This is a genomic window from Niveispirillum sp. KHB5.9 (genome assembly GCF_048066115.1).
GTDB lineage: Bacteria > Pseudomonadota > Alphaproteobacteria > Azospirillales > Azospirillaceae > Niveispirillum.
Window position 1 is genome coordinate 1 of sequence record NZ_JBLTYX010000006.1, and the last position, 225305, is coordinate 225305.

Here is a 225305-nt window from a genome sequence, read left to right on the forward strand (position 1 = left end):
GATATGAGTGCAATCGTGACAGGTCTTTCTGGTCAGACGGGAAGATTTGCCCTATAGTCGGGAGAAGGTGGGCCGGTGATCGCAACACCGACCCACCCTCCTTATGCCCGGTTGATCAGGATGGTGACGTGTAGAACACGCCGCCCCCAGATCGGGAACCGGAGCAACAGGATAAAGGGCATTCCTTTCATGCCTCTTTACCTCCGTTGACGGCGGTCCGGCCAATTCCGGGCCGCCGTTTTCGTTTCTGACAGAAATAGGGGCAGATTTTAAGGGAAATTACATAGACTTATGCGCGCTATAAGGTTGGCGCGATCCCTTTGTCATGGGCAAAGAATTCTGTATATGTTCTCCCCATCATGATTGACGATCTGATCGACGAACCGTATCCGACGCACCCGCCCGCCACCCAGCACCGGCCCTGGCTGGACGGGTTGAACCCCGTGCAGCGACAGGCGGTGGAGGCGCTGGACGGCCCCGTCCTGGTCCTGGCGGGGGCCGGCACGGGCAAGACCCGGGTGCTGACCACCCGGCTGGCGCATCTGCTGCTGTCGCGCCGGATCAGCCCGTGGAACGTCCTGACGGTGACCTTCACCAACAAGGCGGCGCGGGAGATGCGCCACCGTGTCGATAATCTGCTGGGCGGGCAGTCGGAAGGCTGGTGGATGGGCACGTTCCATTCGCTGGCTGCCCGTATCCTGCGCCGCCACGCCGAACTGGTGGGCCTGAAGCCCAGCTTCACCATCCTGGACACCGACGACCAGATCCGTCTGGTGAAACAGTTGATGGAGGCGGAGAATATCGACAGCAAGAAGTGGCCCGCCCGCATGCTGCTGTCCATCATGGAGCGCTGGAAGGACCGGGCGCTGACGCCCGACAAGCTGAATCCCGAGGATGCGGGCGATGCCGCCAATGGCCGCATCCTGTCGATCTACAAACAGTATCAGGATCGTTTGCTCTCCCTGAACTGCTGCGATTTCGGCGACCTGCTGCTGCACAACATCACCCTGTTCCAGCAGCATAATGACGTCCTGATCGAGTATCAAAACCGCTTCCGCTATATCCTGGTGGACGAGTATCAGGACACCAACGTTGCCCAGTATCTGTGGCTGCGCTTGCTGGCCCAGGCGCACAAGAATATCTGCTGTGTGGGCGATGACGACCAGTCGATCTATGGCTGGCGCGGGGCGGAGGTGGGGAACATCCTGCGGTTCGAGCATGATTTCCCCGGCGCCCAGATCATCCGCCTGGAACAGAATTACCGCTCCACCGCCCATATCCTGGGCGCCGCCCACGGCATCATCGCCAACAATCACGGCCGCCTGGGCAAGCAGCTCTGGACCGAGACGGAGGGCGGGGAGAAGGTGAAGGTCCGTGGCCTCTGGGACGCGGAGGAGGAGGCGCGCTGGGTCGGCGACGAGATCGAGAATTTGCAGCGCAAGGGCACCAGCCTGGGCCAGATGGCCGTGCTGGTCCGCGCCGGTTTTCAGACGCGCGAGTTCGAGGAACGGTTCATCACCCTGGGCCTGCCTTACCGCGTCATCGGCGGCCCCCGTTTCTATGAACGCCAGGAAATCCGCGACGCCTTGGCCTATCTGCGCGTGCTGGTCAGCCCGGAAGACGATCTGGCGTTCGAACGCATCATCAATGTGCCCAAGCGCGGTATCGGGGCGACCACCATCCAGAATCTCTATGTCGCGGCGCGCACGCTGGGCGTGCCGCTGACGGATGCCGCCTGGAAACTGTCGCAGACGGATGAGCTGAAGCCCAAGATGCGCAGCGCCATTTCCGGGCTTTTGCAGGATTTCTTCCGCTGGCAGTCGCAGATCGACCGCATCCCCCACACCGAACTGGCCCAGACCATCCTGGACGAGAGCGGCTATACCCGCATGTGGCAGGAGGATAAGAGCCCGGAGGCGCCCGGCCGCCTGGACAACCTCAAGGAACTGATCAACGCCATGGGCGAGTTCGAGAACCTGACCGGGTTCCTGGAACATGTCTCCCTGGTCATGGAAAACGCGCAAGGGGCGGGTGAGGATCAGGTGTCGCTGATGACCCTGCATGGCGCCAAGGGCCTGGAATTCGACGTGGTTTTCCTGCCGGGGTGGGAGGAGGGGGTGTTCCCCAGCCAGCGCACCCTGGATGAGAACGGCATCGCCGGGCTGGAGGAGGAGCGGCGCCTGGCCTATGTCGGCATCACCCGTGGCCGCAAACGCGTTTCCATCAGCCATGCCGCCAACCGCCGCATCCACGGCACCTGGGCCACGGCCATTCCCTCGCGCTTTGTCGAGGAACTGCCGGCCGCACATATCGAGACGGAGAACAATCCCGGCATCGGCGGTTCCGGCTTCGGCGGCAATATCCGGGAAAGTGCTTATGGCGGCGGCTTCGGTGGCGGCTGGGGCGGAGGGGGCTTCGGCGACCGGTTCAACCGTATGGGCCAGAAGGCGGCCCAGGCCCCGGCGCGGGCCGGCGGCCGCCTGATCGAGGGCACGGCCCTGGACGTCACCCCGCGCAAGCGTCCCGACCGCGCCTTCAATCCCGGCGACCGCGTGTTTCACACCAAATTCGGCTATGGCACGGTCAAGGGCGTGGAAAACGACAAGCTGGAGATCGCCTTCGATGTCGCCGGTATCAAGAAGGTGATGGACAGTTTCGTGGTGCCGGCCGACAAGGCGGGGTGAGGCGTTTACCTGATCTAAGAAACCCTCACCCCCTCGCGCACCAGCCAGTCCGCCGTATCGGCCAGCGACTTCTCGAACCGGAACAGCAGCGTCTCGATCTTCGTCTCGTCGATGATCAGCGGCGGGGAGAAGCCGATACTGTCGCCGATGGGGCGCAGGATGGCGCCATGCTGGTGGCTGAAGGAGACCAGCTTCGTCCCCACGCCCAGGGCCGGATCGAAGGGCTTCCTCGTTGCCTTGTCGGCCACCAGTTCCACGCCGGCGATGAGGCCGGTGCCCCGCACCTCGCCCACCAGCGGATGATCGCGGAAGGCGCGCAGGCCCTGCTGGAGCCTGGGTGCCACGGCCCGCACATGGCGGATAATGTCCCGTTCCTCATAGATTTTCAGCGTTTCCAGCGCCACGGCACAGCTCACCGGATGCCCGGAATAGGTGTAGCCATGGCCGAACGTGCCGATCTTCGCACTTTCATCCACGCAGGCCCGGTAGATGGCGTCCGACACCAGCACGGCCGACAGTGGCAGGTATGCCGAGGTCAGGGCCTTGGCAGAGGTCAGGATGTCCGGCTTCATGCCATAGGTCTGGCTGCCCCACATGTTGCCGGTGCGGCCATAACCGCAGATCACCTCGTCCGCGACCAGCAGCACGTCGTATTTCCTCAGGACCGCCTGGATCTTCTCGAAATATGTGGCGGGTGGCAGGATCACGCCGCCGGCCCCCATGACCGGTTCGGCGAAGAAGGCGGCCACCGTCTCCGGCCCCTCGCGCAGGATCAGGGCTTCCAGATTGTCGGCCAGGCGCGTGGCGAAATCCGCCTCGCTCTCCCCCTCAAGGCCGAACCGGTAATGGTGGGGGCAGTCGGTATGCAGGATGCCTTGGATGGGCAGGTCGAAATCGCGATGGCAATTCGGCAGGCCGGTCAGGCTGGCGGCTGCCACCGTGACCCCGTGATAGGCCTTCTGCCGCGCGATGATCTTCTTCTTCTGTGGTCGGCCCAAGGCGTTGTTGTAATACCAGACCAGCTTCACCGCCGTGTCATTGGCCTCCGACCCGGAGCAGGCGAAGAACACCTTGCTCATCGGCACGGGCGCCAGACCGATCAGCTTCTCGGCCAGATCGATGGCGGGTTCATGCGATTTATGGGCGAACGCGTGATAGAAGGGCAGGGTGCGCATCTGGCGGATGGCGGCATCGACCAGCCGCGGCTCGTCAAAGCCCAGCGACGTGCACCAGAGCCCGGCCACGCCCTCGATATACTCCTTGCCCGTCTCGTCCGTGACCGTCACGCCCTTGCCGCTGGCAATGACCAGCGGGCCTGAAGTCTCATGCGTCTTCAGGTTGGTGTACGGGTGCAGGTGATAGGCGATGTCGCGGCTGCCGGCGGAATTTCCCAGATGCGTCATGATGGGCGTCCTGTTCTGACCGGCGCCCATGGTGAAGCGGGCCAGGGGGCGAACGCAAGCCTATCCCGCCCGCCGCGCCGCACTGGGCGGCGCCTCATGCAGCCGCCCCCACGCGCGGCGCAATTGCCTTGTGGAACCGAACCCGGCCCGCTCCGCCACCGCCTCCATATCCAGCCTGGAATTCTCGATCATCCGCCGCGCCAGCCCCACGCGCAGCCGGTTGACATAATCCGGCACCGTCATGCCGGCATGTTCGCGGAACAGGCGCGACAGGTGGCGCGGGCTGGCATGGGCGATGTTGGCCAGGGCCGGCAGCGACCAGTCGCGTGCCGGATCGGCGGAAATGGCATCCTGCACCCGGTGGATGGCCGGGTGCAGATGGTTGCGCCCCTCCAGCCAGGGCGACAACTGCGGATCGGCTCCCGCCCGGCGCATATAGACGACAAGATAGCGGGCCACGGAGGCCGCCACCCCTGGTCCGCAGCGGCGCGAGATGAAATGCAGCGCCAGATCGATGCCGGCGGTGATGCCGGCACTGCTCCAGCATTGGCCATCCTCCACGAACAGCCGGTTTTCCATGACGCGGCAATTGGGGGCGGCGTCGCGCAGCTCGTCATAGGACGAATGATGGGTGGTGCAGGCCCGCCCCTCCATCAGCCCGGCGCGGGCGGCCAGCACCGCGCCCGAACAGATGGACAGGATCAGGTGCCCCGGCCGCACCGTGCGGCGCAGCCAGTCCACGATCACCCCTTCCTGCACATCATCGGCCCGTACATCCTGGCCGGGCAGGGGGGAGATATTGCCCGACAGCATGATGATGGCATCACCGGGCAGCCGGTCGGGCAGGGGGGCGATGTGGGACAGGACCAGGCCCACCGAACTGGCCAGTTCCGGCAGCGGCCCCACGAACTGCATGTCGAAATGCAGCTTGTCCTGCTCCACGCCGGCCCGGCGCAGCACCTCCGCCGGTCCCGCCACGTCCAGCAGCATGGCGCGCGGTGGCAGGACCACGAAGACGGGGACGGATTTGCGGGCCGGGGTCTCCGCATCGCCCATGGTCACGCCGCCTCCTGCACGTCCACACCCTCCACCGCCCGCGCCAGCGCCTGTTCGACATTGGTGATGGTGGCGAAGCGGCCGGCCAGCACCAGTTCGGTGCGCGCCCGGATCTCGTCGGCCGACCAGGTGCGGCCGGCGGCATCGGTCATGGCGAAGGTCAGCGTCGCCTCCGTCACGTAGTCCACCTCATACCCCAGGTCCGACGCATGCCGCGTCGTCGTCTCGCAGCATTGCTCGGTCCGGATGCCGCAGACGATGACGCGGCGGATGCCCCTGGCCACCAGCCAGACATCCAGACCGCTGCCCACCAGGGCGCTGTGGCGGGTCTTCTCGAACACCGTGTCCGCCTCGATCCGCACCGGCGACAGCAGCTTCACATGGCCGGACGCCTTGGAGAACGGGCCGTCGGGATCGACATGGAATATCTGGGCGATGGGCAGGCCTGCCGTCTTGGCCCCGTCAATCAATGCCTGGATGCGGGGGAAGAAGCGGCCGGCCTCCGCGTCGTTCCAATAGGCGCGCTGGCGGAAGCTTTCCTGGACATCGACGACCAGCAGGGCGGTATCACGGGCGGACATTTCATGCTCCGGGTTCCGGGTTGCGATGGGCCCGACGATAAGCGGTGCCCAGCCTATCCGAAAGACACGCCCCGGACCAGGAGCGGACGGAAAAGGACATGATATGATGGGGGTGGGATGCGGCCTTGCGGGATTTTTAGCTCGAAATATACGGAATTCCTTCCTGTACTACCGCAAATCCATGGAAAGCGCTGAATCGGCTTGGTATCATTCCGGTTCGACAGCGATGCCGGATTCCCTTGGGGCCTGAGGGGCAGGGCGCTGGCCGGTTAGGGGTGGTGCAGTATGACGTCGATGGAGACCGATGGCGGCGGTTCGTCCGAAGCCGATTTGCCGCGCAAGAAGCTGAGCGGCAAGAAGATCGTCCTGTTCATCGTCCTGCCCGTGGTCCTGGTGGTGGCGGGTGCCGCCGCCGCCTTCTTCACCGGCGCGCTTGACGGCCTCCTCGGCAAGAAGCACGAGGGGGAGGGTGAGCATGTCGAGGAGGAGCACAAGGAGCCGGACCTGCCGCCCTATACCGGGCCGCCGATCTTTGTCGAAGTGCCGGACATGCTGGTCAATCTGAACACGGGTGAGCGCCGGGCCACCCTGCTGAAGCTGGGTATCTCGCTGGAGGTGTCGCGGCCGGAGGAGCAGGTGCCCATAACGCAGGCCATGCCGCGCATCACCGATGCGTTCCAGGTCTATCTGCGCGAATTGAAGGTCGATGATCTGCGTGGCTCCGCCGGCATGTACCGGCTGCGGGAGGAATTGCAGATGCGGGTGAACGCCACGGCGGCGCCCGTGAAGGTGAAGGACGTGTTGATCAAGGAATTCCTGGTCCAGCAATGATGCGAGAGGATGCGTGATGGCCGGGCCCGAGGAGCTTAGCGAAGAAGAACGGATGGCGGCCGAATGGGCCGCCATGGCCGATGAAGGGGCTGGCGACGCCTTTGGCGACATGGGCGGCGGTGGCGGCGGCGGTGGGGCCACGCGCGTCCTGAACCAGGACGAAATCGACAGCCTGCTGGGCTTCGACAAGGACGGGGCCGGCGACGGCGACAATACCGGCGTCATGGCGCTGGTGAACTCCGCCCTGGTCAATTACGAACGCCTGCCCATGCTGGAAGTGGTGTTCGACCGCCTCGTCCGCATGATGTCGACATCCTTGCGTAACTTCACGTCCGACAACGTCGAAGTGTCGCTGGACCAGATCAGCTCCGTGCGTTTCGGCGATTACCTGAACTCCATTCCGCTGCCGGCCATGCTGGCCGTGTTCAAGGCGGAGGAATGGGACAATTACGGCCTGATGGTCATCGATTCGGCGCTGATCTATTCCATCGTGGACGTGCTGCTGGGCGGGCGCCGCGGCACGGCCGCGATGCGTATCGAAGGCCGTCCCTATACGACGATCGAGCGCAATCTGGTCGAACGCATGGTGCATGTGGTCCTGTCGGACCTGTCGGCCGCGTTCGACCCGCTATCGCCCGTCACCTTCCGCTTCGACCGGCTGGAAACCAACCCGCGCTTCGCCACCATCGCGCGCCAGGCCAACGCCGCCGTGCTGGTCAAGCTGCGCATCGACATGGAAGACCGTGGCGGGCGCCTGGAACTGCTAATCCCCTACGCCACCCTGGAACCTGTGCGCGAACTGCTGTTGCAGATGTTCATGGGTGAAAAGTTCGGCCGCGACAGCATCTGGGAAACCCACCTGGCCTCGGAACTGTGGATGACGGATGTGCACCTGTCCGCCGTGCTGGACGAGATCGTGCTGCCGCTCAGTGAAGTGATGTCCTGGCGCGTGGGCAGCCGTGTGCTGCTGAACGTCGCGCCGGACGAGACGATCGAGCTGCGCTGTGGCGACGTGCCCATGTTCCTGGGCCGGATGGGCCGCAAGGGTGGCAACATCGCGGTGCGTATCGACAAGGAAGCCCCCAAACCGGAGACGCAGCCATGATCGCCTCCATCCTGTCCCTGTTGCTGGATGTGGCCATTGTCGGCCTTCTGGTGGCCACGATCATCTATGCCCTGCGCCTGAACAAGCAGCTTTCCGCTGTGAAGGAAAGCCGGGCGGAACTGGAGGAACTGGTCAAGGGCTTCGCCGAAGCCACGGCCCAGGCCGACAGTTCCGTGAAGGGCATGCGCAAGACCGCGCAGGAATCCGGCGAACAGCTCTCCTCCCTCATCCACCGGGCCCAGACCCTGAAGGAGGAGATGGAACTGATCGTGCAGGCGGCGGACGGCCTGGCCAACCGGCTGGAATCCGCATCGGGCAAGGCCCGTGCCGCGGTGATGTCGGCTCCGGCCGCACAGGCCCCGTCCCCCACCGCGACCCGCCCCGGCGCCCCGGCCCCGCAGCCGGCACCCCGCCCGGCCGCCGCCGCGCCGCAGCCCCAGCAAGCCCCGGCCCAGCCGGCCGCCCCCGGTGGTGCTGAACCCCGGTCGCGGGCGGAGAAGGAGCTGTTGCAGGCGCTGGAGAATCTGCGGCAATGACCGACGCGCCCACCCAACCCGCCGCCAAGCCGACCCCCAAGCCCGCAGCCAAGGCGGCTTCCAAGCCGGGTGCGAAGCCTGCCGCGCGCAAGGCCCCGCCGAAGCCGGCCAAGCCCAAACGCGCCCTGATGCGGCCGGGCCTGCTGCCGGCCACCATCTTCGTGGCCACGCTGGTGCTGGGCTTCAAGGTGGGTGACATCTGGCTGACCGTGACCACGGGCAAGGGCCTGTCGCTGATCCCCGCCTCGGTAGCGGAGGAGACTGTGCCGCAGGGGCTGCCGGAAACCAGGCCGGCCGCCACACCGGTGGCCAAGCAGGCGGCCGTCCCGTCCGCCCCGGCCCTGACCCCGCCACCCACCCAGGTGGCCGAAGCCCCGCAGGAGCATCAGGCGCCGGCCACGCCGCCCGCCGCCGGGGAGCACGCCCCTGCCACCCAGCCGCCGGCCGATGCCAACAGCCCGGCCCCGTCGGGCACGCCGGGCCAGGGCTTCACGCCGACGGAGGTGGAACTGCTTCAGCGTCTGCAGGAACGGCGCGAGCAGCTGGACAGTCGCGGGCGTGAGCTGGATCAGCGCGAGGCGATGCTGACCGCAGCTGAAACGCGATTCGACCAGAAAATTACCGAGCTGCAGAACCTGAAGAAGGAAATCCAGGGCCTTCTGACCCAGGCGAACGCCGAACAGCAGGCGCAATTGGACAGTCTTGTGAAGATTTACGAGACGATGAAGCCCGCCGACGCCGCCAAGATCTTCAATAATCTGGAGAACAACGTGCTGCTGAACGTCATCAGCCGCATGAAGGAAGCCAAGGTTGCCCCGGTTTTCGCCGCCATGGACGAGAAGCGGGCGCAGGAGGTCACCATCCTTCTGGCCGCACGGAAGAGGCTGCCCACCGTGCCCGAATGATTGTATGAAGGCCCCGGGGGAGCCGTTCCCCCGTTCCCGGTTCCGCTTATCCGCGCTTCGAAGGTGTCCCGATGTTCCGCACCGCCACTGCTGCCGATCCCGTTCTCCAGGAACGGCTGGACAATGCCCGCGCCGAGGCCCGCCTGCCGCTGTCGCGCGAAGAGGTGGCGACCATCGTGGGTTCCGTCCTGTCCTCCATGGGTGGTGACGTGGGCCAGCACGACCTGCATCTCTATGCGGAGCTGGAGGGTCTGGCCCGGTTCATCAACAATGCCAAGCGCGACATCGCCGCCATCCAGCCGGCCGACATCCATTCCGAACATATCCCGCTGGCCACGGATGAACTGGACGCCGTCGTCGGCGCCACCGAGGACGCCACCAACCGCATCATGGACGCCTGCGACCAGATGATGGGCCTGGCCGGTGACGTGCCGCCGGAAGTGTCGAACAAGCTGATGGACATCACCACCGGCATCTACGAGGCCTGCAACTTCCAGGACATTACCGGCCAGCGCATCACCAAGGTGGTCCGCGCCCTGAAGCATATCGAACAGAAGGTGGAGGCGCTGCTGGTGGCGTTGGGCGAGGAGGTGCAGCGCCGCCACCCGACCATGGAAACGGCCGCATCCAGCCCGGACACCAATACCGATACCAAGCTGCTGAACGGCCCGTCGATGCCGGGGGCCGGCATCGACCAGGCCTTCATCGACAGCCTGTTCGATTGAGGTTGAATGCCCCAGACACGCACATCCGGCAGCACCGATCCTGACATGGCGGTTCCCCTGCGGTTCGGCGCGTCCGGTAGCCGTTCCGAGGGCGGGGACGGGGCGACCCTGCTTTATCTGGGCGTCTTCATCCTGCTGCTGGCCTTCTTCATCCTGCTGAACTCCATCTCGCATTTCCATGACGAGAAGGTGGGCGCGGTCATGCGCAGCGTCGATGACGCGTTTTCCGCCCAATCCCTGCTGACGGGTGCGGCGGGCGACCGGCAGCAGGCGCGGCGCGACGCGGCGCGGGCACTTGCCGATCTGGGCGACCTGATCCGGGCCGAACTGCCGCTGGCCAAGGTGGAGGCGGGGACGCAGACGGGCACGCTGCACATCACCATGCCGGCCGCCAGCCTGTTTGCCGGCGATGGCCTGACCATCCGTCCCGCTCAACAGACCCTGATGGATCGGGTGGCCCGGACGCTGGAGGCCCGGCCGCGTGGCATCGCCGTGCGCGGGGAATTCCTGTTCGCCACGAAGGATGCCGTCGATCAGGCCCCCCTGGTGGCGCGGGCCGGGGCGCTGGCCCGCGCCGTCACGGCGCTGGGCGCCGATCCCGCGTCACTGTCCGTGGGGCTGGAAACGGGTGATGAGGCGGGGCAGGTGCGCCTGCTGTTCACCCTGCCGCCGGGGGAGGGGACCTGATGGCCGCCCCTGTCCGCTTCTCGCCCTTCAGCTTCGCGTCACCTGCCACCCCGGCGGGCAAGACCTGGCTGCTGACCTTCACCGATCTGGTCTGCCTGCTGCTGACCTTCTTCGTCATGCTCTACGCCATGTCGGAACCCGACCCCGCCCGGTACAAGGCGCTGGCGGCGGGTGCACCGGGGGCGAAGCTTGACCAGCAGGGCGATGCGCGGCCGGAGGCCGCCTTTTCCGCCGCCAGCCTGGATCGGGGCAAGGCGATTGAACTGGGCTATCTGGGCCGTGTCTTCGAAAGCCAGATGGCGGCCAATCCCGAACTGGCCGATGTCACCATCCGGCGGGTGGAGGGCACGCTGATCCTGTCCCTGCCGTCCGACCTGCTGTTCGCGCCGGGCGATGCCACCTTGTCGGAGAAGGGGCGGGCGGCCCTGTTCACCATGGGCGGTGTGGCGGCCAATATCGGCAATGCCGTGGATGTGGTGGGCCATGCCGACGCGTCGCCCGCCGGACCGAACTGGGCCAGCAATTGGGAACTGTCGCTGGCCCGCGCCCGGACGGTGGCCGACGCCCTGCACGAGGCGGGGTATCTGCGCGACATCACCGTGCGTGGCCATGGCGATGGCCAGTCGGGCGGTGCCGTGAGCGAGGCGGCGCGCCGCGTCGATCTGGTCGTGCGCGAACATGGCGGTGCGCCATGAGCATCGCCCGTCTCCTGGCCGGTACCCTGGCGCTGTCGGTGGCGGCATCGGCGCTGCTGCCCGCATCGATGGCGCAGCAGCCCGCCCCGGCCGCCGCAGCACCTGCCGCCACCCGTGTACCCGTGCGCAGCGGCGTGCATCCCGATTACAGCCGCCTGGTCTTCGATTGGCCGCGCGAGGTGCCGTACACCGTGGAACAGAGCGGTGCGGCGGTAACCATCCGCTTCCCGGTTGCGGCCCAGGTCGATCTGGCCGGCGTGCTGCGCGCCAAACCCATCCGTGTCACCGGCCTGACCCAGACCGCATCCGACGGTGCGGTGACGGTGCGCTTCGATATTCCCGCCGGGGCCGGCATCAAGCATGGCCGCGCCGGCACCCGCATCCTGGTCGATGTGCTGGACAAGGCCCCGCCCGGCGCTACCCCGGCCCCCGCCAGTCCACCACCGCCGCCCCCGGCGCAGACGGCGGCCGCTACCACCACCCCGCCGGCCCAAGCCCCGGCCGCGACGGCGCAGCAGACCCCGCCCAAACCTGTCGATCCGCGCCCGGCCAAGGAAGGTTCCCCGCTCTATCAGCTGCGCGGCAACCAGACGGCGGCCACAGGTGCGCCGGCGGCTACCGGCGCGCCCACGGCGCTGACGCCGGCCCCGGCCACGTCTCCACCGCCGCCCGCCCCGGCACAGACGCCGCCGGCCGCCACCCCCATTGCGACCGCCGCGAACCGCACCCCAGCACCGCCGCCCCCACCCGGTCCGGCCGCGACCCAGGCTCTGCCGCTGGCCGCCGATGCCGCGGCCCCGGTCACGCCGGCCGAACCGGTGATGTCGCCCATCATGCTGTCCTTCGATCCCAAGGCGGCGCGGACGGCGGCGATCTTCGAACGGGCGGGCTATCTCTATGTGCTGTTCGGCGATCCGGTATCGCCGGAAACCGCGCCCGCCGTGCCGCCGGAACTTCAGGTCTCGATAGAGCCGGTGGCGGTGGAGGGCGGCGGCGGATTCCGCCTGCCCATGCCGGCCGTGCTGCAGGCCGCCGTGAAGCGTGACGGCACCGCCTGGCAGGTGATCCTGTCACGGGCCAGCGACAGTGCCCCGCGCGATGTGTCGGGTACCTCCATCCAGCCGCGCCCGGATCCCGATTTCGCCCTAGGCCCCCGTCTGGTCGTGCCGGCCACGGATGCCGAACGGGTGATCGCCTTCAAGGATCCGGTGGTGGGCGACACGCTGTCCATCGTGCCCCTGCCGCTGCCGGGCCAGCATGTGCAGGCGCCGCTGCGCTATACGGAGGCGCAGTTCCTGCCCACCTTGCAGGGTCTGGTCATCCGCGCGCTTGACGACCGGCTGTCGGTGCAGCCGGTGCGCGAGGGGGTGGAGGTGACGGTGCCGGGCGGCCTGCGCCTGTCGCCGCCGGCCGATGTGGCCGTGGCCACCCCGCCGCCCCCGCCGCCGGTGGAACAGGAAAAACTGTTCGATTTCAAGCGCTGGGGCCAGGTGGCGGGCAAGGATTACCTGAAGACCCGCCAAGCCCGCTGGGACCGCCTGACCGCCCTGCCGGAGGAGGAGAAGACCCGCGGCCGCCTGGATGTGGCCCGCTTCTACCTGGCCAATGGCATGGGATACGAGGCGCAGGGCATGCTGACCCGCGTGCAGGGTTTGCAGCCGGACGTGGACCGCCGGCCGGAATTCCTGGCGGTGCGCGGCATCGCCCGCGTGCTGACCGGTGATTACGCCGGGGCCGCCGCCGACCTGTCCAGCCGGCCGCTGGCGACCGAACCCGACGCCGCCCTGTGGCGGGCGGGTGCTCTGGCCGGACAGGGCGACTATGCCGGTGCCCATGCCGCCTTCCAGGCCAACAAGGACATGCTGGACCATTATCCGGAGCCGTTCTATACGCCGCTGGCCCTGGCGGCGGCCGACGCCGCCCTGCGGACCGGCCAGCCGGAAGCGGCGGCCATCACCATGGACAAGCTGGCCAAGCGCGGTGGGGAAAGCGGCAACCAGGCCGCCGCCGTCCAATATTTCCGCGGCGCCGTCTTCCGCGCGCTCGGCGACAATGACAAGGCCATCTCCTATTTCAAGCAGGCACAGGCCGGCCGCGACCGGCTCTATGCCATGCGCGCCAAGCGCGACTTCATCGACACCTCGCTGGCCGCCGGCAAGATGCCGCCCAAGGAGGCCGCCAAACAGATGGAGACGATGCGCTTCGCCTGGCGCGGCGATGCGCTGGAACTGTCCAACCTGCGCCGCATCGGGGAGGTGCATGCCATCGCCGGCAATTATCCGCGCGCCTTCGACACGATGCGCGATACCATCTCCGCCTTCCCCGATACGCCGGAGGCGAAAGAGATCGCCGCCGATATGACCCGCACCTTCACCGACCTGTTCGCCACGGACGGGGCGGCCAAGATGTCGCCGCTGGAGGCCATGGGGCTGTATGAAGCCTATCGCGAACTGACCCCGCCCGGTCCCGATGGCGACCGCATCATCCGCAAGCTGGCCGAACGGCTGGTGGAGATCGATCTGCTGGATCGCGCCGCCCAGCTGCTGGACCATCAGGTGCAGTACCGGCTGACCGGTCTGGAAAAGGCCCAGGTCGGCACGCGTCTGGCCGGCATCCGCCTGCTGGACGGCAAGCCGGAGGACGCGGTGGCCGCCCTGGACAAGAGTGTGGTGCCGGAGATCACCCCGGAACTGGCGGAGGAGCGCAAGCTGCTGCGCGCCCGCGCCCTGTCACAGATCAACAAGGGCGGCGAAGCGGTGCAGCTGCTGGCCGCCGACCAGTCGCGCAACGCCAACCTGCTGCGCATCGACATCGCCATGCGCGACAAACAGTGGAAGGCGGCGGCCCAGGCCCTGGCGGATGTCATCGGCGCGCCGCCCACTGCCGGCACGGCCCTGGACCCGCAGGTTTCCAATCTGGTGGTCAACCGGGCCACGGCCCTGTCGCTGGCCGGTGACAATGCTGGGCTGGACGCGTTGCGTCGTGATTTCGGGCCGGCGATGGAACAGGGCAAGGATGCTTCCTTCTTCCGCCTGCTGACCCGACCGGAGGAATCGGCGGGGCTGGCCGATGCCAACACCATCCGCCAGCGCATCACCGAGATCGACCTGTTCCGCAGCTTCCTGGACAATTACCGCACCACGCGCCAGGAAGCGGCGACCCCGCCGCCGGCAGGCCAGCCGGCGGCCGCCCCGACACAGCCACCGTCGTAACCCCTATCCCTGCTTCACCCGTTCGATTTCCGCTTCGATGCCCTTGATCAGGCCATCGACCGTATGGCCGTGCTCCAGCACCCGCATCATGGCCAGATCCAGCGTCACGCTGGTCAGCTTGTAGTCATGCAGGCGTTGCAGCAGCAGGGGCAGCACCTTCAGCTGCAACGGCGTGATCGGGCAGGCCTCCGGCGGTGGCGGGTTGCGCAGGATGGCGGCATGCGGTGGCGACAGCCGGATATCGGGTACATCCTGCCGTGGCGTGTCGCCATTGATCACCGCTTCGAAGGTCGGGGCATTGTCCACACGCGCACCCAGGCCCCATTTCTCCCGCGGCACGCCCATCCAGGTCAGGATCGTGGCGATGATGGAGGTATGGTCGAACGGCACATCGGTGGGTGACCGGATCACCGTCTGCGCCTTGATCCAGGGGGAAACGAACAGGGTCTGCACCCGCACACCGAACCGGTCGAACCCGAACTTCTGTTCCAGGTCATAGGGCGGCTGGCCGTCACCCCAGGGCGGCGTGGCACCCCAGGGCGGGGGCACATGGTCATAGGTGCCGCCATGTTCGTCGAAGCTGACGATCAGCAGGGTCTTTTCCCAGACCTTCCGGTTCGATGTCAGCTTGTCATAGAGCCGCTTCAGATAATCCTCTCCCGGCCCATTCTCCCCCGGCGGATGGAAGGAATTGCCGTTGCTGTGCAGGTCGTGGCGCAGCCAGGCCGGTTCCAGATAGCTGAAGCGCGGCAGCGCATCATCCTCGATGGCGGTGAACAGCGCATCCGCATGGGTGAGATGGGTGTCCGGATCGGGAATGTCGAAGGCGCATTCCGTCAGGCAATAGACGCCCAGCTGCCGCGTCTGGTGATAGATCATCCAGTCGGATGCCAGGTCATGGCCATTGGCGGACAGCACATCCCAGATGCTGGGCGTCTTGAACCTGTCAGGCTTATAGCCCAGCAGCGTCGTCTGATTATCGACAAAGCCCATGGAATTGCCGCAGACGGAAAAGGCCCGGTTGGAAAAGGTCTGGGTCGGCACCGATGCGAACCACAGGTCCGACACCGCGAAATTGCGCGCCAGCCCGTTCAGGATCGGCGGGTTCTCCGGACTGTTGGTCTCCAGGATCTGCAGGGCTTCGCCCGGTGTAATCTGGTGGCAGAGGTCCTTGGCCAGCGTGCCCAGAAGGCCGCCCATATCGGCAACCGGTGCCAGCGTTCCCGTCAGCGCGGTGGAGAAATCCTGAAGGAAGCCCTGCATGGTGAGTGGGGTGTCGGGCGGAACGGGTGTCGCAATGCCCGAGCCGAACAGCTGGACATTCACATGTTCGAACGGCTCATGCGGATCGAACATCGGGACGCCATCTTGGGACACGCCGCGCCTTACCGGTTGCGGATCGTCAGGGGCGCTATCGAAGCAATTGGAATGATTGCCGCCCCACAGACCATGGAAGCGGGGCTGTTGCTGCCTGCCGATGACATGTTCCGGTTCCGCGCCATCCTCGTACAGCCAGCCCAGGATATTGTCGAAGGATCGGTTCTCCAGCATGTAGTAGATGACATGCTTGATCTGCGGCATCGGCGTCATGGTCACTCCCAGCGATCGATTTTTACGGTATGAAATCATATGATATTCAATTTATCAGCAATATAAGTCATATACTCAAGAAATGGGCCGGTCGGTGGGTGGCGCCGGGTGCGCGCCCATGGACATTGCGTCGCCGGCTGCCCATCTGGGATAATAGGAACGGAACGGGATCGGCTGCTCAGGGATTTGCCAATTGTCGGGTTTGTTCGAAGCACAGGCGCCCCGCCCCCTGGCCGACCGGTTGCGGCCGCAGAGCCTGGACCAGATGGTGGGCCAGGATCATCTGCTGCGCGCCGACGGCCCCATCGGTCGCATGATCGGGTCCCGCCGGCTGGTCTCCATGATCCTGTGGGGTCCGCCCGGCTGCGGCAAGACCACCTTGGCCCGCCTGCTGGCCCAGACCACCGACCTGCATTTCGAACCGCTGTCGGCGATCTTCAGCGGCGTGGCCGACCTGCGCAAGGTGTTCGAGGCGGCGAAGGCGCGGCGCCTGGGCGGTCAGGGCACCCTGCTGTTCATCGATGAGATCCATCGTTTCAACCGGTCGCAGCAGGATGGCTTCCTGCCCTATGTGGAGGATGGGACCGTCACCCTGGTGGGTGCCACCACGGAAAATCCCAGTTTCGAGCTGAATGCCGCACTGCTGTCCCGCGCCCAGGTCTTCGTCCTGAACCGCCTGGACGATGCGGCATTGGAAAAGCTGCTGGTCCGGGCGGAGGAAGAGGAAGGCCGCCCCCTGCCGCTGGACGCCGATGCCCGCGCCTCGGTCAAGGCGCTGGCCGATGGCGATGGCCGCTATTGCCTGAACCTGTGCGAGGAACTGTTTGCCCTGCCGGCCGACAAGGTTCTGGACACCAACGCCCTGGCCGCCGCCGTGCAGCGGCGCATGCCACTTTACGACAAGGCGCAGGAAGGCCATTACAACCTGATCTCCGCCCTGCACAAATCCCTGCGCGGGTCGGACACCGACGCGGCCCTCTACTGGTATGCCCGCATGCTGGCCGGTGGCGAAGACCCCCGTTACATCGCCCGCCGCCTGACCCGCTTCGCGGTGGAGGATATCGGCATGGCCGACCCGGCGGCCCTGACCCAGGCGACGGCCGCCTGGGAAGCCTATGAACGGCTGGGCAGCCCGGAAGGGGAGCTGGCCATCGCCCAGCTGGTGATCTATCTGGGCACCGCACCCAAATCCAACGCCGCCTATACCGCCTACAAGGATGCCGTGCGGTCGGCCAAGGAGACGGGCAGCCTGTCCCCGCCCAAGCATATCCTGAACGCCCCCACCAAGCTGATGAAGCAGCTGGGCTATGGCCATGGCTATAATTACGACCATGACACGGCCGAGGGTTTCAGCGGCCAGAACTATTTCCCCGAGGAGATGGGACGTCGCGATTTCTACCGCCCCGTGGAACGCGGGTTCGAGCGGGAGATCAAGAAGCGCCTGGATTACTGGGCGCGACTGCGGGCGGAGAAGGGCGGGGCGTGATCTTTGACATGACGGATTCCATGTCCATGCATCGCCGCGCCTTCCTCACCGCCGCCGCCGGCCTCGCTGCCCTGTCCGCATCGCGCCCAGCAACCGCCACCACCCCGCCCGGCCTGTCCCTGGGCGAGGTCCTGCATGCGGATGATTTCCGCGCCGGCCTGGATAACTGGCTGGTCCAGGCCCACCGGCCCGGCACGGTCACGGCCGCCGACGGCATCCTCGATATCGACGTGCCCGCCGGCACCTCCCTCTGGTTCCGGCGCCGCCTGTCCGGTGCCATCGCCATCCGGTATGAGGCTTTGATGGTGGCCCAGGGCGAGCCGAACGACCGGTTGTCCGACCTGAACGCCTTCTGGATGGCCACCGACCCGACCGCCCCCGATGGCGACGCGTTGGCCAAGCCGCGGTCGGGCAAGTTCGAGGATTATGACGATCTGGTACTCTATTATGTGGGCCAGGGCGGCAATACCAACACCACCACCAGATTCCGCCGCTATACGGGCCGGGCCGGCGACCGGCCGCTGCTGCCGGAGAACGATCGCCGCCTGCCGGCCGACATGCTGGTCGGCAATGTCTGGCAGACCATCACCCTGGCGGCGGTCGGCCCCCGCATCCGGTATTGGCGCGACGATCGGCTGCTGTTCGATTTCCTCGACCCCGCCCCGCTGACCCAGGGCCATTTCGCCCTGCGGACGACGCAAAGCCATCTGCGCATCCGGAATTTCCGCGTCCATACGGCCGGTTACATCTGATTTGGTCGGGCCACGCCTGCGTAAGCGGGCCTTGCGCCGGGGCGGCCCGCACCCCACTCTATGGGCGCTTGATGCCGGAGTGCCCGCCCCTTGACCTTCATCCTGTCCGACCGTGTCCGACCCATCGCCGACTGGTTGCTGATCGAGGGCAACCAGCTGTTCGATATCGACCAGCTGTTCGCCCAGCTGGTGGACCGCGTCGCCAAGTCGGGCATTCCCATCGGCCGCGTCTCTCTCAACCTGGAACTGCTCCATCCCGAAGTGGTGGGGGAGGGCCGGGTCTGGGTCTGCGGCCAGACGACGGGCACCCACCGGCTGAACCGTGTCGACACGGACATGGGCGAATATCTCAATAGCCCGGTGCACCGCGTCGATGAAACGGGGGAGCCCTATCGTGTCCGCCTGGCGGAGGAGGAGACGGAAATGCCGCTCCTGGCCCGGCTGAAGCGGGAGGGGTTCCATGATTATTTCATCGCCCCCATCCAGGTGCAGGACAAGCACCGGTCGGCGGCTATGTCGTTCGCTGCCAAGTACCGGCCCTTCACCGACCAGGACATTGCCGACCTGACCCATATCGTGGCCGCCGTATCGCCGATCCTGGAGGCCCGCGTGGTGCGCAACATCGCGCGCGACCTGCTGGCCACCTACCTGGGTGCCGGCGCCGGCGACCGAGTCTATGCCGGCCAGATCTCGCGTGGCGATGCCGACAATATCTTCGCCGCCATCCTGTTCTGCGACCTGCGCGGCTTTACCAGCTTCACCGCCGACAATCTGTCGGCTTCCGTGCTGGAGCGGCTGAACCATTGGTTCGACCTGGCCGTGGACGCGGTGGAGGCCCATGGCGGCGAAGTGCTGAAATTCATGGGTGATGGCATGCTGGCCATCTTCCCGGCCGATATGCTGAACCCGCGTGAGGCCTGCGGCCATGCCCTGGCCGCCGCCGCCACCCTGCATGATGCCGTCACCGAGTGGAACGAGGCCTGCCCCAACGGCCAGACCCGCATCGATTACGGCCTGTCCCTGCATTTGGGTCATGTCGCCTTTGGCAATATCGGCGGCAAGCGCCGGCTGGATTTCACCGTCGTCGGCCCCGCCGTGAACCTGGCCAGCCGGCTGCTGGAAGTGGCCAAGGTGCTGGACAGTCATTTCGTCGTCTCCACCGCCTTTGCCGGCTGCTCCGGCCGGGCCATGCGGTCGGTGGGGGTGCATCCTGTCCGTGGGCTGGTACATCCGGAAGAGATTTTCGTGCCCTGTTGATGGCGGCCATGCTATCGCTGCCCGGCTTTCTCTTCCCCTATGCGATCTTGTAAAATGACCGTCGCCGTCCGCTTCGCGCCCAGCCCGACCGGCAACCTGCATATCGGTAATGTCCGCACCGCCATCGTGAACTGGCTGTTCGCGAAGCGTCATGGCGGCAGCTTCATGTTCCGCCTGGACGACACGGACGAGGAACGCTCCACCCAGGCCTTTGCGGATGGCATCGCCGAGGATCTGACCTGGCTGGGCCTGACCTGGGACCGCTATGCGCGCGAATCCGATCGCTACGCGCGCTATGGCGAAGCTGCCGAGGCCTTGAAGAAGGCCGGCCGGCTCTACCCCTGCTATGAGACGCCGGAGGAACTGGGCCTGAAGCGCAAGGCCATGCTGGCCCAGCATCGCCCGCCCATCTATGACCGCACCGCCCTGCGCCTGACCGATGCCGACCGCGCCCGGCTGGAGGGGGAGGGACGGCGTCCGCATTGGCGCTTCAAGCTGGACCATGCGGACATCACCTGGGACGATCTGGTCCAGGGGCATAAGCATTTCCGCGGTGCCGACCTGTCCGACCCGGTGCTGATCCGGGAGGATGCGCGCCCGCTCTATACCCTGACCTCCGTCGTCGACGACCTGGATTTCGCCATCACGCATATCGTGCGCGGTGAGGACCATGTCACCAACACCGCCGTGCAGGTGCAACTGTTCCAGGCATTGATGGGGATAGAGGGGCAGGGGGCGGTTCCCACCTTCGCCCACCTTCCCCTGATAGCCGGATCGGAAGGCGAGGGCCTGTCCAAGCGCCTGGGTTCGCTGTCCGTCCGTTCGCTGCGCACCGAGGAAGGGGTGGAGCCGCTGGCGCTCAGCGCCTATCTGGCCCGCCTGGGCACGTCCGATGCCATCGCCGCCGCCGGCAGCCTGGACGAACTGGCGCAAGGATTTGATTTCGGCAAGTTCGGACGCGGCACGCCCAAGTTCGACGCTGATGAGCTGATGCGCCTGAACGCCCAGGTTCTGCACGCGGCCCCCTTCGCCGCCGTGGTCGACCGTTTCGCAGCCTTGGACATGGCGGGCGCGGACGAGGCATTCTGGCTGGCCGTGCGCCCCAACCTGTCGCGTCTGTCGGACGCGAAGGAATGGTGGGCTGTGACCCATGCGGCCGTCACGCCGCTGGTCGATGATGCCGGGTTCCTGGCCAAGGCCGCCGAACTGCTGCCCGAAGGGGCGTGGAACGAGACCACCTGGGGTATCTGGACCAAGGCGGTCGGCGCCGCGACGGGGGCCAAGGGCAAGGCCCTGTTCCTGCCGCTGCGCCGGGCGCTGACGGCCCATGATCATGGGCCGGAACTGAAAACCCTGCTGCCGCTGATCGGGCGGGAACGGGCCCTGGCGCGGCTGTCGGGCTGTACGGCCTGACCCGGCCCCGCTATCTCTAATGACGATCTTTCTGCTGACGGAAAGCTGCCTCCCATGACCCTGTCGCTCTACAACACGCTGCTGCGGACCAAGGAAGCGTTCGCGCCCATCGACCCGGGTCATGTGAAGCTCTATGTCTGCGGCCCCACCGTCTATGACTATGCCCATATCGGCAATGCCCGGACCTTCAGCGCCTTCGACCTGCTGGCCCGGCTGCTGAAGCACCTCTACCCGAAGGTCACCTACGCCCGGAACATCACCGACGTGGATGACAAGATCATCGAGCGGTCGAACCTTTCCGGCGAACCGATCGACAGCGTCACGGCCCGCACCACCGCGCAGTTCCATGCCGACATGGATGATCTGGGCCTGCTGCGCCCGGATATCGAACCGCGCGCCACCCGCCATATCGGCGACATGGTGGCGATGATCGAAACCCTGATCGAAAAGGGCTTCGCCTATGCCGCCGAAGGCCACGTCCTGTTCAACGTGCCTGCCATGTCGGATTACGGCCAGCTGTCGCGCCGCAGCCAGGACGAGCTGATCGCCGGTGCCCGCGTGGAAGTCGCCCCCTATAAGAAGTCGCCCGCCGACTTCGTGCTGTGGAAGCCCGCCAAGGAGGGGGAGCCCGGCTGGCCCAGCCCCTGGGGTTCCGGCCGTCCCGGCTGGCATATCGAATGCTCCGCCATGACGGCGGCGCATTTGGGTGAGGTGTTCGACATCCATGGCGGCGGTCTGGACCTGATCTTCCCGCACCATGAGAACGAGATCGCGCAGAGCCGTTGCGCCCATGGCACCCAGGTCATGGCCAATGTCTGGATGCATTCCGGCTTCCTGACCATCGCCGGCGACAAGATGTCCAAGTCCCTGGGCAACTTCTACACCGTGCGCGAACTGCTGGATGAATATCCGGGGGAGGCGCTGCGTCTGGCCATCCTGTCGGCCCATTACCGCCAGCCGCTGGATTTCAGCAAGGACAAGGTTGAACAGGCCCGTGCGGCTCTGGACAAGTGGTACGGTGTTCTTGATAAAGCGAAAGAGGCTGGTGATCTGCCGACTGCCGAAGTACCAGCAGAATTTCTTGCGGCGTTGATGGATGATCTAAATACGCCAAAAGCTATTTCGGTCTTGTATGAACAGGTGAACGCCTATTACGGGGCTGATATTAAAGGTGATAAAGCTGGGGCGGCAGATGCCGCTGCTCGTCTTAAGGCGGCGGCCAACTTGCTGGGTTTCTTGACCCAAGAACCGAAGGTCTGGCTACAGGGTGACCCCGACGCGGCCATCGAACAGGCCATCGCCGATCGCCTTGCCGCCCGCAAGGCCAAGAACTTCGCCGAGGCCGACCGCATCCGCAACGACTTGGCTGCCCAAGGCGTCATTCTGGAGGATGGCCCCAAGGGCACGACCTGGAAGCGGGGCTGAGGTCGCACCCCTTAACCGTGATGGTGCCGTAGGTCAGGTCGAGGCGAAGGCCGAGCCCTGACACTCACTGGCACCGTCCTTGTCAGGGCTCGCTCCGCTCGACCTGACCTACGGCTTTTGCGGCAACTTCACCCCCGCCCGTACCACTCCACGAACAGCTCCGGCCACCGCTTCAGCGGGTTGTCCGCCGCGATCCTCGCCCCATGGCCGAAGCCGTGGCCGCCCCTGGCATAGATATGCATCTCCACCGCCACCCCCACCTTGCGGCAGGCGGCATGGAACAACAGGCTGTTTTCCACCGGCACGGCGGTATCGTCCGCCGCATGCAGCAGGAAGGTCGGTGGCGTTTGGGCCGTCACGTTGCGGTCGACGGAAAAACGCGCCACCGCCTCCTCCGACGGGTTCGGCCCCAGCATCCGGTCACGTGATCCGGTATGCGCCGCCAGCCCCATATCGATGACCGGATAGACAAGGGCCAGCTTGTCCGGCTTCGCCGACTGCGTGTCGGCCGCATCCACTGGCTCGTAAACCGTTTCCGCGAATTTCGTGCCCAGGGTGGCGGCCACATGCCCGCCGGCGGAAAAGCCCATGACGCCCAGCCGGTCCGGATCGATCCTGAACCCCTTGGCCTTCTGCCGGATCACCCGCATGGCCCGCTGCGCATCCTGCAACGCCACCGTCGGCCCATGCTGCGGTGCCTCCCCCGGCAGGCGATAGGTCAGCACGAATATCGTGAAGCCCTGGGCGGTCAGCAGCGGCGCCAGCTCGCCCCCTTCCTTGTCCACCACCACCCGCTGGTACCCGCCGCCCGGCATGATCAGCAGGGCGCGGCCATCCGGCCTGGCGGGGCGGTGAATGGTCAGATAGGGGCGGGTAATCCCCTCCATATAGCGGTCGGGCCGGGCCGGGTCCTGGCTGCGTTCCACCATCTTCTGCACCAGGGCCGTGCCCTTCGATCCGGGGGCGACGCCGCCGGGCCAGATTTCCAGCACGTCGGGCGTATCGGCCAGGGCCACCGCTGGTAACGCTGCCGTTATCGCCATCAAACCCGCCCCGCGCAACCAGCCGCGCCGCGAAACCGACATGTCCATCCCTCGGATTATTCTTATGGTAACCGGTGGACAATGATGCCTGTCTACCCTGTGTCAGGCAAGCCCCGCCGCGACACCCCGCCACATGGTTCGCCCGCCGATCCGGCAATAAGATGCATTTTAAATACATTTTTATGGAGATCGCATCATGAGCCGCATCGTCCCGCAACTGAAGCATGACCATGCCGAACTGCGCATCGTTCTGGACCGTGTGCGCCAGCAGGGGATCGGCACGGCGGAAGGGCGCCAGACGCTGATGGCGGCGCGCGAACTGTTCGTCGACCATATCCGGCGGGAGAATGAGGAATTCTATCCCGATTACCGCGAATTGGCCCGCCAGGACCCCGCCCGCGCCGCCACGGCCGACCAGTTCAGCCAGGAGATGGTGGCGCTGGGCGACCAGATCCTGGGCTTCTTCGACAAGTATCAGGATGGCGGCTCGGGCATGGAATTCGCCATCGATTTCGGCCGCATGCACGCGCTGCTGCAGTCGCGCTGGCACAAGGAGGAGGCGATCCTTTACGCACGGTATGAGGAAATGGCCGCCCGCCGCGCGGCTTGAACCGGCGGGACGGGCGGGTTACACCCGGCCATCATATACGACCTGACGGAGCGGCCCCATGCCGATCACCCTTTACGGCATCAAGAACTGCGACACGATGAAGAAGGCCCGTGACTGGCTGGATGCCAAGGGCGTCGCCTACCAGTTCCATGACTACAAGGTGTCGGGCATCGATCGCGACCGCCTGTCGGCCTGGGTGGATGCGCTGGGCTGGGAGATCGTGCTTAACCGCGCCGGCACGACCTTCAAGAAGCTGCCAGACGAGGCCAGGCAGGGCATTGACCGCGACCGCGCCATCGCCCTGATGCTGGAACAGCCCTCGATGATCAAGCGGCCAGTGCTGGATCGTGACGGCACCCTGACCGTGGGCTTCAAGCCGGAGATTTACGGTACGCTGTTTTAAGGCCTTTCTGATTAAACGGTATCATTTTCCCCGTCATCCCGGCGAAAGCCGGGACCCAGGGGCCAAACGCCCGACCTCTCGGCCGCGTTTGGCAAGGAGAACCGCACCGTAGAGCCTGAGGCCCCTGGGTCCCGGCTTTCGCCGGGATGACGAAGGGGCGTGCCCCAAACGAAAACCCCGGCCGCGTCGCCACGGCCGGGGTTTCCTTATACTCTCGGAACCTTGTGGTCCGTCCGGCCTTACTTGGCGCGGGCGGCCTGCAGGTTCTCGTCCAGCTTGGCCAGGAAGTCCTGGGTGGTCAGCCACTTCTGGTCCGGACCGATCAGGGTGGCCAGGTCCTTGGTCATGTAGCCCGACTCAACCGTGTCCACGCAGACGCGTTCCAGGGTCTTGGCGAAATCCACCACGTCCGGCGTCTCGTCGAACTTGCCGCGATAGGTCAGGCCCTGGGTCCAGGCGAAGATGCTGGCGATCGGGTTGGTGGAGGTGGGCTTGCCCTTCTGGTGCTCGCGGTAATGGCGGGTCACGGTGCCGTGGGCGGCTTCCGCTTCCACCGTCTTGCCGTCGGGCGTCATCAGGACCGACGTCATCAGGCCCAGCGAGCCGAAGCCCTGCGCCACCAGATCGGACTGCACGTCGCCGTCATAGTTCTTGGCGGCCCACAGGAAATTACCGGACCACTTCAGGGCCGAAGCGACCATGTCGTCGATCAGGCGGTGTTCATAGGTGATGCCGGCGGCCTTGAACTTGTCGGCGAACTCGGCGTCGAACACTTCCTGGAACAGGTCCTTGAAGCGGCCGTCATAGGCCTTCAGGATCGTGTTCTTGGTCGACAGATAGACCGGGTAGTTGCGCAGCAGGCCGTAATTCATGCAGGCCCGGGCGAAGCCGCGGATCGACTCGTCGACATTGTACATGCCCATGGCAACGCCCGGCCCGTCAAAGTCGAAGACGGTGTGGCGGATGTTGCTGGTGCCATCGGCGCTGGTGAAGGTGATCGACAGGCGGCCCGCACCGGGGATGATGAAGTCCGTGGCCTTGTACTGGTCACCGAAGGCGTGACGGCCGATGACGATGGGCTGGGTCCAGCCCGGCACCAGGCGCGGCACGTTCTTGCAGATGATCGGCTCGCGGAACACGGTGCCGCCCAGGATGTTGCGGATCGTGCCGTTGGGCGACTTCCACATCTGCTTCAGCTTGAATTCCTTCACCCGGTCTTCGTCCGGGGTGATGGTGGCGCACTTCACGCCCACGCCGTAATGCTTGATGGCCTCGGCGGACTCCACGGTGACCTTGTCGTCCGTGGCGTCGCGATGCTCGACGCCCAGATCATAGTATTTCAGGTCAACGTCCAGGTACGGAAGGATCAGGCGGTCCTTGATGAACTGCCAGATCACGCGGGTCATTTCGTCGCCGTCGAGTTCCACGATGGGATTGACGACTTTGATCTTCGACATGGGGGCGCTCTCCCAGGGTAAGAAGGGTGCCGGCGGCGATCCAGCGTCCGGCCCGGCATTGGTCAATAAAGCCCATTCGCGAGCCGGTCGCAACCAGACGCTACCGGGTAATTTTCATTCAAGATGCGGGGCTGGGCTGCGACAAAAACAATGCCCTGGCCTTCACATCCGATCGGTTTGAACCTTATGCGCCGCCTCCTTCAGGCGGGCAAGCAGGCTGACGGCGTCTTCGACGCTGTCCACCACATGGTAGAGGCGGTCCTCAGCGCCCGGCAGGTTCGGCTTGCGCATGAAACCGGTCTCCGTCATGTGCTCCATCAGCGCCACCAGCGGGTTCCAGAACCCGTCCGTGTTGACGATGACCACGGGCTTGCCGTGCAGGCGCAGCTGGCGCCAGGTGATGATCTCGAACATCTCGTCCAGGGTGCCGATGCCGCCGGGCAGGATGACGAAGGCGTCGGAACGCTCCACCATCATCTGCTTGCGGATATGCATGCTCTCCACGACGATCAGTTCGGACAGGCCGGTATGGTCGACCTCATAGCGCTTGATATGGTCGGGGATGATGCCCACGACCTTGGCCCCGCCCTTCAGGCCGGCATCGGCCACGATGCCCATCAAACCCACGCGCCCGCCACCATAGACGATGTCATAGCCGTTCTCGGCCAGCTTTTCGCCGGTTTGGCGGGCGGCCTCCTTGAAGCTGTCGGCAACGAAATCGGAGGAGCCGCAATAGACACAGACGGTACGGATGGACGACATGGGTGACACTTTCCTGAACAGACGGACGGGCCCGCGCCTCCTGGCACGGCTTGCAAATGGACCCCGACAACGGGCACTCTCCCGCAGGTGCGATAAGGGTACGCTGTCGATCCCTTCGGCCCTACACCATATGTTGATCGGACACAAGCGCACCCCAATCTCCTGTGTGGTGACCTTCCATTCGAAGGACCCCACTCTACCCCCAGCCGGGACCACCCCCGCGCCCCGGCACCGCAGACGGAGGAGTTGAGTAATGAAGCATCGTTATGGCGCGCTTGCGGCCGGCATCATCGCCGCGGCCAGCCTGACCGGTTTCGTCGTCACTGCCCAGGCGCAGGACCCGACGGCGGTGATCGACGCCCGCAAGGCCGAACTGAAGAAGGCCGGTGGTGCCATGAAGGCCATCGGCGGCTTCCTGAAGGAGGGCACCGGCACCGTGGCCGATGTCCAGGCCGCCGCCGCGACGATCGATGGCGTGGCCAAGGCCTTCCCCGGCTGGTGGCCAGCCGGCACTGCCGTGGGCGTGGCCAAGAGCGAGGCCAAGCCCGAGATCTGGGCCAAGATGGATGATTTCAAGGCCAAGGCCGCTTCGTTCCAGACCGAAGCGGCGACCCTGGTCCAGGTGGCGGCCGGCGGCGACAAGGCCGCCATCGGTGCGCAGCTTGGCAAGGTCGGCGGCACCTGCAAGGCCTGCCACGAAGCCTATCGCGAATAAGAAAGTTCGTGCGGCCCCCGTGCCTGGCGGTGCGGGGGCCTTCCTTCCCGCAGCCGACGGAGATCGGCCCATGCGCAAGACATTGATCTGGGACCTGCCCACGCGGCTGTTCCACTGGCTGTTGGTTCTTTGCATCGCGGGTGCCTGGATCACGGGCGAGAAGGGGGCGTTCGACTGGCACATGCGCTTCGGCTATGGCGTGCTGGGGCTGGTGCTGTTCCGCATCCTCTGGGGCCTGATCGGGTCCGACACGGCGCGTTTCATCCAGTTTGTGCGCGGCCCTGCCGCCATCCTGCATCATATAAGGGAATTGCGGGCCCCCGGCCGCCTGGCCCCGCATGCCGGACACAATGCCCTGGGCGCGTTGGCCGTGCTGGGCCTGCTGCTGGTCGTCGGCATGCAGGCCGTGTCGGGCCTGTTCACCAGTGACGGCATCATGACCGACGGGCCGCTGGTGGAACATGTCAGTGGTGCTACGGCGTCGCTGATGCGCACCATCCATCTGAACAATTTCAACATCCTGCTGGCGATCGCCGGCCTGCATATCGTGGCCATCCTGGTCTATGCCCTATGGAAGCGGCTGGATCTGGTGCGGCCCATGGTGACGGGATGGGTAACCCTCCCGGCCAGCCACCCCGCGCCCCGGATCGTTTCCCTTGTCCGCGCCTTGGTTGTCGCGGCAATATCGGCCACCACCATCTGGGCACTGGTCAGCTTCGCCTGAAAGGTCATGTTTCCCGTGAACCGCAAGATCCTGATCCCCATCGCCGTCCTGGCCGTCGCCATCGTCGGTATCGCCGCCTGGCAATTGCAGTCGCCGGGTACCGGTGGCTCTGCCAAGCAGGCGGCCCAAGCCCCGGCGGCAAAGAAGGCCAGCCTGCCATCCTTCGATGTGGTGCGGGTGGAACCGACGGGCAGCGCCGTCATCGCCGGCCGGGCTGTGCCAGGAGCCAAGGTCAATATCCTGGACGGGGACAAGCTGCTGGGCAGTGTCGTGGCCGATGCGCGTGGCGAATGGGTGTTTCTGCCGTCCGACGCATTGCCGCCCGGTGCGCGGGAACTGCGACTGGAGCAGGTGGGGGCCGATGGCGCCCTGACCCGCGGGGAATCGACCGTCGTCCTGGCCGTGCCCGAGCGTGACCGCGATCTGGCTGGCCGGCGCGGGGAGGGCGATGCGCTGGCCGTGCTGTCGGGCAGCGATGGCAGCCGGGTGCTGCAGGCGCCCCGGTCCCTGTCGCAGGGCGGCGCTCCGCGTCCGGCGGGGGAGGTGACCATCGACACGGTCGATTACGATCGCGGCGGCAAGGTCAGCGTCGGTGGGCAGGCCAAGCCGGGGACGGAGGTGATGCTTTATCTCCAGAACAATCTGGCCGGCCGTACCAAGGCGGATAATGACGGCCGCTGGTCCATCACGCCCGACCGCATCTTCGATGACGGCCAGTACAGTCTGCGTGTCGATCAGGTCGGTGCCGACAGCAAGGTGATCAGCCGGGCCGAGGTGAATTTCGACAAGAAGCCGATCCCCGAACAGGCCCTGGCCGGCCGCGCCGTGGTGGTGGTGCCGGGCAACAATCTCTGGGCCATCGCCCGGCGTTCCTATGGCGACGGTATCCGCTATACCGTGATCTTCGAGGCCAACCAGGCCCAGATCCGCGATGCCGACCTGATCTATCCGGGCCAGATATTCCTGATCCCGGACGGGCAGTGATCCCGGCTGGATGCACACCGCCAACGATGCAAACACTTTGACCACCGTCGCTGCGGGCACCTCGTGATCGACCAAATATCGGCGCCTCCAGGATGAAGGATTTTTTTGCAAAGATCGGCCGAGGTATCGGCTGGATCATCGTGCTGATTGTCGCCTTCATATTGGGCGCCGCTGTCGCGTTTACTCCACTGGCGTATTTGCCCGGATCATATCAAACGGATTTCGTGAATATGCGGTGGGGCACATACATCCTGCCTGTGTTCGTCATAGGGATTTTTACCTGGCGATGCCACCCCCTGAGCAAGAAACGAGGTCGGGACAGCCGTTTAAGCTTTTCTGCGGCGTGGAAGTGGGTATGGGCGATTGTCAGCGGCTTTGCGCTGATCTTCTGGCCTCTGGGCTTCGCGGTCTGGTTCAACGCTTACGATGTGGCTGAATATTCGATCCACAACATGAACGTTGTCGGCATGAGAAGCGTGTCCACATCGCGTGCCGTTACTAAAATTGAGACCTATAGATTGCGTGACCCTGGGACAGGATGGGAAGCCGATCTTCAGGTCTCTGAGGCACGCAAGGGATTTGTGACATTGGGTGGTTGCGTGCGGGTCGTTGTCCGGCCGGGCCGCCTGGGTTTCGACTGGATTGAAGACGCTCAGCCGTGCCCGTCGTCCAACGCCCCCACAACTGCGCCGTCGCCATAGCGGCGCCAAAGGTTATCCGTCCGCTGCACTTCGGCTCGACCTGACTACGCTCCCTTCGGCGTGCGATACACGCCCAGTGCCCCTGGCCCCTGGGTCGTGGGCATGATCTCCACCCGGTTCACGTTGAAGCGCGGTGGCAGGGTCGCGGCCCAGGTCACTGTTTCCGCTACATCTTCCGCCGTCAGTGGCACGGTGTCGGCATAGACCTTGGCGGCCTTTTCCGCATCGCCCTTGAAGCGCACCAGGCTGAAATCGGTCTGCACCATGCCCGGTTCGACCGAGGTGACGCGCACGCCCGTGCCGATCAGGTCGGCGCGCAGGGCCAGGCTGAACTGGGTGACGAAGGCCTTTGACGCGCAATAGACATGGCCGCCGGGGTACGGGTACGACCCGGCCGTGGAGCTGATATTGATGATATGGCCATGGCCGCGTTCCACCATGCCCGGCAGGATCAGGCCGGTGATGATGGCCAGCGCCTTGTCATTGGTGTCGATCATCACCTCCCAATCATCCAGATTGGCCTTGAAGGCGGGATCGGCGCCCAGCGCCAGACCGGCATTGTTGACCAGCAGGTCGATATCGCGGAATTCCGCCGGCAGGACGGCCAGTTCCGCCTCCACCGCCTTGCGGTCGCGCACATCGAACTTCATCAGATGGACGGGTACCTTCACCTCGTCCAGCAAGTCCTTGAACTTGTTCAGGTCACGGCCTGTCAGGATCAACCTGGACCCCAGTTCCGCGAAGCGCCGGGCGAACGCGGCACCGAAAGCGCCGGTGGCACCGGTGATCATCACCACCTTGGGGGCGTAGGGGACGTTCGTCATCTTCAGTCTCTCCCAGTCCTGATCAAATACCGCGCTCGGTCTTTTTCGCATCGACCCACAGCGCTTCCATCTCGTCCAATGTGCTGTCCGTCGGGTTTTTGCCCTGTCCGGCAAGCGCTTGTTCGACAAAGCGGAACCGTCGGTCGAACTTGGAATTGGTACCGCGCAGGGCGGTTTCGGGGTCGACATCCAGCCGGCGGGCCAGATTGACCAGCGCGAACAGCAGGTCGCCCATCTCGTCCTGCACGCGGGCCTTGTCCTGTTGCAGCGCCTTGATCTCTGTCCGCAGCTCCCCGATCTCCTCTTCGATCTTGTCCAGGATCTCGTCGGCGCGGGTCCAATCGAAGCCGACGCGGGCGGCGCGCTTCTGTAATTTCACCGCCCGCGTCAGGGCGGGCAGGCCGGGCGTCACGCCGTCCAGGGCCGATGGTGGGATGCCGCTGGCGGCGGCCTTTTCGGCCCGTTCGCGCGCCTTCAACTCCTCCCAATGCTTCACCTGGTCGTCGGCCGTGTTCACCGATACCTCGCCGAACACATGGGGGTGGCGGCGGATCATCTTGTCGGCGATATGGCCGGCGATGGCATTGAAATCAAACAGCCCGCGCTCCTTGCCCATCTGGGCATAGAACACGGTCTGGAACAGCAGATCGCCCAGTTCGTCCTTCACCGCCATCATGTCGCCGGACTGGATGGCGTCCGCCACCTCATAGGCTTCCTCGATGGTGTGTGGGGCGATGGTGGCGAAATCCTGCTCCAGGTCCCAGGGGCAGCCGCCATCGGGGTCGCGCAGCCGGGCCATGATGTCCAGCAGGCGGGTAAGATTGTCCGTCATCGCGCGTCCCATGCGTGGGGTTCATCGGGTCCGGTGCCGACCTTATCGGACGGGGCGGGGCGATGCCAGGGCAGGGATGGGCGGTGGGGCGAATTGGCCCCATGTGCAGGGGGCCAAGCGACATTGCCGGGATTGCCACCTTGGTTCATGGCTGGTGGGAGAAAATCAAGGCGGTTGGGATCATGAAGACAGGTTTGGGATGGATGATGGTGGCGGCCCTGGCGCTGTTGCCGGGTTGTCTGGTGGTGGACAGTATGCGGTTCCAGCAGGCGCGTGATGCGGCCATGGCCGTGCCGGCCGGCCCGTTGCCGCTGGAACTGCCCATGCAGGACATGGATGGCTTGATCACTTTTCCGGCCAAGGTGAATGGCAAGGCTGACCTGCTGTTCGCCCTGGACACGGGCGCCCCGGTCTCCGTCCTGCTGGCGGGGGCGGAGACGGCGCCGTTGGGCCTGGACCTCTCGGACGCGCAGAAGCTGGGTGACAGCCCGGCCAGCCCTATCGGGTCCTTCCGCTTCGGCTTCACCGTGGATATGGGGCCGGTGGCCCTGCGCGACCTGCCGATGATCGCCGTGCCCATCGACACCATGCCCTGCCGTGACCGGCTGGACAAAATGGGCGTGCGCGGCATCGTCGGGGCCGACCTGCTGCGCCATTATGTGGTGGAGGCGGATTTCGATGCCGACCGCCTGCGCTTGCATGATCCCAAGGGCTGGGCGCCGCCATCGGGCGCCACCATCCTGCCGTTGGAATTCAAGGACGGGCACATCTATGTCCAGGCGGGCGTCACCCTGCCGGACGGGCGCCAGGCCGATGGGCTGTTCCATGTCGACAGCGGCAAGAACACCGCCCTGCTGCTGCGCGTGGGCACTGACCCGGCCTTCCTGATGCCGCCGGCCGGCGGTAAGACCCGCCATGCCTGCTATATCAACGGGCTGGAGGAACAGCGGGAAGGGGATGCCGTTGTCCTGCGCGCCGCGGGTGCGGCCATGCCGGCCGTGCCCAGCCTCTACAGCCCGCCCGGCAGCCTGAAGATGGGCGGCAGCATCGGCACCATCGGGGCGGGCGCGCTGCGCCGCTGGAACGTCACCTTCGACTATCCGGGTAAGCGCCTGATCCTGTTGCCACGCGCGGGTGGGGTCACAGCGCCTTCGTGAAGCCCTGTTCCCCGCCTTCGGTCATGTGGGAGGGCTGCCATCCCTGGCGACGGTAGAAGGCGTCGGCGCGGGTGCCCGGGGCGGTGGACAGGCGCGCCTCCTCCCAGCCGGTGGAGCGCAGATCGTCCAACGCATGGAGCAGCAGCGCCTTGCCGATGCCACGCCCTTCCGCCGCCGGGTCGGTGAACAGGGCCCAGATGCTGCCGTCACGCGGATCGGCGGCGGTGAAGCCAAGGATGCCGCCTTCATCCTCGAACAGCCAGATGCGGCTGAAGGTCAGGAAATCCAGATAGGCCGAAGCCGGCACACGGGCCGGATCGGACAACCGGTTCTCCTGCACGGCGGCACGGATACGCATCAATTCGGGGATGTCGGCTTCGGCGGCGGGGCGGATCATGGATGGTGAACCAATCAGGAGGGAGTCATTTCTCATCCTCGCCATAGACCATGGCTCCGATTTCCGCACGACCCATTTCGTCGAAATCGTCGGGTATGGTGTACTTCCCTTCCAGGGTCCCTACACGGCGGGGTGTCGGTGTCGGCAAAACGGTGACCATTGAACTAGCTTTGAGTCCAAGCGGCTTGTCGAGCGTCACCAGTTCCAGCCCGTGCGCTTTCGCCAGCCAGACATATGTCGCATCATAGAAAGTCAGATGCTTTGCGGTTGCCATGGCCAAGACTTCAATGGCGTCAATAGGCCGGTAGTCCACGCGCAAACGGGTGAATAGGTCGAATGCGGCTTCCAGGGCGTCGCGCTGGCTAGGCGTACGCCGGATTTTCTTCCAGCAGATATTGCCGATTTCGTACCGCAGCAACTTGGGCGCCACCAACCCACAGCCCTTCAGAAGGCCGGCAATTGTCTGCCCTTCGGGCTCTCCGAACAACAGCGCCGCAATGGCCGATGCATCTATGACCTTATCGGGCATTCCTGTCCGCCCGGATCAGCTCTGCCGCTTCCGACGGTCCCGTCAGGCCCAGGGCACGGACGGCTTGTGTCAGATCCTCGATGGACAGTTCGGGCGCCTGCGATGGCACGGCTTCTTCAAGTATGGCCAATACTTCGCCCTGAAGGCTGCGCCGGTGCCGTTGGGCTTGGTGCTTCACGCGGGCGATCAGTTCGTCAGGCGCGTCATGGATGGTCAGATGGACAGGCATGGCAGCGTTCCACATCGGCGTTCGCGGATAGTATCATATTTCGTCCGGTTGATACTGGGTGCAAATCCTTGTATGTTCATTTTTTGTTCCGGCACATTGTAAGATGGACAGCTCCCCGCCCGATACCCTCCCTGACGACCTGATCCCCCCTGGCATCGCCGGCTGGTTCCGGGCCCAGGGCTGGAGCCCGCGACCGCACCAGCTGGGGATGGTGCAGGCGGCACGCGACGGCATGCATGCGCTGCTGATCGCACCAACAGGTGCGGGCAAGACGCTGGCGGGGTTCCTGCCCAGTCTGATCGACCTGTCCGAACGCCCGCGCGAGGGGCTGCATACGCTCTATATCTCGCCGCTGAAGGCGCTGGCCGTCGATATCCAGCGTAACTTGGAAGCACCCATTGCCAGTTTGCGCCTGCCCATCCGGGCGGAGACGCGGACGGGCGACACGCCGGAAGCCAAACGGGCACGCCAGCGCACCCGCCCGCCGCACATCCTGATGACGACGGTGGAGAGCCTGGCGCTGATGCTCTCCTATCCGGAGGCGGCGGAGATTTTCCGGCCGCTGCGCCGCATCGTCATCGATGAGTTGCATGCCCTGGCCGGCACCAAGCGCGGGGACCAGCTGGCCCTGGGGCTGGCGCGGCTGTCCGCCCTGGCGCCGCTGGCCCTGCGTGCCGGTCTGTCGGCGACGGTGGCCGATCCCGACGGGCTGACCGCCTGGCTGTCGCCCACGGGGCGGCTGCATGATGATGCGGGGGAGTTGGCGCCGGTGCGGGTGGTGCGCGGCCGGCCGGGGGCGCCGCCGAATGTGGAGATCCTGGCCACCAAGGAGCATCTACCCTGGGCCGGCCATATGGCCCTGCATGCGATGGGGGAGGTGCATCAGCGCATCCGCGACCATGGCACCACCCTGGTCTTCGTGAATACCCGCGCCCAGGCGGAACTGGTGTTCCAGGAACTATGGCGCCTGAATGCCGACAACCTGCCCATCGCCCTGCATCACGGGTCGCTGGCCGTTGAACAGCGGCGCAAGGTGGAGGCGGCGATGGCGGCCGGCAAGCTGCGCGCCGTGGTCGCCACCTCCTCACTCGACCTGGGTATCGACTGGGCGGGGATCGATCTGGTGGTGCAGGTGGGGGCACCCAAGGGCGTGTCGCGTCTGCTGCAGCGGATCGGCCGTGCCAACCACCGGCTGGACGAGGCGTCCAAGGCCTTGCTGGTGCCCGGCAACCGGTTCGAGGTGCTGGAATGCGAGGCGGCGGTGGCCGCGATCAAGGCCGGTACCCTGGACGGCGATCCCCCGCGCCCGGGCGCGCTGGACGTGCTGGCCCAGCACATTACCGGTGTCGCCTGTTCCGCACCCTTCAGTGCCGATGCGCTGTATGCGGAGACGGTGCGGGCGGCCCCCTATGCCGATCTGTCGCGTGACGAATTCGACGATGTCTTCGATTTCGTGGCCACGGGCGGCTATGCCCTGGGTGCCTATGAGAAGTTCAAGCGGCTGGCCCAGGACCCGGAAACCGGCCTGTGGCAGATCGCCAGCCCGCTGGTGCAGCGGCAGTTCCGCCTGAATGTCGGCACCATTGTGGAAGAGGTGATGCTGACCGTACGGCTGAACCGGGGGCAGGTGCTGGGGCGGGTGGAGGAATATTTCGTCAATGGCCTGGCGCCGGGCGATACGTTCATCTTCGCGGGCCAACTGCTGAAATTCGTCGGCATCCGTGACAATGACGTGATCGCCGCCAAGGGTGGCGACGGCACGCCCAAGGTGCCGGCCTATGCCGGCGGGCGGCTGCCGCTGTCCACCCATCTGGCCGACCGGGTGCGGGCATTGCTGTCCGACCCGCGCCAATGGGGCGGGTTTCCCGACGCCGTGCAGGAATGGCTGCGCCTGCAGCAGTATAAATCCGTGCTGCCCGATGCGAGCGGCCTGCTGGTGGAAAGCTTTCCGCGCAACGACAAGGAATATCTAGTCGCCTATTGCTTCGAGGGGCGCAACGCGCATCAGACGCTGGGCATGCTGCTGACGCGGCGGATGGAACGGGCGGGGCTGCATCCGCTGGGCTTTGTCGCCACCGATTATGTGCTGGCCATCTGGTCGCTGAAGCCGGCGACCAATCTGGATCTGCTGTTCGACCAGGATATGCTGGGCGATGATCTGGAAGCATGGATGGAGGAATCATCCATGCTGAAACGCCTGTTCCGGTATGTGGCAGTCATTTCAGGTCTGATCGAACGCCGTCATCCGGGGCAGGAGAAGACGGGGCGGCAGGTGATGTTCAGTGCCGAACTGATCTATGACGTGCTGCGCCGGCATGAGCCGGGCCATGTGCTGCTGCGCGCCACGCGGGCCGATGCGGCGGCGGGTCTGACCGATGTGCGCCGCGTGGCCGGCATGCTGGCCCGTGTGCAGGGGCGCATCAATCATCGCCGCCTGGACCGCATCTCCCCCCTGGCCGTGCCGGTGATCCTGGAGATCGGACGGGAGCAGGTGCAGGGCAGCGCCATCGATGCCCTGCTGGACGAGGCGGTGAACGAGTTGCTGGAGGAGGCGGTGCCGGAATTGCTGCACCCGCAGGAGGAGCGGCAGGCGCGCTTGCTGTAGGCGGGTGATGTGCTGACCGCATGACTGTCCCGTCAAACCGTCCTGGGTTCTGTGGGGCGCATCACAGCCGCTTTTTCGGCAGTGCGGCATAAGTAGCGACATGACGAGGGCACGAAGGCCCCCACCCCAAGCATGCGAAGAGAAACGCCATGAAAACGGTCCTGTCCGTCGGCGCCCTGCTGTTGGCCGCCGCCCTGTCCCTGCCGGCCCATGCTGCTCCCGCCGATGATCTGGCGGTCCGTCTGGACCGCGCCTGTGTCGCCCTGCCGGCGCCGGGTGCTCCGGCTTCGCTGGCCGACCATGCCAAGGCGGTGGACGCCTATGCCGCCGCCATCACTGCCTATCAGGATTGCCTGAACGCCGAACTGCGCAGCCGCCGTGCCAGCCTGACGCAGAGCGAGCAGGCGGTCATCGCCGGCCGGTTGAGCCGCAGCGCCTATGACCTGAGCAATGCCCGCCAGCAGTACGCCGGTGCCGTACGCACCGCCCGCGCCAATGTGCAGGTGGCCGAACGTCCGCTCTGAAAACAGTTTCCCGCCTCTCCACAGGGGGCAATGGAAAAGGCCGGGTCCCGCGACAGGACCCGGCCGTTCTTTTTAAGTCACCGGTAAGCGTCCGGGCGTCAGCCCAGCACGCTCTCGGCCGTGACGATCTGGCCCAGATGCGCGATGCCGGGATATGTGAGCGCACCCTTGGCGACGTTCAGGCCGTTGCGCAGATGCACATCGTCCTTCAGCGCCTGCACCCAGCCCTTGTCGGCGAGCGCCAGCACGAAGGGGGCGGTGGCGTTGTTCAGGGCGAAGGTGGAGGTACGGGCGACGGCACCCGGCATGTTGGCCACGCAGTAATGGATGACGCCATCCACGACATAGGTCGGGTCGGCATGGGTGGTGGCGTGGCTGGTCTCGAAGCAGCCGCCCTGGTCGATGGCGACGTCGACCAGCACCGCACCCTTCTTCATGCGGCTGACCAGATCGCGGGTGACGACCTTCGGCGCCTCGGCACCCGGCACCAGCACGGCGCCGATCACCAGGTCGGCCTCAAGCACGGCCTGCTCGATCGTTTCGACATTGGCATAGACGGTGTTCAGGCGGCGGCCGAACTGCTGGTCCAACTGACGCAGCCGGTCCAGCGACTTGTCCAGGACGGTGACATGGGCTTCCAGGCCCATGGCCATGCGGGCGGCATTGGTGCCGACCACACCGCCGCCGATGATGGCGACCTTGGCCGGGGCCGTGCCGGGCACGCCGCCCAGCAGGATGCCGATGCCGCCATAGGATTTCTCCAGGCAGTGGGCGCCGGCCTGGATGGACATGCGGCCGGCCACTTCCGACATCGGCGCCAGCAGGGGCAGGCCGCCATTGCGGTCGGTCACGGTCTCGTACGCGATGCAGATGGCGCCGCTTTCCTGCAACAGCTTGGTCTGCTCCGGATCGGGCGCCAGGTGCAGATAGGTGAACAGCACCTGACCGGGGCGCAGCATCTTGCATTCCTGCGGCTGCGGCTCCTTGACCTTCACCACCATGTCGGCACGGGCGAAGATGTCGGCGGCATTGTCCACGATGGTGGCGCCGGCGGCGACATACTGATCGTCGGTCAGGCCGATGGCGGTGCCGGCGTCCTTCTGGACGATCACCTGATGGCCATGGACCACCAGCTGACGCACGTTGCCGGGGATCAGGCCGACGCGGTACTCGTGATTCTTGATCTCTTTCGGAACGCCGATGAGCATGTTTTTTCTCCCTGTTCGGATGTGGGGGAAGAATACGCCCGAAGGCCGGTGAATGTCCTTGCAAAGACCGGGTTCGCCATGGCCCTATTTGGCCGTTTCGTGCATGAATTCCGGCATTTGTGGTGGAATATGCGGCCAGCCGACCTTGACGCCATTGATCGTAAGATTCTGACCCAGGTACAGGCCGATGGCCGCATCTCCGTCGCCGACCTGGCCGACCATGTGGGATTGTCGCCATCCGCCTGTCACCGCCGCCTGAAAAGGCTGGAGGATGAAGGCGTGATCGAGGGCTATGTGGCGCTGGTCAGCCCGGCGGCATTGGGGCGCGGCACGTCGGTTTTCGTGCAGATCACCCTGGACCGGCAACAGGATCAGGATTTGCGGGCGTTCGAGGCCAAGGTGATGGAATGCCCGGAAGTGATGGAATGCTATCTGATGGCGGGCGATGCCGATTTCATGCTGCGCGTCGTCGTGGCCGATGGCAGCGATTATGAGCGGCTGCATACCCAGACGCTGACCCGCCTGCCGGGCGTGGCGCGGGTACGGTCCAGCTTCACCCTGCGCACGGTGGCCAAGCGCACCACCGTGCCGATGCGGTGAGGCTCAAGGCCGTTACGTCGGATAGGTGCCGTTCAGCGCCATGACCGGAACGAGGCCCGGCGGCGTGGTCGGTGCGTTCATCAGGTTGGGCAGGGCGAAACTCTGCTTTCCATCGCCGCCGAAGCGGTACCCCAGCAGGCTGAACAGAACCGCGTTATAGTCGACCGGCAGCAACCTGCCATCGCAACGCGCCCAGCCTTCAACCGGGCTGTCGAACGCCAGGTAAATCACTTGAGCGAAATAGGCGTCGATCTGCGGCCAGCCGTCAATTCCCGGCGGAGCGGCCTGCGGCTGGGTGCCGTTCACGCAGATGAGGGGCAACAGGCCCTTGGGGGTGGTGGATAGGCCGACAAGGTTGGGCAGGGCGAAATTCGTCACCCCGTCTCCGCCGAAGCGGGTGCCCAGCAGGTTGAACAGCGGCCAATATCTGTTCACCGGCAACAGCGATCCGTCGCATATGGCCCAGCCATCGGCAGGGTAGGTTGCCGCGACATAGAGGATCTGTCCGGTCAGCGCCGGAACCTCGCTGGCCGCGGGTACGGCACCTCCCGATTGCCGGCCCTTGATCACGCCTGAGAGATTGATGATGGGGATCAGTCCTGTGGGTGTGGATGGGTCCTGCATGAGGTTGGGCAGCGCCAAATCCCTTTGATCGCTGACCCCCATCATGAAGGCGATCCCCATATTGTCCCGAACCTGCTTGTGCTGGCCGGCGCACGGCTCCCAGCCCGATGGTGTGCGGGTAAACCCGACATGAAGAACAGTTCCGGTAAAATATGTGTCGAGTTGATTGATCAATCACCAGCTCCTATGGTCAAAAAACGCCATATCGTCCGGCGTTGCTGCACGGTTCCGGCGTGAACATTCAAGGAGGTTAGTAATATCGTGAAATGCGATCAATAGTTTAATGTGTTAATATTTTTACGCTATTTAGCTGTGCATGCTGGAAGGAATTTCATGACAACGATCCGCGTCGGCTGCGGTGCCTTCATCACCGATGGGCAAGGGCGCCTGCTGCTGGTCAAGCGCCGCCGCAATCCGGAGGCGGACCATTGGGGCCTGCCCGGCGGCAAGGTTGATTTCCTGGAGCCGGTGCCTGTCACCATCGTGCGGGAAATCCGGGAGGAGCTGGGGGTGGAGATCGAACTGACCGGCCTGCTCTGCGTCGTCGATCAGATCGACGCCGATGCCGGCAGCCATTGGGTGAACCCCGTGCACAAGGCGCGCATCGTGGTGGGGGAACCGCGGGTGATGGAACCCGATGCCATGGCCGATTGGGGCTGGTTCAGCCTGGACGCATTGCCGGGGCCGCTGACGGTATCGACAAGGACGGCGATGCGGGCGTATCGGGACGCAATTGCGTGAGGGGCGTCAGCCCGGAAGCCCGTCCAGCACCGGTACGGCGCCCAACTCCTCATCCCAATCGGCGCGACTGCCATAGCAGATATGGGCGGTGGGTTTGATATCGACCAGCCCATCCAGGCTTCCCGCCGGCACGACCAGCAGGGCGCCGCCGATCTGCTGAATGGGCAGGGCCGATCCGCACATGTCGCAGAAGCAGCGTTCGTGGCGGGTGTCGGGGACGCGATATCCCCTGATATGGTCCAGACCGGACAGCCAGTTGATCGTCGCACTGGTGGAGAACAGGTTGGCGGCGTGGGCGGAGCCGGTATTCTTGCGGCAGCGCGAGCAATGGCAGAGGAAGAAGCTCTGGAAGTCGCCGGAAATCTGAAAACGCACGGCACCGCACAGGCAACTGCCGGGATTAAGTTTTTCCATCTGGCTTACGCGTCCTTCTTCTTCGCCCCGATCTTCGGCTCCTGGCCCTTCAGCAGCCGGGCGATATTGTCCTTGTGGCGGATATAGACCAGGACGGCGATGAACAAAGCCAGCCCGGCGATGGCGGGACCGGCCAGGAACCAGGCGACCACCGGGCTCAAGCCCACGGCGATCAGGGCCGAAAGCGAGGAGATGCGGAAGATCGCCGCCGCCAGCAGCCAGGTGACGCAGGCCGCCAGACCCACGGGCCAGGAAATGGCCAGCAGCACGCCCAGCGAGGTGGCAACCCCCTTGCCGCCCTTGAAGCCCAGCCAGATGGGGAAGCTGTGGCCCAGCATGGAGCCGGCCGCCGCGGCGATTCCGGCTTCGGTACCCGCCAGATAGAGCGCGATCAGCGTGGCGATGGCGCCCTTGCCGCTGTCCAGCAGCAGGGTGGCTAGTGCCAGCGGCTTGTTGCCGGTGCGCAGCACATTGGTGGCGCCGATATTGCCGCTGCCGATCTTGCGGATATCGCCATAACCGCCCAGGCGGGTGAGGACCAGGCCGAAGGGGATGGACCCCAGCAGATAGCCGCCGACAAGGGCGATGATCAGCACCAGGGGAGACAGTTCGGCCATGGTCATTTCTTCTTGTTTAGATGCGTCACACGGTACGGGCGAACACCGTGCGCCCATCCACGACCGTGCGCAAGACCATGCCCTGTACCGGGCGGCGGTCGAAGCAGCTGTTCTTGGATTTGGACGCCAGTTTCTCGGCCTCCACGCACCAGGGCCGGTCGGCATCGAACAGCACCAGATCGGCAGGACCACCCACCGACAGGCGCCCGAGCTTGCCCAGGCCCAGGATATTGGCGGGAATCGAGGTCACGGCCGCCAGCGCGCGGGACAGGGGCAGGGCCCCCTTGTGCACCAGTTCCAGCGTCAAAGGCAGCAGCGTCTCCAGCCCCACGGCGCCGAACGCCGCCTGGGCGAAGGGCACGCGCTTGCTGTCCTGGTCGTGCGGCTGGTGGTCGGACGCGATGGCGTCGATGGTGCCGTCGGCCAGCCCCTCGATGATGGCGCGGCGGTCCATCTCGCCCCGCAGCGGCGGCGACAGCTTGAAGAAGGTGCGGTAATCGCCGACATCCACTTCGGTCAGGGCGAAATAGGGCGGGGCGGTGTCGCAGGTGATCTTCAGCCCGCGCTGCTTGGCACGGCGGATGACGGCGACGGATTCGGCCGTGGAGATGTTGGCGGCGTGGTAGCGCCCGCCCGTCATCTCCACCAGCCGCAGATCGCGCTCCAGCATGATGACTTCCGCCATGGCGGGAATGCCGGCCAGGCCCAGGCGGGTGGCCAGCTCGCCGCTGTTCATCACCCCGCCGGCCAAACGCGGCTCGCTGGGGTGCTGGAAAATGGTCTGGCCGAAGCCGCCGGCATAGGCGAGCGCGCGGCGCATCAGGGCCGGGTCGGCGATGGGGCCGCCATCGGTGAAGCCCACGGCGCCGGCCTCTGCCAGCAGGCCGATCTCCGCGATCTCCTTGCCCGCCGTTTCCCGCGTCACGGTGCCATAGGCGAAGATCTTCACCAGTTTGACCTCGCGCGCCCGGCGCGCGATGAATTCCAGACCGGCCTCGTCATCGATGACCGGATCGGTATTGGGCAATGCCGCCAGCGCGGTGATGCCGCCGGCCGCTGCACTGCGGCTGGCGGTCTGCAGGGTCTCGTTATGCTCCAGCCCCGGCTCCCCCACCTGGGCGCGCAGATCGACCAGACCGGGGGCCAGGACCAGACCGGTGGCATCGACGATTTCCGCACCGTCGGGCACGCCCCGGGATGCGGCATCGGGGCCGAGTGCTGCGATCTCTTCGCCCACCGTCAGCAGGTCGCCGATCTGGTCCAACCCGCTGGCCGGGTCGATCAGACGGGCATTGCGGTAAAGCACGGGCTGGGTCATGGCGGATGGTCTCCCTGGCGGCGTCGGGGTTCTTTACCAGAGGCGGGCGGCGGGCGGCTTGCTGATTTCGCGGACGTTGGTTGAAATTAAAGGCGAACGCTGGGCCGATGCCATGGGCAGCGTGATAAGATCGGGGCCATCCTTATGCACTGCTGTCACCCGATCACGTGCATCTGATAGGCTTTCCACAGGTTCGTCTCTAGTGGGGTGTGGGACATCATGTGCGTTCTGTGCGGCCGACCCGAGGAGATCCACGCCATCACCACGGCTGAACTGGCGGCCAGTGCGGCGGCGGCAGGCGGCAAACCAGTATTGTCGGACGCCGATTTCATCGAACGCCTGCAGGATGCCGATGGCGGCGCCTGGGCGCCCTATCAGACCATCGGTTTCAGCTTCCCCACCACCAAGCCGTCGGGCAGCAATGGTTCCGACTATACCGGCTTCAACCCCTTCACCGACGCGCAGAAGGAATCGGTGCGCCTGGCGTTCAGCCTCTGGTCGGACGTGGCCAATCTGCGCTTTTCGGAAAATGCCACGTCATCGGCCCGGCAGGGGCAGATCACCTTCTCCAATTCCGACACGATCGGGGAGGGGGTGTGGGGCTTCGCCTTCACGTCGGGCAGCAACCGCCCGGTCTGGGTGAATTTCGACAGCGCCACCGACATATGGGGCGGGCGCACGCCGGGCAATTACGATTTCTCCGCCTTGCTGCATGAGATCGGGCATGCGCTGGGCCTGTTGCATCCGGGCGATTACAACGCGTCCGACGATGGCAACACGGAGGTCACCTACGCCAACAATGCCGACTTCATGCAGGATAGCCGGCAATACACCATCATGTCCTATTTCTCCGCGTCGGAGACGGGCGCCAGCCACGCCCGCAAATATGCGGCCACGCCGCTGATCTATGATGTGCTGGCCGTGCAGGATTTCTATGGCCGCAACTATGCCACCCGTTCCGGCGACACGGTCTATGGCTTCAACAGCACGGCCGGGCGCTCTGTGCTGGATTTCACGGTCAATACCCAGCCGGTGGTCACCATCTGGGATGGCGGCGGGCGCAACACGCTCGACCTGTCGGGCTTTACGGCCACGTCGAATGTCGATCTGCGGCCCGGTTCCTTCTCCGATGCGGCGGGCCTGACCCGCAACCTGTCCATCGCCTTTGCCACCTATATCGCCGACGTGACCACGGGGTCGGGCACCGACACGGTGCGCGATAATGGGCTGGCCAACCGCATCGTCACCGGGGCCGGCGACGATCTGATCATCCTGGCCGGTGGCGGCAATGACAGTGTCGATGGCGGGGCCGGCACCGATACGCTGCGCCTGCTGGGCGGCAGCGACGTCTATCGCACCACCACCAATGCCGACGGCACCCTGACCCTGAAGGGCCCGACGGGCAGCCTGCTGGTCGGCAATGTCGAAAGCTTCGTCTTCACCGCCGGGGCCGGCCAGACACTGACCAGGGACCAGGTGGCGGCGCTGGATTTCAACGGGCTGCTCTATGTCGCCTCCAACCCCGATCTGATCAATGCCTTCGGTGCCGACCCCGTGGCGGGCAAGGCGCATTGGCTGACATTCGGGCAGCATGAGGGGCGCAGCCTGGACAGTTTCAATCCGCTGGACTATCTGGCCAGCAACAAGGATTTGATCGCCGCCTTCGGCCTGGATTTCGGGGCGGCCACCCGCCACTACATCACATATGGCTACAAGGAAGGCCGGCCGCTGGGCGGGTTCGACGCGCTGTCCTATATCGCCAGCGACACGGCGCGCATCGATACGATCGGTGTCAGCGCCGTGGGCGGGATGCTGGATTATGTGCAGAACGGATACACCAAGGGTGCCTCGATCACCTTCAGCGGCCTGGCCTATATCGCATCCTATGCCGACCTGCGCGCCGCTTTCGGCATGAACCCATCCGCCGGCCTGTCGCATTACCTGAATTACGGGGTGAAGGAATATCGGGAGGTGCGGTTCGATGCGGCCCAGTATCTGGCGTCGAACCCCGATCTGATCCGTGCCTTCGGCTATAATCTGGATGCGGCCTACAGCCATTACTTCAACTATGGTGCCGCGGAGGGGCGGTCGTACCAGCGGTTCAACGCCTATGATTATGCCGGGTCCAACCCGGATCTGGTCAACGTGCTGGGCTATGACGTGGCGGCCTTGACCCGCCATTACCTGACCAACGGCTTTGCGGAAGGCCGCAGCACGGGTTCCTTCGATGTCACCGCCTATGCGATGGCCAACAGTATCACCGGCGACGATTGGCAGATGCAGGCCACCAAGCAATATCTGGCCGGCAACCGCACGGCCGGCACGCCGTTCGGCACCGACCAGACCAATCACCGGCTGGTGGTGGGCACGGCCACGACGGACGCCTTCACCGACACCAGCGACGGCGACTGGTTCCTGTTCCGGGGGGAGGCCTATACGAATTACAAGGTGGTGCTGGAATTCCTGAACCAGTCGGGCAACAGCACCACCACGCTGGCGGAACTGAGCCTGCGCGGGCAGGACAATGTCGTCGTGGATTACGAATATGGCCGCTATCCATCGGTAACGATGGAGTTCTTCACGCAGGAGGCGGAGGACGTCTATCTGGAACTGGCGGCCTATAGTTCCAGCGCCCGCAATTACCGCATCACCGTGTCGGTGGTGACGGACAAGATCGCCGCTGCGGCGGCAGCGGCGCCTGCGGAGCCGGTGGCCAGCATCGTCGGACAGGCGGATGTGCCGTCCGACGAATACTGGCTGATGTAACCGCCGAGGAAGAGATCAATCTTCCAGCATGTTGGACAGCTTCATGGCGATGCCCATGTTGCCGCTGACCTTCAGCTTGCCGGTCATGAAGGCCAGCGTCGGGGCCAGCTTGCCTTCGGCCAGCTTGATCAGGTTGTCGCTGGAAATGGTCAGGGTCGTGTCGGGGGTGGCACCCTCGCGGGCGATGGTGGGCGGGGTCTTGCGGCCATCGATGAACAAAGCCTCACCGCCGCCCAGGTCGAACTTCACCAAAGCGCCCAGGCCCACGAAATTCATGGCGCGGGCCTTCATCTGGGCTTCGATCTGGTCGATGGTCATGGCATCCTCAAAGCTTTGTTATTAACGTTTACGTAAGCGGAAAATAGCCTATTCGGGGCGTCCAGGCAAGGAAAAGGCCGGGATGCGGGGCATCGCCGGCCTTTCGGAAGGATAGGTTTTGTGGGGGAAGGGGTTACCGGGCAGCCACTGCCACGGCGACACCCGCCATGACCCCACCCGTGGCGCGGTTCACGGCGCGCATGCGTTCCGGCGTGGCGATGAAGCGGCGGGCGCTGTCGGCCAGCATCGCATAACCGGTCATGATCGCGCTCAGCACCACCACCATCACAAAGCACAGTTCGGCGATGGCCAGCGGCGTCATGGCGGAGATCGAGATCACCTGCGGCAGGATGGCCAGGAAGAACACCATGGTCTTGGGATTGCCCAGCGTCATGCCCAGGCCACCCAGCACCAGCTTGAACCCTTCGCCCTTCACCTGCGGCTGTTCCTCGATCCCCCGGGCGGGGGCGCGCCACAGCTTCCAGGCCATGTAGAGCAGATAGGCGGCACCGGCATACTTGATGATGGTGAAGACGATCTGGAAGCTCTGTGCCAGCACGGCCAGACCGCCGACCACCAGCGCGAACCAGGTGAGGTCGCCCAGCACGATGCCGGCAATGAAGGGCAGGGTACGCCGCGTGCCCGTGCCCATGGCACGTGCGACCACGGCGGCCACGCCGGGACCGGGGGAGGCGACGGCGACGGCATAGATGCCGATGAAGATCAGAAGTGCTGTCAGGTTCATGGGTTTCACCGGCGGGACATGAGGATAACGCATCCTACCACGGATCAATTGGCGTGCGAATGCGCTCCTTGCTTCCTTGCCCGCCTCTTCCACCGTCATCCTCGCGCATGCGGGGATCCAGCGTGAGGCGCGGTCAGCGCCGATAAGGCCCATGTCGCGGCAGACGCCACTTATGCTGGATCCCCGCATGCGCGAGGATGACGGTGGGTAGGGATGGGGCTGATACCCTAAAACCGCAGGGTGAACACCGACCCGCCATCGGGGTCTGGCGTCAGGTTGATCGACCCGCCATGGGCCAGCATCACCTGCCTTGCCAGCGACAGGCCCACACCGGAGCCTTCGCGCTTGGTGGTGTAGAAGGGGATGAAGATCTTCTCCGCCACGTCGGATGCGATGCCGGGGCCATTGTCGCCGACATTGACGATGACATGCCCGCCTTCGTCCAGGTGGGCGGTCAGGCGGATGCGGTGGCCGCCGTCGCGTGCCTCCCCCATGTCGCGCATGGCCTCCACCGCGTTCTTCAGCAGGTTGATCAGTATCTGTTCCACCATGTCGGCATCGGCCAGCAGTTCCAGCTGCGGCGGCAGCACCAGCACCTCCATGGAAACCCCGTGGCTTTCCGTTGCCGGGGCCATCAGGCGCTGCAGGCGCTCGGTGATCTCTTTCACCTTGATGCGCGACAATTGCGGCTTGGGCACCGAGGTGAACTGGCGGTAACGCTCCACGAAGCGCAGCAGGCTGTTGGACCGGCGGGCCACGGTGTCGATGGCCATTTCCGCGTCCTGCATCTCCTCCACCAGTTCCGGCTTGCCCTCCACCTTCTGTTTCAGGTCGGCCAGCACGCCCTGCGCGGTGCGGGTGAGCGACGAAATGGGGGTCAGCGAATTCATCATCTCATGCGTCAGGACGCGCACAAGGTCCTGCCACGCCCGGACCTCCGTTGCCTCCAGATCGCCGGCGATGTTCTGCAGGGACAGCAGCAAGCGGGATTCTCCACCCAGGATCAGGCGGGTGGCCGTCACGGTCAGTTGCTGCGGCCCGACGGTGGTGCCCGCCGCCACGCGGATCAGGGTACGCGTCCCCGGTGCCAGACTGCGCAGCGCGTCGGCGATCAACTGCCCGTCGGTTGTCCGCCGGCTCAGCTCCTCCGGCCCCAGCAGCCGGTGGGCGAAATTGTTCAAGAGTTCGACGCGGTTATCCTCGTAAACGGCGGCGAGCGCCACGGGGACCTGGTTCAGCATGGCGTTCAGATAGTCCGCCTGCTTTTCGGAATTGGCGCGGCTGGCGCGGAACTTGTCCATCACCTGGGTGATGGAGGCGCCAAGCTCATCGAATGCCGACCCCTGGTCCAACTGGCGGAAGGTCTGGCTGAAATCGGAATGGGCGATGGCACCCAGGAACCGCGCCACCTCGCGGTTGGTCTTGGTGACGGTGCGCAGCAGGCCGCCGACCTGGGCCAGGATGGCGAGACCCACCAGGAAGCTGGTGGCGCGATAGGTCGTCTCCACCAGCATGATGCCCAGCAGCATGGAGGAAAGCGCCAGCATCGCCACGCGCAGCGTGACATTCAGCTCGAACCGCCTATAGCCCATGCTTTTCCATCCGGCGATAGAGGGAGGCGCGGGTGATGCCCAGATCCTGGGCCGCGTGGCTGATATTGCCCTGGTGCTTGGCCAGCGCCCGGCGGATCGCCTCGCGCTCCACCGCCTCCAGGTCCAGCGTGTCCAGCACCAGGGCGCCGTTGGCGGCCGGTGCTGCCGAGACGGGGGCGGCCGCCGGGGCCTGACCGCTGGTCGATGGCAGGGAGAAATCCTCGGCTTCCAGCAGCGCCCCACCCGACAGGATCATGGCGCGTTCCACGGCATGACGCAGGGCGCGGACATTGCCGGGCCAGCGATAGGCCATCAGCCGGGGCAGAGCCGCCGGTGCCACCTTCTTGGCCGGCATATTGTATTTGCGGGCATAGATGGCGACGAAATGCTCCACCAGGGCCGGGATGTCGTCGGCCCGGTCGCGCAGGGGCGGCAGATGCAATTCCACCGTGTTGATACGGTAGAGCAGATCCTGCCTGAACACACCCTCCCGCCCCAGCTGGTCCAGCGGCATGTTGGTGGCACTGACCAGCCGCACATCGATGGCGATGGGCTTTGTGCCGCCCACGGGGATCACGACGCGCTGTTCCAGCACCGACAGCAGCTTGGATTGCAGATAGAGCGGCAGATTGCCGATCTCGTCCAGGAACAGGGTGCCGCCATTGGCGGCGACCAGACGGCCGACCCGATCCTCCTTGGCGTCGGTGAAGGCGCCCTTCTTGTGGCCGAACAACTCGCTCTCGAACAGGCTTTCGGAGACGGAGCCCAGATCGACGGACACGAACACCTGATCGCGGCGCTTGGACCGGCGGTGGATTTCCCGCGCGATCACCTCCTTGCCGGTACCGTTCTCCCCCAGGATCAGAACGTTGGCTTCGGTGGGGGCGGCGCGGTCCAGCAGGGCGAAGATGCGGGCCATGGCGGGGGCCGAACCCACAATGGTATTGGGCGTGCCGTCCATGACGGCGCTGGCCAGTTCCTTGGTCGTGGCGGCGGATTGCTGCGCCTCGCGCCGCGACGCGGTCAGTTTCAGGGCGGAGGACAGCGTGGCCAGCAGCCGTTCATTCTGCCAGGGCTTCAGCACGAAATCGGCCGCCCCCTGCTTCATCGCCTCCACCGCCGTGCCGACATCGCCATAGGCGGTGATCAGCACCACCGACAGGGTCGCGTCGATCTCCACAATGCGCTTCAGCCACTGGAAGCCTTCGCGCCCCGTATTGGCGCCGATGGCGAAATTCATATCCAGCAGCACGGCATCGAAACTGCCGTCCTTCAAAAGCTGCGGAATGCGGTCGGGCCGTGTTTCGGTGTGGCAGAGTATGCCTTCGCGCTTCAGCATCAGGCGGGCGGCGACCAGGATATCCTCGTCATCGTCAACGATCAGAACGCGCGGCTGGTCGGCCATGATCCACCAAGTCAGGGAACGAACTGTCCGGAAACGTACAGTTTTTGCCTGGCAATGGCGAGGGGATTGCAGGCGCGCAATCGATCGTAATATTCATCTGAATATAGCGTTGCGCTGACAAGTTTTGACATGTCATTTACCGACCCGAAACAAAATGCCCGGCCTCTGACACCGGTGTTATCATTATCCTGTCGGCAAATAATATCCTTGGCGGAAGGATTGAGGCGATGATCGAACTGACCATCAATGGCAAGGTGCAGAAGCTGGATGCCGATCCGGACATGCCGCTGCTCTGGGCCATCCGGGACCTTGTCGGGCTGACGGGCACCAAGTTCGGCTGCGGTGTGGCCCAGTGCGGGGCCTGTACCGTGCATGTCGACGGGGTGGCCACCCGTTCCTGTTCCATCCCGCTGGAGGCGGTGGCCGGATCGAAGGTCACGACGATCGAGGGGCTGGGCGGCAACCATGTCCTGCAGAAGACGTGGGAGGAGATGCAGGTGCCGCAATGCGGTTACTGCCAGTCCGGCCAGATCATGTCGGCGGCGGCCCTGCTGAACGACACGCCCAAGCCGACCGATGCCGATATCGATGCGGCCATGGATGGCAATCTCTGCCGCTGCGGCACCTATCCGCGCATCAAGGCCGCCATCAAGCGCGCCGCCGGCGTGTCGTAAGCGGGAAGGGGATCGAGCCATGGACAGAATGAACCACGACATCACCCTTGCATCCGACCTTTCCCGCCGCGCCATCCTGGCCGGTATGGGTGGCTTGGCGGTGGCCATCGCCCTGCCGCTGCCGGGGCGTGCGCAGAATGCACCGCCGGCACCACCGCCGCTGGGGGCCGCTGCGGCCGGCGCCAATGCGCGGGCCGGCATGGTCACGGCGCATCTGGTGGTGAAGCCGGACGGCAAGGTCGTCATCGTCTCCCCCACCACGGAGATGGGCCAGGGCACGCACACGGCCCATGCTGCCATCATCGCCGATGAGGTGGGGGTGGATTTCAAGGATGTGAGCGTGGAAACCGCCATCCCCGCCGATGCCTATCGCTGGGGCGGGTCGATGGGGTCGGGTGGCAGCCAGGGCGTGCGCCGCTGGAACGATCATCTGCGCAAAGGGGCGGCCCAGGCCCGCGCCCTGCTGGTGCAGGCGGCTGCCGACCGCTGGAAGGTCGATCCGGCCAGTATCGGCCTGGAGAATGGCCGCCTGACGCATGCGCCCAGCAAGCGCAGCCTGGGCATCGGGGAGGTGGCGGCCGATGCCGCCAAGCTGACCCCGCCGGAAAGCCCGGTGCTGCGCGATCCCAAGACCCGCCGCTATGTCGGCAAGGGCGTGCCGCGCCTGGACATCCCGCCCAAGACGCGCGGCGAAACCATCTATTCCATGGATTTCCGCCTGCCCGGCATGCTGTACGCCTGCGCCCGGCTGAACCCGGTGTTCCATGGCGATATCGCCAGTTTCGATGCCGCCCCGGCCCTGAAGGTCAAGGGCGTGAAGAAGGTGGTGAAGATCCAGGGCGGCGTGGCCGTGGTGGCCGACAGCGTCTGGGCCGCGATGAAAGGCGCCGATGCCGTCACCGTCACCATGGCGCCATCGCCGCAGGATGGGATCAACAGCACCGATCTGGCTGCCGCCATGCGCGAAGGGCTGGGCGCGGAAAAGGCCATTCCGGCCACTTCCACCGGCGATGTGGCCGCTGCCTTCAAGTCCGCCGCCAAGACGGTGACCGCCGATTACGGCGTGCCCTATATCTGCCATTCGCCGATGGAGGTGTGGAACTGCACCGGCCTGTTCAAGGATGGCAAGCTGGAGCTTTGGGCCCCGACCCAGGTGCAGGACCGGTCCCGCCGCACGGCGGCCGGCACCATCGGCATCGATGCCGAGGCGGTGACGGTCAACACCCTGCTGCTGGGTGGCGGCTTCGGCCGGCGCCTGATGGATGACGGCATTCCCGGTGCCGCCCAGGTGGCCAAGGACATGGCCGGCACGCCGGTAAAGTTCTTCTGGCGGCGGGAGGATGAGTTCGACCGTGGCTATTACCGTCCCGCGCAGATGGCCCGCCTGACCGCGTCGCTGGACGCGAAGGGGGAGGTGACGGGCATGGCCATCCGCATTGCCGGCCCCTCCATGCGGTCGGAATTCACGCCGGGCAGCATCAAGGAGGACGATCTGGACACATCCTCGGTCCAGGACCTGTCGAACCTTCCCTACAAGTTCCCCAATTTCAAGCTGGACTGGGCGCGTCGGCATGTGCGGGTTACCGCGTCCCCCTGGCGGGCCGTGGGCGCCACGCACAACGCCTTCTTCCTGGAATGTTTCATCGATGAACTGGCGGCGGCCGCCGGCAAGGACCCGGTGGCCTTCCGTCGCCAGCTTCTGGCCGGCAACAAGCGGGCGCTGGCGGTGATCGATCTGGTGGCGGAGAAGTCGGGTTGGGGCAAGAAGAAGCTGCCGGCCGGCCATGCCCAGGGCATCGGCTTCTTCGCCAGCTTCGGGTCGCTGTCCGCCCATGTCGTGGAAGCGTCGGTGTCCGACGGACAGCCGAAGGTTCATCACGTCACCACCGTGCTGGATTGCGGTGATGTGGTGCTGCCCGACGGCGCACGCAGCCAGATGGAAGGTGGGGTGATCATGGCCCTGTCGGCGGGCCTGTATGAGGCGGTGACGGTGAAGGATGGCCACGCGGAACAGCGCAATTTCGACACCTACCGCCTGATGCGCCATTCCGAAGCGCCGCCCACCATCGATGTGCATTTCATCAATTCCGGTGAGGCGCTGGGCGGTGTGGGTGAACCGGGCCTGCCCCCGACCTTCCCGGCCGTGGCCAATGCGTTGTCGGCGGCGGTCGGCAAGCGGTTGCGGCATCTGCCGTTGGTGGAGGCGTTGGGGGCGTAAATGCCGTAGGTCAGGTCGAGCCGAAGGCGAGCCCTGACAATCATTGGCACCGTCGCTTGTCAGGGCTCGGGCTGACCTACGGCCTCTATCATCCCCGCAGCACCCAGATTTTCAGCATCGGCTTACCCTGGTGGCGTTCCCATTTTGGGTTCAGCGCTGCCAGGGCGGCATTGCCCGGCACATCGCGGCTGTCTTCCACCATCAGGCCGGCGGTGCGCACCGCATCCTCCACATCCGCAGCACTGTGCGGGTACCCGGCCAGCGCCACCTCCTGCCCATGCTCATCCTTGAAATGGGCGAAGGTGCCGGCGGCGGTGCGGTCGGGATGGATTTCGGAGATATAGAAGGCGGCACCCGGCTTCAGCAGTGCCTTCACCCGCGTGAAGAAGCCCGTCAGATTGCCGATATGCTCGATGACGAGCGCGGTCATTGCCGCGTCGAACGGTCCGCCAGGGATGTCGGTGCCGGCCATCACATCGCCCTGCACCAGTGTCACGGGGTATCCCGCCAGCTTGGCACGGGCCTGTTCCAGCATGCCCGGCGACAGGTCGATGCCTGTCACGCGGTTGCCGGCCCGGGCCAGCTTCACCGTATGCCGCCCCGTGCCGCAGCCGATCTCCAGCACATTCAGGCCGGACAGATGCGCCCAGAAGGGTGGGAAGGCCAGATCGTCGGCCGCCACTGTCGGGTTGGGATAGGCGTCGTAAAGGCGCGACCAGCGGTCATAGCCGGCTTCATTGGTGGAAATGGTCTGGTCGTGATTGGTCATGGCGTACGTCCCCTGTTTCCCGTTCACCGGTACGGAAAGGGGCGTAGATTTAGTCCCGACATCGGAAAGCAGCGCCACTGCGGGACCGAAACTATCCGGCCCCGCCATGAACGTCAATCCCACTTACTTCCGGTCGATGCGCACCAGCTTGCCATCCGTGCCCGGTGCCTCGATCAGGGCATAGAGGCGGCCGTCGGGACCCACGGCCACGTCGCGGGTGCGGGGTAGTTCGTCGGTCAGCAGCCGTTCGGTGGCCACCACCTTGTCGCCTTCCACATCCAGCCGGGCGATGCCGCCGGCCAGCAGGCCGACGATCAGGTCACCGCGCCAGAAGGGTAGGGCGCCGCCCTCATAGAAGGTCATGCCGGCCAGCGCCAGCGACGGCACGAAATACAGTTCCGGCTGCGCCATCCCCGCCTTTTCCGTGCCCTCGCCGATCTTCAGGCCCAGGCCGTAGGTCTTGCCATAGGTGATGACCGGCCAGCCATAGTTGGTGCCGGACCGGATGATGTTGATCTCATCCCCGCCCTGCGGGCCATGTTCGCTTTCCCAGATCAGGCCGGTGCTTGGCTGGGTCGCCAGACCCTGGGGGTTGCGGTTGCCATAGGTGAACACCTCCGGCAGCGCGTCGGTGCGGCCCGCGAACGGGTTGTCGGTCGGCACGCTGCCGTCACGGTTCAGGCGGAACACCTTGCCGGCGGCGTCCAGCACATCCTGTGCCCGATCCTGCTGTCCACGCTCGCCAATGCCGAAATAGATGTGGCCTTCCTTGTCGAAGGCGAAACGGCTGCCGAAATGCAGGCCGCTATCAACCAGGGCGCCCTTGAACAGCACCTTCATGTCCTTGAAGGACGTGCCGTCATCGGTGAAGCGGGCGATGACGGTGCGGTTGCCCTTGTCCTGGTCGCGCGGCTTGGCATCCGGGCCCTTCACCGCTTTTTCCATGAAGGACAGGTAAACGTACTTGTTCTGGGCATAGTCGGGGTCCAGCGCGATGTCCAGCAGGCCGCCCTGACGCTCCTCCTCGATCTTCGGCAGGCCGGCGATGGCGTCGGGCAGCAGCTTGCCGTCCTTGACGACGCGGACCTTGCCCGTGCGTTCGGTGACCAGGATGCGCCCGTCCGGCATGAAGGCGATGGCCCAGGGCGTGTCCAACCCGTCGGCCACGACCGTCACCTTCACATCATGCCGCGCCTTCGGCGCGGGGAAGGTGGTGAACTCCTGGGGTGCCGCGACGGCGGTGGTGCCGGTCAGCAGGGTGACGGCAAGGGCGGCCAGGGTGTTCTTCATCAGGGACATCGGCGCGGTTTCTTTCATTGAAACATTGGTTTGTCCGCAATGTGGGGTCTTTGCCCGCGCCTGCCAAGTAACAAGTTGTATGATATGTTGTCCAGGCTTCATGTTCCTCAAGCGCCGGCGCCGCCGAAGCGATCTGATGATCGCTTTAAACTGCGCGGCGTGTCTGTACCGCCACCGTCAGCCGCTTCTGGATGTCGGTCAGCGATACCGGCTTCACCAGATAACCGGATGCCTGGTTCTCCACGGCCTGTTTCACCAGGTCGCTGGTGGCATGGCTGGTGACCATGACGATGGGGGTGTCGGCGACCTGGGGCGTGTCCGAGGTGCGGACGCGACGCAGTACCTCGATGCCGTTCACCGGTTCCATCTCGATATCGCACAGCACGGCATCCGGCTTCAGCCTTGTGATGGAGGTCAGGGCGGTCTCCCCATTCTCGGCCTCCGCGATCATGCGCACCCCGACCTGGAGCAGCAGACGCTTCAGGATGCCGCGGTAGAACTGGTCGTCATCGACGATCAGCACCTTCAGCTTGGTGAAATCGACATCCGCCATGGGTTTGCTCAGCCTTTCAAAATCCGTATCTGGTGGCGCAGCGCCTCGAACGCGGCGGCGATGTGCCAGCGCAGGTCTTGAGCCGTATCCTCGTCATCCTGCTTCAACGCCGCCTCGATCCGGGCGAACAGGTCGCCCAGGGCCACCGCGCCGACGCCGTTGGCGGAGCCCTTCAGGGAATGTGATCCGTCCTTGGCGGCTTTCAGGTCACTCTGGTTCAGCGCCGCTTCCACGGCGGCCGCCCGTTCCTCCGCCTGGACCATGAAATCATCCAGCAGGCCCAGGGCTTCAGCATCCAGATGCCCGAACATCTCCTTCAGCCGCGCGGGATCGAAGATTTCGGGGTTGGTCTGGGGTGCGGCGGGTGGGGCTGCAACTGGCGCCACCGGCGGGGCATGCTTCGCCGACACGCGCTGGCGCAAGCCGCCCGTCGCCGGTACCCAGCGCAGGATGGCGGCCTCCAGCTTGGCCAGTTCGATGGGCTTGGTCAGATAATCATCCATGCCGGCATCGCGGCATTTCTGGGCGGCGTCGCTGACGGCATCGGCGGACAGGGCAATGACAGGGACGTGCCGGCCCTCCCCGGCGGCACCCTCATCCACGCGGATGGCACGGGTCATGTCGTACCCGTCCAGTTCCGGCATGTGGCAGTCGGTGACCACGACACCGAACCGGCCCGTGCGCCAGGCGGCCAGCCCCTCTAGCCCATTGCCCGCGATCTCCGCCGCGAAGCCCAGCTTGCGCATGGCCTGGCGGATGACGATCTGGTTGGTGGCGTTATCCTCCACCACCAGCACCAGGGCGCCGGCAGCCACGGCATCATCCGTTTCCGGCGCCTGCCAGGCGGTTTCGCTGCTGCCCATGGTGGCCGTGACGTCCAGCGAGGCGCGGCCGTCGGATGCGGCCACCACCTTGACCAGCCGCGCCTGCCGCACCGGCTTGGGGATGGCGGCGAAAATGCCCTTGGCACGACCCGCCTCCGACAGGGTGGAGACCAGCGAGACGGGGGCGACAAGCACCGTCCGGGCTCCGCCCGTCCCATCGGTTAGGCCCAGGCGGCGGGCAATGTCCAGCCCCACCCCGTCGCCGGGATAGGCATCGACCAGCACGGCATGGAACGGCATGCCCTCATCGGCGGCGGCGCGCAGGGTGGCCAGGGCCCCGGCCTCGTCGATGGCCTCAACCACCTCCGCCTCCCGCGCTGCCAGGGTGCGGGTCAGTGCCGCCCGTTCCGCCGGCAGCCCGCCCAGCAGCAGCACGCGCATTCCCCAGAGTGAGGGTTCGTCCACGACGGTCTCATCCACCGCCCCTTCGGCCAGCCGCAATTCGACCCAGAAGGTCGATCCTTCGCCGGCTTCCGACGTGACCCCGATCTCGCCCTCCATCAGTTCCACCAGCCGGCGGCAGATGGACAGGCCCAGGCCCGTGCCACCGAAGCGCCGGGCGGTGGACCCGTCGGCCTGGGCGAAGGGCTGGAACAGCTTGCCCTGCTGTTCCGGGGTCAGGCCGATGCCCGTATCAATGATCTTGGCGCGCAGGCCCACCTTGCCGTCGCCGGTGTCGTCCAGGCGGCGTAGGCGCAGGGTGACGCCGCCATGCTCGGTGAATTTGATGGCATTGCCGGTCAGGTTCAGCAGCACCTGGCGCAGGCGGGTGGGATCGGCCACCAGATGGCGGGGCAGGGCGGGGTCGACATCGATGGTCAGCGCCAGGCCCTTTTCCTCTGACCGCCGCGCCAGCAGGTCGCCCACCCCCTCGGCCAGGGCCAGGATGTCGGTATCGATCCATTCGATATCCAGCTTCCCCGCCTCGATCTTGGAGAAGTCCAGGATGTCGTTGATGATGGTCAGCAAGGCACCGCCGCTGTCGCGGATCACCTTGACCATGCCCTGCTGATCCTCGTTCAGGGGCGTGTCGGCCACCATCTCCGCCATGGCCAGCACGCCGTTCATCGGCGTGCGGATTTCATGGCTCATGGTGGCCAGGAAGGTGGATTTGGCACGGGTAGCCTGTTCCGCCTCGTCCCGGGCGCGGGCCAGATCCAGGTTGGTGGCGGCCAGATCCCTGGATTGGCGGCGGATGCGGGCCCCCGTGCGGCGGCGGAATTCCATGCCACCGATCAGGCCCAGCAGCATCAGCGCCACCAGGATGGGCGGGGTGCTTTCCCGCGCCACCGATTGCAGGTGCCCGGCCCCATCCTGGGCCATGACCATGCGCCAGGGTGATTTGCGCAGGATATGGCTGGTGAAGGTCCAGCCATCCTTTTCCAGTCGCATGGGCCCGTCGCGGCTGATCGTTTCCGTGATCGCGGCCTGCATGGCGGTATCCGGCGGATGCCGGCGGCCTTCACCGCCCGACCGGCCCAGTACCTGTCCGTCAGGTGCCACCAGCACCAAGGTGCCGAACCCGGCCGGGAAACCATCCAGCAGGGAGGAGAGATAGCCCACAGTCATGTCCAGGGCGACCACACCCAGGTGCCGGTCGCCCTGATAGACCGGCATGCCGATGGTGGCCATCATGCCCTTGCCGCCATCATCCTCGTACAGTTTGGAGAAGAACAGTTCGCCGGACGGGTTGCTGGCGGGCAGGGAGGCCTGGAAATATTCCATGTCCAGGTCCTTGTCGGCGAAATGCAGCTCGCCCGACGACACCCAGGGATAGACGAACTCGAACCGGCTGGCGGAGATGTAATAGACCCAGGGAATGTTGGGCAGGCGCCGCTGCGCCTGGGCGAAGGCGGTGTGCAGCGACAGCGCCGCCTCCACCTCAGCCTCGAAACCGGCGCCGCGGTTCTTCAACCCGCCCAGGCCCGTCAGGTTGCCGACAAGGTCCTTTTCATAGGGCGGCGGCGGGATCTCCAGGCGGTAGGCGCCGTCCGGGTCTTCGCCCATGGCGCGACGCAGGGGGGAGGGCGGGGCGCCGGGCACGGCCCGCACCAGCCCTTCCTCCATCTGCGCATGCATCAGTTCCAGGAAGTCCAGCGCCGTGCCCACGGCCTGTTCCACCCGCCGCGCCACGTCGATGCGGGCCGTCTGCCGCTGTTCCTCCAGGCGCCGGTTGGCTTCGGCCACCTGCAGCCACAGGAAGGTGATGACGGCCGTGATGGCCGCCACATAGAACAGCAGGTGCCGCACCGGTATCCGCACGATCAGCGCCTCGTTCTTCTATCTTGGATAGTGAACGGACCATAATTGCCGCCGGATTTCAACCGGGCGTCAGCGCCGCCACATCGTCACATGCGGGATGCCGCCATCATCATAGGGCGCGCCGTCGGTGACGAAACCGAAACCGGCATAGAAATCAGCCAGATGCTGCTGGGCGCCGATCTCTATAGGGTGACCGGGATATGTCGCATCCATGAAGGACAGGCCTTCCGCCACCAGCCGGCGGCCCAGGCCGGTGCCGCGCCCGGCGGGCCCTACCACGATGCGGCCGATGAAGGCGTGGCTGTCGCTCGTAGCACCCCGCGCCCGCAGGTACGCGACCAGATTGCCGTCCACATCCCGCACCAGCAGATGGTGGCAATCGGGGTCCAGCCCATCCAGGTCGGGATAGGGTGATTGCTGCTCCACGATGAACACATCCTGGCGGAAGCGCAGCATGGCGTAGAGGCTGGCGATGTCGAAATCGCTGAACCGCTGCCAGGTGAAGGTCAAGTCAGCGATCATCGGAGATGACCGCTGAAGGCCGGCGACTGCCGGCCCGGCACCTCATGGTGCCATGAGCCAAGGGCGCGGATGCGCCCGCCCGGCGCCTGAGGGAACACGAAACGGCTTTCACCGCCGGCTGTTCAGCAATACGGCCAGCTTGTCGCGCAGGCCGACGACGGTGACCGGCTTGGCGATGAAGGCGTTGACGCCCAGATCCTTGGCCTTCAGCACCATGTCCTTCTGGGCGTGGTTGGTCAGGAAGACCACTGGCGTGCGCCGCCCGAGATCCTCCCGCTGCCGCAGCTGCTGCAGGAAGGTCAGCCCGTCCATGGGCGCCATTTCGATATCGCAGATGATGATGTCGGGCTTGCGTTCCAGCGCCAGGGTCAGGCCGCCCGTACCCTCATCCGCTTCCCAGATCTGGTTGAATTCCAGCTGCTTCAGGATGCGGGACACGACAGTGCGGATAAAGGCCTGATCCTCCACGATCAGGGCATTCATCCGACTGAAGCTGGTATAGGCCACCATCGCAAACTTCCCCATCGACGCGCATGTAGCCTGAGTCTTGCGACCATGGCCGCAGATAGTTGACTACAGAGCGTCGATGGCGGCAACAACCCGATCAATCATGCCGGGTATTTTCAGGGCACTCATGCGCGCATCCGCATGCTGGCCGGCCTTCAGGGCCTTCTCCACCCCGTCGGCCAGGGCGCCGAGCGCGGGCGAGCCGCCATTCTTGGCCACGCCGGCCAGGGCATGCACGCGGGCCCGCGCGGTTTCCATATCGTCGTCGGCGAAGGCGGCTTCCGCCTCCCGGCCCAGGCTGCGCAGGCTGTCGGTGAATTCGCCCAGAAATCCGCGCGCCTCCCCCTCCAGCCCGCCGAACAGGTCGATGGTCATGCTGGGATCGAAGAGGGAGGCTGCCACCGGCTCCGCCGCCGGTGCCGCGGGGGTGGCGGCCGGGGAAACGCCCAGCCAGCGGCCCAGGCAGCGCTCCAGATGCGCCAGATCCAGCGGCTTGGCCAGGAAATCATCCATGCCGGCATTGATGCAGCGCTGATCCTCCCCGGCCATGGCATTGGCGGTCAGGGCGACGATGGGCAGGCGGGGCAGGCCCTGCGCCGTCTCCTGCGCCCGGATGGCGGCCGTCAGTTCATATCCGTCCATCTCCGGCATGTTGCAGTCGGTCAGCAGCAGCCCGTGCGCACCCGGCCGCCAAGCGGCCAGGGCGGTGGCCCCGTCGGGATGTATCTCCGCCGCGAAGCCCAGGATGGAAAGCTGCCGGCGGATGACCATCTGGTTCACGCGCTGGTCCTCCGCCACCAGGATCAGGCGGCCGGCGGCCGCCGCTTCCTCCGGTGTCGGTGCATGCGCAGCGGCGCGGATGGTGGGCTGGGCGGCGGTCGCACCCACGGCACGACCGGCGGCCAGCGCCACGGCACGCAGCAGGGCCGTGCGGCGCAATGGCCGGGCCACCAGCTGCGTGGCGGCCGGCATCTCCGCCGGACGGCGCGAATCCGCGTCGGCGATCAGCACGGCGGGCAGGGGGCTGTCGGACACGGGCCAGCTGGCCCCGCTGCGCCCGGCGCAGATGATGAGGGCGGCGGTCGGATCATCCGCCGCCACGGGTACAGCCCCGGCCTTGGCCAGATAGACGCCGACCGTCTGCGCCAGTTCCGGTTCCGCCACGTCGAGCGCCACCGACAGGCCGGAAATATCGGCGCCGGTAGCCGAATCGGTCGCGGTGCCGTCGGCGATTTCCAGGTCCAGGGTGAACCAGAAGGTGGAGCCGTGGCTGGCCACGCTGTCCAGCCCGATATGACCCTTCATCAGATCGACCAGACGCCGGCTGATGGACAGGCCCAGGCCCGTACCACCGAAGCGGCGGCTGGTGGAAACCTCCGCCTGGGCGAAGGGCTGGAACAGTTTGGCCTGCTGATCCGGGCCGATGCCGATGCCGGTATCGGTGATGGCCACCCGCACCCGTGCCGTACCGGGGGCAGGATCCGGATGCCGTTCGGCCCGGACGGTGACGCCGCCGCGTTCGGTGAACTTGATGGCATTGCCCGTCAGGTTGAACAGGATCTGGCGCAGCCGCACCGGATCGCCCATCAAGGCGGCGGGAATGGCGGGGTCGACATGGATGTCGAAGGACAGGCCCTTCTTGCGCGCCGCCGGGGCCAGCGTGTCGGCCACGCCTTCGATCACCGCGCCCAGATCGACCGGATGCCGGTCGATATCCATGCGCCCGGCCTCGATCTTGGAGAAATCCAGGATGTCGTCGATGATGCGCAGCAGGGCGCCGGCCGAATCCTGCGCGGTCAGCAGCATGTCGCGCTGGTCGCCGTCCAGGCTGCTATGGCCCAGCAGTTCCAGCATGCCCAGCACCCCGTTCATCGGGGTGCGGATCTCATGGCTCATGGCGGCCAGGAAGCTGGATTTCAGCTTGGACGCGCTCTCCGCCATGCGGGCACTGCGGATATTGTCATAGGAGCGCAGGCCGGTGACGATGGTGATGAACAGCTTTTCCGAGGTCAGCTCGGTCTTCGATTTATAGTCGTTGATGTCGTAATTGACGATGACGTCGCGCACCGGCGCCTGGCCCGGCTGGCCCGTGCGCAGGATCAGGCGGGTGTCGCTGTTGCCATGTTCCTCGCGGATACGCCGCGCCAGCCGCAGGCCGGCATCGTCGGTCTCCATCACAATGTCCAGCAGGGCGACGGCGATATCCTCGCGCTGGCGGAAGATGGCATCCGCCTCCGGCCCCGACCGGGCGGTCAGCAATTCCAATGGCCGGTCCTTGTAACGCAGCTTGGACAGGACCAGCCGCGTCATGATGTGCACCTCCTCATCGTCATCGACGACCAGGACGGGCCAGGGGGCCGGCGGTGGCGGTTCGGCGGGGGCAGAACCGTTCAGCCCGGCGGGCGCACCGGGGGGTACCTCATCCTCTTCGGGCGCGAACAGGTCATCGGCATCATCCCCACCCATGAAAGCACGACCTTCCCTGTCATTCATGCGGGCGCACTATGCGGAGCGAATTGTAAACGCAACGTTAACCATCCGTCCTGCGTCAATGCGTCCGGTCCGTATCCCAGGGTAAGCATATCAAGGCCCTGTGTCCATTTCCCACGCGAACGCTTCAGGAGACTTGCCCCTGGGGCGCGTTTGGGCTAGGCGTGTGGCCCTGGACTAAGGAAGTGTGGCCGAGTGGTTTAAGGCAGCGGTCTTGAAAACCGCCGTGGGGCAACTCACCGTGGGTTCGAATCCCACCGCTTCCGCCAGCCCTTCCCCGTGCCCCACGCATTTCGCACCTCCCTAGCTGAGATACAGCTTGCCGGTGGCGATGTTATACAGCACCTGGAAGGGCATGAAGTTCTGCACCCCGGTATTGATATAGCCGGGTCCATCGGGCGTCGCCGGGCTGGGCATGGTGGCGTAAGTGTCGGTTTGCATCAGCTGCGTCGCGCCGACGGTGATGGTCAGCGGCCCCATATTCTGGCCGGCATTGGTGATGACCAGGCTTGTTCCCCCGTGCAGCACCACATGCGGGCAGCCGGTATCCAGGCAAATCCCCAGCGAGGGCAGGTTCTGTTTGCCAAGCGTCACGTCCGCATTGATCACCTGTTCCGAATAGGTGGGCACGGTGCTGCCGTTGGGCAGGGTGAAGCTGTCCGGCGTGCCGGGGTTCATGGTGACGACCGTGGTGAACAGCGCCGAAAGCTGGCTGCCGACGCCCAGGATCAGCCAGCCCGTGTCGCCCTCGCCTGTGGGAACGGAAACGATGAAACCCGTCTCCAGGCCGCTTCTCGTGGGCAGATATTGCGCCAGGACACTCAGAAGCGAGGGGAAGCCGGCCGTCGGGTTTGACAGCGATGGCGGCCCGGCCGTCGGGTTCAGCGAGGCGCCGAAATCGCCATAGCATTCGGTGAAGATGGGAAAGGAAGCTGCCTTGGGATACACCTGCTTCCCCGTGGCGCGGGACACCACCACCAGCGGGTCGGTGCTCTGGATCATGGAGCCCTGCGGGTACTGGTCGAAGGTCGTGATCAGGCCGACCTCTGCCGTGATGGCCGGCGTCCCGGTCCCTGTCGGTACCACCGCACCGGGGAAGGACACGGTGGCCGCCGCCGCCGGGCCCGAATAATAGTTGCCGCTGGTATAAAGGGTTTCCACCGTGCCGGGCGAGGTGACCCCGCTGGTGGAGATTGTCGTGGAATCCAGCCAGAAGCCCTTGCCGCCCGTGTCGAACTCGTAGAATTGCGTGACCGGCTGGCCGTTGTTCCAGCCATCGACCGACACCTGCACCTTGATGGCCACCTTGGCGCTGTCGCCCAGCGGGATATAGAGGAGGGGGATCTGCACCGCACCGTCCGCTTGCGCAGCGGCCAGCAGGGTGGAAGTGGGAATCCGCTGGCCGGAAGCGGCAGGGGTCGGGCTATCAGACATATCGCCACCTCTAAGTTAGGTTGTGTTTAGCTTATAGCACGACACCTTTTGCAGGAAAATGGCCTGTGGTCTGTTATTTGCGACGCCAGGGGTGGCGAATCCCGGCAGATCACGCGGTTTCCCCCGTATTTCCGCCCTATCGCGCATCATGGAAGATGATGCCCAGCGTATGCCGCATGCCGGTGCGGATGCGGCTGACCCCGTGGCGCATGTTCACACGATAGGGACCACGGCTGCCTTGCACCGGGCGTTCATGCACGGCGAAGATCACGGCGTCGCCCTGGTTCAGGGCCACCACCTCTGCCCGGCTCTGCATGCGCGGGCGCTGTTCGGTCAGGACGAATTCCCCACCGGTGAAATCACGCCCCGGTTGCGACAGCAGCACGGCCGTCTGTACGGGGAAGGACAGGTCGCCATAAAGATCCTGGTGCAGGCAATTATAGTCGCCGGGCTGATATTGCAGCAGCAGCGGCGTCGGCCGTGTCTGGCCGGCCTGGTGGCAGCGGGCCAGGAAATCCGCATGTTCGGCAGGATAGCGGGTTTCCAGCCCCATCCGGTCGCACCAGCCATTGGCGATGGGAACCAGCCGCGGATAAAGTGCTGTGCGCAGCCCCTGGAGCGGGGCCGGCAGCGGATAGCGGAAATAGCGGTATTCGCCGCGCCCGAACCCGTGCCGGGCCATCACCACATGGCTGCGGAAATGCCCCTCATCGGGATAGAGCCCGGCCAATGACCCGCACTCCGCCGGGGACAGCAGCCCCGGCAGCACGGCACAGCCCTGTGCATCCAGTTCACGCGCCAGAGCGGGCCAATCATACCGCCCGACCCGTTCCGCCATCTCTTCCATCATCATGCCCCCGGATGGTTACCGATGGCCAATGATGGCCCGGTCGCCGATCCGGTGCATTCCGATCCTTGCGGTTATACCGTCGGCGCCCACATCCGTGGCTTGGCTACGCCGCACGTGCGGCGCGGCGGCGGTCGCCGCCCTACCTTCGGTCAAACATTTTGACCGTGGTATTTACTTCCCGCGCGCGGAGGCCGACTGCATGCAGCGGGCGATCTGGTCGCCGATGACGGGTTTGCCGATCTCCCGGAAGGAGGGCATCTGGATCTGCGGATCGTCGGACACGCCTTCCAGCGTCAGGGACAGCACGAAGCCTTCCATGGAACTGCTGAACAGTTCAATGAAGTCCCTGTCCTTCAGGTTGCGGGTGGCGAGATAATAATCCTCCACCCGCTGCCCGTCGGCCTTGCGGCTGCTGACCTTCAGATCCCTGGACGCGATGGCGGAATGCAGCACCGGCCGGCGCTTGATCTCGTACCGGCTGTCGCTGTAGCTGGCGGCGATGCTCTTGTGAGAATAGAGTGAGGGTTCCTTGCCGCCGCTATAGACCAGGTTGACGGTCCCCATGGCGGCCTGGGTCTTGCCGTTATTGTCCTTGTAAACGGCGCGGTAGCTGTAGCCGCAGGTGACCATGCCGTCCTTGCTGTCGACCTGTACGTCGTAATCGACGATGTCCGGCCGGAACAGAGCGCCCTGGGCCTGTGCGGGAGCCGCCAGCAGGGTGCAAAGGGCCAGTGCCGTCAGTTGGGTCCTCACCCTCTCCTCCATCCGGATGGTTGCTTTCCACCCATAACGGATGAGAGGAACGCGGGTTCCCTCAATCCGCCTTGCGCGCGGCAGTCAGCAAATCCAGGCAGGCCATGCGCACGGCCACACCCAGTTCCACCTGCTGGAGGATCACCGAACGATGGATATCGTCGGCCACCAGGCTGTCGATCTCCACGCCGCGATTCATCGGGCCGGGATGCATGATCAGGGCGCCGGGCTTGGCCACGGACAGCTTGTCGTAATCCAGGCCGAAGAAGCGGAAATATTCCCGCTGGCTGGGCAGGAACTGGCCCTGCATGCGCTCCAGCTGCAAACGCAGCATCATGACGATGTCGGCGTCCTTCAGGCCGGTGGCCATGGAATGATGCACCTCCACCCCCATCCGGTCGACCGCACCGGGGATCAGGGTGGGCGGGGCGACGACGCGGACATTGGCCCCCATGATGTTCAGCAGGTGGATGTTGGACCGGGCCACGCGGCTATGCAGGATGTCGCCGCAGATGGCGACGGTCAGGCCCTTCAGCGTGCCCAGGCGGCGGCGGATGGTCAGCGCGTCCAGCAGCGCCTGGGTCGGGTGTTCATGCTGCCCGTCACCGGCATTGATGACGGCGCAATTGACCTTGCTGGCCAGCAGCTTGGGCGCACCCGATTCCTGATGGCGGACCACCAGCGCGTCCAGATGCATGGCGTTCAGCGTCATCGCCGTGTCGATCAGGGTTTCGCCCTTCTTCACGGAGCTGCCATCCACCGACATGTTGATGGCGTCCGCACCCAGGCGGCGGGCGGCCAGTTCGAAGCTGGTGCGGGTGCGGGTGGAATTCTCGAAGAACAGGTTGACGATGGTCTTGCCGGACAGCTTGGCCGTGACCTTGTTGTCGCCCCGGTTCTGTTCGACATAGCGGTCGGCCGTGTCCAGCAGCAGATTGATCTCCGGCGCCGTCAGCCCCTCGATCCCCAGCAGGTGACGATGATTGAACGTCTCGGCGCGGGCGTCGATATCGTGCGGATGGGCGGCCATGGGGCGTGCTCTCTGCTGGCGGCGTGGATCGGCGGGGCGGGACTATGGTGTCCCGCCCCCGCCCTGGCAAGCGTCAGAACGGCCGGTCCGGCATGAGCTTGATGGGGGAGAGCGGTTTCAGCTAACAGCTGAAGCCGCTCCGGCAGCGGCTGCCGCCGCGCCGCACGTGCGGCGTGAAGCCAAGCCGCGGATGCGGCGCCGGCGTTTGAGGAAAACTAAACTCCATTTTTGCGGAACCATTCCAGGCAGCGCTTCCAGCCATCCTTGGCATCGTCGGGCCGGTAGCTGGGCCGGTAATCGGCGTGGAAGGCGTGGGGGGCTTCCGGATAGACATGGAATGTGCTGCGCGAATGCACGGCTTCCAGCGCCTTCTGCATGCGTTCCACATCAGCCATGGGAATGCCGCCATCCTTGCCGCCATAAAGGCCCAGCACGGGCGCGGTCATCTTCTGCACCAGATTGACCGGCACCAGCGGCTGCAATTCCGTGGGCGCGCTGGTCAGGCGGCCATACCAGGCGACACCTGCCTTGAGTTTGGGATTATGCGCCGCATAGAGCCAGGTGGCGCGTCCGCCCCAGCAGAAACCGGTGATGCCCAGCTTGTCCGCATCACCGCCATCCTTGGCGGCCCAGGCAGCGGTGGCATCCAGGTCGGCCAGCACCTGCTTGTCCGGAACCTTGTTCACCAGGTCACGGATCAGGGCGCCGGTGTCGGTGAAGGAAGCGGCATTGCCCTGGCGGGCATAAAGCTCTGTCGCCACAGCCAGATAGCCTTCCTTGGCGAAGCGGCGGCAGACATCCTTGATATGCTCATGCACGCCGAAGATTTCCTGCACCACCATGACGATGGGGAAGGGGCCCTTGCCGGCCGGCTTGGCGCGATAGGCCGGCAGGGTGCCGCCTTCCACCGGGATCTGCACCTCACCGGCCACCAGCCCGTCGGTGGGCGTGTTGATGGTCTGGGCGGAGACCGGCAGGGTGGACAGCGCGAAGCCGCCCGCCAGCGTCGTCATGGCGAACATCCGTCGTGAAAGCGTGGGATTGAGGGGGGACAGCAGGCACTGGGCTTCGGCGTCAACGCGATCCATGGGTTTCTCCCGTGTTTCTCCAGGCACTGGAGTGCGATCGCTTGGAACGTTTACGTTTCCAAGCGTGAATCGCACGGAAAGCCAGCAACTGGACGCCCAAGATAGGCAAAGGATCGGTTCGTGCAACCATCCATTCACCCATCCGGCTGATTTGATTGCCGCTTGCCCCGAAGGCCCGGTTGCGCGCATCCTGAAGCCCTGCCAACCGGGACCAGGGCCATGACCACCGACGCGAAAGCCGAGCTGCTGCGCCAGATCCGCACCATCCGTCGGCGCATCGATCCCGATGTGCTGGCCCGTGCCCAGAAGGCGGCCGAAGCGGCGGAGGCGGCGCGCACCCTGCCGCCCGATCAGGTGCCCTATGACAAGGATGCCGCGCGCGAGGTGGTGGCCGCCTTCCTGCGGTCGCGCAACGATGGGGGGCGCTTCGCCATGACCTTGATGGAAAACCTGAGAAAGCCGGAAGAGGCGACAAAGGCCTATACCGACCCGCGCCACGCGCCGCGTCCCGGGGGAAAACGAATCTAGTTTTTATCGGCTGCCGGCGGCGCTTCCCACAATTCGATCTTCAATCCCCAGGGATCGATCAGCCAGCCGAAGCGGCCGTTCGGGTCGCTGTCATCGCGTCCCAGCGGTTCCACCCCGGCCTCCTCCGCCCGCGCCAGCATCCCGTCCAGATCATCGACGATCAGGTTCAGCATCACCGGCAGCGGCGACGGGTCGAAATATTTTGTCGTGTCCTTGAACCCGCTGAGCAGGGTGAAGCCGCGGTCGGGATGGGCGAACATGGCGCCGAAATCGCCCCAATCGATACCCAGCACCCGCCGGTACCATTCGCCCATGGCGGCCGGATCGGCCGTCTTGATGAACAATCCACCCAATCCCAGCACCGCCGCCATCGCATCCTCCGGACAAGGGTTAGGTGAACAACCTCTCACAGCCGGCGCCTGACCAACAAGTCCACCCTCCCCAAGACCTTGGCTTCGTGGCTATATCTCTTTTGGATTATAGCGGGCAGTGACAATGGGTGGTCCGGTCGGGAACGGGGTGGATGTGCGCTGGCTGGCTGCGGCCTTCCTGTGCCTGCTGGCCGGCGCCTCAATGGTTCGGGCAGCAGAGCCCGCCCCTGTCCTGCGCCTGCTGGTTGCCGACAGCTTGCCACCACCCTATCTTATCCGGGAAGACGGGCAGGCGGAACCGGCTGGCCTGGCCATCGCGCTGTGCCGCAAAGTGGCAGGACGCCTGGATTATGCCACCACCGTCCGGCTGGCGCCGCCAAGGCGGGTGCCGGAACTGATGCGGGCTGGGGAGGCCGACATGCTCTGCCACGTATCGCCCGAATGGTATACCACCCCCGACGATCTGTGGTTCGGCCGCCCGCTCTACAGCGCCGATGTCGTCATTATCGGGCCCAGGGCGGCGAAGGAAATTTGCGGGAAGTGCGCGCTGCCGGCGGAACTGGCCACGGTCATCGGTTATGAATATGGCGAGCGGGTGGGCCGGGCGCTGGCCGAGGGCAGATCGGGGCGGCGCGATGTGCGGACGGAGGAGAATGTTTTCCGTCTGGTCGAACATGGCCGCATCGAATATGGCCTCGTGTCGGAATATACTTTCCACTATTTCGCCCGCGACCGCCGCGATCTGGCCATCAAGGGCTATGCCACCCGCTACCACATCACCGTCGGCGTGCCCAAGGGCGGGCTTATATCGGAAGCCGATTTGAAAAGGGCCTCGGCCTCCATCCGCCTGCCGCAGGATGTGGAACCGGAATACCGGCCCTTTCTGGGGCTGCCTCATCCGAAATGAAAAAAAGGGGACCGGCGAACCGGCCCCCTTCATCTCCTGTAGCAATTCCCGATGAGCTGATTTCATCAGGAATTGGTCTTAAACCACGCCCGCCTTGGCAAAGGGCAGGTCGTGCAGCTTCTGGCCCGTGGCCTTGAACACGGCGTTGGCGACGGCGGGCGCCGCTGTTGGCACGCCGGGTTCGCCCACGCCTGTGGGCCGGGCCTTCGAGGGCACGATATGCACTTCCACCGCCGGCATGTCGGAGAAGCGCAGGGGTTCGTACCCGTCGAAATTGCTCTGGTCGACCAAGCCGTCGGTCAGGGTGATCTGGTCGCGCAGCGCATGGCCGATGGCGAAGCCGGTGCCGCCTTCGATCTGCGCCTTGATGACGTTGGGGTTCACGGGCACGCCGCAATCCACCGCCACCACGACCCGGTCGACCTTGACCTTGCCGGACGCGTCCACCGTCACTTCCGCGACATGGGCGACATAGCTCTGGAAGCTTTCATGCACGGCCACGCCGCGTGCCCGCTTGGTGCCGGCGGGACCGGCAGCCAGCGGCTTGGACCAGCCGGCCTTGTCGGCCGCCAGCTTCAGCACGCCGGTCAGGCGCGGATGCGCGTCGCCCAGCAATTCCAGGCGGAAAGCCACCGGATCCTTGCCGGCCGCGGCCGCCAACTCGTCGATGAAGGCCTCCTTGGCATAGGCGGTGTGGGTATGGCCCACAGACCGCCACCACAGGGTCGTCACCGGCGACTTCATCAGGTGGAAATCGACGGACAGGTTGGGCACGGCATAGGCCATGTCCGACGCGCCTTCCACCGCCGTGGCATCGACGCCATCCTTGACCATCACCGCCTCGAACGGGGTGCCGGCCATGAAGGACTGGGCCACGATGGCCTGCTGCCAGGCCGTGACCTTGCCCGCCTTGTCCAGACCGGCCTTGACGTGATGCACCACCAGCGGCCGGTACATGCCGCCCTGGATATCATCCTCACGCGTCCAGACCAGATGCACCGGCACCTTGCTGCCCTTGGCGGCCAAGGCCTTGGCGACCAATGCTGCTTCGGCCATGTAGTCGGCAGTGGTGGTGGCGCGGCGGCCGAAGCTGCCGCCGGCCCACAGGGTGTTGATCTTGATCTTGTCCGGGGTGGTGCCCAGGATATGGGACAGGACCATCTGTTCCACGCCCTGGAACTGCGATCCGGCCCAGATCTCCGCCCCACCATCGGCGGTCAGTTCGATGGTGGCGTTCAGCGGCTCCATCGGCGCGTGCGCCAGATAGGGGAAGCTGTATTCCGCCTCCACCACCTTGGCGGCAGCTTTGAAGGCGGCGTCGGTGTCGCCCTTGCGGGCGGCCTTGGCGCCGGGCTTCAGGGCCTGGGCGCGGTATTCGGCCAGCATCTGGTCGGTGCCGCGCTTTTCCGCCTTGCTGTCATCCCACTGGATGGTCAGCGCCTCGCGCCCCTTGATGGCGGCCCAGGTGTTCTTGGCCACCACGGCCACGCCCACCGGCAGGGACAAAACATCGATGACGCCGGGTACGGCGCGGGCCGCCTTGTCGTCCACCAATTTCAGGGTGCCGCCGAAACGCGGGCTGCGGGCGATCACCGCCGTCACCTGACCCGGGCGGCGGATATCCAGAGCGAAGATGGCGGTGCCGTTGGTCTTGGACACATGGTCCAGCCGGTGCAGCGTCTCGTTGCCGATCAGGCTGTACTGGCTGGGATCCTTCAGCGTCACCTTGGCGGGGATCGGCTGCTTGGAAGCAGCTTCGGCCAGCTGACCGAAGGTGGCGGACTTGCCCGAGGCCTTGTGGCTGACCACACCCTTGGCGACGGTGATCTGGTCGGCGGGCACCTTCCACTGGGCGGCGGCGGCGTTCACCAGCATAACGCGGGCGGCGGCACCGGCCATGCGCAGCTCGTCCCAGCTGTTGGCCACGGCGGTGGAACCGCCGGTGCCCTGCAGGCCGAAGGCGTGGTTGGCGTACAGCTTGCTGTCGGCGGGCGCATGCTCACCGCGCATCTGGGCCCAGTCGGCGTCCAGTTCTTCCGCCACGATGGTGGTCAGGCCGGTCATGATGCCCTGGCCCTTGTCCAGATGCTTGACCAGCACGGTGACGGTGTTGTCCTTGGCCACGCGCACGAAGACGTTGGGGCGCGGGTCGGCGGGGCCGACGATGGCCGGAGCCGCCGTTTCGGCCGCGAAACCGGCCAGCGGCACGGTGGCGCTGATGATCAGGGCGCCGCCGGTGCCCTTCAGGAAGGCGCGGCGGGTGGGGGCGGGTTCGGCCACGTTGGACGCGGCCTGGCGCAGCAATTGACGCAGCATCATGGCTCAGGTCCTCGCCAGCTTGGCGGCCACTTTCACGGCCGCCTTGATCCGCACATAGGTCGCGCAGCGGCAGACATTGCCGTCCATCGCCGCTTCGATATCGGCATCGCTGGGGTTCTGGTTCTCGGCGATCAGGGCCGTGGCCGCCATCACCTGACCCGATTGGCAATATCCGCACTGCACTACGTCCAGATCGGCCCAGGCCTTCTGCACGGCGGCGGCGGCCTTGCCGGAAATCCCCTCGATCGTGGTGATCTTCGATCCTACGGCGGCGGATGCCGGCAACTGGCAGGACCGGGTGGGCTGACCGTCGACATGCACGGTGCAGGCGCCGCACTGGGCCACGCCGCAGCCGAACTTGGTGCCGGTCATGTTCAGTTCATCGCGCAGGACCCACAGCAGCGGCATGTCCTCCGGCACGTCCACTTCGCGGACCTTGCCGTTGATCTCCAGGCTTATCATCGCTGACCTCAATCAAGAATGAAATGCGCCGGGCCCTCGCCAAGCCCGCGTTCGGAGCCGAGAATGGCGGGGTAGGGCTTTGGAAGTCTTCCAGATTTCGATCATTTCATTTCATATGGGATGGGCGACGCATGTACTTGGCGTGATCGTTATATTCATCAGGATATATCGAGGATAACTTGTACAGTACAGCCCAGGCGAATCTTGTCCGCAACCGCCCCGCAGGACCCTTTCCGCCTGCAAGTCTAATCGCCTATACTCACCGGAAGACGAGTGCGGGCGGGGATGGGATGGCAGCGCGTGTTTGGACGGTGGCCTTTCAAGGCATAGATGTGCTGGACATCGACGTGCAGGTGCAGATGACGGGCGGGCCCATCACCTTCACCGTCGTCGGCCTTCCCGACAAGGCGGTGGCGGAAAGCCGGGAACGGGTGCGCGGCGCCCTGCACGCGCTGGGCATCGCCCTGCCGGCACAACGGCTGATGGTCAATCTGGCGCCAGCGGATGTTCTGAAAGAAGGAAGCCATTTCGATTTGCCGATCGCGCTGGCCCTGTTGGTGCTGATGGGCATCCTGCCCGACGATGCCATGGCGGGGTACCAGTCGCTGGGCGAGCTGGGGCTGGACGGGTCCATCACCACCGTTGCCGGTGTTTTGCCCGCCGCCATTAACGCCGTGGCCGGCGGCAAGGGCCTGATCTGCCCGGCGGCCAGCGGGGGGGAGGCGGCCTGGGCCGGCGAGGGGCTGGAGATTCTGGCGCCACCATCCTTGCTGGCGCTGATCAACCATTTCAAGGGCACGCAGCTTCTGTCCCGCCCGGAACCGAAGCTGCAAGTGGAGGCACCCGGCAGCATTCGGGACCTGCGTGACGTCAAGGGCCAGGAGACGGCAAAACGGGTGCTGGAGGTGGCGGCCAGCGGTGGTCACAATATGCTGATGCTGGGCCCGCCGGGATCGGGCAAGTCGATGCTGGCCGCGCGCCTGCCGGGCCTGCTGCCGCGCCTGGACGCGACGGAGGCGCTGGAGGTCTCCATGGTCCATTCCATTGCCGGCGGGCTGGAGGGTGGGCGGCTGATCCGGACAAGACCGTTTCGCGAAGTACATCATTCCGCCACCCTGGCCGCCATGGTCGGCGGCGGTACGCGGGCACGGCCGGGGGAGATCAGCCTGGCCCATCATGGCGTGCTGTTCCTGGACGAGTTGCCCGAATTCGCCCGCGGCAGCCTGGAGGCGCTGCGCCAGCCGCTGGAGACCGGCCGCGCCACGGTCAGCCGGGCCAACCACCATGTGACCTATCCGGCGCGGTTCCAGCTGGTGGCGGCGATGAATCCCTGCCGCTGCGGTCATCTGGACGATGCCGCCCTGGCCTGCGGCCGGGCGCCGAAATGCGCGTCGGACTACCAGTCGAAGATCAGCGGCCCGCTGTTCGACCGGATCGACCTGCATGTCGATGTGCCGGCGGTCAGTGCCGCCGACCTGTCGCTGCCGCCCCCGCGCGAGGGCACGGCGGAGGTGGCGGCCCGCGTGGCCAGCGCCCGCGACCGGCAGCGAGCGCGCTATGCCGGCCTGCTGCCCCCCGGCCACCCGCCCATCCGCACCAATGCCGAGGCCGATGGCGAGGTGCTGGAGAAGGTGGCCGGCCCCGACGTGCAGGGACGGCAATTGCTGACCGAGGCGGCGGAACGGCTGAAACTGTCGGCCCGTGGATATCACCGCGTCCTGCGCGTGGCCCGGACGCTGGCCGACATGGAAGGGGCCGATGGCGTGCGCCGCCTGCATGTGGCCGAAGCGCTGTCCTATCGCCGGGTGGCGCCGGGGCGGTAGCGGGCTTTCCTTCCCCCCGATAATGCGCTATGACAAGGTTGTCACAAGCGACAGCAACCGGGCATCCCAATCAAGCCCGGACCTATATGTTCGGGAGGATCCACGATGGCGAAGCCCCTTTCCCGGCGCGCATCCCTGGCCCTGCTGGCCGGTGCCGCTGCCTTGCCGCTTATCCCCGATGCTCGCGCGTCGAGCCCGCTGCCCTGGCGGCCCCTGATCCCGGCGACGCCGGCCCCGGACGGGTCGATCCCCGGCTGGCGGCGGCTGGGCGGGCATGCGCCCTACCGGCTGGAGAAGGGGGAGATCATCGGGACCTCCGTTGAGAAATCGCGCAACAGCTTCCTGGTCAGTGACGAGCTGTTCGATGATTTCATCCTGGAATGCCAGGTGAAGACCGATCCGCGCCTGAATACCGGCATCATGATCCGGTCGGAATCCAAGCCCGACTATCGCGACGGCGTCGTCCATGGCTATCAGGTGGAGATCGATCATGCCGCGCGGCGCTGGACCGGCGGGATTTATGACGAGCAGCGGCGCCTGTGGCTGGCCACACCCGCCCACCGGCCGGACACCCAGGCCAGCTTCAAATCCGGCGACTGGAACCATATCAGGGTGGAGGCGGTGGGGACCCGCATCCGCACCTGGCTGAACGGTCTGCCCGCCGCCAATGTCGTGGATGACATGACGCCGCGCGGGTTCTTCGGGCTGCAGGTACATGATGTCGGGCCCGATCCGGCCAATGCCGGGCTGGAGGTGCGGTTCAAGGACCTGCGGGTGATCACCGATGACCCCGGCCGCTATACGCGCCGCCCGCTGGACGTGACGGATGAGCAGGATTTCATCGCCAACCACCTGACCAGGGAGCGGGTGGCTTTGGGCTGGCGGCTGCTGTGGGATGGCAAGGGGGCGGGCGGGTGGTCTGGCCTGTCGGGTAGGGGCTGGTCCATCGCCGATGGCGCCATCATCCGCGAGGGGGCAGAGGGCGCCATCGTTAGTGCCGACCGGTTCGGCGATTTCGACCTGGAACTGGATGTGCAGGCGGTGGAGGGGGCCGACGGGGCCGTGGGGTACCTGGGCGGTGCCTTCTATCGTCTGGCCCAGGGGTCGCAGGGGCAGGGGGAGACGGCCAGCGGCAGCCTGGAGGGCAAGGTGGGGGCTAGCAACCTGACCGATCCCAACCCGGACAAGCCCAGCATGAAGCCCGCCGGCCATTGGAACCGCGTGCGCATCCTGGTCCAGGGTGACCGGGTCGAACATTGGCTGAACGGGTCGAAGCTGGTGGCGGGCAGCCGGGCCGGGTTCGGCCTGCCGGCATCGGGGCCGGTATCGCTGCGCCCCGGTGCGGGCCGCCTGTCCTTCCGGTCCATCCGCATCCGGCCCTTGTGAGAACCCCGATGATGAACCGGCGACAGGCCCTGCTGGCCGCCATCGCCCTGGTCGGGGGGGCGGCGACGGTGCCGCTGCCGGCCTGGGCCTATGAGGGGACGAAGGGGCCGGTCGGCCGCTTCTTCTCCGGCCCCGAAATGGCGCTGCTGGCGGAAGTGGCGGAGATCATGATCCCGGCCACCGACACGCCGGGCGCCAGGGACGCCAATGTCCATGGCGTGGTCGATGGGTTGATGGTCGATTGGGCGGAGCCGCAGACCCAAGCCCAGTTCCGCGCCGTCCTGGCCGGTATCGATGGCAAGGGGCCGCGACCCTTCCTGGCCCTGGCACCGGCGGAGCGGGCGGCATTGCTGACCGGTATCGACATCGCCGCCTTCAGCGGCAAGCGGCCGGAGGACCAGGGCTGGCGAAGGCTGAAGCAATTGATCTGGTACGCCTATTTCACCAGCCAGGGCGCCGATCCCGATTATGTTGCCGTGCCCGGTGATTATCGCGGCGACCTGTCCAAGGCCGAATACCGCCATCTGGTGGAGGAGCGGCGCTGATGGAATGGGATGCGATCGTCGTCGGCTCCGGCATTACCGGCGGCTGGGCGGCCAAGGAATTGTGCGAGAAGGGGCTGAAGACCCTGGTGATTGAGCGCGGGCGCAATGTCGAGCATGCCGGACCGGAATACACCGATTTCCAGGCACCGTGGGAGATCGAGTTCCGCAATCTGGTGCCGGAAAGCTATGCCGGCAATGGCTGGCAATATCTGAAGGACAAGGGTGACTGGATCTACAAGATGCAGCATCTGCAATTCTTCGCCGATACCAGGACCTATCCTTTCTCCCATCCCGAGGACCGGCCCTTCATCTGGACACGCGGTTACCAGTTGGGCGGACGGTCGCTGACCTGGTATCGCCAGTCCTATCGCTGGAGCGAGGCGGATTTCACCGCCAACCTGCGCGACGGGCACGGGGTGGACTGGCCCATCCGCTATGCCGACCTGGCGCCCTGGTACGACCATGTCGAGCGGTTCGCGGGCATTTCCGGGTCGCTGGAGGGGCTGGAGGAGCTGCCCGACGGCATCTTCCAGCCGCCGTTCGAGATGAATTGCGCGGAAAAGCAGGTCTCCCGCACCCTGAAGCGCACCATGCCCGGCGTGCATATGATCATCGGCCGCACCGCCAACATGACCCAGCCGACGGCGGAGCATGAGGCGCTGGGCCGTGGCCGGTGCCAGGCGCGGATGCATTGCAGCCGCGGCTGTTCCTATGGCGCTTATTTCAGCAGCCTGTCGGCCACCCTGCCAGCCGCGCACAACACCGGCAACCTGACCGTGCTGACCGACCAGATCGCCCACAGCCTGGAGCATGACCCGGCCACGGGCCGCGTCACCGGCGTGCGGGTGATCGATGCCAATACCATGACCGCCAGCACCCACCGGGGGCGCATGGTTTTCCTGTGTGCCTCCACCATTGCCTCGGCCCAGATCATGCTGAATTCCCGCAGCGAAGCTCATCCGCGCGGGCTGGCCAACGGGTCCGACGCGCTGGGCCGGTATGTCATGGACCATGTCGGCGGGGCCGGCGCGTCCGGCCGGGTGCCGGGGATGCTGGACCGGTACGAATTCGGCCGGCGGCCCAACGACATCTATGTCCCCAATTACCGCACAAGGGCGCAGAAGCCGGGCGACACTTTCCTGCGCGGCTTCGGCTTCCAGGGCGGGGCCGGGCGCGGCCGGCCGCTGGCCGGGGCGGGGCAGCGGCCGGGAATGGGGGCGGGCGCCAAGCAGGCGGCCCTGACGCATGGTGCCTGGCATATGCATTTGACCGTCTTCGGGGAGATGCTGCCCCATCCCGACAACCGCCTGACCCTGCACCCCAGCAAGAAAGACCGCTGGGGCATCCCGCTGGCCCATCTGGACTGCACCTTGCGCGACAATGAGAAGGCGATGATCGCCCGGGCGCGGGACGAGGCGGCGGACATCCTGCGCGCCGGTGGGTGCGAGGATGTCAGCCCTTACGCCCGCTTCGACACGCCGGTGGGGGCCAAGACCCATGAGATGGGCACGGCCCGCATGGGGCGCGATCCGGCGAGTTCGGTCCTCAATGGATGGAACCAGGCGCATGAGGTGCCCAACCTGTTCGTCACCGATGGTGCCTGCATGGCCTCCACCGGCACGCAGAACCCGTCCTTGACCTACATGGCCCTGACGGCGCGGGCGGCGAACCGCGCGGTGGGGTTGCTGAAGGACGGGGTGATCTGAGGGTGCTGTGAAACGCTGTGCGACATGGGGGCAGGGTTTCAGAGGTCGGGGGTGCCAACTCCGGATGATGTGAAACGTTCTGCGACGTTCGTTCGGTGGTGTTTCAGAGGTGGTTGGGTGCCAGTTCCGAATGATGTGAAACAGAGTGCAACACAAAAACGCGCCTGTTTCAGAGGAGCGGATTGGCCCGCTCTGAAAAGGTATGCCCCGTTACCAGCCACCGTTTCACCGGTGTCTCTCTGGCCAGAACGCAAGAATGCTGTTGATGGTTGGATTTTAGCACGCGGGGATGGAAAAGTCAGCGGTTGGCGCGGTGATGCCTGGAAAGGCGGGCGGCGGGGCCGCCTTCATTCCAGGGTCCAGTCCTCAAGCGCCAGACCGGTCAGGTGAGTGAATGGCTGATCGTTGCTGACCAAGGTGCAGCCCGTAGCGCAGTTCCGCTTCGGTGACAGCGGAGAGGCACAGCGAGGCCATAGGGGTGGTCGTCATCCGCCGACAACAGCCGGATGTTCCCTCAGCAGATGGCTGACGGTGTTGGTGTCCAGCATATAGCGCGTCAATCGTCCAACCCCTGAAAGGGATCGCGGGCCTGGATGCCCTGATTACGGTCGGCAGGGCCGAGGAAATCGGCCGGCATGTCGGCACCTTTCAACGCGGTGAGAAAGCCGGTCCAATCCGCCGGCTTGCGCGACAGGATGACGTCGCCCGTCTCAGGGTCCTGGCGGATGAACACCTCTTTCGCATCGAACCGAAAGGCGGCCGGCAAGCGCACCGCCTGACTGCGGCCATTGGTGAACAGCTTGGCGGTTTGGGTCATGATCCTCGTCTCCCGGCAGGTGGTATCTATCATGATATATGCTGGGTGCAATGTAGCGTGTGGAGCAGGATAGTATTGCCGCTTTGCGAGAGTTTTAAGGCACGGGCTGTGTGACATTCGGCATAGTGACATCAGCTCGCTCTACGCAGATCGACCGCAGGTGCTTTGCAATAGTGGCTGCTTGCGCTTCGATCTGTTCTAGCCGGTTACATAAGTCAGCAATCGACTTCATTAAGTTGTTAACGGCACCTGTGGGCAAGGGTGGGGTGGGGGAATCATCCTGCAAATCTTCACGTACCAGCAGCAGTTCATTTCTGTATCGAACCTCGAACATATCCAGTTGTGACAGGGTGTTCATGAGATTAGGGCCGAAGCTATTCAGGATTGGTACATCTGCATCATCCACTTCCGTTCTGACTTCCGAGCCAGCGAAACGCTCCCCGAAATAGCCGATATTGAGTTGGCCAATGGACAAAAGTGTGGATTCGGTAAGCCGGAGAGAGGCCTTGCGATGGGCGCAGGCCGTTAGCAACAGTTGCATGCGATAGGTGTAACGGCTGGCGACGTCGTACTGCTGCTTGCGGATGGCCCGTGCATGTTCAGCCCTGGCCAGTTCGTCCTCCCGATGTGCTTTAGCATCGCGCTCTTCCTTCGCGCGCAGTGCGATCTGTTGGTTCGACCAGATGACGGCCGCAAAGCCAATCAGTGCTGCAACGATTGAAAATGTTCCGGCGATCAACGACTGATGCCGCGACAGACTGTTCGCGATGGACAGGTCATATATGCTTTGACCGTTCCAAACGATGGCTGTGCACGTCGCCACCAATGCGATGCTAAGAAGAATGATTGCTAGAAAAGGCGATCGGATGAAGCCCCACATCGGAAGTGCCCATAAGCTGTAGAAATGTTCGCAGTTTCTAAATATAGCAGCGGAGCTTGTGGTAGAGAATGCCTATATTATTTGCATGATGGATGCATTCAGAACAGCGGGTTCATGTCACTCTATCTGCCGATCACCCGAACAGCAGAAACCCCGACAGCACCGTAAACCCCAGCCCCAAGACGCGAACCTTCCAGCCCTCGTAAAGCAGGAACTCATCCTGCGCCTTGACGCCAGCAGCGCCTACACCCAACCAGAACAGGCCCATGCCGCCCAGCATGCCGAAGGCGAAGCCCAGGCCGCGTCCTTCCAGGTACCAACCCAACACGCCGCCAGCCAGCATCGCGACCATGCCGCCGATCCAGGCCGATGCGGCGCGTTGTTCGTCAGGGTCTGGGGTCATTCGGCGGCCGGTTGCAGCCACCCGCCCAAATCCACCAGCGCCCGCGACGTGTACGCCTTCTTCCGGTCCTTGCCGTGCAGTTCCTTGCCGTTGGCCTGCCGTTCCGTGATCGGCGGGAACAGGCCGAAATTGACGTTCATCGGCTGGAACGTCTCGGCCTCGGCGCCGCCCGTGATATGGGCCAGGAGGGCGCCCAGCGCCGTGGTGCGCGGGGGCAGGGAGGGCTCGGTGCCCAGCCGGTCGGCAGCGGCGAAGCGGCCGGCCAGCATGCCGACGGCGGCGCTTTCCACATAGCCCTCGCAGCCGGTGATCTGGCCGGCGAAGCGCAGGCGGGGCATGGCCTTCAGGCGCAGGGCACCGTCCAGCAGGCGCGGGGAGTTGATGAAGGTGTTGCGGTGCAGGCCGCCAAGCCTGGCGAACTCGGCATTTTCCAGGCCGGGGATCATGCGGAATACCCGGACCTGTTCGGCATATTTCAGCTTGGTCTGGAACCCGACCAGATTATAGAGCGTGCCCAGGGCGTTATCCTGGCGCAGCTGCACCACGGCGTGGGAACGGCCGCCGGTATGCGGGTTGGTCAGGCCCACGGGCTTCATGGGGCCGTAACGCAATGTGTCGACACCGCGTTCGGCCATCACCTCGATCGGCAGGCAGCCTTCGAAATAGGGGGTGTTCTTCTCCCATTCCTTGAAGTCACCCTTCTCGCCATCGATCAGCGCCTGGATGAAGGCCTGATACTGCTCCTTGTCCATGGCGCAGTTGATATAGTCCTTGCCGGTGCCGCCGGGCCCGACCTTGTCGTAGCGCGACTGGAACCAGGCCTTGGACAGGTCGATGCTGTCGGTATGGATGATGGGGGCGATGGCGTCGAAGAAGCTGAGCTGCTCCTCGCCGGTGAAGGCGCGGATGGCCTCGCCCAGCTTCATGCTGGTCAGCGGGCCGGTGGCGATGATCACGCTGTCCCACTCTTCCGGCGGGATGCCGGCGACCTCTCCGCGTTCCACGGTGACCAGCGGGTGGCTGGTCAGGGTGGCGGTGACATGTTCGGCGAAATGGTCGCGGTCCACGGCCAGCGCCCCGCCGGCCGGTACCTTGTGCGTGTCGGCCGATGTCAGGATCAGCGATCCGCAGCGCCGCATCTCTTCATGCAGCAGGCCGACGGCGTTGAATTCCGCATCGTCGGAGCGGAAGGAGTTGGAACAGACCAGCTCCGCGAAATGCTCCGTCTGATGCGCGTCGGTTTTCACCACCGGGCGCATCTCGTGCAGGATGACGGGGATGCCGGCCTGGGCGATCTGCCAGGCGGCTTCGCTGCCGGCCATGCCGGCGCCGATGACGTGGATGGGTTTGTGCTGGGTCATGGCGCAGGGTTTGGCGCGGCGCGGCGCGGACGTCAAGTGCTGAGGGTGGAATTGTTGTCGGTTGCTCCCTCCATCATCCTTGGAGGAAACCATTTAACCCATTGCCTCTCCATGCTTTCCCCGCGAAGGCGGGGATCCAGGGGCCACAGGCCCGACGGTGGTTCCAAGCGGCCCCTGGGCCCCCGCTTTCGCGGGGGAGGCAGCATTGTGCAAGTGTTGATGTCGGCGTCAGCCGATGAACCCTGGCAAAGTGAGTTGAGTCTGTAGGCGCCCCAGCCTCACCCCAACCGCTGCGGTTCCGGCTCATGCGGCGGGTCGGTGGGGGGCAGTTCGCGGTCGGGCGGGCCGCCGGGCTGGGGGGTGGGCTCCTCGCCGGGGGGCGGGACCTCCGTCTGGTCGGGCGGGGTGGAGCCGGGGAGCGGGGGGACGATGCCCATGATGGTTCTCCTTCGTTGCTGTCCCTGTCTGAACCCGCCGGCGGGGGGATTGTTCCTGTGTATTCGGGCGGCTGGACATTTCCGATATCGGATGTATTGTGCCGGGCCCTGAACGAATCCTGTTGCCATCATGACCGCGATCGCCTTTGCCGATGAGAGAATGCCCTGCCGGGTGAAGCGCCATGTGCGTGAGTTGGTGCGGCTGGCCGTGCCGGTGATCGTGGCGCAGGCGGGCGTGATCACCATGGCGCTGGTCGACACACTGATGGTGGGGCGGTACGACGCGCGGGAGCTGGCCTATTTCGGGCTGGCCAACATACCGGTCGGCGTGATGATCGCGGTGATGATCGGCCTGCTGATGGGGGTGCTGATCCTGTCGGCCCAGGCGGTGGGCCGGGGGGAGGCGCATCTGACGGGCACCATCTGGCGCCGGTCGCTGCCCTATGCCCTGCTGATCGGTGGTGTGATCGGCGTGGGCAGCCTGTGGGGGGAGGAATTCCTGCTGGCCATGGGCCAGACGCCGGAACTGGCGGCGGGCGGCGGGCGGGTGATGTTCATCGTGGCGGCGGGGCTGCCGGCGGCCGGGCTGCATCTGGCCACCAGCCTGTATCTGGAGGGCATGAAACGGCCGATCCCCGGCATGGTGGCCATGCTGATCGGCAATGTCCTGAATGTCGGCCTGTGCTGGCTGCTGGTCTGGGGCCATTGGGGCTTTCCGGCGATGGGCGCGGCGGGGGCGGCCTGGGCCACCACCATCCTGCGCTGGCTGGGGGCCATAGGCCTGATCACCTATGTCTGGTGGCATCCGATGCGCGAGGTGTGGGGCATCCGGGGTGGGTTTGGCCGCTGGTGGCGCGATGCGGGGGAACAGCGCCGGGTGGGCTATGCCGCCGGCCTGTCCAACGGGCTGGAGGGCTCGGCCTTTGCCGCCCTCGGCCTGTTCGCGGGCTGGCTGGGGGCGGCGGCGATGGGGGCGTACACCATCGCGCTCTATCTGACGGCGCTGCCCTTCATGTGCGCGCTGGGGCTGGCATCGGCGACGTCGGTGCGGGTGGGCAATGCGTTCGGTGCGGGCGACCGGCGGGAGACGCGCTTTGCCGGCTGGACGGGGCTGGGCGTGGCGGCGGCGGGGCTGTCGGTTGTCGGGGTGTTCCTGCTGTCCTTCTCCGGCTTCATCGCCGGGCAGTTCAGCCATGATCCGGCGGTGGTGGCGCTGGCGGCACCGCTGCTGGTCATCGCGGCCTGGCTGCTGGTCGCCGATGGCGGGCAGGTGGTGATGGCCCATGCGCTGCGGGCGCGCAACGATACCTGGGTGCCCACGGTGCTGCATTTCTTCAGCTATTACGGGGTGATGATCCCCGTGGCCTGGCTGCTGGCCTTCAAGGCGGGCTATGGGGTGACGGGGCTTTATGGCGGCATCTTCATTGCCAGCTTCGTGTCGGTGACGTTCCTGACCACGCGGTTCTGGTGGCTGTCGCGCAAGGGATGAGGTGGGGAGACAGCGTCCAAGCCCGTTTCGTTGTTCGCACCCGCGAATGATGCTACAAGGGCGTCCTTGTGACCCGTAATGACGAGTTCCGCTCGGTGACTTCCACGCCCGCTCTGCCGTCCGATATCACGCCCATCACCATCGAAGATGAGATGCGGCGATCCTATCTCGATTACGCGATGAGCGTGATCGTCAGCCGGGCCCTGCCGGATGTGCGCGACGGGCTGAAACCCGTGCATCGCCGCATCCTGTTCGCCATGAAGGAAGGCGGGTACGACAGCACTAAGCCTTACAAGAAGTCGGCGCGTATCGTCGGCGACGTGATGGGTAAGTACCATCCGCATGGCGACAGCGCGATCTATGACGCCATGGTCCGCATGGCGCAGGATTTCTCCATGCGCCTGCCGCTGATCGATGGTCAGGGCAATTACGGCTCCATGGATGGCGACGCCGCGGCGGCCATGCGTTACACCGAGGCCCGTCTGGCCAAGGTGGCGGAATTCATGCTGGACGATATCGACAAGGAAACCGTCGATTTCCAGCCGAACTATGACGAGTCGGAAGAAGAGCCGACGGTTCTGCCTGCCAAGTTCCCCAATTTGCTGGTCAATGGCGCCGGCGGCATCGCCGTGGGCATGGCCACCAACATCCCGCCCCATAATCTGGGCGAGGTGATCGATGCCTGCCTGGCCTATATCGACAATCCCGACATCTCCATCGATGAACTGATCGAGATCGTTCCGGGTCCGGATTTTCCCACCGGTGCGCTGATCCTGGGCCGGTCGGGCATCCGCTCGGCCTTCCACACGGGCCGTGGCAGCGTGATCATGCGCGCCAAGACGGAGGTGGAGGAGATCCGCAAGGATCGCTGGGCCATCGTCGCCACCGAGATCCCGTTCCAGGTCAACAAGAGCAAGCTGCTGGAACGCATCGCCGAATGCGTGAACGAGAAGCTGGTCGAGGGCATCAGCGATGTCCGCGACGAGTCGGACCGCGACGGCGTGCGCGTGGTGGTGGAACTGAAGCGCGACGCCGTGCCCGAGGTGGTGCTGGCGCAGCTGTTCCGCCATACGGCGCTGCAGACCAGTTTCGGCGTGAATACCCTGGCACTGAATGGCGGCCGGCCGGAGCTGATGGACCTGAAGACCATCATCGCCGCCTTCGTCCGCTTCCGCGAGCAGGTGGTGACGCGGCGCACGGAGTTCGAGCTGGGCAAGGCGCGTGAACGCGCCCATATCCTGGTCGGCTTGGCGGTTGCGGTTGCCAACCTGGACGACATGATCGCGCTCATCCGCAGCGCGCCCGATCCGCAGACGGCGCGCGAGCAGATGATGGCCCGCGACTGGCCCGCCGCCGATGTGGCCCCGCTGATCGCGCTGATCGATGAGCCGGGGCGTGGCCTGTCGGAGGCCGGTGCCTACCGCGTGTCGGAAGCCCAGGCCCGCGCCATCCTGGACCTGCGCCTGCACCGCCTGACCGGGCTGGAGCGCGACAAGATCGGCGACGAGCTGACCGGCGTCACCGACCAGATCAAGAATTTCCTGGCCATCCTGGCCGATCGTTTCCTGTTGCTGGACGTGATCCGCAACGAGCTGGGCGAGATGAAGGCCCGTTTCGCCACGCCGCGCCGCACCCAGATCGAGGAATCGGAGTTCGAGTCCGATATCGAGGATCTGATCCAGCGCGAGGACATGGTCGTCATCGTCACCCAGGGCGGCTATATCAAGCGCGTGCCGCTGTCCACCTACCGGGCGCAGGCACGCGGCGGCAAGGGCCGCTCGGGCATGCAGCTGAAGGCGGAGGATCAGGTCTCCGACCTGTTCGTGTCGAACACCCATACGCCGATGCTGTTCTTCACCAGCCGCGGCATCGTGCACAAGCTGAAGGTCTGGCGTCTGCCGCAGGGCACGCCGCAGACGCGCGGCAAGGCCCTGGTCAACCTGCTGCCGCTGGAGGAAGGGGAGACCATCTCCACCGTCATGCCGATGCCGGAGGATGAGGGTACCTGGGGCGATCTGGAGATCGTGTTCGCCACGTCCAAGGGCGGCATCCGTCGCAACAAGCTGTCGGACTTCCAGAATATCCGCGCCAACGGCCTGATCGCCATGAAGCTGGAGGAGGAGGGGGAGACACTGATTTCCGTCCGCACCTGCACCGATCAGGATGATGTGCTGCTTTCCACGCACCTTGGGCGCTGCATCCGCTTCCCGGTGACGGAGGTCCGCGTGTTCAGCGGCCGTACGTCCACCGGTGTGCGTGGCATCCGGCTGGGCGGCGGCGATGCGGTGATCGGCATGTCGATCCTGCACCATACCGATTACAGCATGGAAGAACGTGCCGCCTATCTGAAGCAGGCGCGCGAGCTGCGCCGGGCGGAAGGTGAGGATACGGACGACGCGGTGGATGTGGATGCCGAGCCGGTGGGCGAGGCGACCCTGTCGGCCGAACAGTTCGCCGAGATGCAGGCGCGGGAGGAGATGATCCTGACCGTGTCCGAGCAGGGCTTCGGCAAGCGCACCTCGGCCTATGAATACCGGCTGACCGGTCGTGGCGGTCAGGGCATCTGGAACATGGATATGGGCGACCGCAACAAGGCCATCGCGGCCGTCTTCCCCATCCATGAGAGCGACCAGCTGATGATGGTCAGCGATGGTGGCCAGGTCATCCGCATGCCCGTGCACGACATCCGCCTGACGGGCCGCAAGAGCAAGGGCGTCACCCTGTTCCGCCTGTCGGGCGAGGAGAAGGTGGTGTCCGTGGCCCGGCTGGAGGATGACGGTTCGGAAGCGGACGGTGCGGCCGGCGAGGCCGTGCCCGAGTAACGATGCGAGCGACCGCCCGGGGCAAGAGACCCCCGGGCGGTTCCGGTACAAGTCTTCGGGCCATGGACCCGGGACGGCCGGTGCGAAGCCTAGAGAGGGGAAGAGAGGATCATGGCGGGATCGCGTATCGGCGTGTATCCGGGGACATTCGACCCGATTACCAACGGCCATTTAGACATCATCCAGCGCGCCGCCCGCATGGTGGATCATCTGATCGTGGGCGTGGCCAGCAATGCCGGCAAGGGCCCCCTCTACAGCACCGGGGAACGCGTGGCTCTGGTGGCGGGGGAACTGGCGACGCTGAACCAGCAGGGGTTCAGCGTGGAGGTGCGGCCCTTCGACAAGCTGCTGATGAAATTCGCGGTGGATTGCGGGGCCAGCGTCATCATCCGCGGCCTGCGCGCCGTGTCGGACTTCGAATACGAATTCCAGATGGCCGGCATGAACGCGCGCCTGAATCCGGCGGTCGATACGGTCTTCCTGATGGCGTCGGACAAGCACCAGTTCATCTCCTCGCGCTTCGTGAAGGAGATCGGGCGGTTGGGCGGCGATATCAGCCAGTTCGTCAGCCCGCGCGTGGCTAGCAGCCTCCAGGCTCGTTTCGATGCCGAAAAGGCAACGAGCCCGTCTTGAAGCCTTGCGTGGAATAGGGGTGCGGTGCCGCATTCCCGCTGTTGACGAGGGGCGCCTGCTTCCCTATGGTGCGCGCCACCTCGCGGGTAAGATTCCGTAGCTCAGTCGGTAGAGCACGTGACTTTTAATCATGGGGTCGTGGGTTCGAATCCCACCGGAATCACCATTCCGCCCGCATGGACATGACAAGGCCCGGATGTTTTCCGGGCCTTTTCGTTTGCGGCCTTGCAGCGGCGGCAACCGACTGAATCCCATATCTGAATGGTCATATCCGCATGGACCCACGCCGGTGATTGCGTTGAACCGGCGGTCCCGAACATAATCGCCGTACGGAAACCTTCCACCGTCGATGGCGCCCTGGCGTAGGGCGCGAGGGGCGGAGGGTTCCGCTTCTCTTGGTGGACGGACGCACCTGTGCTGAGCCCTTGGTACCGTATCCAGGAAGACGAGACGATCAGGGCGGCGCAGTCGGCGGCCTTCGTGCGGCAATTGCCGATGATCATCCTGGGCAACCTGCTGGGTGCCTGGATCGGCGCCGTGGTGCTGAAGGACCATTTCACACTGCTGGAACTGCTGCCGCTGCTGGCCGGTGTGCCGCTGCTGATGCTGCCCGCCATCCGCGGCCTGTGGCGCAGCCGCAGCCGCCGGCCCACGCGCGGGGCGTCGCGGCGGCGCATCCGGGCGATCATCATCAGTTCCGCCATCATGGGCCTCTATTGGGGCGGCATGATGCTGTTCTACCTGTTCCAGGCGCCGTCGGCGGCCAAGGCGCTGCTGCTGGGCGGCTGTGCCTTCCTGGCGGTGGGTGCGAATGCGGCACTTTCCGTCGTTCCGCAGGCCTGTCTGGCCTATGCGGCCCCGATGATGGGGGCCGCCCTGGTGCTGAGCATCGCCGACCGGCAGGACCCGCTCTGGCTGGGCATGACCTTGCTGATGGGGCTGATGACCCTGGGGCAGATCCTGTTCCTGCGCGGCAATTGGGAAGGGTTCCGCACCCTGCGCTGGGGTGAGGAACGCATGGCCGCCGCCCAGCGCGTGGCCAACCTGGCCTGGCTGGTGGAGGATATCGACGGCGGCAGCTGCGAGATATCGGGCAATCTGCCCCGGCTGATGGGCCTGACGGTGCTGGAGACCTTGCGGTCGGACAAGCTGCCATCGCTGATCGCCGGCCGGATGGAGGCGGGGGCGGAGGGTGAACCGTTGCGCACCGCCGACGGCGTGGTCAACCGGCTGTGCCGCCTGGCCCTGCCTGACGGGACGCGGCGCTGGATTCGCGAGGAAAGCGCGCCGGTCCTGAACGACAATGGCCGCGTCGTGCAATGGGTCCGCACGTTCCAGGACGTCACCCCGCTGGAGGAAGCGCGGGAGACGGCCCGTTCGCGCGAGGCGATGCTGGCCACGGTGCTGGACACGGTGGATCAGGGGATCATCGCGTTTGACGCCGACCTGCGTGTCCTGGCCTTCAATACCCGCTTCGTCTCCATGCATGGACTGCCGCCCGGCCTGTGCCGGCCGGGGGCGGCGGTACGTGAGCTGATCCGCTGGAAGGCGCTGCGCGAGGAATATGGCCCCGTGCCGCCGGGTGGCGTGGAGTTCCTGGTGGATGAGAGGCTGGCCGTCAACGACCAGAATGCGCCGCACCGGTTCGAACTGAGGCGGCCGGACGGGTCGGTGCTGGAGGTGCATGGCAACCCCATGCCGGGCGGCGGATTCGTGACGTCATATTCCGACGTCACCGAGGCGCGCCAGCGCGAGGAGGAGCAGAAGCGGCTGGCCGAGGCGCTGGGCGAGGCCAAGCTGGCCGCCGAGGCCGCCAGCCGCGCCAAGTCGGAATTCCTGGCCAATATGAGCCATGAGATCCGCACCCCGATGAATGCCGTGATCGGCATGAGCTATCTGGCGCTGCGCACCGAGGTGCCGCCCAAGGCGCGCGAATATCTGCTGCGGATCGAGGAGGCGGGCAAGTCGCTGCTGGGCATCATCAACAGTGTCCTGGACCTGTCGAAGATCGAGGCGGGCCGCGTCAATATCGAATGCGTGGATTTCCTGCTGGACGAGTTGCTGGACGGCATCACCTCGCTGCATGGCGACGAGGCGCGGCGCAAGGGGCTGCAATTCATCCTGCGCCGGCCCACGGGCACGCCGCGCGTGCTGCTGGGCGATCCGCTGCGCCTGACCCAGGTGATCAGCAACCTGGTGGCCAACGCCCTGAAATTCACCCATGAGGGGGGCGTTACCCTCACCGTCGGGTTCGAGGCGGTGGAGAACGAGGCGCTGCGCCTGTCGGTGCAGGTGGAGGATACGGGCATCGGCATGAGTGCGGACCAGATGGAACGGCTGTTCGTCAGCTTCTCCCAGGCCGACACCTCCACCACCCGCCGCTATGGCGGCACCGGCCTGGGCCTGGCCATCAGCCGGCAACTGGTGGAGATGATGGGCGGCGCCATCAGCGTGGAGAGCCGGGTGGGCGAGGGCAGCCGCTTCCATTTCAGCCTGCCGCTGCGCTGGCGCCCGGCGGCGGCCGGCGAGCATGCGCATGGCGATGTCGACCTGACGGGCCGGCGCGCCCTGCTGGTCGATGACAGCGCGCTGGCCATCGACGTGCTGACCACCATGCTGGACCAGTACGGGCTGCAGGTGGACGGCGTGCGCACGGTGGACGAGGCGCTGGCCTGTCTGCGCCAGGCCGAGGCGAGGGAGGCGCATTACGACCTGGTCATCACCGATTGGCGCATGCCGGGTGCCGACGGTCTGGATCTGTGCCGCAGCATCATGGCCGCCGCCGCTGTGCCGCCGCCGCTGTTGATGGTGTCCGCCTATGACGTGGACGAACTGGCCGCCCTGACGGCGGGCACGCCGGTGCGCCAGATCCTGGCCAAGCCGGTGACGCCGGTGGCCCTACGCGAGGCGTTGCGCCAAGCCTTCGGCCATGCGCGGGGACCCGGCGGCTTCGGCGCCACGCCGGAGGAACGGCTGGCATCCGTGGCGGGGGCGGAGATATTGCTGGTGGAGGATAATCCGCTGAACCAGCAGGTGGCGCTGGACATGCTGCATCGCTGGGGCATGAACGTCACCCTGGCCGAGGATGGCAGCCAGGCCGCCGACAAGGTGCGGGCCAAGCGCTTCGACCTGGTGCTGATGGATATCCAGATGCCGGTGATGGACGGGTACCAGGCCACCCGCGCCATCCGGGAGGAGGCCTTGGCCATTTCCGGAGCGCCGCGCGTGCCCATCCTGGCCATGACGGCGCATGCGCTGCAGAGCGACCGCCAGCGCTGCCGCGAGGCCGGCATGGACGGGCATGTCACCAAGCCGGTGGTGGTGGAGGAACTGGTGGAGGCGTTGCTGGCCTGGCTGCCGCGCCGGAACATGCCGGGGGCGGGGCAGAAACCCGCCGCGCCGGGAGCCAGGCCGTTGCCGCCCTTCCTGCGCGACCTGCCGCCACTGCTGGATGTGGGGGACGCGCTGAAGCGGGCGGGGGGCAATCCCGATCTGCTGCTGCGGCTGCTGGACGGGTTCGCCCGCCAGCAGGGCCGGGACTTCCCGCATCTGCGCGCCGCGATCCAGGGCGGGGATATCGCCAAGGCGCTGCCCATCCTGCACGCCCTGGCCGGAACATCGGCCAGCATCGGCGCCGCCGACCTGGGCGAGACCGCCCGCGACGTGGAAAGCCGGGCACGCGAGGGGGAGGCGGGTTGGGCCGATGCCGCCGATACCATGCTGGACCGGCTGTCATCCATCCTGGCCAGGCTGGCGCAACGGCCGGCGCCGGAGGTAGCCCCCCCTGCGGCTCCGGCTGCCGCCGACGGCCAGCACCTGCTGGTCGTGGATGACAGCGACCTGAACCTGGCGCTGGTGGGCAGCCTGTTGAAGCGGGCTGGCTACCGCATCACCCAGGCGGCTTCGGGGCAGGATGCGGTGGATGCCGTGGCGGACATCGCTTTCGACGCGGTGCTGATGGATGTGCAGATGCCGGGCATGGACGGGATGGAGGCGACGCGCCGCATCCGGGCGCTGCCAGGTGCCGCCCGCGACGTCCGCATCATCGCCATGACGGCGGAGGATCGCGGCCGTACCTGGCCGGTGCTGGCGGCGGCGGGCATGGACGGGTTCATCGGCAAGCCCTTCACCGCGGCGTCGCTGGTCGCGGATGTGAAGGCGATACTGGCGGCACCGGTGGAGCAGGTGTGAACGCCGTCATGACGGGTCGGACGCCGTCAGCGATGGCGGGCACAGCACGATGCACAGGCCGGCATTGTCGGACAGCAAGGTGCGTTCCAGGGTGAAGCCGGCATTGCGCAAACGGTCCAGCAGGGCCTGCTGGCCCTCCCGGTCGCGCAGCACGCCGAAGGTCCGCAGATTGATTATGACGCGGTCGAACAGGAAGAACATGCGCAGGATGGCGTCGGCATGTTGTGCCGTCAGCCCGTTCACGATGTCGGTGCAAACCAGCAGGCGTCGCCCGCCCCCTGACAGCATCCCCCCATCGAAGGCGAAGGGGAACAGGCCGGAAATGAAGCGGACCCGTGATGCGGCATCGGGCCAGGCGGCCAGCGCCGGCCCGGTCAGGTCCTGGGCGGCGGCGTGCCGCCGGTTGTTGCACTCGTACCCCGTCACGCGCAGCCCGCAGGCGGCCAGCAGCCAGCAGAGGGGGCCCAGGCCGCTGCCCACCTCCACCACCATGTCCCCGGCCCCGGCGGTTTCGACCAGATAGCGGGCCATGGCCGTGTGGACGCGGTTGAACAGGCTACGCTTGTCGACCTGCCCGCGATAGAAATCGCCCGCCGCCTCTCCGGCATCGGGATCTTGCGCCAGCCATGCCTGCATGGCGGCAAGGCCGGCCTGTTCGACCTGGTGCTGGCGCAATTCCAGATGATGGATGCGCTGTTCCCCATCCATCGGTTCGTCATCAAGGGCGGGGGATGAGGGCATCCGCGTGACCGATGCCTCCGGCGGCAGGCCGGCGGCCCAGGCGGGGCGCGCGCCGCCATAGGCCATGACAAGGTTGCGCAGCCCCCCGCGCCCGCCGATCACCGCCTCCGACCCGATCTCCGGTCCCAGCACGGCGCGGATGTCGGCGGGGGTCAGCGTGGCGGTGCCATCGGTGAAATCGGGCGATTGCCGGTGATGTTCCAGTACCACCAGCCGGTCGCAGGCGGCCGCCGCCAGCGGCAATATCCGGTTGAATACGTCGATGGGGCTGCCATAGCCATGCAGCAGGTGCAGGAAGATGGCGGGAACACGGGACGGTGGTGGCCCTTCAGCCAGAAAGCGCGCCAATGGCACGGTGCGCAGGCCGGGCAGGGTGGAGGGCGTTTCGTCCCGCGCGGTGATGTGCAGCCCGTCGGCCCCGTCCAGCCATCGCGCCACGGCGCGGAAGGACAGGACATGGTCGGTAAAGCGTTTCCAACCCGGCCGGCGGTTGCTGCGCACCTGTGGCGGCAGGGGCCGGCGGCCGCGCTGGTCCATCATGATGCGCAGGTCGAGCGGGCCGCAGCCCAGTTCCACCAGCCGCTGCCAGAGCGCTCCCAAGGGCGGGTGGCGCCGCACGAATCCGGGATTGAACAGGTTGGACGCCCAGAGCACCGTCGGCTCGTAGCGCCAGCGCATCAGGGCGGGTTCCAGCATCGTGGCCGCATCGCCGCACAGGAACGACAAAGGCAGCGTGGCCAGCAGGGTGCGCATCCGGGTGAAGCTGTCCTCGCTGCCCAGGAAACCCTGGCCATATCCCAGGCCGAAAACCGCCGGTCCGGTGGTGTCGTGGCTGTCCGGTAAAGGCAGCAGGGTCAGCAGATAGCGGTCGAACCCGCCCATCACCGCCGCATCGATGCGCAACCCATCGGCGGTGATGCTGGCATTCAGCCCGTACCGGTCGCGAAAGGCGGTACCATCGAAACAGGCCAGCGACCAGAAATGCCGTTCGCGTTCGCCATGCAGGGCCGCATCCAGCGGGGTGCCGGCGCTGTTGGTATCGTCGAACGATGCCTGGTCCAGCGCCTCCCACGCCGCCGCGGGGGCGTGCAGGCACAGCAACCGCGACAGGAAATCCCGCCGGTCGGCGCTCTGTGCGATCAACGCGATGATGCGGCGCAGATGTTCCACCTGTGCCGGATTGATATCCAGGAACAGCACCTGCCGGATGGGCATGCGCAGGGACAGGCCATGCAGCACATCCAGTGCCCGGCCATTGGCGATGGCGACGAGGGAGACCGGCTCGCATCCCGGTTCGACATCGAACAGGGCCACGTCATTGCTGCTGAAATAATAGCCCTGGTCGTGGGACGGTGTTTCCGCCTGCTGCGCTATTGCTTCCGTCATTTACGGATGCGATCCCCGCCTTTGAGTCTGAACGGCGGCGGCACGATAGATCAGCCGTGCCGGTAATGGGAAGTCGCAACCGGTTTCAGCGCAGGGCCGCCACCGGCACCCGTGTCACCTGCACATCCTCCTTGTTGGTGGTGTAGGCGACATAGAGATGGCCGTTCCAGACGAGGCTCTTGGGATAATGGAAGCCCGGCCGCTTGTACCGGCCGGCGAAGCGCAGCGGCTGCAGGTCGGCCGTGCCGCGCAGCAGGAAGGCGCGGGTGAACAGCTTGCCGTCGGTGGACAGGGTCAGGGCTAGCGGGATACGCGCCTTGTCATGGCTGACGGCGGTGGCCAGGAAGGCGGTGCCGTCGGGCAGGTTGCCGGCACTCTGCTTGGCCCGTGCATCGGGCATGTCGGTCAAAGTGGGCTGTGACCAGCTTTCCCCGCCATCGCAGCTTTCCGAGGCGAGCGTGCGGAAGCTTTCGGCCTGATCGCGGAACACCATGGTGGCGCAGGCGCCGTGAAGGAACAGGCTGGGTTCCAGTTCGCGGCTGACCCGCCCCTCATGCGGCAAATTTTCGAACCTTCCGCGCACCCAGCCGGACACGGCCAGCGGGTCGTCGGTGTAGAAGGGGGCGACGATCATGCCCGGCCGTTGATGGAAGGCGGTGATGATGCGCCCGCCGGGCAGGGCGTGCGGGTCCTGTTCGATGATGCCCTCGACCGGCTTGCCATCCTGGCCCATGACGCGGCGGGGCGGGGACCAGTTTTCCCCATCCTCGCTGATCCGGTATTCGGCATAGCCGCCATCGCCGGACTGGAAGCCGGTGGGCCAGACATTGGTGAAGGCGACCAGCCTTTGCCCGTCCGTCCACCAGCCGCCGTTGGACCGCATCTGTCCCGGCACGGTGGCCGGCGGCGACAGGATGGCGGGCGGGGTCCAGGTCCTGCCGCCATCATCGCTGTGGCTGTGGGCGATCCAGGTGTCCAGCGTATCCTCATCGCGCTGCGACACCTGCCATTGCGCATGGAGGCGGCCGTTGAATGCCACCAGCACGACGCCGTTATGGAACAGGTCGCTGCCGGCGCTGGGGGCATGGATGGTGAAGGTTTCGGTACCGGGTGCCGGCTTCAGGCCCAGATCGCCGGGTCGGGTGGCATCGAACAGGCCGGGGGCGACGGCGAAGGGCGCTTCCTGCGCTGTGGTGGACACCGGTGTCATCAGGCCGAGGGCCAGCAGCAGGGGGATGAGGCGGCTTTGCATCAGGCATTGTCCTGGTGATGGCCGCCATCGGTCACGCGGCGGCGGAGATTGCCCACGGTTTGGGGAGAGACACCGACGCGGCGTGCGATCTCCCGGTCGGGCAGGGCGGCCATGGCGGGATCGGCCAGGATGCGGATCACTTCCTCCCGCCGTTCCGAGGCGGTGCGGAAATGGCTGGGCTGCCCGCCATCGGCGTCGTTGCCGTCCTGACCGCGGGCGGCGCGGTCCAGCCCGGCCAAGTGGCGCAGGTCGGCCAGGATCGCCGCCTCGACCCAGCTGCCGCGCCCGCTATGCGCGCGCCAATATTCGGCGCGGGCCAGCGCGTCCTGGATATTGGCGGCGCGCAGCCCATGTTCGACCAGCCGGCGGATGGCGATGGCGCGGGCATAGGCCGGCAGGTCCAGATGCAGGGTGGGGTCGACATCGTCGGCCACAACCTGCCCGTCCATGCCGCGCATCGATGCGATCTCCGCCCCCCGCCGTTCCCAATATTCCAGTTCCGCCATGGCGCCGGCGACACTGGTTGGCAGGGAATAGGCGGTTTCCACCGCGCGGCGGATTTCCGGCGGCATGTGGCGCGGCAGGCTGGCGCTGGTCCAGCCAGACAGGCTGCGCGTCCAGCGCTCATTGGGGGCATCCTGGGCCACCGACCAGCGGGCCACGGCGGTGCGCAGCAGCTTTTCCCGCGAACAGGGCGCTAGCACCGCATCGCGCCCGCCATGGCGGCCCAGCACCACCTGCGGATCGGGGATACCGGTGCGTGTCCGCCGGCCCCGGAAGTCGGGACGGGGCGGCGGGGCGGCGGTCGGGGCGGGAGCGGGGGACGGAGGAGGGGAAGGCGGTGGGGCAGGGGCCGGTGGCGGGGCCGGTGGGGCGGGCGTACCCGTCTCCATCAGCATGGTGGCCAGGTCGGCGAAGCGCTTGCCATCACGGGCCAGCAGGCGCCGCGCGCTTTCAATGGCGGCCGCCGCCTCGCCCTCGTTCGAGCTGTCGACCAGGGCCAGCACCTTGCCCAGTTTCACCAGATCCAGCATGCGCCAACCGTCCATATTGGACGGCCAGCATAGCAGTCTCGGCCTTCAAGTCCAGTGCGGCGGCACATCCCGATGGTCAGGCGGTAAGTAGCGCTATCACCACTGCAAGCAGCATGACATACGCGCGTAATCGAACTGGTGTATTAACGGGAAACCGGTGGAAAACCGGGCTCTCATTGCCCATCGGTTGTGTGGGTGACCGGGATGGGAAGATCAAGGACGGGTGGCTCTGGTTTGGCCCCCACCTATCCATGATTTGCCGGCGGTGGTGAAAAACCGCTGCGCGTGGCGGTGCAATCAATTGCTGCGCTTGCCCCGATGGTGGTAGCAATAAGGCGGGCCGGGCATGCCTGCCGCGTGGGGCGGACGGACCGGTAGCGGCTCGACAAGGGAATGGTGCGGCATCTTGCACGAAATGGGGAACATTCCGGGTCTGTCCGAGGGGGATTACGCCGCCCTTTACGACCGAATCGCACAGTCGCCGCAAGGTCTTGCCTTCCTGCGTGAGCATGCGCGCCGAGCGGGCGAGGCGGGCCAGACGCGGGTGGAAGCGGCGATGCGCGACCTGCGCATCCTGTTCGAAAGCCAGACGGGCCTGTTGCAGACGTCCGGCCGGGCCGAGGTTCTGCGCAGCGAGCTGATGGAGATGGCGGCGTCGATCGAACAGGCGCGGCGCGAGATCGCGGCCCTGCGGCCCAAGGATTCCTCCAACAACCGCCTGGATATCGCCACGAACGAGCTGGACGCCATCGTCTCCACCACGGAGCGCGCGTCGATCGACATCCTGCAATCGGCCGAGCGGCTGATGGAGGTGGCGGGACGGCTGAAGCGCTTAGGTGCCGATGCCGATCTGGTCGCCGATATCGAGAACGAGGTCACCAATATCTTCACCGCCTGTTCGTTCCAGGACCTGACGGGGCAGCGGACCAGCAAGGTGGTGAATGCGCTGCGCTATGTCGAACAGCGCGTCAATGCCATGATCTCCATCTGGAATATCGACAGCGTCAAGGCGGCCCCGCCGGACGGCCCCGTCGATACCCGCCCCGACGCCCATCTGCTGGGCGGTCCGCGCGACGATGGCGTGAACCAGAGCGATGTGGATGCGTTGCTGTCCGGTGCCGCGCCTGCGCCGCGTGCCCCGGCACCGCCGCCGCCGCCCAAGAAACAGGCTCCGGCGTCTGCCGCGGCGGACGAAGAGCCGCCGAACCCGCTGGACCAATCCGAAATCGACAATCTGTTCGACTGACTTAACGGAGACTTGCGATGGACTACACCGTCCACACCGCCGCTGATGGGTTGCGCGTCACCCTGTCGGGCCGTATGACGCTGATCGACCATGAAAAGTTCCGCAACGTCGTTGATGCGATCGAGAAGGCGGAAGGGACGGTCTGCATCTTCGACCTGACGAAGCTGGAATTCGTCGACAGTTCGGGGCTGGGCATGTTCCTGATCGCCCGCGACGTGGCCATGCCCAAGAAGATGGAGATCGAGCTGTTCGGCGCGCAGGAATCGGTGAAACGCATCCTGCAGATCGCCAAGTTCCAGACCCTGTTCCGCGTCACGCCCTGATCCAGGGGCCGCCGCCATGGTGTCCACCGCCCCGCACCCCGCTGCCGGCCCGCCGCCGTCCATCGGCGGGGAGGTGGCGTCCGGCCTGTTGCGCCGGCTGGTCATGTCCCATGGGCTGATCCAGGCCGATTGGGCGGTGGAGGCGGCCGAGGCAGGCACCCTGACCGCCGCCCCCGCCATCCTGGTCACGCTGCGCGGCAGCACGCGGGAGATGGAGGCGGCCCTGGCGCTGGGGGCCTGCGCCTATGTCGAACTGGGTGATGACGGGGAATTGCCGCCCGGCCTTCTGCCGCTGCTGGCGGGTCCGCCCGGCCTGCACCTGTCGCTGTCTACCGTCACCAGCTTCAGCCTGGACATGGCCCCGCTGCTTTGCACCACGCTGGTGGCGCGTGGCTGGCTGGACCCGCACCGGCGGTCGGATGCGGAAATCTGCCTGCATGAGGCGGTCAGCAACGCCATTGTCCATGGCAATCTGGACATCCATCATGGCCCTTCGGCCGATGCCGGTGCCTTTGACGGTTTCTTCCGCGCCGTGCAGGACAGGCTGGCCGACCGCGCCCATGCCAGCCGGCGGGTGACGGTGGAGGCGGTGGCCGGGGCGGATGAACTGTGCCTGCGCATCAAGGATGAGGGGCGGGGCCATCCCGGCCATGTGCCGGCCAGCATCGAGAAGCTGGAGGCGAAATCCGGACGCGGTATCCGCATCATGGGGGAAATGGCCGATCGCGTGTCCTTCACTGATGCCGGCCGCACCGCCAACCTGTATTTCCGCCGATGAGCGAGGCCGGCACGATCCCATCCGGCCAGGGGCCGAACCGCATCAGCTTCGCCGATTGCCGCGTCCTGATCGTCGATGACAGCCGCTTCAACCGGGAAATCCTGTCGCGCTTCATGCATTGGGTCGGTATCGGCAAGGTCGATTTCGCCGCCGACGGGGAGGAGGGGCTGGCCCGGCTGCGGGCCACCAGTTACGACCTTGTCGTGCTGGATATCGGCATGCCGGTGCTGGACGGGCTGAGCCTGTGCCGCCGCATCCGGGAGGAGCCGGCCTGGGCCGACCTGCCCGTGCTGATGCAGACATCGGCGGCCAACGACCCGGCCGGGGTGAAATGTTTCGAGGCCGGGGCCAGCGACATCATCACCAAGCCGATCAATCCCGGCGAATGCATGGCGCGCGTCCGCCTGCATCTGGAAAAGCAGTTCTTTTTCCGAAACCTGTCGGATTTCCACCGCCGCCTGCAAAGCGACCTGAAGCTGGCGCGGTCGATGCAGACCTCGCTGATCCCGGCGGCGCGGGTGATCGCGGCGGCCGGTGCCCGGCACAATCTGTCGATCGAAGGGCATTTCGAGCCGTCGGACGAGCTGGGGGGCGATTTCTGGACCCTGTTCGACCTGGGCGACGATCAACTGGGCCTGATGTCGGCGGATTTTTCCGGCCATGGCATATCGGCGGCCATCAACACCTTCCGCTTCCATACGCTGATCGAGCGTATTCCGCCCAACGGGCTGGAACCGGCGGAATGGCTGACCATGCTGAATCGGCCGCTGAAGGATCTGCTGCCGGTCGGGCAGTTCGCCACCTGCTTCTATGGCATCATCGACAGCCGGCTTGGCACCTTGTCCTATGCCGCCGCCGGCGCGCCCAGCCCGATGCTGTTCCATAACGGCCAGGTGACGATGCTGGATGCCAGCGGCCTGATGCTGGGCGTGACCAACAACCCGTCCTTCACGGCCGACACGGTGCCGTTTCCGCGCGGCGCCTCGCTGCTGGTCTATTCCGATGCGATGACGGAGGCCGATGACCAGGCCGGGCACCTGATCGGGGAGGATGGATTGCTGCGTCTGGTTCGGCAATGTTTCCCCGGAGGCGAGAACAGGCTTGCGCGATTGCTCGCCTCCTTCGACACTATGGCGGCGCGGCCGTTGGCCGACGACCTGACGGCCATTTGCATCAGCAGGGTGTGACCATGCCTGTGATGTCTCCCATCGATTGGATAAAGGGCCTGTTCAAGCCCAACCGCCGGCGTTTCGACCGGCATGCGGTGCAGTTCGGCATCCGCCTGCAGGCGGGTGGCCAGACCTACGACTGCGATATGCGCGACGTTTCCCCGTCGGGCGCCTTGCTGGTGGACGCACCCAACCTGCCGATCGGCACCATGACCGTGCTGGAAATCCCGCAGATCGCGCTGTCCACCGATGCCCGTGTGGTGCGGCGGACGGAACTGGGAATCGGCATCGAGTTCTCCCGCGACGGGGTCGGTGCCATCGTCGCCGGCTGGGCCAAGGGGTTGAGCCCCGTCCCGGAGTAAAGGCAGGTATGGGAGGGTTACGCCGGCAAGTCTTGCGTCGGCGTGGCCGGCGGTCCATGTCCTATGGTCTTTACCCCTGACGGAAACCGATCTTGGCCCTGACCACCGATGCCGCCCCGAAAAAGGCCACCCGGACCCGCGCCCTGCTCGGCCGGTTATCGGCGGCCTATCTGGGGCCCTACAAATCCAAGCTGGCGGTGGCCTTGCTGCTGATGGCGCTGGAAGCGGCGGGGACGGGGGCGGTGGCCTGGGGGTTCCAGCCGCTGCTGGACCGGGCGTTCCAGCCGGACAATCACGGTTTCCTGCTGCCGTTCGCCGCCCTGATCATGGCGGCCTTCGTGGTGCGCGGCACGGCGGCCTATGGCCATTCGGTGCTGGTCAACCATGTAGGCCAGCGCATCGTAGCCCGCATCCAGGGCCAGGTCTATGGCCACCTGATCCGATCCGACCTGGCCTATCTGCACGGGCGCGCGTCGGGGCAGTGGATTTCGCATCTGGTCAATGACGTGAACCAGATGCGGCTGGCCGTGTCGGAATGCCTGACCGGGGCGGTCAATCACGGGCTGACGCTGGTCGTGCTGGTCTGCATGATGTTCTATCAGGATTGGCGCCTGGGCCTGATCGCCTTCACCGTGTTCCCGGTCTCGGGCTGGTTCCTGGGGCGCCTGGGCAAGCGGCTGCGCCGCATCGCCGCCAGCCAGCAGACGGAGCTGGGCAATTTCTCCGCCGTGCTGGGCCAGACCTTCCAGGGCGCGCGCCATGTGAAGGCCTATGGCATGGAGGCGTATGAGGAGGCGCGCGTCGGTGGCACCATCGACCGGCTGCGCAAGCTGACGGCGAAAAGCTATCGCACCGGCGCCTCCATGCTGCCCATCAACGAGATTTTCAGCGGTGCCGCCGTGGTCGGCGTCATCGTCTATGGCGGTCTGGCCATCGCAGACGGCACGCGCACGGCCGGCCAGCTGGTCAGCTTCATCGGCGCCTTCATGCTGGCCTATCAGCCGATGAAGGCCCTGACCAAGCTGAACGCGCAGTTGCAGGTGGGGCTGGCGGCGGCCGACAGGGTGCTGTCGGTGCTGGATGCGCCGCCGCGCATTACCGACCGGCCGGGGGCCAAGGTCCTGCCGCCGGACAGCCGGCACGATATCCGCTTCACCGGCGTCCGCTTCTCCTATGATGGGGAGAAGGAGGCGCTGGAAGGCGTGGATATAGAGGTGCCGGCCGGGCGCACTGTGGCCCTGGTGGGGGCGTCCGGGTCGGGCAAGACCACGGTGCTGAACCTGATCCCGCGTTTCTATGAGGTGACCGAGGGGGCGGTCACCGTGGCCGACCAGGATGTGCGCGACCTGACGCTGGCCAGCTTGCGTGCCTCCATCGCCCTGGTCAGCCAGGAGACGGCTTTGTTCGATGATACGATCCTGGCCAACATCGCCTATGGCCGGCCGGGCGCGTCACGCGCTGAGGTGGAGGCCGCCGCCCGCGACGCCGCCGCGCATGATTTCATCCTGGACCTGCCCGACGGGTATGACACGGTCGTGGGGGAGATGGGGCTGAAGCTGTCGGGCGGGCAGCGCCAACGCATCGCCATCGCCCGCGCCATGCTGAAGAACGCGCCCATCCTGCTGCTGGACGAGGCGACATCGGCCCTGGACAGCGCGTCGGAACGGGCGGTGCAGGAGGCGTTGCGCCGGTTGCAGGCCGGGCGCACGACCCTGGTCATCGCCCACCGCCTGTCCACCATCGCCGATGCCGATCACATCTATGTGATGGATGCGGGCCGGGTGGTGGAGCAGGGGACGCATGAGCAGCTGTTGGCCCAGGGCGGGGCCTATGCGCGGTTCCAGATGTTGCAGGGTGGGGCGTAGGTCAGGGTCGAGGGCGCAAGCCCGAGCCCTGACAGATAAGGCTTTCAATCCATTGCTGTCAGGGCTTGCCTACGGCTCGACCTGACCTACGCCGCGGCTGCCGTGTTCAGGCGGCCATGAACAAGGTCACTGTAATCCGCGATCATCGTCCGGCAGACATCGCCCGGCGTGAAGGTCCAGTCGCCGATGCGGCTGACCGGCGTCACCTCGGCGGCCGATCCGGTCAGGAAAATCTCCGACGCGTCCTTCACCTCATCCAGGGTGAAATGGCGCTCCACCACGCTATAGCCCCGGCGCTTGGCCAGATCGATGATCGTCCGGCGGGTGAGCCCATCCAGGAAACAGTCGGGGATGGGGGTGTGGATCACCCCATCCTTCACCATGAAGAAATTCGCGCCCGTCGCCTCGGCCACATAGCCCCGGTAATCCAGCATCAGCGCGTCCTGGCGGCCGTTGCGCTCCGCCTCATGCTTGGAAATGGTGCAGATCATGTAGAGGCCGGCGGCCTTGGCCTCCGTCGGGGCGGTGTCCGGGGCGGGGCGGCGCCAGCGGGCGATTTCCAGCGAAATGCCCTTCATCCGGGCTTCCGGGGTGAAATAGCTGGGCCATTCCCAGCAGGCGACGGCCAGGTGGATTTTGTTGGCCTGCGCGGCGACACCCATCATCTCGCTGCCCCGCCAGGCGACGGGGCGCAGGTAGCCGTCACGCAGGCCGGCGGCTTTGCAGACCTCCCGCTTGGCAGCGTCGATCTCCTCGGCGCTGTAAGGAATATCGAAGCCCATCAGTTCCGCTGAGCGGCGCAGGCGCAGCGAATGTTCGTGCGACTTGAAGATCACGCCATTGTAAATGCGCTCCCCCTCAAATACACAGCTTGCATAGTGCAGGCCGTGGGTAAGCACATGCACCTGCGCCTCACGCCAGGGGACCAGTGCCCCGTCGAACCAGATATGGCCGTCACGGTCATGGAAGGGGATGATCGTCATTTGGGCTTCCTTGTTTTTTTATGTCGCGTATAACTCCATCCACGATACGGAATTGCGGAAATAAGTCAACATGGCTGACATAAAATCGGGACCGAACCCGCTTTTCCTGCGTGAGGAGGATCTTCGCCAGGGCATCGAACTGCTGTTCTACGCCTATCGCGACTTCACGGCGGAGCCCGACGCCATGCTGGCGAAGATCGGGCTGGGGCGGGCGCATCACCGCGTCGTCTATTTCGTGGGCCGCTATCCGTCGATCACGGTGACGGAACTGCTGGGCATTCTGCAGATCACCAAGCAGAGCCTGAGCCGCGTGCTGTCCGATCTGGTGGAACAGGAATATATCGCCCAGCGTCCGGGCACCAAGGACCGGCGCCAGCGCCTGCTGACCCTGACGGAGAAGGGGGTGGAACTGGAACGCGCCCTGTCGGACGCCCAGCGCGCCCGCATCGCCCAGGCCTATCGCGCGGCGGGGGCGGCGTCGGTGGAAGGGTTCCGCACCGTCATGCTGGGCATCATCGACCCGGAGGACCGGGCCAAGTTCCCGCCGCCGGGCAAGCGGTGACCATTGGCCCCGTCCATGCTATGTGAGGGGCCATGATCACCGATCCCGCCGAGCAGCCGCATATATTGGTCGTCGATGACGATACGCGCCTGCGCGAGGCGTTGCGCCGGTATCTGGGCCAGAACGGGTTCCTGGTGACGGGGGCGGCCGATGCGGCGGAGGCGCGGGCCAAGCTGGCCGGGCTGGAATTCGACCTGATCGTGCTGGACGTGATGATGCCGGGTGAAAGCGGGCTGGAACTGTGCCGCGACCTGTCGGGCAAGGGCGGCGCCCCCATCCTGATGTTGACGGCGCGCAGCGAGGCGGATGAGCGCATCCACGGGCTGGAGGCCGGGGCCGATGATTATTTGTCCAAGCCGTTCGAGCCGCGCGAGCTGGTGCTGCGCCTGAATGCCATCCTGCGCCGTACGGCGCGCCGCGCGCCGCGCGCCGCGCTGGGGGCGGTGCCCATCCGCCTGGGCCGTTATCTGTTCGATGCGGAACGGGAGGAGTTGCGCACCGGCGAGGAGATCATCCGCCTGACCGCCATGGAAGCCAGCCTGCTGCGCGTGCTGGCCGCCGAACCCGGTATGGTGATGAGCCGGGAGGCGCTGGTGGAAAAGGCGGGGGTGGATGCGGGCAATGAGCGCACCATCGACGTCCAGGTCACCCGTCTGCGCCGTAAATTGGAAGATGATCCGCGCGAGCCGCGTTATCTTCAGACGGTGCGCGGCGAAGGCTATGTGTTGAGGCCCGATTGAACGGCTGGTTGCAGGAACTGTGGCGGCGGCGCCCCCGGCCGATGCGCGCGGCGAAACGCTACGTGCCGGCGACCCTGTTCGCGCGCTCGCTGCTGATCATGATGACGCCCGTGGTGCTGGCCCAGGCCATCGCCACCTTCGTCTTCTATGACCGGCATTGGGACACGATGACCAATCGCCTGGCCAATTCGGTGGCCGGCGAGATCGCCTTCGTCATCGAACAGCTGGCCCGCGACCCGGATGACGGCGCGCGGGAGGAAACGCTGTCCATGGCGGCCCGCAATACCGACATCCTGTTCACCTGGACACCGGGGGAGGAGTTGCCCGACCCGCCGGCCCGCCTGCGCGGCGGGCTGGAGGAGACGCTGGGACAGGCGCTGGACGACCGGGTCCGCCGGCCCTGGCGCATCAACAGCAATGTCGCTCATAAATGGATCGAGATCAGGGTGCAGCTGCCCGACGGGGTGCTGTCGGTGCTGTCGCCAGAGCGGCGGCTGTACAGCTTCACCAGCTATCTGTTCATCATCTGGATGCTGGGCAGCTCCCTGGTGCTGTTCTCCATCGCCACCTTGTTCATGCGCAACCAGATCAGGCCCATCCGTCGATTGGCGGTTGCGGCCGACGCGTTCGGCAAGGGCCGCGACATGGCGGATTTCCGGCCGGAGGGGGCAGTGGAGGTGCGACAGGCGGCGCACGCCTTCCTGCTGATGCGCGACCGTATCCGCCGGCAGATCGCCCAGCGCACAGAGATGCTGGCCGGTGTCAGCCATGATCTGCGCACGCCGCTCACCCGCATGAAACTCCAGCTCGCCATGATGCCGGACATGGCGGAGGTGGAGGAGCTGAAGGCCGATGTGGCCGAGATGCAGGTGATGATCGACGGCTATCTCTCCTTCGCGCGTGGCGACGGGGAGGAGGAGGAGCGGCAGGTGGACCTGTCGCTGCTGCTGGCCGAGATCGCGGGCAATGCGCGCCGGGAAGGGGCGCGGCTGACGCTGGACCCGATGGTGACGCAGGGCGAAGCGGTGGTGCTGCCCCTGCGCCTGCTGTCGCTGCGCCGGTGTCTGAACAATTTGATCGGCAATGCCGCGCGCTATGGACGCCATGTCTGGCTGAGCCTGGAGCGGCGCGGGAATTTCGTGGAAATCCTGATCGATGATGACGGGCCCGGTATTCCCGACGATCAGCGCGACGCCGTGTTCCGTCCGTTCTTCCGGCTGGAACCGTCGCGCAACCAGAAGACCGGCGGCGTGGGCCTGGGCCTGACCATCGCCCGCGACATCGCAAGGCGCCATGGTGGCGACGTCATCCTGCGCGACAGCCCGCAGAAGGGGCTGCGGGCTGTCGTTCGATTGCCTTTATAGTGCCGCCGGCCCACATCCGTGGGATCGGGTGACTATACGGTGCCCTTCATCCAATAGACCGCGCAGTGGTCGATATGGCGGATAGGGTCGGTGATGGCATTGGCATCGCGGAAATCATGGATGGCCTTCGCGCAGGCCTCTACCATCTTGTAATCGTCCACGATGATCACGCCGCCGGGCGAGACCTTGTGATACAGGCTTTTCAGGGCATCCATGGTGCTTTCGTACATGTCGCCGTCCAGGCGCAGGATGGCCAGCTTGTCGATGGGGGCGGTGGGCAGCGTGTCCTTGAACCAGCCCTTCAGGAACCGGACCTGGTCATCCAGCATCCCGTATTTCTCGAAATTGGCCTTCACCTGTTCCAGGCTGACAGCCAGTTCCTTGAATTGCGACAGGTCATCGCATTTCGCATCCTCGGGATATTCCGCCGCATTGATCGGCGGCAGCCCTTCAAAGGAATCCGCGACCCAGATCGTCCGGTCGGTAATGCCATAGGCGGCCAGCACAGCCCGCATGAAGATGCAGGCCCCTCCACGCCAGACGCCGGTTTCGATGAAATCGCCCGCGACCCCTTTCCCGACCACATGGAAGATCGCGTCGCGGAGATTGTCCATCCGCTTCTCGCCGATCATCGAGTGGGCCTTCAGGGGCCAGTCGAGACCGTAGCTGCGGCGTGTTGGTTCATACCCGGCGGCAAAAGGGCCCGAGGACGGGTCCTCATAGATCATGCCGATCAGACACTTTTTCATCAGGTCGATGTAAAGGAGACGGGCGTCACTGATTGGCATAAATCGACCCCGAGATATTCCGGAATATTCGTGTTCCCTCAATCACCGGGCCCTGCTATGCGGCTTGGCTCACAGCGCATGGGCGCCGGTGGGGGCTGTCAAGTTCGTGGGAATTCTGTCACTTCACTTCGACCGCGTAAATGGCGATGTCCGGTGTGGTCTTCACCAGCCCGCGGGCCTTCAGGAACTGGGCGAAACGCTCATACCGGGCACGGTCGAGCGCGCGGGGGCTGTGGGCGAAGCGGGCGACGCTGTCCTTCCAGGCGCGCTTGTTCAACTCGGTATCCAGATCCTTGCGGCCCTTGATGAACAGGGCCCAGGCGGCGTCGGGATGATTGATCAGGTACTGGGTGCCGCGTTCCACGGCGGAGAGGAAGCGGCCGATACGCGGATCGTTCACCTTGCCCTTGGCGGTGATGAAGACCAGCTCGTCATAGGCGGGAACGCCTTCCTCCTCCGGGAAGAAGGCGCGGCCTTCCTTTTTCTCGATCGCCATCTGGTTCAGTTCGAAATTGCGGTAGCCGCCGACGATGGCATCCACCTGTCCCGCGAACAGGGCCGGCGACAGGGAGAAATTCACATTGATCAGGGTGACGTCCTTCAGCGACAGCCCGTGCTTTTCCAGCATGGCGCCCAGCAGCGCATCCTCGAACCCGCCCACGGAGAAGCCGACCTTCTTGCCCTTCAGGTCCTTGATGGACTTGATGGGGCCATCCTTCAGCACGATGACGGTATTCAGCGGCGTGGCCACCAGTGTGCCGACGCGGACCACGGGCAATCCTGCATCGACCTGCAAATGCAGCTGCGGCTGGTAGGAGATGGCGATGTCGCCCTGGCCGGCGGCCACCAGGCGCGGCGGGTCGTTGGGATCGGCCGGGGCGATCAGGTCGACGGCCAGCCCTTCATCCTTGAAGTAGCCCTGTTCCTGGGCCACATAGAGCGGTCCATGGTCGGGGTTCACGAACCAGTCCAGCAGGACTTCCAGCTTGTCCTGGGCCATGGCGGGCACCGCACTTGCCATGGCGGCGGCCACGGCCATTGCCCGCATCCAACGCATCTTCATCTCATGTCTTCCTTGCTGATCACGCTGTCGGGAAGCCAGGGCAATGCCCGGCGCAAAATCACGTCCACCAGCAGCCACAGGCAAACGGCCAGCAGCGCCAGGATGAAAAGGGCGGCGAAAGTCAGGTCGGTCTGCACCCGTGCGGTTGCATGCAGCATCAGATAACCCAGGCCGGCGGACGCCCCCACCCATTCGCCCACCACCGCCCCGATGGGGGCCACGGCGGCGGCCATGCGCAGGCCGGAGCCCAGGGCGGGCAAGGCCGCCGGCACGCGGATATGGCGCAAGGTCGCCCAGGGGCCGGCCCCCATGGTGCGCGCCAGATCCAGCCAGCCGGGATCGGTGCGCCGCAAGCCGTCATAGAAGCTGGCCGTGACGGGGAAGAAGATGATCAGGGTGGCCATGGCCACCTTGGACGCCATGCCATAGCCCAGCCACAGCACCAGCAGCGGGGCGATGGCGAAGACGGGCACCGCCTGGCTGGCCAGCAGCAGCGGCAGCAGCCAGCGGCGGGCCGCCTGTGACGCCGTCAGGGCCAGGGCCGCCAGCCCGCCGCAGAGCGTGCCCAGCACCAGGCCCAGCACGATCTCCAGCGCCGTGTATCCCGCATGGTGGGCCAGCAGTTCCCAGTCGTTCCAGAGGCGCAGGGCCACCCATTCCGGACCCGGAAGGATGTAGTGCGGCAGGTCGGCGAGCCGGACCAGCAGGGCCCAGGCCAGCAGCAGTCCGGCCAGGGTGATGATGGGCCGCAGGATACGCCCGGTCATGCGCCACCTCCGCGCAGGCGGGACAGCAATTGGCCCTGCAGCGCCAGCAGGTCCGGCAGGTCGGGGGCGCGTGGTGTGGGGCCGGGCGGGGTGATCGGGTCGGACAGGCGTGCGGGCGTGCCCGACAGGACCAGCACCTGATGGCCCAGGCGCAGCGCCTCCATCGGGTCATGGGTGACCATCAGCAGGGTGCGGCTGGACAGCAGGCGGGCGGCCAGATCCTGCATGTCCAGGCGGGTGATGGCGTCCAGGGCGGAGAAGGGCTCGTCCATCAGCACGATGGGCCGATCCTCGAACAGGGTGCGGGCCAGGGCGGCGCGCTGGCGCATGCCGCCCGACAGGGCGTCGGGCCGTTGTTTTTCCCAGCCATCAAGCCCCACGGCGGCCAACAGGTCCATGGCCCGATCGCGGATCGCGGCATCGATCCGGCCGCCGCGCAGTTTCGTCCCCAGCATGACATTGTCGAGGATACTGGCCCAGGGCAGCAGCAGATCCTGCTGCCCCATCCAGGCGATGCGGCCGGCGACGGGCAGATCATCATCGGCGGTGACGGTGCCGTCACCCGGCAACAGCCCGGCGATGCGGCGCAGCAGGCTGGATTTGCCCACGCCGCTGGGTCCCAGCAGGCAGGTGGTCGCCCCCGCCGGTGCCGTCAGGTCCAGGCCCGTGAACAGCGTCTGCCCGCCGAAGGCGATGGCGGCGTCGCGGACATGGATGGCAGGGGCGGACGGGACCGCGCGCGGCCCCGATGGATCGGTCATGGGTCACTGTCCCTACGCCGGTTTCAACCGGATCAGGTTCCAGGGGTCGTCCCGTCCGGGACCTCTCAGCCGACCATCGGCTCCCCCCAGTGAGGTGGGTTGGTTATGGCAAACAGAGGGCGGCCCCGCAAGGCCATTGGCACCCTACATGGGGCCGGGGACAGTCCTTGCAGACCTGCATGGATAAGTGTCAAATTTCCTTGCCAGAAACGGGAGATACCATGCGCAAGCCCCTTATCCTCGCGTCCTTCCTGTCGGCCCTGGCGCTGCCCGCCCAAGCCGCCTCCCTGCCGGAAGGCCCGGCCCTGCAGGCGGCCATCGAGAAGGCCGATACGGAGTTCTTCAAGGTCTTCTTCGAGGGTTGCGATCCAACCCGTGTCGCCGCGATGCTGATGCCGGATTTCGAGATGTACCACGACAAGGGCGGGGAGGTGGCGCGGTCGGCCGCCCCGTTCGTTGCGGAATACCAGAAGGGTTGTGAGGAAAAAAAGAAGCCAGATGCCTGGCGCTCGCGCCGCGAACTGGTGGCCGGGACCATGACCCTGCATCCCATCGCCGGTGTCGGCGTGATCGAACAGGGCGACCATGTGTTCTATGAGCGCAAGGGCGACGGGCCGGAAAAGCTGGTGGGCAAGGCCCGCTTCACCCAGCTCTGGCGGCTGGAGCCCGATGGCTGGAAGCTGGCGCGCGTCTTCTCCTATGACCATGAGGCCGTGAAATAACGTCGCGGGTGGTGCGCTGCACTTGTTCCATGCCGCGTCGCGGCATAGGATCGGCCCATCATGCCCGACAGCGCCGCCCTGTCCGACCCCGCCCCCGCATCGCGCCCCGACGCGATGGCCCGACCGCTTTACCTGGGCGGGGAAATCTATCGCCATTCCAGCTATGGCAGGAAGCATCCGCTGTCCATTCCGCGCGTCACGGTCGCCACCGACCTGATCCGCGCCATGGGCTGGCTGGAGGATTCAGCATATCTGGACAGCCCGCAGGCGACGGCGGAACAGCTGGCCCGGTTCCATGAGCGCGATTACATCGACGCCGTGCAGCGGGCGGAGCGCGACCAGCGCGTCGATCTGGACACGGCCCTGCGCTATGCGTTGGGCAAGCTGGAAAACCCGGTCTTCCCGGAAATGTACCGGCGCCCGGCCATTGCGGCGGGGGCGGCCATAATGGCGGCCGATCTGGTCCGCGATGGCGGGGTGGTGCATTCCCCGGCCAGCGGTACCCACCATGCCCGGCCCGGCCGGGCTAGCGGCTTCTGCTTCTTCAACGCGCCCGTCCTGGGGCTGATGGCCCTGCTGGACCAGGGGCTGGACCGTATCCTCTATGTCGATCTGGATGCCCATCATGGCGACGGGGTGCAGGATGCCTTCCATGATGATGAACGCGTCCTGACCATCTCCACCCATGAGGAGGGGCGTTGGCCCTATACGGGTAAGCTGGCGGACCGGGCCGGTGGCATGGCCCGCAACATCCCGCTGCCCGCCGGGCTGAACGATGACGAATTCCGCCATGTGGTGGAGGAAGCGATCATCCCGCTGGCCGTGGCCTTCCGCCCGCAGGCGATGATGATCCAGACCGGCGCCGATGCCCTGGCCGACGATCCCTTGTCGCGCCTGTCCCTGTCCAACCGTGCCCTGTGGCGGGCGGTGGGCGATCTGGTGGGGCTGGCGCCGCGCACCATCGTGGTGGGCGGCGGCGGCTATAATCCCTGGTCGGTGGGCCGGGCCTGGGCCGGCATCTGGGCCGTGCTGAACGGCATCGACCCGGTGCAGGCCGAGCTGACGCCGGAGGCCGGGGCGGTGCTGAAATCCTTGACCTGGGACCGGCGGGAGGGGCGCAATCCGCCGGCGCGCTGGTTCCAGACCCTGGCCGATGCTCCGCATGAAGGCCCGATCCGCGACATGGTGCGGCAGGCAGCCGCAAGCGTCCGCGATCTGTGGTAGGATAGGCATCAGCGCCACCCTTTTCGGGAACCATCATGCTGCTGCGCCGTCTGGTCTTTGCCCTGCTGCTGTCCCTGTCGCCGGCTATGCTGCCGGCCATGATCCCCGATGCCGCCGCCCAGATGGGGCCGCAGACGGGCCTGAACCGCGATACGCTGGTCGTGGAAAGCAAGGGCGGGCATCGCCACACCTTCAATGTCGATCTGGCCCTGACCCCGCGGCAGCAGGAAATCGGCCTGATGTTCGTCCAGAAGATGGAGGATGAGCGCGGGATGCTGTTCCTGAACGATCAGGAGGGCAAGCTGGCCTTCTGGATGAAGAACACGCTGATCCCGCTGGATATCATCTTCGTCGATGCCAATGGCTATATCCTGAACATCCAGCATGGCAAGCCGCATGACCTGACGCCGCTGCCATCCGCCGGGCCGGCCATTGCCGTCCTGGAAATCAATGGCGGACTGGCGGGCAGGCTGGGCATCCGGCCGGGTGACCGGCTGCTGCATCCGGCCTTCGGTGTCAAACGGCCGAATTGATTTCCGTAGGTCAGGTCGAGCCGCAGGCGAGCCCTGACAGTATCGCTTGAAGCCTTTTATGTCAGGGCTCGGGGCTTTGCCCCTCGACCTGACCTACGGCGCTGCGATCTGATTGGCGCACCATGCGGCAGGCGGGCGACTGACTATCGGAGATACCCCGAACCCGCACATTTCCAGGAGGATACGGCGTGGTAGAGTGACAATATGGTACTCTACACGCCCCCTCTGCAGAATCTGCCGCAGCCGGTGACCCCGCCCAACCGGGACCGAGCGGTGACCGGCGTTCAGCCGGTGGGGGACCGTCGCCAGGGGGATCAGGACCGCCGCAAGGGCGGCCGCAGCCTGCGCCATCGCCTGCTCGACCTGCTGATGGAGGAGGTGGAGAGCCTTCCCGACCTGTCGGTACGGCAGAAGCAGCGAATCCGCCGCAATCTGGACCGTTTTGCCGAGCGGCCGCCGCTGCCCCCGACACCCATGGAACGAGGACCCCCGCCGGCTGCACCGCCTTTGGTCGAGGCGGCAACGCCCGTCATCGACAGCGTCGAGCCGCCGGTACCCGATCAGACCATCTCCGTGCAGACGGACGATGTGATATCGGCGGAGGAGCTGGCGCCGCTTAAGCTGGTGGATGGCATGGATGCCAACCAGCTTGGACAGGAGATCGAGCGCCTGATGGCCCTGCACAGCGAGCAGGCAGTGAAGATCGCCTCCTACATCCAGGCCCTGAAGACCGTCACGCCCGACGATCATCAGGTGGACCTGGATATCTGACGGTTACTTCCCCAGCGCCTTGATCAATTCCCCCATATTCTTCACGTATGCCGCCGTGGAGATACCCTCCACGGGCGTGTCCGTAGTGTAGGGGGAGGTGTCGCTGGTATCGCCGACGCGGGTCGCGCGATATTCGCCACCCACCGGCGTGGCCGGGCCATCGCCGATATAGGGGTTGGAAATGGTGGTCAGCATCACCGGCCAATAGCCGCGATTGTTCAGCCCGCCGACCAGTTCCGCCAGCTTGCCGCCATCGGCCACCTTCTCCGCCCCGTCCTTCTTCATCATGTCGAAGACATCAACATCGCGCAGGGTGAAATAGCGGGGCAGGGCATAGGTGCCGGGCTTGGCCAGCAGGGGCGAGCCCTTGGAAACCGCCTCGCCGGCCGTGGCCGCCAACTCCTTATATTCCTTGCGCAGCGCCTCGGTATTAATGGAGCGGAAGGAGCCGTAATGGGCGATGATCTCGTTCGGGCTGTCGCTGGTGTAATATTCGCCATTGACGACGTTGGAGCCGCGGCGATGCAGGTAGAGCGGCTTGCCCTCCCCGATGGTGATGAAGGTCGGGTGGGTGCGGCCCTGGCTGCGCAGGTTGGCGGGTGACTGCACCTTGTCCAGCCAGTCCAAAGCGTCGGGCACGCGCGCCAGATATTTCGCATCGCCGGTCAGGCGGTAGAAATTCAGTAGCTGCTTGATATTGTTGGCCGTGGTGTGGGTGGCGAAACCCTCCGGCTCGTATGTGCGGGCACCAGCCGGCTTCAGGTCGGTGGTGCGGTGCTGCAGGCCCCAGGCGGGTTGCGGCTGCGGTTGCTGGGTGGCCAGGAAGATGTCCATGCCGCGCCGGATCGGGTCCAGCAGCTTCTTGTCGCCCAAGGTCTGATAGGCAAAGACCAGAACCTCCAGGTTCTCGCCCGCCACATCATCGTTGAAGGTGATGTAGCCGGTATAATCCGGGCGGCCATGGACGCCGCCATCCTTGACCAGCGGGAAACGTTGCGGCCAGCCGCCATTGGGGTATTGCGCCTTCAGGATGAAGCCCAGGGCATTGTCCAGGGCCTTCCTGATGCCCTTGTCCTTCTTCTCCAGATAAAGGCGCAGCAGGAACTGCGTGGCCTCCGCCGTGCCGGCATCATCGAAGGTGCCGTTGCCGTAATAGTGATGGAATTCCTCCATCCGCCAGGCGTTCTTGCCATAGGTGGCGTACCAGCGCTGTTCCGCCTCCGGTCCCGCCGTGTCGATCACATAGTTCCAGCCGCCGCTTTCCAGCTGGCCCTTGATCAGGGCGGTGGCGGTTTTCATGGCGGCGTCCAGATACCAGGCGTCGCCCGTGGCGTGCCAGGCATCCAGGAACAGGTTGCCCATGGTCGGCGTGCCCGGCGGCTGCACCCAGATCATGGTCGGGCTGGCCTCCAGCTCCCCCCAGCGGCGGGAGAAGTCGGGCAAGTACTGCCAGACGAAGCCGCCATTCACCGCCGCTTCCTCCACCATGAACCGGCTGGCCCGCTTCATGGTGGCCAGGATGGTGTCACGGCTGGGCGCCTGCGCCGCCTCCTGCGCGGCGGGCGCTGCGGCGGTGGCCGTCTGGGCCTGGGTGGGCAGGGACAGCACCAGCGGAAGGCAGGCGCAGATCAGGGCGCGCTTGAACGCGGCGAAAGGCATTTCGGGTGTCTCCGGGCTTCACTCCAGCGGCGGCTCTTCCGGCCACCATTGAGCAGAGTAGAGCATAGATGACACCGGTTTCCTAGTGCCATCATGCTACCGGTGTCATTTGAGTGTCCCGGTTGCCTGGAGCATGGATTGCGGCAGGAACCGTAGGTCAGGTCGAGCCGAAGGCGAGCCCTGACAGTAAAGGCTTGGTACCTGCACTGTCAGGGCTCGGGGCTTTACCCCTCGACCTGACCTACGGCTTTTGGATCAGAACCTTACCGTCCCCGACAACACCCATTGCAACGGCTGTTGCGGGTAATAGGCGTAGGGGCCGTCATTGTTGGCCACGACATTATTGACCTTGCGGTCGAACAGGTTGCGGCTGGTCAGCGTCAGGTCCAACCCCTCCATGCCGGTCCAGGTGATGGCGGCATTGGCCAGCATGTAGCCACCGGCCTTGCGGCTGTTCGCACCATCATAGGCATAGTCGCCGGAAATGTCGGCCCAGGTGCGCAAGGTCAGGGATGCTGCTTCCACCGCCTGCACAAGTTCCACCCGTCCGGCATGGCGCGGCACGCCGGCCACGTCGTTGCCGGTGAAGTCGAACGGCCGGTTGGTGTCGGGTTCCAGGAAGGCGTTTTCCGTCCAGATGGCCTGCGTATAGCCATAAGACAGGTTCAGGCCGGTGCCATTACCCAGATCGGCGCTGGCCTCCAGCTCGATCCCGCGCGAACGCTGCTTGCCGCTGTTGATGGTGCGGGCGGAGCCGCCCACGGGCAGCAGTTGCAGCAGGTCGGAGCGGCGGAGCTGATAGGCCGTCACGCTGGCCGTGAAGCGGCCATCCACCGTCTGACCCTTCACGCCCGCTTCGATATTGCGGGCGATTTCCGGGTTCAGGTCGGTATCGCGGTTGCGGAACGACCAGATGGGGCCGAAACCGGGGCTGAACCCCTCACCGAAGCTGGCATAGGCGGTGACCAGATCGGTCATGCGCCAGCGCAGCGAGGCCTTGGGGCTGAGATGGCTGTCACTGTCCTTCACGGTGACTTCCGGGTCGGGGCCGTAGCCGCTGCCCGAGGGGCCGTAATGCACCTTGCGCTGGAACCGGTCCAGGCGGGCGCCGACGCTGGCCGCCAGCTCGCCCCAATCCGCGTCAAGCTGCGCGAATGCTGCCTGGGTGCGGTTGCGGGCCTTGGCGTTCAGCAAATGGTCGGACTGCCACAGGTCGGCATCGACATGGGCACCGGTCAGGGCGTCACGGCGCTGGGTGTAGAAGCGGGGCCCAAAATCGAACTCCCCGGTCCAGGTCTCGACATGGAAGGCGTTGACCTGTTCGGCCGAGATGCCGGCCAGCAGGCGCCAGGTGTCGTCGATGCGCGCGTCGACCTGCTGTTCGGCGAAGTACGTGTCGGTGGAACCGTCGACCCGGAAGCCGGTGAAATCCACCGTTCCGGCGGCGGGGTCGTAGGCATTGAAGAAGCCTTGGCGGCCGGCTGTGTTGGCGTGGCGGGCATGAAGGCGGGTGGTGCCGGTGACGCTGTCGGTCCAGTCACTGGTCAGGACGGCCGTGCCCGTCCACATGCGCTTGTCGAAACCGGCATCATCCTGGTTCCAGTTGCCTTTGCGCCCACCGGGTAGGGGTATGGGGATGCCGTTGGCATCGGTCGGCAATTCGCCGGCCAGGCCCTGCTCGGTGTTCACATAGGTGCCGGTTAGGTTGAGTGTCGTGGCCTCGCCCAGGTCCAGGCGCTGTTTCACGAACAGGGTCTGTTCCTTGCGGTCGGTGCGGTCGCGCCAGCCGTCGGAACCCTGGGCCTGGGCGGAGATCAGGATGGCACCGACATCTCCCGTGGCCCGCTGGACCATGGTGGCGGCGTTCCACCAGCCATGGGAGCCGATGCCCGCCTGGGCCTGGGCGATGGGATCATCCGTCACTTCGCGGGTGATGTAATTGATGGTGCCGGCAATGGCGCCGCGCCCATACAGGGCGCTGGTGGGGCCGCGCACGACATCCACCTGTCCGACCACGCCGAAGGGCAGCTGTTCCATATCCACCTCGTCATCGCCGGTGACGAAGGGCACGCCATCCATGAGGATGGTGATCGTGTCGTTATGGACGCGGTTGGGCACGCCGCGGATGGTGATGTCGGTATAGGTACCCTGGTCGTTGGTCTTCACGACCAGACCGGGCAGGCCGCGCAGTTCCTCCCCGATGAAACGGGTGGCCTTGGCCTCGAAATCCGTGCGGTCGACGCGCGACACGCTGGCGGGGACATCGCGGATTTGGGTGGCACGACGGGTGGCGGTGACGACGATCTCGTCTAGCGCCGTTTCGGCCGATGCGGGAAGCGACAGGGCCACAAGGGCGGTCGTCGCGGACAGAATACGGGCGTAAAAGCGGTGGGATGTGTGCATGGGTTGCGGAACCAATGTCTGGGGTTCGGTCTGGGTTCCGCGCCTGAATTCACGAAATCTTATTTCCGTGCAAGGAAAAGCCGGCGGTGGGCAGCTATGTGTTCGCCTCGAACGGATTCGATCCGTCGCGTGTCTCCACCTCGATCACCCACAGGTCGGGGTCGCGCTTCACGTGGCGTTCAACGAAGGCCTGGGCCTCCATTTCGTCGATCATGCCGCCATTGGCACCCGGCACCCAACCCAGCTTGCCATTGATGTCGCGGCCTTGGCTGAACATGCGGCTGCCCTGGAACCCCACCGTCACCTTCAGCAGGATCAGCCCACTTTCCCGTTCTCCCTTGCGCAGCACATAGGCCGGCACACCCGCCGCCGACAGGCGCCAGAGATGGGATTGCACGAAAAGATGGGTGGGCAGGCGTTCTTCCATGAGGATGATCCTAGTTCGCGCTCGACTTCAAACGCTTGTTCGATTTGAATGGGGTCCGTTCCTAACGACCATGTTGGATGCCCCGATGCAAGCCCCGGACGCCCCGCTGTTCAACCGCGCCCTGCTGACCAACGATGATGGCGTGGATGCGTCGGGCCTGGCGGCCCTGGTGGAGGCGGTGACGCCGCTGGCGCGGGAAGTGTGGATCGTGGCACCGGAACATGACCAGTCGGGCGTGTCGCGGGCACTCAGCCTGCATGCGCCGCTGCGCCTGTTCGATCGTGGCTTCCGGCGCTATGCCGTGTCGGGCACGCCCAGCGACTGTGTCATCGTGGCCCTGCGCCATGTGCTGCGCGACAATCCGCCGGATATCGTATTCTCCGGCATCAATCGGGGCGCCAACCTGGCGGAAGAGGTCGGGTATTCCGGTACGGTCAGTGCGGCGCTGATGGCGCAGCTGTCGGGCGTGCCCGCCTATGCCGTCAGCCAGGCTTGGCGCGACCGCAACAATGTCCGCTGGCACACGGCGATCAGCGGCCTGGACGCCGTGGTCCGCCGCTTCGGCGCCCCCACCAGCGTGTTGAACGTGAATTTTCCGGATGTGGAACCGGAAGAGGTGACGGGGCTCAGCGTCACCCGCCAGGGGCCACCGGGCACCATGGCGCTGGATGTGGACACGCGGGAGGATACGCGCGGCTTTCCCTATCACTGGCTGTCAATGCGCCGCTCGCCGGCCCGGCCGGGGGGCGACGACACCGATGTCGCGGCCCTGCGCCGACGGGAGGTCAGCGTGACGCCGATCGGGTTCGACATGACGGATGTGGCGGCATTGGCAAGGTTGCAGGGGTAGCCTTCACCCCACGAACAGCGGCCCGGTTTCAAAGCTGCTGCGCTTGCCCAGGTCCTTCTCGTGCCGGTCCAGCCATTCATCGGCCGCCGCCCGGCCGGTGTCACGCAGGTCGGACAGGAAGCCCCAATCGGCGTTCAGCTTGCTGGACACGCCCAGATGGCCCATCCGTTCCTCCGCCTCGATCCGGTGCAGGCGGATGGGCCGCATGCCGGAACCTTCCGGCGTCATTGCACCCTTGGCCAGCAGATGGTTGACCAGCTCGATCGACCGCAACTCACGCACGAAGGTGGAATTGAAGCTGATCTCGTTGATGCGATCGACGATGGCGGTGGGCGCCTTGGGCACCTCCGGCCGTTCGATCGGCGTCACCTGCACGATCAGGATGTCGTTGGTGTCGGTTTGCTTGATCAGCGGGTCCAGCACGGGATTGCCCATATAGCCGCCATCCCAGTAATGCTCCCCGTCGATGCGCACCGCCTGGAACAGGAAGGGCAGGCAGGCGGTGGCCAGCAGGCAGTCCACCGACAGATCCTTGCCCTGGAACAGTCGCAGCCGGCCGCGCGCCACATTGGTGGCGCTGACGAACAGGCGCATCTGCTCGGCATCCTGCAACACCTTGAAATCGATCAGCCCTTCCAGCACATCGGCCAGCGGGTTCAGCCCCAGCGGGTTGAACTGATAGGGCGACATCATGCGGATCATCAGGTCGAACCCCGCATAGACGGGGTGCGCCTCGACATTGGGATTGCCGGTCAGCTGGGTCAGAAATGACGGCGACATCGGGCCGAAGGCGTTGGCCTTGGCGACGCGCCGCCAGAACCGGTACAGCAGGTCGCGCGCCGCCTGCGGCCCGCCCGTCAGCCAGCCATAGGACAGCAGGGCACCATTAATGGCGCCGGCCGAGGTGCCGGAAATGGCCTCCACATCCAGCCGGTCAAGCTCCAGCAGCCGGTCCAGCACCCCCCAGGTGAAGGCGCCATGTGACCCGCCCCCCTGCAATGCAAGACCAAGGCGGGGACGGGGGGCGGTTTTGGATCGGGTCATGATGCACTTTGACTGGGGAGGCGGGAAAGACTGATCGCAGGTTGATCCAAACGGGCGTTCGAATTCAACAATTATACGTGTTCCCGGTGATCGTAAGCGATCACCGGGCCTCAATTGCCGGCGGCGCCATCCGGCGCCTTGGCTACGCCGCATGTGCGGCGCGGCGGCGGTCGCCGCCATACCAGAACCCGGTACCGGGTTCTGGTGTTACTGCGCGGTCCAGCCACCATCGACGGGCAGCGATGCGCCCTTGATGTTCGCGGCGGCATCGCTGCACAGGAAGACGGTGAGATCGCCCAGCTGTTCGGGCGTGGTGAACTGCTTGGAGGGCTGCTTTTCCGACAGAAGCTTCACCTGTGCCTCGGCGATGCTGATCCCCTCGCGGGCGGCCAGGGCGTCGATCTGCTTCTGCACCAGCGGGGTCAGCACCCAGCCGGGGCAGATGGCGTTGACGGTGATGCCGCTTTCGGCATTCTCCAGTGCGGCCACCTTGGTGACGCCCAGCACGCCATGCTTGGCCGCGACATAGGCGGCCTTGTTGACGCTGGCCACCAGCCCATGGGCGGACGCGATATTGACGATGCGGCCCCAGCCCTTGGCCTGCATATGCGGCAGCGCCGCCTGCATGCCGTGGAACACGGCCGACAGGTTGATGGCGATGACACTGTCCCAGCGTTCGGCGGGGAATTCGGTGATCGGGGCCGTGTGCTGGATGCCGGCATTGTTGACCAGGATGTCGGCCGACCCCAGCGTGGTGACGGCCAGATCGACCATGCCCTTGATCTGGTCCGGCTTGGTCATGTCGGCGGGGGAGTAGAGCGCCTTGACGGCGAATTCCGCCTCGATCCCGGCCCGCACCGCCTCGATCTCGGCCGCGTCGCCGAAGCCGTTCAGGACCACGTTGGCCCCCGATGCCGCCAGCCGGCGGGCGATGCCCAGGCCGATGCCGCTGGTGGAGCCGGTGATGATGGCGACCTTACCCTTCAACATGATGGCACTCGCTTCCTGGGGTTCATGGTAGTTGGCTGGAACTTGAATACCTGTTCGACTCTTAAATCAAGGGGTCCGTTTCAGCCGGTCGAGGATTCCCTGCACTGCATTGTCGGGGGCCGGTTTCGCCGGTGCGGGTTTCTGGGGTGCGGGCTTGGCCGCCTGTTTGACCACGGGCGTGGAAGGCTTCACCTTGGGCGCCGGCGGCGGGGCGGCCTCCGCCGCTTCCTCCTCGCGGGCCTGTTTGGCCAGCCGTTCCGTTTCCCGCTTGCCCAACCAGGCATCGGCGGCGGCCACGTCCAGGGTGCGCACGGCCGACTGGTCGGGGCCGGCCAGCCGCAGGCCCAGGGTGGGGGCGCCCGACGGGCTGGACGGGGTCAGGGTCAGCGACAGGTCAAGCATCCGGTCACGCCAGGCCCAGCGGCCGGCACCATTGGCCTTGCCCAGCGGCCCCGCCGCCTCGATCCCGCTCAAGGCTGCGGCATGGTCGCCCAAGGTGAAGGACAGGGCCATGGTGTCGAAGCTGGTATCGCCCTTGGCACGCAGCGCGGTGCGCAGCAGTGTCGGGCCACGTGGCCCGCCTTCGGCCAGGCGCTTGGACGTGCCGGCAAGGTCCAGCCCGGTGAGGGTGCCGTCGCGCAAACTCGCCTTGCCGTCGCCGGCCAGGGCTGACAGCAGCGCCTTGGGCGTGGGGCCGGAACCGGTGCCCGTCAGCGACAGGTCGAACCGCCCACCCTTCAGCCCCAGCGACGGGCCGGACAGCCAGTCGGGCAGGGCGGCATCCTTCACGCCCAGGGTCAGGTTGCCCGACAGAGGCGCAGGCCCATCCGTATTGTCGCCGTCGGTGGCGAGTGGCGAGGCTTCGGTCTGTTCCAGGGCACCGGTCAGGGTGACATCGCCGCCCTGCCAGCGGGCGGTGGCATTCTCCAGCCGGATCAGGCCATTGCCGATGGTCAGCGGCAGGGTGGTCGATTGCAGCTTCTCCCCGCCCAGCGTTAGCTGCGGCACATTCAGGTCCAGCCCACCATTGAGTTTGCGCGTCCAGCCCAGGTCCCAGGCGCCCCCATCGCGGGTCAGGGCGGGGATCAGAAGATCGCCATCCAGCACGGACAGCGACAGCTTGCCGTCCAGCCGAGCGGCCCCGCCGTCGGCCGGGGCCGGCACCCAGGTCAGGCCGCCATTGATATTATGGCCGGCGAACTGGCCCTGGATCTCGTTCAGCGCCAGGGTGCCGCCCATGGGTCCGGTGACGGAAGCGTACAGGTCAAGCGGGCCCAGCGGCCCGGCGGGGCGCCAGTCGCTGAGCACCAGGCGCAGCAGGTTGGCGGTGTCGGGCACGCTGCTGCGCAGCTTCACGTCCAGCTGTGCCTCGCCCTTGGCCGTGGGGTTGCCGATGGAACCGCCCAGTTGGGTGGCCCCCCCCAAGGCGTCGGCGCGGATATCGACGGCCAGCCGCGCGGCATCGCCGACCAGCCGTGCCTCCAAAGCCACCTTGCCCAACCGTTCGGCCAACACCGGATCGGGCCGGCCCAGGGCGCGCAGCAGTGGGGCCAGGGTGGGGCCGGCCGCTGTCATTGTCAGGTGGGAACTTTCCCCCTCCTTGTCCGACAGATGGCCGCTGGCCTTGACATTGATGCCGGCCACGGCACTGGCGGCGGCGTTGCGCAGGGTCAGGGCGCCGCCGGTCCAGCCGGCATCGACCTCCAGCCCATCCGCCGGCAGGCCGCGCGCCACCAGTTGCCCAGCCTTGCCCTCCAGCGTCAGGTCGACACCATCCAGCAGCGGTTTCAGCACGGGCCACAGGTCGGGTGCGTCGGGCTTGCGATAGGCATCCAGGTCCAGCCGGTCCAGTTCGATGCGCAAACCCAGCCCCGTGCGGTCGCGCCGCGACAGGGTGAAGGCGCCCTTGAACTGGGTGGTGTCCAGGCTGCCCACGGCATCGGTCAGGGCGAAATCCAGCAGCTTGCCGGTCAGGCGGCCGGTCAGCTTGGCCTGGCGCAGCCGTTCGGGCGGCACGCTGTCCATGGGCAGGCCGGCCCAGGCCAGCGTGTCGCGCAGACTGTCGGATTTCAGGTCCAGATCGGCGCCCAGCACCGGCTGTTCGCTGCTGAAATCGGCGGCGCCCTTCAGAATGATGGCGGTGCCGCCGGGCAGGGTGCCGGACAGTTCGCCATCGCCCAGCACGCCGCCACCCAGACGGCCCACCAGCCGCAGGTCGCGCAGGATATCGCTGCGCCAGCGCCCCTGGTCGGCCAGCACGTCCAGCGCCACTGTCTCCTTGGGCAGCCAGTCGCGCAGGCCGGACAGGTCGGCACCCAGCCGATCCAGGTCCAGGGCGGTGAAGGCCAGAGTGATGGCGCCCGTCCCCTCCGGCACGCGTGGCAGCTCGACATTGCCGGTGGCGCGGCTATCGCCCCATTGCAGTTCGATCCCGTCCAGGCCGATGGCGGATTTGGACAGGGTTAGCCGGCCGCGCAGGGCCAGGGCGGGACCCTTGGTCTCCGCCGCTTCCCCCGGCAGATCGGCGCCGGCCAGATGCTGAACCAGTCGCAGGACGGGGGCGGCGTCGGGGCCCTGCAGGACGATATCGCCCTCCAGCTTGGTCTCCCCACCGGCGGGCGGCAGCGTGCCGGTAAAGCGCAAGTCGGCCTTGGCGTCGGTCAGCGACAGGATGGCGCGGATGGGCATGGCGCCATTGGCGGCGCGACGAGCGGCGTTCAGGGTCAGGCGGGTGGGCGTGCCGTCCAGGGCACCGGCGGCCGTCAGTTCGAACGGCCCGTCGGGACCGCCGGCCGACATCTCGCCCGACAATCCCGCCAGCCGGACAATGTCGCCGCCCGGCCGTTCGAGCACCAGCGATCCGTCGGTCAGCGACATTCCCTCTACCTGCACCGACCCACCCAGGGCCGACAGGGTGACGGGCCAGCGGGCAGGGCCGTCGGCGGGCAGGATGGCGCGCATTTCGGCATCATCCAGGGCCAGCTTCTCGATCTGCACCTGCCCCTGCAATAACCGCCAGGGCCGCACGCGCATGGCGACACTGCCGATCTGCGCCAGAGGCTCGCCCGCATCTAGCAGGCGGACATTACCGGCGGTCAGGGTGGGGACGGGCAGCAGGGTGAGGTTCAGATCGCCATCGATGACCACCTGCCGGCCCGTCAGCCCCGCCAGCCCATCGGCCACGCGGGATCGGAACTCGTTCCAGGGCACCAGGGCGGGCCCCACCAGCACGACCAGAATCAGCAGGGCCAGCGTCAGCCCCAGGGTCACCGCAATCCGCTTCACGCCTTGCCCATCCCTCTTGCCATCCAGCCCTTCCAGGGTCTTAACCTATAGAACCGGCGGCCGGCAGGATAGGGAATGAAATGGGCGAAATCGTGAATCTCAACCGCGCCCGCAAGGCGAAAGCCAAGGCCGACCGCGCGGTGCAGGCGGCGGAGAACCGCGTGCGCTTCGGGCAGACCAAGGCGGAGAAGCAGAAGCGGCGGGCGGAGGAGGAGAAGGCGAAGAGGGATTTGGAGGGGCATAAGGTGGAGTAGAGGGTGGTGTCATGATGGTGTGGTCAGGTTGAAATTTGGCTATCTGCTTTTATTCTTGAATAAACTTCGAAAGAAATACCCTGGATTTTGTATAAATTCTGGTAGCATTTGATACGGGTTTTTGTAAGAAAATCTCTTAAATAATCTATATTTTTTTGAATTTATTCGTTCTATTAAATACTTTTTCAATACTCCTCTTTCGCCATCCTCGATGACTATATGCATGTTCTCCACTTTCCCATCCATGAGCCATATAACAGCCAATTCCGCGTTAAGAGAGGTTCCATCTTCGTCAAATATATGGAAAGGATGACCACTTGCACGAAATACATCAATCAGAAGCTTGATGTCGCTGAAATCCTGTTCATGAATGTCAGACAATTTCGCCACTCCAATGACTTCGTGGTTATTGAATTCAATCCGAAACATTCCGAACATCAGTATCTCACGGCATATGGTATTGCAAAAGCGATGCTTCATCTATCAACCCAAGATCTGATCTGCGACTTGTCCCAAATGCAGAATTTACGTAAGATACAGAATATCCGTAACGGAGCGTGCCATGGGAACCGTCACTTCCGCCGAGTTCGTTCGCCAGTTCGGCACCATCCAGCGACAGGTGCAGCGCGAGACGGTGACCGTCACCAGCTATGGCAAGGTGGTCGGCCATTATATCTCGCCGGAGGATGGGGAGTTGCTGCGGCAGGCCAAGGCGGCGCGCAAGGCCTATCACCCGTCCGAGCTGCCCGACGAATTGTGGGATGAGATCGACCGGGCGCAGCCATCGGCGGCGGCGCGGGCACTGGATCGTCTCATGGAAGAATGACGATGGCGCTGCCGATACCCCGGCCGGGCCTTGTCATCCATTTCTCCTATCTCTGGCGCCATGAATTCGAGCGCGGAGAGGAGGCGGGCCGGAAAGGCCGGCCCGCCTCCTCTCCGTTCGGGATGACAATCCCAAGAGGGCCTCCTGCTGCCCATCACCCACAGCGAACCGTCGGCGGGACGCGGCGTTGAGATACCGTTGAAGGTGAAGGAGCATCTCGGGCTTGATGCCGAGCGATCCCGGATCATCATCGACGATATGAATGTGACGGAATGGCCCGGCTATGATTTGCGGCCAAGGCCGGATGCACCCCGCCAGTATGAATATGGCGAGGTGCCGGCCAAGTTGTTCGAGAAGGTAAGAGAGGCCGTTCAGGCGTTGCGGCCACGGCCCAGGCCGACCAGCCGCACCTGACCCTCCCTCACCCCGCCTTCCGCGCCTTCGCCACCTTCAGATACGGTGCCAGATAGTGCCCCGTATGGCTCCTTGCCGCCTTGGCCACCGCTTCCGGCGTGCCGGCGGCCACGATCTCGCCGCCGCCATTGCCGCCTTCGGGCCCCATGTCGATCACCCAATCGGCGGTCTTGATGACCTCCAGATTGTGCTCGATGACCAGCACCGTGTTGCCCTGGTCGACCAGGGCGTGCAGCACTTCCAGCAGCTTGCGCACATCCTCGAAATGCAGGCCGGTGGTGGGTTCGTCCAGGATGTAGATGGTGCGGCCGGTGGAGCGGCGGGACAGCTCCTTGGCCAGCTTCACGCGCTGCGCCTCGCCACCCGACAAGGTCGTGGCCGGCTGGCCGATCTTGATATAGCCCAGGCCCACCCGGTCCAGGGTTTCCAGCTTGTCGCGGATGGACGGCACGGCGCGGAAGAATTCCGCCCCTTCCTCCACCGTCATGTCCAGCACCTGGGCGATACTCTTGCCCTTGTAATGGACCTCCAGCGTCTCGCGGTTATAGCGGTGGCCGTGGCAGACGTCGCAGGTGACATAGACGTCGGGCAGGAAATGCATCTCGATCTTGATGACGCCGTCGCCCTGGCACGCCTCGCACCGCCCGCCCTTGACGTTGAAGCTGAACCGGCCGGGACCATAGCCGCGGGCCTTGGATTCGGGCAATCCGGCGAACCAGTCGCGGATGGGGGTGAAGCAGCCGGTATAGGTGGCGGGGTTCGACCGCGGCGTGCGGCCGATGGGTGACTGGTCGATATCGATGACCTTGTCGATATTCTCCAGCCCATGGATGGCGTCATGGTCGCCCGGATGCTCGCGCGCACCCATCAGGCGCTTGGCCAGGGCCTTGTACATCGTCTCCACCACCAGGGTGGATTTGCCGCCGCCCGACACGCCGGTGACGCAGGTGAAGGTGCCCAGCGGCACCTTGGCCGTGACATTACGCAGATTGTTGGTACGGCAGCCCGTGACCTCCAGGAACTGTCCCGGATGGCCGGGGCGGCGCACGGCCGGGATTTCGATGCGGCGGCGGCCGGACAGGTATTGCGCCGTCAGGCTGTCGGGATGGGCCATCACCTCCGCCGGGGTGCCCTGGGCCACCACCGTGCCGCCATGCACACCGGCACCCGGCCCCATATCGACCAGATAATCGGCGATGCGGATGGCATCCTCGTCATGTTCGACGACGATGACGGTGTTGCCGATGTCGCGCAGGCGCTTCAGCGTGGCCAGCAGCCGGTCATTGTCGCGCTGGTGCAGGCCGATCGACGGTTCGTCCAGCACATAGAGCACGCCGGTCAGGCCCGAACCGATCTGTGACGCCAGACGGATGCGCTGGCTCTCGCCACCCGACAGGGTGCCCGACGCGCGGTCCATGGCCAGATATTCCAGCCCGACATTGTTGAGGAAGCCCAGCCGCTCGTTGATCTCCTTCAGGATGCGCACGGCGATGTCGCGCTGCTTCTGCGTCAGGTGAGGGTCCAGGTCCAGGAACCATTCGCCGGCTTGGCGGATGGACATGCGGCTGATCTCCGCGATGTTCATGCCGCGCACCTTGACGGCCAGGGCCTCCGGCTTCAAACGCGCCCCATTGCAGGCTTCGCACGGCTGCGACGACTGGTACTTGGACAGTTCCTCGCGCACCAGGGCGCTTTCCGTCTCCTTCCAGCGGCGCTGGAGATTATTGACCACGCCCTCGAACGGCTTCTTGGTCTCATACGACCGCAAACCGTCATCATAGCGCATGGTGATGGGCGTCTTGCCCGAGCCGAACAGGATGCAGTTGCGCACATCCTCGCCCAGCTTGTCCCAGGGCTTCTTGATGTCCGCGCCATAATGGGCGCAGATGCTTTCCAGGGTCTGGAGGTAATATTGCGAGGTGGAACCGGCCCAGGGGGCGATGGCGCCTTCCTTCAGGCTCAGCCGTTCATCCGGGACCACCAGCATCGGGTCGAAATAATGCTTCGATCCCAGCCCGTCGCAGGCCGGGCAGGCGCCGAACGGGTTGTTGAAGGAGAACAGGCGGGGCTCCACCTCCTCGATCGTGAAGCCGCTGACCGGGCAGGCGAACTTGGCGGAGAACACGGTGCGCTCACCGTTATCGGCATTCTCCGTGAAGATCAGCCCGTCGGACAGTTCCAGGCCCGTCTCGATCGAATCGGCCAGGCGGTTGCCCAGGTCGGGCTGGATCTTCAGCCGGTCGACCACCACCTCGATATCATGCTTCAGCTTCTTGTCGAGGGTGGGCGCATCCTCGATCTCATACATCTCGCCATTGATCTTCACGCGCTGGAAGCCGCGCTTGCGCAGCTCCGCCAGTTCCTTCTTGAACTCCCCCTTCTTGCCGCGCGCGATGGGGGCCAGGAGGTAGAGGCGGGTGTCGGCGGGCATCGCCATGATGCGGTCGACCATCTGGCTGACCGTCTGGCTTTCGATGGGCAGGCCGGTGGCCGGCGAATAGGGGATGCCGATGCGCGCGAACAGCAGACGCATATAATCGTAAATCTCCGTCACCGTGCCGACGGTGGAGCGGGGATTGCGGCTGGTGGTCTTCTGTTCGATGGAGATGGCGGGCGACAGGCCCTCGATGCTGTCGACATCGGGCTTCTGCATCAGTTCCAGGAACTGGCGCGCATAGGCCGACAGGCTTTCCACATAGCGCCGCTGCCCCTCGGCATAGATCGTGTCGAAGGCCAGGGAGGATTTGCCGGAGCCCGACAGGCCGGTGATCACCACCAGACTGTCGCGCGGCAGATCGACATCGACATTCTTCAGGTTATGTTCGCGGGCGCCACGGACGGAAATATGCTTGTTCATCGCGGTCTGTCTTCGGCTTTCTGGCCCGTGGGGCGGATGCGTGCTGCGGTGCGAATAGGATAGGCGTTGCCGCCGGTTTGAAAAGGGCGCGTTGGCGCGGGGGCCTTATGCCGGAAGCTGGGCCGACAGGCGCTTGGGCGCCACGGCACGGTAGCTTTCCAGCATCCAGTGGTGGAACCGTTCCACATCCACAGCTGCGTCCCCCGCCTCGAACCGGAACGTCACCCAGCCGGCCTTGCCCAGGCCATAGCCGGTGGGGCTGGCGCCGGGCATGTCCAGCGCGAAGTCGCGGGAATGCGGCAGTTTCAGGGAGATGCGCAAGGCACCCTGGTAATGGTTCAGGAAGATGAAGATCTTGCCCCGCACCTTGATGACGCGTTCACCCCAGGGGAATTCCTCCGCCGCTTCGGGCAGGGAAAGGGCATGGGTTCTCAACGCCTGTTCGGCATCGGCGAAGGGCTGGTCATTCATGGCCGCGTCCGGTTGGTCATGGGACGGGGCAGACAATGCCCTGTCCGGAAGGGGAATGCAATGTTCTTGTATTGTTCCCTTTAAACTTGTAGAAACGGGAAGCGGGCAGCGTGTAGGCTGCGGGCCATTCCGGCGGGGCTGAGGGCTTCCGCCGTCGAACCCTTTTGCGAAAGAGCGACACAATGGCGGGCAGCGTCAACAAGGTCATCCTGATCGGCAACCTGGGCAAGGAGCCGGAGGTCCGGTCGCTTCAGAACGGCGGCAAGGTGTGCACCCTGCGCATCGCCACGTCGGAGACCTGGAAGGATCGCGGCACGGGCGAGCGCCAGGAGCGCACGCAGTGGCACAGCGTCGTCATCTTCAATGAAAACCTGGTCGGTATCGCCGAACGCTTCCTGAAGAAGGGCAGCAAGGTTTATGTCGAAGGCCAGCTTGAGACCCGCAAGTGGCAGGACCAGCAGGGGCAGGAGCGCTATACGACCGAGGTCGTGCTGCGCCAGTTCCGTGGCGAGCTGACGCTGCTGGATGGCCGTGAAGGCGGCGGCGGTGGCGGTGGCGATTATGGCGGCGGCGGCGATTACGGCGGCGGCTATAGTGGTGGGGGCGGTGCCTCCTATGGCGGTGGTGGCGGCGATTACGGTGGGGGCAGCAGCAGCGGCAGCCGGGGTGGCGGGTCGCGCGGCGGTTCCGGTGGCGGCGGTGGCCGTCCCAGCCCGGCGGCCGACCTGGACGACGAAATCCCGTTCTGATCAGCGGTCGGAAGCATATGTGTGAGAAAAGGGCGGGTTTCCCCAGAGAGTCCCGCCCTTTTTGTATCTTCATCCGCCCTCCGGGGCGGGTTACCCGAATACCTTTTCCGTTACCCGCCGCCCCCATGGCGGAGGCGGGGCGACACGCGTTCCTATTGCCGATCGGAACATAGGGCCGGCCTGTTCTTGAGGGAGTGGCGAATGGCTGATCTGGGCAATGGGGATGGGGCGCATTCCGTCCGGTTCGGGACGCCGGTTTCGCGGCGGTCCATGATCGGGGGCATGGCGACAGTGGGCACCTTGTCCGGCACCATGGCCGGAAAAGCATCGGCGCCGGCGCGCAGCGGAGGCGGATGGGACGTCGTCGTGGTCGGCGCCGGTGTCTTCGGCGCCTGGACCGCCTGGAACCTGCAGCGCCTTGGCCGGAAAGTGCTGCTGGTCGATGCCTGGGGGCCGGCGCATACGCGGGCATCGTCGGGCGGGGAGACGCGGCTGATCCGTACGGAATATGCCGGTGATCCGCTCTACACGCGCTGGGCCTGGGAATCGCTGGCCGAATGGCAGGCCCTGTCACAACGCCATGAAAGCCCGATCTTTCATCCGGTCGGCGCGCTGTATCTCTATCCGCAGGACAGTGCCGGGATCGACCGCAGCATCGCCCTGCAGCGGTCGCTGGGCATCGCGATCGAGAAGATTGCCGTTTCAGATATGGCCCGACGCTGGCCCCAGATCGGGTTCGACGGGGTGATGGTAGGGGTTCTGCAGCCCGGCATGGGCGCACTGATGGCCAGGCGCAGCGTGCAGGCGCTGGTGGGTGAGTTCGTGCGGGCCGGCGGTTTTTACCGGCAATGCGCCATCGATCCGCCGCAAGCGACCGGCGGGGCACTGGAGGCGATCACCGGCAGCGGTGGGGAGAGGGTGCGCGCCGATCAGTTCGTCTTCGCCTGCGGCCCGTGGTTGCCCAAGCTGTTTCCCGATGTCGTGGGGTCCAGGATCGTGCCGACACGCCAGGACGTGTTCTTCTTCGCACCGGAACCGGGTGACGCGCGGTTCGATGGGGCGCATCTGCCGGCCTGGGTGGATGCGGGCAGCAAGGACCTGCATTACGGGTTCCCCGATATCGAATCCCGCGGTTTCAAGATCGCGCTTGATAGGCACGGCCCGGCCATCGATCCCGATGTGATGGACAGGCGGATCGACGACCAGGCGCTGCAGGACGTGCGGGATTATCTGGCACGCCGCTTTCCGGGCCTGGCCAGGCGACCGCTCGCCGAAGCCAGGGTCTGCCAGTATGAGAACAGTGACAATGGCGATCTGTTGATTGACCGGCATCCGGCCTGGGCCAATGCCTGGATCGTCGGTGGCGGCAGCGGCCATGGCTTCAAGCATGGGCCCGCGATGGGCCGCCATGTCGCCGGACTGGTGTCGGGGACAGGTACGATCGAGCCGCGCCTGGCATTTGCGTCCCACCGTCCCCACGGCTAGGCCTGTTTCCGGCTGACCGGAAACAGGCCTAACGTTTCGTGTTCCTCAATCGCCGGCACCGCATGCGCGGCTTGGCTTACGCCCCCATGGGCGGGCGCGCCGGCGGTCGCCGCCGGAGCGGTTTACGGTCACCCGTAAACCGCTCTAAGCCGCTATATATTGGATGCCCATCTGCAGGCTGCGGGCGATGCGGCCGGCGGTGGCGCGGACGGCGGCGGCATCGTCGGGTGACAGCACCTCGTGTGCCGTTTCCTGCCACAGGGCCAGCCAGCGTTCGAACCGGGCCGGGGTCAGCTGGTCGCGGTGGCGCAGATGGGCGGCCATCGGGTTGCCCTTATACCGCCCGCTGGTCAGCATCACCGACGACCAGAAATCGGCCAGCAGCTTCAGGTGGTGGTCCCAGTCCGTGATGATGTCGTTGAAGACGGGGCCCAGGTCCGGGTCCTGCCGTATCTTGGCGTAAAAGGCTGCCACCAGCCGGGTCAGTTGCGCGTCATCCATGGCGATCCTCGTAAGCTACGGCCATAAGATGGGCTGCAACCCATAAAGAGGCAAAGCAAATGCATCTTTATGGGTTGCGCCTTTTGTCACGGGCGAGCCAGGAAGGGGAAGGCGCTGTCGGAATGGGGCTTCTCATCCTGGTCGACACCGTCATCGATGCCGTTCTCGGTGCCATTGACCAGCAGGGAACGATAGATATCGACGGCATCGACATTGGGCGTGCGGCCGCCGCAATCGCCGGCGAGGTCTTCCCGTCCGCCAACCGCTGCCAGCTCGACGGCGGCGAAGTGCCGGCATTGGCCGCTCTCGGCGTTGATCCATAGCCGGTCGTCGGCCAGCAGGGCGGCCGTTGCGTCGTAACGCCGGGCGGGGGCGGCCTCGCGATCGGCCAGGAAGCCGTTGCCGCAGATGCCGTCAAACCCGTCATAGAGGCCCAGATTGCGGGCGATCTCCGGCGCGAATCCCTGCCATTCGGCAGGTTTGGCGGCGTTGTATTCTTCCTTCATCCGATTGCTCACCTCCGCCCCGGCCAGGGTGCCCAGCAGGGCATTACCGGTCAGGGGACGGCCCATGCGGTCGATCCAGCGTTCGTCCGTGCCGGTGGTGGCCCAGACGGCGAGATTGGAGCCGCCTTGATTGATGGTGGCGATATCGACGGACACGACCAGGGAGGCGGGCGTCCAGCCCTTCAGGAAGTTCGAGGCCGGGCCGTCATTGACATGACGCCAGCGGTCGCGGATTTCCGCCACGGTTTTGGTGTCGAAGGCGGGGCATTGGCCGGCATCGACCGGCGTGCCGGCCTTCAGCGCAGCCAAAGCCGCCTGATAAGCGTTGCGGGTGCCGACGACATTGTTGAAGAACGGGTCATCCCTCAGGCCAGCGAAGACGCGGAACAGGCCTTTGCGGGAGGTCAGGCCCTGTTCCACGCCGGCATTCCCCGCCACCCGATCGCGGCCCAGCTTGCAATCCACCGTATCCGGCTGCGGGAAACGGCAGGTGATGCTGGTCGACCGATGGGTGGTGCCAAAACGGCGGCCGCTGTCGATATGGAATTCGTAGGTGACCGTGTCGGAAAAGCCGTGGCCGACAATGGCCATGACCAGGTTCAGCCGTTTGGCGTCCGGTGACATCCAGGCGAAAAGGTCGCCGATATCGGTGCGGGGATCGGCGATCACAGAAGGCGTGTCGAGATGATCGGAGGCCTGGGCCGCCGGGGCCAGGAGCAGCGACAGGGCGAGCCATTGCAGGATGCGGGGCATAGGATGGTCCTTAAGGGGCGGTGCCGATGGCGAAGGACAGGCTGGAGAAAGTCGTCTCGAAATCGGCGATGGCGCGGTCGGCCAGCGGCTTGGTCCAGACGGTGCTGAGCAGCCAGGGGCCGTCATGGGGGATGGTCAGGCTGGTATGGCCGGCCGTGTCGGTCACCTGCCGTGCCACCGCATCGCCACCGGGGCGCAGGTCGGTCAGCACCAGTTGCGCGCCGGGCAGGGGGACGCCGTTGAACAGGATGCGCACGGGCAGGGGCTGGCCCGCCGTCAGCAGGCCAGGATGGGTTTCCGGCACGATCTCCAGGCTGAGACCCACCGGCCGGGTGATGTCACTGGTGCCGGCGCCCTGCTGGATGATGGATTTGGCGCGGCGGCCATAGAGTTCGCGGCCGGGCCGGTCACTTTCATTGTTCGCGGCACGCCAGGCGATGGCCGGGGTTAGCCCTTCGTCGCGGATATAGGCGTTGAACCGGTCGGGTGGCAGGGTGATGGGGACGTGGTTGGTTTCCAGCACGATCAGATGCGTGCCGGCCCCGTCCAGGGAAAGGTGCATGTCGGCATCGACGGCCCCCAAAGACAGGTGGGGACGCTGGTCCCTGATGCCGGCGGGACCGATGCTGTTCAGCACCAGGATGCGCTTTTCCCGGATGGGGGAGCGCTGGCGTGTCTCGTGGTCACCCACCATCAGGTTGGCGGGCAGGTCCTGGCCCGGGAGGGTATGGAACGATTGCGGCTGTATCCAGAAATCATGGGCGTTGGCCGTTCGGGTGGCCAGCATGCCGATGAGCAGCAGGATGCCGAAAGACAAAGCGCCGCCGTTCCCCGCCATGGCGTGGTTCCTTCGATTTGGATTTTTGAGAAAAAGGTCGGCGGTGTCGCCGGCCTGGTAGGGCGATCAGTCGCCTTGGGCGGAAATGTCGGCTTCGTTCAGCTTGCGGGCGCAATCCTCGCAGCAGACTTCCACGGTGCGGCCGCCGACCTTCACCTTGATGGGCCGGTCGTCCAGATCGCAGTCGCAGGCGGCACAGGTCTTCTGGGTCATGATCCGGTTTCCGTTCATCGGGTTGCGATGGACGGATGTAACCAGGGACGCAGAATCTGCGCTGTCGAAATCTTTAGGTTTTTTACTTTGTTCCCTCAGGCGCCGGGCGGACGCATCCGCGTCCTCGGCTCACGGCGCACGAGCGCCGGGCCGGCGGTCGCCGGCCTGCTGGTATCAGCCAGCGCCGGGCCGCTTCAGCACCGATTGCCGGAACTCTGTGGGGGAGCGGCCATAGGCCTGGCGGAAGGCGGCGGTGAAATGGCTGTGGCTGGAGAAGCCAAGCTCCAGGCCCAGCGCGGTCAGATCCTCGTATTCCGCGATCAGGTCCAGGGCACGGGCCAGCCGCAGCCTGGTCTGATAGCGATAGAGCGGCACCCCCTCCACCTGCCGGAACAGCTGGGTCAGATAGACGGGGGAGCCACCGACCTCCGCAGCGATCTCTGCCAGGGTCCAGCGACGCGACAGGTCGGCAGACAGCGCCAGCTTGATCCGGTCCACCAGCCGCTGCTGCCCATGGCGGGCATCGGCGGCGTGGGAGGTGCGGGGGCCGAGTGCGCGCTGTGCCAGGGTCAGGGCCAGGCTTTCCGCCTCCAGCGGTTCGGCGGTGTCGGTCAGCAGGCTGTAGCGCAGCATCGCGGTCAGGGCCGTGGCGCGCGGATCGATGCGCAGGCGCTGGCGGGTGAAGCGCACCGGATCGCCGGGGCACAGCATCTCCGGTCGCGGCAGTTCCCGCAGCAGATGCGGATCGATGAACAGCAGCAGGCTGGCATCGCCGCCGGGCACGGGATGGGTGATGCGGAACGGCTCACCGGCGTTGAAGAAGACCACCTGGTTGGGTTCGGCCACGGCGACATCATCGCCGGCTTGGCGCTGGTACAGGCCGCGGTACGGAAAGGCCAGATAGGTGGAATGGGCGCAATCCACGCCCGGATCATGGTCGCAATCACCGGTGCAGACGGCATCGAGCACGCGGACGGTGGCGGTCGCCAGAAGGGGGGTGACGCGGTAGGGGGCCATGGCACCCCATGCTACGCGGCGGCGATCAGCCGAACAAGCCGCAGGCTCAGCGGGCGGCCTTGGCCTGACGCTTGGCGCGGTACATGCCGGCATCGGCGCGGCGGATCACGTCTTCCTCCTGGTCGCCTGGGCCATAGGCCTGGGTGCCGAAGCTGCCGCGCAGGGGCAGTTCCAGCATCTGCCACTGGCAGATGGCGGCGTTGAAGATGGCGGACAGGGCATCGGCGCGGGCCATGCCCTGGGCCTGGTCGGTGTCGGTCAGCAGCACCGCGAATTCGTCCCCGCCGAACCGGGCCACGATGTCATGGGCGCGGACATTTTCCTTCAGGGTGCGGGCCACCTGGCGCAGGTACCAGTCGCCGCAGAGATGGCCATGCGTGTCGTTGATCGCCTTGAACCCGTCCAGGTCGATGATGACCAGCACGCCGCCCACACCGTTGCGCCGCGACGAGGCCAGTTCACGCCCGAAGGCATCGACGAAGCCGCGGCGGTTCAGCAGGCTGGTCAGCTCGTCCGTCATGGACAGGGTTTCCAGATGCTCGATCCGTTCCTTCTGCTCCGTGATCTTCGCTTCGGCCTCGCGCAGCCGCATGATCGTGTCCTGCAACAGGTAGACATAGGTGTCGGCAGGCAGGGAGACGGGGCCCAGGTCGGGCGACACGGCACCACCCAGGCCGCCGGCGACGGCGCGAGCCAGGGATTGCAGGCTGTTGGCGGCAGATGAAGGCTGGGGAGGGAACGACATGGCGCGGTCCAGTCCCCTGGACTTCGTCATCGGACGGGTCTGGACGGCATCGAACGGGCTCATGGTTGGCTCCCCAAAACGGGCTGTTGCTCCGCCTTGGGAGCAGCAATGGCCGTGCCAGAGGGAAAATCCTTTGAAAACATGGGTTTGTGTTCTGATCCCGTCATGAGGCCCCTGCCGGGCGGCAGTTCTTGCCGGGTGAACACCGGGAAACGCTGGCAGTTGCTGCCGAGCAGATTTGTCACACCGCGGTATGGAGCGAATGGACGTTGCGGCGGGGCGCCAGGGGGCGCAAGATAACGGCCCTAGCCACGATCCAGGCCCGTGCCCAACGTGACCGTTCAATCCCATTCGCGCCGTGCCGTCGCCTTCGCCCTTGCCATTGCATTGGGTGCGGCCGGTACCGCGCCGGCTTTCGGCCGATCCGCCATCGATATCGCCCCGCACAAGGCCACATATCGGCTGAAGCTGGATCATGCGCGGCTGCAAAGCGGCATCACCGATGTCAGCGGACAGATGAGCTTTTCCTGGAACGATGCCTGCGACGGCTGGACCATCGACCAGCGTTTCCAGGTCGCCTTCTCCTACGCGGAGGGGGAGGACATGAACCTGATCACCAATTATGCGACCTGGGAGGCGAAGGATGGCTCCGCCTACCGGTTCAATGTGCGCAAGCTGGTGAACGGCGAGGTGGATGAGGAACTGTCCGGCGGCGCCACGCTGGACGGCATGGGCGGCGGCAATGTCCGCTATGACAAGCCGGAGACGCGGTCAATGCCGCTGAAGCCCGGCACCATGTTCCCCACCGCCCATACGCTACGCGTGCTGAAACAGGCCGGGTCGCCGGAGAACCTGTTCTCCGTGCCGGTGTTCGACGGGGCGGAGGCGGATGGCGCCAGCCCGGTGAACACCATCGTCGGCAAGATACGGTCGCCGGCGGCGATGAAGGTGAAGGATGCCGACCTCCTGGTGGCCAAGGCTTGGCAGGTGTCGCTAGCCTTCTTCCCCATCAATCCGGGTGAACCGCTGCCCGATTATGAGACCAACATGGTGTTGCAGGAGAACGGCATCGTCCGGTCCATGCTGGTCGATTACGGCGATTTCCGCGTCTCCATGGAGCTGGAGACGCTGGAAAAGGCCATCAAGCCGCCCTGTTGATATGTCCCTCAGGCGCCGGGCGCCGCCATCCGGCGGCTTGGCTTACGCCACACGAGCGGCGGGCCGGCAGTCGCCGGCCCCCAGCGGCATGAAACTCATGCCGCTGGTATGAGGGCGCTCAAGGCTCGCCTTTGAAGATACCGACCAATGGTTCGCCGCCGGCCTCCTGACGGGCGCGGTACATGCCGGACGTGTTGAAGGACCATGCAACCTGCCCGTCGGGGGTGACGGCGACGATACCCCCATCGCCGCCCAGCGCGGTCAGGCGGGCCTGGATCACCTCGTCGGCGGCCTTTTGCAGGGTCATCCCCTTCAGTTCCACCAGATCGCAGATGGCACGCGCCACGCCCAGGCGGATGAAATATTCACCCGTCCCCGTGGCCGACACCGCGCAGGACTTGTCGTTGGCATAGGTGCCGGCGCCGATGATCGGCACGTCGCCGACCCGGCCCCACAGTTTGGCCGTGGTGCCGCCGGTCGATGTGCCGGCTGCGATATGACCGGCATTGTCGAGAGCGACCACGCCGACGGTGCCGTATTTGCGATCCTCGAACGCCATCTGGCTGGCGGCCAGCGGCACGGGCTCCGGCCCCACGCCGGCCGGACGGGCCGGAATGGGCAGGCCGCGTTCCTTCAGGGTCTTTTTCAGCGACTGCCAGCGGCGTTCGGTGAAAAACCAGGCGGCATCGGCCTGTTCCACGCTGGCCTGCTGCCCGAACTTCTCCGCCCCGGCCCCGATCAGCATGACATGGGGGGACGCCTCCATGACGGCGCGGGCCAGACTGATCGGGTTCTTCGTGCCGGTGATGCCGGCCACGGCGCCGGCCTTCAGGTTGGAACCATCCATGATGGCGGCGTCCAGCTCGTTGCGGCCATCGGCGGTAAAGACCGCACCCTTGCCGGCATTGAACTGCGGATCATCCTCCAGCCCGCGGACCACGGCCACCACGGCATCCAGTGCCGTACCACCCTTTTCCAGGACGGTGCGGCCACGCTCCAGGGCGGCATGCATGGCGGCGCGGTATGAGGCCTCCGTCTCCGGCCCCATCGTTTCCCGGTCCATCACCCCGGCACCGCCATGGATGGCCAGCGCCCAGGCGGGGCGGACGGCGGCTGCCTTGTCCTGTGCCGGTTTCGTGGCGCAGGCCGACAGGCCCAGCGCCAGCAGGATCAGGGCGGCGAGGCGGACCGGGTGCTTCATTCCTGGCTTCTCCCAAGGGTCGGATTGCGTCAGCCTTGATAGCAAGGCACGCCCGTGGGAGCCAGCCTGGAAGGGGTCATTCCTCCGGCGCGCCCTGCGTCTGCGTCCGCATCAGCTTGGGTTCCGCCTCCACCTCGATATCCCGGCCACGCCGGTCGATGGAGGCCCGTTCATCGTCGGGATCGGTGAACAACTGGCCGGGCCTGGTCTGGCTGGGGGGCGGTGCGGTGGCATCACCCGCCAGACTGTCGCGGATGGCCTGCTGGTTCAGTTCCCGGCGTGCCTCCTCCAGGCATTCGTTCAACGATCCGGGCAGGCGTCCCTTGATATCCCACAGTTGAAAGGCGCGCGTCCGCACCAGGCTTTCGTCGGTCATGGCTGTCTCCTTTCGCCTTCAAGGACGAATGGAAAACGCCCGGCCCGATGGGTTGGTTCCACCTGCGAAAGGAAATAATGGCGCTTTTATGCCAAATTTCGGTGATCGGAACCGATCACCGACCTCAATCGCCGGCGCCAACATCCGTTGGCTTGGCTAAGCCGCATGGGCGGCGCGGCGGCGGTCGCCACCGAACCAGATCCCGATGAGTTGAACTCATCGGGATCTGGTTTTAGGGCTTACCTCACCAGTTCCAGCAGCTCCATCATGCCATTATCCTCATGGTTCACATTATGGCAGTGCATGACCATGGGGCCGTGGAAATCCAGGGCGCGGGACAGGAATTGCAGCACCTCGCCACTGCCGCCGGGCGGGTTGTCATTGGGCTGCGCGGTGTTGCCGAACGGGAAGGTGCAGCCGCCTGGGCCGGGCGCGCAGTTGATCAGGGCCGTGTCGCGCCAGACGGGGAAGTCATAGGCGATGGCCCCGCGCTGTACGATCTGGAACGAGTTGATATGGATGTGGAACATGTGGGTGTCGGACGCGCTCTGCACGCCCCAGCGATCCATCTGCCCCAGCTTCAGCCGGCGCTGCACCCGTTCCAGGTTGAAGGGACGGCCGTTCACCACCGATGCACCACCAATGGCGGGCGGGGCGTATTCGGTGTTGGTGAAGCCGAAGACCACGCCCTGGGTGGGACCGTCGGGCACGTCGTTGGCGGTCGTCAGGTCGATGGGCGTATAGAGCGCGTTCAGGGCCGTTTGGGTCGGTACGGCCTTGTTCAGGTTCTTGGCCTTGCGCTTCTTGGTGACATTGATGGTGAGCAGCGTTGGCGTGCCGCTGGGCGGCGTGGCGCCGCACAGGCTGGTGGTAGGGTTCTGCGCGTTGGCGCCGGTGGCCGGCGCCGGGGCCTGATAGATCACATACTGGCCTTCCGCCGTCGGGGCCTGCACCATCAGATCCATGCGCTGGCCGGGCGCCATCAGCACCAGTTCATTGGTGATGACATCGGTGCCGGCCGTTGCCGTCGTCAGGTCGTAGACGGGCGGGCCCAGCAGGAAGGGCTGATCCGTTGCGCCGGCCTTCAACGGACGCTGGACGGGAACGCCATCGGCGGCCAGGGCATAAAGGGCCGGAGCCGGTGTGGTGGTGCCGCTGGCAGGGACGACGCAGAAAGGCTGAACATTGCCGACCGTGGTGTTGATCACGCGCCACAGCATGGCCTCTCCCGGTGCCATGGAGATGGTGGGGTTGACCTGGCCGTTGACGGAGAATTGCCCGTTGATGGGCGGGGCATAGCCGGTCGGATAATCGTAACCCAGCGTGTTGCACACGGTCACGCCATAGGTGCCATAGCAATTGACGGCGTTGGGCGCCTTGGACGGCGCGCCGTCGGGGGAGAAGGCGGCGGAATAATTGATCTCCTGGATGACCAGGATGCGTTCGCCATCATAGGCCTTGGCGTGTTTCACGGCGGGCAGGCTGTCGATGCCGCGCTTCTCATCCTCGATGATCAGGGCGCCGGCCATGCCGCTGCCCAGCTGGATGGCCACGGAGCCATGCTTGTGCGGGTGGTACCAGTATGTACCGGACGGATGCGCATCGGGGATCTTGTATTCGAAGTCGAACTCGCCATCGACGCAGACATGGCGATGGGCCACATCCTTGTCGGTTTCCATATGGCAGGCCTTCTTCAGGTCATCCGCCGTGGCCCCCTTGGGCAGGATGTTCAGCAGCACATTGTCGCTGTTGCCCAGCGGTGAGACATGCAGGCCATGGGTATGCAGGTTCAGGATGTCGAACCCGTGCGGCAGCGTATCGACATAGGTGCCGGAACCGGGACCATGGCCCAGCTTCGGCGCCTCGGGATAGAAATCACCGGCCTCCTTCTCCTCCGCCTTGCGGTCGGCGGCTTGTTTCTTACCCGGAATGTCGATAGCGGTGGTCGGCGTCAGGTCGTTGCGCAGCTTCAGGCGCACATGCTCACCCGGATGGGCGCGCAGGGTGGGGGCGATCAGGCGCTTGGGCGACTTGTCCGCCCCTTCGGTGACGAAGCTGCGGGTTTGTACCTGGGTGCCGTTGAACGGATAAATCTCGGTCTTCGCGATCAGCACATAGGGGCCATCGCCATTCTTGCGCATGTCGGGCGGGTTTTGCAGTTCATCCGCCAGGACGGAGGGACAGACGGACAGGCACAGGGCGGCAACGCCCATCCTCAAAACCAGACGCATACCCCATTCCCCCTTCGGCGCGTTCAAAGCGCCGAAGGATAACAGGAATTCAGGTATATGTCAGATGCAACCTTGGCGGTCCACCTCAGCCCAGTGTCAGCACGACGGGCGTGTGGTCGGACGCCTTTTCCCTGCCCCTTGGGCCCTTGTCGATCTCGCATGCGATGACGCGATCGGCGGCCTGGGGCGACAGCAGGAAATGGTCGATGCGCAGGCCATTGTTGCGGGGCCAGGCACCGGCCTGATAGTCCCAGAACGTATAGGCGGGGACCGCACCCGGATGCAGGGTGCGGAACGCCTCCGTATAGCCCAGCGCCAGGATCTCCTGGAATTTCAGACGCGTTTCCTGCCGGAACAGCGCATCCTCGCGCCAGCCGATGGGGTCGTACACATCCTCCGGCGCGGGGATGACATTGTAATCACCGGCCAGGACCACGGGCTGGCCCGTGGCCAGCAGCTCAGCGGCGCGCAGGCGCAGCCGTTCCATCCAGCGCAGCTTGTAGAGATATTTCTCGCTGTCGCCATTGCCGGTCGGGTTGCCGTTGGGCAGGTAGATGCTGGCGATGCGCACGCCGCCCACCGTGCCCTCGACATAGCGGGCCTGTTCGTCCTCCGGCTCTCCCGGCAGGCGGGTCAGCAGGTCGTTGACCGGCAGCTTGGACAGAAGCGCCACGCCATTATAGGCCTTCTGGCCCATAGCATGGACCTCGTATCCCAGCTCCTCGAACGCAGCAGCCGGGAATGAGGCCGTCTCGCACTTGATCTCCTGGAACAGCACAACGTCGGGCGCTTCGGCCGCCAGCCATTCGGTGATGTTGGGCAGGCGGGCCTTGGCGGAATTCACGTTCCAGGTGGCGATCTTCACGGGCTTGCTGCCTTCTTGGCCGATGGGATTGAAGACTGATCGTAGCGCGGATTAGCGCCAGCGTAATCCGCGGGACCACCGCAACGGGCTTTCCGCGGATTACGGCTACGCCTAATCCGCGCTACGAAAATTCAAACGGAGAACGAGGTGCCGCAGCCGCAGGACGACGCGGCGTTGGGATTGACGACCTTGAAATAGCTGCCCATCAGGTCCTCGGCGAAATCAAGCTCCGCCCCGGCCAGCAGGTCCAGCGACACATCATCCACCACCAGCTTCGCCCCGTCGCGGGTGAAGACATGGTCGTCATCGTTGGTATTGGTGTCGAAGGAGAAGCCGTACTGGAATCCGGAACAGCCGCCGCCCGACACGGTCAGGCGCAACATCTGGTCGGGATTGCCCTCCAGCGTCGCCAGCTTCGCGATGCGGCGGGCGGCACTGGCGGACAGGGTCATGGCGCGGCCTTCGGGCGGCGGGGTGCGGGTGCCGTCAGCGACGGTAGTGGATGTGCTCATCGAATGGTTCCTGTCTGCTAACGACTGGACAAACGCTTACTCCCTATGTAAGCGGCGAAGGCGTGTCCGTCAAAGCGGGCGTGCCCTGCATTGGAGGTATCGCGATGATGCGTTGGCAGACCCTGTTGTCCCGCAAGCGCCTGGCGAAGGACGGTTTGGCGCCGGAACTGCCTTATCGCAGTGCCTATGAGATCGATATCGACCGCATCACCTTCTCCACCAGCTTCCGGCGCCTGTCGGACAAGCAGCAGGTGCATGGCATCGGCGGGTCGGATTATGTCCGTTCGCGCCTGACCCATTCGATGGAGGCGGCCCGCGTCGGCCGTTCGCTGGGCAGCTGGGCCGGCGCGGAGATCATCCGGCGCTATGGTCAGGACGAGGTGCCGGCCAATGCCGCCGATATCGGCAATGTGGTGGCGGCCGGTGCCCTGGCCCACGATCTGGGCACGCCGTGCTTTGCCCATACGGGCGAGGACATCATCTCTGACTGGTTCGCCGGCACGGTACTGGGCCGGGAAATCCTGTCCGGGGTGGACGGGCAACAGGCCAATGAGCTGTCGAATTTCGAAGGCAATGCCCAGGGGTTTCGCGTGCTGACCCGGTTGCAGGGCTGGCGGGCGCAGGGCGGGCTGCAGCTGACGGCCGCGACGCTGGGCACCTATGGCAAATACCCCTGGTCGGCCCCGGCCTTCGCGGGCGAGGAACGGCCGCACAAGCGCAAATACGGCTTCCTGGGCAGTGAGACGGAACTGATGGCCGAGGTGGCGGATGAGCTGGGCCTGGTGCCCACCGGCCGCGATAGCTGGTGCCGGCATCCGCTGGCCTATCTGGTGGAGGCGGCGGACGATGCCTGCTACTCCGTCGTCGATATCGAGGATGCGGTGAAGATGCGCATGCTGTCCTTCGCCGATGCGGAGGAGCTGCTGGAGCCGCTGATCGATTGGGACCGCGCCGAATATGAGGGGATCGAGGATGAGGATCGCCGCCTGATCTATTTGCGCGCCCGCGCCATCGACCGGCTGGTCACCGATGCGGCGGCCGCCTTCCTGGACAAGCTGCCCGACATCATGGAGGGCAAGCCGGTAGGCCCGCTGTTGAAGATGATCGAGCGGACGGACGCGCTGAAGGATATTTCCGACGTGTCCTATACCCAGATCTATCGCGGCCATCAGCGGTGCGAAACCGACATCGTGGCCGCCCGCACCGTCACCATTTTGCTGAACGCCTATGGCGAGGCGCTGCTGGCGCGCGAAAAGCTGGGACCGGGCGCCGACCTGCCGCGCCGCTTCGCCTCGCTGTTGGAGACGATACCGGGCATCCGGCAGGTGCCCTATGACCGGTCGGGCTGGACCCGCGCGCTGATGGATTATATCGCGGGGATGACCGACCGGTTCGCGATCCGGCAGGCGCAGTTGATCGCGGGGTGAGGTTTACAACAGCTTCTCGATCGTCCCCGTCAGCGCCTCGGGCTTCGTCGTCGGGCTGAAGCGGCCGACCACCTTGCCGGAGCGGTCGACCAGGAACTTGGTGAAGTTCCACTTGATGCCGCTGGTGCCCAGGAAGCCGCGCTTCTGGGTCTTCAGCCATTGATAGAGCGGGTGGGTGCCGTCGCCATTGACGTCGATCTTGGCGAACATCGGGAAGCTGACATCATAGGTCAGGGAGCAGAAATTGGCGATTTCGGCGGCGTCGCCGGGTTCCTGCTGGCGGAACTGGTTGCAGGGGAAGCCCAGAACCACCAGGCCGCGCGCCGCATAATCGCGGTGTAGCTTCTCCAGACCCTCATATTGGTAGGTGAAGCCGCACTTGCTGGCGGTATTCACGATCAGCAGCACCTTGCCCTGCCAGTCGCCCAATGAGACATCCTTGCCGTCGAGCGTCTTGGCGGTGAAGTCATAGATGCTGGTCATGAAAATCCTCCCGGTGGCCTGGGGCGCGATCATGCGACGGTGGCGGGCGGTTGGCAATGCAGGGGTGTGGATGGGGTACGACCTTTTCGTTGGCATCGACTGGACCGGAGCGCAGCCGGCCCGCGCCGTGGCCGTCGCCGCTTGCGATCCCGGCGGTCTGGTGCGGCCCGTATGGCCCGCCGGCCGGTATTGGGGACGGCGGGAGGCGGCGGACTGGATCGCGGTACAGGTGCGGGGCGGGGCCCGCGTGCTGGCCGGGTTCGATTTCGGATTCGCCATGCCCTGGGTGGAGGGGGTGGGCTATCTGGATGGCCGGGTGCCCGACGTGACGGACATGGTCGCCCTGTGGGACCTGGTGGAACAGGCGGGCGGGCAGGGGGAGGATCATTTCGCCGGGGCGGCCGTCGCCGACCCGCGCCTGGCGCCCAGTTTCTGGATCGACGGGCCGATGCCCGCCCATTGGGGCGATGGGTCGACCAAGCGGCGGCGGGTGGAGATCGTGGCGGCCCAGACCGGGGCGGGGACGCCCGTGTCGTTGTTCAAGCTGGCGGCGGCGTCCAAGCAGGTCGGCAAGGCGTCGCTGGCGGGGATGCGCACGCTGCGGTACCTGCGCGGGCTGCTGGGGGATCGGCTGGCCGTCTGGCCGGTGGAGATGCCGGCGGCAGGGCAGAGCGTGGTGATGGAGATTTATCCCACCCTGTTCCGCAAACAGGCGCTGGGTGGGGTGCGCAAGATCACCGGACGGGCGGCGATGGAAGCGGCGGTGGCGCATTTCGGCTGCACCCTGTCGCACGAGGTGCCGGAACAGTTTGACGATCACATCGGGGATGCCATCATCACCGCAGCCGGACTGTCGCGGCTGGCGGGGAACGCGTCGGCCTGGGCGCCGGTCGGTTTGACGGCGGACATCGCCGGGCGCGAGGGCTGGATTTTCGGGGTCGGCGTATCATGAAGATGGTCTTCTATGTCGCAATCGGTGGTGCGTTCGGCTCCGTGGCGCGGTATCTGACGGCGGTGGGGTTTGCACGGTGGACCGATGGCGGCTTTCCCTGGGCGACATTGACGGTGAATATCGTCGGGTCGTTCATCATGGGGCTGCTGACGGCATTGATGGCCGGGGCCTGGGTACCGTCACCGGAGGTTCGCGCCTTCCTGACGGTGGGCATCCTGGGCGGGTTCACCACCTTCTCCAGCTTCTCCCTGGATGCGGCGAACATGCTGCAACGGGGGGATATTGGTCTGGCGGCGGCCTATGTGCTGTCGTCCCTGGTTATCGGCTTCGGCGGCCTGTTTGCCGGGCTTTATTTGGTACGGATGGTGGCGGCATGAGCGATGCCGGTGATGCGCGCGGTCCCGCAAAGATCGTAGAGACGAGGCTGGTGGCGGACGATGAGGCCGATGTGCGCCTGGACCGTTGGTTCAAGCGGCATTTCCCCGAATTGGGCCATGGCGCGCTGCAGAAGCTGCTGCGCACGGGACAGGTGCGGGTGGATGGCAAGCGTGCCGACGCCAATACGCGTCTGGCCCCGGGCCAGAGCGTGCGCATCCCGCCGCTGCCCGATGCCGCCCCGGTAGCGGCTGGTGCCGCGGTGGAGGACAAGCCCCGCAAGCCGGTATTCAGCGACAAGGAGATCGCGGCGCTGCGCGCCTGCGTGCTGTATCGCGACGCCGACGTCATCGTGCTGGACAAGCCGGCGGGCATGGCCGTGCAGGGCGGCACCGGCCAGGACAAGCATCTGGACGCGATGCTGGACCTGCTGAAATTCGATGCGGAGGGTCGGCCCAAGCTGGTGCACCGGCTGGACAAGGATACAAGCGGCTGCCTGGTCCTGGCCCGCAACAGCTTCGCCGCCAGCCGCCTGACGGAAAGCTTCCGCGGCCGCGATGCGCGCAAGATCTATTGGGCCATCACGGTCGGCGTGCCGGAACCGCACCAGGGCCGTATCGACCTGTCCATCGCCAAGGAGATGGCGGCGGGTGGTGAGCGGATGATGGTGGATGAGCGCAACGGCCAGCGCGCCCAATCCTATTACACCGTGCTGGAACATGCCCACCGCAAAGCGGCCTTCGTGGCTTTGTGGCCACGCACGGGGCGTACGCATCAGCTGCGCGTGCATATGAACGCCATCGGCACGCCGATCCTGGGCGACGGCAAATATGCGGGCCAAGAGGCGTTCATCGGCGGGGCGGAGGTGAAGCGGCAGCTGCACCTGCATGCACGCCGCATCATCATCCCGCATCCGCGTGGCGGCACCGTCGATGTAACCGCTCCGCTTCCGGAACATATGAGACCAGCCTGGGATTATTTCGGGTTCAGTATGAACCTGAAGGAAGATCCTTTCATGGCATTGGATTAAGGCCGGGCCTGTCGCAGGCGGCGTCGCCCAGGGCGATCTTCAGGCGGCCGGCCCCGATCCGGCCCTTGGCCTTTTCGATGGCACTGATCTGCTTGGCCGTCAGGAAACGGTCCGCCCCGTGGCGGACCCAATCCACACCCTGTTCGGCCACGCCCAGTTCATGATTGCCGGGTGCCCAGGTCCCGTCCACCAACTCACGCAGCGCCGTGGTCACGGCCACATCGATACGTTTCAGGGCGGTGGTGACAATATGGCCGGGGGCCAGTTCCTCCTGGTCGCTGTCGACTCCGATACCGAACTTGCCGGCCTGCGCGGCGATCAGCAGCGCGTCGCGGCTGGCCAGACCGGCGGCGGGGAACAGCACGTCGGCGCCGTCGGCCAGAATCTCGTTCGCCACGGTGCGGGCCAGACGGCGATCGCGGAACCCGTCCAGATCGGTGGTCATGTAGCGGGCCGTCACCTGTACCGGACGCCCCGCCTCGCGCACGCCCTGGATGAAGCCGCAGCCGAAGCGCTGCACCGGCGGCGTGGCGACGGCGCCCATGAAGGCGACGCGGCCGGACCGGCTGGCATAGGCCGCCGCCATCCCGGCCAGGAAACCCGCCTCCTGCTCCCGGAATCGGATCGACCGGACATTGGGGCCGGTCACATCGCCGTCGATGATGGTGAAGCGCGCATGCGGATAAAGCGGCGCCAGTTCACGCAGCGCCTGTTCGTGGATGAAGCCCACCAGCACCAGGGTGGTGATGCCGCGTTCGACGAAAGCGCGGATGGCGGTGGCGCTGTCTTCCTGTGTCACGATCACCCGTGGGCGGAAGGCCACGTCATTCTCCGCCTCGAACCGCGACAGGGCGGATACCGCCAGGGAGTTGAACACCCGGTCATCCTTCTGACCGCTGTAAATGACCCCGTAATCCTCCCTGGCTTGCGCGGGAAGCGCCGCCAGGCAGAAGAAGAGCAGGATAAGGATCAGAAAGCGAAGCATGCGGAAGTATGATTCCTTGCGAGTGCAGACACCATTCTAAAGGCCAAAGGTTAGCGTTTTCCCAACGCCGGGAAGGGCATGCGCCGCATGCCGTCGTGGCTATCGACACCTGCCGTCCTGGAGAGTAGCAAGGGCCGGAAACCTTAGCTGTGCATGGACCCATGGCCCTGAAACTTGCCCTGTTCGATTGCGACGGCACGCTGGTCGACAGCCAGCATGCCATCATTGCCGCCATGGAGGTGGGGTTCACCGCCCATGGGCTTGTGCCGCCGCCGGCGCGCGATGTGCGCCGGGTGGTGGGCCTGGAACTGGTGGAGGCCGTGGCGCGGCTGGCCCCGGCGCTGGGCCTTGATGCGCATGAGGCGATATCGGAGGCGTACAAGCAGGCCTTCTATCGCAACCGGCTGGCCGGCACGCATCCGGAACCTTTGTTCGAGGGCACGGTGGCGGCCCTGGACGCGCTGGAGGCGGCGGGGTTCGTGCTGGGTGTGGCCACGGGCAAGAGCCGGCGCGGGCTGGACGCCACCTTGCTGCATCATGGCTTGACGGCGCGGTTCGTCACCTTGCAGACCAGCGACCGCGTGGCGGGCAAGCCCAGCCCCGATATGGTCTATGCCGCCTTGGCCGAAAGCGGGGCGGATGCGGCCAATACCGTGGTCATCGGCGATACAAGCTTCGACATCATGATGGCCCGCAACGCGCGGGTGCGCTCCGTCGGCGTCTCCTGGGGATACCATGAGGGGGCGGAACTGCTGGCCGCGGGGGCCGACCGTCTGGTGCATGATTACGCGGCCCTGCCGGATGCGGTGGCGGGCCTGCTGCACAAGGGTTGATCGGATATGAAGCGCTTCTACAAACAGGTGGCGGTGATAGAGGCCGATGGCGGCTTCTCCGTGGCGCTGGATGCCAAGCCGGTGCGCACCCCGGCCAAGCTGCCCTTCGCCGTGCCCACCCGCGCCCTGGCCGAAGGTATCGCGGCGGAATGGGAAGCGCAGGGCGACGAGGTGAAGCCCGCCACCATGCCCCTGACCCAGCTGGCCAGCACCAGCATCGACGGGGTGCGCGGACGCCTGGATGCGGTGGCGGAAGCGTCGGCCGTTTATGGCGAGAGCGAGCTGGTCTGTTACCGCGCGGACGAGCCGGATGAACTGGTGGAGCGGCAAGCCAGGCTGTGGAACCCGCTGCTGGACTGGGCCGCGCGCCGCTATGACGCGCAGTTGCTGGTCACCAGCGGCATCATCCATCGTGCCCAGCCGACCGATGCACTGAAGGCGATGCGGGCGGGGGTGGATGAGCTGGATGAATGGCGGCTGACGGCGCTGCAGAACGTTATCGGCATCACCGGATCGCTGCTGGTCTCGCTGGCCCTGGTCGATGGGCATCTGACGGCGGAACAGGCGTTCGATCTGGCGCAGCTGGACGAGAATTTCCAGATCGAGAAATGGGGCGAGGATTACGAGGCGGCCGATCGCCGCGCCATCCAGCGCGCCGATCTGGCCCATACCGTGCGCTTCCTGGAATTGCTGCGCTGAAGCATCGATTGTTGCGATACGCGGGCCTGCAACCCGCGTTTCCAGCCGTCGCCAAACCTGTTACACATCCCTGCAACAAAAGGCGCGCAAGCGCGGTGGGGAGGAAAGACGGGGATGGCGAAGGGTGACGGTCGCGCCGTACTGGCGCGCACGGGCGATGCTTATGGCGCGGCGCTGACGGCTCTGCAGCGCCGGTTGGGTGTGGCGGGGATCGATGTTGCAGCCCTGCGGCCCCTGGTCGAGGGCGGGCTGGACGCGGAAAAGCGCGAGGCCCTGGCCGCCGCCTTCCGGGCATCGGGCCAGTCGCCGGCCAGTGCCGCCGCCGCCTTCGCCACGGCGCAGGCGGAATTGTCGGCCGCCCTGGTCGCCTCCTCCCGCTGGCGTACGGCCGCCGCCGTCGACGGGGTGCGGTTGCTGGGCATGCTGCTGTCCGATGCGCTGGCCGCCTTGCTGGCCCCGCCGCCCGTTGTCGAGGGCAGGAAGGTGCCCGACCTGCCCGGCTTCGTCACCAACCTGATGGACCGCACGGTCGACACCGCCACCGCCATCAACGACGCCTCCATCGCCAATGCCGAGATGGTGGGGCAGTTGCGGGCCGTGGATGGCCAGGCCCAAGCCATCGCCGCCGCCACCGAACAGACAGTGGCCGGCGTGCACGAGATTTCCATGCGCAGCCAGGAGGTGGCGCAACTGGCGGCCGAGGCGCATGACGTGGCCGAAAGCGGGCGCGAGGCCGTGGGGCATGCGGTGCGCGGCATGGATGCAATCGCCCATGCCGTGGCCGACAGCGTGTCGCGCGTGTCGGAACTGTCCGACGCGTCGGACCGTATCCAGGACATCCTGGCCAGCATCGAGGCCATCGCCGCCCAGACCAACCTGCTGGCCCTGAACGCCACGATCGAGGCGGCACGGGCCGGTGAAGCCGGCAAGGGCTTCGCCGTGGTGGCGGGCGAGGTGAAGAACCTGGCCAGCCAGACGGGCCGGGCGACGGAAGATATCCGTTCCCGGCTGGCGCACCTGCGCACCGAGATGGGGGCCATCGTCGGCTCCATGCAGGAAGGCACGCGCGCCGTGGCCTCGGGCCAGGAACAGATGCGCGAAGTGTCGGCCCGCATCGACGACGTGACGGCGCGGGTGGACACCACCACCGAGCGCATGGCGGAAATCGCATCGATCCTGCAGCAGCAGACGGCAGCCGCGCAGGAGGTGAAGCAGGGCGTCACCGACATCGCCACCCGCGCCGCCAGCAACAGCAAAGCCATCCTGCGCAGCGTGGAGGCCACCAAGGGCGTGGAATCGCTGCTGGGCCGTCAGCTGTCCGACCTGATGAAGCAGGACATCCCCAACAAGATCGTGAAGATCGCCAAGGTCGACCACGTCCTGTGGAAGAAGAAGCTGGCCGACATGGTGGTGGGCCTGCAGACCCTGAAGGTCGAGGATCTGGTCCGTCACGATGCCTGCCGCCTGGGCAAATGGTATTACGGCGCCGGATCGCTGCCGATGCGCAACCACCCGGCCTTCGCGGGCCTGGAGGTACCGCACCGGTCGGTGCATGAATATGGCATCCGGGCGGTTGAACTGTTCAATCAAGGCGACAAGGACGGTGCCAACCGGGAAATCGCCCTGGTGGTGGAGGCGGCGGAACGGGTCGTGGCGCAGCTTGACCGGCTGCAGAACGAGCCGATGCCGGCGGAGAAGGCGACGGCGGGGTTCTGAACCCGTAGGTCAGGTCGAGCCGCAGGCGAGCCCTGACGGCAAAAGCCGAAGTCTTTCTGTCAGGGCTCGGCTTCGCCTCGACCTGACCTACGATCGGGGCGCAGATCCAGCACATAGGCCAGCGTCACGCCCATCCGTTCCACGCGCAGCAACTCGCGGCCCGGTGGCACCGGACCGCAATTGCCACGGGTGAAGGCCAGATAGAAATCGGCCTTGCCCTGGCCATCAGCCGGGGCCTTCCAGGTGGGCGGCAGGAAGTGCAGGGCGCTGTCATGCGGGCCGCAGATGCGCACGCGATAGGGATGGGCGATGGCGCCGCCACCTTCTTCCGATACGATGCGGTTGCGCAGGCGCTCGGCCGCTTCCGACAGGGGGCTGCCCCAGTAATCCAGTTCGAACCGCCCCTCCGCCCCGCTGACCCCGCCGGCCAGGGCATTGTACCAGATGGCCTGGTAGGGGTGCAGGCGGGCCATGGTCAGGCACTGCCAGCCCATCCACAGCACCAGCAGGGCCGCCGCGATCCGCGTGGCCTCGGGCAGGCGTTCGATCACGGCGGGGCTGCGCAGCCTTTCCGCCAGCCGGTCCAGCCCGATGCCCGCCGCCACCGACAAGGGCGGCAGCAGGAACAGCATATGGCGGATGCCGTCATAAAGCACGGCACCGGTGACGATGACGATCAGCGGCGGCAGCAGGATCGCGGCGGCCAGCCCCACCCGTTCGGGCAGCAGCGACAGCGGGTGGCGAAGGGCGCGGATGGCCATGTAGGCGGCGATGCCCAGGCCCAGCAGCGTGACCTCCGGCAGCTTCACCCCGAAGGCCACGGGCACATACCACCAGGGCAGGTCGGTGGTCACCAGGGTCTGGCCGGCGAAGGGGAAGCTGAAGGACAGCGGGAAATGCGAGAATCCGGCCAGCGCCTCCAGCGGGCGTGAGAACGGTTCCACCTGCGCCCAGGGCCAGCAGGCCAGCATGATCAGCCAGGCCAGGGCGAAGGCCGGGATCAGGCGGGCAGCCGCGGTGACCCCCTCCCACAGGGCTGTCGCCGGCGGGCGCTGGCGCAAACGCAGGGCCAGCCAATAGAGGCACGCGATGCCCAGCGAGCCGATCAGCACCACCCCGCCCACACGTATGCCCAGCGCCGCCCCGAAGGCGAAGCCATAGGCCAGCAGGGTCCCGGCCTTCTGCCGCGGCAGGTCGCGGATCAGGCGGATCTGGAACAGGGCCATCCAGGCGGCGGCCGTGGCGAAGGGTACATCCTTGGGATTGGCGAAGGCCTGTCCCATCCATTCCGGGGTCAGCAGCAACAGGATGACGGCCAGCGCCCCGGCACGCGGGCCGGCCAGCATGCGGGCCTGGGCGCGCACCGCCGCCAGCCCGGCCACCCCCACCAGGCCGCCGATCAGGCGCCGTGTCTCATAAGCATCGAACGGGAACAGGGCGCCAGCGGCGGCCGTCACCGTGTCATAGAGCGCGCCATAGAGATAAAGGTTCTGGAAACCCAGCACCCGCTGGTCCTCGCCCAGCGACAGGTACCAGTCCAGGGCCCGCCATCCGTTCTCCAGATGCAGCGGCTCGTCCCAGGTGATGCCGTAATGCTTGAATGTGGCGGCCACGAACAGCAATGCCACGGCCAGCGCCGCCTGCGCCACGCCGTCCCAGAACGGCGCGGTGCCCGCCTGCTGTGTCAGGGAAGTGCCCATGGCGCCGATCAGTTCGTCCCGCTGCTGCGCCGGTCGGGCAGGGCGGCGGGAAGAGGGGCAGGCGCATGGTGATGATGGCGATGGTCGGTCCGCACCTCCTCAACCCCAGCGGCAACGGCGAATCCCACGCTGTCGGCCACGAGATAGAGCGGGCGTCCCTTCACCTCGGTAAAGACGCGGCCCAGATAATCGCCCAGCACGCCCAGGCAGATCAGTTGCACGCCGCCGATGAACAGGGTGGCCACCATCAGCGAGGCATAGCCCGGCACGTCGATGCCGAAGATCATCGTCTTCAGCAGGATGACCGCCCCATACAGCACGGCCACGGCGGCCACCGCCAGACCCAGCCAGGACCAGACGCGCAGGGGCAGGGTGGAGAAGGAGACGATGCCGTCCATGGCGAAGCGGAACAGCTTCCAGGTGCTGAAGGTGGAGGTGCCGGCATGGCGCTCCGCCGTGTCGAACGGTACGGCCACCTGACGGAACCCGACCCAGCTATAAAGTCCCTTCATGAAGCGCGTGCGCTCGCCCATCAGGTTCAACGAGTCGACCACCGCGCGGTCCATCAGACGGAAGTCGCCGGCATCGCGCGGCAGCGGCACTTCCGACATCGCGTCCAGCATCTTGTAGAAACGGCGGGTCAGGAAGCGGCGCAAGGGCGGGTCGGTGTCGCGCGAACGGCGTACACCGAACACCACCTGGGCGCCCGCCTGCCAATGGGCATAGAACTCCTCGATGACTTCCGGCGGATGCTGCAGGTCACTGTCCATAAGCACTACGGCCCGGCCCGACGCATGGCGCAGACCGGCGGTCATGGCCATTTCCTTGCCGAAATTGCGGCTGAACCGCACCAGGCGGATACGCGGGTTGGCGGCATGCACCGCCGTCAGCCGGGCCCAGGTATCGTCGCGCGAACCATCATCCACGCACACCACCTCATACGGCACGCCAAGCCGCTCCAGCACGGGTTGCAGCCGTGCGAACAGGGCGTCGATATTGTCCGCCTCGTTATGCATGGGCAGCACGACGGACAGCACCGTGGCCTCGGTCAGGGGGCGCAGGGTGGTGGGTGTCTTGGACGGGTCGGTGTGGGTGGGCGACGACATGACGTGTCCTTGGGCAAAGGCGCGCGACGGGGTCGTTGACACGGGGGGCGCCGGCTCCGTCGCAGCATGCGCGGACACTAAGCCTTTGCCGTCGGAACCGCCACCCAACCGGAGGGTTATAGGCCCCGCCGGCGGCACCGGTCCGCGCCATACTCCACCTGTCCGGTCGATATAGCGCATCCACACCGGTTTTCCAATGGGGCGCCATGAGTGGGGCGGAAGGTCTATATCCATCCGGCTCCGACTAAAGAGAACGGGACTTGGGCGGCTCCCGCCACAATCATGACACCGTCGGGGTAAAGATTTCCTAAATCACGAACGAGGAAATCCTCGACGACAAGTCGATCCGAACTCGGGTCAGACCATTAATAGGTCGGATATCGTTCTATATTCGACAATGGTCTCGCAGAACTTACGTCTCATCTGGACGAAGGAGATGAACATGGCTATCAGCATCACCGGCATCACCACCGCTTCTGCCCGCCCCGATCTGGCCCGCCAGGTGGCAGCCGAGCGCGAATATCTTCGCCGCTATGCGCTGGGCCTGTGCCGCGACGGCGCCCAGGCCGACGATCTGGCCCAGGAATGCATGGAGCGCGCCCTGACCCGCCTGCATCTGTGGGAAGAAGGCACCAACCTGCGGGCCTGGCTGTCCACCATGCTGCGCAACCTGCATATCAACGGCCTGCGCCGCAACCGCAACCATGTCGCCCTGGATGATTGCGACGGTGCGGAACTGGGTGGGGCTCCGGCCCGCCAGATGGGCCGCATGCAGATCCGCGACCTGCGCCGCGCCATGGCCCGGCTGCCGTCCGATCAGCGTGACATGGTGGTGATGGTGGCGCTGCGCGGCGTCAGCTACGAACAGGCCGCCCGCGACGCCAATGTTTCCGTCGGCACGGTGAAGTCCCGCCTGTCGCGGGCCCGTGGCACGCTGCGCCGCCTGATGGATGGCGAGGTTGAAGGCCGGGCTTGATTATAGTGTTCCCTCAGGCGCCGGGCGCCCACTCCGTGGGCTTGGCTTGCGCGGCATGTGCCGCGGGCCGGGGCAGTCACCGGCTTGTATACTTGTATATTAGGTGTTCCTCAAGCGCCGGGCGGGCGCATCCGCGCCCCTGGTTTATGCCGCTACCAAGCGGCGGGCCGGCAGTCGCCGGCCGCCAACGGTCACGGAAAATGACCGTTGGCAGGACAGCTTGAATTTACGAAGCCGACGGTCGGCCGCGACGGCGCTTCTTCCGCTGGACAGCGGGGGCCGCCACCGGCACCGGGGTGATGCATCGCTGCAGGCCCTGATAGGCTAGGCGGATGACGCCCGTGAGCTGTTCCGGTCCAACTGGGTTTGCCTGGGCATAGGACGTCACGATCTTTGCGGCCAGCTGGCGCAACTCGTTGGTTGGCGCGTCGGTCATTGGGTTTCCTCCCGCCCTCTGTCTGGTGGGATGAGTTTGGAACCCAACCGATCGGAAAGTCTATTTAACGCAAAGCCTAGACACGCAAACGTTGGGCCTATGCCCTTTGTCGGGTGGGGTGGGTATAAGATCACCCACCCCTTGCAACAATCCGATCAGAACTGGTCATCCGACAGGGCGTTGACGGCGCGATGGCCGTCGGTCACCACCTTCAGCAGGCCGCGCGCCTGGGGCAGGATCTGGTCGGCATAGAAACGGCCGGTGATGATCTTGGCGTCCAGGAACTTGGCATCGGCACCGGGCTGACGCAGCAGGCCGTTGGCGGCGATCATCGCCTTGGCGGTCAGATAGCCGCCGATGGTGACGCCGAACATGCGCAGATAGTTCACCGCGCCCGACGCCACAGCCGTCAGATCGCCCTTGCCGGTTGCCACCACCCACTTGGTCGCCGTTTCCACGGCGTCAATGGCATCGGTCAGGCCCGCACCCATGGTGGCCATATCATCACCCGGCTGGGCGGCGATGGCGGACGCCGTTTCCCGCATTTCCGCGATCAGGGCAAAGGCGGCAGTGCCGCCATCACGCAGCACCTTGCGGAAGGCCAAGTCGTTGGCCTGGATGCCGTTCGTGCCCTCGTAGATGGGGGCGATGCGGGCATCGCGGTAATGCTGGGCGGCTCCCGTTTCCTCGATGAAGCCCATGCCGCCATGGATCTGCACGCCCAGGCTGGTCAGTTCCACGCCCAGATCGGTGCACCAGGCCTTGGTGATGGGGGTCAGCAGATCGTTCAGCGCGTTGGCGGCCTTGGCGGCATCGGCGTCCGGATTGCTGTGGGCATTGTCCAGGGCCGAGGCGGTGAAATAGACCAGGGCACGCGCCGCCTCGATCTGCGACTTCATGGCCATCAGCATACGGCGCACGTCGGGATGCTTGATGATGGCGACGGGGGCGGGGTCCTTGCCGGTCAGGGCGCGGGACTGCACCCGGCCCTTGGCATAGTCCACCGCCTGCTGATAGGCGCGTTCGGCAATGGACATGCCCTGAAGGCCAACGCCCAGGCGGGCATTGTTCATCATGGTGAACATGTATTCGATGCCGCGATTCTCCTCGCCCACCAGGAAGCCCACCGCGCCGCCATTGTCGCCGAAGGCCATGACGGCCGTCGGGCTGGCATGGATGCCCATCTTGTGCTCCAGCCCGGCGCAGCGCAGGTCGTTGCGGGCACCCAGGCTGCCATCCTCGTTCACCATGAACTTGGGCACCACGAACAGGCTGATGCCCTTCACACCGGCCGGGGCCGTGGGGGTGCGGGCCAGGACCAGATGGACGATATTGTCGGTGAAGTCATGCTCACCATAGGTGATGAAGATCTTCTGCCCGGTGATCAGCCAGGAACCGTCATCCTGCGGAACGGCCCGGGTGCGCACGGCACCCACGTCGGAACCGGCCTGCGGCTCCGTCAGGTTCATGGTGCCGGTCCATTCGCCGCTGATCAGCTTTTCCAGATAGGTGCGCTTCTGCTGCTCCGATCCGTGGGCCTGCAGCAACTCCACCGCCCCCTGGTTCAGCATTGGGCAGAGGGAGAAGGACATGTTGGCGGAGGTCCACATCTCCTGGATCGGCAGGGCGAGCGTCCAGGGCAGGCCCTGGCCGCCATATTCCGGATCGAACGGCACGGCGTTCCAGCCGCCCTCGGCATATTTCAGATAGGCATCCTTGAAGCCGGGGGAGGTGCGCACGACGCCATTATCCAGCTTCGCCCCATTCTGGTCGCCCACGCGGTTCAGCGGCGCCAGCACGTCGCGGGCCAGCTTGCCGGCCTCGTCCAGGACCTGGTCGACCAGGTCCGGAGTCACCACGTCGTAACCAGGCAGGCTCGCCACCTGATCCAGGCCGACCACGTGGGTCAGCGTGAATCGCATATCCTGGAGCGGTGCGTTGTAAGCGGTCATGTCAGGCTTCCTCCCAGCGGATTTATCGGGGACAGGGTCCAGCGCCCGCCCCATTCGTCAAGTCAAAGATCGCGCACGACCGCATGCCGGGCAAGCCCTGGCGGTAGCGACTTCAAGCTTACGTTAACGTAAAAGGGAGGCGCCTGTCATCAGGCTTTGCATGTCACAGGGGTGCGGAAGAGGCTTGGCACGGCGATTGCTTTATTCCCGGCGGAACCAGTACCCTGTGTGGAGTAAAGTGCCGTGACGACCAGCAGCCTCAACCTTCTGAACCAGCAGGCAAGCAGCGCTACCGCCAGCCAGGGCGCGTCGCGCAACGCACCGGCCCATGTCGTCCGCGCCGTCCAGCAGGCCAGCGACGCCACCGGGGTCGATTTTGCCTATCTGATGGATAAGGCGGGGGTTGAAAGCGGCTATCGCACGGACATCAAGGCATCGACCAGCAGCGCCACCGGCCTGTTCCAGTTCACCGAGGGCACTTGGCTGAACATGGTAGAACAGCATGGGGCCAAGTATGGGCTGGGTGTCTATGCCGACAAGATCAACAATGGTTCCGTCTCCGATCCCGCCACGCGCAAGGAAATCTTGAACCTGCGCAAGGACCCGCGCCTGTCGGCGATCTTCGCGGCCGAACTGGCCAATGACAACAAGAGCTATCTGGAGAACGAGTTGGGCCGGCCGGTGGGTAATACCGAGCTGTACATGGCCCATTTCCTGGGCGCCGGCGGGGCCGCCAAGTTCCTGAAGGCCATGGACAAGAACCCCAACCAGCCGGCCGCCTCCTTGCTGCCCGATGCGGCCAAGGCCAATCTGAACGTCTTCTATGACGGCACGCGGCCCAAGTCGGTGGGCCAGATCTTCGACCGGTTCGCCGCCAAGTTCGATGATGCCCCGGCACAATTTGCCGGTTCCACCACGCTGGGCACGGTGCAGGCGGCAGATACGTCATCCCAGCCCTGGCTGACCGGTACCCGTTCCGCCGCCACCGGCAAGGAACCGATCTCCACCTTCACCATCATGATGCTGGACAGCCTAGCCCTGCCATCATCGGACGAGGATGAGAAGGAGCGCAGCACCGGTTCCGGCGCCCGCGACAGCGATGGTGAGGAACAGGCCAAGGGCCACGTCAATAACGGCTATGGAATGAAGATCGGCCCCAACCTGTCGTCGGGCAGCCTGATCGCGGCTTAAGCCGCGCCCTCAAACGCCGGGCGCCGCCATCCGGCGGCTTGGCTTACGCGGCACGTGCCGCGCGGCGGCGGTCGCCGCCGTACACATGTGAGTTGTTCCCTCAAGCGCCGGGCGCCCACATCCGTGGGCTTGGCTTACGCGGCACGTGCCGCACGGCGGCGATCGCCGCCGTACCAGCGCACGATGATCATCACGCGCCGGTCTCTTGCCTATACCGCTCGGCTGCCGCCACCGAACAGGATGCCGGAACCCAGCACGAAGCCGAAATCGTACCAGAGCCCGTCATTGGGATAGGCGTACATACGCATGTCTAGGATCAGGCTGCCCAGGAAGGTGAAGGGCGCCAGGAACCCATGGATCAGGCCCCAGAGGATGCCCGGCAGCGGCTGTACCGCCGTGGGGGCCGGCTGGTTGGCGCAAGCCGTGACGCAGACGGCCAGCAGCAGCAGCATGCCGGCGCGTGCGATATTCTTCCGTGTCTGTTGGTTCATGGGGCCTCCGGTTGAATCTTGCTCATTCCCTCAGTCGCCGGGCGCCGCCATCCGGCGGCTTGGCTCACGGCGCACGAGCGCCGGGGCGGCAGTCGCCGGCCTCGGCCCGAGCCCAAGGTCTCGTGCCGTTAGTATAATGCCTGGAAACGGCCGGTGGTTCACTGCCGCATGAGAGATTCTGTGGATGGGGCAGGGGCCAGAAAAGCAAAACCCCGCCGGAGGTGTCTCCGACGGGGTTCGATATGGTGGCACCGGGGTGATTTGAACACCCGACCAAGGGCTTATGAGTCCCCTGCTCTACCGCTGAGCTACGGTGCCGAAACCGGTCCGTCCGGGTGGTCCCGAACGGGAGCCGCTATTTATGAAACTGCGCCCGCTCTGTCAACACCTGTTTTCAAAAATCCTCGTCGCGCAGAAGGTGGCGTTTCAACTGGGCGCGATAGCGGCCCATGCGGGTGCCGTCATGGCCCGGCCAGCCGGCGCGGAGCGCCGATTGTTCCGCGTCGCGCTCGGTCGCGGCCCAGCAGGACAGTTCGGTCTCCTTGCCGGCATCATTGCGCCAGCGGAAGATGAAGAGCTTGGGTTCGGGCGGCGACATGGGGCGGGGCACCTGTGGCGGCTTGGGTCCGGGGCAGAGGATGCGGGCACGCGGCAATTCTGTCCACCCTGTCCATTTATGGTGGCAGTGGGGCGTATCGGCCACAAGACTTTGGGGGTGGTGGCGCTGTAGGATGCAGCCATCTCCCCCTTGCCGGTCCGCCTGCCATGTTGCGATTGCTGCTGACGCCGCTCCGCTGGTTTTTCCGCTTCATCCTCTATGCCAGCGTCATCACCGCCTTGCTGGTGCTGCTGGCGCCGTTCGCCTTCGATATTCCGGGCCGGGCGGAAAGGGCGCTGGCCAGCATGAATGACGGTTCCATGCGGGGCATCCGGGTGCGCGCGGAACCGGAATCGGTCAGCGGCTTTCCGCCGGAACTGGAGATCCGCGACCTGCGGGTGACGGTGGGTGGCGGGAGCGGTGCTGCGGGCGCCACCGCCACGGCAATGACGGCGGCCAAGGTGCGCGTCGGCATCAACCTGATGGAAAGCGTGCTGCGCGGGCGCGTGGTGCTGGTGGCCATGGTGGAGAACCCGGTCATCTATGCCAACCAGCCCCTGAACCTGGGCGCCATCGCCACGGCCATGGGCGTTGCAACCGGCCTTTACACCCAGATCCAGCTGATCGGCGGGGAAGTGATCAATCCCGGCAGCCGCACTGTCGTGGCCCTGGGTGACGACACGCTGACCAACATCAATTCCCGCTCCAGCGACGACCAGCAGGTGGCGGAGGTCGTGGCCCAGGATGACAAGGGTGCCACTTCAGGCCTGGGCGGCGGCGGTGGGGCGGGCACCGGTGCGGGTGCCACGGCGGCGGGAGTGGGCGCCGGCGTCGTGCCGGGCGTTGTGGCCGGCGTGGCCGCAGGTGTTGGCGGTGTGGTGACCGGCTCCGGTGGTCGTGGTGGCGGCCGTGGACCCGGCGGCGGCGATCCGGGAGGTGGCACCAATCCAGGCGGCGGTGACCCCGGCGGTGGGACGAATCCCGGCGGCGGTGGCACGCCCGGTGGCGGTGGGGAAATCCCCGGCGGCGGTATACCAGGAGGCGGCATTCCCGGAGGAGGTGGAATACCGGGCGGTGGGGGTATTCCGGGTGGGGGAACAAATCCCGGCGGCGGTATCGATCCGGGCGGTGGTACGAACCCTGGCGGCGGCACCAATCCGGGTGGCGGTACGAACCCCGGCGGTGGGACCAATCCGGGCGGCGGTACGAACCCCGGCGGTGGGACCGATCCGGGTGGCGGTACGAACCCCGGCGGTGGCACCAATCCGGGCGGCGGTACGAACCCCGGCGGCGGTACGAACCCCGGCGGTGGCACCAATCCGGGCGGCGGTACGAACCCCGGCGGTGGCACCAATCCGGGCGGCGGTACGAACCCCGGCGGTGGCACCAATCCGGGCGGTGGTACGAACCCTGGCGGCGGCACCAATCCGGGTGGCGGTACGAACCCTGGCGGCGGCACCAATCCGGGTGGCGGTACGAACCCTGGCGGCGGCACCAATCCGGGCGGCGGTACGAACCCCGGCGGCGGCACCAATCCGGGCGGCGGTACGAACCCCGGCGGTGGGACAAACCCTGGCGGTGGAACGAACCCCGGCGGTGGTGGCACGGGGCCCGGCGGCGGGACCAATCCGCCAATGTGTACCTGCCCCTGTGGCTTCTGATGATTGGCGGGCGGTCTTTCAGGCCGCCCGCTGCCGGCTGGCGGCACGATCCAGGAACAGGCAGAGCGCCACCACCGGAATGCCGATGGCGGCCGTGCCGGCGAAGAACAGGGCATAGGCCCCCATCTGCCCGGCCACGGGTTCCAGCCCCTGCACCATCTGTCCGGAGAAGCCCTTCAGCACCTTGCCCAGCACAGTATAAAGCGATGACAGCAGGGCATATTGCGTGGCGGTATAGCCCAGGCTGGTCAGGCTGGACATATAGGCGGTCAGCGCCACGCCGGCGAAGCCGGTGGCGATGTTGTCGACGATGATGGCCGCCGTGAACACGCCGATATCCGGCCCGCTGAACGCCATGACCGAGAAGGCCAGGTTGGAGAAGGGGCCCAGCACGGCCCCCAGCACCAGGGTACGCCGGAAGCCCAGCCGCACCGACGCCAGCCCGCCCAGCGCGATCCCGGCCAGCGAGGCCCAGAGCCCGACAGATGCGCGCACGGCCCCCACCACCTCCTTGGTCAGCCCCAGATCGACATAGAACGGGTTGATCATCGGCCCGATCATGAAATCGCCCAGCCGGAAGGTCATCACCACCAGCAGCATCAGGATCGACAGCGCGCCATAGGTACGCAAAAAGCTGAGCAGCGGCCCGACAATGGCGTCGAACAACCCGACCGGCGTCCAGAGCGGGGCTGCCGAGGCGTCGCCGGCCGGCGCGTGGCGCATCGGTTCCGTGGCCATCAGCGTGGCGACGATGCCCACCGCCATCACCGCACCCGCCACCCCGTAGGAGGATTGCCAGCCGATGCCGGCGGCCAGCAGCAGGATCAGACTGTCGGTGGCTAGCATGGCGGCGCGGTAGCCGGTCTGGTAGGCGGCGGACAGCAGCCCCTGTTCGGCCCCGTCATGGGCACTTTCGATGCGCCAAGCATCGACGACGATATCCTGGGTGGCCGACGCGAAGGCCGCCAGCAGGGCGAAACCACCCAAGACCCAAAGGTCGCCGCCATCCGGCCCCACCGCCGCCATGCCGATCAGGCCGGCACCGACCAGAAGCTGCGACAGCACCATCCAGCCGCGCCGCCGCCCCAGCATCCCCAGGATGGGCGCATCCAGCCGGTCGACCAGCGGCGCCCAGAACATCTTTAGTGAATAGGCCAGCCCGATCCAGGACAGGAACCCGATGGTGGCCAGATCGGCCCCGCCCTCGCGCAGCCAGAAGCCCAGCGTATTGCCGGTCAGCAGGAAGGGCAGGCCCGACGAGAAGCCCAGCAGCAGCATGACTAGCACCTTGCGCTGCCGCAGCGAGCGCAGCACCTGCCGCCAGCCGATGGGGGCCTTTTCGGGAGCCGGGTTCGCTGCGGTGGCCGTCATGGGCGGTCCTGTCTGGGTTGGGGGCGGAAAGGAATGCCCGAGTATAGGCAAGGGCTTGGCGGTCCGCGCGGCCTATTTGCGCACGAACATTGCGCAAAACGCAGGTGGATAGGACTGGAAAATACCCACACCTGCGCTTACAAAGTTCGACCCACCGGTGAAAGCCGATGCTGGGCAACCCATATGCACGATCCCATGACGGGGAAAGAGGCCCCGTGATCGGATGTTGAGAAGGAAGAGGCTGGGTCATGTCTACGGATACGCAGAAGGTGGGGACCGCTGGGCGCTGGACGCCTGACAGCTGGCGCGCCAAGCCGATCCGGCAGGTCCCCTCATATCCCGACGAAACCCGGTTGAAGGCCGCGGAAGCCAAGCTGGCGGCCTATCCGCCGCTGGTTTTTGCGGGCGAGGCGCGGCGGCTGAAGGATCATCTGGGCAAGGTGGCACGCGGGGAGGCATTCCTGCTGCAGGGCGGCGATTGCGCCGAAAGCTTTGCCGAGTTCCATCCCAACAATATCCGCGACACGTTCCGCGTGCTGTTGCAGATGGCCGTGGTGCTGACCTTCGGTGCGGCCACGCCGGTGGTGAAGGTGGGCCGTCTGGCCGGCCAGTTCGCCAAGCCGCGTTCGGCCGATACCGAAGTGATCGAGGGCGTGGAGCTGCCCAGCTATCGCGGCGACATCATCAACGGCTTCGACTTCACGCCCGAGGCGCGCATCCCCGACCCGGACCGCATGGTCCAGGCCTACAACCAGTCGGCCAGCACGCTGAACCTGCTGCGCGCCTTCGCCCAGGGCGGCTATGCCGACCTGCACAAGGTGCACCAGTGGAACCTGGGCTTCGTGGAGAAGAGCCCGCAGGGCGAGCGCTATCAGGATCTGGCCAACCGCCTGGACGAGACCCTGTCCTTCATGGCCGCCTGCGGCATCACCGGCGATACCACCCCGCAGATCCGCGAGACGGAGCTGTTCACCAGCCATGAGGCGCTGCTGCTGCCCTATGAGCAGGCGCTGACCCGCATCGACAGCACCAGCGGCGATTGGTACGACGTGTCGGCTCATATGCTGTGGATCGGCGACCGCACCCGTCAGCATGACGGCGCGCATGTGGAATTCCTGCGCGGGGTGAAGAACCCGATCGGCCTGAAGTGCGGGCCGACCATGGACCCGGATGATCTGATTCGCCTGATCGACATCCTGAACCCGGCGGACGAGGCGGGTCGCCTGACCCTGATCGTGCGCATGGGGTCGGACAAGGTAGCCGACAAGCTGGCCCCGCTGGTGCGCAAGGTGCTGCGCGAGGGAAGGCAGGTCGTCTGGTCCTGCGACCCGATGCATGGCAATACCATCAAATCCTCCACCGGTTACAAGACCCGGCCGTTCGACCGGGTTCTGGGCGAGGTGAAGGGCTTCATGGAGGTCATCCGCGCCGAGGGAGCCCATCCCGGCGGCGTGCATTTCGAGATGACGGGCCAGGACGTGACGGAATGCACGGGTGGGGCCCAGGCCATCACCGACCATGCGCTGGCCCTGCGTTACCATACCGCCTGCGATCCGCGCCTGAATGCCAGCCAGTCGCTGGAACTGGCCTTCCTGATCGCGGAAAGCCTGAAGGCCGTCCGCGACGGCCAGCCGCGCACGCGGGTGGCGGCGGAGTAAATTCGCCGATCACGAAGTGGATTGAGGCAGACCCCTTCGCCCATCGGACGGAGGGGTTTTGCTTTATGGGGCGTTTCCAATCGTTTCCAGTTGTGGAAAAATCATAAATGAATATTGAATAATGTTAACTGCCATTAATATTTATTTTTGTAACGTTATGTGTGCTGACAATTGTGTGCATTGCGGAATATGAGACATCGAATAGCTGGAGAATATACTTAAATAGTTTTTAACCACTCCTGGGCTTGTTGTACGCTGCACGCAAACGGGCAGGTTCGGGGATGGAAATGTTGAAGCGTCTACCTTTGGTTACCAAGCTGGTCCTGGCGATCGCCGCCGTGCTGATCGTGGGGCTGACGGCCGGGTTGCTGGCCATCACCGACACCAGCGGGGACCATACGGACAAGCTGTCGTTGGAGGTGGGCGAGGGTATCGGGCAGCATAATGCCGCCCTGGTCGAACGCCGGCTGAACGACGCCATGGATGTCAGCCGCTTCATGGCCTCCTCCGTGCTGAGCATGAAGGCGGTGGGGATGACCAACCGGGTACAGTTGAACGCCTGGCTAAAGGGCCTGCTGGAGACCAATCCCGGCCTGCTGGGTGTATGGGTGGGGATGGAGCCCAACGCGCTGGACGGCAAGGATGCGGCTTCCGTCAACAGCCCCGGCAGCGACGCCACCGGCCGTTTCATTCCCTATTGGAACCGGGGAACGGGAAGTGCCACGCTGGAACCCCTGGTGAGCTATGACGATCCCGGCCCGGACGGCAATTATTACCAGCTGGCGAAGCGGTCGCTGAAGGAAGTGGTGATCGAGCCCTATATCTACAATGTGGGCGGCAAGTCGGTGCTGATGATGTCGTTGGTCGTGCCCATCATCGAGAATGGCAAGTTCATCGGCAATGCGGGTGTCGACCTGACCACCGATGGCATCTGGGACGATCTGAAATCCGCCAAGCCGTTCGGTACGGGTGCCGTCTTCCTGATCTCCAACGAGGGCAAGTGGGTCGGCTATGCCAACCGCGAGGCCCTGGGCAAACCCATCGTCGAGACCAACGAGAAGCTGAAGAACGCGCTTGCCCCCATCAAGGAGGGCAAGGAATTCCAGCAGCTCTCCTTCTCCAAGAGCTTGCAGACCGAGGTGCGGCAGCTGTTCCTGCCCATCCGCGTCGGTGCGGCCACCACGCCCTGGGCCATCCTGGTCAACCTGCCGATGAACAAGATCGAGCAGCCCAAGCATGAATTGCGCGATGTCATCCTGATCGGCGCGGTGGTGCTGACCCTGGCGCTGCTGCTGGCCCTGTTCTTGTCGACGCGGGCCATCGTGGGGCTGCCGTTGCGCCGCATCATCAACACGGTGCAGGCGTTGACCACAGGCAACAACCAGGTGGAGGTGACGGACCGCGACCGTGGGGACGAGATCGGCGCCATCAACCAGGCGCTGCAGCTGTTCAAGGAGAATGCCGGCCGCGTGGCGGAGATGGAACAGCAGCGCCGTCGTGACGAGCAGGAGGCGGCCGACCGTCGCCGCCAGGAACTGAACCGCCTGGCCGATGATTTCCAGGGCTCCGTCGGGGAAGTGGTGACGGCCGTGGGTGAGCAATCCGAACAGATCCGTGGCGATTCCGAGGCCTTGTCGGCCATCGCCACCCAGACCAATTCCCAGGCCACCGCCGTGGCCAACGCCGCCGACATTGCCAATGCCAATGTGCAGACCGTGGCGGCGGCGGCCGAGGAACTGGCCCGGTCGATCGAGGAGATCAACCAGCGCATCACCGAAAGCTCGCGCATGGCCACCGACGCGGTGAATGAGGTGGAGCGCACCAACAGCACCGTGGCCGGCCTGGCCGATGCAGCACAGAAGATTGGCGACGTGGTCAACCTGATCCAGTCGATCGCGGCCCAGACCAATCTGCTGGCGCTGAATGCGACCATCGAGGCGGCCCGTGCCGGGGAGGCCGGCAAGGGCTTCGCCGTGGTTGCGTCGGAGGTGAAGAACCTGGCCAACCAGACGGCCAAGGCGACGGAGGATATCTCCGCCCAGATCGCCCAGATGCAGGCTGTATCCGGCAATGCCGTGGTCGCCATCCAGTCCATCGGCCGCACGGTGATGGGTATCAGCGAGACGGTGACCACCATCGCGGCGGCCGCCGAGGAACAGGGTGCCGCCACGCGGGAGATCAGCCGCAATGTCCAGGAGGCGGCGACGGGCACGCAGGAAGTGTCGCACACCATCCAGGGCGTGACCCGGGCGGCCAGCGAGACGGGCAGCCTGGCCAGCGAGGCGCGCCAGGCGTCCGACGCGCTGTCACAGCAGGCGGTGGAGCTGCGCCGGCAGGTGGAACGGTTCGTGGCGGGCATCCGGGGGTAAACCCCTCACGCCCCGGCGGGTGGTACTCCCATCCGCCGGGGTGCTGTGTTACCCCTGTTGGCGACAAAACCAACAAAGGGCAGTCCTTCCATGCCGTTCCCCCTGAAGCGATCCATCACCGCCGTACTGCTGGCCTTCACCGCCCTGTCATCGGCCCATGCGGCCACCACCTATGTCCAGGCCGACCGTATGGTCGATGTGGCCAGCGGCAAGGTCGTGGACAAGCCGGCCCTGATCATCACCGATGGGCGCATCACGGCGGTGGGGGGGCAAGGGGCCGTGGCGGTGCCGGAGGGCGCGATACGGCTGGACCTGACGGGCATGACCATTCTGCCCGGCCTGATCGACATGCATGTCCACCTGACCGGCCGGCACGACATGCACGGCTATGAAGGGTTGGCCGAGTCCACAGGGGATGAGACCATCAACGGCGTCATCCATGCCGAAAAGACGCTGCTGGCCGGATTCACTACGGCGCGCAACCTCGGTGCTGCCGGCTTCACCGACGTGGCCCTGCGCCGAGCGCTGGCCGACAACCGGCTGAAGGGCCCGCGCCTCTATGTCTCCGGCCCGTCCATCGGCGCCACCGGCGGCCATTGCGACAACAACCTGCTGCCGCCGGAATATGAGGCGCATAGCCAGGGGGCCGCCGACGGCCCCTGGGGCGTGGTCAAGAAGGTGCGCGAGGTGAAGAAATATGGCGCCGACCTGATCAAGATCTGCGCCACCGGCGGCGTGCTGTCCAAGGGCACGCAGGTCGGCGCCCAGCAATTGGCGCAAGAGGAACTGGACGCCATCGTGGCGGAGGCCAAACGCCTGGGCCTGAAGGTGGCCGCCCATGCCCATGGCACGGCCGGCATCAAAGCCGCTATCCGCGCCGGGGTGGACACGGTGGAACATGCTAGCTTCCTGGACGATGAAGGCATCAAGCTGGCCAAGGAGCGCGGCACCTACCTGTCCATGGATATCTACAACACCGAATACATCCTGTCGGCGGGAGAGGCGGCGGGGTTCCTGCCGGAAAGCCTGGCCAAGGAACGCGTGGTCGGCAAGACCCAGCGTGAAAGCTTCACTCGCGCCGTGAAGGCCGGGGTGAAGATGGTGTTCGGCAGCGACGCCGGCGTCTATCCCCATGGCGACAATGGCATGCAGTTCGCCCGCATGGTGACCTTCGGCATGACGCCGATGCAGGCGATCCAGGCGGCCACGGTGAACGCCGCCGACGCGCTGGGGGCGTCCGGAGACATCGGTACGCTGGCGGTCGGCCGCTATGGTGACCTGATCGCGGTGAAGGGCGATCCGCTGACCGATATCAGCCTGCTGGAAAAGGTGGATGTCGTCGTCAAGGGTGGCGAGGTCATGAAGGGCGGGCTGTAACCAGTTCCGCCGCCCGATGCCCGGATTGCACCGCCCCCTCGATGGTGGCGGGCAGGCCGGTATCGGTCCAGTCCCCGGCCAGGAACAGGTTGCGCGCCAGGCGCGGGCCGGGACGGAGACGTTCCTGGTCCGGCGTGGCGGCGAAGGTGGCGCGCTTTTCCTTCACGATGCGGCCGGAGTCGGGCGAGGCCGGGTCAAGGCCGAGTGCTCCGGCCACATCGCGCCAGAGCAAAGCCAGCAGGTCATCCGTGGGACGGTCGATGATGGCGTCGGCGGCGCTGACCGTCACCGACACGACGTCGCCCCGCAGGAACAGCCATTCCGCCATCCCGCCCACTAGTCCCAGCAGGTGGTGACCACCAGGCAGGCAGACGGGCCGATCCAGCCGGAAATGGGCGTTCATGATGGCATGGAACCGATTGGGGACTGGTAGATCGGGCAAGAGGCGGGCCGTCGCCTCCGGCGGTAGAGCCAGGACGACATGGTCGTCCACCCGTAAACCGATTCCATCGGTTCCAAAATCCAGTGCCACGGCCAGGCCATCCTGTGCGCGGTGCAATGTCTTCAGGCGTTGGCCGAACCGGATATCAGCCCCATGCCGTAGCAGGAAAGCCAGAGCCGGATCGACCAGCGCGGCGGACAGACCGCCGGGGCCCGCGATCCAAGGGCGGCAGGCCTCGGCCCCGCGCAGCAGGGTACGCCGGAACACGGACCAGAGCAGCCGGGCGGAACCTTCAGTATAGGGCGTATTGAGGATGCTGACGGCAAACGGCTTCCACAGCCGTTTGGTCAAGGGATGATCGACCGGCAGCAGGTCGGCCACGGTACGGGTGCGCCCGGCGAAGGCCAGATTCAGCACGGCCAGATAATCGGTGAGGCTTGTATCCGGTACACGGCGGGACGGATCGGCCAGCCAGAGGGGCAGAGGGCCGGAGCCGGGGCGTAGGGTCCAGAGCGTATGGGGGGTCTCATCTCTGCCGTCATTCCGGCGAAAGCCGGAACCCAGGGGCGGCATGTCGGACCCGTCGACAGCGTTGCCCGAAGCGGCGTAGAGGCTTGATCCTGTGGCCCCTGGGTCCCGGCTTTCGCCGGGATGACGGAGAGAAGGGGGCAATTCCATGAACGGAATGTCCACCGGATCCCAGGTCAACAACCCGTCACGACCGCCGATCCGATCCAGATAGGCCATACATTCCCGGTTCGCGCCCAGGATCAGATGGTTGCCATTGTCGATGATCCGGTCCAAATGCCCGTCGTGCCAGGACCGGCAGCGGCCACCGGCATGGTCGGTAGCCTCGTGCAGCACCACCCGGCGGCCGGCCTTTGCCACGGCAGTGGCACAGGCCAGACCCGACAGGCCAGCGCCCACGACATGGACAATTCCCCCCATTGGACCGTTCACAGGCGCGGCGGGCGGCCCAGGGCGCAGGACAGGGCCACGCTGATCTTCTCCCACTTGCCCAGGCGGGGGCGGTGGGACAGGGCGTCCGGCCCCCACCCGCGCTGGCGCAGGCGCACCAGGATGCGATGATACAGCACCATCATCGCGGCGGCGGGCCACAGCTTGCGGTGCGGCTGTTTCAGCAGGCCGGCGGCTTGGACGAAGGCGGCCTCCGCCTTGCAGGCCATGGCCTCGCAGACCTCCGGCAGGGCCGGATCGGACAGCAGGGCGACGGGGTCGGACTGCACCGCATAGACATCGATGCCGGCATCCTCCAGCATCTCCTCCGGCAGGTAGCAGCGGCCGTCGCGCGCATCCTCCTCCACATCGCGCAGGATGTTGGTGAGCTGCAGCGCTTCACCCAAGGCCAAGGCGAAGGCATCGGCGCTGGCATCGCCACGGCCGAAGACGCGCACGGCCAGCAGGCCCACGGCACCGGCCACCCGGCGGCAATATTGCGCCAGCTGGCCCAGAGACGGTGCGCGGATCGGCCCGTCCACATCCATCATCATGCCGTCGATGACGGCCTGGAATTCCGCCTGGGGCAGGTTGTAGCGGCGTACGGCGGCGGCCAGGTCGCGCAGGCGGCCATGGTGGCGGCCCGTGGCGGGCATGCCGTACATGGCATCGATGCGGCGCTGCCAGTCGGTCAGCGAGCCGCGCTTGACCTCGGTATTCTCCGTCCCGTCGGCGATATCGTCCACCGCACGGCAGAATCCATAGATGGCGAACATCGCCCGGCGCTTGCGCTTGCCCAGCAGGCGCATGGGCCAGTAGAAGGTCGATGTGCCATAGCTGCCGGCCTTGGCCAGACCGCTCGCCGGCGACAGGCGTGGCGGGCGGCGCGACATGCCGCGCAGCACGCCCAGCAGCACCGCCCCCAGCCGGCTGAAGGCGCCGACCTGCACCTTGCCGGCCAGCGGGTCGCGGCGGCGCAACTGCTTAGAAAGCGCAATGGCCATTTCCACGATGACCGCCGATTCCATGCGCAGGCCGGGATTGGCGATCAGGCGGGGCAGGGCGCTGGCCCGGCGCAGCAGCGAATCGACATTGTCCAGGGTGCGGTCGATGACGGCGCGCACCGGCGGCGTCGCCTCCGTTTCCACCAGATGTTCGACTGATCCCCCCGCTTCCTTGAACCAGGCGGTGGGCAGATAGCAGCGGCCCAGTTCCACCCAGTCATGCCGGCAATCCTGGATATGGTTCAGGATCTGCAAAGCGGTGCACAGCGCATCCGACGCGGGGGCGGCATTGATGCCCTCCCCATGCAGTTCCAGGAGGAAGCGGCCCACGGGGTTGGCGGAATAGCGGCAATAAAGGACCAGGTCCTGCCAGGTCTTGCAGTGGCTGCCCATGGCGTCGCGGCGGAAGGCCTGCAAAAGCTGGCGGGCATGGATGCCGGATACGCCGGTGGCGGTCTGCGTGGCCTTCAGGGTCAGGGCCGGGGCCAGCCAGGGCTGGTTGCCGATGCCGCTGACCAGGGCGCGTTCCAGCGCATCCAACTGGGCGATCTTCATGTCGGGATCGACATGCGGGTCGTCGGCAATGTCGTCGGCAAGCCGCGCGAAGGCGTAGAACGCCATGACATGCGGGCGATAGGGCGCCGGGATCAGCCGGGAAGCGACCGGAAAATTCTCCCCCTCCGCGCCCTTGCGGGCGGCGGGATCGCCCGGTTGGGCGGGGTTCTGCGCGGACAGGCGGAATTCGGCCATGGGTCGGGCGGGGCTCTGTCGTCGGTCGGGAGGCTACTCTGCCACGACAAAGGGACATGTAGAAGTGGCGATAATGCGGCGTAATCGTCGGGATATGACAAACCCCGCCGGAAGGCTCCGGCGGGGCTGTATCATGCTTCAGGTCCGGATTTGCAGCCGCCGGTCATTTCCATGACCGGCGGAGGCCGGCGACTGCCGGCCCGCCGCACGTGCGGCGCAAGCCAAGGGCGCGGATGCGCCCGCCCGGCGCCTGAGGGAGCTTAAATAACCGCGCCAGCGGTGATCTTGGCCAGACGGGCGTTCACGGCGTCCCAATTGACCGTGTTCCACCAGGCGGCCAGATAGTCCGGACGGCGGTTCTGGTACTTCAGGTAATAGGCGTGTTCCCACACGTCGTTGCCGAACAGGACGGGCGTGCCGTTGAACAGCGGCGTGTCCTGGTTCGGCTGGGCGACGATGGCCAGCTTGCCGGCGGTATCGGCGGTGACGAACACCCAGCCGGAGCCGAACTGCTTGGTCCCGGCCTCGTTGAACTTCTTCTTGAAGTCCTCGAAGCTGCCGAAATCGCGGGTGATGGCGCTGCCCACGTCACCGGTCGGGTCGCCGCCGCCATTGGGGCCCATGATCGACCAGAACATGGAATGGTTGGCGTGACCGCCGCCATTGTTGCGCACTGCGGTGCGGATGCTCTCCGGCAGTTCGCCCAGGCGCTTCAGCAGGTCTTCCAGCGACAGGCCCTGCAGCTGGCTGTGGTCGGCCAGGGCATTGTTCAGGTTGTTGATATAGGCCTGATGATGCTTGCCATGGTGCGTGGCCATGGTCAGCGCGTCGATATGCGGCTCCAGCGCCGCGGTGTCGTAAGTCAGTGCCGGCAGGGTGAAGGCCATGATGATGGCTCCTGTTCTCTCTGGGGGTTGTGCCGCCCCTGACGCGGGGGCGGCCGGACACGGAGATGAGAGATACGACCGCGCCGCGCACCGGTCAACCCGCTCTACCCCCGAATAATTGTTCTACCAACCATGGGAGCGGATAGGCTTTCCGGCCAAGGCCATAACGCCTATAAGGCGGCGTCACCCCCCATTGGATTAAAGCGATAATGGCGCCGCCCGCCCTGTCCGCCTGTGCCGAGGCGGTCCGCAAGCATGATAATGACCGGTTTCTGGCAGCACTTTTTGCCCCCGCCGCCAGCCGCGAGGACCTGTTCGCGCTTTACGCCTTCAACCATGAGGTGGCGAAGACCCGCGAGGTGGTGACCGAACCCACCCTGGGGCAGATCCGCCTGCAATGGTGGCGGGAGAGCATCGAGGGTGCATTCGCAGGCAATCCCCGCCGGCATGAGGTGGTGGAGCCGCTGGCAGCCGCCATCGCCCGACATCAGCTGGACCGTGCGCAGTTCGATTTGCTGATCGATGGGCGCGAGGCCGATCTGGATGACGAGGCGCCGGCCGACCTAGATTGCCTGGTCAGCTACGCCCAGGTGACCGGCGCGCCTTTGACCCGGCTGGCCTGCCAAGTGCTGGGCGCGCGCGACCAGACGGCCATGGAGGTGGCAAGGCTGGTCGGCACGGCCTGGGCCCTGACCGGCATCCTGCGCGCCACACCCTTCCTGGCGCGCGGCCACCGGTCGCGCCTGCCTTTGACGCTGATGGCGGAAAACGGGGTGACGGAACCGGCCCTGTTCGACCTGAAACCGGAGCCGGGTCTGGCCAAGGTGGTGGAAGGGGTGGCCGATACGGCCCATGCTCTGCTGGCCGAGGCACGGCGCCTGCGCGGACAGGTGCCGAAGGCGGCATTGCCCGCCCTGTTGCCGGCGACGCTGGCCGGTCATCATCTCGGCCGGCTGCGCAAGGCGGGGTACGACCCGCTGGCACCGGAACTGCTGCGCCCCAGCGTGTGGCGGCCGATCGCCGTGGGCTGGGCAGCGACGACAGGGCGGTGGTAACCCCAAAACCAAACCGCCCCGGAAGGGGGACCTTCCGGGGCGGTTGTCGGGATCATTCCGGGCTGGCGGCGTCGCCGTCGGTTTCCGGCGTGCCCATCATGGCGCCGGCCACGATGCCGGCATTGGCACGGATCTTCTGTTCGATGCTGTCGGCTACGGCCGGGTTGGTGCGCAGGAAGGTCTTGGCGTTCTCACGCCCCTGGCCGATGCGCTGCCCGTCATAGGAGAACCAGGAGCCGGACTTGTCGACCACGCCGGCCTGGATGCCCAGGTCGAGCAGTTCGCCGACCTTCGACACGCCCTCGCCATACATGATGTCGAATTCGACGACCCGGAAGGGCGGGGCCATCTTGTTCTTCACCACCTTCACGCGGGTCTGGTTGCCCGTCACCGTCTCCCGGTCCTTGATGGCGCCGATGCGGCGAATATCCAGGCGGACGGAAGCATAGAATTTCAGCGCGTTGCCGCCCGTCGTCGTTTCCGGGTTGCCGAACATCACGCCGATCTTCAGGCGGATCTGGTTGATGAAGATCACCAGGCAGCGCGACTTGGAGATGGAACTGGTCAGCTTGCGCAGCGCCTGGCTCATCAGGCGGGCATGCAGGCCGACATGGCTGTCGCCCATCTCGCCTTCCAGTTCGGCGCGCGGCACCAGGGCGGCGACCGAGTCCACCACCAGCACGTCGATGGCGCCGGAACGCACCAGCGTGTCGGCGATTTCCAGCGCCTGTTCACCGGCGTCGGGCTGGGAGATCAGCAATTCGTCCACATCCACGCCCAGCTTGCGGGCATAGGAGGGGTCCAGCGCATGTTCGGCATCGACGAAGGCGCAGACGCCGCCATTCTTCTGGGCCTGGGCGATGGCATGCAGGGCCAGCGTGGTCTTGCCCGAGCTTTCAGGCCCGTAGATCTCGATGATGCGGCCACGCGGAAGGCCGCCGATACCCAGCGCGATGTCGAGGCCGAGCGAGCCCGTGGAAACCACCTCCGTCTCCGTCAATGCCTCCTTGGCACCGAGCTTCATGATCGAGCCCTTGCCGAAGGCCCGTTCGATCTGGCCCAGAGCGGCATCCAGAGCTTTTTGTTTGTCCATGGGTGTTTCAACCAGACGGAGTGGAGCAGCCGACATTATTGTCCCCTTCCTTCTCGCACGGATGTGCATGCGCGTTCAACTGCACCTGTTGTACATTCTTTGTTCTCGTCCGCCAAGCGCAAATGTTCTCATTCTGTTCACTTTGTTCCGCCCTGTCCGTAAGAACATGAACAAAGTTCAGATGCGATGGGGCGCGAAATCGCCTATGCTGGCGGCTCTATAAAGGCAGGCAGGTCCACGGCATGTCGATTTCGGGCGGGAATCACTCTTTGACCGGGCGCTGGCTGCTGCCGGCCCTGGCGGCGTTTGCCTGCACCGTGCCGGCCGGGGCGCAGAACAAACAGGAGAAGCCGAAGCCGCCGCCCGCCATGGAGCAGGAGGTAATCGTCACGGGCCGCCGCGACGGGGAACCCGATTTCCAGGAACAGCAGGAATTTCATGCCCAGGAATATCGCCGGCTGAAGGATATCTACGATCCCGACCCGCTGCCTGTGATCCGTAGCGACCGGCTGGTCCGCATGCCGGAGGCGATCAGCAGCACGGTGCAGGGCAAGCCGACCCTGACGGAGAAACAATGGTGAGTGCGGTTGCCGATCTGGTTCGCGCGGCGGAAGCGACGGGTGACGCGGCGCAGGCGCTGGCCCTGTGGCGGCAGGTGCTGGCGGCCGATCCTGTCCATGCCATCGCCTTGCTGAGCCTGGGCGATGCGGCCCGGCGGGCCGGACGCGCGCGGGAAGCGGACGAAATGCTGTCGCGCGCCGTGGCGGCGGCACCGGGGCTGGTGCCCGCACGTTGCGCGCTGGCCAACCTGCTGCTGCATGAGGGGCGGACGGGCGAGGCAGGCGCCCACCTGGCCGTGGCGGCGGAGCGCGGGCCCGGCATCGCCTATGTCTGGCGGGATATCGGCCTGCTGCGCCGGGTGACCGGCGATCCGGCCGGTGCCCTGGCAGCGTTCGAACGCTGCCTGGAACTGGCGCCGGGTGATGCGGCGGCGGGGCTGGGCCGGTCGCTGGCCCTGCTGCGGCTGGGGCGCTGGGGAGAGGGGTTCGCGGGGTACCGCCACCGCTGGTCGGTTGCCGTCCGCCCACCCCGGCATCAGCAGATACCCGTCTGGCAAGGGGAGAACCCGGTCGGCAGGCGTATCCTGGTTTGGGACGAGCAGGGGGCCGGCGACACCATCATGTGTGTGCGTCTGGTACGCGTGCTGATGGCGGCAGGGGCACAGGTGGTGCTGGAGGCGCCGGCGGCGTTGAGCCCCCTGTTCGCCGATGGGCGGCATGGAACATTGGTGGAACGGGGGGGCGAGGTGCCGCCGGTGGATATGCAGGTGCCGCTGCTGGATCTGCCCGGCCTGCTGGGGCTGGAACCATCCGCCATTCCCTGGGAGGGGCCTTACATATCCGGGCAGGCGGAATTGACCGCTATCTGGGGTGAAAGGCTGGCGCGGCGGGGCAACCGGCCGCGCATCGGTATCAGCTGGGCCGGCAACCCAGCCCATCCGGGGGATTTCTGGCGCACGCCGGGGCTGGCGTCGCTGCTGCCGCTTTTGTCACGGACGGGGGCCGACTGGTATGCGCTGCAGGTGGCCAGCGGGCGGGAGGAATTGCGCGACACCAAGCTGCCCGGCCATGTCACCGACTTGGGCGCCGAGATCGGCAGCTGGGCCGATACGGCCGCCATCCTGCCACACCTGGACCTGCTGATCACGCCCGACAGCGCCCTGGCGCATCTGGCGGGTGCCATGGGGCGGCCGGTCTGGACCCTGATCGCCACGGATACCGACTGGCGCTGGCTGGAGGCATCGCCCAAGACCGGCTGGTACCCGTCCATGCGCCTGTTCCGGCAGAAGGGTTGCGGCGACTGGGCCGGGGTTGTGGCGCGGGTGGGCGTGGCCCTGCCGGCTTGATCCGGTGCGGCAGGCAGGGCACCATCACTCGTTGCAGCCCCGCCATGATGATCGCCGGAGACGGACTTGGACCTGAACAGCCTGACCACGGCCTTCGACATGCTGACCGACGGCGTGGCGATGTTCGACGCCGGGGAACGGCTGGTCCTGGCCAACCCCGCCTTCAAGGCTTTGTTCCCGGTCACGGCGGCGCAGATGGTGCCCGGCGTGTCGTTCGAGACGCTGCTGCGCTATGGCATCGAGGCGGGCGACAATCTGCATGCCCAGGGCCGCGACATGGAAGCCTATGTCGCCGACCGCATGCGCAATTTCCGCCAGCCCACGGGTGTGCCGGTGGAGTTCCTGCTGTCGGACGGGCGCTGGATCCGTGTGCATGACCAGCGGCTGCCGCAAGGCGGGACCCTGTGCATGCGTACCGACATCACCGAACTGAAGCGCCGCGAGTCGGACCTGGGCGACAGCGAACAGCGCTATCGCCAGCTGGTCGATCTGTCACCCGACGGCATCGCCGTGCATGACGCACAGGGGCGGGGCCGCTTCATCAACCGGGCGGGGCGCGCCATTCTGGGCATCGGGTCGGATGAAGCGGCGGCCGGCTTCAACGTCATGGATGTCACCACCGAGGAGATGCGGCCCCTGGCCGAGATGCTGATGCGCCGGGTGGTAGGGGGGGAGCCGCTGCACCAGATGCGCATCGATCTGCGCAGCCTGGATGGGCGCGACCTGACCGTTGCCCTGTCGGCCGTGCCGTTCCAGGGTGGGGGGGAACGGCTGGTCATGTGCCTGTTCCGCGACGTCACGCATGAGGCGGCCTCAAGCTTGCGCCTGCGCGAGAGCGAGGCGCGGGCCCGGTCGATCCTGGACAGCGCGCTGGACTGCATCGTTTCCATCGACGAGGACGGCTATATCCTGGAGTTCAACCCGGCGGCGGAGCGCACGTTCGGCTGGCAGCGGGGCGACGCCGTCGGCAGGCGGATGAGCGACCTGATCGTGCCGCCGCAGCATCGCGATGGCCATGACAACGGCTTGGCGCGGCTGAAGAATGGTGGCAGCGGCACCATGCTGGGCCGGCGCGTGGAGATCGAGGCGCTGCGCCGCGACGGGGTAGTGATCCCCGTGGAACTGGCCATCACCGCGGTGCCGCTGGGGCCGGGCCAGCGCTATACCGCCTATCTGCGCGACATCACCGAACGCCGTCAGGCCGAGCGCGAGATATGGGAAAAGACACGCATCCTGGACAGCATGATGGACAATGTCGGCATCGGCATCGAGGTCTATGACGCCGACGGCCATCTGCTGGTGGCCAACCGCATGGTATCGGAACTGCTGGACATCCCGCCGGGCTTCATGGTGCCGGGGCTGAAGGACCGCGACCTGGTGATCCTGCTGGCCCAGCAGGGTGAATATCCGGGCGAGACGGTGGAGGAGAGCGTCGCCGATTACGACCGCATCCGCCATGACGGCATCTATTTCAACGAGCGGCAGCGGCCCAACGGCACCTGGCTGCAGGTCCGCCATTTCCCCATGCCGGGCGGCGGATTCGTGGTTTTGTTCGCCGATGTGACGGAGCAGAAGAAGCTGGAGAGCCAGCTGCTCCAGGCCCAGAAGATGGAAGCGCTGGGACAGCTGGCTGGCGGCATCGCGCATGATTTCAACAATATCCTGTCGGTGATCGGCGGTTATGCCGGCATGGCCAGGCAGGGCGTGGCCAAGGACAGTGCGCAGGCCGGATACCTGGCCAAGATCGGGCAGGGGGTGGAACGGGCTGCGGCCCTGACCCGCGAATTGCTGACCTTCTCCCGCCAGAAGGTGGCGCGGACGGAGGTGATCGACCTGGGTGGGGTTCTGCGCGGGCAGGAATTCCTGCTGAAGCCGCTGCTTGGGGCCACGATCGAGCTGTCGGTGCAGGTGCCGGACGCGCCCGCCTGGGTTGCCATCGATCCCGACATGGCGGCCCAAGCCCTGCTGAACCTGGCGATCAATGCCCGTGACGCCATGCCGGGCGGTGGGCCGCTGTCGGTGCGGCTGGAAAAGGTGGAAGGACAGGCGCCGCCGGGGCTGGAGGTCGGGGATTACGCCATCCTGTCGGTCACCGACCGGGGGACGGGCATGCCGCCGGAACTGCTGGACCGCATCTTCGACCCGTTCTTCACCACCAAGCCGCCGGGCCAGGGCACGGGCCTGGGACTGGCCATGGTCTATGGCACGGTGAAGCAGGCGGGCGGCACCATCCTGGTGGAAAGCCAGCCGGGGCGGGGCACCTGCTTCTCCCTCTGGCTGCCCTTGTCGGCGGCACCGGCGGCGACCGTTCCCCTGGTGCCCAGCGCCCGGATCGCGGCGGCCGATGCGAGGCCGGCGACCATCCTGGTGGCGGAGGATGAGCCGGAACTGCTTACCCTGGTGTCGGGGTTCCTGGAACGCGACGGCCACGCGGTGCGCCGTGCCGCCGACGGGGTGGAGGCGCTGGAACGGTTCGAGGAGGGGGGCATCGACCTCTTGCTGACCGATCTGGTGATGCCTGCCCTGGGTGGGGTGCGGCTGGCGCATCTGGTAACGGAACTGGACCCGGATGTGGTCGTGCTGTTCATGACCGGATATCCCGGCCGCGGCCATGTGGAGGTTGAGGATTTGCCACCCGACATCCCCGTGCTTTACAAGCCCATCGACCCTGAGACCCTGTGCCGGGCCGTGGCGGATGCCCTGGCCAAGCGGAGACGCGCATGACCCGAATGTACATGCCGGAGGACCCGATCAAGTCCCTGCGCATCCTGGTGGTGGAAGACCAGCAGCAGACCCGCGTCTGGATCGCCGACGTGCTGAAACAGATGGGCGTGCGCGAGGTGCAGACGGCCAATGACGGGTCGGAGGCGCTGGACATCGTGCATCGCGATCCGGCTGGGGTGGACCTGATCATCTGCGACTGGGCGATGCCGCGCATGAACGGCATGGACCTTTTGGCATCGGTGCGCAATCTGCGGCCCAACTTGCCCTTCATCATGGAGACGGGCCACGGAACCAAGGACCATGTGCTGGCCGCCCGCGCCCAGGGCGTGGATGCCTTCATCGTCAAGCCCTACAGCGCCGCCCAGCTGGAGGTACGCATCCGCACGCTTGCCAAGAATATCCGGCCGCGGGCGGGAGGTTCGCTATGAGCATGGATGCTCCCCTGGGTCTGATCTGTGCGGTGCCGGAGGAGATCGGGCATTTTCGCGACGAGATCGATGATCGCGACACCGAGGAACTGGCCGGGTTCCGCTTCCTGCGCGGGCAGGTGGCGGGACGCGATGTGGTGCTGGTCGAGGCCGGGATCGGCAAGGTGAATGCCGCGGTGGTGGGGACCCTGCTGCTGCACCGGTTCGGTGTGCGCGGCCTGTTGTTCTCCGGTGTGGCGGGCGGGCTGGACCCGGCATTGGAAGTGGGTGACGTGGTCATCGCCGACCGGCTGGTCCAGCATGATTACGGGGCACTGGCCGGCGGACGGCTGAAGCCGTACCAGCCGGGCGTGCCGCCGCTGCCGGGATTCGATGATAGCCATGGCTATCCGCTGGCCGATGGCATGGCGGCGCGCATCGCGACGGCCCTGGACGGGGTTGCGCTGACCGGCATGCCGGGATCGGTGCGGGTACCGGTCTGGCGTTTCGGCACGGTGCTGACCGGCGATCATTTCCTGAACTGCGCCGACACGCGTCAGGACCTGTATGCCCGGTTCCAGGCACAGGCGGTGGAGATGGAGGGGGCGGCCCTGGCCCAGGTGGCAGCCCGGTTCGCCGCCCCGCTGGTGGTGGTCCGTGCCCTGTCCGATCTGGCCGGCAGCGACAGTCACCTGGATTTCCCCACCTTCGCCCGCACCGCCGCCGTCAACGCCGCCGGCATCGTGCGGCGTATCGTGCCGGTGATGTGAGGGGCTAAAAAACCTGGCAAAGCTGCCGACAGGCGATGCCGGACCCGTCCGTTGAAGGAATGGGTCCGGCAAAACCCGAAGGGAGCAACCTTAATGAGTATCAGCAGCATCAGCAGCATCAGCAGCAATGCCTATGCGTCGGCCGGCGTCAGCCGCCAGCAGAAAGCCCAGGAGCGGTTCGAGGCGGCCGACGCCGACAAGTCGGGTGCACTGTCGCTGGAGGAATTCCAGGCGGCCGGACCGAAGGATGCGGACAAGGCCGGCCGGAGCGGTGGCAACCGCCCCAGTGCCGAGGAAATGTTCGCCAAGATGGACAGCGATGGCGACGGCTCCCTCACCCAGACGGAGATGGAGACGGCGTTCCAGAGCATGCGCTCGGAAACCAAGGGCGCCCTGCTGGCCGCACAGGAAGAATCCTCCGGTGGATTCGGCGGCACGCAGGGTGCGGGTGGTCCCCCGCCCGGTGGCCCGCCGCCGGGTGGCGGGGCCGGTGGTCCGCCCCCGGGTGGTCCGCCGCCGGGCGGTGAGGGCGGACAGCAGGCCGAAGGCAGCAGCGACAGCAACAGTGTCAGCAGCCTGCTCTCCAGCAGCACCAGCAGTGAAGAGGATGAGGATGATCCGCTGAGCACCCTGATCAGCCAGCTGCAGACCGCCATCAACAGCTATGCCAGCAAGAGCAGCGCCAACAGCAGCAGCACGACCAGCCAGGCTGCTTGATCCCGAGAGCGGTTTTCCAGTGACTGGAAAACCGCTCTGGCGGTGGCTGCCGCCGCGCGCCACATGGTGCGTAAGCCCCAGCCCGCCTATGTAGGCGCCGGCGATTGAGGGACAGCTTACCTTTGGTCCGGCTGGGAATTCGCATGCCTTCAGCCGGGCCATACGGGGGTGGTAACGCCCCTGCTACTTGGGGGACGGCCGGACCGCATAGATGCGGCCTTTCGGCCTCCCCCATATTTTTCAGCAGGTTATAAGCCGATCCTCCCCTTGCATGCCCTTGGCTTTGCGGTCAGACTACCCATCTGTCCTTCGACACGAGACCAAGCTAGAGGCAAAAAATGGCCAAGGCACCCGCCATCAATATCGGCATCACCGACGAAAACCGCGCCCAGATCGCCGACGGTCTGTCGCGCCTGCTGGCGGACAGCTACACGCTGTTCCTGAAGACCCACAATTTCCATTGGAACGTCACCGGCCCGATGTTCAACACGCTGCACGCCATGTTCATGGCGCAGTATACGGAACTGTTCACGGCCGTGGACGAGGTGGCGGAACGTATCCGCGCCCTGGGCTTCCATGCGCCCGGCAGCTATGGCCAGTTCGCCAAGCTGACCAAGGTGGAAGAGGAGCCCGACGTTCCCAACGCCCAGGATATGATCCGGCAGCTTGTTACGGGCCACGAGACCGTGGCCCGTACCGCCCGTACCCTGTTCCCAATCGCTGAAGAGGCGAATGACGAGCCGACGGCCGACCTCTTGACCCAGCGCATGCAGGTGCACGAAAAGACTGCCTGGATGCTGCGTTCCCTGCTGGAATAGTCGGAGACCGAATTACCAATGTCGATGTTCAAGACAGCGCCGCTTTCCGCGGCGCTGATTTTTTTTCGCCTGTGTCGTAAGCCCTGTTGCCGCACAGAATTCCGCATTGCCCGCCGGGGTGGAGGCCATGCTGCGCCAGGCCGCCGGGCGTGACAGTGCCGCCCTGGATCTGACCGGTGCCCTGCGCAAGGACCGCAAGGAAGCCGAGCGCGCCGTGAAGCGTCAGGCGGCCTCCAGCCTGTTCGCCGGATGGTCGGGCGATGCGGAGGCCGGCGCGTCGCTGTCCACCGGCAACAGCGATGACAAGAGCCTGTCACTGCGCGTCGACCTGTTGAAGGAAACGGTGAAATGGCGGCATGAGGTGACGGCGGGTGCGGACCTGCAGCGCGCCGCAGGCGAGACGTCCAAGGAACGATTCGAGGCCGGGTACGGGGCGAACTACTTCATCAATCCGCGTTTCTACGCCGCGTCCGAAGTGGGCTGGGAACGCGACACCTTTGCCGGCTACCGCCACCGCGTGACGGAAACGGTGGGTGCCGGTTATGTGGTGACGGGCGGCGCCTGTCGGTGGAAGGCGGTCCCGGTACCCGGCACACGTTCCTGGTGGACACGCCGGACGAGCCCAATGTGGAACATGAGGTCGTCTTCCGCGCCGCCGCCGATTTCACCCAGGACCTGTCCGACAGCGCCAAGTTCGCCCAGTCGGTGAAGGCGCTGCTGGGCGCCAAGAACACGACGATCGAGGCGACGAGCAGCCTGACGGCCCGCATCAACGCCCTGTTCTCCGCCCGCGTGGCCGTCACCCTGCGGCATGAGACAGACCCGCCGGACGATCGCAAGCAGACCGACACCTTGAGCCGGGCGACGCTGGTCTATACCTTCTAACGCTGGTTCCCAGCCGAGGCGGGTCGATCGATGCTGATGATGATCCTGATCCCGCTGCTGGCCTGGATCGCCTATGTCGTCTGGTTCCGGCGGGGGCAGGAACGCTTCCTGTTCCCGCCCGACCGGCGCCCGATGGTGCTGGCCGATGCTGGCATTCCCGATTTCCACAATGTCTGGACGTCGACGGGCGGCGGTACATCGCTGGAAGGCTGGCACCTGCCGGCGGAAGGGTTTACCAAGCCGACGATCCTGATTTTACCGGGTCGGCTGCAACATCCGGGCACTTGCGGGCCATTGGCAAGGCTGCTGGCCGATGCCGGGTTCGGGGTGCTGCTGGCGGGCCTGCGCGGGCAGGGCGGCAATCCGGGCGCGGCAGGGCAGTTGGAATGGGCGGAGGATGCAGGCGCTTGGGCCGATTTCCTGGTAAAGCGTGGCGTATCGGGCGGGCGGCTGGTGCTGTACGGGCGCGATACAGGTGCCTTGCTGGCGGCCGGGCTGGCGGCGGAACGGTCGGTGGCACGGCTGGTGCTGGAGGCACCGTTCACTTCGATGGCAGAGCTGCTGGAACGGCGGCTGCCCTTTCTGCCGTTGCGGTCGCTGCTGCACCACCGGTTTGAGGCGGCATCGATATTGGCCCAGGTGCAGGCGCCCACACTGATCCTGCATGCGGGGGGGGACCGGCAGATACCGGTGGCGCTGGGGCAGCGGCTGGACCGGCTGGTGACGGCACCGCTGCAGGTATTCCGGCCCGATGGCGTTGCGGCCGATGACCTGCTGGCGAGGGGGGGCGGGGAGGTGCTGCTGTCCTTCCTGGATGCTTCCGGCGCAAGCCCGCAAGGACCGACCCTGGAGCAGGAAAAGCCCTCCGGTGGCCGATCCCTGGTGGTACGGGACTAGAAACGCACGCGTTCATGGCCGCTTCGCTGTACCGGGCATGGACAGGCCGTCCCTCCCCACGGTAAAACCCACACCCCAATTGTCGTGATCCCAAGTCAGGCCGTTCCCCCATGTCCAAGAAGACCGTCAACGAAATCCGTTCCACGTTCCTCGACTATTTCGGGAAGAACGGCCACGCCATTGTCGACAGCTCGCCGCTGGTTCCGCGCAACGATCCGACGCTGATGTTCACGAACGCCGGCATGGTGCAGTTCAAGAACGTCTTCACGGGTCAGGAGCAGCGCCCCTACAGCCGCGCCACCACCTCGCAGAAATGTGTGCGCGCCGGCGGCAAGCATAACGACCTGGACAATGTCGGCTTCACGGCCCGCCATCACACCTTCTTCGAGATGCTGGGCAATTTCTCCTTCGGTGATTATTTCAAGGCCGACGCCATCGAGATGGCCTGGAACCTGATCACCAAGGAATTCGGCATCCCCGGCGACAAGCTGACCACCACCGTCTTCCATAATGATGACGAGGCGTTCGACCTGTGGAAGAAGATCGCCGGCCTGCCGGAGGATCGCATCATCCGCATCCCGACCTCGGACAATTTCTGGATGATGGGCGACACCGGCCCCTGCGGCCCGTGCTCCGAGATTTTCTTCGACCATGGCGAGCACATCCCCGGCGGCCCGCCGGGCAGCCCGGATCAGGATGGCGACCGGTTCATCGAGATTTGGAACCTGGTGTTCATGCAGTATGAACAGCTGCCGTCCAAGGATGGCGGGTTCGAGCGGGTGGCCCTGCCCAAGCCGTCGATCGATACCGGCATGGGCATGGAACGCCTAGCCGCCGTGATGCAGGGCGTGCACGACAATTACGATATCGACCTGTTCCAGGGCCTGCTGGAGGCCTCGGCCGAAGCGACCGGCGCGTCGCTGAAGGGTCCGCAGGCCACCTCGCACCGGGTCATCGCCGACCATCTGCGCTCCTGCTCCTTCCTGATCGCCGATGGCGTTATGCCGTCGAACGAGGGCCGCGGTTACGTCCTGCGCCGCATTATGCGTCGCGCAATGCGTCACGCCCATATGCTGGGCGCCAAGGATCCGGTGATGCACCGTCTGGTGCCGGCCCTGGTGCGCGAGATGGGCGGCCATTATGCCGAGCTGGTGCGCGCCCAGGCCCTGATCACCGAGACGCTGCGCCTGGAAGAGACCCGCTTCAAGCAGACGCTGGACCGTGGTCTGAAGCTGCTGGACGAGGCCGAGGCGCCGCTGGCCGCCGATCAGGCGCTGCCGGGCAATGTCGCCTTTACGCTGTACGATACCTACGGCTTCCCGCTGGATCTGACCCAGGACGTGCTGCGCACCCGCAACCGTCCGGTCGACGTGGAGGGCTTCAACGCCGCCATGGAGGAACAGCGCAAGAAGGCCCGTGCCGCCTGGTCCGGCTCCGGTGAAGCGGCAACCGAACGCGTCTGGTTCGAGCTGAAGGACGAGCTGGGCGCCACCGAGTTCCTGGGTTACGACACCGAAGCCGCCGAGGGTGCGGTCACCGCCATCCTGGACAAGGAAGGCAACCGCGTCACCAATGCCGCCGAGGGTTCGGAAGTTCTGGTCGTCGTCAACCAGACCCCGTTCTATGGCGAAAGCGGCGGTCAGGTCGGCGATGCCGGCCTGATGATCTCCGCCAAGGGTGCGGAAGTCGCCATCCGCGATGTGCAGAAGAAGCTGGGCGCGGTGTTCGTCCATATCGGCACGGTGACCAAGGGCAGCCTGGCCGTGGGCGATGCCGTAGAGCTGAAGGTCGATGGCGGCCGTCGTGGTGCGATCCGCGCCAACCATTCCGCTACCCACCTGCTGCATGAGGCGCTGCGTCGTCGTCTTGGTGATCATGTCACCCAGAAGGGCTCCCTGGTCTCGGCCGACCGTCTGCGCTTCGACATTTCCCAGCCCACGCCGCTGGCCGCCAATGATGTGGCCGATGTCGAAGCGGCGGTGAATGCCCGCATCCGTGGCAATAGCGAGGTCACCACCCGCCTGATGACGCCGGATGCCGCCATCGCCGTCGGCGCCATGGCCCTGTTCGGGGAAAAGTATGGGGAGGAGGTGCGCGTCGTTTCCATGGGCGGCACCGATGATGGCGCCAACAAGGAATTCTCCGTCGAACTGTGCGGTGGCGTGCATGTCCGCCGCACCGGCGATATCGGCCTGTTCAAGATCGTGTCCGAAGGGGCGGTTGCCGCCGGTATCCGCCGTATCGAGGCGCTGACCGGTGCGGGCGCGCTGGCCTATCTGGAGCAGCAGGAAGGCCGCCTGCTGGACACCGCCCAGGCGCTGAAGGTGCCGGCCGGCGAGGTGGTGGCCAAGGTCGCCAGCCTGCTGGACGAACGCCGCAAGATGGAAAAGGAACTGGCCGACCTGCGCCGTCAGGTGGCGCTGGGCGGCGGTGGTTCCGGTGGGGCCGCCGAGGTCAAGCAGATCAACGGTCTGGGCTTCATCGGCCGTGTCGTCGCCGACCTGCCGGCCAAGGATCTGAAGCCGTTCGCCGATGAGCTGAAGAAGCAGGTGGGCACCGGTGTCGTCGTCGCCATCGCGGTGGCCGATGGCAAGGCATCGGTCGTGGTCGGTGTCACCGAGGATGCGGTGGGCAAGGCCAGCGCGGTCGACCTGGTCCGCGTCGCGGCGGCAGCCCTGGGTGGCAAGGGCGGCGGCGGCCGCCCCGACATGGCCCAGGCCGGCGGTCCCGACGGGGACAAGGCGGCCGATGCCATCGCGGCGGTGGAAGCGGCTTTAGCGGGTTGAGGGAGAATGACGGCGGATGAACCGGAGAGTTTTCCGCCGCCGCCTTTCTGGCGGACACGTTATTGCGCGTTCGAGGTGATGGCCCGAGCTGAACGGCGTGCCATCATGCCTGAGATGATCCTGTCCGTTCTGGACAGCCCAGTCCGCAGGCTGGCGCAACCCAACGGTCGTGTGCGATATTGGGGACTGGTCAGGGAACTGGGCGGATATCTGAGCGTCATCACGCTGGGCGATGGCCGAACGGTCCACACCTACTATGTTGATGAGGAGTTCAGGCCATGAGCAGCAACGCCGTCTCCTATGACCAGTCGACGGACAGTCTTTATGTAAAGATTCGTCCCGGCACGTCCGTCCGGCAGCGCTACGATGATGCCCGTGACGTCATCATCGACCTGGGTGCTGATGGTGAACCGGTCGGTTACGATATCCAGTTCGCCAGCAAACATGCTGATGTGATTGCCGAAGCACTGACCTTGTTGCAGAACTATTCACGATTGGCCGCCTGACAGAAAGGAGGTTCCCATCGACAGCCAGATGCCCACCCCGCAGGCATTGATCGGCACATGGCGCCGTTTCGGTCCCTTGGGGCCGGTCTATGAGGTGCTTTCAGCCGACGGTCAGTTAGATGGCGGTGACCGCACAATGCGCATCCGCGTCGTGGAAAGCGGTGAAGAACTGGATTATCGGCTGTCCGAAATCCTTGATGATCCGCGGGATCGTTGATGTTTGCCGCTGGTCGGATTTCACCGGCATCGTGAAATCCCCCTGACGTTCACGCCCGCTCCACCTCTTCCAGCGCCCAGTCGAAGGCGCGTTCATCGCCTTCGTCGCCCGGCAGGCTTACATCCTCGTCCAGCGTTTCCAGCGTGATGCGCAGGCGCTGTGTCGGCTCGATGCCCAGCCGCATCAGTATGTCGGGTAGTTGCGCTGGCGTGATGTCCTGCAGAACCTGTCGCATGTCCGGTCCCCCTGGCTGGCTGATTTCAGGGTAGCCATTCCGGACCGTTCCGGCAATGATGCCGCGCGGATCAATTGCCGGACCAGCGAAGACCCATGACCCGTTTCCAAGGTACCCAGGATTACGTCGCCACCGATGACCTTCGCGTCGCCGTGAATGCCGCGATCACCTTGCAGCGGCCGCTGCTGGTGAAGGGAGAGCCGGGGACGGGCAAGACCGTGCTGGCGCAGGAGGTGGCCAAGGCCCTTGGCCGGCCGCTGATGTCCTGGAACGTCAAATCCACGACCAAGGCCCAGCAGGGGCTTTACGAATATGACGCCGTGTCCCGCTTGCGTGACAGCCAGTTGGGCGATCCGCGCGTCAAGGATATCAAGAATTACATCCGCAAGGGCCCGCTCTGGACGGCGTTCGAGGCGGAGAACCCGCCCGTCCTGCTGATCGACGAGATCGACAAGGCCGATATCGAGTTTCCCAACGACCTGCTGCAGGAACTCGACCGCATGGAATTCTTCGTCTACGAGACGGGGGAGACCATCAAGGCGGCCAAGCGCCCGGTGGTGATCATCACGTCGAACAATGAGAAGGAACTGCCCGACGCCTTCCTGCGCCGCTGCTTCTTCCATTATATCCGCTTCCCCGACGCCGACACGATGGCCCGCATCGTGGAGGTGCATTTCCCCGACCTGAAGGCCGAATTGCTACGCGACGCGCTGACCCTGTTCTATGAGGTGCGCGAGGTGCCGGGCCTGAAAAAGAAGCCCAGCACGTCGGAACTGCTGGACTGGATCCGCCTGCTGCTGGTGGAGGATGTGTCGCCGGAAACATTGCGCCAGCGTGACCCGAAGAAGCTGATCCCGCCGCTGCACGGCGCCTTGCTGAAGAACGAGCAGGATGTGCACCTGTTCGAACGGCTGGCCTTCCTGGCGCGCCGGAACAATCAAGGGTAACTGGGGTCTGTTGGGGTGAGGCGTAGCCGAACCCCAACAGACCCCGCTATATCTCCCCGAAACTCTGCACCAGCGACCCGACGATCAGATACCAGCCATCGATCAGCACGAAGAAGATCAGTTTGAACGGCAGTGATATCATCGCTGGTGGCAGCATCATCATGCCCATGGCCATCAGCACCGATGACACCACCATGTCGATCACCAGGAAAGGCACGAAGACCAGGAACCCGATCTCGAACGACCGCTTCAGTTCCGACAGCATGAAGGCGGGGATCAGCACATGGACGGGGACATCCTTGGGCTCCGCCACGGGTGCGGTCTTCGACATGTCCATGAAAAGCTGAAGGTCGCGCTCGCGCACATGGCGCATCATGAAGGCGTGGAACGGCTCCACCGATCGTTTGAAGGCGGTGATCTCGTCCACCTCCTCATTGATCAGGGGGCGGATGCCGCGCTCGTACGAGGCCTGCAGGGTCGGCGCCATGATGAAGAAGGTCAGGAACATGGCCAGGCTGACCAGCACCTGGTTGGGCGGCACCTGCATCGTGCCCATGGCGGAGCGCAGGAAGCTGAGCACGATGGTGATGCGCACGAAACAGGTCATCATGATCAGGATGCTGGGCGCCAGCGACAGCACCGTCAGCAGCATGACGAACTGGATGATGCGGCCGGTGCCGCTGGCCCCCTGGTCACCCAGGTCCAGCGACAGGCTCTGTGCCGCCGCCGGTTCCGCCAGCAACAGTATGGCGGCGGCAAGCGGCAGGGCGCGCCGGCACAGCAGGTTCAGCGAACGGCCCATCGTCATGATGCGGAACCCACCTTGTCCTGGCGGTCCAGCACCGCCCTGAAATCACCCGGAACGGACGTGGCGGCCGGCGGAATGATCCCCGTCTCCACCACCCGGTCCTCACCCGTACCCAGAAGCAACAAATGTTCCACCCCGTCGCGCCGCACCAGCACCAGCCGGCGGCGGGCATCCAGCGCCATCACCTCCACCACACTCAGCCGCTTGTCACCCTTGCGGCGCACGGCCAGACCGGCGGCGGGACCATAGCGGCGCAGCAGCAGGGCGAAGCCCGCGATCAGCACCAGCACCAGTCCCAGCGCCAGGACAAGGCGCACATAATTGGACGCGTCCATGCCTCAATCCTTGCTGGAGCGATAGGCCTGGGTGGCGCGCATGCGGGTGGCATGCGCCTCCCGCCCGCCCAGCTTGTCGCCATGCACACGCTCCAGCGTGCCCGCCACCTGATCCAGGGCGGTCAGCACCTGTTCCAGCTTGGGCAGCAGTGAGCGCGCCTGGGCCGGCGGCAATGCCAGGATCGTGTCCAGGATCGGCTTCACCTCACGCTCCAGCCCGTAGAGATCGACCATCTCCCCCCCGGCCAGCGTCTGCTCCCCGCCGGTCAGCAGGGAAAGCAGGCTGTCCAGCGTCTGGTCGATATCGTCCGGGGCGGGCAGGGTGGGGATGGTGGGGTTCTCTGTCATGGTCCCGTCGGCTGATCCAGGGGCGTCTGGTCAAGTTCCCCGGCGCGTTCATGCCAGGTTCCATTGGCACTGTTATCCAACGTGCCATTGGCACGATAAACATGGGCAAGGATTTCCGCCACGGCGGCGATGGCTTCAATGGGAATTTCGCTTTCCACATCAACGGCGGCAAGGATTTCCGCCAGGTCGGCATCGGTGCGCACCTTCACCCCATGGGCGAAGGCCAGTTCCAGGATCTGGTCGGCCACCGCACCCCGACCGCTGGCCACCACACGCGGAAGGTTGGGATCGCCCCGTTCATGCCGCAGGGCCACCGCCACCTGTCGGCGGGCGGGCGGGGGCGGGGGGCTGTCGGGGGGCGGGTGCAAAGGGATGGCCTCGTCCACAAACGCCGTTCCGGGCACGAAACCACCCTTGCGGCTGAAAGCATCCTAGCAGATGACATCGTGCGGTGCAGCCGGCTTGATAGGTGCGATTTCACGTTCCTCGCGCCATCACTTGCGCTATGATGGGAATGAAAACCGATCCGGTTCTCCCGGTCCCATGACCGGCTTCCCGCAAAAGGCGGGCCGGGCCCCTGAAAATCAGCCCCGGAAATGGCGTCAGCAATCGAGTTTGTGGCGCGGAAATTGCATGTATTTTGGTCTGGAAATGGCACTCAATCGGGCGCCGATCAGGGTCGAGGATGGAAGGGTTTCGCCATGGATCTGAAGGATAGCGGCATATTCCGCATGATGTCGGACAAGATGGCCTGGCACAATCAGCGGCAGGAGGTTCTGTCCAAGAACATCTCCAACGCCGATACGCCGGAATTCCGTCCCCACGACCTGGTGGAATTCGACTTCAAGAAGCAGCTGCGCAATACCGCGCGCATGCAGCTGGCGGGGTCGGAATCCGGGCATCTGAAGGGCACGATCCCCGACAAGGCGGGTTTCAAGGATGGGGAGGAACGTAGCCCCTATGAGACCGCGCCCGCCGGCAATGCCGTGGTCCTGGAAGAACAGATGATGAAGGTCGGCCAGAACGCCATGGAGTACCAGACCGTGACCAACCTGTATCGCAAGCAGGTGGGCATGCTGAAGACCGCGATGACGCCGCCGCGCTGAGGCGGATGGAGTTAGGGCCAGCGGTCGCTTGTGACCGCTGGAGGCCGCCAACCGGCGGCCCGGCACCACTTGGTGCCGCAAGCCAAGCCGCCATCTGGCGGCGCCCGGCGCCTGAGGGAACGAGAAGGAGAGGTCATGGACCTGATGAATTCGATGGCGGCATCGGCCGCGGGCATGAAGGTGCAGGGCACGCGCCTGCGCGTCATCGCCGAAAACCTGGCCAACGCCAATTCCACCGCCCCCTCGCCGGGCGACCTGCCCTATCGCCGCAAGGTGGTGCTGTTCCAGAACGCCCTGGACAAGCAGATGGAAACCGATCTGGTCAAGGTGAAGAAGATCGACGTGGATCGCAGCGACTTCCAGCGCCGCTATGATCCCGGCCATCCCTCCGCCGATGCCGACGGCTATGTGCTGCTGCCCAACGTCAATTCCCTGGTCGAAAGCATGGACATGCGCGAGGCGCAGCGTTCGTACGAGGCCAATTTGAACACGCTGGACGCCACGCGTTCGATGATCATGCGCACGGTCGACCTGCTGCGTTCCAACTGATTAAGCCTCGTTTTCGGACAGGAAGGACTAAGCCATGGCCATTCCCTTCAGCGGTGCCGCCGCCGCCTATGCCAGTGCCGCCACGCGTGGCCTGAACGCGCCCGCCAAATCGGGTGCCGCCGAGGGGCCATCCTTCGGCGACATGCTGGAAAGTGCCGCGACCCAGTCGATCCAGACCATGCACAAGGGCGAGGAGATGACGGCCAAGGGCATCGTCGGCAAGGCCGACCTGGCCGATGTGGTGAACGCCGTCACCAATGCCGAGGTGACCTTGCAGGCCGTGGTCAATGTCCGTGACAAGGTGATCTCCGCCTATCAGGAAATCCTGCGCATGCCGATGTGATACCAATGGTCAAATATTTGACCATTGGTACGGCGGCAACCGCCGCCGCGCGCCACGTGGCGCGAAGCCAAGCCCACGGATGTGGGCGACGGCGATTGAGGGGCGTGAAAGGCGGGAACCGGGATTTATCATGAACGAGGCCGAGGCCATTGAGATCGTGCGCGACGCGCTGTTCACCACGATCATCGTCAGCTTGCCGCTGATGCTGATCGCGCTGGTGGTCGGTCTCGCCATTTCGCTGTTCCAGGCGCTGACACAGCTGCAGGAACAGACCCTGACCTTCGTGCCCAAGATCCTGATCCTGTTCACGGCCATGGTGTTCCTGCTGCCCTTCATGAACGGGCACTTGCGGACCTTCACCGAGCGGATCATGGACCGCATCGTGGCGGTGGGGACCAGCGTCGACAGCCAGGATGGCGGCGGATGATGTCGCTGGACACGGTCCTGGGCGGGTCGGTCTATGCGTTCCTGATGATCTTCGTGCGCCTGGGTTCCGCCTTCCTGATCATGCCGGGCTATGGCGAACAATATGTGTCGCCGCGCATCCGGCTGCTGTTCGCGCTGGCCGTGTCTTTCCTGCTTCTGCCCATCCTGCTGCCGCAGATGCCCAAGTCACCGCCCAGCCCGGCGGACCTGACCCTGCTGATCATTGCCGAAGCCATGATCGGCATCTTCCTGGGCACCATCACCCGCATGCTGATGTCGGCACTGGAAACGGCGGGAATGCTGATCGCCAACCAGGTGGGCTTGTCGGCGGCCCAGGCCTTCAACCCGGCCCTGTCGTCACCCGGCAATCCGGTTTCCGCGATCCTGGGCGTGCTGGCCCTGATGCTGATCTTTGCCACCGACATGCACCATATGCTGCTGCTGGCCGTGGTGGACAGTTACAGTCTGTTCCAGCCGGGGCAATGGCTGCCCATTGGCGACGTGGCCCAGCATCTGACCCGCATCATGGCCGACAGCTTCCTGATCGGCATGCAGCTGGCGGCACCCTTTACGGTGATCGGCTTGTTGTTCTACCTTGGCCTGGGCCTGATCTCGCGGCTGGTGCCGCAGATCCAGGTATTCTTCGTGGGCGTGCCCATCCAGATCATCCTGGGCCTGCTGCTGCTGGGCCTCAGTCTGATGGCGCTGATGACCTTCTGGCTGACCCGGTTCGAGGGGCAACTCGTCAACATCCTGCAGCTGTGAGGCGTAGCGCATGGCCGAGGATACGGATGATGACAGCAAAACAGAAGACCCAACCGGAAAGCGCCTGGCCGATGCGCGCGACAAAGGCCAGGTGCCGAAATCCCAGGAATTCAGCCATCTCTTCGTGCTGGGTGCCTCGCTGGTCCTGATCCTCATGGTCCTGCCCTGGTCGTTCGGGCGGATATCGGTCAGCCTGCTGCCCTTCATCGAACAGCCGCACGCCATCATCATGGATGGCGGGGGGCTGGAAAATGTCCTACGGGACCTGGTGACCAGTGTCGTGATCTCCATGGCCGTGCCGCTGATCATGCTGGTGGTGGCGGTGGTCCTGGCGTCTGTCGTCCAGGTCGGGTTCCTGTTCACGACGGAGAAAGTGTTCCAGTTCGACCTTTCCCGCCTGAACCCGCTGCCAGCCCTGGCTCAGAAATTCTCCATGAAGAACCTTGTGGAGTTTCTGAAGTCACTGGCCAAGCTGGTCATCGTCAGCATCGTCATCTACATCATGCTGCGGCCGCTCTGGGGTTCGGTCGATCATTTCATCGCCATGTCGATGATCGATATCGTCAAGGAAACCCAGCATCTGTCGGCGAAGATCATCTTCGCGGTGCTGCTGGTCCTGCTGGTCCTGGGCGGGGCCGATTACCTTTACCAGCGCTTCAGTTTCATGAAGCAGATGCGCATGACCAAGCAGGAGGTGAAGGAGGAGTTCAAGCAGGCGGAAGGCGATCCCCTGATCAAGGGCAAGATTCGCCAGCTGCGCATGGAGCGCGCCCGTAACCGCATGATGGGCAATATTCCCACCGCCGACGTGGTGGTGACCAACCCCACCCATTACGCCGTGGCCCTGAAATACGACCCGGCCCTGATGGGCGCCCCCACCGTGGTGGCCAAGGGCGTGGATCACCTTGCCATGCGCATCCGCGAGATCGCGGAGGAGAACGATGTGCCGCTGATCGCCAATCCGGCGCTGGCCCGCGCGCTCTATGCGTCGGCCGAGGTGAACGAGGAAATCCCGGCCGACCATTACAAGGCGGTGGCGGAGATCATCTCCTACGTCTTCAAGATGAAGCGCAAGCCCATCCCCCGATAGTCACCCTCCTAACTGCCTGTCGCGCCTGACAATCCCGATGTTGTAGATTGGTGAAGTCCGTCGCCAGCCCCCACCGGTGTCCCTCATGCGCAAAAGCAGCCCCGTTGCCCGCCCCGGCCTGAACCCGACCGCGCGTGCCGCCGGTTTGTGGGCATTGGCGCTGGTGCTGGTGGCCATTGCCGCCATGGTCTATCTGGCGCGGCTGGACGGGCCGCCGCCGGCCGAATGGCCGGCGGGCTTGCGCGGTGGCATCGTGGTGTGGCTGGCCGGTGGCCTGCTGGCGCTTGGCGGCATCACGCTGGTGCGTGGCGTGGCATCACGGGCAGGGGTCACGGAGGAACGCCGCCATCTTCTGGCCCGCGGGATGGAGGCGGCGTCGGTCCCCATGGTCATCGTGGGGCCGGACGCAAGGGCCGTGCATTACAATCCGGCCTTCCGCGATCTGGCACAGCCGGGAACGCGGCTGCCGTTGGATGCGCTGGGAGCCGCCGGCGGAACGGGACTGGCCCCGCTGGAGATCAAGCGCCTGACAGCTGCGGTGGAACGGGGGATTGCCGCCGACACAATCCTGACCTTCGGCGATGGGCGTCATTTCCGGCTGACCGCCCGGCCACTGGATGGCAATCCCGGATATTCCGTCTGGCAGGCGGAGGCGACGTTGGCTCCGCTGCCTGCCATCGCCGAACCCGATCCATTGCCGGAACCCATCCCTGCCGCCGACAGCACGGAAATGGAACGGCTGTGCGGTGAGCTGGCGCGGATCGAGGAGCGGTTCCGCCGCTTCTTCGACTATGCGCCCATCGGCATCGCCCTGGTCGATGCCGATTTCCGGCTGGCCGAATGCAACGATACCGTCCTGGCGCTAAGCGGCCTGTCGCGTGACGATGCGCAGGGCCGGCCGGTCACCAACCTGTTCAAGCGCGACCAGCGCAACGCCATCCAGCAGCGTCTGACCGCCATCCGCGACGGGGCCGACGGCCACCCGGCGCATGAGGCGCAGTTGCGCGGCAGCCACGGGCCCATCGTGCATCTCTATGCGCGCCGCGCCGATGGCGGGCCGGGGGGTGGGCCAGAGGGCGGGGCAGGGCTGGTCCTGCATCTGGTGGACATGACCAACCAGAAGAACCTGGAGGCGCAGTTCGTCCAATCGCAGAAGATGCAGGCCATCGGCCAGCTGGCCGGCGGCGTGGCGCATGATTTCAACAATCTCCTGACGGCGATGATCGGTTTCTGCGACCTGCTGCTGCTGCGGCACAAGCCGGGCGACCATTCCTTCACCGATATCATGCAGATCAAGCAGAATGCCAACCGCGCCGCCAACCTGGTGCGCCAGCTGCTGGCCTTCTCCCGCCAGCAGACATTGCAGCCACGCGTCCTGTCGGTGACCGATGTGCTGGCCGAACTGTCGAACCTGCTGCGCCGGCTGATCGGTGAGAATATTGAACTGCGCATGATGCATGGCCGCGATCTGGGCCTGGTCAAGGTTGACCAGGGGCAGCTGGAGCAGGTGATCATCAATCTCTGCGTCAATGCCCGCGACGCCATGATCGACACCGGTGGAAGGCTGACGGTCGTCACCTCCAACCTGCATGTCGCCGACCCGGTGCAGCGGGCGACGGAGACCATGCCGCCCGGCGATTATGTGGTGATCGAGGTCATCGATACCGGCGTGGGCATCCCGTTGGAAAACCTGCAGCGCATCTTCGAGCCGTTCTTTTCCACCAAGGAGCTGGGGTCGGGCACCGGCCTGGGCCTGTCCACCGTCTATGGCATCGTGCGCCAGACGGGCGGCTTCGTCTTCGTCGACAGCGCGCCGGGCGATGGGGCGAAATTCTCCATCTACCTGCCCCGCTACCAGGAGGATGGCGCCCAGGCCGCCGCCGTGGAAAAGGCGGAGAAGGGGGCGGCCGACCTGACCGGCACTGGCCGTATCCTGCTGGTGGAGGATGAGGATGCCGTCCGCGTCTTCTCCGCTCGCGCCCTGCGCAACAAAGGGTACGAGGTGGTGGAGGCCAAGAGCGGGGAGGCGGCGCTGGAACTGCTGCGTGCGCCCGACCGGCCCGATGTGGACCTGATCGTCACCGATGTGGTGATGCCGCAGCTGGACGGCCCCGCCATGATCCGCGCCGTGCGCGACTTCATGCCCGACGTGAAGGTGATCTTCATCTCCGGCTATGCCGAGGAAAGGTTCCGCAGCTCCGTCGGCGGCGGGGAGGTGGTGGAATTCCTGCCCAAACCGTTCAGCCTGAAACAGCTGGCGGGGAAGGTGAAGGAGGTCATGGAGCGGGAGTAGGGAATGGTTGCTGCCGTAGGTCAGGTCGAGGCGAAAGCCGAGCCCTGACGGAAAAGCCATTTGCCAACCCTGTCAGGGCTTGCCTACGGCTCGACCTGACCTACGGCTATCAGCCATTCTGCGTCGCCATGCGGCGACAGTCACCATTACCAGCGGCAGCAACGCCGCAAGATCAACCAGGGCGATGGTCCGCAGCGGTCCCTCCGGCAGCCCGGCCTGGGTATAGACGCCCAGGAAACCCAGGATGCTGATGGCGACGATGATCGAGCAGACGCGGCGTGACGGTGGATCGAACACCGCGAACAGGGAAACCACCATTACAGCCAGGAACAGCGCGCCCCGATGGATGATGAGCACCGCCACCGGCCCCTGCGGATCGACCCCATAAAGCCGCAAGGCCAGTTCGGGCGCCACCAGCACCGAGGCGGGCAGGATATGGATCAAAGCCAGAATGATCCACGCCGTCTTGCACCAGGTTCCGCCCATCGCTCCCTCCACCTTGAAGACAAGGTTGAGGTTAGGCCGGTGGAAAACCCATCGCGATTACCTGTCAGGTAATCACCGCGCCAGCTTCGGCCCCGCCTGCACGTTGATCTCGCCCGTGCGGTTCAGCGCCTTGGACAAGGCCTCCACCCGGCGCTGCACGCTGTCGCCGGTCAGCATGGCGGCATCCTCCGGCAGGATAAGGGTCAGCTTCTGGTCACCCAGGCGCAGCACGGTTCGCTGCAGCAGGGTGGCGGCACCGCCGGTCAGGGTGTGGGCCAGACGCAGGGCCAGACCCAGTATATAGGCCCGGGCCAGCGCTCCCTCCTTCAGCAGCCCGCGGGCGGGTGCCAGGACGGGATGGTCCATGGTGCCGGCATAGCGGACATGGACGGCCGTGGCCAGGAAGGCACGTTCGGCATGGTCGACACCGGCGAACGGCATGCGCAAGATGCGCAGGAAGGCATGTTCGGCACGGTAATCGGGATGTTCGGCCCAGCCCAGATCGGACAGCAGGCAGGCCGCCTGGCGCAGGCGCCGGGCCACCGGATCCTCGCCCACGAACAAAGGTGCCGTCCAGCCGGACAGGATTTCGGCATGGCCGAAACGGCCGATGCGTTCGGCCACATCTTCGCACGCGGTGATCAGGGGGTCCTGCCGTCGTTCCGACTTGTCCAGCAGATCATAGAGATGGCCCTCACGCAGACCATAGGCGGAGAAGGTGACGCGCGCCGGCTGTACCGCCTTCAGCACCCGTTCCATGACCAGGGCGGCCAGGGGCAGGGTGTCCAGGCGGCGCTTGGACACGCCCTGCATCTTCTCCAGGTTGCTGCGGCCGGCCCGCGCCACGGTGCTGGCGAATTCCGCCATCGCCGCCGCATCCACGCTGTACTGGTGGATGATGTGCAGCGGGTGGTTCACCTGCTCCATATGCATCTTGGCCAGCGCACGCCAGGCGCCGCCGACCGGGTAATAGGTGCGGCCCTTGCCGCGCGCCAGCCAATCCAGCCTGCCCAGGTGCTGGTCGATCAGCTTGGCGGCGGGACCGGGCTTGCCGTCCGTGGCCTCCAGCAAGCGCAGCGGGCCCAGCGGCGTCGTCACCTGCGCCCCGATCTCACCCTTTTCCAGCAGCACCAGTTCCAGGCTGCCGCCGCCCAGGTCGCCGGCCAGTCCTTCGGCATTGGGTGCACCGGACAGCACGCCGAGTGCGGCCAGCCGCGCCTCTTCCTCACCCGACAGGACATCGACATGAAAGCCGGTGCGGCGAGTGATCTCCGCCACGAAATCGGCGCCGTCGGCCGCGTCGCGCACGGCGGCGGTGGCCAGGACATCAACACGGCCGACCTGCATGCCTTCCAGCAGGCGGCGGAAGCGGACCAGATTGTCCAGCGCCAGCACCACCCCCTCGGGGTTCAGCCTGCCGGTCCGCTCCACCGTTTTGCCCAGGCCAGGCAGGACCTTTTCATTGAAAAGGGCGACGGGCGAACGTGTCAGTTTCTCATAGACGACGCAACGCATCGAATTGGAACCGACATCGATGACCGCCAAGCGGTCCTCGGCATGGGCGTGATCCACGTTCAGTCGGTCCACTTTCAGTGACAACATCGGGAGAATGCCGGGTTACGGGAAATTGCTCAACACCAGTTTCGGGGGTAGCCGCGCCTCGCTGGTGGCGCTACCACGACCGGACAGGCTGGGGTTCGTCATGAAATAGGTATGGGCGTTGAAGCTTTCCACGCAAGGCTCCACGCGGCGGTATGTCGCGTCGGGTTGCAGGACCCAGCTCTGCGTATTGTCCTTCAGGTTGGCGACCATGATCTGATCCAGCACCTGCTGGTGCACCGTCAGGTTCTCGATGGGCACCAGCGTCTCGATGCGGCGGTCCAGGTTGCGGGGCATCCAGTCGGCCGAGGAGATGTATACCCTGGCCTTGGCCGAGGGCAGGCCATGGCCGTTGCCGAAGCAGATCACGCGGCCATGTTCCAGGAACCGGCCGACGATCGACTTCACATGGATATTGTCCGACAGGCCGGGCACACCGGGCCGCAGGCAGCAGATGCCGCGGATCACCAGCTCGATCTTCACGCCGTTCTGCGATGCCTCGTACAGCTTGTCGATCAGCTTGGCATCGACCAAGCTGTTCAGCTTGACCCAGATCTGGGCCGGCCGGCCGGCATGGGCATGCGCGATCTCCGCGTCGATCAGATCGACCAGACGCTGGCGCAGGGTGGTGGGGGCGATGGCGATCTTTTCCAGCGCCTTGGGCGTGGCGTAACCCGTCATGTAATTGAACATATGGGCCGCGTCATGGCCCAGGGCCACGTCGCAGGTGAAGAAGGATAGGTCGGTGTAAACCTTGGCGGTGATCGGGTGGTAATTGCCCGTGCCGAAATGCACATAGGTGCGCAGACCGTGGCTTTCGCGGCGCACCACCAGCGACACCTTGGCATGGGTCTTCAAATCCACGAAACCATAGACCACCTGCACACCGGCGCGTTCCATGTCGCGGGCCCAGCGGATATTGGCCTCCTCGTCGAACCGCGCCTTCAGTTCCACCAGGGCCGTGACCGACTTGCCCTGTTCGGCCGCGTCGATCAGGGCCGCGACGATGGGGCTGTTCTTCGAGGTCCGGTACAGCGTCTGCTTGATGGCCAGGACGTTGGGATCGGCAGCGGCCTGACGCAGGAACTGCACCACCACATCGAAGCTTTCGAACGGATGATGGACGACAATGTCCTTCTGGCGGATGGCCGCGAAGCAATCGCCGCCGAAATCGCGGATACGCTCCGGGAAGCGGGCATTGTAGGGGGAGAACAGCAGGTCCGGCCGGTCGTCACCGATGATCTGCTTGGTATCGGCCAGCCCGATCAGCCCATCCAGCACGAACACATCGTCGGCGCTGACATGCAGCTCGTCGGTCAGGAAGTCGCGCAGGTCGTTCGACATGCCGGTATTGACGGCGAGGCGAATGACGCTGCCGCGCTTGCGGCGCTTCAGGGCGCTCTCGAACGTGCGGACCAGGTCCTCGGCTTCTTCCTCGATCTCCATCTCGCTGTCGCGCAGGACGCGGAACACGCCATGCCCCTTCAGCACGAAGGGCGGGAACAGGCGGGAAATGAAGGTCAGCACCACCTGTTCCAGCAGCACATAGCGCGTGTCGGTGCCGGGCAGGCGGATGAACCGGTCCAACTGTTGCGGCAGCAGCACCAGGGCGTCCAGCTCCGCCCCCTTCTGCGGGTCGAACAGCTGCAGGGCGAGCGCGAATCCGCCATTGGGCACGAAGGGGAATGGGTGGGCCGGATCGACGGCGATGGGGGTCAGGACCGGGAAAATCTCATCGATGAAGCGGGCTTCCAGCCAGTCATGCTCCCCGGCGGTCAGCTCGTCGGGATCTATCACGGCGATGCCGTTGGCGCGCAGGGTCTTGCGCAGCATCAGCCAGCAGGCCTGCTGGTCGCGCATGACGTCGGTGACGCGGTAATTGATGGCCGCCAGTTGCTGCTGGGGCGTCAGATTGTCGTCGGACGGAGTCGTGACCTTGGCGGCCACCTGGGCCTTCAGGCCAGCGACGCGCACCGTGTAGAACTCGTCCAGGTTGCTGGCCGAGATGGACAGGAAGCGCAGCCGTTCCAGCAGCGGGTGCTGTGCGTTGTACGCCTCTTCCAGGACGCGCTGGTTGAAGGCCAGCCAGGACAGTTCACGGTTGATGAAGCGTTCCGGGCTGTCATGCGCGATGCCGGGCGGGATTGCCTGCACAATCGCCTTGGCCGCGGTGGCGTCGGCCGGGGTGGGCAGCATGTCAGGGGCGGCGGTCACGATGGTTTCGTCCTTCTGGTCCTCTGGGGCCGCGGCAGTATATGTTGCTTCTGTGACGGTTTCGGGTACACGGGTCCCGCGCGGGCGGCGACGCTGCCCTGTGCCGGAGCCACTTCCCGTTCCCTTGCTGCTGGTCGTCATGAAGACACTCTATCTGCTGCGGCACGCCAAATCGGACTGGGATGACCCGCGACTGGCCGACCATGATCGCCCGCTGAACCCGCGTGGGCACAGGGCCGCCGCGACGATGGCGAATTATTGGGCGGCGCGCAAGGGCGGGCCGCCCCGCCCGGACCTGGTCGTCTGCTCCACCGCCATGCGGGCGCGGGCCACGCTGGAGATCGTAGCCGCCGCCTGGGGCACCGACCTGCCGCCCACGACCTTCGACCGATCCATCTATCTGTGCGGGGAGGAAATGCTGCTGGACCGGGTGAAGGCACTGCCGGATGAGGTGGGGACGGCGCTGTTCGTGGGCCATAATCCGGATTTCCAGCTGCTGGCCCGCGATCTCTGTGCGAAAGGGGATTTAGCCCTGCGTCAGGCGCTCGCCTCCAAGCTGCCCACCTGTTCCTTCCTGGAGATCGCGGTGCCTGATGGCTTGGCCTGGCGCGATCTGAAATGGGGAACGTGCACGCTGGCTGGCTTCACCCGGCCGCGCGATCTGGAAGAACGCTGATCGGGTCTTTGTCGCTTCCGTCCGTTGCCGCACTGCGGTATGTGAAAGATATTCATTTCCCGACGGAACCGACGCGCGAGCCCCCTTGAACGCCAAGCCCAAGGCCCCCCGCATGCCCCGCCCGGAACGGGAGGTGGAGATCAAGCTGCTGGCCGATGCGGCGGATTTACCGCGCATTGCCGCCCTGGCCCTGGTGCGCGACCGGCTAGTGGCGCAGGCCGATCCCGTGCGCCTGCACACATCCTATTACGACACGCCGGGGCTGGCCCTGGCCAAGCGCGGCCTGGCCCTGCGCCTGCGCCGCCAGGGCATGCGGCGCGAGCAGTCGGTGAAGACCATGTCCACGCATGAGGCGGGCGACGGCGCCGGCATCGCCGTGCGGCGCGAATGGCGGTGGGAGGTGGCGGGCGATGGCCTGGATACCGGCCTGTTGCGCCAGGGTGACCTGTCGGAACTGATCCCGCGCGAGGCGCTGGACAACCTGTCGCCGCTGTTCACCACGGATGTGCAGCGCACGGTGCTGATGCTGCGGGCCGGCAGCGACGGGCGGGTGGAACTGGCCCTGGACCTGGGCCAGGCCCTGGTCATGGCGCCCGATGGCCAGCCCGCCGCCCGCCACACGGTCAGCGAGGTGGAACTGGAGCTTCAGCAGGGGGAAGTGGCGGACCTGTTCCGGCTGGCCGCCGACATCCATGCCCGCATTCCGCTGCGCCTGTCCACGCGCAGCAAGGCCGATCTGGGTCTGGCCCTGCTGACCGGCGCCCAGCCGCGCGCCCATGCCGTGCGTCCGCTGGGCATCACGCCCATCACCACGGTGATGGAGGCGTTCCGCCATATCGGGCGCAATGGCCTGGCCCACCTGCTGGACAACCAGCCGGCTTTTACCGAGGCGATGGGCGACCCGGCGGCATTGCGGGAGATGGCGTCGGCCGTGCGCCGGCTGATCACCGCTTACGGCTTGTTCGCCGACCTGATCCATACCGACCAGGGCGATGCGCTGCGCGACCAGTTGAAGCAGCTGGGCCGCAAGCTGGAAAGGGCCCGCGACTGGCAGAAGCTGGCCATGGCGCTGACCGAGCTGCCGGCCGAGGCGCGCAAGGGGGCGGTCGGCCCCGTCTCCGCCGCCCGCGCCCTGGCGTTGGACAAGGCCATGCGCATGCTGGCCTCGCCCGCCTGGACGGGCTGGCAGCTGGAATTCGCGGCCTGGCTGGAGACGGGCGACTGGGCCCGCCAGCCCCATGGCTGCCCCTTCGGCACGACCCTGGCGGAAATTGCCGGCGACATGCTGCGCATCCGGCTGGACAAGCTGCGGGCGCTGGGCCTGCCGGGCGACGTGGCTACGGCCATCAAGGCGCATAAGCGTCTGCGCAAGCTGCGCTATGATCTGGATTTCTGCCGCGCCGTCTGGCCGGCGGAACGGGTGGCGCCGCTGCAGCGTACGGTGGACGCCCTGCGCACGCCCTTGAAACAGGCCGATGACGACATGAAGGCGGCGGCCCTGCTGGACAAGATCGACCAGCCGGCAGCGGCGGACGCGCTGCGCAAGCGGGCTGCGGCGGCGCTGAAACCGCTGCCGGCACTGTGGACGGCGTTCGTTACGGCGGAGGTTGTGGGTGTGGCGGGGTAGGGGCTTCAGCGTTCCGTCAACGATGCTTCCGCTTCCGATGGCCTGATAAGGATTTCCGCCGCGATTCCCAACCGGTCATGCAGCCGTCGGATCATGCCGATCGACAGGCCGCGACGGCGGTTCAATACCTCTGCCACCCGCGTCCGGGTGCCGATCATCGGCTCCAGATCCTTGCGGGTCAGGCCCATCTGTTCCATGCGGAACTTGATGGCCTCGATCGGGTCCGGCGGGTCCATGGGATAGCGTTCCGCCTCGTACGCGTCGATCAGGGTGCCCAGGATTTCCAGCCGATCTCCTTCGGGCGTGCCGTTGGCGGCTCCCCATAGGCTTGCAACCTCTTCCAATGCCGCCTCATGGTCGGCATCCGTACGGATGGGTTTCAGTTCAGCCATCATATCCAATCTCCGCCACATCGATCCGCTGATAGTAACGGATAGGCAGGTAAAATCACGCCACCCCGAACCGGTACTCGCTGACCGACCGGAACCGCTGCCCCGGGCGCAGTACCGTGCCGGGAAAGCCGGGCTGGTTGGGGCTGTTCTGGAAATGCTGGGGTTCCAGGCACACACCGCAATGGGGCTTGTAAGGCGCGCCGCCACGGCCTGCCATATTCACGCCATTGGCGGTGAAAAGCTGCACGCCCGGTTCGGTGGTCCAAAGCTCCATCACCCGGCCGCTGCCGGGATGTTCCAGGCGGGCGGCCTTGCGGGGGCCGGTATCCGGGGTGCTGCGGATCACGAAGCAATGGTCATAGCCGCCGCCGATGCGCATCTGTTCCTCCGTTGAGGCAATGTCACGGCCGATGGGCTTGGGTGTGCGGAAATCCAATGCGGTTCCGGCCACGGGGCGGATATCGCCCGTCACCATCTTGTCCGGACCGAAGGCGGTGAAGCCATCCGCCTCCATCGTCAGCACATGGTCATGGACCAGCGATCCCGGCACACCCGACAGGTTGAAATAGCCGTGATGGGTGGGGTTCAGGACCGTGGGTTTGGTCGTCACTGCCTCGATCTCCATCCGGAAACGGTTGTCGGGCGTCAGACGATAGGTGACGGCGATGGCCAGTTCACCGGGGAACCCCTGGTCCCCGTCAGCCGACAGCAGCGTCATGCGCACCGCCGCACCGTCCAGCGGCTGGGCATGCCAGTTGCGCTTGGCAAAGCCGTCCGGCCCGCCATGGGAGGAATGTTTGGACCCGCCGGTTTCCAACCGCACCTCCCGCCCATCCAGGGGAAAGCGGCCATTGCCGATGCGGCCGGCATAGCGGCCGACCAGGGTGCCGAAATTGCGTGACCTGATGCGGTAGCTCTCGAAATCATCCAAGCCCAGGACGATATCGGCGAAGGTTCCCGCCTTGTCCGGCATGACCAGGTTGGTGACGCTGGCGCCATAGGTCATGGCCCGCAGGCTGGCGCCGCTGCCATTGGTCAGGGTGTAGAGCGTGACGGGCTGGCCGTCCGGCAGGGTGCCGAATGTCTCCGCCACCACCCCGGCCCGGCCGGACAGGCGCCCGGCACAGCCGGCCAGCGGCAGGGCGGCGAGCGAGGCCAGGAGCGAGCGGCGGGAGAACATCATCGTCGGCATCCATAAAGTATAAATGAAAAAGGGCCGGGGTGCGGTTGGCGCCCCGGCCCTTCATCGCGACAGGTGCTTACAGCTTGTACCGCGCCCCCAGATAGAACTGGCGGCCCGTGTGGTGGTAGACATAGGTGGAGTTGCGCACCCCGTCCAATTCGCCATGGTACTGGCGGTTGGCCTCATCCGTCAGGTTCAGCGCCTCCAGCGAGATGGTGAAATTCTCCGTCACATTATAGGAGGCGGACGCGTCGAACGTGGTGGTGGCGGACTTGCCGATGGCCACGATGCCGCGCGTGCCGGCATTGGCGGCCGGCACCTGCTGGTAATAGCCGGAACGGTAGGCGACGGAGATGCGGGCGTTGAACGTCTCCCCATCATCATAATAAAGCGTGCCGTTCCAGGCATCGGGCGACAGGTTGACCAGATCGGCCGTGACATAGGTCGTACAGGCCGAGGTCGAGCAATAATCGATCTTGGACGAGACATGGGTGTAGTTCGCCTGCACGCCGAAATTCGACAACATGTCGGGCAGGAAGCTGAACGGCGCCTGGAAGCTGACCTCGAAGCCCTTCAGCGGGCCGCCCGGCGTGTTGGTCGGCGTGCTGAACACGTAGGTCAGATTGGGATCACGCCCACCGCCAGCCGGGAAGGCACCGGGGTTCAGCGCCGTCAGCTCGGCATAGGTCATCGTCTGCTGCGTGGTCTGCACGAAGGTCGAGATATCCTTGTAGAACCAGGCGAAGGAGATCAGCGATTCCTTGGCGAAGTACCATTCCAGCGAGACATCCACCGTGTCGGCGCGATAGGGCTCCAGCTCCGTATTGCCCAACGACGCGCTGGGGTTCGGGGCGTTCAGCGCCGACAGGGTGAAGACCGGCGTCAGGTTGGTGACGGGCGGACGCGACAGCACCTTGGCGGCGGCTGCGCGCAGGATCACATCATCCACCGGCTCCAGCGACATGTTGATGGAGGGCAGCGTGTCCTTGTAGCTGTTCTTGCCGGTCACCGCCGTGGTGGCATTGTTGAAGAAGGAATAGCCGGTGGCCGTCACATCCGTCTTCACCTGACGGATGCCGACATTGCCACGGAACGGCATGTCGCCCAGCTGGGTGTTCCAATCGACCTGGGCCCAGAAGCCCAGTGATTCCTCCGTCACATTACGCCAGTTGGCGAGCGTGGCGCTGTTCTCCAGCCCCTGGCTGCGGAAATCGCCGCCCGGCACGCCGGTGTCGCAATTGCAGTTGATGTTGAAGACCCGCTCGAACGCCTCCAGATCGGGGACCAGCCAGCTGGTCGGCGTACCGGTGGGCAGGTTCAGCCCCTTGCCGAAACCGGTCAGCAGCTTGGTCATGCTGGCCAGCGTGGTGCCAGCGGGCAGGGCGGGGGCGGCATTGGATGTGGCCGACGGGCGGGCGAAGGCCTTGGCTTCGGACTTGAATTCCTTCCAGTTGACACCGCCCTTGGCGGTGAAGGTGTCGTTGACGTCCCAGGTCAGGCTGCCCTGCGCGGTGTCATAGACATTGGTCTGGAAGGTCGGGTTCATGCGGATTTCCGACCGGGGCTGGGCGGCGGTCGGGCCGGTGATGACCCAGCTGGTCGGGTTCGTCACATCGAACCCGTAATTGATCAGCGGCAGGTTGCTGTTCTCACGGAAATCCCAGCTGTAGCCGTCGGTGTTCTGACGATCCATCAGCACCGTGGTCTGCACGGGATTGTCGAATTTCGACTTGGACCGGCCGCCCGTCAGATTGGCGCGCAGGCTCTCGCTGAATTCATGGTCGATATCCAGCGTGTACTGGGTGAATTCCGTCTTCAGGATGTCGAAGCGCTGTTCGGACCGGATGTCCATGTCATCCAGCCGGGCATAGACCATCTCACCCGTCTGCGGATCGACCACCGTCTGGACAATATCCACTTCGGGCTTGCCACCCTGGGAGGCGTTGCGGCTCAGCGACCAGGCCTCCAGGAAATTCTCCTGCCGGGTACTGTCCAGCTTGGAATAGAGCACATCGAAGCTGACGGTGGTGTTGCCTTCACCTGGCTTGGCCTGCAAGGAAAGGGTGGCGCCAGTGCGTTCCTGGTCATGGACCAGACGACCATAGCGCGGGATGCGGGGATGGAAGACACCGCCAGCCGAAGAGGCACCGCCGGGCAAAGCGGCGGGATTCTGGAAGCCGTTATCGCCATTGGCCGGGCCCCAGCGCACGGAACTGAACCCTTCCTCCAGCAGGTCGCGTTCGGAATAGGCCACCGACAGCAGGGCGCCCACCTGATCATCCAGCCAGGTGTTGGACAGAAGCAGGGCGCCGCGCGGATTGATCTTTTCCGACAGGTCGTTATAGCCGCCCTGGGCCGAGGCGGCGGCGGTGAAGCCGCTATAGTCGAAGGGGCGGGAGGTGCGCAGATCCACCGTGGCGCCCAGCGACCCTTCCTCCACATCCGCCGACGCGGTCTTGCGCACCGTGATGTTGTTGAACAGTTCGGACGCGAAGACATTGAAATCGAAGCCGCGGCCGCGGTTGGTGCCGCCGGAACTGTCGGTGGCGCCGGTCGTCGCCTGCGCCTCGATGCCGTTGATGCGGGTGCGGGTGAATTCCGACGACAGGCCGCGCACGGTCAGCGAACGACCTTCACCCGCGTCACGGTCGATGGAGACGCCGGGAATGCGCTGGATGCTTTCGGCCAGGTTGGTGTCGGGGAAGTCGGCAATGTCCTCGGCACTGATCGCGTCGACGACGCCGGCCTCGTTCCGCTTGATGTTCAGCGAATTGGCCAGGCTGGCGCGGAAGCCGGTGACGACGATTTCCTCCAGCACCGTGTCGCTGGACGGGGCCTGCTGGGCCAGGGCCGGGCTGCCGGCCAATGCCGCCAGCGACAGGGCCAAGGTCGAGACGCCATGGGGGATCGCACGGCGCAGGCCGCGTTCTGACTTGGACATGGGATTCCTCCTCCTGTTCGGGACTCAGCACTTTGGATGGATGTGCCGTTTGCCCGCCCGTTAGATGTGGCACCGATGCTCGGCGATTTTGCTTGCCAATTGCCACCGGTGTCATAACAAACTATGCGATGGTTTGATCGGGAAGGCAAGCCCCACCGAAAAACAAAACAAGACGGCAGGCGGGCAAACCGTCGCCGGCAGCAGGGAAGGATATCGATCCATGGCACGTGCGATGCGGTTGCGGACGGGTGCGGCTGCCCTGGCCTTGCTGGTGGGCGCTTTGCCAGCGGTGGCGGCCGACGGGCTGCTGTTCCAGGTGACGGGTGACAAGGGGCTGGTGGCCGACAAGGCCACGGGCCAGGCCAGCCCTACCTTCGCCGACAAGGTTGCGGTGGTACCGCAGGGTGGGGCCGCCGGTGCGTATTTGCAGGCGGCCGATGACCAGGTGCTGGCCTGGGCCGCCCCCGGCAATATAAGGGCGCAGCGCGGCACGCTCAGCTTCTTCTGGCGGTCACGCTATCCGGTTGGCAGCAACCAGTTCCCGCTGTTCCGCGTGTCCTTCGCCAACCATTCCAGCTGGGACATGGTGTTCCTGCGCCTGGACTGGAACGGCAAGGGTTTCGATGGATTCGTCACCGACACCAACCTGTCGCGGGTCCGCGTCTCCTGGGCCATGCCGACCCCGCCGGCACCCGATGCCTGGACCCATATCGCCTTTGCCTGGGATGAGGCGACGGGCGTGCAGCTTTACGTGAACGGCGCCCTGGTGGCGCGCAAGGATCAGCCGGCGTCGCTGGATGCCAGCCTGGACCAGTTGGGCCCGCACAGCCGCATCATCAGCCCAATCCAGGTACAGAGCCGGTACAATTTCCTGCGCGGCGGCGATATCGACGATATCCGCGTCCATGACCGTGCCCTGGATGCGGCGGGGGTCAAGGAACTGGCGCAGGGCAGGGAACCGGTGTCATTGCCGGCTGCCCCCGATGGCTGGGCTGCCTGGGCGCATCGCAACGGTTTCGACCGTGCCGATGATCCGCCACCTTATCTGGCCGATGCCAGCACCCGTATCCGCAAGGTGGAATTCACCGAACAGCGCGACATCGCGCAGCGCATGTGGAAGGGCAATGACGGGGTGCGGGAGACAACCTGGCCCGGCGTCTATAACCGCTCCCGGCTGGAGGGGCGGCACGATTACTTCACCCTGCCGGACTGGAACGTCTACTCAACCGGCGGCAAGTCGGGCACCTGGTTCCTGCCTGACGAGCCGTTCAACCAGGTGGAAATCCAGGGGGCGGCCTTCGGCAAGCTGGGCTGGCTGCAGGGGGCGAAGCTGCCCGAGGGCAATGGCCTGATCACCGGGGATGGCGACCTGCTGTCCAAACGGCGCCAGGGCATCGAACGCAGCACGACGCGGCTGAAGGCGGATGCCACCGGCGGTGCCCTGCGCTTCGTCAATGAGGTGCAGGAAACCCCGATCCAGGAGATCGGCGCCTATCATGTCGGCCCCGGCACGGCGCCGGCCGGCCTGGGTGATTTCCATTTCAATCTGCGTCTGGCGGCGGAGCCGGACTTCACCGCCATCCGACCACTGCGCCGCTTCATCGACGGGCGCTATCCGGAGGGGGAACGCGACCTGATCGTGGCCATCCCCGATGGCGGTGTGCCCACGCGCAAGCGGACCAAGTCACCGGTCGCCGGCCGGCCTGTGGCCCATATCGCCATCCCAATGGATTTCCGCCGCCAGGAACCGGGCCTGCCACTCTATCGCGCCAGCACGGAAGGGTTCGAGAATATTGGCGGGCTGGACGGGATCGAACTGGTGATCCCGGCGCTGGACGTGAATCCCACGCACAAGGGCGGGCTGGTAGCGCTGAACATCCGCGTCAAGGACCCGTTGACGCCGGAACGCGATCTGCTGGACATCAATGTCGCCGTCAAGCCGGGGGAGGCGCGGACCCTGTGGCTGGATACGCGCGACCGCATCCTGCCGTCGGACCGGCCGCTCTATATGAGTATCGCCGCCTCCGCCCCGGATTTCTCCGTAGCCAAGCTGGATGGGGCGTCGCTGCGCCTGGTGTTCAAGCCCAAGGCCGAGGCACGGCCCGAGCATGCCTTCGACCGCGAGCGCCAGATCCAGGACAATTACGGATTCCTGGTGGAGGAGCGGCAGAGCAGCCGCAATCTGGGCCTGTTCCAGCGCTTCTATGAGGATGTGGCCGACCTGCTGCGCATCGATCCCGACAACAAGGTGGCCAACGCCTATTGGTCGGAATGGAACCCGCAGCAGCCGCTGCCGCCGGTGGAATTGGACAAGGCGCCGGCCGGCGTGCCGGAATGGGCCTGGGGCCAGACAAAGTATCTGGCGCAGGTGCGGTCCTTCGTGAACTGGTGGATCGACCATCGTCAGGTGGATGGCGAGTTCGGCGGCGGCCTGTCGGACGATACCGACCTGACCAACCAATGGCCGGGCCTGGCTTTGATGGGCGCGGATCGGGAGAAGCTGACCACATCGCTCGCCGACATGATCGAGGCGGTGCATGTCAATGGCATGATGACCAACGGGCTGGGTACCATCGTCACCGACGAACTGCATGTCTATGAGGAAGGGATCAACGCCCAGTCGCAGATGTCCCTGCTGTCACCCGGTGATCCGCTGGTGGTCGAACGGCTGATGGAGACGGCGGCGAACTTCCCCGATCTGCTGCAGGTGAACCCCAAGGGCCACCGCCTGCTGGTCTCCAACTATTTCGGGGCCGGGCACATCGTCAAGGAAGCGCCGTGGCAATGGTCGAAGCCCTATTCCTATCTGATCTTCCATCCCGGCATCCGGCTGGTGGAGATCAATGGCGATGCGGCGACGCGTAAGCTGTTGCTGGAACTGGCTGACGGCTATCTGGCCCATGGCAAGCAGGGCAGCGACGGTGCCTGGACCTTCCCCACGGAGATCAACTGGCCCGACGGGGCCACGCGCGGCACTTCCGGCCCGGAACAGACCAACCTGCTGATGTGGGCGGCGTATCGCTGGACGGGGCGGCCCGAGTACCTTCGCCCCATCGAACAGGTGCTGCGCAAGGGTGGGCTGCCGTCGCTGTCGGGCATCGTCGGCAGCGATCTGGCACTGGATCTGAACCGGCCAGATCTGCGCAACGCGGTGCTGGAGGCGGCGAAGACCGACCGCTATGCCGGCCCCTATAGCTGGCACACGGCGTGGGTGGCCACGGGCGACAAGCAGTGGCTGGTCAAGCAATATGACAGCCAGCGTCAGACGGCTGCCCTGCGCATGGACATGATGACCGGCGACCATTGGTGGACCGACCGTGTCGAGTTGCCGACACAGGAATTGCAGCGCCAGCGTCTGGGCGGTGTGGCGCTCTACCGCAATTCCATCGTGCGCGGCAATCGCATCGCCTGGCGCTTCGCCGATCCCGACGGGGCGGAAAAGCTTGCCATTCTGGTCAAGGAACCGACGCGCACCGGCTTCCGCGTCCTGGCCCATAACCTGTCCGACCAGCCACTTTCCGCCACCATCATCGGGGCCGATGTGGCCACGGGCGACTGGAAAGTGACGGAAGGGGTGGATACGGATGGCGATGACGGCGCCGATGCCGGCACTAGCAGCACCCGCCAGGTCGCGTTCGGGGAGGGCCAGGGCGTGCCCGTCACCCTGGCGCCCGGCCGCACGACGGTGCTGGACTTCGCACTGGCCGGGCCGGAACAGGACCTGACGAAACGGCCCGATGCCGCTATCGCCGCCCGCGATGTGACGGTGGCCAAGGGCAAGGTGGCGGTGAAAGTGCATAATATAGGATCGGTGCCGACACCGAAGGGCCGGGTCCGCCTGCTGGCAGCCGATGGTTCTGTTCTCGCGGAAGTGCCGTTGCCGGCGATCCCGGCCCCGCTGGACCTGAAGCCGAAGACCGCCGAGGTGACCCTGAAGGCCCCCATCGGCCTCTCATCGGTCGATGTCGTGCTGGAGGGTGGTGTGGCGGAGCCGTGGTCGGATAATAACAAGGTGGTGCTGCGCTGATCCTCGGGCGGGGTGGTTCAGGCCCATCATGGCCCATCCGCCTTGCCGCACAACGTTGCCAGTGATCGATCCTTCATCCGCTGCGCCAGCTTCATGAATGGGATTTGCCGGAGATCGCCGTAAATGGTGATCTCCGGAATGTCGATCGTGGCTGTGTCCACCTTGGAACCGTCCGGTTTCCGCGCCTTCACCCACGCCATGCTGAACGTCCCGTCCCGGCCGAGATTGCCTTGCTGGTCGATCCGGACGCCATCCTGGGCGAAGGTGATGGTGCGGGCCAGGGTCCCCCCTTCAACTTTGGGAACATAGGTGTCCAGAACCAGCCAGTCCCCACTCTCCGGTTGGGTCTGAACGATGATTTCCGACACCTTGCCCGATCGCAGGTAGGACACCCTGCCGCTTTCCAGCGGGATCAGTTCCGCCGCCAGATCATCGAACGGGGCGGCATCCCGGAACCCGCACCATTCACCCCGATCCTCCCGGAACAGGAACGAATAGGTGTCCCCCGTTCCCGTCGCGACGGCCGGGCCTGCCAGCGCAAGGATGGTGATGATGGCCAGGAACATGCTCTTCAAGGACATCTCCGTTGGGCGGCTCGGTCAGGCCGGTATTGTGCCGACGACTTGTCACCCCCACAACAATCGGATTGGTGGGGGCGGCCCGGCGGGTCTATAGGCTTTGTCCTTGGAATCCGCTACCGGTGCCCCCGATGCACGCCAATATCGCCCTGTTCTGCTGTTCGGTCCTGATCTGGGGGTCCACCTGGTACGCTATCACGTTCCAGCTGGGGGCTGTGGATCCGGCCGTGTCGGTGGCCTATCGCTTCCTGCTGGCGGGTACCGCTTTGCTGGGCTGGCTGGCCATCCGCCGCCAGCCCATCCTGCCCCGCCGGGAAGGGTGGTGGTTGATCGCGGCGGCGGGCCTGCTGAACTTCTCCATCAATTATTTCATGGTCTACAAGGCCACAGCCCTGCTGCCGTCGGGCCTGGTCGCCGTTGCCGGGTCGGTCCTGTCCTTGATGAATGTCGTCAATGCCCGCCTGTTCCTGGGCCAACCCATGCGGCCCTCGGTGCTGGGCGGTGGGATGATGGGTGTGGTGGGTGTGCTGTTGCTGTTCACGCCGGAACTGGACGGGGGCGTGCTGACCGGTGGGGCGCTGGCCGGATTCGCCCTGATGATGGTATCGAACTACAGCGCGTCGCTGGGCAACATGGTTGTGTCCAAGACCCGCAAGGCGGAAATGCCGCTGATCACCACCACCGCCTGGGCAATGCTGGTCGGTGCCCTGTCCATGGTCGGGGTGGCGGCTTTCCACGGCGCCAGCTTCGCAGTGGTGCCGACGCTGCCCTATTTCCTGTCGCTGTTCTATCTGGCCCTGTTCGGGTCCATCGCGGCCTTCCTGTGCTATTTCACCCTGCTGGGCCGCATCGGGCCGGGCCGGGCCGGCTATGTGGCCATCATGACGCCTGTCGTGGCCCTGGTCGTGTCCACCCTGTTCGAGGATTACCGCTGGACGCCGGCGGGCGTGGCCGGTCTGGTCCTGGCCGTGCTGGGCAACCTGCTGGTCATGGCGCCGGGCGCGCTGGGCGGCCTGCTGCGCCGCCAGCCGGCCTGAAAGCCGCGGCGGGAAGTCGCCATGCGTCTTCAAGACGTATTGGCAAGCTTGCCCCCATGCTTTCGGTGGTGTATTCCCACCCGTCAAGTGTCGGAGCGTGGCGCAGCCTGGTAGCGCGGCTGGTTTGGGTCCAGCAGGCCGGAGGTTCGAATCCTCTCGCTCCGACCATCCCTTTTTCGGTTTCAACCATCTGCGTCACAGGGTTCGCCATGAAGGTCCGGATTTACCAGCCGTCGAAGACCACCATGCAGTCCGGCCGCGGCAAGGTCGGTGACTGGGTTCTGGAATATGAAATCGCCACCCCGCGCCGGCCGGAGCCGATGATGGGCTGGACCAGCTCGGGCGATACCCTGAACCAGGTGCGCGTGAAGTTCCCGACCAAGGAGGCCGCCTTGGCCTTCGCCGCCAAGAAGGGCTGGGACTGCGACATCGCCGAATGGCATGAACGCCGCGTCATCCCCAAGAACTACGCGGACAATTTCCGCACCGATCGGCCGCGCATCGGCCGGTTCTGATCCTTTCCCCTATCCGGCCCCATAGCTCAGCTGGATAGAGCACTCGCCTTCTAAGCGAGCGGTCGCAGGTTCGAATCCTGCTGGGGTCACCATCCAAGATGGTCTGCAAAGGGCCGCCTGTCGTGAAGACGGGCGGCCCTTTTGCCGTTTCCGGTTTGGCCCCGTCATCCGACCTGATAGGGCAAAACCCGCCGCATCAAGGGCTTGACCGGTCGTTTCCGCCGCCCGGCAGGAAATGCCGGGCTAGGCAAAAAACGCCGGGATCACCGGGCGATCCCGGCCCATGCCCAGGGAAAGCCGCCCTTTCCCCGGCATCTGCCCGTCAAAATTTACCCCTTTGGTATAGGTTTTGGCGGGTTCCGACACTTGGCACGCTTCCTGCTTATGTCCTGTCGAACCCATCCGTGTTCACCCTCAGGAGGAAGAGACCGAAGCTCTGGACAAGGCGTTGCGCGAAGAGCGGTGCAGATCGGCCTTAAAGGCGACAGCCAAGCAAGACTGATACCGCGATCAGCAAAACGGATTGCCCGATCCGACAAGAAACTGCCGGTCATGCATCGCACCCGGCGTCTTCCACGGGTTACGGCGACGTCCTTCCTGACCAGTCCACGAGATCGATTGGGCCGAAACGGCCCCTTTCCCGGCTCAAAAGGAGATATACCATGTCGACCAGTGACGTTCAGCTTACCGCGGGAATGCGAAACAACCTGCTTCTGCTCCAGAAGACCAACAAGCAGGTGGAAAGCATCCAGAACCGTCTCGCCACGGGCAACAAGATCAACTCGGCGCTTGACGGTCCCACCAACTTCTTCGCGGCCAAGGGCCTCAGCGTCCGTGCCAACGACCTGTCCAAGCTGAAGGAAAGCATGGGCCAGTCGATCAGCACGATCCAGGCTGGCGACAAGGGTATCACCGCGATCGAGGACCTGATCGAACAGGCCAAGGGCCTGACGACCACGGCCTACGGCAACCTGGGTACCGACGCGGCGTCGGTCGCGACCCGCAAGTCGCTGGCCGAACAGTTCAATCGCATCAAGGACCAGATCGACAAGATCGCCCGTGACAGCGGCTATCAGGGCAAGAACCTGCTGGTCGGCAACGGTCTGACGATGGACAGCACGGCCGACAGCCGCGCCGCCGTCAACTCGATCAGTGGCCTGTCCAACAGCCGCGTGACCAACGTGGTCAGCTCCGACACCTACTCGATCAAGGTCTCCGGTACCGGTGCCATCAGCGCCGACCTGGAGGACATCGCCAAGGCCGAGGATAGCCGCGGTCTGGCCTCGCTGAAAGTGTCGGGCTCCATCTCGGCCACCGCCGGCAACTTCTCCGACATCAAGATCGAGATGCGCGGCAATGCCGGCCGCGAACGTACGCTGGTGGTGACGGAGAACGGCGAAAGCCGCACGGTGAAGTTCTTCGACAACACCCAGAGCGCTACCGCCAGCAATGTGACCGCCGGCAAGCCCGGTTCGGCCGGTGTCTCCGGTCAGGCGCAGGTTTCCCGCGTCACCATCAGCGGCGCCATCGAGGAAGGCGACATCTTCACCGCCACGGTGAACGGCCAGTCCTTCACCTACAAGGCGTCGGCCGACGATGTGACCAGCGCCGATCCGGCGGAACGCCGCGAAGCCATCGCCAACGGCCTGATGGCCGCCGTCGAGGCCGGGGTGGGTGTCACCGGCAGCAACCGCTTCACCATCGCCGCCAATGACAGCGACACGACCGACGCGTTCACCGACGGCTTCACCATCACGTCGAACGAGACGACCGGTACGGGTACCAGCTTCTCGATCGGCGCCACCTCCACCAACACCCTGGAAAAGGCGGTTTCCATCAGCTTCTCGTCCGGCACGACCGTGAGCTTCACGGTTGACCGTACGGCGCTGGAGAACCTGGGCACGGCCGCCAACGGCACCTCAACCATCGAGAAGAACGTCGATCTGACGGTCTCCGCGACCAACCTGAACGGCGTGACCATCGAGCGGTCGGGCAACAATGCCCGCGGTGCCGGCAAGCTGGCAGACGGAGAGAACTCGCTGGCCTTCGACAGCGGTACCGTCCGCTTCGAGGTGGACAGCGCGGTGCTGAAGCAGGCGGCCTCGGCCAACCTGTCCAGCAACCTGATCACGGTGCAGCGTACGGATGCCAACACCGAGAACGACCTGACGGTGCAGTTCAACGAGGCCAACACCTCCACCATCTCGGTCTCCTCGCAGAACATCCAGACCGACGGTCAGGGCCTGCGCCTCGACTATGCCCAGAACAACTTCCTGGACCGCGCCGACATCGACAAGGCGGTGGCCAGCCTGGACTTCTCGACCTCCAAGCTGCGCTCCACTTCCCAGACGCTGTCGACGAACCTGAACATCATCCAGACCCGCGAAAGCTTCACGAGCGAGTTCTCGAACGTGCTGACCGAGGGTTCCAACAAACTGGTCCAGGCCGACCAGAACGAGGAAGGTGCGAACCTGCTGCTGTTGCAGACCCGCCAGCAGCTGGGCACCATCTCCCTCTCCCTGGCCAACCAGGCCCAGCAGGCGATCCTGCGTCTCTTCTAAGAGATCGCGACGAGAGCAAGAAGGGCGGCGATCGCAAGGTCGCCGCCCTTTCTTTATGATTTGCATTTCAAAATGCAATATACAGATGGATTATAGGCAAATTTTACCTATCTGGCCGTGCCCGCAGGCACCATTGCGTGGCGGCGTGCAATGGGGTAGAGCCGATCACATGCGCATCGTGATCCGCATCCTGTTCTGGTCGTTGATTGTGGGGTTGGTCCTGGCCTGGCTCGGCTGGACGCCGGGCGAACTGCTGGGCCATGTGTTCGCACTTCTGGCCCGGCTGCCCGAATGGTTGGCGGATATTTTCGGTTGGGCCTGGCCCTATATGCGCGAAGGGGCGATCATCGTCGTGCCCGTGGCGCTGATCCTGCTGTTGCTGGCGGCGCTGAAGCGCCGGCGCGGGGACGGGCAGGGGCGATAGAAACTCAGGCCGGCAGGCCGCGCTTCTCGGCGGCGGCCACATGCACCAGGCGGGCGGCCTTGTTGAAATTCATCGTGATGATCAAGGTGGCGCGGCCACGGATCAGGTGGAGGTTCTTTTCCGCATCCACCGGCAGCGGCACCCTCTTGGCCATGCAATGGGACAGCAGGGCCGCCAGCAGGTCGGTCTCCGACACCGTCACCGATTGCTGGCCGCCATCATAGATGACGGTGCAACTGACACTTTCATTCACACTGGCTAGGCGCAGGCCAGTGATCTGCCCGGACGGCAGTTCCTCCTTCAAGCGACGCTTGCGATCCAGCACGGCGGACAGCACTTCACGGTCCTTGAACAGAATGCAGCGCAGTTCCTTCATTTGGCAACGTCCGGTGGCATTGTCGTTAAGGCCACCTTAACCCCATCCCATCGTATGGCCCAGGCATGAACCTATGTCCTTTTGGATGGGTTATCCATTTGCGCCATTCAAAAACCGGATGACTGGCCCTTGCCACCATAAAGCGCGTCGGGCGACAGCAGCACCGGATCGGTGACACTCAACCCATCCGCATCGGCGCGGCGATAGAAGCAGGAACGGCGGCCGGTGTGGCAGGCCGGCCCCTGCTGATCGACGCGCAGCAGGATCGTATCCCCGTCGCAATCGACCCGCCATTCGACCAGGCCCTGCACCTGGCCGGACGTCTCCCCCTTGCGCCAAAAGGACTGGCGGGAGCGGGACCAATAGCAGACGCGGCCGGTGCGCAGGGTTTCGGCGATGCTGTCCCGGTTCATCCAGGCCATCATCAGCACCTCGCCGCTGTCATGCTGCTGGGCGATGGCGGGAACCAGGCCGTCGGCATCGAATTTGACGGCGGCCAGCGCCGCGTCGATGGCGGTGTCGGGCAGGGGAAAGCTGGTCATGCTTGCTCCAGGGCCGCGTTCAGCCGGGCGAACCCGGCATCCAGGTCGGCGATCAGATCCTCCACATCCTCCAGCCCGACATGCAGGCGCACCAACTCGCCCCCCGTCCAGGGCACGGCGCTGCGCAGCGAGCTGGGGTTGGAGGGCAGGATCAGGCTTTCGAACCCGCCCCAGCTATAGCCCATGCCGAAATGCGCCATGCCATCCACCATGGCGGCCATGGCCGGACGCGGGGTGGGCGCCATCTCGAACGCGAACAGGCCGCAGGCACCGGCAAAGTCGCGCTTCCATGTCTCATGGCCGGGACAGGAGGACAGGCCCGGGTGGCGCACCCGCGTCACCTCCGGCCGTGCCGCCAGCCAATGGGCGACACGCAGTCCCGATTCATGATGGCGGCGCATGCGCACCGGCAGGCTGCGCAAGCCGCGCAGACCCAGGAACAGATCATCGGCGGACGCGCAGGCGCCCAGCTCGATCGACGCCTTCTTCAGCCGCAGCCAATGGTTCGGGCGGGCGCAGACGGCGATACCCAGGCTGACATCGGAATGGCCGCCGACATATTTGGTCGCCGACTGGATGGCGATATGCACACCATGCTTCAGCGGCTTGAACAGCAGCCCGGCCGCCCAGGTATTGTCCATCATCAGCACGATGTCGGGGTTGGCCGATGCCACGGCCCCCACGATGGCGGGCACATCCTGCACCTCGAAGGTCAGGGACCCCGGCGATTCCAGGAACACCACCCGCGTCGCCGGCCGCAGCAAGGCGGCGATGCCGGCACCGATGCCGGGATCGAAATATTCCACCATCACACCGGCACGGCTCAGGATGCCGTTGGCGAAATTGCGGGTGGGGGCATAGGCGGTGTCGGCGATCAGCACATGGTCGCCATGACGGGTGAAGGCCAGCAGCGAACTGGTGATGGCCTGCAGACCCGACGGATATGAGACGGCGTCATGCCCTTCCTCCAACTCCGTCATCCCCGCCTCGAACGCGTGGCTGGACGGGTTGCCCGTGCGCCCATAGCGCACGCTGCGCAGGGCCGGATCATAGGCGTCCAGTTCTGCCAGGGTGGGGAACAGCACGGTGGAGGCGCGGAAGGGCGGGATGTTCACGGCCCCGCCGAACTTCTCCGGCGCGCGGCCCGCATGGATCAGGCGCGTATTCTCGGCGAACGGGGTGTCGTGGTTATGCTTGCTCATGCTTGGTCGTTTCCGGCGGCGGTCGGCAGGGGGATATGCGATCCGGCGGTCAGCGGGATCAGGCCGGCCAGACGCGGGTCGGGATCGAACCGCACCGATTGGCCCACGGGCTGGAACCCGGCCTTCTGATAGGTCATCAGCGCGCGGGGATGATCATGGTCGCAGGTATTGACGGTGACCTTCTCCACCCCGGCCCCGTTCCAGGCCGCCTCGATGGCCCAGTCCAGCAGCCAGGGGCCGATGCGCCGGCCGATGAATTCCGGGATCAGGCCCAGATACTGGATTTCGCACTTGCCGGGCGTGCGGCGGTCCAGCTCGACATAGCCGGCCGGCACGCCCGTGACATGGGCGATATAGATCTCCACCTGGCTGTCGGCCAGGATGGCACGCAGCTCATCCGCCGGCATGGCGCGGCGGAACCACCACAGCCATTCCTCACCGATCGTGTCATAGAGATAGCGGTAGAAGGACCAGGTACAGTTCTCCGCCCGCAGCAGCGACAGGCCCGGCGGATGCGGACGCTGCCGGCGCGGGGGCTTGGCCGCCATCTCCAGATAGGTGACGGTCACCTTGTTATGGCCGGGCGGCGGAAGCGCACTGCTATCGGTCATGGCCGTTTTCTCCTGCGGTCGGGCCGGAGCCTTCCCGTCTCTCAATCACCCCAGCATAGCGTCTGCATGGGCCGGATCGACCCCGCGTCGTTCAAACCCGCCCATACAGTTCAAGGGGTTGACAGGCGATCAGCCCGCCGCCCCCGTCGCCACCGGCAGGTCTTCACGCCCACCCCATTCGGTCCAGGACCCATCATAGAGCGCCACATTCTCCACGCCCAGGCGCGCCAGGCCCAGGGTCAGCACGGCGGCGGTCACGCCGCTGCCGCAGGATGTGGTGATGGGTTTGGAAAGGTCGATGCCGGCTCGCAGATAACGTTCGCCCAGCGCATCGCCGGTCAGCATCAACTTGGTTTCCAGGTCCAGGATATCGCCGAAGGGCAGGTTGCGGGCACCGGGAATATGGCCGCCGCGCAGGCCGGCGCGCGGCTCCGGCGTGGTACCCTCGAACCGGCCGGCGGCGCGGGCGTCCAGCACCTGTTCGGCCCCGCTTTCCAGATTGGACCGCATCTCCTCCACCGAGCGCACCAGATGCGGGCGGTAATGCGGCGTGAAGCTGCCGGGGGTCGGTGCCGTCACCGGCCCATCCTCCACCGGCCCGCCGATGCGCTGCCAGCCGGGCAGGCCGCCATCCAGCACGAAGACCTGGTCATGACCAAAGACGCGGAACATCCACCAGGCACGCGCCGCACTGGACAGGCCCGTCACGTCATAGACCACGATGATGTCGTCCGACCCGATACCCAGGGCCGCAACCGACTTCGCGAAGGCGGCGGCCGTGGGCAACATGTGGGGCAGGGGGCTGTCGGGATCGGAAATCCCGTCAATGTCGAAGAACTGCGCGCCTTGGATGCGCTTGGCCAGGAACTCGGCTTTCGGGTCACGCCGGGCCGCCGGCATGTGCCAGGAAGCGTCCAGGATGCGCAGGCGGGGATTGTGCAGTTCCGTTTCCAGCCAGAGCGGGGAAACCAACGGGTCCGACATCACTATTCTCCGATCGTCAGCCCTTGCGGGCGCGCGGCTTGGGTTTGTTCAGGGATGCGGCAGCCAGGATCAGGGCCTTGAACGCGCCCTCATCCACCATCTGGCCGTCGAACAGGTCGATGGCGCGCCGCGCATTGCCATCCAGGCTTGCATTGAACAGGCCGGCCGGGTCGGGCAGGGAGCCCCCCTTGGCGAAGGTCAGCTTGACCTTGTCCTTGTAGGTCTCGCCCGTGCACAGGATGCCGTCCTTCTCCCATACCGGCACGCCGCGCCATTTCCAGGTTTCCTCGACATTCGGCACGGCGTCATGGATCAGGGCGCGCAACCGGGCCAGAGTGGCCCCACGCCAGTCACCCAGGTCGGCGATGCGCCCGTCGATCAACTGGGAAGGGGACTTTTCGTCGCTCATGGCTTCCTGCTCTCCGTAGGTCAGGTCGAGCCGACGGCGAGCCCTGACAGTATTGCTTTCAATCCGTTTCTGTCAGGGCTCGGCTGCCGCCTCGACCTGACCTACGATGCCATTCAGTCGCGCAGCGCCAGCTGCACGCGCCGGTTCTGTTTGCCCTTGTTCTCGATCTTCACGATGGTGATGCCACCGATCTCGCCCGTGCGGGCCACATGGGTGCCGCCGCAGGGCTGCAGGTCGATGATGGCATCATCGGTGCCGATCTGAAGCAGGCGCACGCTGCCCGATCCCGTCGGCGGCTTCACCGACATGGTACGCACCAGTTCCGGGGTGGCGTCCAGTTCCGCATCGGTGATGGTGCGTTCGCGCACCGGGTGGTCGGCGGCGATCAGTTCATTGACCGCCGCTTCGATCTGGTCCTTGTCCAGGCTGGCCGACGGCACGTCGAAATCCAGGCGCGAACGGTCCGCCCCCACCTGTCCGCCCGTCACCGCCCCCGGTACGACGGCGCAGAGCAGGTGCAGGGTGGTGTGCATGCGCATGTGGCGGTGGCGGCGGTCCCAGTCGATGCGCTGGGTCACCGTGGCACCGATCGGGGGCAGGGGCGTGTCGGGGGCGGGGATATGAAGCACCTGCTCCCCGCGTTCCACCAGCGGTTCCGCCTTGCGTGCATCGATGATGGTGATATTGCCGCCGTCCCAGGACAGGGTTCCGATGTCCCCCGGCTGTCCGCCGCCATTGGGATAGAACAGGCTGCGATCCAGGCGGATGCCTTCCGGCCCCGCCGCCAGCACCACCGCCTGGGCTTCCACCTGGTACGGATCGTCACGGAACAGCAGGGTCATCGCTCACCTTCTTGTCGCTGAAGTCTTATTCCAGCCAGTTCGGGACCGGCAGACCTTTTTCGCGCAGGAAGGCGGGATTGAACAGCTTCGATTGATAGCGCGAGCCACCATCGGCCAGGATGGTCACCACCGTATGGCCCGGTCCCAGGTCGTGGGCCACCTTGATGGCCGCGGCAACATTGATGCCCGTCGACCCGCCCAGCACCAGGCCTTCATTCTTCAGCAGATCGAAGATCACCGGCAGTGCTTCCTCGTCCGACACCTGCACGGCATCGTCGATGGGGGCGTCGATCAGGTTGGCGGTGACACGGCCCTGGCCGATGCCCTCGGTGATGGAACCGCCCTCGGCCTTCAACTCGCCGGTCTTTTTCCAGCTGTAAAGCGCGGAGCCCAGCGGATCGGCCAGCACGATCTTCACGTCGGCCTTGCGTTCCTTCAGGGCCAGCGCGATGCCGGCCAGCGTGCCACCAGTGCCGGTGGCGCAGGTGAAGGCGTCGATCTTTCCGTCCAGCTGCTCGAAAATCTCCGGCCCCGTGGTGCGGCGATGGCCCTCACGGTTGGCCAGATTGTCGAACTGGTTGGCCCAGATGGCGCCGTTGGGCTCCGTCTCTGCCAGTTCCTCGGCAATGCGGCGGGAGACATGGACATAGTTGCCGGGGTCCTTGAAGGGCACGGCCGGCACCAGCCGCAGATCGGCCCCGCACAGGCGCAGCATGTCCTTCTTTTCCTGGCTCTGCGTTTCCGGCATCACGATTACGGTGCGGAAGCCCAGGGCATTGCCCACCAGGGCCAGGCCGATGCCGGTATTGCCGGCGGTCCCTTCCACGATGGTGCCGCCGGGCCGCAATTGTCCGCGTTCGATCGCGTCCTGGACGATGGCCAATGCCGCGCGATCCTTCACCGACCCACCGGGGTTCAGGAATTCCGCCTTGCCATAGATATCGCAACCGGTCAGTTCCGACGGGCCCTTCAGGCGGATCAGGGGGGTGCGGCCGATGCTGTCCAGGAAGCCGTTGCGTACATCCACGGTAATTGCCCTTAGATGAAGTGTGAAACTGTGGCGCCAAATATGGCTGCGGGTTTGTGTAATTACCAGGGCTTGCTTCCGCACCGCAGGTTATCGCGTGATGCAATGCGGGATGTGGAATTCGTTAATCCACACCTGCCTCACGGCGCAGCCGGTCGCGATGCCGGGCGAACCAGGACAGGCCCAGCAGGGTGAAGCCGCTGGCAACCCGGTTCTCGTCCATCAGGGTGATGGCGGTTTCGGCGGGTACCAGATGAACACGGATATCCTCCACCTCCTCCGCCACGCCATGGATGCCGCCCAGGCCCGTGCTGTCCACCAGTCCGGCACAGATATCCACAATCTCCGTCGAACCGCCGGGGGTCGGCATGACGGACCAGACCAAGCGCACGTCACGGGGCGTACAGCCAGCCTCTTCCATCGCCTCACGCACGGAAACCTCCACCGGATCCTCGCCCGGCTTCACCATCCCGGCGACGAATTCCAATATCCAGGGATTGGCGCCGGCGGCAAAGGGACCGATGCGGAATTGCTCCACCATGACCAGGATGTCGGCCGCCGGGTCATACAGGATGATGGCGACAGCCCGGCCACGATAGCAGACGTCGCGCTCGATCTCCGGCGTCATGCCACCGGCGAACCGTTCATGGCGCAGGCGCATGACGGAGAAATTCATGAAGCCCCGGTGCTTGAACCGCTCGTCCAGAACCTCTACCGCGCTGGGGCTTTCCAGGCCGGGCAGGACGATCGCATCGTTCAGGGGACTGGGCATGGTACATCCGGGATTGTTGGCAAAGGGCTTGCGTCCCGCCCCGGCGCCGGTCCAGCTTAGGGGCCGGTTCAAGAGGGGCAGACGGGGGCCACGATGGCGCGCGTGACGCAGGATTTCAACTTCGCCGGATCGACGGGGGCCATGCTGGCCGGCCGGATCGACCTGCCGGACGGGCGGCCCGTGGCCACGGCGATCTTCGCCCACTGCTTCACCTGCTCCAAGGATTACCACGCCTCGGCCCGAATCAGCCGGGGCCTGGCCGAACGCGGCTGGGCCGTGTTGCGCTTTGATTTCACCGGCCTGGGCGGCAGCGGCGGGCAGTTCGACGAGACGAATTTCTCCACCAACGTCGCCGACCTGCTGTCGGCTGCCGCGGCGCTGACGCAGGAGATAGAGGCGCCGCGCCTGCTGGTGGGGCACAGCCTGGGCGGGACGGCCGTGATGCGTGCGGCCACCGACCTGCCCAGCGTCGGGGCCGTGGTCACCGTCAATTCCCCCTCCGGCCCGCATACCATCCTGGGCAAGATCGCGGGCAAGGAAGCCGAGATGCAGCGCGATGGCCGCGTGCAACTGAATGTCGGCGACCGGGAAATGCCCATCACCGCCGATTTCGCCGCCGATGTCGCCCTGCATGACATGGCGTCGGTGATCGGCAATCTGGGCCGGCCGCTGCTGATCCTGCATGATCCCAAGGACCCGGTGGTCCCGCTGGCGGAGGCCGACCGCATCCTGTCGCTGGCCAAGCATCCCAAGAGCTTCGTGGCCTTGGACGGGGCCGGGCACCTGGTGGCCGACCAGCGCAATACCGGATTCGTGGCCGGGCTGGTCGATGGCTGGGCGCGGCGTGCACTGCGCCTGGATGGGGTCAACGCGCCCAAGCCGGCCGGTGCATCGCATGAGGGGCCGGTCAGCGTGGCGGAAACGGGGGAGGGCCCTTATCACAATGTGGTCACCGCCGCCGGCATCCGCTTCACCGCGGACGAGCCGACCGACGTGGGCGGCACGGGGCAGGGACCCAACCCGTATGAGCTTCTGCAGGCGGCCTTGGGCGCCTGCACCTCCATGACCATCCGCATGTACGCCAACCGCAAGAACCTTCCCCTCTCCCGGGTTTCCGTGGTGGTCACGCATGAGAAGCGCGACCCGCTGGATGGCGAGGTGACGGAGAATGCCGGCGGCAAGGTGGATCATTTCACCCGCGCCATCACCCTGGAGGGCAATCTGGACGAGGCGCAGCGGCAAAGGCTGCTGGAGATCGCCGGCAATTGCCCCGTCCATCGCACCCTGCGCAGCCGGGCCAGCATCGACAGCCATCTGGCCTGACGGGAACCAAAGCCGTTCCTTTCCGTTTTTCCCATGGGCGGAATAAAGGGAAGGAATGGACCATGGCCATCCGCAGCGACCAGGAACTGGAAATGGCAGTGCGGGAATATCAGAAGCTGCGCAACGCGCCCGAGGGATCGGACAGTGCTGCGCGGCGGGACAACTTGAACGCCGACATCCAGACCTATTACCACCAGAACCATCAGGATTTGCGCCCGGCCAAGCCCTGTGAGCAGCCCTTGCCCAACAGCCGCCATGTGCCGGCGCCGCCCTATACGCCCGCCGACCCGACGGGTGCCCGCCGGCGGCCGAAACCGGTCAAGCCGCATTGAGGGGCATGATTGAGGTCAGGGAACCCAGCCGGGCAGGGATGCCGCCTGCCCGATCCAGGCCGTCATCTGCGCCTCATCGAAAATACCCTCGCGGATATCGATCCAGCGGGCATCCTTGCTGCGTTCCGTGCCGCCGGGCGGGATGGGTGACAGTGACGTTCCCTGGAAAAAGGTCACCTTCACATAGTGGGTGAAGACGTGGAATGACAGGAACCAGCCCTGGCCCGCCCCGTAGAAGGGGGAGTTCCAGCGCACGGCCTTCTGCACGCCCGGCACAGTCTCCACCACCAGCGCATCCAGCCGGCGGCCCAGATCGCTTTTCCAACCGGGCATGGCGGCGATATAGGCCTGGACCGGCGCATCGCCATCGCCCTTGGCGATCTGCGGATTGCCGCCGGACAGCAGGACGGTCCCGCCATTGGCCTTCGGTTCGATGTCGGTCATCCAGCGTTCTCCCCTGTCCATACGGTCATGGTTGCCCATGCTATGCAACAGGGCGAACAGGAACTAGGATGAAGTGCCTGACAGCGAAGGGAGAGGACGGTCTTGCGTCGTGGTGACAATTGCTACAGCTGCCGGTTCTGGCTAGGCCATGGCGTGCGTGAGCGGGGGCCGAAGGGCGATTGCCGCCGCTTCCCGCCCATTGTCACCGATCGCTTTCCGTCCGGCGCCATGCCCACCACCAATTTCACCGACTGGTGCGGGGAATGGCAGCGCCATACCGGCGTGCGCGACGCGTCGGAGCCGGATATGCCCGGGACCTCGACTCTCTATGACGACATGTGAATAGACGGTTGGGGTAGGCCGTCCGGTGGATGGCTTTACCGATTGTTCACACTTATTATCATACAATCGTCTTCATTCCCGCTCCAAATAGGGGAGGTGATGAAGCCCACTCTGGCCTCCCCGGCGAACATTTCAGTATAGAAATACAATTCTCTGCTGATCCTGATCGCCTGACGCCTTGGCCTGGTTCAGGAATTCGCCGTTGCGCAAGCTTTCGGCTTGGTGCGTATTATTTCCAAACGCCCGCGGCAACGTCCGGCCGGTTTGGTGTCCAGGAGATGACGGATTTGACTTGGGGTTGTGACCGCAGAGGAATGTCAAGGCAGCTGGGCTTGGGCTTGGCGGCGTTGGCGGGCCTCCTGTGGATCAGCCCCGCGGCCCCCGCCACCGAGCGCAAGGGGGAGGGGCCCCTGCTGCTGATCACGGAACCCAACCCGCCGGTGAATTTCCAGGATCCGTTGACGGGACAATTGATCGGTTTGGCCACCGACAAGGTGCGGCTGATGATGCAGGATACCGGCATTCCCCATGAATTCCGCATCCTGCCCTGGCCGGACGCGGTCGCCACGGTCGACAGCCAGCCCAATGCCTGCATCTTCCTGATGAACCTGACGGAGGATCGGCGGCCGCATTACCAATGGGTCTCGCCGTTGATGGAGGGCGGCTGGGCGCTGTTCGCACCGCTGGGATTTCAGCGCAAGATCGCATCACCGGCGGACCTGTCCGGTCTGCGCATTGCCGTGCAGGCCGGTGGCGCCCTGGAAAAGCATCTGCGCGATATCACCCGCGACGTGCCGAACGTCACATTGGTGACGGCGGAAGGGGCGGCGGAGATCGGCAACATCTTCAACGGCAAGGCAGACCTCTATGCTGGCGGCGCCTGGGCAGCACCCTATCAGGCGCGGCAGGTGGATATGCCCGTGCGTATGGTCATGCGCCTGACCCGGTCGATCGGTGCCTTGGCCTGCAACAGGAAGGTACCGGCGGCCACGGTAACCCGCTTGCAGAAAGCATTGGATGCCGCCATCGCCGATGGCCGCGCCGCCGCCGTCGAGCGCCGCTACAGTACACCGGGCAGTTGGGGCGGCTGGGGGCTTGATCGGCGGCCCTGATGGGGTGTCAGGATAAATCTCGACCCTAATCACCTGATTATGAAGGAGAGTCGCACTTCAAAATAGAACCCACCCCTGCGGCAATTTATAATCGATAATTATGATTATGGAAATTAAATCCACCGCATCACCAGGAGCACCCTGGGTAAACCCCCGAAATTCCAATAGCCGGATCAAAGCGTTATGACACGTCCCTGTATGGCGCTCTTATACCCGGCTTCGATCAGTTCCATCACAGTGACGGCTTCATCGGCAGTGACGGGATTATCACCGGTACCAGCGATGGCAGCCTGAACAGCGCCATAATAGCGCCGGTAATCGCCCGCCGTTCCCGGGACGGTTTCAGCCTGCGGCGTCCCATCGATGATCCGGGTCAGCAGGCCCGGTGACGGGTCGGCACCCCAGCCGTCGCAGCCCGGTCGGTTGCCGGCCTTCAGCATGTCTTCCTGGCTGTCCAGGCCACGTTTGATGAAGCTGCCACCATCGCCATGCACGGCAAAGCGCAGGCCGCTATCCGGTATCAGCATGGAACCATGCAGGATGACGCGCAAACCATCGGCATAGGATAGCAGCACATGGAAATAATCCGGTGCGCCACCACCCGGCCGCTGGGTGCCGATATCGGCGAAGATGCCGGCCGGGCGGCCGAACAGGCATAGTGCCTGATCGATGATGTGCGGACCCAGATCGTGCCAAAGCCCGGCGCCGGGCACGCCGGCCCGTTCGCGCCAACGGTCACGCGGCACCGGCCGGAACCGGTCGAAATGGCTTTCGAACTGGGTGACGCGGCCCAGATCACCCCGCTTGATCAGGTCCGACAGGGTCAGGAAATCCGCATCCCAGCGGCGATTATGGAAAACCGACAGAACCCGACCCGACTGCCGCGCCAGAGCGGCCAGTTCGCGTGCCTCATCAAGATTCACGGTAAAGGGCTTGTCCACCGCGACATTTTTGCCGGCGGCCAGCGCGCGGCGGGTCAGATCGGCATGAGTGTCGTTGGGCGTGGCGATGACCAGCAGGTCGATGGACGGATCGGCCAGGATCGCGGCCACATCGGCCACCACCGGCACCGACAGCCAGGAACCGCGCACCTTGTCTGGGTTGCCCGAGACGATGGCGGCCAATTCCAGCCCCGGCGTGGCGGCGATCAACGGCGCGTGGAAGGTCTGGCCGGCATAGCCGAAACCGATCAGGGCGGTGCGAACAACGCTCATGGCCTTATCCTTTCCAGAACAATCGCTTACGGGATGAGGCTCAATCCCCCTGCTCGCCCGGCACCACCACCATCCCATCGTGGGCCGGCTCCACGCCGGGCGGCAGCATGCGGCGCAGCGTGTCGTAATCCATCGACTGGTTCATATGGGTCAGGATGGCGCGGCGCGGTCGCAGCCTTTCGATCCAACCCCTGGTGATCTCCCAATGCGCATGCACCGGATGCGGCGGGGCCACCCGCACACAATCCACGATCCAGGTATCGACCCCGTGCAGGATGTCGAACGCATGGTCATCCAGCGCCACCACATCGGTGGAATAGGCGATGGGACCGAAGCGGAAGCCTACGGATTTGGAATAGCCGTGATCCTGCTCGAACGGGATTATATCAATGGAACCAATGCGTAACGGCCCATTCAGCAGGTGCGGTATCAGCACGGGGCGCGGGAAGAAGGGCGGCTTCACCGGTGGCGGTTCGAAGCAATAGTCGAAGCGCTTGGTCAGGATATCCAGCGTCGCCCGGTCGGCATGGATGTCGATAGGCGTGTGCTGCTGCCAGTTCACGGCCCGCAACTCATCGATGCCATGGGCATGGTCGGCATGGGCATGGGTGTAGAGCACACCGTCCAGCCGCCGTACATCGGCATCCAGCAGTTGTTCGCGGATATCCGGGCCGGTATCGACCAGAATGGTCGTGTCGCGATGCTGCACCAGGATGGACGGGCGGCGGCGGCGGTTGCGAGGATTGGCCGGGTTGGCCGCCCCCCAGTCATTGCCGATCAAGGGCACGCCGCTGGACCCGCCGCAGCCCAGGATGGTGATGCGCAGATCATCCACGTGCTTTAAGCCGCCTTCACGGCCGATGCCGGCACCTTGTTGAAAAGGCGCAGGAAATTGGCGGTGGAAACCCGCGCCATCTCGGCCGCGTCCACGCCCTTCACCTCGGCCAGATGGCGGGCGGTATGGGCGACATAGGCCGGTTCGTTGCGCTTGCCGCGCATGGGCACGGGTGCCAGATAGGGCGCGTCGGTTTCCACCAGCAGCCTTTCCATCGGCACGATGGCGGCGGTGTCACGCAGATCCTCCGACTTCTTGAAGGTCAGGATGCCGGACAGCGAGATGTGGAAGCCGATTTCCAAAGCCTGTTCAGCCAGTTGCCGGCTGCTGCTGAAGCAATGCAGCAGCCCGCGCAGGCGTCCCTGCCCTTCCTCCTTCAGGATGCGGATCGTATCCTCGTCGGCATCGCGGGTATGGACGATGATCGGCAGGTCGGTTTCCAGGCAGACGCGGATATGACGGCGGAAGCTCTCCTGCTGCACATCGCGCGGCGACTTGTCATAGAAATAATCCAGACCCGTCTCCCCGATGCCCACCACCTTGGGCTCCCGCGCCAGGCGGA

At 65.6% G+C, this 225305-nt stretch carries 210 protein-coding genes, 5 tRNA genes, 1 pseudogene and 1 riboswitch (1 of these 217 running past the window's edge); of the genes and pseudogenes, 108 read left to right on the forward strand and 108 right to left on the reverse strand.

Annotated elements, in window-relative coordinates; translation table 11 throughout:
- Positions 1-359: 359 nt before the first annotated feature.
- Positions 360-2684: an ATP-dependent helicase gene (locus ACM9HJ_RS12105; protein WP_416571988.1), complete on the forward strand. Its 2325-nt coding sequence runs from the start codon at positions 360-362 to the stop codon at positions 2682-2684.
- Between the two features lie 14 nt (positions 2685-2698).
- Here the strand turns inward: ACM9HJ_RS12105 and ACM9HJ_RS12110 are convergent, their stop codons facing one another.
- The 3 genes from ACM9HJ_RS12110 to ACM9HJ_RS12120 are packed head-to-tail and all read right to left on the reverse strand — an operon-like array spanning position 2699 to position 5724.
- Positions 2699-4087, reverse strand: coding sequence for an aspartate aminotransferase family protein (locus ACM9HJ_RS12110; RefSeq protein ID WP_416571989.1), 1389 nt, complete (start codon positions 4085-4087; stop codon positions 2699-2701).
- Positions 4088-4147: 60 nt separating this feature from the next.
- Positions 4148-5143 (reverse strand): GlxA family transcriptional regulator, encoded by a 996-nt coding sequence (locus tag ACM9HJ_RS12115; RefSeq protein ID WP_416572245.1) that lies wholly within the window; start codon positions 5141-5143, stop codon positions 4148-4150.
- Positions 5144-5145: 2 nt separating this feature from the next.
- Positions 5146-5724, reverse strand: coding sequence for an isochorismatase family protein (locus tag ACM9HJ_RS12120; RefSeq protein ID WP_416571990.1), 579 nt, complete (start codon positions 5722-5724; stop codon positions 5146-5148).
- Between the two features lie 285 nt (positions 5725-6009).
- On the opposite strand from ACM9HJ_RS12120, the gene ACM9HJ_RS12125 reads away from it, so the two are divergent.
- From ACM9HJ_RS12125 to ACM9HJ_RS12160, 8 genes are all read left to right on the forward strand, one after another.
- Positions 6010-6555 (forward strand): flagellar basal body-associated FliL family protein, encoded by a 546-nt coding sequence (locus ACM9HJ_RS12125; RefSeq protein WP_416571991.1) that lies wholly within the window; start codon positions 6010-6012, stop codon positions 6553-6555.
- A 16-nt stretch (positions 6556-6571) separates the two neighbouring features.
- Positions 6572-7660: a flagellar motor switch protein FliM gene (gene fliM / locus ACM9HJ_RS12130; protein ID WP_416571992.1), complete on the forward strand. Its 1089-nt coding sequence runs from the start codon at positions 6572-6574 to the stop codon at positions 7658-7660.
- Complete coding sequence (locus ACM9HJ_RS12135) at positions 7657-8196, forward strand: DUF6468 domain-containing protein (protein WP_416571993.1); 540 nt, start codon at positions 7657-7659, stop codon at positions 8194-8196. The genes fliM and ACM9HJ_RS12135 overlap by 4 nt, the downstream gene beginning before the upstream one ends.
- A complete protein-coding gene (locus ACM9HJ_RS12140; protein ID WP_416571994.1) occupies positions 8193-9101 on the forward strand; it encodes a magnesium transporter MgtE N-terminal domain-containing protein in 909 nt (302 codons plus the stop codon). Before ACM9HJ_RS12135 ends, ACM9HJ_RS12140 begins: the two co-directional genes overlap by 4 nt.
- Before the next feature lie 71 nt (positions 9102-9172).
- Positions 9173-9826, forward strand: coding sequence for a protein phosphatase CheZ (locus ACM9HJ_RS12145; RefSeq protein ID WP_416571995.1), 654 nt, complete (start codon positions 9173-9175; stop codon positions 9824-9826).
- Between the two features lie 6 nt (positions 9827-9832).
- Positions 9833-10513: a hypothetical protein gene (locus tag ACM9HJ_RS12150; RefSeq protein WP_416571996.1), complete on the forward strand. Its 681-nt coding sequence runs from the start codon at positions 9833-9835 to the stop codon at positions 10511-10513.
- Entirely contained in the window at positions 10513-11208 is a 696-nt protein-coding gene (locus tag ACM9HJ_RS12155) for an OmpA/MotB family protein (RefSeq protein ID WP_416571997.1), read from the forward strand. The genes ACM9HJ_RS12150 and ACM9HJ_RS12155 overlap by 1 nt, the downstream gene beginning before the upstream one ends.
- Positions 11205-14420: a hypothetical protein gene (locus ACM9HJ_RS12160; RefSeq protein WP_416571998.1), complete on the forward strand. Its 3216-nt coding sequence runs from the start codon at positions 11205-11207 to the stop codon at positions 14418-14420. The genes ACM9HJ_RS12155 and ACM9HJ_RS12160 overlap by 4 nt, the downstream gene beginning before the upstream one ends.
- 3 nt (positions 14421-14423) lie before the next feature.
- Here the strand turns inward: ACM9HJ_RS12160 and ACM9HJ_RS12165 are convergent, their stop codons facing one another.
- Entirely contained in the window at positions 14424-16010 is a 1587-nt protein-coding gene (locus ACM9HJ_RS12165; protein WP_416571999.1) for an alkaline phosphatase family protein, read from the reverse strand.
- Between the two features lie 193 nt (positions 16011-16203).
- Between ACM9HJ_RS12165 and ACM9HJ_RS12170 the strand changes: the two genes are divergently transcribed.
- The 5 genes from ACM9HJ_RS12170 (at position 16204) to cysS (ending at position 22343) form a co-directional block, all read left to right on the forward strand.
- On the forward strand, positions 16204-17496 hold the full coding sequence (locus ACM9HJ_RS12170) for a replication-associated recombination protein A (protein WP_416572000.1): 1293 nt from the start codon (positions 16204-16206) through the stop codon (positions 17494-17496).
- Between the two features lie 20 nt (positions 17497-17516).
- Entirely contained in the window at positions 17517-18248 is a 732-nt protein-coding gene (locus ACM9HJ_RS12175; RefSeq protein WP_416572001.1) for a DUF6250 domain-containing protein, read from the forward strand.
- Between the two features lie 90 nt (positions 18249-18338).
- Positions 18339-19505, forward strand: coding sequence for an adenylate/guanylate cyclase domain-containing protein (locus ACM9HJ_RS12180; protein ID WP_416572002.1), 1167 nt, complete (start codon positions 18339-18341; stop codon positions 19503-19505).
- Between the two features lie 54 nt (positions 19506-19559).
- On the forward strand, positions 19560-20918 hold the full coding sequence (gene gltX / locus ACM9HJ_RS12185) for a glutamate--tRNA ligase (RefSeq protein ID WP_416572003.1): 1359 nt from the start codon (positions 19560-19562) through the stop codon (positions 20916-20918).
- 54 nt (positions 20919-20972) lie between these two features.
- Complete coding sequence (gene cysS, locus ACM9HJ_RS12190) at positions 20973-22343, forward strand: cysteine--tRNA ligase (protein ID WP_416572004.1); 1371 nt, start codon at positions 20973-20975, stop codon at positions 22341-22343.
- A 128-nt stretch (positions 22344-22471) separates the two neighbouring features.
- Here the strand turns inward: cysS and ACM9HJ_RS12195 are convergent, their stop codons facing one another.
- Positions 22472-23386, reverse strand: a complete 915-nt coding sequence (locus tag ACM9HJ_RS12195) for an alpha/beta hydrolase (protein WP_416572005.1) — start codon at positions 23384-23386, stop codon at positions 22472-22474.
- 196 nt (positions 23387-23582) lie between these two features.
- Between ACM9HJ_RS12195 and ACM9HJ_RS12200 the strand changes: the two genes are divergently transcribed.
- Together ACM9HJ_RS12200 and ACM9HJ_RS12205 are read left to right on the forward strand one after the other, a co-directional pair.
- Positions 23583-23996, forward strand: coding sequence for a hemerythrin domain-containing protein (locus tag ACM9HJ_RS12200; RefSeq protein WP_416572006.1), 414 nt, complete (start codon positions 23583-23585; stop codon positions 23994-23996).
- A 58-nt stretch (positions 23997-24054) separates the two neighbouring features.
- Positions 24055-24399 (forward strand): ArsC family reductase, encoded by a 345-nt coding sequence (locus ACM9HJ_RS12205; protein WP_416572007.1) that lies wholly within the window; start codon positions 24055-24057, stop codon positions 24397-24399.
- Positions 24400-24638: 239 nt separating this feature from the next.
- Here the strand turns inward: ACM9HJ_RS12205 and ACM9HJ_RS12210 are convergent, their stop codons facing one another.
- Together ACM9HJ_RS12210 and ACM9HJ_RS12215 are read right to left on the reverse strand one after the other, a co-directional pair.
- Positions 24639-25856 (reverse strand): NADP-dependent isocitrate dehydrogenase, encoded by a 1218-nt coding sequence (locus ACM9HJ_RS12210; RefSeq protein WP_416572008.1) that lies wholly within the window; start codon positions 25854-25856, stop codon positions 24639-24641.
- Positions 25857-26018: 162 nt separating this feature from the next.
- Entirely contained in the window at positions 26019-26618 is a 600-nt protein-coding gene (locus ACM9HJ_RS12215; protein ID WP_416572009.1) for a TIGR00730 family Rossman fold protein, read from the reverse strand.
- Positions 26619-26871: 253 nt separating this feature from the next.
- Here ACM9HJ_RS12215 and ACM9HJ_RS12220 point away from each other — a divergent pair, with 253 nt between their 5' ends.
- From ACM9HJ_RS12220 to ACM9HJ_RS12235, 4 genes are all read left to right on the forward strand, one after another.
- A complete protein-coding gene (locus ACM9HJ_RS12220; RefSeq protein ID WP_416572010.1) occupies positions 26872-27333 on the forward strand; it encodes a c-type cytochrome in 462 nt (153 codons plus the stop codon).
- A 70-nt stretch (positions 27334-27403) separates the two neighbouring features.
- Entirely contained in the window at positions 27404-28057 is a 654-nt protein-coding gene (locus ACM9HJ_RS12225; protein ID WP_416572011.1) for a cytochrome b/b6 domain-containing protein, read from the forward strand.
- Between the two features lie 15 nt (positions 28058-28072).
- Positions 28073-29041 carry a LysM peptidoglycan-binding domain-containing protein gene (locus ACM9HJ_RS12230; protein ID WP_416572012.1) on the forward strand — a complete coding sequence of 323 codons (969 nt, stop codon included), beginning with the start codon at positions 28073-28075 and terminating at the stop codon, positions 29039-29041.
- A 92-nt stretch (positions 29042-29133) separates the two neighbouring features.
- A complete protein-coding gene (locus ACM9HJ_RS12235; protein WP_416572013.1) occupies positions 29134-29742 on the forward strand; it encodes a hypothetical protein in 609 nt (202 codons plus the stop codon).
- A gap of 44 nt (positions 29743-29786) precedes the next feature.
- Here ACM9HJ_RS12235 and ACM9HJ_RS12240 read toward each other — a convergent pair whose 3' ends face one another.
- Together ACM9HJ_RS12240 and mazG are read right to left on the reverse strand one after the other, a co-directional pair.
- The gene (locus tag ACM9HJ_RS12240; protein ID WP_416572014.1) at positions 29787-30566 is read right to left on the reverse strand and encodes an SDR family NAD(P)-dependent oxidoreductase; all 780 of its coding nucleotides are present in this window, start codon (positions 30564-30566) and stop codon (positions 29787-29789) included.
- 22 nt (positions 30567-30588) lie between these two features.
- Positions 30589-31398 carry a nucleoside triphosphate pyrophosphohydrolase gene (gene mazG, locus ACM9HJ_RS12245; RefSeq protein WP_416572015.1) on the reverse strand — a complete coding sequence of 270 codons (810 nt, stop codon included), beginning with the start codon at positions 31396-31398 and terminating at the stop codon, positions 30589-30591.
- Positions 31399-31580: 182 nt separating this feature from the next.
- Between mazG and ACM9HJ_RS12250 the strand changes: the two genes are divergently transcribed.
- Positions 31581-32555 (forward strand): hypothetical protein, encoded by a 975-nt coding sequence (locus ACM9HJ_RS12250; protein WP_416572016.1) that lies wholly within the window; start codon positions 31581-31583, stop codon positions 32553-32555.
- Here the strand turns inward: ACM9HJ_RS12250 and ACM9HJ_RS12255 are convergent.
- From ACM9HJ_RS12255 to ACM9HJ_RS12265, 3 genes are read right to left on the reverse strand one after another with little or no spacing between them, the layout of a single operon-like run.
- Positions 32539-32952: a GNAT family N-acetyltransferase gene (locus ACM9HJ_RS12255; RefSeq protein ID WP_416572017.1), complete on the reverse strand. Its 414-nt coding sequence runs from the start codon at positions 32950-32952 to the stop codon at positions 32539-32541. The two genes, ACM9HJ_RS12250 and ACM9HJ_RS12255, sit on opposite strands and share 17 nt — an antisense overlap.
- Before the next feature lie 25 nt (positions 32953-32977).
- Positions 32978-33481 (reverse strand): type II toxin-antitoxin system VapC family toxin, encoded by a 504-nt coding sequence (locus tag ACM9HJ_RS12260; protein WP_416572018.1) that lies wholly within the window; start codon positions 33479-33481, stop codon positions 32978-32980.
- Complete coding sequence (locus tag ACM9HJ_RS12265; protein WP_416572019.1) at positions 33471-33710, reverse strand: FitA-like ribbon-helix-helix domain-containing protein; 240 nt, start codon at positions 33708-33710, stop codon at positions 33471-33473. The genes ACM9HJ_RS12260 and ACM9HJ_RS12265 overlap by 11 nt, the downstream gene beginning before the upstream one ends.
- A 103-nt stretch (positions 33711-33813) precedes the next feature.
- Between ACM9HJ_RS12265 and ACM9HJ_RS12270 the strand changes: the two genes are divergently transcribed.
- Both ACM9HJ_RS12270 and ACM9HJ_RS12275 read left to right on the forward strand, forming a co-directional pair.
- Complete coding sequence (locus ACM9HJ_RS12270) at positions 33814-36315, forward strand: ligase-associated DNA damage response DEXH box helicase (RefSeq protein WP_416572020.1); 2502 nt, start codon at positions 33814-33816, stop codon at positions 36313-36315.
- A gap of 149 nt (positions 36316-36464) precedes the next feature.
- Positions 36465-36839, forward strand: coding sequence for a hypothetical protein (locus ACM9HJ_RS12275; RefSeq protein ID WP_416572021.1), 375 nt, complete (start codon positions 36465-36467; stop codon positions 36837-36839).
- Between the two features lie 98 nt (positions 36840-36937).
- Here the strand turns inward: ACM9HJ_RS12275 and ald are convergent, their stop codons facing one another.
- Positions 36938-38047, reverse strand: coding sequence for an alanine dehydrogenase (ald, locus tag ACM9HJ_RS12280; RefSeq protein ID WP_416572022.1), 1110 nt, complete (start codon positions 38045-38047; stop codon positions 36938-36940).
- 129 nt (positions 38048-38176) lie between these two features.
- On the opposite strand from ald, the gene ACM9HJ_RS12285 reads away from it, so the two are divergent.
- Positions 38177-38647 carry an Lrp/AsnC family transcriptional regulator gene (locus ACM9HJ_RS12285; protein ID WP_416572023.1) on the forward strand — a complete coding sequence of 157 codons (471 nt, stop codon included), beginning with the start codon at positions 38177-38179 and terminating at the stop codon, positions 38645-38647.
- Between the two features lie 12 nt (positions 38648-38659).
- Here the strand turns inward: ACM9HJ_RS12285 and ACM9HJ_RS12290 are convergent, their stop codons facing one another.
- Positions 38660-39316: a tail fiber protein gene (locus ACM9HJ_RS12290; protein ID WP_416572024.1), complete on the reverse strand. Its 657-nt coding sequence runs from the start codon at positions 39314-39316 to the stop codon at positions 38660-38662.
- Between the two features lie 288 nt (positions 39317-39604).
- Here ACM9HJ_RS12290 and ACM9HJ_RS12295 point away from each other — a divergent pair, with 288 nt between their 5' ends.
- On the forward strand, positions 39605-40012 hold the full coding sequence (locus ACM9HJ_RS12295) for an NUDIX hydrolase (RefSeq protein ID WP_416572025.1): 408 nt from the start codon (positions 39605-39607) through the stop codon (positions 40010-40012).
- A 6-nt stretch (positions 40013-40018) separates the two neighbouring features.
- Here the strand turns inward: ACM9HJ_RS12295 and ACM9HJ_RS12300 are convergent, their stop codons facing one another.
- The 3 genes from ACM9HJ_RS12300 to pyrC are packed head-to-tail and all read right to left on the reverse strand — an operon-like array spanning position 40019 to position 42361.
- On the reverse strand, positions 40019-40426 hold the full coding sequence (locus tag ACM9HJ_RS12300) for a GFA family protein (RefSeq protein WP_416572026.1): 408 nt from the start codon (positions 40424-40426) through the stop codon (positions 40019-40021).
- Positions 40427-40431: 5 nt separating this feature from the next.
- Positions 40432-41043 (reverse strand): glycerol-3-phosphate 1-O-acyltransferase PlsY, encoded by a 612-nt coding sequence (gene plsY / locus ACM9HJ_RS12305; RefSeq protein ID WP_416572027.1) that lies wholly within the window; start codon positions 41041-41043, stop codon positions 40432-40434.
- Positions 41044-41068: 25 nt separating this feature from the next.
- Positions 41069-42361: a dihydroorotase gene (gene pyrC / locus ACM9HJ_RS12310; protein ID WP_416572028.1), complete on the reverse strand. Its 1293-nt coding sequence runs from the start codon at positions 42359-42361 to the stop codon at positions 41069-41071.
- 219 nt (positions 42362-42580) lie between these two features.
- Here pyrC and ACM9HJ_RS12315 point away from each other — a divergent pair, with 219 nt between their 5' ends.
- Complete coding sequence (locus ACM9HJ_RS12315; RefSeq protein ID WP_416572029.1) at positions 42581-45127, forward strand: M10 family metallopeptidase C-terminal domain-containing protein; 2547 nt, start codon at positions 42581-42583, stop codon at positions 45125-45127.
- A gap of 15 nt (positions 45128-45142) precedes the next feature.
- Here the strand turns inward: ACM9HJ_RS12315 and ACM9HJ_RS12320 are convergent, their stop codons facing one another.
- The 4 genes from ACM9HJ_RS12320 to ACM9HJ_RS12335 all read right to left on the reverse strand — a co-directional run bounded on the left by ACM9HJ_RS12320 (position 45143) and on the right by ACM9HJ_RS12335 (position 49187).
- A complete protein-coding gene (locus tag ACM9HJ_RS12320; protein ID WP_416572030.1) occupies positions 45143-45445 on the reverse strand; it encodes an SCP2 sterol-binding domain-containing protein in 303 nt (100 codons plus the stop codon).
- A 133-nt stretch (positions 45446-45578) separates the two neighbouring features.
- A complete protein-coding gene (locus ACM9HJ_RS12325) occupies positions 45579-46190 on the reverse strand; it encodes a LysE family translocator (RefSeq protein WP_416572031.1) in 612 nt (203 codons plus the stop codon).
- Between the two features lie 227 nt (positions 46191-46417).
- Positions 46418-47782, reverse strand: coding sequence for a sensor histidine kinase (locus ACM9HJ_RS12330; protein WP_416572032.1), 1365 nt, complete (start codon positions 47780-47782; stop codon positions 46418-46420).
- The gene (locus tag ACM9HJ_RS12335; RefSeq protein ID WP_416572033.1) at positions 47772-49187 is read right to left on the reverse strand and encodes a sigma-54-dependent transcriptional regulator; all 1416 of its coding nucleotides are present in this window, start codon (positions 49185-49187) and stop codon (positions 47772-47774) included. Before ACM9HJ_RS12335 ends, ACM9HJ_RS12330 begins: the two co-directional genes overlap by 11 nt.
- A gap of 227 nt (positions 49188-49414) precedes the next feature.
- Between ACM9HJ_RS12335 and ACM9HJ_RS12340 the strand changes: the two genes are divergently transcribed.
- Complete coding sequence (locus ACM9HJ_RS12340) at positions 49415-49861, forward strand: (2Fe-2S)-binding protein (RefSeq protein ID WP_416572034.1); 447 nt, start codon at positions 49415-49417, stop codon at positions 49859-49861.
- 19 nt (positions 49862-49880) lie between these two features.
- Complete coding sequence (locus ACM9HJ_RS12345) at positions 49881-52079, forward strand: molybdopterin cofactor-binding domain-containing protein (RefSeq protein WP_416572035.1); 2199 nt, start codon at positions 49881-49883, stop codon at positions 52077-52079.
- An 88-nt stretch (positions 52080-52167) separates the two neighbouring features.
- Here the strand turns inward: ACM9HJ_RS12345 and ACM9HJ_RS12350 are convergent, their stop codons facing one another.
- From ACM9HJ_RS12350 to ACM9HJ_RS12380, 7 genes are all read right to left on the reverse strand, one after another.
- A complete protein-coding gene (locus tag ACM9HJ_RS12350; RefSeq protein ID WP_416572036.1) occupies positions 52168-52848 on the reverse strand; it encodes a class I SAM-dependent DNA methyltransferase in 681 nt (226 codons plus the stop codon).
- 123 nt (positions 52849-52971) lie between these two features.
- Positions 52972-54147, reverse strand: coding sequence for a PQQ-dependent sugar dehydrogenase (locus tag ACM9HJ_RS12355; protein ID WP_416572037.1), 1176 nt, complete (start codon positions 54145-54147; stop codon positions 52972-52974).
- Positions 54148-54292: 145 nt separating this feature from the next.
- Positions 54293-54700: a response regulator transcription factor gene (locus tag ACM9HJ_RS12360; protein WP_416572038.1), complete on the reverse strand. Its 408-nt coding sequence runs from the start codon at positions 54698-54700 to the stop codon at positions 54293-54295.
- Positions 54701-54708: 8 nt separating this feature from the next.
- Entirely contained in the window at positions 54709-57846 is a 3138-nt protein-coding gene (locus ACM9HJ_RS12365) for an ATP-binding protein (protein ID WP_416572039.1), read from the reverse strand.
- Positions 57847-57915: 69 nt separating this feature from the next.
- Positions 57916-58368 (reverse strand): GNAT family N-acetyltransferase, encoded by a 453-nt coding sequence (locus tag ACM9HJ_RS12370; protein ID WP_416572040.1) that lies wholly within the window; start codon positions 58366-58368, stop codon positions 57916-57918.
- 108 nt (positions 58369-58476) lie between these two features.
- A complete protein-coding gene (locus ACM9HJ_RS12375; protein ID WP_416572041.1) occupies positions 58477-58878 on the reverse strand; it encodes a response regulator in 402 nt (133 codons plus the stop codon).
- A 63-nt stretch (positions 58879-58941) separates the two neighbouring features.
- The gene (locus ACM9HJ_RS12380) at positions 58942-61341 is read right to left on the reverse strand and encodes a response regulator (RefSeq protein ID WP_416572042.1); all 2400 of its coding nucleotides are present in this window, start codon (positions 61339-61341) and stop codon (positions 58942-58944) included.
- 205 nt (positions 61342-61546) lie between these two features.
- On the opposite strand from ACM9HJ_RS12380, the gene ACM9HJ_RS12385 reads away from it, so the two are divergent.
- Positions 61547-61634, forward strand: a tRNA-Ser gene (locus ACM9HJ_RS12385).
- A gap of 34 nt (positions 61635-61668) precedes the next feature.
- On the opposite strand, the gene ACM9HJ_RS12390 is transcribed toward ACM9HJ_RS12385, so the two are convergent.
- The 5 genes from ACM9HJ_RS12390 to ACM9HJ_RS12410 form a co-directional block, all read right to left on the reverse strand.
- Positions 61669-62799, reverse strand: a complete 1131-nt coding sequence (locus tag ACM9HJ_RS12390; protein ID WP_416572043.1) for a hypothetical protein — start codon at positions 62797-62799, stop codon at positions 61669-61671.
- Between the two features lie 136 nt (positions 62800-62935).
- Complete coding sequence (locus tag ACM9HJ_RS12395) at positions 62936-63652, reverse strand: 2OG-Fe(II) oxygenase (protein ID WP_416572044.1); 717 nt, start codon at positions 63650-63652, stop codon at positions 62936-62938.
- Positions 63653-63820: 168 nt separating this feature from the next.
- A complete protein-coding gene (locus ACM9HJ_RS12400; RefSeq protein WP_416572045.1) occupies positions 63821-64402 on the reverse strand; it encodes a hypothetical protein in 582 nt (193 codons plus the stop codon).
- A 61-nt stretch (positions 64403-64463) separates the two neighbouring features.
- A complete protein-coding gene (locus tag ACM9HJ_RS12405) occupies positions 64464-65432 on the reverse strand; it encodes an aspartate carbamoyltransferase catalytic subunit (protein ID WP_416572046.1) in 969 nt (322 codons plus the stop codon).
- Positions 65433-65647: 215 nt separating this feature from the next.
- The gene (locus tag ACM9HJ_RS12410) at positions 65648-66520 is read right to left on the reverse strand and encodes a dienelactone hydrolase family protein (RefSeq protein WP_416572047.1); all 873 of its coding nucleotides are present in this window, start codon (positions 66518-66520) and stop codon (positions 65648-65650) included.
- A gap of 219 nt (positions 66521-66739) precedes the next feature.
- On the opposite strand from ACM9HJ_RS12410, the gene ACM9HJ_RS12415 reads away from it, so the two are divergent.
- Positions 66740-67048 carry a hypothetical protein gene (locus ACM9HJ_RS12415; protein ID WP_416572048.1) on the forward strand — a complete coding sequence of 103 codons (309 nt, stop codon included), beginning with the start codon at positions 66740-66742 and terminating at the stop codon, positions 67046-67048.
- Here the strand turns inward: ACM9HJ_RS12415 and ACM9HJ_RS12420 are convergent.
- Positions 67045-67419, reverse strand: coding sequence for a VOC family protein (locus ACM9HJ_RS12420; RefSeq protein WP_416572049.1), 375 nt, complete (start codon positions 67417-67419; stop codon positions 67045-67047). The genes ACM9HJ_RS12415 and ACM9HJ_RS12420 overlap by 4 nt on opposite strands.
- A 124-nt stretch (positions 67420-67543) precedes the next feature.
- On the opposite strand from ACM9HJ_RS12420, the gene ACM9HJ_RS12425 reads away from it, so the two are divergent.
- Positions 67544-68326, forward strand: coding sequence for a substrate-binding periplasmic protein (locus ACM9HJ_RS12425; protein ID WP_416572050.1), 783 nt, complete (start codon positions 67544-67546; stop codon positions 68324-68326).
- A 78-nt stretch (positions 68327-68404) separates the two neighbouring features.
- On the opposite strand, the gene ACM9HJ_RS12430 is transcribed toward ACM9HJ_RS12425, so the two are convergent.
- Both ACM9HJ_RS12430 and ACM9HJ_RS12435 read right to left on the reverse strand, forming a co-directional pair.
- Positions 68405-70645, reverse strand: coding sequence for a molybdopterin cofactor-binding domain-containing protein (locus ACM9HJ_RS12430; protein WP_416572051.1), 2241 nt, complete (start codon positions 70643-70645; stop codon positions 68405-68407).
- A 3-nt stretch (positions 70646-70648) separates the two neighbouring features.
- A complete protein-coding gene (locus ACM9HJ_RS12435) occupies positions 70649-71107 on the reverse strand; it encodes a (2Fe-2S)-binding protein (protein WP_416572052.1) in 459 nt (152 codons plus the stop codon).
- Positions 71108-71397: 290 nt separating this feature from the next.
- Here ACM9HJ_RS12435 and ACM9HJ_RS12440 point away from each other — a divergent pair, with 290 nt between their 5' ends.
- The 4 genes from ACM9HJ_RS12440 (at position 71398) to ACM9HJ_RS12455 (ending at position 76567) form a co-directional block, all read left to right on the forward strand.
- Positions 71398-72930: a YifB family Mg chelatase-like AAA ATPase gene (locus ACM9HJ_RS12440; protein WP_416572053.1), complete on the forward strand. Its 1533-nt coding sequence runs from the start codon at positions 71398-71400 to the stop codon at positions 72928-72930.
- A 105-nt stretch (positions 72931-73035) separates the two neighbouring features.
- Complete coding sequence (locus ACM9HJ_RS12445) at positions 73036-74316, forward strand: 3-keto-disaccharide hydrolase (protein ID WP_416572054.1); 1281 nt, start codon at positions 73036-73038, stop codon at positions 74314-74316.
- 8 nt (positions 74317-74324) lie between these two features.
- The gene (locus tag ACM9HJ_RS12450; protein ID WP_416572055.1) at positions 74325-74861 is read left to right on the forward strand and encodes a gluconate 2-dehydrogenase subunit 3 family protein; all 537 of its coding nucleotides are present in this window, start codon (positions 74325-74327) and stop codon (positions 74859-74861) included.
- Positions 74861-76567 carry a GMC oxidoreductase gene (locus tag ACM9HJ_RS12455; RefSeq protein ID WP_416572056.1) on the forward strand — a complete coding sequence of 569 codons (1707 nt, stop codon included), beginning with the start codon at positions 74861-74863 and terminating at the stop codon, positions 76565-76567. The genes ACM9HJ_RS12450 and ACM9HJ_RS12455 overlap by 1 nt, the downstream gene beginning before the upstream one ends.
- Before the next feature lie 556 nt (positions 76568-77123).
- Here ACM9HJ_RS12455 and ACM9HJ_RS12460 read toward each other — a convergent pair.
- The 5 genes from ACM9HJ_RS12460 to ACM9HJ_RS12480 form a co-directional block, all read right to left on the reverse strand.
- Positions 77124-77384 (reverse strand): antitoxin, encoded by a 261-nt coding sequence (locus ACM9HJ_RS12460; RefSeq protein WP_416572057.1) that lies wholly within the window; start codon positions 77382-77384, stop codon positions 77124-77126.
- Between the two features lie 94 nt (positions 77385-77478).
- Entirely contained in the window at positions 77479-78264 is a 786-nt protein-coding gene (locus ACM9HJ_RS12465; RefSeq protein ID WP_416572058.1) for a hypothetical protein, read from the reverse strand.
- 133 nt (positions 78265-78397) lie between these two features.
- Positions 78398-78667, reverse strand: a complete 270-nt coding sequence (locus ACM9HJ_RS12470; protein WP_416572059.1) for a hypothetical protein — start codon at positions 78665-78667, stop codon at positions 78398-78400.
- Positions 78664-80028: a methylenetetrahydrofolate--tRNA-(uracil(54)-C(5))-methyltransferase (FADH(2)-oxidizing) TrmFO gene (gene trmFO / locus ACM9HJ_RS12475; protein ID WP_416572060.1), complete on the reverse strand. Its 1365-nt coding sequence runs from the start codon at positions 80026-80028 to the stop codon at positions 78664-78666. Before trmFO ends, ACM9HJ_RS12470 begins: the two co-directional genes overlap by 4 nt.
- Before the next feature lie 278 nt (positions 80029-80306).
- The gene (locus ACM9HJ_RS12480) at positions 80307-80465 is read right to left on the reverse strand and encodes a hypothetical protein (protein ID WP_416572061.1); all 159 of its coding nucleotides are present in this window, start codon (positions 80463-80465) and stop codon (positions 80307-80309) included.
- A gap of 130 nt (positions 80466-80595) precedes the next feature.
- Between ACM9HJ_RS12480 and ACM9HJ_RS12485 the strand changes: the two genes are divergently transcribed.
- From ACM9HJ_RS12485 to ACM9HJ_RS12505, 5 genes are all read left to right on the forward strand, one after another.
- Positions 80596-81954, forward strand: a complete 1359-nt coding sequence (locus ACM9HJ_RS12485; RefSeq protein ID WP_416572062.1) for an MATE family efflux transporter — start codon at positions 80596-80598, stop codon at positions 81952-81954.
- Positions 81955-82049: 95 nt separating this feature from the next.
- On the forward strand, positions 82050-84776 hold the full coding sequence (gene gyrA, locus ACM9HJ_RS12490) for a DNA gyrase subunit A (RefSeq protein ID WP_416572246.1): 2727 nt from the start codon (positions 82050-82052) through the stop codon (positions 84774-84776).
- Between the two features lie 111 nt (positions 84777-84887).
- Positions 84888-85409 carry a pantetheine-phosphate adenylyltransferase gene (gene coaD, locus ACM9HJ_RS12495; RefSeq protein ID WP_416572063.1) on the forward strand — a complete coding sequence of 174 codons (522 nt, stop codon included), beginning with the start codon at positions 84888-84890 and terminating at the stop codon, positions 85407-85409.
- 90 nt (positions 85410-85499) lie between these two features.
- Positions 85500-85575 (forward strand) — tRNA-Lys (locus ACM9HJ_RS12500).
- A 248-nt stretch (positions 85576-85823) separates the two neighbouring features.
- Positions 85824-89600, forward strand: a complete 3777-nt coding sequence (locus ACM9HJ_RS12505) for a response regulator (protein ID WP_416572064.1) — start codon at positions 85824-85826, stop codon at positions 89598-89600.
- A 6-nt stretch (positions 89601-89606) separates the two neighbouring features.
- On the opposite strand, the gene ACM9HJ_RS12510 is transcribed toward ACM9HJ_RS12505, so the two are convergent.
- The 3 genes from ACM9HJ_RS12510 to ACM9HJ_RS12520 form a co-directional block, all read right to left on the reverse strand.
- Positions 89607-91727, reverse strand: a complete 2121-nt coding sequence (locus ACM9HJ_RS12510; protein WP_416572065.1) for a hypothetical protein — start codon at positions 91725-91727, stop codon at positions 89607-89609.
- Between the two features lie 85 nt (positions 91728-91812).
- Positions 91813-92979 (reverse strand): sialidase family protein, encoded by a 1167-nt coding sequence (locus tag ACM9HJ_RS12515; RefSeq protein ID WP_416572066.1) that lies wholly within the window; start codon positions 92977-92979, stop codon positions 91813-91815.
- Positions 92979-94013, reverse strand: a complete 1035-nt coding sequence (locus ACM9HJ_RS12520) for a DUF2786 domain-containing protein (RefSeq protein ID WP_416572067.1) — start codon at positions 94011-94013, stop codon at positions 92979-92981. Before ACM9HJ_RS12520 ends, ACM9HJ_RS12515 begins: the two co-directional genes overlap by 1 nt.
- Positions 94014-94428: 415 nt before the next feature.
- Here ACM9HJ_RS12520 and ACM9HJ_RS12525 point away from each other — a divergent pair, with 415 nt between their 5' ends.
- From ACM9HJ_RS12525 to ACM9HJ_RS12550, 6 genes are all read left to right on the forward strand, one after another.
- The gene (locus ACM9HJ_RS12525) at positions 94429-95259 is read left to right on the forward strand and encodes a hypothetical protein (RefSeq protein ID WP_416572068.1); all 831 of its coding nucleotides are present in this window, start codon (positions 94429-94431) and stop codon (positions 95257-95259) included.
- A gap of 17 nt (positions 95260-95276) precedes the next feature.
- Complete coding sequence (locus tag ACM9HJ_RS12530; RefSeq protein ID WP_416572069.1) at positions 95277-95582, forward strand: STAS domain-containing protein; 306 nt, start codon at positions 95277-95279, stop codon at positions 95580-95582.
- Between the two features lie 16 nt (positions 95583-95598).
- Positions 95599-96360: an ATP-binding protein gene (locus ACM9HJ_RS12535; protein ID WP_416572070.1), complete on the forward strand. Its 762-nt coding sequence runs from the start codon at positions 95599-95601 to the stop codon at positions 96358-96360.
- The gene (locus tag ACM9HJ_RS12540; RefSeq protein ID WP_416572071.1) at positions 96357-97547 is read left to right on the forward strand and encodes a PP2C family protein-serine/threonine phosphatase; all 1191 of its coding nucleotides are present in this window, start codon (positions 96357-96359) and stop codon (positions 97545-97547) included. Before ACM9HJ_RS12535 ends, ACM9HJ_RS12540 begins: the two co-directional genes overlap by 4 nt.
- 2 nt (positions 97548-97549) lie before the next feature.
- Entirely contained in the window at positions 97550-97891 is a 342-nt protein-coding gene (locus tag ACM9HJ_RS12545) for a PilZ domain-containing protein (RefSeq protein WP_416572072.1), read from the forward strand.
- Positions 97892-97983: 92 nt separating this feature from the next.
- A complete protein-coding gene (locus tag ACM9HJ_RS12550) occupies positions 97984-99756 on the forward strand; it encodes an ABC transporter ATP-binding protein (protein WP_416572073.1) in 1773 nt (590 codons plus the stop codon).
- An 86-nt stretch (positions 99757-99842) separates the two neighbouring features.
- On the opposite strand, the gene ACM9HJ_RS12555 is transcribed toward ACM9HJ_RS12550, so the two are convergent.
- A complete protein-coding gene (locus ACM9HJ_RS12555; RefSeq protein WP_416572074.1) occupies positions 99843-100739 on the reverse strand; it encodes a branched-chain amino acid aminotransferase in 897 nt (298 codons plus the stop codon).
- A 70-nt stretch (positions 100740-100809) separates the two neighbouring features.
- Here ACM9HJ_RS12555 and ACM9HJ_RS12560 point away from each other — a divergent pair, with 70 nt between their 5' ends.
- From ACM9HJ_RS12560 to ACM9HJ_RS12570, 3 genes are read left to right on the forward strand one after another with little or no spacing between them, the layout of a single operon-like run.
- Positions 100810-101301, forward strand: coding sequence for a MarR family winged helix-turn-helix transcriptional regulator (locus ACM9HJ_RS12560; protein ID WP_416572075.1), 492 nt, complete (start codon positions 100810-100812; stop codon positions 101299-101301).
- A gap of 32 nt (positions 101302-101333) precedes the next feature.
- Positions 101334-102041, forward strand: a complete 708-nt coding sequence (locus ACM9HJ_RS12565; protein WP_416572076.1) for a response regulator — start codon at positions 101334-101336, stop codon at positions 102039-102041.
- On the forward strand, positions 102038-103405 hold the full coding sequence (locus tag ACM9HJ_RS12570) for an ATP-binding protein (protein ID WP_416572077.1): 1368 nt from the start codon (positions 102038-102040) through the stop codon (positions 103403-103405). Before ACM9HJ_RS12565 ends, ACM9HJ_RS12570 begins: the two co-directional genes overlap by 4 nt.
- Positions 103406-103437: 32 nt before the next feature.
- Here the strand turns inward: ACM9HJ_RS12570 and ACM9HJ_RS12575 are convergent.
- The 4 genes and pseudogenes from ACM9HJ_RS12575 to ACM9HJ_RS12590 form a co-directional block, all read right to left on the reverse strand.
- A pseudogene (locus ACM9HJ_RS12575) lies at positions 103438-104082 on the reverse strand (TylF/MycF/NovP-related O-methyltransferase); the annotation flags it as partial.
- Positions 104083-104311: 229 nt separating this feature from the next.
- Complete coding sequence (locus ACM9HJ_RS12580) at positions 104312-105256, reverse strand: ABC transporter substrate-binding protein (protein ID WP_416572078.1); 945 nt, start codon at positions 105254-105256, stop codon at positions 104312-104314.
- Positions 105253-106023, reverse strand: a complete 771-nt coding sequence (locus ACM9HJ_RS12585; RefSeq protein WP_416572079.1) for an ABC transporter permease — start codon at positions 106021-106023, stop codon at positions 105253-105255. Before ACM9HJ_RS12585 ends, ACM9HJ_RS12580 begins: the two co-directional genes overlap by 4 nt.
- On the reverse strand, positions 106020-106784 hold the full coding sequence (locus ACM9HJ_RS12590; protein WP_416572080.1) for an ABC transporter ATP-binding protein: 765 nt from the start codon (positions 106782-106784) through the stop codon (positions 106020-106022). Before ACM9HJ_RS12590 ends, ACM9HJ_RS12585 begins: the two co-directional genes overlap by 4 nt.
- Positions 106777-106881: riboswitch (TPP riboswitch) on the reverse strand. (Overlaps the previous gene by 8 nt.)
- 124 nt (positions 106882-107005) lie before the next feature.
- Here ACM9HJ_RS12590 and ACM9HJ_RS12595 point away from each other — a divergent pair.
- The 4 genes from ACM9HJ_RS12595 (at position 107006) to ACM9HJ_RS12610 (ending at position 110034) form a co-directional block, all read left to right on the forward strand.
- Entirely contained in the window at positions 107006-107506 is a 501-nt protein-coding gene (locus ACM9HJ_RS12595; protein ID WP_416572081.1) for a nuclear transport factor 2 family protein, read from the forward strand.
- Between the two features lie 60 nt (positions 107507-107566).
- Positions 107567-108730 carry an acetoin utilization protein AcuC gene (locus ACM9HJ_RS12600; RefSeq protein WP_416572082.1) on the forward strand — a complete coding sequence of 388 codons (1164 nt, stop codon included), beginning with the start codon at positions 107567-107569 and terminating at the stop codon, positions 108728-108730.
- A 35-nt stretch (positions 108731-108765) separates the two neighbouring features.
- On the forward strand, positions 108766-109263 hold the full coding sequence (locus ACM9HJ_RS12605; protein WP_416572083.1) for a DUF192 domain-containing protein: 498 nt from the start codon (positions 108766-108768) through the stop codon (positions 109261-109263).
- A 273-nt stretch (positions 109264-109536) separates the two neighbouring features.
- The gene (locus ACM9HJ_RS12610) at positions 109537-110034 is read left to right on the forward strand and encodes a hypothetical protein (RefSeq protein ID WP_416572084.1); all 498 of its coding nucleotides are present in this window, start codon (positions 109537-109539) and stop codon (positions 110032-110034) included.
- Between the two features lie 3 nt (positions 110035-110037).
- Here the strand turns inward: ACM9HJ_RS12610 and ACM9HJ_RS12615 are convergent, their stop codons facing one another.
- From ACM9HJ_RS12615 to ACM9HJ_RS12625, 3 genes are all read right to left on the reverse strand, one after another.
- A complete protein-coding gene (locus ACM9HJ_RS12615) occupies positions 110038-111693 on the reverse strand; it encodes a pectate lyase (protein ID WP_416572085.1) in 1656 nt (551 codons plus the stop codon).
- Between the two features lie 255 nt (positions 111694-111948).
- A complete protein-coding gene (locus tag ACM9HJ_RS12620) occupies positions 111949-114096 on the reverse strand; it encodes a TonB-dependent receptor (RefSeq protein ID WP_416572086.1) in 2148 nt (715 codons plus the stop codon).
- A gap of 94 nt (positions 114097-114190) precedes the next feature.
- On the reverse strand, positions 114191-114523 hold the full coding sequence (locus tag ACM9HJ_RS12625; RefSeq protein ID WP_416572087.1) for a DUF1491 family protein: 333 nt from the start codon (positions 114521-114523) through the stop codon (positions 114191-114193).
- Positions 114524-114608: 85 nt separating this feature from the next.
- On the opposite strand from ACM9HJ_RS12625, the gene surE reads away from it, so the two are divergent.
- Positions 114609-115373 (forward strand): 5'/3'-nucleotidase SurE, encoded by a 765-nt coding sequence (gene surE / locus ACM9HJ_RS12630; RefSeq protein WP_416572088.1) that lies wholly within the window; start codon positions 114609-114611, stop codon positions 115371-115373.
- Between the two features lie 3 nt (positions 115374-115376).
- Here surE and ACM9HJ_RS12635 read toward each other — a convergent pair whose 3' ends face one another.
- The 3 genes from ACM9HJ_RS12635 to ACM9HJ_RS12645 form a co-directional block, all read right to left on the reverse strand.
- Complete coding sequence (locus ACM9HJ_RS12635) at positions 115377-116417, reverse strand: patatin-like phospholipase family protein (RefSeq protein WP_416572089.1); 1041 nt, start codon at positions 116415-116417, stop codon at positions 115377-115379.
- A gap of 207 nt (positions 116418-116624) precedes the next feature.
- A complete protein-coding gene (locus ACM9HJ_RS12640; protein WP_416572090.1) occupies positions 116625-117407 on the reverse strand; it encodes a 3-hydroxybutyrate dehydrogenase in 783 nt (260 codons plus the stop codon).
- A gap of 66 nt (positions 117408-117473) precedes the next feature.
- The gene (locus ACM9HJ_RS12645) at positions 117474-120692 is read right to left on the reverse strand and encodes an AsmA family protein (protein ID WP_416572091.1); all 3219 of its coding nucleotides are present in this window, start codon (positions 120690-120692) and stop codon (positions 117474-117476) included.
- An 80-nt stretch (positions 120693-120772) separates the two neighbouring features.
- Between ACM9HJ_RS12645 and ACM9HJ_RS12650 the strand changes: the two genes are divergently transcribed.
- Positions 120773-120946, forward strand: coding sequence for a DUF4169 family protein (locus tag ACM9HJ_RS12650; RefSeq protein ID WP_416572092.1), 174 nt, complete (start codon positions 120773-120775; stop codon positions 120944-120946).
- Between the two features lie 39 nt (positions 120947-120985).
- On the opposite strand, the gene ACM9HJ_RS12655 is transcribed toward ACM9HJ_RS12650, so the two are convergent.
- Positions 120986-121384, reverse strand: a complete 399-nt coding sequence (locus ACM9HJ_RS12655; protein WP_416572093.1) for a hypothetical protein — start codon at positions 121382-121384, stop codon at positions 120986-120988.
- Positions 121385-121508: 124 nt separating this feature from the next.
- On the opposite strand from ACM9HJ_RS12655, the gene ACM9HJ_RS12660 reads away from it, so the two are divergent.
- Positions 121509-121772, forward strand: a complete 264-nt coding sequence (locus tag ACM9HJ_RS12660) for a hypothetical protein (RefSeq protein WP_416572094.1) — start codon at positions 121509-121511, stop codon at positions 121770-121772.
- 421 nt (positions 121773-122193) lie between these two features.
- Here ACM9HJ_RS12660 and uvrA read toward each other — a convergent pair whose 3' ends face one another.
- Together uvrA and ACM9HJ_RS12670 are read right to left on the reverse strand one after the other, a co-directional pair.
- The gene (gene uvrA, locus ACM9HJ_RS12665) at positions 122194-125043 is read right to left on the reverse strand and encodes an excinuclease ABC subunit UvrA (RefSeq protein ID WP_416572095.1); all 2850 of its coding nucleotides are present in this window, start codon (positions 125041-125043) and stop codon (positions 122194-122196) included.
- 105 nt (positions 125044-125148) lie between these two features.
- Positions 125149-125514 carry an MmcQ/YjbR family DNA-binding protein gene (locus tag ACM9HJ_RS12670; RefSeq protein ID WP_416572096.1) on the reverse strand — a complete coding sequence of 122 codons (366 nt, stop codon included), beginning with the start codon at positions 125512-125514 and terminating at the stop codon, positions 125149-125151.
- A gap of 182 nt (positions 125515-125696) precedes the next feature.
- Between ACM9HJ_RS12670 and ssb the strand changes: the two genes are divergently transcribed.
- A complete protein-coding gene (gene ssb / locus ACM9HJ_RS12675) occupies positions 125697-126263 on the forward strand; it encodes a single-stranded DNA-binding protein (RefSeq protein ID WP_416572097.1) in 567 nt (188 codons plus the stop codon).
- Positions 126264-126464: 201 nt separating this feature from the next.
- Complete coding sequence (locus ACM9HJ_RS12680; RefSeq protein ID WP_416572098.1) at positions 126465-127748, forward strand: FAD-dependent oxidoreductase; 1284 nt, start codon at positions 126465-126467, stop codon at positions 127746-127748.
- A 144-nt stretch (positions 127749-127892) separates the two neighbouring features.
- Here the strand turns inward: ACM9HJ_RS12680 and ACM9HJ_RS12685 are convergent, their stop codons facing one another.
- The 6 genes from ACM9HJ_RS12685 to ACM9HJ_RS12710 form a co-directional block, all read right to left on the reverse strand.
- Entirely contained in the window at positions 127893-128249 is a 357-nt protein-coding gene (locus ACM9HJ_RS12685) for a group III truncated hemoglobin (protein WP_416572099.1), read from the reverse strand.
- Between the two features lie 86 nt (positions 128250-128335).
- Complete coding sequence (locus tag ACM9HJ_RS12690) at positions 128336-129508, reverse strand: DUF4331 family protein (RefSeq protein WP_416572100.1); 1173 nt, start codon at positions 129506-129508, stop codon at positions 128336-128338.
- Between the two features lie 10 nt (positions 129509-129518).
- Positions 129519-130346, reverse strand: a complete 828-nt coding sequence (locus tag ACM9HJ_RS12695) for a DUF4198 domain-containing protein (RefSeq protein WP_416572101.1) — start codon at positions 130344-130346, stop codon at positions 129519-129521.
- A 66-nt stretch (positions 130347-130412) separates the two neighbouring features.
- On the reverse strand, positions 130413-130559 hold the full coding sequence (locus ACM9HJ_RS12700; protein ID WP_416572102.1) for a hypothetical protein: 147 nt from the start codon (positions 130557-130559) through the stop codon (positions 130413-130415).
- Positions 130560-130733: 174 nt separating this feature from the next.
- The gene (locus ACM9HJ_RS12705) at positions 130734-131576 is read right to left on the reverse strand and encodes a helix-turn-helix transcriptional regulator (RefSeq protein ID WP_416572103.1); all 843 of its coding nucleotides are present in this window, start codon (positions 131574-131576) and stop codon (positions 130734-130736) included.
- 46 nt (positions 131577-131622) lie between these two features.
- On the reverse strand, positions 131623-132384 hold the full coding sequence (locus ACM9HJ_RS12710; protein WP_416572104.1) for a GGDEF domain-containing protein: 762 nt from the start codon (positions 132382-132384) through the stop codon (positions 131623-131625).
- A 270-nt stretch (positions 132385-132654) separates the two neighbouring features.
- Here ACM9HJ_RS12710 and ACM9HJ_RS12715 point away from each other — a divergent pair, with 270 nt between their 5' ends.
- A complete protein-coding gene (locus ACM9HJ_RS12715; RefSeq protein WP_416572105.1) occupies positions 132655-133479 on the forward strand; it encodes a cell envelope integrity EipB family protein in 825 nt (274 codons plus the stop codon).
- Positions 133480-133597: 118 nt separating this feature from the next.
- Here ACM9HJ_RS12715 and ACM9HJ_RS12720 read toward each other — a convergent pair whose 3' ends face one another.
- From ACM9HJ_RS12720 to erpA, 5 genes are all read right to left on the reverse strand, one after another.
- Positions 133598-134680: an isoaspartyl peptidase/L-asparaginase family protein gene (locus tag ACM9HJ_RS12720; RefSeq protein WP_416572106.1), complete on the reverse strand. Its 1083-nt coding sequence runs from the start codon at positions 134678-134680 to the stop codon at positions 133598-133600.
- Between the two features lie 76 nt (positions 134681-134756).
- Positions 134757-135056, reverse strand: coding sequence for a hypothetical protein (locus tag ACM9HJ_RS12725; RefSeq protein ID WP_416572107.1), 300 nt, complete (start codon positions 135054-135056; stop codon positions 134757-134759).
- A gap of 239 nt (positions 135057-135295) precedes the next feature.
- The gene (locus ACM9HJ_RS12730) at positions 135296-137287 is read right to left on the reverse strand and encodes a multicopper oxidase family protein (RefSeq protein ID WP_416572108.1); all 1992 of its coding nucleotides are present in this window, start codon (positions 137285-137287) and stop codon (positions 135296-135298) included.
- An 85-nt stretch (positions 137288-137372) separates the two neighbouring features.
- Complete coding sequence (locus ACM9HJ_RS12735; RefSeq protein ID WP_416572109.1) at positions 137373-138152, reverse strand: exodeoxyribonuclease III; 780 nt, start codon at positions 138150-138152, stop codon at positions 137373-137375.
- A 131-nt stretch (positions 138153-138283) separates the two neighbouring features.
- Positions 138284-138664, reverse strand: a complete 381-nt coding sequence (erpA, locus tag ACM9HJ_RS12740; protein WP_416572110.1) for an iron-sulfur cluster insertion protein ErpA — start codon at positions 138662-138664, stop codon at positions 138284-138286.
- 104 nt (positions 138665-138768) lie between these two features.
- On the opposite strand from erpA, the gene dgt reads away from it, so the two are divergent.
- Positions 138769-140091, forward strand: coding sequence for a dGTP triphosphohydrolase (gene dgt, locus ACM9HJ_RS12745; RefSeq protein ID WP_416572111.1), 1323 nt, complete (start codon positions 138769-138771; stop codon positions 140089-140091).
- A gap of 3 nt (positions 140092-140094) precedes the next feature.
- On the opposite strand, the gene ACM9HJ_RS12750 is transcribed toward dgt, so the two are convergent.
- Complete coding sequence (locus ACM9HJ_RS12750; RefSeq protein WP_416572112.1) at positions 140095-140574, reverse strand: glutathione peroxidase; 480 nt, start codon at positions 140572-140574, stop codon at positions 140095-140097.
- 70 nt (positions 140575-140644) lie between these two features.
- Between ACM9HJ_RS12750 and ACM9HJ_RS12755 the strand changes: the two genes are divergently transcribed.
- From ACM9HJ_RS12755 to ACM9HJ_RS12765, 3 genes are read left to right on the forward strand one after another with little or no spacing between them, the layout of a single operon-like run.
- Positions 140645-141526 carry a hypothetical protein gene (locus ACM9HJ_RS12755; protein WP_416572113.1) on the forward strand — a complete coding sequence of 294 codons (882 nt, stop codon included), beginning with the start codon at positions 140645-140647 and terminating at the stop codon, positions 141524-141526.
- Positions 141523-141903 (forward strand): fluoride efflux transporter CrcB, encoded by a 381-nt coding sequence (gene crcB / locus ACM9HJ_RS12760; protein WP_416572114.1) that lies wholly within the window; start codon positions 141523-141525, stop codon positions 141901-141903. The genes ACM9HJ_RS12755 and crcB overlap by 4 nt, the downstream gene beginning before the upstream one ends.
- Entirely contained in the window at positions 141900-142931 is a 1032-nt protein-coding gene (locus tag ACM9HJ_RS12765) for an RluA family pseudouridine synthase (protein ID WP_416572115.1), read from the forward strand. The genes crcB and ACM9HJ_RS12765 overlap by 4 nt, the downstream gene beginning before the upstream one ends.
- On the opposite strand, the gene ACM9HJ_RS12770 is transcribed toward ACM9HJ_RS12765, so the two are convergent.
- On the reverse strand, positions 142915-143916 hold the full coding sequence (locus ACM9HJ_RS12770; RefSeq protein ID WP_416572116.1) for a BMP family ABC transporter substrate-binding protein: 1002 nt from the start codon (positions 143914-143916) through the stop codon (positions 142915-142917). The two genes, ACM9HJ_RS12765 and ACM9HJ_RS12770, sit on opposite strands and share 17 nt — an antisense overlap.
- Before the next feature lie 161 nt (positions 143917-144077).
- Between ACM9HJ_RS12770 and ACM9HJ_RS12775 the strand changes: the two genes are divergently transcribed.
- The 3 genes from ACM9HJ_RS12775 to ACM9HJ_RS12785 all read left to right on the forward strand — a co-directional run bounded on the left by ACM9HJ_RS12775 (position 144078) and on the right by ACM9HJ_RS12785 (position 147164).
- Entirely contained in the window at positions 144078-144749 is a 672-nt protein-coding gene (locus ACM9HJ_RS12775; protein ID WP_416572117.1) for an HAD-IA family hydrolase, read from the forward strand.
- 6 nt (positions 144750-144755) lie between these two features.
- Complete coding sequence (locus ACM9HJ_RS12780) at positions 144756-145448, forward strand: ATP12 family chaperone protein (protein ID WP_416572118.1); 693 nt, start codon at positions 144756-144758, stop codon at positions 145446-145448.
- Positions 145449-145562: 114 nt separating this feature from the next.
- Positions 145563-147164: a methyl-accepting chemotaxis protein gene (locus ACM9HJ_RS12785; RefSeq protein ID WP_416572119.1), complete on the forward strand. Its 1602-nt coding sequence runs from the start codon at positions 145563-145565 to the stop codon at positions 147162-147164.
- A 59-nt stretch (positions 147165-147223) separates the two neighbouring features.
- Here ACM9HJ_RS12785 and ACM9HJ_RS12790 read toward each other — a convergent pair whose 3' ends face one another.
- Both ACM9HJ_RS12790 and ACM9HJ_RS12795 read right to left on the reverse strand, forming a co-directional pair.
- Positions 147224-148864: a hypothetical protein gene (locus ACM9HJ_RS12790; RefSeq protein ID WP_416572120.1), complete on the reverse strand. Its 1641-nt coding sequence runs from the start codon at positions 148862-148864 to the stop codon at positions 147224-147226.
- 8 nt (positions 148865-148872) lie between these two features.
- Complete coding sequence (locus ACM9HJ_RS12795; RefSeq protein ID WP_416572121.1) at positions 148873-149970, reverse strand: glycosyltransferase family 2 protein; 1098 nt, start codon at positions 149968-149970, stop codon at positions 148873-148875.
- 442 nt (positions 149971-150412) lie between these two features.
- On the opposite strand from ACM9HJ_RS12795, the gene ACM9HJ_RS12800 reads away from it, so the two are divergent.
- On the forward strand, positions 150413-150946 hold the full coding sequence (locus ACM9HJ_RS12800) for a sigma-70 family RNA polymerase sigma factor (protein ID WP_416572122.1): 534 nt from the start codon (positions 150413-150415) through the stop codon (positions 150944-150946).
- Between the two features lie 226 nt (positions 150947-151172).
- On the opposite strand, the gene ACM9HJ_RS12805 is transcribed toward ACM9HJ_RS12800, so the two are convergent.
- Positions 151173-151382, reverse strand: a complete 210-nt coding sequence (locus ACM9HJ_RS12805) for a hypothetical protein (protein ID WP_416572123.1) — start codon at positions 151380-151382, stop codon at positions 151173-151175.
- A gap of 155 nt (positions 151383-151537) precedes the next feature.
- Entirely contained in the window at positions 151538-153334 is a 1797-nt protein-coding gene (locus tag ACM9HJ_RS12810) for an acyl-CoA dehydrogenase (RefSeq protein WP_416572124.1), read from the reverse strand.
- Positions 153335-153577: 243 nt separating this feature from the next.
- Between ACM9HJ_RS12810 and ACM9HJ_RS12815 the strand changes: the two genes are divergently transcribed.
- Positions 153578-154525 (forward strand): hypothetical protein, encoded by a 948-nt coding sequence (locus ACM9HJ_RS12815; RefSeq protein WP_416572125.1) that lies wholly within the window; start codon positions 153578-153580, stop codon positions 154523-154525.
- Between the two features lie 209 nt (positions 154526-154734).
- On the opposite strand, the gene ACM9HJ_RS12820 is transcribed toward ACM9HJ_RS12815, so the two are convergent.
- The 3 genes from ACM9HJ_RS12820 to ACM9HJ_RS12830 all read right to left on the reverse strand — a co-directional run bounded on the left by ACM9HJ_RS12820 (position 154735) and on the right by ACM9HJ_RS12830 (position 155614).
- Positions 154735-155016, reverse strand: a complete 282-nt coding sequence (locus ACM9HJ_RS12820; RefSeq protein ID WP_416572126.1) for a hypothetical protein — start codon at positions 155014-155016, stop codon at positions 154735-154737.
- 243 nt (positions 155017-155259) lie between these two features.
- Positions 155260-155334 (reverse strand) — tRNA-Met (locus ACM9HJ_RS12825).
- Between the two features lie 76 nt (positions 155335-155410).
- Positions 155411-155614: a hypothetical protein gene (locus tag ACM9HJ_RS12830; protein WP_416572127.1), complete on the reverse strand. Its 204-nt coding sequence runs from the start codon at positions 155612-155614 to the stop codon at positions 155411-155413.
- Positions 155615-155781: 167 nt separating this feature from the next.
- On the opposite strand from ACM9HJ_RS12830, the gene ACM9HJ_RS12835 reads away from it, so the two are divergent.
- A complete protein-coding gene (locus ACM9HJ_RS12835; protein ID WP_416572128.1) occupies positions 155782-157275 on the forward strand; it encodes a hypothetical protein in 1494 nt (497 codons plus the stop codon).
- An 18-nt stretch (positions 157276-157293) separates the two neighbouring features.
- Here the strand turns inward: ACM9HJ_RS12835 and ACM9HJ_RS12840 are convergent, their stop codons facing one another.
- Positions 157294-158646, reverse strand: coding sequence for an AmpG family muropeptide MFS transporter (locus ACM9HJ_RS12840; protein ID WP_416572129.1), 1353 nt, complete (start codon positions 158644-158646; stop codon positions 157294-157296).
- A gap of 248 nt (positions 158647-158894) precedes the next feature.
- Here ACM9HJ_RS12840 and ACM9HJ_RS12845 point away from each other — a divergent pair, with 248 nt between their 5' ends.
- The 3 genes from ACM9HJ_RS12845 (at position 158895) to ACM9HJ_RS12855 (ending at position 164050) form a co-directional block, all read left to right on the forward strand.
- Positions 158895-160304, forward strand: a complete 1410-nt coding sequence (locus ACM9HJ_RS12845) for a class II 3-deoxy-7-phosphoheptulonate synthase (protein ID WP_416572130.1) — start codon at positions 158895-158897, stop codon at positions 160302-160304.
- Positions 160305-160591: 287 nt separating this feature from the next.
- Positions 160592-162673 carry a methyl-accepting chemotaxis protein gene (locus ACM9HJ_RS12850; protein WP_416572131.1) on the forward strand — a complete coding sequence of 694 codons (2082 nt, stop codon included), beginning with the start codon at positions 160592-160594 and terminating at the stop codon, positions 162671-162673.
- A gap of 90 nt (positions 162674-162763) precedes the next feature.
- Entirely contained in the window at positions 162764-164050 is a 1287-nt protein-coding gene (locus tag ACM9HJ_RS12855) for an amidohydrolase family protein (RefSeq protein WP_416572132.1), read from the forward strand.
- On the opposite strand, the gene ACM9HJ_RS12860 is transcribed toward ACM9HJ_RS12855, so the two are convergent.
- From ACM9HJ_RS12860 to ACM9HJ_RS12870, 3 genes are all read right to left on the reverse strand, one after another.
- Positions 164031-165440: a hydroxysqualene dehydroxylase gene (locus ACM9HJ_RS12860; RefSeq protein ID WP_416572133.1), complete on the reverse strand. Its 1410-nt coding sequence runs from the start codon at positions 165438-165440 to the stop codon at positions 164031-164033. The genes ACM9HJ_RS12855 and ACM9HJ_RS12860 overlap by 20 nt on opposite strands.
- Positions 165441-165448: 8 nt before the next feature.
- Positions 165449-167203, reverse strand: a complete 1755-nt coding sequence (locus ACM9HJ_RS12865) for a squalene/phytoene synthase family protein (RefSeq protein WP_416572134.1) — start codon at positions 167201-167203, stop codon at positions 165449-165451.
- Between the two features lie 260 nt (positions 167204-167463).
- Entirely contained in the window at positions 167464-168090 is a 627-nt protein-coding gene (locus ACM9HJ_RS12870) for a superoxide dismutase (RefSeq protein ID WP_416572135.1), read from the reverse strand.
- A 209-nt stretch (positions 168091-168299) separates the two neighbouring features.
- Between ACM9HJ_RS12870 and ACM9HJ_RS12875 the strand changes: the two genes are divergently transcribed.
- Complete coding sequence (locus tag ACM9HJ_RS12875; protein ID WP_416572136.1) at positions 168300-169145, forward strand: phytoene/squalene synthase family protein; 846 nt, start codon at positions 168300-168302, stop codon at positions 169143-169145.
- Between the two features lie 52 nt (positions 169146-169197).
- Here the strand turns inward: ACM9HJ_RS12875 and recA are convergent, their stop codons facing one another.
- Positions 169198-170274 carry a recombinase RecA gene (gene recA, locus ACM9HJ_RS12880; RefSeq protein ID WP_102111475.1) on the reverse strand — a complete coding sequence of 359 codons (1077 nt, stop codon included), beginning with the start codon at positions 170272-170274 and terminating at the stop codon, positions 169198-169200.
- 233 nt (positions 170275-170507) lie between these two features.
- Between recA and ACM9HJ_RS12885 the strand changes: the two genes are divergently transcribed.
- The 14 genes from ACM9HJ_RS12885 to ACM9HJ_RS12950 all read left to right on the forward strand — a co-directional run bounded on the left by ACM9HJ_RS12885 (position 170508) and on the right by ACM9HJ_RS12950 (position 182871).
- Positions 170508-170819, forward strand: a complete 312-nt coding sequence (locus tag ACM9HJ_RS12885) for a hypothetical protein (protein WP_416572137.1) — start codon at positions 170508-170510, stop codon at positions 170817-170819.
- Positions 170813-172144, forward strand: coding sequence for a tetratricopeptide repeat protein (locus tag ACM9HJ_RS12890; protein ID WP_416572138.1), 1332 nt, complete (start codon positions 170813-170815; stop codon positions 172142-172144). Before ACM9HJ_RS12885 ends, ACM9HJ_RS12890 begins: the two co-directional genes overlap by 7 nt.
- Before the next feature lie 66 nt (positions 172145-172210).
- Positions 172211-174868 carry a PAS-domain containing protein gene (locus ACM9HJ_RS12895; protein WP_416572139.1) on the forward strand — a complete coding sequence of 886 codons (2658 nt, stop codon included), beginning with the start codon at positions 172211-172213 and terminating at the stop codon, positions 174866-174868.
- A complete protein-coding gene (locus ACM9HJ_RS12900) occupies positions 174865-175296 on the forward strand; it encodes a response regulator (protein ID WP_416572140.1) in 432 nt (143 codons plus the stop codon). The genes ACM9HJ_RS12895 and ACM9HJ_RS12900 overlap by 4 nt, the downstream gene beginning before the upstream one ends.
- Positions 175293-176045, forward strand: coding sequence for a 5'-methylthioadenosine/adenosylhomocysteine nucleosidase (locus ACM9HJ_RS12905; protein WP_416572141.1), 753 nt, complete (start codon positions 175293-175295; stop codon positions 176043-176045). Before ACM9HJ_RS12900 ends, ACM9HJ_RS12905 begins: the two co-directional genes overlap by 4 nt.
- A 93-nt stretch (positions 176046-176138) precedes the next feature.
- Positions 176139-176762, forward strand: a complete 624-nt coding sequence (locus ACM9HJ_RS12910; RefSeq protein WP_416572142.1) for an EF-hand domain-containing protein — start codon at positions 176139-176141, stop codon at positions 176760-176762.
- Between the two features lie 338 nt (positions 176763-177100).
- A complete protein-coding gene (locus ACM9HJ_RS12915) occupies positions 177101-177580 on the forward strand; it encodes a Dps family protein (RefSeq protein WP_416572143.1) in 480 nt (159 codons plus the stop codon).
- 127 nt (positions 177581-177707) lie between these two features.
- Positions 177708-178289: a DUF481 domain-containing protein gene (locus ACM9HJ_RS12920; RefSeq protein ID WP_416572144.1), complete on the forward strand. Its 582-nt coding sequence runs from the start codon at positions 177708-177710 to the stop codon at positions 178287-178289.
- Entirely contained in the window at positions 178184-178465 is a 282-nt protein-coding gene (locus tag ACM9HJ_RS12925) for a DUF481 domain-containing protein (RefSeq protein WP_416572145.1), read from the forward strand. Before ACM9HJ_RS12920 ends, ACM9HJ_RS12925 begins: the two co-directional genes overlap by 106 nt.
- 30 nt (positions 178466-178495) lie before the next feature.
- Complete coding sequence (locus ACM9HJ_RS12930; protein ID WP_416572146.1) at positions 178496-179362, forward strand: alpha/beta hydrolase; 867 nt, start codon at positions 178496-178498, stop codon at positions 179360-179362.
- 110 nt (positions 179363-179472) lie between these two features.
- Positions 179473-182148 (forward strand): alanine--tRNA ligase, encoded by a 2676-nt coding sequence (gene alaS, locus ACM9HJ_RS12935; protein WP_416572147.1) that lies wholly within the window; start codon positions 179473-179475, stop codon positions 182146-182148.
- Positions 182149-182154: 6 nt separating this feature from the next.
- A complete protein-coding gene (locus ACM9HJ_RS12940; protein WP_416572148.1) occupies positions 182155-182430 on the forward strand; it encodes a hypothetical protein in 276 nt (91 codons plus the stop codon).
- Positions 182427-182654 (forward strand): DUF2283 domain-containing protein, encoded by a 228-nt coding sequence (locus tag ACM9HJ_RS12945; protein WP_416572149.1) that lies wholly within the window; start codon positions 182427-182429, stop codon positions 182652-182654. Before ACM9HJ_RS12940 ends, ACM9HJ_RS12945 begins: the two co-directional genes overlap by 4 nt.
- Positions 182655-182682: 28 nt before the next feature.
- Positions 182683-182871 carry a DUF5397 family protein gene (locus ACM9HJ_RS12950; RefSeq protein WP_416572150.1) on the forward strand — a complete coding sequence of 63 codons (189 nt, stop codon included), beginning with the start codon at positions 182683-182685 and terminating at the stop codon, positions 182869-182871.
- Between the two features lie 49 nt (positions 182872-182920).
- On the opposite strand, the gene ACM9HJ_RS12955 is transcribed toward ACM9HJ_RS12950, so the two are convergent.
- A complete protein-coding gene (locus tag ACM9HJ_RS12955) occupies positions 182921-183106 on the reverse strand; it encodes a hypothetical protein (RefSeq protein WP_416572151.1) in 186 nt (61 codons plus the stop codon).
- 95 nt (positions 183107-183201) lie between these two features.
- Here ACM9HJ_RS12955 and ACM9HJ_RS12960 point away from each other — a divergent pair, with 95 nt between their 5' ends.
- Entirely contained in the window at positions 183202-184053 is an 852-nt protein-coding gene (locus tag ACM9HJ_RS12960) for an AAA family ATPase (protein ID WP_416572152.1), read from the forward strand.
- Positions 184054-184099: 46 nt separating this feature from the next.
- Here the strand turns inward: ACM9HJ_RS12960 and fliP are convergent, their stop codons facing one another.
- The 4 genes from fliP to ACM9HJ_RS12980 are packed head-to-tail and all read right to left on the reverse strand — an operon-like array spanning position 184100 to position 185930.
- Complete coding sequence (gene fliP, locus ACM9HJ_RS12965; protein ID WP_416572153.1) at positions 184100-184861, reverse strand: flagellar type III secretion system pore protein FliP; 762 nt, start codon at positions 184859-184861, stop codon at positions 184100-184102.
- On the reverse strand, positions 184858-185196 hold the full coding sequence (locus ACM9HJ_RS12970) for a flagellar biosynthetic protein FliO (protein ID WP_416572154.1): 339 nt from the start codon (positions 185194-185196) through the stop codon (positions 184858-184860). Before ACM9HJ_RS12970 ends, fliP begins: the two co-directional genes overlap by 4 nt.
- A gap of 3 nt (positions 185197-185199) precedes the next feature.
- Positions 185200-185544, reverse strand: coding sequence for a hypothetical protein (locus ACM9HJ_RS12975; RefSeq protein WP_416572155.1), 345 nt, complete (start codon positions 185542-185544; stop codon positions 185200-185202).
- Complete coding sequence (locus ACM9HJ_RS12980) at positions 185541-185930, reverse strand: EscU/YscU/HrcU family type III secretion system export apparatus switch protein (protein WP_416572156.1); 390 nt, start codon at positions 185928-185930, stop codon at positions 185541-185543. Before ACM9HJ_RS12980 ends, ACM9HJ_RS12975 begins: the two co-directional genes overlap by 4 nt.
- A gap of 315 nt (positions 185931-186245) precedes the next feature.
- On the opposite strand from ACM9HJ_RS12980, the gene flgB reads away from it, so the two are divergent.
- From flgB to ACM9HJ_RS13015, 7 genes are all read left to right on the forward strand, one after another.
- Positions 186246-186650, forward strand: a complete 405-nt coding sequence (gene flgB / locus ACM9HJ_RS12985) for a flagellar basal body rod protein FlgB (protein ID WP_416572157.1) — start codon at positions 186246-186248, stop codon at positions 186648-186650.
- A 135-nt stretch (positions 186651-186785) separates the two neighbouring features.
- Positions 186786-187199 carry a flagellar basal body rod protein FlgC gene (gene flgC, locus ACM9HJ_RS12990; protein ID WP_416572158.1) on the forward strand — a complete coding sequence of 138 codons (414 nt, stop codon included), beginning with the start codon at positions 186786-186788 and terminating at the stop codon, positions 187197-187199.
- A gap of 34 nt (positions 187200-187233) precedes the next feature.
- Entirely contained in the window at positions 187234-187542 is a 309-nt protein-coding gene (fliE, locus tag ACM9HJ_RS12995; protein ID WP_416572159.1) for a flagellar hook-basal body complex protein FliE, read from the forward strand.
- A 130-nt stretch (positions 187543-187672) separates the two neighbouring features.
- On the forward strand, positions 187673-187969 hold the full coding sequence (fliQ, locus tag ACM9HJ_RS13000) for a flagellar biosynthesis protein FliQ (protein ID WP_416572160.1): 297 nt from the start codon (positions 187673-187675) through the stop codon (positions 187967-187969).
- Entirely contained in the window at positions 187966-188733 is a 768-nt protein-coding gene (gene fliR / locus ACM9HJ_RS13005) for a flagellar biosynthetic protein FliR (RefSeq protein ID WP_416572161.1), read from the forward strand. Before fliQ ends, fliR begins: the two co-directional genes overlap by 4 nt.
- Positions 188734-188743: 10 nt before the next feature.
- A complete protein-coding gene (gene flhB, locus ACM9HJ_RS13010) occupies positions 188744-189823 on the forward strand; it encodes a flagellar biosynthesis protein FlhB (protein WP_416572162.1) in 1080 nt (359 codons plus the stop codon).
- Between the two features lie 85 nt (positions 189824-189908).
- The gene (locus ACM9HJ_RS13015; protein ID WP_416572163.1) at positions 189909-192116 is read left to right on the forward strand and encodes an ATP-binding protein; all 2208 of its coding nucleotides are present in this window, start codon (positions 189909-189911) and stop codon (positions 192114-192116) included.
- A 72-nt stretch (positions 192117-192188) separates the two neighbouring features.
- Here the strand turns inward: ACM9HJ_RS13015 and ACM9HJ_RS13020 are convergent, their stop codons facing one another.
- The 3 genes from ACM9HJ_RS13020 to ACM9HJ_RS13030 form a co-directional block, all read right to left on the reverse strand.
- Positions 192189-192602 carry a hypothetical protein gene (locus tag ACM9HJ_RS13020; protein ID WP_416572164.1) on the reverse strand — a complete coding sequence of 138 codons (414 nt, stop codon included), beginning with the start codon at positions 192600-192602 and terminating at the stop codon, positions 192189-192191.
- Positions 192603-192674: 72 nt separating this feature from the next.
- Complete coding sequence (locus ACM9HJ_RS13025) at positions 192675-194174, reverse strand: Ppx/GppA family phosphatase (protein ID WP_416572165.1); 1500 nt, start codon at positions 194172-194174, stop codon at positions 192675-192677.
- Between the two features lie 45 nt (positions 194175-194219).
- Entirely contained in the window at positions 194220-196397 is a 2178-nt protein-coding gene (locus ACM9HJ_RS13030) for an RNA degradosome polyphosphate kinase (protein WP_416572247.1), read from the reverse strand.
- Between the two features lie 142 nt (positions 196398-196539).
- On the opposite strand from ACM9HJ_RS13030, the gene ACM9HJ_RS13035 reads away from it, so the two are divergent.
- Positions 196540-197091 carry a SixA phosphatase family protein gene (locus tag ACM9HJ_RS13035; RefSeq protein ID WP_416572166.1) on the forward strand — a complete coding sequence of 184 codons (552 nt, stop codon included), beginning with the start codon at positions 196540-196542 and terminating at the stop codon, positions 197089-197091.
- Between the two features lie 85 nt (positions 197092-197176).
- Positions 197177-198718: a CHAD domain-containing protein gene (locus ACM9HJ_RS13040; RefSeq protein ID WP_416572167.1), complete on the forward strand. Its 1542-nt coding sequence runs from the start codon at positions 197177-197179 to the stop codon at positions 198716-198718.
- A 5-nt stretch (positions 198719-198723) separates the two neighbouring features.
- Here the strand turns inward: ACM9HJ_RS13040 and ACM9HJ_RS13045 are convergent, their stop codons facing one another.
- The 3 genes from ACM9HJ_RS13045 to ACM9HJ_RS13055 form a co-directional block, all read right to left on the reverse strand.
- On the reverse strand, positions 198724-199113 hold the full coding sequence (locus tag ACM9HJ_RS13045) for a helix-turn-helix domain-containing protein (protein ID WP_416572168.1): 390 nt from the start codon (positions 199111-199113) through the stop codon (positions 198724-198726).
- A 52-nt stretch (positions 199114-199165) separates the two neighbouring features.
- On the reverse strand, positions 199166-200293 hold the full coding sequence (locus tag ACM9HJ_RS13050; RefSeq protein ID WP_416572169.1) for an aldose epimerase family protein: 1128 nt from the start codon (positions 200291-200293) through the stop codon (positions 199166-199168).
- Between the two features lie 76 nt (positions 200294-200369).
- Positions 200370-203234: a TonB-dependent receptor gene (locus ACM9HJ_RS13055; RefSeq protein WP_416572170.1), complete on the reverse strand. Its 2865-nt coding sequence runs from the start codon at positions 203232-203234 to the stop codon at positions 200370-200372.
- 220 nt (positions 203235-203454) lie between these two features.
- On the opposite strand from ACM9HJ_RS13055, the gene ACM9HJ_RS13060 reads away from it, so the two are divergent.
- On the forward strand, positions 203455-207261 hold the full coding sequence (locus ACM9HJ_RS13060; protein WP_416572171.1) for a LamG-like jellyroll fold domain-containing protein: 3807 nt from the start codon (positions 203455-203457) through the stop codon (positions 207259-207261).
- Positions 207262-207287: 26 nt separating this feature from the next.
- On the opposite strand, the gene ACM9HJ_RS13065 is transcribed toward ACM9HJ_RS13060, so the two are convergent.
- Positions 207288-207836 carry a hypothetical protein gene (locus tag ACM9HJ_RS13065; protein ID WP_416572172.1) on the reverse strand — a complete coding sequence of 183 codons (549 nt, stop codon included), beginning with the start codon at positions 207834-207836 and terminating at the stop codon, positions 207288-207290.
- A 134-nt stretch (positions 207837-207970) separates the two neighbouring features.
- On the opposite strand from ACM9HJ_RS13065, the gene ACM9HJ_RS13070 reads away from it, so the two are divergent.
- The 6 genes from ACM9HJ_RS13070 to ACM9HJ_RS13095 all read left to right on the forward strand — a co-directional run bounded on the left by ACM9HJ_RS13070 (position 207971) and on the right by ACM9HJ_RS13095 (position 212376).
- Positions 207971-208876 (forward strand): DMT family transporter, encoded by a 906-nt coding sequence (locus tag ACM9HJ_RS13070; protein ID WP_416572173.1) that lies wholly within the window; start codon positions 207971-207973, stop codon positions 208874-208876.
- 91 nt (positions 208877-208967) lie between these two features.
- A tRNA-Pro gene (locus tag ACM9HJ_RS13075) sits at positions 208968-209044 on the forward strand.
- Between the two features lie 41 nt (positions 209045-209085).
- Positions 209086-209391 carry an ETC complex I subunit gene (locus ACM9HJ_RS13080; RefSeq protein ID WP_416572174.1) on the forward strand — a complete coding sequence of 102 codons (306 nt, stop codon included), beginning with the start codon at positions 209086-209088 and terminating at the stop codon, positions 209389-209391.
- Positions 209392-209406: 15 nt separating this feature from the next.
- Positions 209407-209483, forward strand: a tRNA-Arg gene (locus tag ACM9HJ_RS13085).
- 570 nt (positions 209484-210053) lie between these two features.
- A complete protein-coding gene (locus tag ACM9HJ_RS13090) occupies positions 210054-211952 on the forward strand; it encodes a flagellin (RefSeq protein WP_416572175.1) in 1899 nt (632 codons plus the stop codon).
- A gap of 169 nt (positions 211953-212121) precedes the next feature.
- On the forward strand, positions 212122-212376 hold the full coding sequence (locus ACM9HJ_RS13095; RefSeq protein WP_416572176.1) for a hypothetical protein: 255 nt from the start codon (positions 212122-212124) through the stop codon (positions 212374-212376).
- Between the two features lie 4 nt (positions 212377-212380).
- Here ACM9HJ_RS13095 and ACM9HJ_RS13100 read toward each other — a convergent pair whose 3' ends face one another.
- The 9 genes from ACM9HJ_RS13100 to ACM9HJ_RS13140 form a co-directional block, all read right to left on the reverse strand.
- Positions 212381-212752, reverse strand: coding sequence for a hypothetical protein (locus tag ACM9HJ_RS13100; protein ID WP_416572177.1), 372 nt, complete (start codon positions 212750-212752; stop codon positions 212381-212383).
- A gap of 107 nt (positions 212753-212859) precedes the next feature.
- Positions 212860-213294, reverse strand: a complete 435-nt coding sequence (hisI, locus tag ACM9HJ_RS13105) for a phosphoribosyl-AMP cyclohydrolase (RefSeq protein WP_416572178.1) — start codon at positions 213292-213294, stop codon at positions 212860-212862.
- The gene (metC, locus tag ACM9HJ_RS13110) at positions 213291-214496 is read right to left on the reverse strand and encodes a cystathionine beta-lyase (RefSeq protein ID WP_416572179.1); all 1206 of its coding nucleotides are present in this window, start codon (positions 214494-214496) and stop codon (positions 213291-213293) included. Before metC ends, hisI begins: the two co-directional genes overlap by 4 nt.
- Complete coding sequence (locus ACM9HJ_RS13115; RefSeq protein WP_416572180.1) at positions 214493-215107, reverse strand: GNAT family N-acetyltransferase; 615 nt, start codon at positions 215105-215107, stop codon at positions 214493-214495. Before ACM9HJ_RS13115 ends, metC begins: the two co-directional genes overlap by 4 nt.
- A 129-nt stretch (positions 215108-215236) precedes the next feature.
- On the reverse strand, positions 215237-216091 hold the full coding sequence (gene sseA, locus ACM9HJ_RS13120) for a 3-mercaptopyruvate sulfurtransferase (protein WP_416572181.1): 855 nt from the start codon (positions 216089-216091) through the stop codon (positions 215237-215239).
- 16 nt (positions 216092-216107) lie between these two features.
- Positions 216108-216500: a DUF1801 domain-containing protein gene (locus ACM9HJ_RS13125; RefSeq protein WP_416572182.1), complete on the reverse strand. Its 393-nt coding sequence runs from the start codon at positions 216498-216500 to the stop codon at positions 216108-216110.
- A 113-nt stretch (positions 216501-216613) separates the two neighbouring features.
- Positions 216614-217342 (reverse strand): alanyl-tRNA editing protein, encoded by a 729-nt coding sequence (locus ACM9HJ_RS13130; protein ID WP_416572183.1) that lies wholly within the window; start codon positions 217340-217342, stop codon positions 216614-216616.
- A 25-nt stretch (positions 217343-217367) separates the two neighbouring features.
- On the reverse strand, positions 217368-218369 hold the full coding sequence (locus tag ACM9HJ_RS13135; RefSeq protein WP_416572184.1) for a cysteine synthase A: 1002 nt from the start codon (positions 218367-218369) through the stop codon (positions 217368-217370).
- 124 nt (positions 218370-218493) lie between these two features.
- Positions 218494-219141 (reverse strand): NUDIX domain-containing protein, encoded by a 648-nt coding sequence (locus ACM9HJ_RS13140; RefSeq protein WP_416572185.1) that lies wholly within the window; start codon positions 219139-219141, stop codon positions 218494-218496.
- A 93-nt stretch (positions 219142-219234) separates the two neighbouring features.
- On the opposite strand from ACM9HJ_RS13140, the gene ACM9HJ_RS13145 reads away from it, so the two are divergent.
- The gene (locus tag ACM9HJ_RS13145) at positions 219235-220464 is read left to right on the forward strand and encodes an alpha/beta fold hydrolase (RefSeq protein WP_416572186.1); all 1230 of its coding nucleotides are present in this window, start codon (positions 219235-219237) and stop codon (positions 220462-220464) included.
- 62 nt (positions 220465-220526) lie between these two features.
- Positions 220527-220796 (forward strand): hypothetical protein, encoded by a 270-nt coding sequence (locus tag ACM9HJ_RS13150; protein WP_416572187.1) that lies wholly within the window; start codon positions 220527-220529, stop codon positions 220794-220796.
- Positions 220797-220811: 15 nt separating this feature from the next.
- Here the strand turns inward: ACM9HJ_RS13150 and ACM9HJ_RS13155 are convergent, their stop codons facing one another.
- On the reverse strand, positions 220812-221240 hold the full coding sequence (locus ACM9HJ_RS13155) for a DUF1801 domain-containing protein (protein ID WP_416572188.1): 429 nt from the start codon (positions 221238-221240) through the stop codon (positions 220812-220814).
- Positions 221241-221342: 102 nt separating this feature from the next.
- Between ACM9HJ_RS13155 and ACM9HJ_RS13160 the strand changes: the two genes are divergently transcribed.
- Together ACM9HJ_RS13160 and ACM9HJ_RS13165 are read left to right on the forward strand one after the other, a co-directional pair.
- Complete coding sequence (locus ACM9HJ_RS13160; protein WP_416572189.1) at positions 221343-221582, forward strand: hypothetical protein; 240 nt, start codon at positions 221343-221345, stop codon at positions 221580-221582.
- Positions 221583-221896: 314 nt separating this feature from the next.
- The gene (locus tag ACM9HJ_RS13165; RefSeq protein WP_416572190.1) at positions 221897-222694 is read left to right on the forward strand and encodes a substrate-binding periplasmic protein; all 798 of its coding nucleotides are present in this window, start codon (positions 221897-221899) and stop codon (positions 222692-222694) included.
- Positions 222695-222867: 173 nt separating this feature from the next.
- Here the strand turns inward: ACM9HJ_RS13165 and ACM9HJ_RS13170 are convergent, their stop codons facing one another.
- The 3 genes in view from ACM9HJ_RS13170 to ACM9HJ_RS13180 are tightly spaced (at most 40 nt apart) and all read right to left on the reverse strand, a layout consistent with a single transcriptional unit that may run on beyond the window.
- On the reverse strand, positions 222868-223908 hold the full coding sequence (locus ACM9HJ_RS13170) for an oxidoreductase (RefSeq protein ID WP_416572191.1): 1041 nt from the start codon (positions 223906-223908) through the stop codon (positions 222868-222870).
- A 40-nt stretch (positions 223909-223948) separates the two neighbouring features.
- Entirely contained in the window at positions 223949-224743 is a 795-nt protein-coding gene (locus ACM9HJ_RS13175) for an MBL fold metallo-hydrolase (protein WP_416572192.1), read from the reverse strand.
- Between the two features lie 5 nt (positions 224744-224748).
- Positions 224749-225305, reverse strand: the 3' portion of a protein-coding gene (locus ACM9HJ_RS13180) for a TatD family hydrolase (protein ID WP_416572193.1). 238 nt of this gene lie beyond the right edge of the window; only the last 557 of its 795 coding nucleotides appear in the window; its start codon lies beyond the right edge, outside the window; its stop codon occupies positions 224749-224751.

Coding starts and splice junctions, on each gene's coding strand:
- fliP (WP_416572153.1), bottom strand. CDS start 184,861: ATGACGATGGGCCGTTCGCTGAACCTGCTGTGCCGGCGCGCCCTGCCG.
- ACM9HJ_RS12900 (WP_416572140.1), top strand. CDS start 174,865: ATGACCCGAATGTACATGCCGGAGGACCCGATCAAGTCCCTGCGCATC.
- ACM9HJ_RS12560 (WP_416572075.1), top strand. CDS start 100,810: ATGGCTGACATAAAATCGGGACCGAACCCGCTTTTCCTGCGTGAGGAG.
- ACM9HJ_RS12855 (WP_416572132.1), top strand. CDS start 162,764: ATGCCGTTCCCCCTGAAGCGATCCATCACCGCCGTACTGCTGGCCTTC.
- ACM9HJ_RS12845 (WP_416572130.1), top strand. CDS start 158,895: ATGTCTACGGATACGCAGAAGGTGGGGACCGCTGGGCGCTGGACGCCT.
- ACM9HJ_RS12460 (WP_416572057.1), bottom strand. CDS start 77,384: ATGACCCAAACCGCCAAGCTGTTCACCAATGGCCGCAGTCAGGCGGTG.
- ACM9HJ_RS12140 (WP_416571994.1), top strand. CDS start 8,193: ATGACCGACGCGCCCACCCAACCCGCCGCCAAGCCGACCCCCAAGCCC.
- ACM9HJ_RS13050 (WP_416572169.1), bottom strand. CDS start 200,293: ATGATGTTCTCCCGCCGCTCGCTCCTGGCCTCGCTCGCCGCCCTGCCG.
- ACM9HJ_RS13030 (WP_416572247.1), bottom strand. CDS start 196,397: ATGCTGCCCACCCCGGCCGACGCCACCGCGGCCAAGGCGATTGTGCAG.
- metC (WP_416572179.1), bottom strand. CDS start 214,496: ATGAGCAAGCATAACCACGACACCCCGTTCGCCGAGAATACGCGCCTG.
- ACM9HJ_RS12865 (WP_416572134.1), bottom strand. CDS start 167,203: ATGGCCGAATTCCGCCTGTCCGCGCAGAACCCCGCCCAACCGGGCGAT.
- ACM9HJ_RS13045 (WP_416572168.1), bottom strand. CDS start 199,113: ATGATGGCTGAACTGAAACCCATCCGTACGGATGCCGACCATGAGGCG.
- ACM9HJ_RS12790 (WP_416572120.1), bottom strand. CDS start 148,864: ATGGGCACTTCCCTGACACAGCAGGCGGGCACCGCGCCGTTCTGGGAC.
- ACM9HJ_RS12155 (WP_416571997.1), top strand. CDS start 10,513: ATGGCCGCCCCTGTCCGCTTCTCGCCCTTCAGCTTCGCGTCACCTGCC.
- flgB (WP_416572157.1), top strand. CDS start 186,246: ATGGATCTGAAGGATAGCGGCATATTCCGCATGATGTCGGACAAGATG.
- ACM9HJ_RS12390 (WP_416572043.1), bottom strand. CDS start 62,799: ATGTCTGATAGCCCGACCCCTGCCGCTTCCGGCCAGCGGATTCCCACT.
- ACM9HJ_RS12145 (WP_416571995.1), top strand. CDS start 9,173: ATGTTCCGCACCGCCACTGCTGCCGATCCCGTTCTCCAGGAACGGCTG.
- ACM9HJ_RS12765 (WP_416572115.1), top strand. CDS start 141,900: ATGAGCGATGCCGGTGATGCGCGCGGTCCCGCAAAGATCGTAGAGACG.
- ACM9HJ_RS12205 (WP_416572007.1), top strand. CDS start 24,055: ATGCCGATCACCCTTTACGGCATCAAGAACTGCGACACGATGAAGAAG.
- ACM9HJ_RS12335 (WP_416572033.1), bottom strand. CDS start 49,187: ATGGCCGACCAGCCGCGCGTTCTGATCGTTGACGATGACGAGGATATC.
- gltX (WP_416572003.1), top strand. CDS start 19,560: ATGACCGTCGCCGTCCGCTTCGCGCCCAGCCCGACCGGCAACCTGCAT.
- ACM9HJ_RS12920 (WP_416572144.1), top strand. CDS start 177,708: ATGCTGCGCCAGGCCGCCGGGCGTGACAGTGCCGCCCTGGATCTGACC.
- hisI (WP_416572178.1), bottom strand. CDS start 213,294: ATGACCAGCTTTCCCCTGCCCGACACCGCCATCGACGCGGCGCTGGCC.
- ACM9HJ_RS12960 (WP_416572152.1), top strand. CDS start 183,202: ATGACCCGTTTCCAAGGTACCCAGGATTACGTCGCCACCGATGACCTT.
- plsY (WP_416572027.1), bottom strand. CDS start 41,043: ATGGCCGAACTGTCTCCCCTGGTGCTGATCATCGCCCTTGTCGGCGGC.
- ACM9HJ_RS12125 (WP_416571991.1), top strand. CDS start 6,010: ATGACGTCGATGGAGACCGATGGCGGCGGTTCGTCCGAAGCCGATTTG.
- ACM9HJ_RS12875 (WP_416572136.1), top strand. CDS start 168,300: ATGGCGCCGCCCGCCCTGTCCGCCTGTGCCGAGGCGGTCCGCAAGCAT.
- ACM9HJ_RS12860 (WP_416572133.1), bottom strand. CDS start 165,440: ATGGGGGGAATTGTCCATGTCGTGGGCGCTGGCCTGTCGGGTCTGGCC.
- ACM9HJ_RS12210 (WP_416572008.1), bottom strand. CDS start 25,856: ATGTCGAAGATCAAAGTCGTCAATCCCATCGTGGAACTCGACGGCGAC.
- ACM9HJ_RS13170 (WP_416572191.1), bottom strand. CDS start 223,908: ATGAGCGTTGTTCGCACCGCCCTGATCGGTTTCGGCTATGCCGGCCAG.
- ACM9HJ_RS12595 (WP_416572081.1), top strand. CDS start 107,006: ATGCGCAAGCCCCTTATCCTCGCGTCCTTCCTGTCGGCCCTGGCGCTG.
- ACM9HJ_RS12315 (WP_416572029.1), top strand. CDS start 42,581: ATGTGCGTTCTGTGCGGCCGACCCGAGGAGATCCACGCCATCACCACG.
- ACM9HJ_RS12510 (WP_416572065.1), bottom strand. CDS start 91,727: ATGACGGAAGCAATAGCGCAGCAGGCGGAAACACCGTCCCACGACCAG.
- ACM9HJ_RS12680 (WP_416572098.1), top strand. CDS start 126,465: ATGGCTGATCTGGGCAATGGGGATGGGGCGCATTCCGTCCGGTTCGGG.
- ACM9HJ_RS12615 (WP_416572085.1), bottom strand. CDS start 111,693: ATGCCTTTCGCCGCGTTCAAGCGCGCCCTGATCTGCGCCTGCCTTCCG.
- ACM9HJ_RS12430 (WP_416572051.1), bottom strand. CDS start 70,645: ATGATGCTGCGTCAATTGCTGCGCCAGGCCGCGTCCAACGTGGCCGAA.
- ACM9HJ_RS12540 (WP_416572071.1), top strand. CDS start 96,357: ATGAGCGAGGCCGGCACGATCCCATCCGGCCAGGGGCCGAACCGCATC.
- ACM9HJ_RS12770 (WP_416572116.1), bottom strand. CDS start 143,916: ATGCTTCGCTTTCTGATCCTTATCCTGCTCTTCTTCTGCCTGGCGGCG.
- ACM9HJ_RS12455 (WP_416572056.1), top strand. CDS start 74,861: ATGGAATGGGATGCGATCGTCGTCGGCTCCGGCATTACCGGCGGCTGG.
- ACM9HJ_RS12115 (WP_416572245.1), bottom strand. CDS start 5,143: ATGGGCGATGCGGAGACCCCGGCCCGCAAATCCGTCCCCGTCTTCGTG.
- ACM9HJ_RS12890 (WP_416572138.1), top strand. CDS start 170,813: ATGGTGAGTGCGGTTGCCGATCTGGTTCGCGCGGCGGAAGCGACGGGT.
- ACM9HJ_RS13080 (WP_416572174.1), top strand. CDS start 209,086: ATGAAGGTCCGGATTTACCAGCCGTCGAAGACCACCATGCAGTCCGGC.
- ACM9HJ_RS12330 (WP_416572032.1), bottom strand. CDS start 47,782: ATGGGCTATAGGCGGTTCGAGCTGAATGTCACGCTGCGCGTGGCGATG.
- ACM9HJ_RS12410 (WP_416572047.1), bottom strand. CDS start 66,520: ATGGATCGCGTTGACGCCGAAGCCCAGTGCCTGCTGTCCCCCCTCAAT.
- ACM9HJ_RS12535 (WP_416572070.1), top strand. CDS start 95,599: ATGGTGTCCACCGCCCCGCACCCCGCTGCCGGCCCGCCGCCGTCCATC.
- ACM9HJ_RS13130 (WP_416572183.1), bottom strand. CDS start 217,342: ATGACCCTGCTGTTCCGTGACGATCCGTACCAGGTGGAAGCCCAGGCG.
- ACM9HJ_RS12150 (WP_416571996.1), top strand. CDS start 9,833: ATGCCCCAGACACGCACATCCGGCAGCACCGATCCTGACATGGCGGTT.
- fliE (WP_416572159.1), top strand. CDS start 187,234: ATGGCCATTCCCTTCAGCGGTGCCGCCGCCGCCTATGCCAGTGCCGCC.
- ACM9HJ_RS12805 (WP_416572123.1), bottom strand. CDS start 151,382: ATGACCGACGCGCCAACCAACGAGTTGCGCCAGCTGGCCGCAAAGATC.
- ACM9HJ_RS12440 (WP_416572053.1), top strand. CDS start 71,398: ATGGCAGCGCGTGTTTGGACGGTGGCCTTTCAAGGCATAGATGTGCTG.
- ACM9HJ_RS12690 (WP_416572100.1), bottom strand. CDS start 129,508: ATGCCCCGCATCCTGCAATGGCTCGCCCTGTCGCTGCTCCTGGCCCCG.
- ACM9HJ_RS12450 (WP_416572055.1), top strand. CDS start 74,325: ATGATGAACCGGCGACAGGCCCTGCTGGCCGCCATCGCCCTGGTCGGG.
- ACM9HJ_RS13090 (WP_416572175.1), top strand. CDS start 210,054: ATGTCGACCAGTGACGTTCAGCTTACCGCGGGAATGCGAAACAACCTG.
- ACM9HJ_RS12730 (WP_416572108.1), bottom strand. CDS start 137,287: ATGCGTCTGGTTTTGAGGATGGGCGTTGCCGCCCTGTGCCTGTCCGTC.
- recA (WP_102111475.1), bottom strand. CDS start 170,274: ATGTCGGCTGCTCCACTCCGTCTGGTTGAAACACCCATGGACAAACAA.
- ACM9HJ_RS13140 (WP_416572185.1), bottom strand. CDS start 219,141: ATGCCCAGTCCCCTGAACGATGCGATCGTCCTGCCCGGCCTGGAAAGC.
- ACM9HJ_RS12725 (WP_416572107.1), bottom strand. CDS start 135,056: ATGACCGACGAAAGCCTGGTGCGGACGCGCGCCTTTCAACTGTGGGAT.
- ACM9HJ_RS12905 (WP_416572141.1), top strand. CDS start 175,293: ATGAGCATGGATGCTCCCCTGGGTCTGATCTGTGCGGTGCCGGAGGAG.
- ACM9HJ_RS12260 (WP_416572018.1), bottom strand. CDS start 33,481: ATGCCCGATAAGGTCATAGATGCATCGGCCATTGCGGCGCTGTTGTTC.
- ACM9HJ_RS12640 (WP_416572090.1), bottom strand. CDS start 117,407: ATGTTGAAGGGTAAGGTCGCCATCATCACCGGCTCCACCAGCGGCATC.
- dgt (WP_416572111.1), top strand. CDS start 138,769: ATGATGCGTTGGCAGACCCTGTTGTCCCGCAAGCGCCTGGCGAAGGAC.
- ACM9HJ_RS12650 (WP_416572092.1), top strand. CDS start 120,773: ATGGGCGAAATCGTGAATCTCAACCGCGCCCGCAAGGCGAAAGCCAAG.
- ACM9HJ_RS12970 (WP_416572154.1), bottom strand. CDS start 185,196: ATGGACGCGTCCAATTATGTGCGCCTTGTCCTGGCGCTGGGACTGGTG.
- ACM9HJ_RS12255 (WP_416572017.1), bottom strand. CDS start 32,952: ATGATCCGCCCCGCCGCCGAAGCCGACATCCCCGAATTGATGCGTATC.
- ACM9HJ_RS13115 (WP_416572180.1), bottom strand. CDS start 215,107: ATGACCGATAGCAGTGCGCTTCCGCCGCCCGGCCATAACAAGGTGACC.
- ACM9HJ_RS12415 (WP_416572048.1), top strand. CDS start 66,740: ATGACCACCGACGCGAAAGCCGAGCTGCTGCGCCAGATCCGCACCATC.
- ACM9HJ_RS13145 (WP_416572186.1), top strand. CDS start 219,235: ATGGCGCGCGTGACGCAGGATTTCAACTTCGCCGGATCGACGGGGGCC.
- surE (WP_416572088.1), top strand. CDS start 114,609: ATGCAAGCCCCGGACGCCCCGCTGTTCAACCGCGCCCTGCTGACCAAC.
- alaS (WP_416572147.1), top strand. CDS start 179,473: ATGTCCAAGAAGACCGTCAACGAAATCCGTTCCACGTTCCTCGACTAT.
- sseA (WP_416572181.1), bottom strand. CDS start 216,091: ATGTCGGACCCGTTGGTTTCCCCGCTCTGGCTGGAAACGGAACTGCAC.
- ACM9HJ_RS12395 (WP_416572044.1), bottom strand. CDS start 63,652: ATGATGATGGAAGAGATGGCGGAACGGGTCGGGCGGTATGATTGGCCC.
- ACM9HJ_RS12225 (WP_416572011.1), top strand. CDS start 27,404: ATGCGCAAGACATTGATCTGGGACCTGCCCACGCGGCTGTTCCACTGG.
- trmFO (WP_416572060.1), bottom strand. CDS start 80,028: ATGACCCAGCACAAACCCATCCACGTCATCGGCGCCGGCATGGCCGGC.
- ACM9HJ_RS12345 (WP_416572035.1), top strand. CDS start 49,881: ATGGACAGAATGAACCACGACATCACCCTTGCATCCGACCTTTCCCGC.
- ACM9HJ_RS12620 (WP_416572086.1), bottom strand. CDS start 114,096: ATGCACACATCCCACCGCTTTTACGCCCGTATTCTGTCCGCGACGACC.
- ACM9HJ_RS12375 (WP_416572041.1), bottom strand. CDS start 58,878: ATGGTGGCCTATACCAGCTTCAGTCGGATGAATGCCCTGATCGTGGAG.
- ACM9HJ_RS12840 (WP_416572129.1), bottom strand. CDS start 158,646: ATGACGGCCACCGCAGCGAACCCGGCTCCCGAAAAGGCCCCCATCGGC.
- ACM9HJ_RS12705 (WP_416572103.1), bottom strand. CDS start 131,576: ATGGCCCCCTACCGCGTCACCCCCCTTCTGGCGACCGCCACCGTCCGC.
- ACM9HJ_RS12195 (WP_416572005.1), bottom strand. CDS start 23,386: ATGGCGATAACGGCAGCGTTACCAGCGGTGGCCCTGGCCGATACGCCC.
- ACM9HJ_RS12955 (WP_416572151.1), bottom strand. CDS start 183,106: ATGCGACAGGTTCTGCAGGACATCACGCCAGCGCAACTACCCGACATA.
- ACM9HJ_RS12945 (WP_416572149.1), top strand. CDS start 182,427: ATGAGCAGCAACGCCGTCTCCTATGACCAGTCGACGGACAGTCTTTAT.
- ACM9HJ_RS12380 (WP_416572042.1), bottom strand. CDS start 61,341: ATGGGTGGGGATGATGCCGATGACCTGTTCGCGCCCGAAGAGGATGAG.
- ACM9HJ_RS12710 (WP_416572104.1), bottom strand. CDS start 132,384: ATGAGCCCGTTCGATGCCGTCCAGACCCGTCCGATGACGAAGTCCAGG.
- flgC (WP_416572158.1), top strand. CDS start 186,786: ATGGACCTGATGAATTCGATGGCGGCATCGGCCGCGGGCATGAAGGTG.
- ACM9HJ_RS12250 (WP_416572016.1), top strand. CDS start 31,581: ATGAAGACAGGTTTGGGATGGATGATGGTGGCGGCCCTGGCGCTGTTG.
- ACM9HJ_RS12800 (WP_416572122.1), top strand. CDS start 150,413: ATGGCTATCAGCATCACCGGCATCACCACCGCTTCTGCCCGCCCCGAT.
- ACM9HJ_RS12930 (WP_416572146.1), top strand. CDS start 178,496: ATGCTGATGATGATCCTGATCCCGCTGCTGGCCTGGATCGCCTATGTC.
- ACM9HJ_RS12405 (WP_416572046.1), bottom strand. CDS start 65,432: ATGGCCGCCCATCCGCACGATATCGACGCCCGCGCCGAGACGTTCAAT.
- ACM9HJ_RS12420 (WP_416572049.1), bottom strand. CDS start 67,419: ATGGCGGCGGTGCTGGGATTGGGTGGATTGTTCATCAAGACGGCCGAT.
- ACM9HJ_RS12435 (WP_416572052.1), bottom strand. CDS start 71,107: ATGATAAGCCTGGAGATCAACGGCAAGGTCCGCGAAGTGGACGTGCCG.
- ACM9HJ_RS13070 (WP_416572173.1), top strand. CDS start 207,971: ATGCACGCCAATATCGCCCTGTTCTGCTGTTCGGTCCTGATCTGGGGG.
- ACM9HJ_RS12545 (WP_416572072.1), top strand. CDS start 97,550: ATGCCTGTGATGTCTCCCATCGATTGGATAAAGGGCCTGTTCAAGCCC.
- ACM9HJ_RS12425 (WP_416572050.1), top strand. CDS start 67,544: ATGGGTGGTCCGGTCGGGAACGGGGTGGATGTGCGCTGGCTGGCTGCG.
- ACM9HJ_RS12340 (WP_416572034.1), top strand. CDS start 49,415: ATGATCGAACTGACCATCAATGGCAAGGTGCAGAAGCTGGATGCCGAT.
- ACM9HJ_RS12105 (WP_416571988.1), top strand. CDS start 360: ATGATTGACGATCTGATCGACGAACCGTATCCGACGCACCCGCCCGCC.
- mazG (WP_416572015.1), bottom strand. CDS start 31,398: ATGACGGACAATCTTACCCGCCTGCTGGACATCATGGCCCGGCTGCGC.
- ACM9HJ_RS12660 (WP_416572094.1), top strand. CDS start 121,509: ATGGGAACCGTCACTTCCGCCGAGTTCGTTCGCCAGTTCGGCACCATC.
- ACM9HJ_RS12485 (WP_416572062.1), top strand. CDS start 80,596: ATGACCGCGATCGCCTTTGCCGATGAGAGAATGCCCTGCCGGGTGAAG.
- erpA (WP_416572110.1), bottom strand. CDS start 138,664: ATGAGCACATCCACTACCGTCGCTGACGGCACCCGCACCCCGCCGCCC.
- ACM9HJ_RS12585 (WP_416572079.1), bottom strand. CDS start 106,023: ATGACCGGGCGTATCCTGCGGCCCATCATCACCCTGGCCGGACTGCTG.
- pyrC (WP_416572028.1), bottom strand. CDS start 42,361: ATGACCCAGCCCGTGCTTTACCGCAATGCCCGTCTGATCGACCCGGCC.
- fliM (WP_416571992.1), top strand. CDS start 6,572: ATGGCCGGGCCCGAGGAGCTTAGCGAAGAAGAACGGATGGCGGCCGAA.
- ACM9HJ_RS12670 (WP_416572096.1), bottom strand. CDS start 125,514: ATGAATGACCAGCCCTTCGCCGATGCCGAACAGGCGTTGAGAACCCAT.
- ACM9HJ_RS13150 (WP_416572187.1), top strand. CDS start 220,527: ATGGCCATCCGCAGCGACCAGGAACTGGAAATGGCAGTGCGGGAATAT.
- ACM9HJ_RS12370 (WP_416572040.1), bottom strand. CDS start 58,368: ATGATCGCTGACTTGACCTTCACCTGGCAGCGGTTCAGCGATTTCGAC.
- ACM9HJ_RS12950 (WP_416572150.1), top strand. CDS start 182,683: ATGCCCACCCCGCAGGCATTGATCGGCACATGGCGCCGTTTCGGTCCC.
- ald (WP_416572022.1), bottom strand. CDS start 38,047: ATGCTCATCGGCGTTCCGAAAGAGATCAAGAATCACGAGTACCGCGTC.
- ACM9HJ_RS12160 (WP_416571998.1), top strand. CDS start 11,205: ATGAGCATCGCCCGTCTCCTGGCCGGTACCCTGGCGCTGTCGGTGGCG.
- ACM9HJ_RS13100 (WP_416572177.1), bottom strand. CDS start 212,752: ATGAAGGAACTGCGCTGCATTCTGTTCAAGGACCGTGAAGTGCTGTCC.
- ACM9HJ_RS12165 (WP_416571999.1), bottom strand. CDS start 16,010: ATGACGCCGATGCCGCAGATCAAGCATGTCATCTACTACATGCTGGAG.
- ACM9HJ_RS12820 (WP_416572126.1), bottom strand. CDS start 155,016: ATGAACCAACAGACACGGAAGAATATCGCACGCGCCGGCATGCTGCTG.
- ACM9HJ_RS13155 (WP_416572188.1), bottom strand. CDS start 221,240: ATGACCGACATCGAACCGAAGGCCAATGGCGGGACCGTCCTGCTGTCC.
- ACM9HJ_RS12515 (WP_416572066.1), bottom strand. CDS start 92,979: ATGCAAAGCCGCCTCATCCCCCTGCTGCTGGCCCTCGGCCTGATGACA.
- fliR (WP_416572161.1), top strand. CDS start 187,966: ATGATGTCGCTGGACACGGTCCTGGGCGGGTCGGTCTATGCGTTCCTG.
- crcB (WP_416572114.1), top strand. CDS start 141,523: ATGAAGATGGTCTTCTATGTCGCAATCGGTGGTGCGTTCGGCTCCGTG.
- ACM9HJ_RS12795 (WP_416572121.1), bottom strand. CDS start 149,970: ATGTCGTCGCCCACCCACACCGACCCGTCCAAGACACCCACCACCCTG.
- ACM9HJ_RS12275 (WP_416572021.1), top strand. CDS start 36,465: ATGAAAACGGTCCTGTCCGTCGGCGCCCTGCTGTTGGCCGCCGCCCTG.
- ACM9HJ_RS12695 (WP_416572101.1), bottom strand. CDS start 130,346: ATGGCGGGGAACGGCGGCGCTTTGTCTTTCGGCATCCTGCTGCTCATC.
- ACM9HJ_RS12720 (WP_416572106.1), bottom strand. CDS start 134,680: ATGAAGCACCCGGTCCGCCTCGCCGCCCTGATCCTGCTGGCGCTGGGC.
- ACM9HJ_RS12835 (WP_416572128.1), top strand. CDS start 155,782: ATGTTGCGATTGCTGCTGACGCCGCTCCGCTGGTTTTTCCGCTTCATC.
- ACM9HJ_RS12625 (WP_416572087.1), bottom strand. CDS start 114,523: ATGGAAGAACGCCTGCCCACCCATCTTTTCGTGCAATCCCATCTCTGG.
- ACM9HJ_RS12200 (WP_416572006.1), top strand. CDS start 23,583: ATGAGCCGCATCGTCCCGCAACTGAAGCATGACCATGCCGAACTGCGC.
- ACM9HJ_RS13020 (WP_416572164.1), bottom strand. CDS start 192,602: ATGGGCGGAACCTGGTGCAAGACGGCGTGGATCATTCTGGCTTTGATC.
- ACM9HJ_RS12360 (WP_416572038.1), bottom strand. CDS start 54,700: ATGGCGGATGTCGATTTCACCAAGCTGAAGGTGCTGATCGTCGATGAC.
- ACM9HJ_RS12120 (WP_416571990.1), bottom strand. CDS start 5,724: ATGTCCGCCCGTGATACCGCCCTGCTGGTCGTCGATGTCCAGGAAAGC.
- ACM9HJ_RS13165 (WP_416572190.1), top strand. CDS start 221,897: ATGTCAAGGCAGCTGGGCTTGGGCTTGGCGGCGTTGGCGGGCCTCCTG.
- ACM9HJ_RS12685 (WP_416572099.1), bottom strand. CDS start 128,249: ATGGATGACGCGCAACTGACCCGGCTGGTGGCAGCCTTTTACGCCAAG.
- ACM9HJ_RS12775 (WP_416572117.1), top strand. CDS start 144,078: ATGGCCCTGAAACTTGCCCTGTTCGATTGCGACGGCACGCTGGTCGAC.
- coaD (WP_416572063.1), top strand. CDS start 84,888: ATGGCGGGATCGCGTATCGGCGTGTATCCGGGGACATTCGACCCGATT.
- ACM9HJ_RS12635 (WP_416572089.1), bottom strand. CDS start 116,417: ATGACCCGATCCAAAACCGCCCCCCGTCCCCGCCTTGGTCTTGCATTG.
- ACM9HJ_RS12940 (WP_416572148.1), top strand. CDS start 182,155: ATGACGGCGGATGAACCGGAGAGTTTTCCGCCGCCGCCTTTCTGGCGG.
- ACM9HJ_RS12655 (WP_416572093.1), bottom strand. CDS start 121,384: ATGTTCGGAATGTTTCGGATTGAATTCAATAACCACGAAGTCATTGGA.
- ACM9HJ_RS12785 (WP_416572119.1), top strand. CDS start 145,563: ATGGCGAAGGGTGACGGTCGCGCCGTACTGGCGCGCACGGGCGATGCT.
- uvrA (WP_416572095.1), bottom strand. CDS start 125,043: ATGAACAAGCATATTTCCGTCCGTGGCGCCCGCGAACATAACCTGAAG.
- ACM9HJ_RS12850 (WP_416572131.1), top strand. CDS start 160,592: ATGTTGAAGCGTCTACCTTTGGTTACCAAGCTGGTCCTGGCGATCGCC.
- ACM9HJ_RS12600 (WP_416572082.1), top strand. CDS start 107,567: ATGCCCGACAGCGCCGCCCTGTCCGACCCCGCCCCCGCATCGCGCCCC.
- ACM9HJ_RS12580 (WP_416572078.1), bottom strand. CDS start 105,256: ATGAAGATGCGTTGGATGCGGGCAATGGCCGTGGCCGCCGCCATGGCA.
- ACM9HJ_RS12320 (WP_416572030.1), bottom strand. CDS start 45,445: ATGACCATCGACCAGATCGAAGCCCAGATGAAGGCCCGCGCCATGAAT.
- ACM9HJ_RS12290 (WP_416572024.1), bottom strand. CDS start 39,316: ATGATGGGGGTCAGCGATCAAAGGGATTTGGCGCTGCCCAACCTCATG.
- ACM9HJ_RS12565 (WP_416572076.1), top strand. CDS start 101,334: ATGATCACCGATCCCGCCGAGCAGCCGCATATATTGGTCGTCGATGAC.
- ACM9HJ_RS12465 (WP_416572058.1), bottom strand. CDS start 78,264: ATGTGGGGCTTCATCCGATCGCCTTTTCTAGCAATCATTCTTCTTAGC.
- ACM9HJ_RS12555 (WP_416572074.1), bottom strand. CDS start 100,739: ATGACGATCATCCCCTTCCATGACCGTGACGGCCATATCTGGTTCGAC.
- ACM9HJ_RS12325 (WP_416572031.1), bottom strand. CDS start 46,190: ATGAACCTGACAGCACTTCTGATCTTCATCGGCATCTATGCCGTCGCC.
- ACM9HJ_RS13095 (WP_416572176.1), top strand. CDS start 212,122: ATGCGCATCGTGATCCGCATCCTGTTCTGGTCGTTGATTGTGGGGTTG.
- ACM9HJ_RS12265 (WP_416572019.1), bottom strand. CDS start 33,710: ATGCCTGTCCATCTGACCATCCATGACGCGCCTGACGAACTGATCGCC.
- ACM9HJ_RS12470 (WP_416572059.1), bottom strand. CDS start 78,667: ATGACCCCAGACCCTGACGAACAACGCGCCGCATCGGCCTGGATCGGC.
- ACM9HJ_RS12355 (WP_416572037.1), bottom strand. CDS start 54,147: ATGTCCCTGATGAAGAACACCCTGGCCGCCCTTGCCGTCACCCTGCTG.
- ACM9HJ_RS12750 (WP_416572112.1), bottom strand. CDS start 140,574: ATGACCAGCATCTATGACTTCACCGCCAAGACGCTCGACGGCAAGGAT.
- ACM9HJ_RS12590 (WP_416572080.1), bottom strand. CDS start 106,784: ATGACCGATCCATCGGGGCCGCGCGCGGTCCCGTCCGCCCCTGCCATC.
- fliQ (WP_416572160.1), top strand. CDS start 187,673: ATGAACGAGGCCGAGGCCATTGAGATCGTGCGCGACGCGCTGTTCACC.
- ACM9HJ_RS12350 (WP_416572036.1), bottom strand. CDS start 52,848: ATGACCAATCACGACCAGACCATTTCCACCAATGAAGCCGGCTATGAC.
- ACM9HJ_RS12530 (WP_416572069.1), top strand. CDS start 95,277: ATGGACTACACCGTCCACACCGCCGCTGATGGGTTGCGCGTCACCCTG.
- ACM9HJ_RS12235 (WP_416572013.1), top strand. CDS start 29,134: ATGAAGGATTTTTTTGCAAAGATCGGCCGAGGTATCGGCTGGATCATC.
- flhB (WP_416572162.1), top strand. CDS start 188,744: ATGGCCGAGGATACGGATGATGACAGCAAAACAGAAGACCCAACCGGA.
- ACM9HJ_RS12605 (WP_416572083.1), top strand. CDS start 108,766: ATGCTGCTGCGCCGTCTGGTCTTTGCCCTGCTGCTGTCCCTGTCGCCG.
- ssb (WP_416572097.1), top strand. CDS start 125,697: ATGGCGGGCAGCGTCAACAAGGTCATCCTGATCGGCAACCTGGGCAAG.
- ACM9HJ_RS12215 (WP_416572009.1), bottom strand. CDS start 26,618: ATGTCGTCCATCCGTACCGTCTGTGTCTATTGCGGCTCCTCCGATTTC.
- ACM9HJ_RS12300 (WP_416572026.1), bottom strand. CDS start 40,426: ATGGAAAAACTTAATCCCGGCAGTTGCCTGTGCGGTGCCGTGCGTTTT.
- ACM9HJ_RS12480 (WP_416572061.1), bottom strand. CDS start 80,465: ATGGGCATCGTCCCCCCGCTCCCCGGCTCCACCCCGCCCGACCAGACG.
- ACM9HJ_RS12915 (WP_416572143.1), top strand. CDS start 177,101: ATGGCCAAGGCACCCGCCATCAATATCGGCATCACCGACGAAAACCGC.
- ACM9HJ_RS13015 (WP_416572163.1), top strand. CDS start 189,909: ATGCGCAAAAGCAGCCCCGTTGCCCGCCCCGGCCTGAACCCGACCGCG.
- ACM9HJ_RS12700 (WP_416572102.1), bottom strand. CDS start 130,559: ATGACCCAGAAGACCTGTGCCGCCTGCGACTGCGATCTGGACGACCGG.
- ACM9HJ_RS12240 (WP_416572014.1), bottom strand. CDS start 30,566: ATGACGAACGTCCCCTACGCCCCCAAGGTGGTGATGATCACCGGTGCC.
- ACM9HJ_RS12135 (WP_416571993.1), top strand. CDS start 7,657: ATGATCGCCTCCATCCTGTCCCTGTTGCTGGATGTGGCCATTGTCGGC.
- ACM9HJ_RS12975 (WP_416572155.1), bottom strand. CDS start 185,544: ATGACAGAGAACCCCACCATCCCCACCCTGCCCGCCCCGGACGATATC.
- ACM9HJ_RS13055 (WP_416572170.1), bottom strand. CDS start 203,234: ATGTCCAAGTCAGAACGCGGCCTGCGCCGTGCGATCCCCCATGGCGTC.
- ACM9HJ_RS12755 (WP_416572113.1), top strand. CDS start 140,645: ATGGGGTACGACCTTTTCGTTGGCATCGACTGGACCGGAGCGCAGCCG.
- ACM9HJ_RS12910 (WP_416572142.1), top strand. CDS start 176,139: ATGAGTATCAGCAGCATCAGCAGCATCAGCAGCAATGCCTATGCGTCG.
- ACM9HJ_RS13060 (WP_416572171.1), top strand. CDS start 203,455: ATGGCACGTGCGATGCGGTTGCGGACGGGTGCGGCTGCCCTGGCCTTG.
- ACM9HJ_RS12780 (WP_416572118.1), top strand. CDS start 144,756: ATGAAGCGCTTCTACAAACAGGTGGCGGTGATAGAGGCCGATGGCGGC.
- ACM9HJ_RS12830 (WP_416572127.1), bottom strand. CDS start 155,614: ATGTCGCCGCCCGAACCCAAGCTCTTCATCTTCCGCTGGCGCAATGAT.
- ACM9HJ_RS12175 (WP_416572001.1), top strand. CDS start 17,517: ATGTCCATGCATCGCCGCGCCTTCCTCACCGCCGCCGCCGGCCTCGCT.
- ACM9HJ_RS12810 (WP_416572124.1), bottom strand. CDS start 153,334: ATGACCGCTTACAACGCACCGCTCCAGGATATGCGATTCACGCTGACC.
- ACM9HJ_RS12110 (WP_416571989.1), bottom strand. CDS start 4,087: ATGACGCATCTGGGAAATTCCGCCGGCAGCCGCGACATCGCCTATCAC.
- ACM9HJ_RS12270 (WP_416572020.1), top strand. CDS start 33,814: ATGGACAGCTCCCCGCCCGATACCCTCCCTGACGACCTGATCCCCCCT.
- cysS (WP_416572004.1), top strand. CDS start 20,973: ATGACCCTGTCGCTCTACAACACGCTGCTGCGGACCAAGGAAGCGTTC.
- ACM9HJ_RS12285 (WP_416572023.1), top strand. CDS start 38,177: ATGCGGCCAGCCGACCTTGACGCCATTGATCGTAAGATTCTGACCCAG.
- ACM9HJ_RS12445 (WP_416572054.1), top strand. CDS start 73,036: ATGGCGAAGCCCCTTTCCCGGCGCGCATCCCTGGCCCTGCTGGCCGGT.
- ACM9HJ_RS13125 (WP_416572182.1), bottom strand. CDS start 216,500: ATGAGCGACGAAAAGTCCCCTTCCCAGTTGATCGACGGGCGCATCGCC.
- ACM9HJ_RS12295 (WP_416572025.1), top strand. CDS start 39,605: ATGACAACGATCCGCGTCGGCTGCGGTGCCTTCATCACCGATGGGCAA.
- ACM9HJ_RS12520 (WP_416572067.1), bottom strand. CDS start 94,013: ATGCTGGATCTGGTGAAACTGGGCAAGGTGCTGGCCCTGGTCGACAGC.
- ACM9HJ_RS12870 (WP_416572135.1), bottom strand. CDS start 168,090: ATGGCCTTCACCCTGCCGGCACTGACTTACGACACCGCGGCGCTGGAG.
- ACM9HJ_RS12525 (WP_416572068.1), top strand. CDS start 94,429: ATGGGGAACATTCCGGGTCTGTCCGAGGGGGATTACGCCGCCCTTTAC.
- ACM9HJ_RS12220 (WP_416572010.1), top strand. CDS start 26,872: ATGAAGCATCGTTATGGCGCGCTTGCGGCCGGCATCATCGCCGCGGCC.